Genomic DNA, 230,686 nt, shown 5'->3' on the forward strand with positions numbered 1-230,686 from the left:
CAATCGCTAAAATTCTAAAAGTGGCTATAGAAATTCCAGAGATTCAAAAGCAAACAGAAGTTCTGGTAAACAGGATAGTCTATTCTCATGGCAGGTTGAAGGCATTGAGAGATGAATTAAGAGCAGCCGGCGTTATATAATGATCAAGGCAAAATCCTATGATGAAAATATAGTTTATTAAAAACAAAAATAACGGCATTAATCGCCGTCATATTCAAGATCATCATTGTATCAAAAGCAAATCAATTAAATGAACTGTCTAATATGCTTTAACAGATCCCTCTCGAAAGCTTCATAGCGTATAAGTTACTTGGAATTGCTTTCATCATTTAGCTTTAACATATAGTAAGTATTCCAATCTTCTTCCCCTAAAAGCCTTTGGTTTTTGTGGACTATTATTTGTCCTTCTTTGTTTACAATAGGTGTAGAGATAGTACCGGATGGCAATTCAATATCATCTTGGAGCAATTTGTAATCCAAATCAAAAACAGCGGCATACTTTGGAAGCGCTTCGAAGAAATCCCTCCATTCGTCTTGATTTTCTCTGTCGTAATTCATCACAATATTCTCATCCGCTCCCTTTATATAAATAAGAACTATTTTGTCATCCATTACAAATAGTTGTTCTATCATGGATGGTATTATCATTTCTAGCTTCAAAAACAATTCAGCTGAGTTTTTTAAACTTACTTGAGGAAAAGGGATTTGGCCTTCTGGAGTTAGGGTGACACTTTTTTTTAAAATCAGATCTCTGTCCTGTTCTTTATAGATATAAAACTTCATTTCAGCCATTAGAAACAAATACCAATGCTTCCCATTTTTTACAATTTTTGGATGGTGTAAGAAATGAAATTCACCGTTTTTGTACACTGAGGTCTCCGGAAGCTCCATTTGCAGTTCCACTTCTTTTGTAACAGGGTCTATTATTTCCAACAAGGGTTCTTTATAGTATTTCCGAAAGAATTTCTCTTGGTCCTCCCAATCTTTTAGGTCTCTTTCAGGCCGGTAGTAGGCTATTTTATTTCCCAATGTAAAAGCCGGTCGATTGTAAGGATGCATATAAAGATAATCTTCAGGAATAGGGAAATTATTGATAATATCTCCGTCATTTGATAATTTTATCAAACCCTTGTGCATGTCCATTATTGTAAATTCCCCTTCAAAAAAACCTGCTGAATAGGCCATGCTGATTGCGCTTGGACCATCGGTTTTGAGCTCTATATGAGAAGTAATATCACCGGTTTCATCAAAAACAAAGTAGTTAGAAAAGTCCATTTTTGCCAGGAACATTCCATCATGAAAATCAATTAAAGTCAATTCTTCCAAGTGGTTGACTCTGATTGAATCGGTAATTTCAAATCTATAATCTGTTGAAATGGATTGACCTGAGTTTTTCTCCTTCGAGCAGCCAATCATTGCAATAACAAGAATGAAGCATGTAAAATTTTTCATTTACAAATTTAATTGGCCGGAAAATCACAGGCTTGTTAAGTTATGTTAGAAAGGAAGCATACCTCTTAAAAAATCTGAAAAAAGGAAAAGTATAAAAGTTGGTCACTTGGATTTTTAACCAGACCAATCATAAGTGTTCACATCAAATGAAAAATATATTTTTAAAATAACTGGACAAAATCGAAATACTATTCGTCCTGAAAAAAACTAAACTAAACAATAATGAAAAACCCAATTTTACTTTTGCTAGCATTGTCAATTCTGATATTCTCTTGTGATACTGAATTGCCGGAAGAATCAATCACGATAACCTATGAGGTAATTACTGAAAATGATGTTGCATGGTCAGGGGAATTCAAGGACGCCAATGGCCAAAGAGTTCTGACTTTTGATCTGGATGAATTCACATCTGAAGCAGATGGGCATAGCATGCCAAGTGGTTGGAGATACTCTTTTCAGCCAACAGTGCAGCCCATAGAGCTTCTGATCGCTGCTACTGCCTTTTGTGCTGAGTGTGATGAAAACACCCAAAGAAGCCCATCTCCCAGCATCACAGCAAACATATACATCAATGACAAACTGGTATGGACCGAAACAGATAACTGCAGAGAATGTACCGCTGAGAACCTCAAAGGATTGGCAACGTCTTGGTACAAGCTTCCTGAAGAGTGGGAAACAGGTGATTAGTCAATTGATTAATCATTTTTGAAAAATTCCTGCTTCTATATTCGAATTCTGGATGAATGCTCACCTTTTATGGTTTGCAATACGTACGGAAAATGAATTCCTTGATGTGGACAGGATTTAAGCGTTTTACTTTTATACTGTTATTAAAGGTAATGCAATCCTATTTTTAGAGACCGCCCGTCTGCGGACAATTTTGTCCGAAAAATCCGGTTCAAAACGAAACAATAAGGCCTGAATTGCAGTACTGGCACTTTTTCCTTGGCACAAATCTCGCAAAGATGGCCCTTAAAACCCCCTTCTTTAAGTCCAATCAACATGATCAAGAACTACATAAAAATCGCTTGGAGAAACCTTTTGAAAAAAAAGACTTACTCTCTTATCAATGTTTTTGGTTTGGGGCTGGGGATGACCTGTTGTTTTCTGATTTTTATGTATATCCAGGATGAGCTGTCTTTCGATAACTATCATGAAAAAGGAGACAGGATATACAGACTGACCCATGGAAACTTACCTTCCGAAGACCAGCCAGAAAATGCTGGTGCAAATCCTTTTTGGGTTTGGAATAATGCACCGGTCGGCCCTGCTATTAAGAGTTATTTTCCTGAAATCGACAAAGTTGTCCAATTCTCCGGCAGCTCAGACATTTTGCTGACTGATGGTGAGAATTCCTTCCAGGAAGAAGGGGTATTTTTTATGGACTCAACGGCATTTGATGTTTTTAGCTGGAAGGTGATTAAAGGAGATGCGAAAAATGCATTGACCGCTCCGTACAGCATGGTGATGACTGAAAGTACTGCCAAGCGGTTTTTTGGAAATGAAGATCCTATCGGCAAAATATTGAAAGGTAGCGACTCTCCCGGAAGATCAAATGCAGGAGATTATACTGTCACAGCAGTAATTGAGGACATTCCTTCCAACTCCCATTTCAAATTCAATATGCTGCTTTCATTAAGCACTTTTAGAGTATCAATACCGGAGGTTTTTGAATATTGGGGATATGCGGATTTTTATACTTATTTCCTGGTCAATGAAAACTTCAACCTTACGGCATTTAGACAAAAAATCCCGGATTTTCTGGCTGCCCGACAAGACAATCCACGCTATACGATCCAGGTCGAACAAATGAAGGATTTTTACCTTCGATCTGATGCCGAGAGACAGCCCGGCGAAACCGGAAGCCTTTCCAATATTTATGTATTTTCGATCATAGGGATATTCATCATGTTGATCGCAATGATCAATTTTATGAACCTTTCCACCGCTAGGTCCATGGAAAGGGCCAAAGAAGTTGGCATCAGAAAATCGGTGGGTGCGGATAGAAGGCACCTTGTTTACCAGTTTTTAGGGGAATCCATCATCATCGTATTCCTGGCCATGATAGCCTCAGTGTTTTTTGTTACCATGGCAATCCCACTCTTGAAGAGCATTACGGGTAAGGAATTTGACTTGGTAAAATTTATCAATTGGCAAACTGTCCCGGTATTGACCGTGGTGCTATTTGTTGTCGGGATTTTGGCAGGTTCTTATCCTGCTTTTGTGTTGTCAGGATTCAGGCCAGTGCAGATATTGAAAGGAATTTCTGTTGCCAACAACAGCGGGGTCAACCTTAGAAAGGGATTGGTGGTTTTCCAATTTAGCCTTTCCATCATCCTGATTGCCGGCACCATCATAGTCTATAACCAAATGAACCACCTGCTTGACAAGGATATGGGTTTTGACAAAGAGCAAATGCTGGTGCTTGATTACAATTATGATGAACTAGTCAACAGAAGGTCCAGTGCCCTTAAGAATGAGATGGAAGCCAATCCGGCAATACAATCTTCAGCATTTTCGAGGAGTGTTCCCGGAGGCTATTTTCCTAATGCTGGGACAGAAATTGAAAATTCCGATGGTGAAATGCAGATGCAAGGTCAGGCCATTTTCCAGGTAGGGATTGACTTTATAGACCATTTCGATATGGAATTGGTAGCAGGAAGATCTTACTCCAGGGACTTCCCTTCGGATTCTACCTCGGCCTTGGTCATCAACGAAGCCGCTGCCAGACAATATGGCTATGCTAACCCTGCAGACATCATCGGGAAAAAATTTGACCAATGGGGTAGATCAGGTGAAGTAATCGGGGTGGTCAAAGATTTCAACTTCATTTCGCTTCACCGCAACATTGAACCATTGACCTTGCCCTTTGAGGCCTATGCAAGCCGTTTTCTTACACTTAAAGTGAAGTCGGAAAACATGACAAAAACCATTTCAGAAATCGAGGATGTTTGGAATAGACTTGCACCACATAGGCCGTTTTTGTACAGTTTCTTGGACGAGGACTTCAACAAGCAGTACCAGGCCGATTTCAAATTCAGAAAAATATTTACCGTATTCTCGGTGTTGGCGATCCTGATTGCAAGCTTGGGACTATTTGGATTGGCAACCTATTCGGCAGAGATCCGGACCAAGGAAATCGGCATCAGAAAAGTATTGGGTGCAGAAGTTTCAAGTATCGTCACTTTGCTTTCAATGGATTTTGTCAAACTCATTTTTGTGGCGATTGTACTTGCCATACCGATCACTTGGTATGCCATGAATACTTGGCTTGATGGATTTGCTTACAAAACAGCAATCGGTTGGTGGGTGTATGTCTTGGCAGGACTAGTGGCTGTGATTGTGGCCTTGGCGACGATCAGTTCTCAAGCTGTCAGGGCAGCGATGCTCAATCCGGTGAAGAGTCTCAAAAGTGAGTAAATTAAATTGATAACTTGTCCCGAGCATCGGGATTGGTGGATAATAATGGATATTGATGGATATTGGATATTATGGATAGAGGTAATTTGAAATATATAGAAATATACTTTGCGAAATATGTTGAAACTGGAGCCATAGCGGAAGTCCCGAGAACGGAGTGATTCTGGAGTTAGTTGCCAAGGATGTCTAAAAGAAGGAAAAAGGGGATATGTGAGAAAATTATTTCTTTTTATTTCCACAATATTTCTACTGTATTTCAACCCTGTTTCAACAAGAGAAACAACTGGTAAAGAAAAAAAGACTGTTATGTTTAGAAACTACATTAAAATCGCCTGGAGAAATATCCTTAGAAGCAAAGGATTCGCCTTTATCAATATCGGAGGCCTGGGAATCGGAATTGCCGCCTCCATTTTGATTATGGTCTGGGTTCAGTTTGAACTTAGTGTGGACAGGTTTTATGAAAATTCAGATCGGATCTATGCGGTATGGAGGAATGCGGAAAACCAAGGAATTACCTACAGTTGGGATTATACTCCTGCACCTTATGGACCTACGTTGAAGGAAGACTATCCGGAAGTGGAAGAAACCACAAGAATCACCGAATGGGATCCGCAAATGCTTACAGTGGGATCTAAGAGTTTCTATGAAAGAAGTTCATTTGTTGATCCGGGATTTTTCAAGATTTTTTCTTTCGAAGTGCTTGAAGGTGATCCGATTGTAGCTTTGGAAGATCCCAATTCCATCATCCTTACTGAGACGGTAGCCCAAAAATTGTTTCCAGATGGGGATGCGATGGGAAAAACGGTGACAGTGGAAAAGACCTTGGATTTGATGGTCAATGCAGTTATCAAGGATTTGCCTGAAAACACTGATTTTGAATTTACCTTTTTCCTTCCTTTCAAAAAACTGGAGGCCATGGGATGGGCTGATCCCTATTGGGGAAACAATTCCTATAGGACTTTTGCCATGCTCCAAAAAGGAACAGACCTGGAAGCTTTTAATGAAAAAATTTCCGGGTTTACCGAGAGACACTTGGAAGACAGCAAAATCAGCGATTTTTTGTTTCCCATGGCTGACCTGCATCTCTATTCAAAATTTGAAAACGGGAAATCTGTTGGGGGAAAGATTGAATTGATCCGCTTGTTTGGAATAGTGTCCATCATTATTTTGCTGATTGCCTGTATCAATTTTATCAACCTCAGTACTGCTCAGAGTGAAAACAGGGCCAAGGAAGTAGGAGTGAGGAAAGTAACCGGAGCAGGTAGGGGAATGCTGATCACACAGTTTTTGGTAGAGTCCATCATGATCACCCTTTTTGCTTTTGGCATTGCCCTGTTGATCGTGTCCTTGTCATTGCCTTCATTTAGGGACCTGATCGGTAAAAACCTTCAAAATCCGTTTGAACAGCCCTATTTCTGGCTATTGAGTTCGGGTTATGTTTTGGTGGTTGGCCTGTTTGCTGGAAGCTATCCTGCCTTCTTGCTGAGCTCTTTCAGTCCTTCCATTGTTTTCAAAACCAGGCTCTATAACAAAAAATATTGGATAAATCCCCGTCAGGCGCTTGTAGTATTACAATTTGCCATAGTGGCCATTTTGATTGCGAGTGTATGGATTGTTAGGGATCAAATGACATTCGTTCACAATAGAGACTTGGGCCTGAATAAGGAAAACCTGATTTTTCATCCAGTCACAGAACCCATGAGAAAAAGCAAATTGGCCTTGAGAGAAGAACTCCTGTCCTTGCAGGAAGTAGCGTCTGTGACCTATACCTTTTCACCATTGACTGATATTTACAGTGATACAGGTGGGCTTATGTGGCAGGGGAAAAATGAAGAGGACCGGCAGAACATTGCCAGAATGGGATCAGATGCCAATTTGTTGGAAACTGCGGGGATGGAGCTGATTTCAGGAAGGGATATTGATGTTTACAACTTTCCGAGTGACAGCAATGCGGTAGTTCTCAATGAAAAAGCTTTGGAAATCATGGGATTTGAAGAACCATTGGGCCAAGTGATTCAGGATGGCGACCTGTCTTTTACAGTGGTGGGTGTGGTTAAAGATTTTATCATGGAATCCCCTTTCGATGAGGTGCGTCCTATAGTGGTTTTGGGTCCAAAACGAAACCTGAATTTCATTCATATACGCCTAAAAGAAAACAGTGATTTAAGAAGCTCCATCAATAATCTTGGGGAAGTGTTCGCTAAATTCAATCCTGATGCTCCATTTGAATACAGTTTTGTGGACCAGGTTCATGCCAGCAAATTTGCGGCGCAGGAGCGTACCTCTAAATTGATGGGATTGTTCACCGGATTGGCCATCATCATATCCTGTTTGGGGCTTTTTGGCCTGGCCGCCTTTGTCGCCGAACAGAGGAGGAAAGAAATATCCGTCAGAAAAGTGTTGGGCGCTTCAGTACCCGGTTTGGTCAGGCTGATTTCCTCGGAGTTCACCAAATTGGTGTTGATTGCGGTAACGATAGGCATACCTGTTACTTGGTATTTTATGGATTCCTGGCTGAAGACCTTTGCCTACCGGACCTCCATTGACTGGAAGATCTTTCTCTGGACCTCCATTTTGGCATTGGTCATTGCCTTCTTTACTGTCAGTTCCCAAGCGATTAAAACCGCGATGATCAATCCTGCAGATATCTTGAGAAGCGAATGATTTTAGATTAAAAGTTTAAAGACATAAGACACAAGACATAAGATTCAAGACTGGATTTGTCGAAAAAGAGGAGAATCTTGATTGAATAAGTAACAATCAGCAAGTCTCTTGACAATATAAACCAAAATAGAAGAGAACGATGACAACTACGATAACCTTAAAACCTTACAACTTTCAAACATCTCAACCTTCCAACCTTTAAATTCATACCAGCCATGCTTAGAAACTACCTAAAAATCGCCTGGAGAAACCTGTTTCGGCGAAAACTGACAAGCCTATTGTATGTCTCAGGACTGGGAATAGCATTGCTGTGTGTGATGTTTATGGGGATCTATATTCATGACGAAAGGAGCTTTGATAGATTTTTGCCTGAGTCTGACCTGATCTATCGTGTCAATATCGATGGTAAAATGGGCCCGGAAGAATTTTTGGGTGGAAATACACCGCCACCGGTTGGAAAGGCCCTTTTGGACAATTTTCCAGAAGTTGCAGACTATACAAGATTGTATTTGAATTCTCCGGAATTTGTGAGTTACCTGGAAGGGACAGAAAACAAAATATTTAAGGAAAGCAGGATGTTTTCGGTTGATTCCAATTTTCTGGATTTTTTCAAGTTTCCGGTTTTGGAAGGAAACCCAAAAACCAGCCTTCAACATACCTACTCAGTGGTATTGACAAAAAGCACCGCCAAAAAGTATTTTGGCGATCAGCAGGCCCTTGGCAAAGAATTACATTTTGATGAGTGGGGCAAGCCATTTTTGGTTACTGCTGTTTTGGAGGATTTACCTTCCAACTCCTCTCTTCAATTTGACCTATTGATCCCCAATGATGCCAATCCTGTCGTTCAGCGTTTTGATTGGAGCTGGGTTTGGTTGCAGATGAACACCTTTGTGAAGTTGGGTCCCGAATCGGCCAATCCCGAAACGGTAGCCAAGATCGAGGAGAAATTGCCATCCATGGTCAAGTTATTGGCCTCAGCACCATTTGAAAGGATAGGAAAACCTTTTGATGAATTTATCGCCAACGGTGGGAGGTGGGACTTTTTGCTGCAGCCAATGGAAGACATTCATTTGGGTTCCAAAGGCATTTACAGCAACCAAATTGCCCATGGAAATGCCACCACTGTCCATGCATTTATTTTTACGGCATTTTTGATATTGCTGATGGCCTGTATCAATTGCATGAACCTGACCACCGCCCAGGCTTTAAGGAGAAGTAAAGAAGTGGGAGTAAAAAAAGTATTGGGTTCTGCCCGTCAGCAGCTGATAGGACAGTTTTTGGTAGAATCATTCCTTTTCAGTGTTTTGGCAGTTATGCTTGGACTTTTTCTTATGGTGATGCTCATGCCTTTCTTCAATCAATTGACAGGAAAATCATTTGAATTGATGGATTTGATGACACCGGGTCATGCACTCGCATTGTGCTTTTTGGTTTTTATTTCCGTGTTGTTTTCGGGATTGTATCCTGCTTTTTACCAGAGTGGTTTCCGCCCCATGTCGATACTAAAACGCAATGTCAATCCTTCCAGCATTTTCAGCGAGCACACAACCAGAAATGGCCTTGTTGTTTTTCAGTTTATGATTTCCACAGCATTGATTATTTTTTCAATTGTTGTATTCAAACAGCTCAAGTATGCCAATGAAGTAAATCTGGGTTTTGACAAAGAACATATTTTGCTGTTAAACCAGGTCGAAAAAGCTGGAGTGACCCAAAAGACCCTGACGGAGGAGTTGAGACAAATACCGGGCATCGCAAATGCCAGTCTCGCTACTGGAGTGCCTTCGAAGAATGCATTTGGCGACTTCTATGTACCTGTATCTTCAGAAGGTGGTTCCGACTTACTCAAAGACCTGGCATTGGCCTCTTATATGGTTGATGAACAGTTTGTTGCTACTATGGGATTGGAGATCTTGTTTGGAAGGGACTTTTCTTTGGACTTCAATGATTCCACTTCTATTATCTTGAATGAAACCGCTGTACGTCAGATTGGGTGGGACCCTGAGACAGTGGTTGGCAGCTATATCAGGTATCCCGGCAACCGAAATCAGACCTTTGAAGTCATTGGGGTAGTGAAAGACTTCAATATAGAATCCCTCCATACCGAGATCATGCCTTTTGCCTTGTTTCATTTTTCTTCCAAGACTTATTATCCCCGACAAATGTACATCAGTCTGAGGTTGAATAATGAAAACCTTTTTCAGACCCTAAAAGACATCGAGGAGAAATGGCATACTCTTGTCCCTGGCCAACCCTACCAAGCCTCTTTCCTGGATGAAGAAATTGAGGCCATGTATCAGGCAGATCAAAAAGCAGGCTATACTTTCTGGGTGTTTACTCTACTGGCGATGATGATAGGATGTATAGGTCTGTTTGGCTTGGTAATGGCCACTGTTGAGCAGCGTGTCAGGGAAATCGGCATAAGGAAGGTATTGGGAGCGCCTGTTTCCAGCCTAGTGAGGGTGCTGTCGCAGGACTACATCAAGCTGATCTTTGTAGCAGTCCTGATAGCTTCTCCTTTGGCTTGGTGGGCCATGGGTTATTGGTTGCAACAATTTGCTTACCAAGTTGATGTCCATATCGGCTATTTCGTCATGGCATTCATGTTAGCCATAATGTTTTCTTTCCCAACAATCTTGTTCCAAACATGGAAAGCAGCCATCTCCAACCCAGTTGAATCTTTGAAATCAGAGTAAAAATAAATATTGAAAATATGTTGAAAAACTTCCTGAAAACTGCCTTTAGAAGCCTTGCTCGCAACAGGCTTTATGCCACCCTCAATCTGGTAGGTTTGCTTTTGGGAATGGCTGTCATCCTGATGGTCTTTTTGATCTATTCCTATGAAACCAGTTTTGATACATTCCACTCAGATGCGGACAGGATTTATAGGGTGAATACCCGGGCTGACTTCAATGGCTTTAAGATGGACAATAGGGGAGCACCAAGGCCCCTGTATGAATTGTTGGAAAGTGAATTGCCCGAAATAGAAAGCTTGGGGTTGTATCTGACTAATACCATGAGGAATTGGAAAGCCATTAGGGGAGGTGAAAAATTCACCATTGAAAATCCATTGCCTGCAGCTGTAAATAAAGGTTTTTTTAACATTTTCGATTACAATTGGATTGAAGGAAATTCCCAATCCATTTTCAGCATCCCAAACGGAGTTGCCATTTCTAGGTCACTTTCCGAAAAGCTTTTTAATGGTCAGGTCATAGGTGCAGAAATCTCGGCGGTTTACCATGATTATGAAGCCAAAGAAGACAAGTCTTTTGATTTTCAGGTTGCGGCGATTTTTGATGATTCCCGACCCAATACTGATTTCAAATCTGATATTTTTATACCCTATGAAGCCTATCAGGATTATCTGGGTATACAGAATGTTTGGGGCAGCCTTTCCTCCAATTTTCAACTCTACCCCAAACTTGGAGATCAAGTGGATAGGGCCATGGGGATAGAAAAGATTGAAAATTTTATCAATAAACAATTTCAGGAGTCAGAGAATACATTTATCCATAACTGGAGATGTGAATTGATGCCATTACAGGATATCCATTTTGATGGAATCTTCGGACATGACAATCCGAGAAAAGCAACTAAAGAGAACCTAAGTATTCTGCTGCTGGTAGGTTTCATAGTGCTTATTTCTGCCAGCATCAATTTCATCAACCTTTCAACGGCCTTTTCATTTTCCCGTGCCAAAGAAGTAGGCATCCGAAAAGTAATAGGTAGTCCTAGGATCTGGTTGGTGGGACAGTTTTTGGCAGAAACCTTCCTTTTGGTGATTACAGCTGGGATGCTATCCCTGTTTATGATTGAACTGGTCCTCCCACAACTAGGCCCTATCTATGAACTTGGAATATCAGGTAGTTTGGTTCGTTTCTTTTTGTCGCGTCCGGAATTCTACCTTTTCTTTTTTGGATTCGTAGTGATACTCACTTTATTGAGCGGCATTTATCCCGCCATGGTGTTGTCTGGTTTCAATCCGAATCAGGCATTAAGAACTAAACCGGGAAGCAACAAATCAAGTTTAGTCATAAGAAGGTCATTGGTCATCGTTCAGATCACATTATCCATGGTGTTGATTTTTGGTACCTTACTGGTCAACCGTCAGTTGGAGTTCCTCAATACCCAAGACCTTGGATTCAATCATGAACATACGGGTTACTTTTTTCTACCCTCCGGCCCAGAATCCCAAGAAAAGGCTGCTACATTGAAAGAAAGGGTGAAACTATTGCCTTATGTATTGGAAGCTTCCACAGCAGGAAGTCCCATCATCAGCACAGGTTGGTCCAAGAGTACTGCTGAGTTTGAAAAAGACGGTGAAAAATCAGAAGCATTTTTCGATACCAAATCAGTGGATCCAGAGTATTTCTCTGCTTATGGGATGCGTTTTTTGGCAGGTAAGGCATTTGAACCCGAGCAAAATGAAGTGATGGTGGTCAACGAATCTTTGGCCAGGGAAATCGGAGCCAATAATCCTGAAGATGCCGTAGGGAGGGAATTGACCATGAATGAAAAAACCTGGAGGATTTCAGGCGTGGTGGCTGATTTTCATTTTCAGCCCCTGAACAATGAAATCCGCTCCATCATGTTTCCAAAGCAGGATTTCGGTAATTTGTTCTCCTATAGGTTTAACCAAGGTGACTTCCAAGCCAATACCCTTGAGGTTGTCGGAATGGCCAAGGAACTTTTCGAAGTCAATGAATTCAAAACCTACACTGTATCTGAAGTGGTCGGAGGATTCTACGGAGAGGAGAAAAAATTGATCAAGGTATTGGGCTTGTTCACCTTCCTTGCCTATTTCATTTGTGCACTCGGAATGGTAGGTTTGGTATCCTATCTGGCATTTCAGAAGAGAAAAGAGATTTCCATAAGAAGGGTTTTTGGGGCAGGAATAGTACAGGTAACTGCCGGATTGATGAAAGAATTTGTGCTGTTGGTTTTTGGGGCGGCTGTACTGGCCATTCCCCTTGCATTGGTTTTCGGACAAAAATGGTTGGCTAATTTCCCCTACCGCACCGGAATAGGCATTGGAATCATCCTGGGAGTAGTACTGATCAGTGTTTTGTTTACGGGTTTTACGGTCTTTTTCCAGTCCCACTATGCAGCAAGCAGAAATCCGGCGGATAATCTGAGGAGTGAATAAGGTTTTGAAGATATTGATGGATACTTGGGGTATTTTGGAAAGATGTTTAAAGAAATATGCTTCGAGAAATATGATAGAAATATACTTTGTGAAACATGATGGAAATAGGTTGAAACTTGAGCTTATGCGGAAGTCTCAAGAACGGAGTGATTCTGGAGTTAGTTGCCTAGGATGTCTGGAAGAAGGCAAATGGGGATCTGTGTTGAATAATATTTCTATTTATTTCCACAATATTTCAACAAGAAAAACTACTGTTAAAGATAGAAAAGACTGTTATGCTTAGAAACTACCTAAAAATCGCTTGGAGAAACCTTCTGAAAACGAAAGCTTACTCCTTCATCAATATTTTTGGTTTGGTGCTTGGAATGGGATGTAGCCTGATCATTGGCTTATGGGCTTTTCAGGAGATCAGCTTCAACAAATTTTTCCCTGATGGAAATCTTGTATATAAAGTAAGAACAAATTATCTCTTCAACGGGGAATTATTAAATACTTCAATGACTCCAGCACCACTTGCGGAAGCATTGAAGGAAGAAGTACCACAGATAGAATATGCAGTCAAAATTGCAGATTGGGGACCACAACTCCTGATTAAAGACGAAAAAAATGCTTTCAGGGAAAAGGGGATTTTCGCCTCTGATGATTTTTTCAATATTTTTCAAATGAAAGTGATTTCTGGAAATCCTGTTGGGGCCCATCATTCAGGAGAACAGCTGGTGATTTCCCAAAGTGTTTCCAAAAAATTGTTTGGTGATAAATCCGCATTAGGAGAATTTCTGATGATGGAAAACCAAGAAGGCAATCTTAAAACCTATATGGTAGGCGCTGTCATAGAGGATGTTCCTGCCAACAGCTCAGTTCAGTTTGATTGGGTTGTCAATTTCAAGGAAATAGAACAACCATGGATGGGTTGGGGAAATACCTCATACACGACATTTGTCAAGGTACTGCAAAATACCTCAGGAGAAAGTTTGGAATCTGTTGCAAAAAATGTTTATGCCAACCATAGTGATTACGGGAAAGACAACTATCCCATTTTTCAGCCTTTGGCAGAAATACACCTGTTTGATGTGTTTGAAAATGGGAAGGCAGTTGGAGGTAGAATTTCCCTTGTAAGAAACCTTTCTCTGATAGGACTGCTGATATTACTGGTTTCTTGCATCAACTTTGTCAGTTTGGTGACTGCAAGAGCCAGTGTCAGAGGAAAGGAAATCGGGATAAGGAAAGTTATAGGAGCCAACAAAAAGGCTTTATTGACCCAGTTTGGGTATGAGTCTTTATTGGTTTCGGCCATAGCTTTGATGCTTACACTATTGGTAGTCAATCTGGTTTTACCTCTTTTCAACAGTTACTTGGGGACCCAGTTAACTTTGGAATGGGGAAGCCTCGGATTTTATGGGATAATGTTTGCCATTTGGCTTGTCGCTTCATTAATGTCATCCCTGTATCCTTCTGTTTTTCTTGCCAATTTGCCTGTGTTTAATGCCTTGAAACAGCAGGTTAATTTAGGATGGAGTGGTTCCTATTTCAGAAAAAGCTTGATTGTTGGACAATTTTTTATTTCCTCCCTGTTTATTGTAGGTATCATGGTCTTTTATAGCCAACAGGAATTTTTACGAAAAAAAGACTTGGGTCTTGAAAGGGAGAATGTATTGTATTTGCCCTTAGCTGGTGAACTTTACCATAATATGGAAGTGCTGCAACATGAGGCAATTAAATCAACAGCAATTGTTTCAGCGACGGTCTCTACCTTTTTACCTATCAATATACAGGCTCATTCAGGGGATCTTTCTTGGCCTGGCAAGGCTCCCGATTTACAGACACATGTGTCAGCTGCTTGGGTAGGATATGACTTTGCGAAGACCATGGGCATAACATTAAAAGAAGGAAGGGAATTTTCACCCCTTCATCCTGGAGATTCCCTGGCATATTTGGTCAACCAAAAGGCTTTGGATCTTATGGGAATTGAGGAGAATGCCATAGGAGAAGAAATTTCATTCTGGAATGGTCCCGGACAAATTATCGGAGTGATGGAAGATTTTCATTTGCAGTCATTACACAGCCCAATCACGCCTCTTATATTAGTGCTTGAGCCCGAAAATGCTTCATATCTTTTGGTTAGGACAGCAGAAGGAAGATTGGAACAGGCTATATCAGATCTAAGGACAGTATCTGAAAGCATTAATCCTGCTTATCCTTTTGAGTATCATTTTCTGGATCAAGAATATGAAAGGCTATACCTTTCAGAGCAAATGATAGGCAGGTTGATTCTGATTTTTGGGATAGTAGCCATTTTTATTTCTTGTTTGGGCTTGTTGGGTATGACGGCATTTACGGTTTCAAGGAAGGTAAAAGAAATAGGAATCCGAAAAGTTCTAGGTGCATCCATTATAGAAGTAGCCGCCTTGATTTCAAAAAGTTTTTTGGGATTAATCTTTCTGGGCTGGATAATAGCATTGCCGGTTGCATGGATGCTGATGGATAGTTGGCTGGACAATTTTGCATACAAAATTGACCTGCAATGGTGGTATTTTATTGGGGCGGGAGCTTTGACGATGTTGATTGCTTTGTTTACTGTGAGTTTTCAGTCTGTGAAGGCGGCGCTGATGAATCCGGTGGATAGTTTGAGAAGTGAGTAAGGAAAGGAGGAAGGGTGAGGGATGAGGTAGTGAATTGAAAAATGTTTAATTTAATTGATAATTGATATGAAAATCATCACTAGAGTTGCTCTGTTTTTTTCCATATTCCTGTTTTCGCAAACCTTGATTGCTCAGGAAAAAAATGACAATTATTCATTTTTTAAGCTGTATGTAACCAATGATAAGGATGAAGTTCTTTTGGTAAAGTGGAATAATGAATGGGAGATTGCCGGAGACAGATATAATGATCCTCTTTCGGTAAATGCATTCTTAGATAAAATGGCCTCTGACATGGGAATCAGGATCAAAGATCCAAAGCTATGTGGAATGTATACCCAAAGATGGAAAAACAGCACAAGCTTAACCCTCATGCAGTATTATCAGGCAAAGTATGATGGGGGTGATTTAAAAGTACCTGAGGATTGCAGTGACATAAAATGGTTTGGTTTTGAAGAAGCTTTAGATGTCATACCATATGAAAACATGACAAGGATAATGAAAGAAATAAAAAAACATCCCGGAAAGGTAATAGGTGCTGCTTTTGAAAGATACAGGGATGAAAACAACAATACCCAATTTATTACGCTTGAAGATTGGCATATTATGAATTAAAAATAACATTCACTTTAAATTTTCTCATCATGACTCACATCGCTATTCCCATCCCAACAGCTCCAGGAAAGCAGGACATCAAAATTGAAGTGACCATTAACAATCAAAAACAAGCACTTCATTACAAAGTAGAATTATTCTATTGGGATGAGTGTCAGAATCCTGAGGGCCATCGGGCCGACTGTATTTCAGAAATGCTCGCTCATCATGATCCAAATTGGGCACTCTACTACATTGGCGCCCCTACAGAGAAGTATGTCCCGATTACTTTTGTGGAGAAGAGAAAGGGTATAAGTTGAAATATGGTGGAAATATACTTCGTGAAACATGTTGATACTAGAACGATTGTGAAAGTCCCAAAAACTAAGTGATTCGGAATAAGATACTGCTTGGTTGCCAATAAAGCCTGATAAAAGGAAGAAAGAATCGGTGATGGAATATATTTCTGTTTATTTCCAGAATATTTCCATTGTATTTCAATCCTTTTAGAATAAAGATTAGATTACAGGTAAACTACTGAATAAAGGCCTGCTATGCTCAAAACTACATCGATTTTCTTGCCATGCTACGACACAACCTACTTTTGATTATTCGGAATTTCAAAAAGTTTGAAAGTACGATTTACATTAACATTCTCGGCCTTACTACAGGAATTGCCTGTGCGTTATTGATTTTCCTCTGGGTGAGTGATGAGCTCAGTGTGGACAAATTCCATGAAAAGGACAGCAGGCTTTACCAGGTAATGGTCAACAGGCAATCAGGAACCGGCGTCCAAACAGAAGAGATGACGCCTGCTTTTTTGGCGGAAGCTTTGGAAGAAGAGATGCCCGAGGTGGAAATGGCTGTCACTACTGCTTCCATACAAGGCTTTGATGATATAAGACTTACAGTTGGTTTTGAAGATCAGAACCTAAAAGAAATGGGCAGGTTTGTAGGTAAAGATTTTTTCAATATGTTTTCCTATGAATTATTACATGGTAATCCTGAGCAAGTGCTGGCTGAAAAAAATTCCATTGTTCTTTCTGAAACGCTTGCCTTAAAGTTGTTTAAATCCGCCGATGCTGCCATAGGAAAAATTGTGACCTTGAAAGTGAAAGAAGAAGGCTTTGTGGTTTCGGGGGTTTTCAAAGATCTACCTGCTAATTCTTCCCATCAATTTGACTTTTTGATATCATGGGATGCCTATAAAGAGTTCTTGCAGCCTCAGTGGTATGGTTGGGATGAGTTATTGTACCGAACTTACATTTTATTGCCAGAGGATATAGATCTTGACTTATTTAACAGTAAAATTGCTGATTTCATTAAAACAAAGTACAAAGAAACTCCGGATCAACTGTTTGTTAGACCCTATTCCTCCGGATACTTACATGGAAAGTATGAAAACGGTGTTCAGGCCGGAGGGCGGATAGAGTATGTGAAATTATTTTCCATCATCGCTGTGTTTCTTTTAATCATTGCCTGCATCAACTTTATGAACCTTTCTACTGCTAAGGCTTTTAGTCGGGCAAAAGAGGTAGGTATAAAGAAATCGATGGGAGCGAGTAGAAGAACATTGATGCTCCAGTATTTGACAGAATCCTATATGCTGACCCTTTTGGCGACTCTGTTTGCCTTAGGCTTGGTTATCATGGTTCTTCCCTATTTCAATCTTCTGACAGGAAAAAGTCTATCCTTGATCTTTGAATTAAGATTGGCCCTGGCAATTGTTGGTGTTGTTGCTTTTACCGGATTTTTTTCCGGAAGTTATCCTGCGCTCTATCTATCCGGATTTAAACCGGTTCTTGTTCTCAAAGGAAAATTACAAACCGGAAAAGGTGAACTTTCTGTCCGCCAAGGATTGGTAGTTTTTCAATTTGCGCTATCTGTAATTTTCATAGTAGCCGTTTGGGTGGTGTACCAACAAATCGATCTGATCCAGACAAAAAATCTCGGATATGACAAAGATAATGTGATATACTTTGACTCTGAAGGCTTTCAAGGGATTGGACAGGATTTAAGCTTCCTTTCAGAGGTCAGGAATATTCCCGGAGTATTGCATGCATCAGGAACGTCTGAAATTATAGTGAATCCAAGTGCTATAATGTCAGGATTGAGTTGGCCCGGCAAAAATCCATCTGAGGAGTATGTATTCAACGGTGCCGGGGTAATGGAAGGCATGATAGAGCTGCTGGGAATGAAAATAAAAGAAGGCCGTTCATTTTCCTATGATTTTCAATCGGATAGTGATCAGATCATTATCAATGAAGCTGCTTTGGAAGTTATGGGATTAGAAGACCCTATTGGTCAGGTTATAGATTTTTATGGGGATGCCGAAATTGTGGGAGTCGTTAAGAATTTCCATTACAAATCACTTTATGAGGAAGTCAAACCATTCGTTTTTGTTTTGGAGCGTGGTGCAATGCAGTTTATGGTGAAGCTTGAGTTAGGGAAAGAGCAGGAAAGCCTCGCAAAGATTGAAGAAGTCTACAAGAAATTCAATCCCGGGTATAACTTCAATTTTAAGTTTCTGGATCAGGATTATCAAGCCCTATATGCTTCAGAACAGCGTATTGGGATGCTTTCCAGGCATTTTGCTGGGGTTGCAGTAATTATTTCATGCCTTGGTTTGTTTGGTTTGGCAGCTTTTACAGCCGAAAGAAGAACAAAGGAAATCGGCATCCGTAAGGTGTTGGGTTCAAGTGAGTGGAAAATCATCAAACTGTTATCCGGTGACTTTGCAAAAATGGTATTGATAGCAATTGCCATAGCCTTACCCTTAAGTTATTATTTGACTGGAAATTGGCTAAACAATTTTGCCTACAAAATCGACTTGAAATGGTGGTATTTTGCAGGAGCGGGTATCCTGACTATGGTCATTGCTCTGATGACAGTAAGTTTCCAATCTATAAAGGCGGCATTGGCGAACCCGGTGGATAGTTTGAGAAGTGAGTAATATTCAAAAGAGTTAAAATATTAACCAAGTCATTTTCATGCTACACCCAACTGAATTTTTGCAGCCTGTATATGGTTTTCATCCTGAGTCTCAATGGCAAAAAATCCATAAGCCAAAGGTGAAGCGGCAGCCCTTTCCGCTGATTGTTCAAAAACACCATTCCAAATTTCACCTCCTTGCTTTTCATACTCAGCTATTAAATGTCTTAGACTTTCTTCTCCGAAGACCGTGAGATGCCCTGAAAAATCAATAGCAATATCACTGACCTGTGCAGTTGTCCAATCAATAATTCCACAAACCTCTCCATTTTTGTATGTAAGAATATGCCCAGCATACAGATCTCCATGGATAAACTTTGTGAAATTTGGCCACAACTTATCATTGTCCAGCCATTTATTGTATCGGTTTTCCAGTTCATTACTGATACCAATTTCAGATTTTACAATCTTCAAGCGATCATGGATCTCTAACTTCAGGCTTTCAGCTGATTCCATTTTCAGATTCATTTTAGAAGTTTCATCCTTTGGAATCGCATGCAATTCAACCAAAGACTTTGCAAGTGAGGTAATATAATGGGGACTACTTTTAGCCATATTCCAAGTAACCTTATATGTCACAGCATCATAGGTCAATGCCGGCTTCCCTTTCAATAAAGGATATGCCACCAACTCATCAGTTGCAATTTTCCAATCTGGAACCTGAACAGTCAGGTACCTGTGAACCAATTGTAGAATTAATTTTTCCTTCCTTATCTGTTCACCCAGATCAGATCTTCTTGGAATCCGCAGCAACCATTGGTTTCCCTCTTTATCCATGGCAAAGCAAACTTTGAAATCAATTCCCATTTCATTGAACTGAATCTTACCTGAAAGCATCAAACCATGTCTTTCTGCAAGATTATGGATTTCATCATTTGTCATATCTTTAATTTATTTTGTAAACGTCTCTTTGGACATTCTGATTCTAAAATGGTGTAAGATCATTCAAATTAGTAATGTTAAAGAGGCTAAAGAAATGCGGCATTCTTACTCATTTCCCAAGTTTTTGATTTCAATCAATTGCCGCATATGCCGCAACGCAAATTCAAGGACATCTTCAGATTTGTCCATAAAGATATCGGGAGCAATACCATATGGATCTATAGGATTGGTTTCTACATCCCGCGCTCTTACGCTCAAAGGATATCTCAAAGTTACGCAGCCCAACTCAAGTTCAGCACCATTGAATCCGTCTATTATCCCTGCTGTATTTTGCCCATAAACCGTTACTCGTGAACTTTTTTTGGCTTTCAAAACAAAGGTTTCTCCTGAACTTACGGTTTTGTCACTGGTCAGAACAGCAATTCTACTTGGTTGGCCATATATCGTATCAGGGCTATAAGTATAGGTCTCACTTCCGAAAGTCAATAAAGTATCCATGCTACTATAAAATAATTTAAACATGGCCTTATCCTCTTCATCCTCTAATTCATCAAGGTCTTCCTCAGCCACCCCTACTCCCATTTGCGTTTTATTATAAGCACTCAAGTAGTGATAAACATTCGGCATCTCTATGGGGCCTGATAGGATATAGGGCATCAAAGGATAGTAGACAGCATCATACCCACCGCTATTCTTTCTTACATCTACCACCATAAAAGGAGCCTTAATTATCTGCTCATGGTACTCTGTCAGGACATTTTCCAGGCTTTTGATGGAAGAAAGCATAAAGCCGGGAAATCTGAAATACGGAATGTCTCCTTCAAGCATCTCAAAATGAAAACCCTCATAATCCATAGGCTCGGGTTGTACTTTAAAAGCCCTATGGTCTTCAGGCCAAACCTTATACCAGTCATTCAAGCCTTCAAATTGGAGTAGTCCTGCATTTTTAAGCTTTGACTCCACCGGTTTAGGTCGGTGATCACCCATATAAAAGGTTGCTTTAAAATCATTACCGTAAACTTTCTTCAGAGAAAACTTAACTTCATCGGCTTGCCAGTCCGGATTTTCACTCCGAAGAACCACCCCGACATAATCCCTTTCATTGCCAACAGGATCTTCCTCAGGGATAATGGCCACCCGATAGCTACCGCTTTCCCAAATACCTAGCAAGTCCTCCTGCTCAGTTTCGACGGGAAACCCATTTTTAAAATTGTCTTCTCCCAGAGCAACACGTTCATATACCTTCTCACTCTTCTCCTGAAAATTAAGCCACATATGCCCATCCCTGAAAAATCCCAACCAGGTGTTGAGTAGCTTTTTGCACTCCTCAATATCGGAGATGGTTCCAGCCTCTTGCCTTATTACTGCTGTAAAGGCATTGTACACTTCTCTGTTATTTTCCTTTACCTTAAATTTAAACAAAGAATAGTTTTGTTCTACTCCGACACTCAAGGCATCAAAAGAATCCTCACAGGAGCATTCTGCATGTGATTCTTCCAAATTATCAGCAACTTCAGTTTCTAACTGCCCAAAACTGAAAAAAGATATTAAAATCATTAACAAAGTAAATGTATGCTTCATATGTTTGTTAAATTAAAATCAACCCTCTATGAAAATAATGAACCACTTCCTTTATCCTACTTTGTCCCATTAAGAATTGGCCAAAAATAAAGATGAAGAACCACAAGTGCTGGCAATTCTTTTCTTTTCTAAATCTTTTTATTATTCAAGCGATCAAATATAACTAAAGGCCGAGAGAATATCTCCACTCCTACGCAACTCATTACCGGAATCTGTAGATTTGTAGATGGACAAGTCAAACCAAAAAAGTACTTTACTCCCTATCCTAGACATTGGAAATTTTCAGGCCAACAACCTTGAAGGCCTCTGTATTTTAGATCACAGTATTGAAGGAAAAAGTAAAATTGATCCACCCCATAAACACGATTTTTTTCTTTTCTTCCTCATTGAAAAGGGAGGTGGTTACCATAGGATTGATTTCACCAGTTACCCGGTCAGCAACAAGCAGCTTCACATACTCAATCCAGGGCAGGTCCATGATTGGGAATTGGATCAAAAAACTAGAGGATACCAGTTGATGATCGGAAAAAATGAATTTGAAGAAATGGGTGGAATCCTTTATTTTCTGTCCTTATATCAAGTAAAATCCCCTGTACTCCAATTATTAGATGAAGAATTCATGATTTTTCACCATGAATTTCTACAGATTCTCAATGAATCCAAGCTTCCTAAACCGGACAAGGGTATTGTCCGCTTCCGTTGTAACATCATCATCAAATTGATTATCAGAGAAATTGAAAAAATCACTACCCAACATCACCGGCCTTTGATACCGGAACTGTTACTAAAATACCTTTCCGATATTGATGAATTTTACAAGAAAGAAAAATCGATGGTCTTCTATGCAGAAAAGCTGAACATCACACCCAACTATCTCAACATCATCTGTAAGAAACACCTTGGAAAAACTGCATATTCTCTGATAAAATCAAGAATATCCCTGGAAGCCAAACGCTTACTTTCTATCAGTAATATTACTGTTAAGGAGTTGGCATTCGAGCTTGGTTTTCAGGATCCAGCGAACTTTTCCAAGTTTTTTAGGGAAGAAACTGGGACTTCGCCAAGTGATTTTAGGAGTAAGTGATAAAATTCACCTGAATCCAATTGAAATGTATCACTAAGAAAGCAACCCACTTTCTAACTTTGGAATAAATTTGCTTACTATGTCAGATAAACAGCTCAACAGAAGAAACTTCCTTTCACAAACCATAGCCCTAACAGGAGCAGGTCTATTGACATCAGGCCTGGGATTTGCGAAAAATGACAAGTCATTGGAAAGCAAATCATCGCTTTCAAACAATACCTTGAAGAACGTAAGATTGGAAACAGGTTTTATCAAAGATGAAATAGAAGTGATTGCCACAAAAACTGACTTGTTTACAATCGTCCTCGAGGATGGAAAAATAAAGGAAATCCTACCTAATGATCCAGCTGCTGATGCCATAAATGCAAAAGGTTATCTGATGCTTCCCGCCATGAAGGACATGCACATCCATCTGGACAAAACCTATTATGGTGGTCCATGGAAAGCAAGAGAGAGTAAGTTCCGTACGGTAAAAGAACTGATAGAGCATGAAAAGGAAGTAATCCCCACCTTGTTGCCCCACTCAACTGAACGGGCACAGAAACTCATAGAACTATTGCAGTCCAAGGGTACTGATTATGCCCGAAGCCATGTCAATATTGAACCAACATCCAAACTGGATTCGCTAAAAAACCTTCAGAAGGCACTTGAAATTAAGCAAATGGGTTTCGGGGCTGAGCTGGTAGCCTTTCCCCAGCATGGCATTTTTTATTCAGGTTCCCAGGATCTGATGAAAGAGGCAGCAGGTATGGGTATTGACTATATAGGAGGAGTTGATCCTTTCTCCATCGATGGAAATATTGAGAAAACCATGGATTTCACTATTCAGCTTGCTTTGGATCATGGTAAAGGTTTGGACATCCACTTACATGAAACCGGTGAATCAGGTCTTAAAACCTTGAATTACCTGGTGGCTAAAGTCAATGAAAATCCGGTACTTAAAGGCAAGACCTACCTCAGTCATTGTTTTATCATGGGTGCATTGGATGAAAAAACCCTTCAGGCAACATGTGAATCCCTAGCTCAAGCTGACATCGGAATTACTACTACAGTACCCATAGGGTATAGCGTAATGCCTATTCCAAAAATGATTGACCATGGTATCAAGGTAATGTCAGGCACAGACTGCGTCACTGATCACTGGCAGCCATTTGGTACGGGGAGTATGTTGGATAAGGCCAAAACCATGGCTGAGCTATACCGGTACAACCATGAATATGGATTATCCAGATGCTTGGGAATCGGAACAAAAGGAGTGACACCATTGGACAAAGATGGAAAACAGTCATGGCCAAAAGTTGGTGATGAAGCCAGTTTCAACCTGATTGATGCATCCTGTTCCGCAGAAGCTGTGGCCAGGCTTTCTCCCGTCATTCAATTATATCACAAAGGTAATTTGGTATATGAACATGAAAATTATTAGATACACCAAGATAGGAACTTTTACAAAAAGAAACTGAAAACTATAAAGGGCCTTTCAGTTTTAAAACTTTTTGCCTTCTTTTGGGCTACCTTCACGGTCAATGTACATTCCTTCTGTTCTTGCCATCGCTTACTTAAGTCAATGATGAAACGCTTTATCCAATGTTCAATCATAATAACTTTTGCAATCCTAAAAACACCTGAATCCATAGGACAAAACATTACAGGTTATTTAAAGCTTATAGAAGTAATTGACCAAAAAGAACATTTTGAATCTGAAAAAAGGACTCGTATAGCTGAATTAAGGGAGAAAATTGAAGCAAAAAATCAAAAAGACAACTATTATGTCAGAGATCTTGAGTCACTCCATAAAATTTATCTGAAATATAACTTTGACTCTGCGATACATTTTGGATTGTTGATGGGCCAAGAGGCTCGACGCTTAAATAGAGAAGATTTAGAAATCCTTTCCAGGATTAAAATAGCCAATACCTTGATAAGTGCCGGCATATATGGGCCGGCACTAGATTCCTTAAACAAGGTTTTTGAGGAAAAGATACCAGTCTCGCATAAGGAAGAATTTTTCTTTACCAAAGCAAAATTATTTTTTGACATGGCAGATTACAATGGAAGCTTTTACTTCCACCAACTGAATGATTCCGGCCTTATTTATCTCGACTCAGCTTTAATTCACACTAAAGATCAAAGTTTACACGGTTCTTATTCCGGTCTAAAATTGCTCCGAAAAAGAAATTTTGACGAAGCTGACATGGTCTATAGTAAACTCCTGAAAGAATTTTCACTCGATGACCGACAATTTGCAGTAGATGCCAGCGCATATTCCTATATTCTGGAGCAGAAGGGAAACAAAAAAGAAGCTATTGACTGGTTGGTCGAAGCTGCAATTTTGGATATAAAGACAAGTAATAAAGAAAACCTGGCCTTAATTAAACTCTCTCAAATGGCATATGAACAAGGAGAGCTTGACATATCCAGCAAATTTCTTCTTTCTGCCTTGGAGGATGCTATCACATATGGTGCAATTCAAAGGAAGTTTCAGATATTGGATATTTTACCTGTTATTGATGCAGCCAAATTAGAATTAACTGAAAATCAAAAAATTAAATTCCAGGTTTTATCCATTGGCTTAGTAATACTATCTTTATTTATAATAGTTTTTCTGGTAGTAGTACTCCGTCAATACAAGAAACTGAAAGAAGCAAGAGATCTTCTCAGAAGGTCAAACATAAAGCTGAAAGAAGCTAACCTGATTAAAGAAGAATACATTGGATATTTTTTCAAATCAAATACTGAGTACATGCAGAAACTGGAAAAATTGACTTCAGGAATTGATTCAAAACTGATAAATAATAAAATTCACGAAATCAAACCTTTGTTAGCCAAGTACAATCAAAAAAAGGAAAGGCAAACCATGTTCAATGCCTTTGATTCTGCATTTCTGAAAATTTTCCCGGATTTCGTCCCCCAGTTTAATTCCCTATTTCTTGAGGAAAACCAAATTTTATTAAAAGACAACGAACTACTTAATACTGACCTTCGGATATTTGCCCTGATGCGATTAGGTATAACGGACACTGAAAAAATTGCTCTTATTTTAAATTATTCAGTAAGCACCATCCACTCTTACAAATCAAGAATAAAAAGTAAGTCTATAAAATCAAATGAGGAATTCGAAGACGCTATCAAGCAAATTTCATCAATATAGATTTTCTTAAGAATCATCCCGATTTTCAGAAAGACCACAACTTTTATGAGTATAGTGGCTTAGTTTTTTAAGTGAAACGGTTTGATTCTACTCTAAACTAATCATACATATTTATCTGGTTTACTGATATTTATAATTTTTATTCTTTGATTTCACTTAATTATGGTTTGATTTTTTGTGAATCTTTTCCAACAATCTAAAATTTGGATGTTTACAATTTTCTTTGGGAGAACCGCATTGATGGTTCTCTCATTAACCCAAAATCATAACCAAATGTACCCTCCCATTTTCAAGAATTCAGATCCCTGAAAACTTCTATCAAAAATAGAAGCACATTCCAACATCACATTATAACCCCAGAGGCAACGCCATATGGATTGCACTGGAAGGATATTGTCTAAACCTTAAATAACCTGATAAATGAAAAAAAAATACCGATTCAAAAATTTTCAAGTGAAATGGCCCATTTTTCTATGGATGCTGGCTTTGTCATGTAGCCAAATTCATGGTTCTTTTGCCCAAAATCAAAATAATTACAGTGGAACTGTAAAAGATTCGCTAAATGAGCCTATACCAGGGGTGAGTATTGTAATTAAGGGCACCACTATTGGAACTGTAAGCGATTTGGACGGAAGCTTTAACCTACCTGTAAGAAGTGATTCAGATATATTAGTATTTTCTTTTATTGGCTATGTTACTCAGGAAATTCCAGCTCAGAACAACAGCATAATAAATATTGAATTGTTGGAGGATATGGTAGGCCTAGAAGAGATGGTCGTAATCGGATATGGAACTGCGCAAAGAAAAGACCTTACAGGAGCTGCTTCAAATATTACCAGTGAAAACTTCAATAGAGGTGCTATAACCAATCCCCTTCAGCAAATAGCAGGAAGGGCTGCAGGAGTCAACATAACTCAGGTTGGCAGTGAGCCTGGAACCAATCCAAGTGTTCGGATCAGAGGTATTACTTCCCTCATCGGTGGAAACGATCCATTAGTTGTAGTAGATGGTATTCAAGGAAATATGGATTTACTGAACCAAATACCAACGGCCGAAATTGAGTCAATTGACATTTTGAAAGATGCTTCAGCTACAGCAATTTATGGCTCTAGGGGAGCAGCGGGTGTTATCATCGTAAGTACAAAAAAATCCAAAGCTGGAGTATCTACAATAGAATATACCGGTACTACCTCAGTAGATGTTTTAGCCAATAGACTGGAAATGCTCAGTGCCGAAGAATGGAGAAGACAGGCAAACCTTTGGGGAGTTCCCGCATCAGCTGATTTTGCTTCGAACACTGATTGGTACAACATCCTTACCCAACAAGGCATGACCAATAACCATACGGTATCCTTAGGAGGAGGGACAGAGAACTTCAACTACAGGGCATCAATTGCTGCGATTTTACAAGATGGAGTAGTAATTAACTCCGGTAATAGCAATTACATTGCTAATATACAAGCAACCCAGTCCGCTTTAGAAGGTAGGTTAAAGCTTTCTTTCAGCTTAAACAACAGCATTAGAAATAATCAAGGTAGTCCAGGGAACATCGGGCGTGCCAGTTTCACTTCCAATCTTATTTCAAACGCATTTGTTTCCAGGCCTACCGATCCAGTATTTTTTGAAGATGGAAATTACTTCTCTGATCAGAATGTGTTTCACTATATTAACCCTTATGCGGTAGCCCAGACGGTAATCAATGAATCCGAGACAGTCAACCAATTTGGAAGTTTAAAAGCAGATTTTGAAATAATTGAAGGACTGAACATAAACTGGTTTGGTAGTTGGAGGAAAATCAACCATAACTCAGGCTATTTTGCCCCTGTATCTTCAACCATTCCTTCGGCAATAGACCAAAATGGAATCGCGAATGTTTCTAACAACCGTACTGATGAAAAACTAACCAATTTAAGTCTTAATTATCAAAAGGATTTGGGGCACCATTCTTTCAATGCTATAGGAGTGTATGAATGGCAAAGGCAGACTTACCAAGGAAGCTTTGCTCAATCAAAAGGCTTTATCAATGACCTTACCTCCTACCATGCCTTGCAACTGGGCTCAATAGATAGGCATTTGCCCGGTGACATATCTTCTTATAAGAACGACCGTACATTAATTTCCATTCTGGGCAGGATCAATTATAATTATAATGATCGGTACCTTTTCACTGCAAGTATGAGAAGAGATGGATCATCAGTATTTGGTGCTGGTAATAAATGGGGCAATTTTCCTTCTGTTTCGGCTGCTTGGAGACTATCGGAAGAAAAATTCCTAAATGGATTTCAGGCCGTTTCTGATTTAAAATTTAGAGTGGGATATGGCATAACAGGTAATCAACAAGGACTATATCCTCAACAGTCACTCCAATTGGTGAATGCTTCCGGCACCACATATTTTGGAGAGTCACTGATCAATAATTATGTGGTTTCTCAAAATGCCAATCCAGATTTGATGTGGGAAACGAGACATCAAACAAATATTGGAATAGATTTCTCATTATTTAACCATAAAATCGGTGGTACCATTGACGTATTCTCAGCGACTACTAACAACCTTCTGTTCCATTACAGTGTTCCGCAACCTCCGTTCCCATATGGTTCTATGGCTGCCAATATTGGCAGTGTGCTAAATGAAGGAATTGAAGTAAGTCTGAATTACTCCTTACTGGAAAACAAGGATTGGTCCATCATGTTAGCAGGAAATTTTTCTCTTTTGAGAAATGAGGTACTGAGTTTAAGCGGTTCTTTGAACGGGGTAGAATTGGTCACCAATAATGTAGGATGGGGTATGAACTCCTTTTTGATTGAAGGTTATCCGATAGGTACATTTTTCATTCTTGAAAATGATGGCAAAGAAGCAGGCACAAATGAAGAACGGGTAGTGGATAGAAATGGGGATGGCATCATTGATCAGGGAAACTTCAGTGAGGATCGCTATATAGCTGGTTCTGCCTTACCTACTTATACTGCTGCATTCACACCTAAAATCAGGTATAAAAGGTTTCACCTGGATATGGTATGGAGAGCGTCAGGTGGTAATAAAATCTATAACCGTATCCGCAGGGATTTTAGTATGTATGAAACGCTTGGAATCTCTAACCTGCTTCAAAGCGCTGAAAACCTCGGTCTGTTCACAACCCAATATGCTTCTGATCTATGGTTGGAGGATGGTGACTTTATCAGGCTTGACAACCTTACTTTGAGCTATGACCTAATGAATTTGAATTCAAGGTGGTTTAAATCCAGTGTTGTTTCAATTACCGGCAACAATTTACTCCTGTTTACAAAATATTCCGGATTAGATCCCGAACTCAATGCTTCTGGAGGAAGTGGTACTGGAATGGACTTTGGCATTTATCCAAGAACAAGAAGCATTGCACTTAGTCTACAATTTTCGTTTTAATCGAAAACTTTGAACAGATCAATTCAAGCAATATGTATATACCCAGGTCAGAAAGAGAAACTGTATTCAAACTCCAATATCGCTTAATGAGCTAGGTGTAAGATTTAACAAAAATAAAGACAATAATAAACATATGAATAAGATATCCTCAATAATCATAATCCCGGTTTTACTATTTTCAGCTTGTATGGATGTGGGAGAAAAGGTGTATGACAAATATTCCGCAAGTGAATTTTATGCCACACCTGAAGGTACAGCATCGGCCTTAGCCGGAGTCTACGCCCAAATCCCCGGCAATTGGGGCGGTGTAGGTTATGCCGGAGCTGATAATGGTTGGTACGACCTGAACTGTATGACAACGGATGAACAGGTTATTCCACATAGGAATACAGGTGATTGGCAACTAGACTTTGCCCGCTTGCATCAACGGCAGTGGTTACCTGCTGATGGAATCAATGCAAATGCCTGGAATTGGCTTTACCGATCGGTATTTCTTGCCAATCTCGCTGTGGAGCAATTAGAAAATGCCGGAGCTGAACCTACTTCTATTGCAGAGGCAAGGGTCTTACGTGCCTTCTTTTACTATTTACTAATGGATGCTTATGGAAACGTCCCTCTTTATGACAGCAATGATATTCCTGTCAATGAAATCCAACAAGCCAATAGATCAGATGTTTTTGATTTTGTCAGTTCAGAACTAGAAAACTATATCGAAGATCTAAGTACAAGCAAAGGGGGGCAATATTACGGGAGATTTACAAGATGGGCAGGCCATGCCCTACTTGCAAAAGTATATTTAAATGCTGAGGTATATACAGGAACAGCTATGTGGGAAAAATGCCTGGAACAAATCGAAAAATTAGAGTCCGGAGGCTTCTCTTTACACCCTGCATCAAATGATCCTTCCCATCCTTTGGGAAACACCTATTATAATCTATTTGGAGACAGGTGTCCTGATGATGAAACCATTCTTGCTATCTATACCCAATTAGATGTAGTAGGAAGAAATATTCTTACTGTCAGAAGTCTTAGGGGAGCAGATGGCAACCTACTCATTGGGGCCAGTGCATGGAATGGGTCTGTAGTCCCACAGGGCTATGTGGAAAAATTCAGTGATAATGACATCCGAAAGAGACAATTCCGGTTTGGTAATACGCCCTATGGCCCTCGTCCAGCAGGATTTATGGTTTATGAGCTTGAAATTTCAAACTTGGATAATCCTGGCGCTGACCCACTTGCTGGAGCCAGAAACATTAAATTTTGGCCAGCAGCACCTGTAAATAGCGGGGGGGCATCTAACGACTTCCCCATTTTCCGATATGCAGATATCTTGTTGATGAAAGCAGAATGTCTTATCCGCACAGGCAATCCCCAACAAGCCAAAACATATGTGGACCAAATCCGGGAACGTGCAGGGCTTGATGCTTTAACAGAAAACCCAACCTTAGAAGATGTTTACGAAGAAAGAGGTTTTGAACTTTCATGGGAAGGCCACAGAAGACAGGATATGATACGATTTGGGACATTTACCCAAGCAAATGGTTTTATCCCTGCTGTTGATGACACTTATTTGCTATTCCCTATTCCTACCCATGCACTGAATACTAACCCTAACTTAAATCAAAATCCAGGTTGGTAATACAATTCACCTAATAATCTATAAGAATCCGGATCTGAATAAAGTCCTAAAAGCTGGGTACTTCAACATTTGGTTCGGTTTCCATTGACCATTTAAAAGCAAACATATACCTATGAAATACTCTAATCTTGGAAGGATATTGAAATTATTTCTTTATCTGCCCTTTACTGTGTTCATCTCTTGCCAGGAAGATGCTGAACTTACATATTTACGGTCTGTAAATTTTGATCAAGCCCCGGAGATTGACAATCATTTAATTGTATTAACTGAAGATAACTTTGATTCTGAGGAATTGAGCGTTTCTTGGGGTGAAGTAGACTTTCATTTGGATGCACCCGTAACTTTTAGCATTCAATTCACTGTAATTTCTGATACAACTTTTTGGGAGCAAGCACATACAGTTGAAGTAGGAAATAATCGATACCAGAAATCCTTTACTGGACTGGAGATTAATGAAATTGCTTCATACCTCGGTCTGGAGCCCAATGAACAGCACAACATGGCACTTAGGGTCAGTGCCTTTGTCAACAGGCCTGTTTTTTCATACGCCGTTCCTTTCTTATTGACCCCCTTTGAAGCAATACTCTCCTACCCCAGTTTATGGGTTCCTGGTGAATATCAGGGCTGGGATCCCAGCACAGCACCACAGTTGGTTTCAAAGAATAGTGACGGGATTTACGAAGGCTACTTTTATTTACCTGACGGAGGTTCAATGGAATTCAAGCTTACTGCACAACCTGATTGGGAGCCTATGGCATATGGTGATGGAGGAGATGGAGTTTTGATTGAGGCAAATTTCCCCGGAGCAAATTTTTCTGTATCAGAAGGTGGATATTACTTGTTCTTGGTAGATCTCAATGAGATGGTTTACCAGCTTAAAAAAACTGAATGGGGAATAATCGGTGGTGCTACCCTAGGTGGTTGGGAAAATGACACTGAAATGTCATTTGACCCTGTTTCCCAAACCTGGAACTTGGATACTTTCCTCACGACTGATGGAAGTTTTAAATTTCGTGCTAATAGAAACTGGGAACTGGATTTTGGAATTGATGAAAATGGTCAATTGGCTTATGCCAACCATCCTTGGTTACCATATAATGACCAGCCCCAAATATCAGTAACCCAATCGGGCAACCACAGGATCATTTTAAACCTTAGTGACCCAGAAAATTATCATTTTGAATTAATACAACTTTAAAATATTGGATTCTTAAATTCAAAGTAAAACTCACATAAAATGAATATACTTAAAACAGTACTTCTCAATTTATTAACATTAGTAATCATAACATCTTCAGCTTGTCAGCATGAAGAAATACATTTTGAAACAGAATTTCCAGATCAGGAAACATTTACCCAATACGGAACACCTTTTCAGAATGTACCGGAAACGGAAGACATTATCATGTATGAAGTCAATCCATTGGTTTTTAGTTCTCAGGGAAACCTGAACGGGGTCATGGAAAGGCTGGATGAAATCAAGGCCTTGGGAGTAAATGTAGTTTGGCTAATGCCCATACATCCAATCGGAGAAGAAAGAGGTATCGGGTCACCCTATTCCATAAAAGACTTCTATGGGATCAACCCTGCATACGGAACATTGGAAGACTTGAGGAAGTTGGTTCAGGAAGCCCACAGCAGGGACATGGCGGTAATTATGGACCTGGTAGCCAACCATACTTCATGGGATAATCCTTGGATTACTAAAAATAGATCCTGGTATGAACAGAATGAGCAAGGTGAAATCAAATTCCCTCAAAACTGGACTGATGTTGCCCAGCTAGATTACACTAATCCATCATTAAGAGAAGAAATGAAAAAGGTGATGGAATATTGGGTACTAGAAGCAAATATCGATGGATATAGGTGTGATTATGCTGATGGTGTACCTGTGGATTTTTGGACGGAAGCGATCAGCAGTTTAAGATCAATTCCGGACCGGGAGATCATAATGTTTGCCGAAGGAGCTGAAAAAAGCTTGTTCAATGCAGACTTTGATATGATTTTCGGCTGGAACTTTTACCACAGATTGAAAAATGTATTCACCGAAGAAAGGTCGGCCAATGGTATTTTCCAAGCACATAATGAAGATTACAGTAACCTCAGGGAAGGTGCACACTTTCTACGATTTACTACCAACCATGATGACAATGGATGGGATGCTACTCCATTGGAAATTTTCGGTGGGAGTAAAGGTGCATTAACTGCATATGCAACTACGGTTTTTATGGGCGGTGTGCCAATGATGTACAATGGGCAGGAAATTGATGTTCCTGATCAAATACCATTTTTCTTCCCAAAGACTTACACCATAGATTGGTCAATCAATCCAGATGTTTTTGAGAAGTATTCTGAGATCAACAGGCTTAGAAACCAAAATCCTGCATTGAGGAAAGGTGAATTAAAGCGCCTTTCTGAAAGTGATGACGTGATATCTTTCACCAGAACCCTTGGAGAAGATGTGTTTTTTCTTGTTTTCAATTTAAGGGACAGGAATTCCAACTTCCTAATTCCAGAAGAAATCAGCCAAATGGACTGGACTACAATTTATGGAGATGATGGGTCTTTTGGGAATGAAACACTGGAACTTTCAGGATTTGAATTCAGAGTTTATAAGTCCCTTAGCAATTAAGAATTGTATTACAACACCAATATAGCCAGGCTGGCCTAAATAAATGCCTGGCTATATCATTTTTTAAAGCAGCAAAATAAATAATGTCATAGACAAGCTATTCGGCAGTTCCAAATAAGCCAATGATTTGTATTGAGCCTGTACCCGGAATGGAAGGTTGACTACAGGGTTCTATCATATAAATTGAATAGAAACATTTTTTTATATAAAACAAGATAATCTTGTTTGTGAGCGTACATAAAGTCTACACTCAGGAACAAATTAACAAGCGGTTTCAAAAAATCATTTTCCAAGACCTTTTAAGGCATTATTATAGAAACTTTATAATCCTGAACACCTTAAAAATCAAAATTGAAACTGCTGATTTTAATAGCTATCCATCTGAAGAACATATTTTGAAATTCAAATCATTACCAGAAGACTTACGAATAAACAAGTTTACAACATCAGGAAAAAATCATGACTCGTTACATGAATTTGAACTCCTACTGAGAAATATAAATGTTGAAATTGATGTGTTTTTGGATCACCTTAAAAACAAAGATTTGAACAAAGAAATTAAATTGAGAGATTTCAATGCAATGTTTTTTAAATTTTCCATGATAGCTGAAAGGATAACTAAAATTCTCAAAGACTTAAATTACAGGGATTTCAATTCAACAGAACATTTTTACGCCTATTTAAAACAAGTCAGCGAAGAAAATGCTAAAAGAAAAAAATCCGTCCCACCATCTTTAGAAAGTCAAAGAATGAAAATTGAAAGTGGGAAGGAAAACTATTTTGACCAATTGGGTTTGAGCAAAGAGCTAGACAATGACATAAGATTAGAATTCGATGTAATACAGCTTATACCTTTCTACCAAACTACTACTTAATATAATGTAAATGAACATATCGCTCTGCAAAAGTTATATATTCACTTGACCTTTTTTGGATACAGTTGAAATTTCTTTCTTACTTGAAGCATTGTCTTTTGCCATGCTGGGCACATTGGTTTTGGTTCTCTGGGGCTTCTTAAAAAACATGAACCATACTTATTGATGTTGAAAAAATAGAATCGAAACAAAGGAAAGCGAAAAACTGATCAAAATCAGATTCAAAATCCAACTTCAGCACCCCTCCTTACAAAAATTTTAGGAGAAAAAAAGTCCAAAACTGGACATTTTTTGTAGAATATTTTTCTTTTCTTGAGTCTAAAAACCTTCAAAACCAATGAAAAACCTCCTCCAATTATCCAGCTTATTGGTGCTCCTATTGTTTGTCTCCTGCAATTCCAACCCAAAATCTGTGGCCCAGAATTTTGCTGAAAACCTGGCAAAAGGAAACACGGAAAAAGCCAAGAAATATGCCACTGAGGCAACGGGCAGCATGATAGACATGGCCCTTAAAATGGGCCTAAGTGAGCATATCACGCCAGACTTTACCTACAAAGCCTACAAGGATTCCATTGTCAACAACAAGGCCTGGGTCAAACTCAGGGATCCTAAAAATCCGGACGCACAAATACAGGTTATCTACCTTATCAATGTGGATGGAAAATGGCTGGTACAGATGTAAATCATTAGGCTATGGTGCTAAGTAAAGAAACGGAATTGTTGGTTTCTTTACTTTCATTCTTTGTGCCTATCCCTAACTGGTTAATCAGGACAAGAAAAATAGTATCCAATGCCCTTGATTGTAATGATTTCAACGCCAGGATCTGCTTTTAAGAAGTCTCTCAATTTGGTGATGTAAACATCCAGGTTTCGGGAATTGAAATAACTGTCATCATCCCAGAGTTCAAGAAGTATCTTTTTCCTCTCCAGGGTGCTGTTTAAATGTTGGAGAAGTAAAGAAAGAATTCCTGCTTCTTTATGGGAAAGTCTTCTGACTTCTGCTTCAGGGCCTTTCAGTTCATATCGATTGGGAGAAAATGTAAATCTCCCAAAATTGATTTCCTTTTGATTGCTGTTTTGTCCATGGGTAAGCGTCAACAGATTTTCAATACGGATAATCAGTTCCTCCAAGCTAAAAGGCTTCTTCAAATAATCATTGCCTCCTGCTTTAAAGCCCTTTAATACATCATCTAACTGACTTTTGGCAGTAAGAAAAATGATAGGCATTTTGGGGTGGATATTGCGGATATTTTGAGCCAGGGTAAATCCATCCATTTTTGGCAGCATGATGTCCAGGACACAAATATCCGGTTGATGTGATTCAAATAAACTTAATCCGGCAAGGCCATCTTCAGCCATCACTACTTCATACTTTCTGCTCTGAAGACTCTCCTTAACAATCTTCCCTAGGGCAGGTTCATCTTCTACATATAGAATTTTAGTCATTTTTAGGAAGTTGAATAGTGAAAAGAGTTCCTTTATCAATTTCAGATTTAATGAAGATTTTGCCATTATGCTGCTTCACTGCTCCATAGACCTGAGCCAGGCCTAAACCATACCCTTTGACATCATGGATATCTTGCTGAGGAACCCTGACGAATTTTTCAAATACTTCCTTCTGGTACTTTTCAGGAATACCTATTCCCTGATCCTGAACTTCAAGTTGTATATTACTTTGGTTCCCGAGAAGTCTGATGCTGATTACCTTGGTCTTTTGGCTGTATTTTACCGCATTGTCCAACAGGTTAAATATCATCATGGCCAAAGACTCCTGATTACCCCTGAAATGATAATCAGCTTTATCCTTTTTATAGTCAAAAAGAAAGCCTTTGGATTTCATTATTGGCTTGAATGACAAGAGCTGTTCCTCTAAGATTTTATCGAATTCAATCCTTGTCTTAGGGGAATCCTTTTGTCCTGAAACGGCTGAACTGAGAATGCTCTCAGACATTTTGTTAAGTCTTTTAAGCTCTCTTTTGGCGATCTGTATATATTCCTGTCTGGTTTCGGTCTGTTGATCCGCTCCGAAATTTTCCAATGCTTCGAGTACTACTCCTACGGTAGCCACAGGGGTTTTAAGCTCATGGGTGATGTTGCTGATCAGGTCATTTTTGAGCATGTTGAGTCTTTGTTGCCTGATGATATTTCTGTATAAAAAGACAAATGAAAGGCTGATCAGTGCCAATACCAAAATCCCAAAAATCAAGGGGGGCAGCATTTTCATCCACAGGAACTTTCTATAATCCTCAAAGTAAGCCTGGAAACTTGTCCCAAAAGGAACATTCACTTCTTCTAAATACAGGGTGGAGCTATTTTTAGGTAGGGTATCTTTTTCCCCTGGAGAGAATTTATTAATGCCTGCAGTCAGGTCATACCCTTGATTCTGGAGCCTTTGGTTAAAAACCTCCACCACCTCTTCAGTTCCAAACAGTTCTTTGTTAAAATTGAATTCAAAAGTCTGTCTTTTAGGAAAGCTATCGGATTTTAAAATAATGGGCCTGACAATTCTTCTAATGGAATCTGCCTGAAGGTTAACATCTCTTGAAACTATCCTTATTACCCTATTTTTCGAAGAATCAGTTTTGATAGATCCCAGGGAGTCTACAATTACCTGAATATGAAAGTTTTCATCATTTACATCCCTGGTAAATTGTTGGTCAAAACTTCTGAAAACCACACCCTTCCTTGAATGATCGATCAAGCTGTCCAGATTGGGGATGAGCGGAATCCCATCTGAAGACGCCCTTTTCCAAACCAAGGAGTCAACCATTCCGGTGATTGTAGTGGCAAAAAGCAGAGAAGTTTCCTGTTTTAAGCTGCTTTTGTTTTCCTTATAGACTGCATTGAGGTAAAATACCTGCAATAAGATCAGAACCAGTATACTGAGGACCATTAACAAAAGATAAGGTCGGTTTTTTTGCTCCATGGAACAAATATATATGCTTTTCAGAGGGCTGATTCAAACCATTAACCTTAATTAACCTTGTTTCCAGCTTGCTTAACCTACTATCAGGATTCCATATTCTAGTTTTGGAAATCCAATTATTGTATTCAAAACTTCAGCATCATGAAAAAATACATCCTGGCCGTATTGGCCTGCCTCCTACTATCATTTATAAGCCAGCAGACTGAAGAAGCTGCCATTATTTACAGCACCAAGGTAAACATGCACAAAAGAATTCCTGAAGACAGGCAAGAAATGAAACAGATGGTCCCCGAGTACAACATCACTAAAAACATCTTGCTTTTCAATGAAAATGAGAGCCTGTATAAAAGTTTGCCAGAAGAAGAAAACCCATTTGATCAGACATCCGGTGGAAACAGAATTATGGTGCGGACTATATCGCCCAATGAAACTTATTTAGACAGGGATAAATCAATGGTGACCCAGCTGAGGGAGTTTATGGGCAAAAAATATTTGATCAAAAAGGAGCAAAACCAGATTCCTTGGAAATTGGAGCAGGACACCAAAGAAGTGCAGGGCTTTTTATGCAAAAGTGCTTCATTTATTGACGAAAACGAAAGAGAGATAAAAGCCTGGTATACAGAAGACATAAGAGTATCTCTTGGGCCTGAAAGCTATAATGGCCTACCGGGATTAATATTGGAAGTGGCCATCAATGATGATGACATGGTCATCAGTGCCGAGAAAATAGATTGGAGGGCTTTAAAGAAAAATGAAATTAAGGTTCCAAAAGGTGGCCAGGAAGTTTCAGAGGAAGAATACATGGCTATGATAGAAGAACAAATGAAGAGCATGGGTATGCAGCCACAAGGATCAGGGGGATTTAGGATGATCATCAGAAATTAATACTTGCACTATGAGCCTTCCCCTATTCCAACCGAAAATTTAAAAACCAAGAATTTGTAAATACCAACCCTATCAAATGGCTGAGCTATCCCTCTGCATGGTGAAAATGAAAACTAAACCAACTTTATTTATATTGATTTTGTTCCTTTTGAGCTTTCAGATAAATGGCCAAAACATACGCTGGACATTGACCGGAAGCCTTGAAGGTGAAAAAGGCCAAATTTTACAGTCCGCTACTGTTACCCTTTTAGACCCTTTGGATTCCACTTTGTTGGCATTTGGTGTGAGTGGGGCAAGTGGAGCTTTTGAAATCAAAAACATCCGTAATGAGGAGGTGATAGTACAGGTTACCTATATGGGATATGAACACTTTTTCCAAAAAATCCAAAGACCGGAAAATGCTTTGAGTCTGAACTTGGGAAAAGTAACTCTCAAGGAAAAAACAGAGGAATTGGATGAGTTCACTTTAGAGGATATAGCACCTATAACTATCAAAAAGGACACCATAGAGTACCATGCTGAGGCATTTAAAACACAGCCCAATGCCAATGTAGAGGAACTGCTTAAGCGTTTACCGGGTGTAGAAATAGATCAGGAAGGAAATATCAAAGCGCAAGGCGAAACGGTCAAAAGAGTATTGGTAGACGGTAAGGAGTTTTTTGGCAATGACCCTAAGCTGGCCACTAAAAACCTTTTGGCGGAGGCCATAGATAAAGTACAGATTCTGGACAGGAAATCCGAGCAGTCACAGTTTACCGGTATCGACGACGGACAGCGGGAAAAAACCATCAACCTAAAGCTTAAGGAAGATTATAAAAAGGGCTTTTTTGGGAATCTGACGGGGGGCTATGGATCCGATAACCTTTACAAGCTTCAGGGTAATCTCAATAGGTTTTCTGAAAACCAACAGCTTTCATTTCTCGGCCTTTCCAATAATATCAATGAACAGGGATTCTCCATTGAAGACTATATAAACTTTCAAGGAGGGGTTCGAAGCGTTGCAAGTGGGGGTCAGATAAGAATTACTGTCGGCGGTCCCGGCGGCGGAAGTTCAGGTATTCCGATCAATAGCGGACAAAGGCTCAATGGAATTATGAACAGCCACGCTTATGGTGTTAACCTAAACCAGGACTTTAATAAAAATACAAAACTGAGAAGCAGCTATTTCTTCAATCAGCTCAATCATCAAATTACTCAAGATACTGATCGGTTAAATTTTTTCCCCTCAGGAGATTTTACTTTTGAAGAAAAGAGCATTCAGGACAACCAATCCAGCAACCACAGGCTGAACCTGATCATAGACCAAAAAATAGACAGCCTAAACTCATTTAGGTCCACCACCAATGCCCAGCTGAACCAAACGGATAGGTTTGGAAGAAGCATTTCCAGCACAAAAGATATGGACGGGAACCTCCTCAACAGGGGCGAAAGATCCAACCTTACTTTTGGAAATTCCTATCAGGCCAACACAGAGATGCTGCTTAGGCATAGGTTTAAGAAACCGGGAAAGACCATTTCTGCTAACCTGACCTTTGGGTTCAATTCCAGTGATTACGAAGGGATTTTGTATGCTGAAAATGAATTTTTTGGCACTGAAGAAGAAGTGGAAATACTGGAACAGGAAAACACACAACAAAATCAAAACCTCAATTACGGGGTGAACCTTGCGTATACAGAACCTCTTGGAGGAAGAAAATACCTGGAGTTGGTCTATAATTTTACCCAAAACAGAAATGAAGTAAACCGGGAAGTATTTGACAGAGACGGAGAAAGTCTGACTTTCAACAGAGGCCTGAGCAATAGGTTCCACGCTGTATATACTTATCACAGACCTGGAGTCAACATTTCCTATAATCCTGGGAAATACAATTTCGTAGCAGGATTGGCCATGCAGGCAACCTCACTCAATGGAGAACTGTTCCTATTAAATGAATCGATTAACAACAATTTTATAAATCTGCTTCCAAGCATGCGCTTAAACTACGGGTTCAGCAATACAAAAAACCTGATGCTCAATTATCAGACATCTGTGAATGAACCGGGTATAGAGCAGTTGCAGCCTGTAATCAACAATGCAGATCCGCTTAATATTTTCATTGGCAACCCCGAATTAAGACCTGCCTTTAACCATAGTTGGCAAGCCAATTACAACAGCTTTGATATGGGAAGTTTTGTCAATCTCTTCATCAATGCTTTTGTCAACTTTACCGAAAATGCCATTGTCAATTCCCAAAGTATTGATGAAAGACAGATCCGCACAATTATGCCTGTGAATGTGCGGAATAATACAGTTGTTGGAGGAAATATAAACTTCGGATTTCCGATCAAGCCTTTGAACAGCAGGTTTAATATAGGTCCCAACCTTAATTACAGTAGAGGATTCAATCTTATCAATGAGCTTGAAGACCAGATTAAAATCAGCAATGTAGGAGGAAATGTTCGCTATGACTTCAACTGGAAAGAGTTTGTAAACCTTGGCCTCTCGGCTAATATCAGCAGGCAGAACACATCATATGCCTTCAACCCTATGCAGAACCAGCTCTTTTTAAACCAAAACTATAACGCAGAAATCGGTTTAAACTTCCTTGATAAGTATGCGGCTTCCTGGAATTTCAACTATTTGAAATTCAATTCCAGAACTACTGATTTTGATGAGTCCATACCTCTTATCAACCTTTCTTTCAGCCGCTTTGTGTTAAAAAACAATATGGGAGAAATCAGAATTTCCGGAAACAACCTACTTAACCAAAATATAGGAGTAGTCCAAAGAGCTGATATAAATTTTATTGAGCAAACGGTGACCAATAACCTGGGAAGGTTTATCCTACTTAGTTTTACCTATAAACTCAATAGCAAGCTAAACCCTATGAATGCTTCTGGCAGACCGGGAGGAGGAATGAGAATGATGCAGATAAGAAATTGAAACACAATGGTAATTAAATAAAAGGATAACCCTTACAGTCATTAACAATAGATTATAAAACTGATCACAAAAATCCAAAATAAAAAAACAAAGTATCTTAATCTCTTCAAGGTTGCTGGAAACGGGTTGGTACAAATGTGAGTTGCTATTTTGGTTTCCGTTATATGATATCTGTTCAAGATATAATTCCCGGAGTTTTGAAGTCCAAAATATTTACCTAATTTGCTAGTCAAATATTTGGTAAACCATAATTTTTCTTTACTCTATTTTAGGAATTTTGTTTATTGGGATAGCAGGAGGTACTATTTACTTGGGATTTTTAATAGGTAAAAAAAACGATAAATGAATTTAATGGGCAAACCAATTCAACATTCAAGGGGTTTTCTTATCAAATAAATTCTTGTCACTGAAAAGACAATCCAATAACCACAAGATCTGACCATCATACAGGCTTTGTTCAAACCTACCTTTTTTTTGCTGATCAAGTTTTAAAATCAGACTCAGAAGTTTCAGTGCCTTTAAGCGATTAATGGAAGGTGATTTCCTAATACCCTCAATGATTTCATTTCCTTCCAGCCAATTTCCCCAATCAAATGCAGGCATGAGCCCCGAAGTAAGTAAAAACCTATGCAGTTCTGTGTCCAAGCCACGTAAGTCCAGATAGGTCCTGACTGCTTCAGGGGTCAGCTTTATGGGCAGGTCATAAAGTTTTTGAAACATTTTTTCCAACTGTAATTGGTATTCCTTCAGCTCGAGTAATTTCTTATCCCCCTCTTCTGAAACTAAAAATTCTTCAATGGTATCTATTGGAGTAAAAACAACTTTCATTTATCTAGAATAAGTACAAAGTAAAAGTAAAAAATTTGATTTAAGACAGAGCATATGAGTTAGCATATTTATCTTTTCAATGACTAAAAAAGGGGCTTCCCCCTTTTTCAATTCTAAAACGGACAGATATCCAGAATATAATCCACTGCTTTCTGTGCTTTACCTGATGCTTCAAATATCAGGTTCTTGTCTGAAGATAGTTTCTCCATCCAGGCCTGTATGTATGCTGCTGAGTTACTCAGCAATTTTTCATCAGATATACCGACATATCCTGAAAGTATTCCCGCACCTATTTCTGCTATCAGTTCCTCTTTTGAATATACTTCGCTTCCAAAGCCCTGATTGGCGCTTACCCCTTCCCTATTCAGCCTTGACACATGTCCTGTCGCATGGACAAGTTCATGAAAAAGCACATTGTAATAAGCTTCGGAAGAATGAAACTTGGAAATTGCAGGGATACAAACCTCATCAGTCAGCGGTGAATAATATGCTTCATCCCCACTATTGGAAATTTTTGGAGGGTCGGGCATTGTTCCAACTATTTCCTCACAAAGATCAATTTTAGGTTTATTGCCAAGGTTGGTGTTTTCCAACCCGCTAAGGTCAAGCTCATCGCAATCTCCAACATTAAAAACCTTGTAATATTTGAGAAATGCAGTTTTCACCACAAGAGCAGGATCAATTTACATAGCTTCTATATCTGAAATCCTTTTTCCTGATCCCTTCAGCTTATAGTAATATTTCCAGTAAGTTATAGGAATGGAAGTGGCTCCTTTTCTGACCTTTCCTCCAAGAGATTGCACCTGTTTAAAAGTAAGGTAATAGGGCAGTTCATGTCCAAATGAATGAAGGATAAGCAAGTTGATTCCCCTGTATGTTTTCTTTGTCAGAAAATTCTGGGGTAGCACTCCGTTTCTCCAGGGCTTTTTCCAAGGAATCACCCCTTCTTCCAATTTTGCAATAATCATGGCCGTTACCATTTCCGCAATGTCTCCGGTTGTTTTTTTCTTTGAGGTCTTCATAACATTTTCGTTTTGGTGAAAGATTGAATTATGAAGCATCCTCAGGTTTTTGCACACACTGAAGGCAAGAGGAAACGGAATAAAAAACATCGTGGCTTTATGCCGTAGTCTCTTGGCCTGTGTGGGATTCAAAAACCTATTTTGGCTGAAAAATGGAATAGAAATAAAAAATTAAATCAATTATAGTTTATGTTCCTGTTCGCATTTTGCAAACAAAGAACACAGCTCTATTTTTTCTACAATGAATCTGTTTTTATGAACTGAAGAATGCCGGTTTCAAAACACAAAAGCAAAATAATCTTTGATCAAGCCTTCTGAATAATCAGTGAAGCCAATCCGGGATTATCCATCATCCTTTCCAATTCTTTTTCAATAAGTTCCGCAATCTGGGACTTGATGATCTGGTAATTTTCCATGACTTCCCATTCCTTGATATCACGCGCCTTTGGAATCTCTTGGTATCCCTTTTCCTCCAAGGCAATTGCTTTATGGTCATTGATGATCTTGGCATGAAAGCGCTTCAGCTCTATTTCCTGATCCGGGTTATCCGCCACCAAGCCAATAAACTCCCCGGAGCTCAATGTTGCAATTGTAGATGGAGGAACTGCCAGGTCCAGCTGTTTGGAATGGCTGATAGAAATATCATTGCTGTTGATGGAGAGACTCTGCCTTTTCTGTACAATCTTTCCAAACCTGTCTGAAAGCTGCTTGGCTGTTTCCCCGAGCACCTGCCCTGAAATGATATTTCCCACAGTATTCATGATCACTTCTGCCTGCTCCCTTCCATAGTCTTTTTTGAGTTGGGAATAGTCCTGTACCCCAAGCGTAGTGGCCACTTTGTTACTTCTGGCAGTAGCAATCAGGCTGTCAATGCCATTGAAGTAGATCGTGGGAAATTCATCAAAAATCAGACTGGATTTCATCATCCCCTTTTTGTTGACAAGTTTGGTTATCCTTGAGATATACAGCGAGAGCACTGCCCCATAGACCTGCTGTTTTTGGGGATTATTGCCCATGCAGACAATTTTGGGATCAATAGGATTGTTGACATCCAGGGTGAATTCGCTGGCAGATAATACATAGTACAATTGGGGAGAAGAAAGCCTTGCCATGGTGATTTTGGCACTGGCAATCTGCCCTTCCAGCTGCTCGGCAGCACCTTGAAGGTAGGCAGACACGAACGGGTTGATCAACACTTCAATTTCAGGCTCCGTTCTTAGCACCGAAAAAAGCCTGTTGTAATCTACCTGCATCATCTCAATTACATGGGGAAGGGTACAATAGATGCCTCCCTGGTACTTTTTCAAGAACCACATCACGGCGGTCAAAAAGTTGATGGGAGATTCCACGAAAAAGTCTCCCTGTTTTTTAATCCATTCCCTGTTCAGGCCCAGCATAATGGTTCGGGAAGATTCAGACGCATCCGTAATATCCATCATGGTGGATGGCTCCAAGGGATTGCACCTGTGGCTCCTGTTCAGGTCATCGAAATTGATGGTATAGAACTTCGGCAAAATCTTATAAGCTCCTTTGTTTCTTAGAAGGGCATTGTAGGCAATTCTTGAAAGATCATCATATTTGAAGTCATAAATGAACATCGAAAAACCTTTGGCAATGTGCTGGGTAATGATATGCCTGATGACAAAATAACTTTTCCCTGACCCAGGAGTTCCCACAACCAAGATGGCCCTGAATGGATTGATGAAGTTTATCCAACTCTTCCTCACCTTCCCTGCCAGTTTGTAGACAGCAGGAAGGTTTACAGAATATTCACTGACAAGCTTGCGTTCCTCTTGCGGGAATGTCTCATTGATTTTATTGAATACATCCGGTTCAAAATATCCACTGAGGTATCTTGTCAGAAGCGTTGCCCCTGCAAGGACCATTAGGTAAGCCCCCACTGTCACTATTTTGTAGAGCATGTGCTTTATGTCAGCTTCCAAAGCTGTACTGTAAACCAATGGTCCACTCCAATAAAGCATCACTCCTATCATCAAAAGCAGCAATGGCACCCATGCTTTTAGCTTATTAGACTTCTTGCCCTGAACACCCAATATGGAAATCAGTAAAAGGACAAAAGAAAAAAACTTCGCATCAAAAGGAGGTATAAATATACCCGTCAAGGCCGCTTTTTGGAGCAAAGCATCAAATATGGGATGTTCAAGTTGTAGGCAGGCAAAAAACCCCCTGCATGTTACATAGAGGTGCAGCACCAACAGAATTAAGCTAGACTTTCTAGTCAGTTCCAGTATTTTCCTTAATGCATCCTGATTGTCTGCTGTGGCCATGTTAATGTTGTCCTTTCTTTTTCTTTTTTCTCTTCTTTCTGAATGGGTCAGGCGTTGCAAAGTTCCTTTCAGGAATCTTCCAAGAAACCATATAAGCAAGTTGTTCAAGGTCGGGCCCCAAACTTCCGGTTTCGGGTTTGGAAAGGGTACCTTTGCTCTGGGTATAAGTTTGTTTCTCTGAAACATCCAACCGGTTTTGGTCTGTCCACTCATCCTCTTCTTTGTCCTGGCCTTTTAGAAACAGCTGCGATAAGCCTTCAGCAGTATAATCTTTTCCAAGGTCTGAACCTTTATAAACCTTTCTATGAATGTTATCAATATAGGTTGTGCCATACAGCCTCCCTTCCCCATTGAAAGCGGTCTTTAACCCAATGGCATTCTTTTTCAGTTCCAGGATAAAACCCTCCAGGTCTCCATTATTTTCACTCACCCTCTTCCTAACTGCTTCCAACCTGTTGATCAGCCCTTTATCCGGTTTGGTTTTTCTTTCCTGATCTGCCTTTTTTTGAATTTTTGATAGTGTGGGTCTTGAATGTATGGAGCTGGCTTTAACGGGAACACTGCATCTTCTGCCTTCGCTGTCAAGGATAAAATATAGCAGCCCATGCTGAATTCCTGATTCATCAGTTTTCCCTGCCTTTACGGCTTCGATCCTAAACTGTGAAAGTGCAGCATTATACGCAGCAAAAGACCTGAAGCTGTAAGTCCTGAATACTTCTGTCACAATGGAGGAGATGAGGGATTTGGTTTCTGCCACACCGTATTCGGCCTTTTCCAGAGGTGCTCTAAGCAAATAATCCTTTTTCTGATCCTCTGCTTTGATTAGCCCCAGTTCGGTTTCAAGCTCCTTCCTTGCCGTTTCCGACTGGTTCTTCCCCAGATTATGCGTTTCTATCCTCTTCCCTTCCGCATTAATATTCACTGACACGATATGGATATGTGGGTGTCCTGCATCAAAGTGCCTGTAGACCATCCAAGGCTGGGAACCAAAACCTATCCGCTCCATATATTCATTGGCTATAAATGCCAGAAGCTTGTCATCTATTTTATCTTTCAGGGAAAAATTCAGAGATATATGTACCGCGTTAGTTTTGGTCCTTCTGTTCAGATCCAGGAGTTTCTTAAACCTGATAAGCTTAAAATCTGTGGAAGAACTTTCCATTCCCTTTGGAAAGCCTTTTGCCATTAGCACTTTAGCTTCTCCAAGCTTCACCTTTTTTTCATTGTAGATGATGAGACCCCGGAGAGATTTACCTGTTGTTATTTTTGCAACCATATTTTATTGAATTTGGCAAATTGTTCTTCGAGTAGGTTCTGATTGGAAACCACCTGTGAAAGGAGATTTTCCATTTTCCGGAATCCCCCTTTATTGTCCGTAATCCCTTCCTTGGTTAAAAAGGATCTGAGAAGTTGGTTGACCTGAATGTTTATGGACTGGATAACAGCACAGTATTGGGACAATTTTTCCATTACAAGGTCAAGGCTGTTATCATGGTGGACAATTCTGATTTTCCTATTCAAAATGATGTTCCTTACCAGTTCGCTCATGGTCAGTCCCTGTCCTTTGGATATCAGCTCCTGAAGTTCCTGAAATTTCTCTTCAGGTATCCTGCAATCTACCTTTCGTGACAGGGCATTTTTAGCTAGTCCTCTATTTTTAATGCTCATGATTATTCTCTTTTAGGTAAACAGAAAATCCGAGTTCCGAGGATTTTCAAAAAGCGACTTCAGAGCTGAGGGAAGGTTTTGGCGTAGACAAAACTACATCTAGCTAACTGCAGCACAGCAGTTCCAAATTTCCCTATTCTTGGGCTTGACAATTTTTGAAAAACATGACTTTTTCCCATATCAGTCTCAGTTTTCCAGGTTCCACATCCAGCTGGAGGCAGCTAATTTCCAATCCCGCAAAGGAGTACCGTTTTCATTTCTCCATCCCAATGACTGGTAGTAAAAGAAGAACACATCGGCTTCTTCCAGAGGGTAATCATTTTGTCTAAAATAGTTTCTCACCTGATCCTGATCCGGTGAAAAAAGCTGCAGGATTTCCTGTTGGCTTTCAATTGAAATTTGCATGGCTAATTGAATTTGGTTCAGATCAAATCTCAAAAAGCCACAGATAAAAAAATCAGTAGATGAACAGGAATGGGGTGAAAAATCAGTCTAAAAATAAAGTTTCGCTCAAAGGCTATCTATGAATTTAAACACTGTTCATTCCATTGGGTAGGAATAAACATTGATCTCGATGAGTACAAAAAACTAAAATCTAAATTTTAAGGTGATAATAAGAAAGTACAGTACTCACTTATTTTCTCCAAATATTGCTAATACAGTATCAGAATTTTACCTTATAATACCATATTACAGATAATTAATTATGTTAAATTGATGAAAAAAAAGAAAATAGAAAACTATTCTTTTATACAAATTGCTTCATATATAAATCAGAAAAATATTAATGAAAGAAATCGATATAGAGGACATGATCCCCAATTACCTGGTTCAATCCCAGCTTTATTCTGTAGTTGTCACAGATCTTGATGGATGCTATATCTATTTTAATAATTTTTTTAAAAATAGGTTTTACTACATTTCAAATGAATTGATCGGCAGGCCCTCTCACCTTTCGGTACATCCGTCTGATATTCAAATTTGCAGAAATGCTTCTTATGAGTGTCTATCGAACCCCAATAAGACTGTGAAGATTCAAATTCGGAAACCGGGCAAAAATTTAAATGAATACAATTGGACAGAATGGGAATTTGCAGCCTTTAAAAACCTAAAAAATGAAGTCATAGGAATTATATGTATCGGGCATGATATTACAGAAAGCAAAAAAGCCTTTCAGGATGTAATTGTATTTGCCAAGAAAGTTGATACAATTATTGAAAAGGTAACAGATGGATTTTACCAATTGGATGTCAATTGGAGATTCATCAAAATTAATAAGTTTGCAGAAGGTATATTGGGAATACCCAGAGAGCAGCTTTTGGGCAAAAATATTTGGGAGATTTTCCCTCAATCTTCATGTTACAATTTCCCCAACTATTATGTAGAAGCTGTTTCGGAAAATGTTTCAAAAACATTTGAAGACTACAGACCGGATATTAAAAAATGGTTTTCCGTAATATGTTATCCATCAAATGAAGGTTTGACTGTCTTTTTCAGGGATATCACAAAAGAGAAAGAAAGTCAGATCAAGCTTAAAGAATCAGAAAAGAGACTTCAGGCCATTTTAAACAGTACTCAGGACAGTAATATTCTGGTGGGGAAAAACTATAAAATTCTTTCATTCAATAAAGCCACGCAGGAGTTTTCCATGAAGGTATTTGAAAAGGAAATAAAAGAACAGGACTCCATGCTTGATTATCTGGTTCCTAGTAAGAAAGCCTCTTTCATTTCAGATACATCAAAAGCCATGAAAGGGGAGGTTGTAAAAAAGGAGTTTGAAATAAATGGGTTTTGGTTTGAATCCTGCTTTTTCCCTGTTTATGACGATTGCCAAAATATTATAGGCTTTTCTATGAACTCAACTGATATAAGTAAAAAGAAAAATGATGACTTAAGAATTAAGCAGCAGGATTTGATGCTTAGAGCTATCTATGAAAGTACAACAGAGGCAAGTACCTTTATAGATACAGACTATATAATCCGATATCTCAACCACCCAGCAAAAGAAATTACAAAACAACTGTTCTCTAAAGAAGCAAAAATCGGTGAAAAATTCATGAATTATATTTTACCGGAATATCGGGAGACAACCCTTAAAACTTTATCATCTGTATTAAACGGGAAGAGAACCATCAAAGAATTGAATCAGGGAGATCATTGGTGGCAAGTTAAAATGTACCCGGTATTGGATGAAGATTCAAATTGTATGGGAATAGCCCATAACGTTCAGGATATTACCGAAAGAAAAATTAAGGAATTGAAAATACTTGAACAAAATAACGCCTTAAATAGTATTGCATGGATTCAGTCACACGAACTCCGAAAGCCTGTAGCTAATATACTAGGGCTTTGTGATATCCTGAAAAATTCAGAAGAAGAAAGCGAAACATTTAAAGTAGATATATTAGAAAAATTAGTTAAGTCAACCAACAAGCTAGATAACATCATCCGTAAAATTGTTCTAAAAGCAAATACCTGAAATTAATATCCAGACTTTGCTATTTATTGACGTAAACAAGTTTTGAAAGAAATATTTCTAAATGAATTTGATTCTTTAAACACAAAAAAAGATTGTAAATATGGCTAAGTAAAAGTGATATAAAAGAGATTATAAGTCTCATTCAATAACTCCCTTAATTTCTTATGCTTTTTCATGGAATTTATTGGTTAAAATTAAAGTCTTTCCTAGCTTCAAACAAATCCTTGAGTTCAAATTTTAGCTTGATATTAAACTATAAAACTAATTGAATATTTCACCGGAATGATAATCAAACCATTATTTTTTCTAATATAGATCCATTCACTTCTATAATCTAGCAGAAGCATTTATTCCCATTTTATCAATTAAGTCCAGGTATCATTTGCTGTCTTTCTATAAAAGACTTGAAAACTACAAATCAAAAAAGTCAAGAGCCCCAATCAACATAGCTATTCTTTATAATATATAATTGGAGCCGTTCGAATTTTATTTTCTTCATGTCACCAAAGTCTTGCCCAAAGGGTGAATTACCTATAATACATCCATTTATATTAGAAACTTCACTTATGACCTATGGCAAGTATTGAATTTATCACCAAAGAAGACCTTGAGATCCTAAGGGTTCAGCTGATGGATGACTTCAGGAAACTAATTGAACCCAGAAAAAAAATCCTTAAAGAGTGGATCAAAGGAAAGGAAGTCAGAAAAATCCTTAACATTTCTCCTGGATCCCTCCAGAACTTAAGGATTAACGGCAAGCTGAACCCGAAAAAAATAGGAGGAACCTGGTATTATAGAACTGAAGAAATTGAGTCCCTTTTTGAATAGTAGAAAATGGAAGCGAAGAAAAAATCAAAAGAAAGTAAAGTCTTATCCCTTTTGTCAAAAGTGCTTAACAGACCGGAATTTAACCCCAGTCATATTGCTGTTTACACAGCCATATTAAAGGAGTTTTTGATTCAGGATGTAAAAGATGGAATCAGGATCACGAGAGGCAGGATAATGAGAATGGCCCAAATCCGTTCTATTGCCACATACCATCATTGTATTAAGGGTCTGATCAAAGCAAACTTAATCCAGTACCATCCTTCCTTTCATCCAAAGCTTGGGACAATGGTCAAGTTGTTATAGATAAAAAGCCAAACCGGAGAGGTCTTAGAAGATTAAATTCCCTCATTTTAAAGCCCCTCCGGTTATAAATTCAGATTTACTTATCCAACTTTGATTTGAGAGCCAGCATATCTTCACTGATTTTTCCATCAAGGATTTTTGCATAATGTTGGGTCTGCTTCAGAGACCTGTGCCCCAAGAGTTTGGAGACTGTCTCAATCGGAACACCATTGCTTAAAGTTATGGTAGTAGCAAAAGTATGTCTGGCAATGTGGAAGGTCAGCTCCTTTCTCACCCCACAAAGATCAGCTATTTCTTTCAGGTAGGCATTCATCTTCTGGTTACTGGGCACCGGAAGTAGTGCATCTTCATGAATACATTTAGGATGATCTTTGTATTTCTCTATGATCCGCAAAGCTACAGGAAGTATCGGGATCCTGATGGGCGCCTCTGTCTTTTGCCTTTTGGTCTCTATCCACTTTTCATTGTCAATACCAATTATAATCTGGGTTCTTTTGAGGTTCTTGACATCAATGTAGGCAAGGCCGGTATAACAGCTGAAAACAAAAATATCTCTAACCTGATCCAGCCTTTCAATTGTAAAGTCCTTTTCTGAAATTGAAACCAATTCCTCCTTGGAAAGAACTTCCCTTGCCACTTCTCTTTTTGTCATGACAAAACCTTGGAAAGGATCTCTTAAAAGCCATCCACTCTTCACGCAAGAAAGTACTATCTTCTTAAAATTTCCAAGATACTTGACTGTAGTATTGTGAGCACAGCCCCTGACAGTCTTTAGCCAGAAAGAATATTGACTGATAAAATCATAATCCAATTTTTTCAACTCTATGTCTTCTGCATTGTACTTCCATTTAATGAAGGCTTTGGTATGATCATAGGAAGTCTTATACCTTTCCAATGTTCCTGGTGCAAATTCTTTCCCTACCAAAGCTTCCATTTGTTCGTTATGTTTCTGGAAAATTTCAAGTATCAGCTTTCTGTCGTCTGTAATTCCAAGGAGTACATTTTTGATGCTTTTTGCAGTTATCTCCTTGTCCCTGTCCAAAAGATATTTTCTGGCTTCCAATATTTTCATCTGAAATGAATCCAGAAAGGAATTGATTTGTCTGACTTTCTCAGACTTCCCCACTACCCTGCCTATAGCAGAATTCCATTTTTCGGTTTTCAGAATTATTCTAGTTGAAATTTCAGTCCGTTGACAGTCAACAGTAATTCTGGCATAAATACAGTTTTTTGTTCCCTTCGAATTTCGGGAAGATTTCAGGTAAAACAGGAAACTGAATGATTTTTCGATCATAATGACACACTTTAAAGGTTTAAATTAAACTTTGGTGAGTCATTCGGCAAGATGTTCATCCTTCAAACAGGTTGATAATCAATATCTTAAACCCCTTCTGGTGAGTCATTTTTATTTAGCAAAATGACTCACCGCATGGGGCTAATTGATTTTGATAATTCTTGCAAATTTTGGTGATTCAGGCACCAAAACGCAAAAAAGCCTGTATTGATGAAATACAGGCTTTTTCAACTTGAAATTGTAAATAATGATTGAAAATCAGCGTTTAAAGGCTCTAGAGGCCGTTTTTAAAGCTTTTTTCTTGTTGATTAAACCTTACATTTTCCTTGACTTTGGAAGGATTTGAAAGAAAAAATCAACTAAAAGCAGAGGAGGAGGGATTCGAACCCCCGGTACCTTGCGGTACAACGGTTTTCAAGACCGCCGCATTCGACCACTCTGCCACTCCTCTATTTGGTCTAATTAAGATGACTTCTTTGAAAAGTCAGATAAATCTGATACTTCTCATTTTTTCCCGTATGCAATCACTCGCTTTACGGACTGCAAATGTAGCCCATTGATGTGAATTTGCAAATCTTATCAACACCTTTTTCCTCCCCCACACTTTAAAAGCCTGAAAATCAATTTTATTTTTTCAAAACCTCTTGCACATGCATCCATAATCATACTGGGCCAACCTCTACCCCATTCACCAAACCTCCCCTCATATCCTTTTTTCTTCTTCACATTTCAATTTGTTCGCCAACGAACGGATTTGTCCGAATTGCCCTCAAAAGTTTTCTCAAATTGACCAAATTAGCCTCAAAAAAGGCATTTTATCTGGCATCCCTATTGAATCTTGATAATTGCTTTCTATTATATTGTATTTAAAACTTTTCCCTATGTTCTACAATTACCTATTGATCGCTTGGAGAAACTTTGCCAAAAGAAAAGCTTATGCCGGAATCAATATTTTTGGACTCAGCTTGGGCATAAGCTCATGCTTGCTGGTGTTTGCACTGGTTACACACATCCGAAGCTTTGACAACTTTCACCAACACTCAGAACACACTTACCGACTGGTGACCAACTCATTTGAGGGAACCAGAGAATATTACACTTCCGGAGTGCCTGCAGTACTCCCTGAAGCATTTTTAAACGATTTCCCGGAAACTGACCTATCCGTAATGATTTCCGGAGGGCACAATGGCCTGCTTACCGTAAATGCCCCGGACGGTGAAAGACGTCTCATGGAATCCAATATCGCATTTACCACAGATGATTTTTTTGCTGTCTTCGACCGAAAAATAACAACAGGCGAAACCTTGGACATGCTCAAAAGCCCAAACCAAGCGGTAATTTCCAATAAATATGCGGAAAAGCTATTTGGAAAAGAGAACCCTGTCGGCAACACCTTTCAATTTCAAAAGGGGGATGTCTATGCCGTTACTGCTGTAATGGAAGACTTCCCAGTAAACACAGACTTTCCTTTCGATATTTTTCTCTCCTATGAAAACTTGAGAAAAAGCAGGGAAGAGGGTGGCTGGATGAGCATTTACAGTGATGACCAATTCTATGTGGTACTTGATCCACAGGCCAAAAACCAAGTCCAGGCTTCACTTCCAGGTTTTGTAGACAAATACTTGGGTGACAACAATACACTCAATCGAGAACATGTGTTGCAGCCGCTCTCAGAAATCCACTTCGATGAAAGATACGGCAACTTTGGCTATCAAGTAGCTCCACAATCCATCACGATCATGTTTGGCGTCGCCATATTCCTGTTGATTACGGCATGTATCAATTTCATCAACCTCAGCACAGCACTTTCCGGAAAGAGGGCCAAAGAAGTGGGACTACGAAAAGTATTCGGGGGCCAAAAGTCCCACATAATCGGACAATTCTTAAGTGAAACCAGCCTTATCACGCTTTTCTCTTTGATGACGGCATTTGTACTGGCCGGAACTGCCCTGCCTTACCTAAACAACTTCCTTGGTACAAAAGCAGAATTTACCGTCCTATTCACACCTATGGGCATTTGCACCATGCTCTCTATATGGTTGGTTGTCAGCATCATTTCAGGAGCCTATCCTTCCCTGACCATCAGCCAGCTCAATCCAATCCGGGCCATCAAGGAGCAGTCACAAAGCAAACAGACCGGATCTTATACCATGAGAAAAGGGCTGGTGATATTCCAGTTTATGATCACCCAGTTTTTCATTATCGGTACTTTGGTTTTAGTAATGCAGATGAACCATTTGAGGTCAGGCGATCTTGGCTTTCAAAAAGATGCCGTTGTCACTTTTTCTATCCCTGAAAGAGACAAGGAAAAGTCAAACCTACTGGCTGAGAGACTTAGGAACCTGAACGGGATAAGCGCTGTATCCCTCTCATTTACAGAACCGGCCTCAACTTCCACTTCCTCCACCAATGCCATTTTGAAAGAAAGTGGGGAGGAATATACTGTATACATCAAACCTGCTGATGAGTATTACTTGGATACTTATGGTTTACAGCTCATGGCCGGAGAAAACCTAATCCGGGAAGATAGTGTCAGCAGATATTTGGTGACAGAAGCTTTTGCCAGAAAAGCCGGATTTGAAAACCCGGAAGAAATGCTAGGCACTTACATCAATATCGGAGGAATTGACGCCCCGGTTACCGGCTTGCTGAGGGACTTTTATACCAAATCTCTAAAAAGTGAAATAGAACCTATGGCTATATTCAACAATCCCCACCTTTTTAGTACCGTAGGTTTGAAAATCGGCAATGCCAATGCCAATATGGTATTGGCTGAGGCAGAGAATATCTTCTCGGGACTTTATCCCGAATTTGGCTTTGAATACATGTTTCTGGACGAAAAAATCGCACGCTTTTATGAAGCGGAAGAGAGGTTGACCCTTTTGTTTTTGATTTTTTCCTGCATAGCTGTAGCTGTAGGTTGTATTGGCCTTTATGGATTGGTTTCCTTCATGGCATCTGTTAGGGTCAAAGAAATCGGTGTCCGAAAAGTATTGGGAGCCAGTTCTGCCCAGGTGCTGGGCATATTCACCAAAGAGTATGTCAGTTTGTTGCTTATTGCATTTTTGCTGGCAGCCCCTTTGGCGACTTTTGTAATGAAAAAATGGCTTGAGAACTATGCTTCCAAAATAGAGTTATCCTATGAACTTTACCTGCTTTCCATTATCATAGTTGCTATGATCGCTTTCACCACCGTAGGATACCGATCTATCAAAGCAGCTTGGTCCAACCCTGTCCATGCACTGAAAAGCGAATAAAGCCCTCTTACTACACCTGACCAAATTCTTGAACCATGCTCAAAAATTACTTTACCATAGCAATCAGGAACATCCGACGCAATAAGCTCAGAACCTTGGTACATGTCCTGGGCCTGTCTCTTGGGATGGGCATATGTCTGGTCATTTTCCATGTAGTATTGCATGCATACAGTTTTGACAGGTTTCACGCGGACAGCGACAGGATTTATCGAATCAACACAATTTCGGAATGGGAAGAGGGGAGCACCTTCAAAACTTCCGGAACCAACGGTCCACTCGGAGAGATCATAGATGAGGAACTCTCATTTGTAAAGGAAAAAGGCAGGCTATATACCCTCTATGAAACCATGATAGTGATCCCAGAGGAAAACAAAGTGATCGGAAGAAGTGACAAAGTCGCTTTTGCCAACCAAGGTTTTTTCAGGATTTTTCAGAGAAAGTGGCTTTCAGGAAATGAGGAAACTGCCCTGGACGAGCCATTTTCAGTTGTCATTACAGAAAGCAGCCTGGAAAAGTATTTCCCAGGCCAAACTCCCAATGAGGTTTTAGGCAAGGAAATTTTATGGATTGATGCTTCTGATTCTGCTTTTGCTCAGGTCAAAGGAGTAGTAGCTGACTTTACAGAAAATACCGACTTTTACTTCACTGATTTTATCTCCTTTGAAACCATTGCTTCCAAAGAAAGAGAAGATTGGTTGGGGCTTCACAGCTGGACCAATCTCAATACCATGAGCCAGCTTTTTGTCAAATTGAATGCAAACTCCGGTAAACAGGAACTGGATAAAGGACTGCTTTCTATTTCCAAAAAACACCTCGGAGAAGACAGTGAAACCACTTTTATCGGTGAACCACTGGCGGAAATGCATTTCAGCGAAAACTACGATGACACAACAGTTTCAAAGCCTCTTCTGAAAGGACTTATCTACATTGGGATCATAATATTGCTTTTGGCCTGCCTCAATTTCATCAATCTGGAAACAGCCTTGGCCATCAACAAAACCAAAGAAGTAGGGATCAGGAAAACTTTGGGGAGTAACCGGCCCCAGTTGATTTATCAGTTTCTTTGTGAAACCTTTGTGATGGCCCTCATTGCCTCCATAGCAGCATTGTTTTTTGCAGACATGTTCAAAAACTACTTTTCAGATTACCTCCCCAAAAGTTTTGAAGTGTCCTTTATCGACCTTCAGAGCTTGGCCTTTTTGCTTGTCAATTCGTTGGTACTCACTTTCGTTTCAGGCATATACCCGGCCATTGTGCTGTCCAATTATCAGCCTCAAAGGGCCCTTAAAGGGGAACTTCATCAGGAATATAAATTTTCGATCGGAGTATTTTTGAGAAAAAATCTCGCTGTGCTTCAGTTTACGGCATCCATTACTTTCATCATTCTGGTCCTTGTACTCAGCAGCCAACTCAAATTTATCAGCTCACAACCTTTGGGTTTTGAAAAAGAGGCATTACTGTATACCAATCTTCCTTTTATGGGAGACAGAAATCAGAGAGAGGTACTAGCAGAAAGAATCAAAAATGAAAGCTACGTAGAAAGTGTGAGCCTGAGTAACAACCTGGTCTCTTCCAACAGCATTTGGACCTCAGATGCTTACTTGATGATGGATTCTGCTGAAACCCGTGTCAATGTGCATATCATGAATGTGGATTCTGCCTTTGTATCAGTCAATGGCATCCGACTTTTGGCCGGAAGAAAACCGAACAATAAACAAAATGAAATCTTGGTCAATAGGAATTTCATCAATGCCACCACAGCTTTGGATCCTGAGACTTTGATCGGAATGAACCTCAATTTCCGAACTGAACCACATGTGATAGTCGGAGTGGTAGAAAACTTCAACGCGAGAAATCTAAAAGAGGAAATCATGCCTATGGTATTGACCTACAATCCTGACTATTTTTTCCTGCTTACCGTTAAAGTTTCCTCTTCCCATAACCTGTCCTATGCCAAACAAGAGTTGGAAAAACTGACGGAAGAAGCATTTCCTTATGAAGCATCCGGATTTATTTTCCTGGATGAGGTATTGGAAGGGTTCTATGAATCCGATAGAAAAATCCAGGGAGTGTTGTCCTTTGCAGCTGTGATTTCCATCCTGATCTCCATTTTGGGATTATTTGGCTTGTCCTCTTTTACCATTGCCCAAAGAACCAAAGAAGTCAGCATTCGAAAAATCCTGGGTGCCGGAGTGTTTCAGATCATTGCATTGATCAGCAAGCAATACGTAATATTGGTATTGACTTCATTTGCGTTTGCTGCATTTCCGGCCTATTACTTTGGAAAAGAATGGCTAATGGAATTTGCCTACCGGATCGATATGCCCTACAGCCAGTTTGTTCTGGTGGGTGTTGGAGTGCTGTGCCTCACCCTTTTGGTGGTAGGATTTCACACCTTGCATGTAGCAAGAAGCAATCCTGCGGATATCCTGAAGAGTGAATAAACTCTTTATCTCAGGGAAATATTAAAGGTTAATCTTATTATTTTTTCACCTTTTACAAAACCTTCTCCTGTTTTTTACTTATATTAAGATACAACCAAACGCTCTCTGTCATGAAAACCCAAATATTCACCTTCTGCTTCTCCATTGTTTTTGGATTACTTTCCGCACAGACCATGCAGACATTCCAGACAAGCAATGGAATACCTTCCATTTTTCCTTCCCAAACCATCAAAACCGTAGCTCCCAATACCCAGAACGTCTACAACCACCAAAACGGAATTCAACAGCCTTTTCCTTCTCAGGTGATCACAACAAATCCGCAAAGTGGAGTCAAGCAGGTGTACAGCACCACCAATGGAATACAGGACATTATACCCGTGCAAGTAATTAAACCCAATACAATGGGCGGTTATGATATTTTTGAAACAAAAAATGGAATACCGAACATCACTCCCAGCAAAACCATGAGGCCTGACCCCATGGGTGGAATAGCAGTTTTTCCCACTCAGAATGGAATTCCATCAGTCAGCCCTGACAAGACCATAAGACCTAATCAAGGTGGTTTTGATATAGTACAATATAAAAGTGGACTACCGGAACTCTTTCCTAGCAAAACAATCAAGGTAAAGGATCCCTGAAAACATGAAAAAACAAAACCCGTTGACAGTGAGGCTGCAACGGGTTCGTAACTATTAATCAGGGTGATTAAGTACTTTTCTTAAGCCAAGGCTTTTTTCTTATCTATAGAAGATTTCCAATAAAGGTAAGCAAAGCCCATTTGCGGAACTGCCAACAATAGGATTGTCGGAACCAATGCTTGGGAGCTCAACCCCAACTCAATACCTAAAGATTTTGACGCTGAGAAAATCGTCACGACCGCTACCAATGCAAACATATTGGCAAGGATCAATTTTGTTTTGTTTTTCATGTGCTTGACATTTGTTTTTTTGATTATCACCTTCCTAAAGGCCGGCAATTTTGTTGCATGAAAATTTCTTTTTTTTCAAAATCAACATGCATTCAATTGTTGTTGGATAAAGTCATTGGGTGATTACCATTTTTCGGCAATGCGTCAATCAGCTATTTCCGGGGACTAATATGAAACAAAAAAATCAATAAACAAATTATTTTTTACTTGAAAAGATCAAATAATTTCAACTGAAAATGAGATACTTAAGAAAAATGAATTTCAGAATTTTAAATTTGTATTACATCACAAAATCCAAGATTTTAGACTTTGGTATTATTTAAAAAAAAACGAAAATGCAATCAACCCAAAATCATAGTAATAACATAAGGTCATACACTTCTTTGTCAGCAGCATCAATTTCTGATACAAATAGTTGTTCCAAAACAATACCTACAAATAACTGGTCGTGGCGGATCCAAAATCAATTACTATCGGGTTAACTTAGGTCCTTATTTAATTTGGTTTGTAGTGGAATTTCAGATATATATAATACATACAATTATAAATGTAAACCAGGTACCAAAAATTACTTCCTCCTGCTTATGTCACGGATATAAAGTTCTTCAACTTTTTTCCTTGCCCATTCCTGTTTTCTGAGAAACTTAAGACTGGAATTGATGGAGGGTTCATGGGTAAAACACCTGATATTGATCCTTTCTCCAAGTCTTTCCCAGCCATATTTATTCACCAGGTGCTCAAGGATGTCTACCAGTCTCACACCATGAAGAGGGTTGTTGGGTTGTGTTTCCATTTTGCAAAAATATCCAATCTCCTCGTAAAGCCTTACATATTCCACCAATAAGTGAATTTTAATGCGACAGACCTGTCTTTGGCATAAAATGGAGCAGGAAGGTAATTGTCTGTCAACACCAGGAAAATATCAGAGGCAGGCGCAAACCTCCACTGCAAGCGGGCATTGAGGTTGATGTTTTCAATCTGCTCATTGTATTGGACAAAGGTGGTGATGAAGAAAGTATTGGTCAATGTCAAATCCATTCTTGGTCCCACAAGCCAAAAGCTGGTGACATTCCAAGGTTCAGGAAGGTGGATCTCATTATAATTCGCATTCATCGTGATGCTGAAATAGGGCTGAAACCTGTACCCCATTTCGCCAGCTACATTATACCTGTCCCCATCGGCAAAATACCCACCCACGCGTCCGGATGCAGAATAAGTGAATATACTTTGTGGCTTAGAGGTAAATTCACCTCCCATAGAGTACCATTGGTGTTCTGTACCGGATTCCAGTCTTTGCCCCGAAAAGTTGGTCGGATCAAAAGGCTGCTGAAGCTTGATGTAATCATAAGCTCCCCAAACAAACAGGTTACTTTGACTTCTGAACCTCACCCTATATAATACATAGGACTCGTTGTCCGTAAGTTCCCAGGAAGTATTGTAAAAGAGGTTAACATTGAATTCAGGGCCATGACTCAGGATGGTTTTACTTTTTGGGAAAAAGAGGTATCCTATGCTGGGGCTGGCTTTGTAAAATCCCGTACGGGGCACGAACCCCACTTCTGCCGTATAATTATCAGAAACATATTCATGCCTCCAGTTCCAGGTGAGATTACCCGATGCATACCTGAGATTCGCGGCATGCACCATGCCATTCCCCTGAACAGGACTAAAAGAATTGAGCACAAAAGCTTTTCCCGTCCATAAGTTATTGGAGGATGCATAATTAAACTCCATTCCCAAGTTCCTGTTATAGGCACTGAACCTCCTCTCCTCTCCTACCGGTAAATCAAAGGGAGCAGATTGCCTGTTGACCAAAATCGCGCCGATGTTGGACCGCGAAAAAACCCTACGCTGAAGAGAGATGACAGAATAGTTTTGACCACCGAGGTTTTGCTCCGGTACAGAACCAGTCTGCATGCTCATGGCCCCTATTCTCCAATCTTTATTCACCCTTCCACTTAGCCTCGCTCCACCAAGTATCGGTGCATCCAGTCCTACTCTTCTGGAAAAAAATGGCCTGATGGTTTCGTAACCAAAGTTTCCGAAAATATCCCCATTCTCTAGAAAAAACTGTCTCCTTTCCGGAAAGAAGAGTTCAAATCGCTCCAAATTGGTCACCTGCCTATCTACCTCTACTTGGGAAAAATCCGGATTGACGGTAAGGTCAAGGTTGAGTGATGAGCTTAGGCCTATTTTGGCATCCATACCAAAAGCGTTCCTGTACTCAGCCGCTCCCCCCTCCTGAATATTCCTGTTCATACCGCCAAGAGCATAAGGGATCACGGAAACATTCGGTCCTGGGGAAGGTGGTGGGGTATCCCAGACCAAAACGCCTGTATAGGCCAGTGAAGCGGAAGGAAACTGCCGGGGTACCGGCGCCCATCCAGACTTCTCGGTGGTTTTCAAATCCATACGGCTGAAATTAATCCCCCACTCTGTAATGCCGTCCTTGTAGCGGATAGACTTAAAAGGTATGGCAGCTTCAAAGACCCATTTGTCCTCATAATTGACAACTTTGGATACCCATTTATTGTCCCAGCTCAGGTCGATCTGTCCCCCATTAAACATGATCCCGTCCCATTGTGCTCCTGCTGCATTGGCACCGAAGGAAAACCCATTTAACTGATCATCAAAAGGGTCAAGAAACAAAAGAAAATTATCATTTCGTCCAAATGTAAAATCGCGACGTAGAGACTCTACCATGTAGGGTCCATCTACAGCATGAAAATTCTCTACCAGCAAATAAAGGTGCTTTTCATCATAAGCCATACGAACATCCGTTCGCACATTCGAATATGAAGTGTCCATGGGTATGATCATGAAAAAATCCGTTGCCACCTCTGCTTCTGCCCAGGTCTTTTCATCAATCATCCCGTCAATGATTACGGGATCAGAGGCTTCACGGATATGAAGACGGTAAGAGGAATTGATCTTTTTCTGTGCTGTGGCTGAAACGGAAAGCACGCAAAATAAAAAAACCAGAAAAATGGCTTTATTCATGAGGTTATTGCTGGGTGTCTTTTGAGAATTCAAAAATAAAAGGAATACCAGAGACTTTCTTGATTTTTTTGCAAAAGTCCGAAATCAGGTACAGATGGAAAATGTGATGGCTGAAAATAAATTTCAAGATTCGACCCAAGGTAAAAAGTTTCAAAAACCGATTTCGCAAAAGTTAAAGAATTAGCCCGAATTTTTGATTTAATATAATTCGAATATAAAATTGATTTTTGGAAATAATTTCAGTGAAAAAATACCCTATATAGGGTATTTCAGCACTGTGATCCATTTTGTACCTTTAAGCATCTTATTCCATTTTTTTCACGGTTTTTATAGGGAAGTTTTCGTTGAAAAACTTCCCATTTTTTTACTCTATATCTATTTTATTTCAACTGTACTTCTACCATATTTCTACTGTATTTCAACCATATTCCCACTATATCTCTACAATATATCATTTAATGAACATGCTTCACCTCCGGCTGATTGCCAGATGATGAAGTAACTCTCTTACCCGGCTGATATGTTTCCTTGACCTCACCACAAGTCAGCATCATGTCCCCGAAATATGGATTGCGGATTTCTTTTTCTGAGCTCAACCAATAGGCTCCTTCATCTCGAAAAGCCATAGGACAATATTGACGGTAAAGCGTTTGGTCCAATACACCGAAATACTCCACCGCTTCAATCAGGTCGTCAGATAAAGTCTCGAAATGCTTCCTCTGCTCCTCCACATCAGAGGTCTGAGTGATTTTATCTAGACTGCTTTGCATCGGTCTGAGCAAATCCATCCAAATGTCATGGGCTTTGTTGTCTAAAAGCTTCATATCCACTTTGGACAAACTGGCTTTGGCCGGACTGATGGCTGATTGGGTAGCTTTTGGATCAGTTTTTACCAAAGCATCCTTGATAGGCAAGTAGCTTTGCACAAACGCCGTAAGTTGCTTTCTAAATTCCTCGGGTGTATCCAAAGTCTTCACTTCAGGCCTTGTCATCATGCTGTAATTACCACTCAACTGTGCCGCTGCATCAATGGCAAAAACCCCATTGCTGACCACCTGATCACCTTCTTCTACTCCTGACAAAACCAAGTAGTCTTCACCTACCCTTGGCCCCAATTCTACCTCACGCATCTCGAACGCCGGAGCTTCCTTATCACCTACCTGCACATAGACCACCGATCTAGGCCCTGTCCAAAGTATCGCTGTCTTGGGAATCATCAAACCTGACTGAGCCGCTTGGCCTGTAGAGATATTGGCTGAGACAAACATCTCCGGTTTCAATTCAAAATTCCGATTCGTTGCTTCCGCACGAACGCCTACTGTTCTGGTATCGGGATTCAAGACAGGGTCGATATAAGTCACCTTAGCATTGAAAGCCCTTCCCGGATAAGCAGAAACCGAGAAACTCAAATCATCTCCTTTTCGAATTGCCCCTAGATCAGATTCATAAGCGTCAAGAATTACCCAAACATTACTTAAATCAACGATTTCAAACAAAGCCGATCCCCTACTCACAAAATCTCCCACCGCAATATTTCTTGCTGTCACCACACCAGCCACATCAGCATAGACATCAAATTGGGTCTGAACCTGACCTGAACTTTCTATAGCAGCAATCTGCTCCTCCGAAATCTTCCAAAGTCTCAGTTTTTCTTTGGCAGCTTGATACAATTCCGGTTGACGATCTTTGATTTTGGCCGTTTCCAACAGCTCCTTTTGGGCATTGACCAGTTCTGGGGAATACAATGTGGCCAGTTTTTGCCCTCTTTGAACTTCTTGCCCGGTAAAATTGACAAACAATTGATCCACCCTTCCCGCATAATTGGCAGTAAGACTTTTCACACGCTGTTCATTGGCTTGGATTTTTCCTGTTAGGGAAAGTTTCCCAGTACCAGCCCCGGATTTAACCCTGACAGTCTGCACGTTGGAAAGAGCAACTGCCTCGGGAGTCATTTCCAACACAAAGGGGCTGGATTCTCCGCCCTTTTTATTGCTGACTGGAGTAAGTGCCATACCGCAAAGCGGACATTGCCCAGGTTCATTTTGACGGATTTGCGGGTGCATAGAGCAAGTATATTCCACCCCGTTTTCATCAATATGCGTATGCTCGTGATCAGGATGCTCTTCCCCTCCCCCACGAATCAGATATCCCGCTACCCCTCCAAAGAAAAGGCAGCCGAGGATGATGATTACTATATGTTTATTTTTGTTCATGTTTTTTTAGACTCAAGATTTAAGACATAAGACATAAGATTTGAGACAGCCTGACCTTTGAGGTTTTTGGAACCCTGAAGGTATTTTGGGTAATATTAAATGCCTAACCATTGATTCATATTCCTATCTCTATAGTATTTCAATTGTATTTCCACTTTATTTCAATCGTATTTCTACCATATTTCAAACTCCAACCAACGTTTCTAATCTCGCCAACTGAATCTCCCTCTCAATCTTCGTATTCAGCAAACTCAACCTGAAATCCAGCAATTCTCTTTGGATGCTCAAGATCTCTTCGAAGGAACTGCCTTCCGTCGCGTATGAAGTCACGGAAAGTTCCAAGGTTTGCTCGGTCAATTCAATTTGATCTTGTAAGAGTCGGATTTTACGGTCAGCATCTTTGATGGACACCAAGATGGTTTCAAATTCAGTTTCCAGATTTCTTTGCAGGTCTTCTTTTTGCCTTTCATTGGCTTCCCAGTAAAGCTTGGATTCTGCTTCCATGGCTTTGTACTTTTTGCGGTAAATCGGCAGGGAAACCGTTGCCATCGGCATGATCATATTATTGCCCATACCTGCTGGCATATAATCCATTCCGCCCATACCACCAGGCACGCCCATTTCAGGTCTAGGGGAAAACACCATATAATTCAATCCCAATCCAAACATGGGCTTACCTTCCAATTTGGCCATTTCACCTTGCTTCTGATAGGCCAAACCTTCTTTTTCCAGCATCAACAGCATGGGATTGGTCTCCAAAATTTGCTCAAGCATTTCTACTTCCCAACCCTTAGCTTTTTGACTTTCCGACTGGCTTTCTATGGCTACAACTTCGTTTTTATCCCTACCTAATAGTTGATTGAACCTTACTGTCAATGGGCGCTTGTCCACCTCCAACTGTTCCAAATCAGACTCTAAAGCCTTGATCTGAACTTGCAGTCGGAGTACATCCGTGAGTTTACCGGAACCTCCACCCGAACCCATGCTGTTCATGGAAGCAGCACCTGAGGATTGCCCTGAAGAAGTAGCGGAAGAACCTCCACCTCCCATGCCCATGCCATCATCTCCACTTCCCTGTTGGCTACCCCGTGTTGGCCTTCTTACCGCTGAAGACACAGATGAAACAGCCTCAGAAGTACTTCCTCCCTGATAGCGGATGATAGCCAATTGCTCCAAAGATCTCAAAATCTCCAAATTGGATGCGGTAATGTCAATGGTATTTTGCAATTGCTGCAATTGGAAGTAAGTCTCCTTGACCTGATACAGAAGTACATTCCGCTGCTGTCTGAATTCCTCGTATTTGGCCTCAGCCATCAGCGTGGCTTCATCCTTCTGCGTCCTTAGCATCCCAAACCAAGGAAACATCTGCATCACCGATGCCTCTGCCCGCTGATTCCCCATCAACAGCTCCATCGGTCTGGTAAAAACACCAATGTTCAATTGAGGGGATTCAAGGCTTACTTGGTTTGTTTTTTCTAATGAAGCCTGATACCCTTTAAAAGATGCTTGAAGTCCGGGGTTGTTTTCGGCTGCTTCTTCTAGGTATTGGTTTAAAGTTTGACCTTGGGCTAATCCTATATTCAACAGCCAAATAAACACTAGGAAAAGATATTTGTGGATATTGGATATTGATTGATATTGTACCAGAGCTCTAAGCTGTTCCTTTGATTTCAAGTATTCAGATAGGCAATATTTTTCTGTAAATCTGTTCATTTCAATTCCTTTTTTGAATTGTAAATAGATTGAATGTAGTTGTTGAGTTTGAGTGAAAGTTTGTCAGACACTTGCTTGAAGTCATCAAACTCCTCCTTTGGAATAATCTCTCTTTCAAGCATTAAGCTTAACCAATGATTTACGGCCTCGATCATAGATCCTCTGCTATTGTAGAGAAACCTAATTCTATCAAGATAATGAAACCGACCATAGGACTCAGCTAAATTTGCCCCAATAGAATCTGTCGATTCAATAAATTGATCACCAATAATTTTTCGTGTCTGCCAATCCATTTTTTTATAAATAACCCATCCCTTCCGCGACAGCTGTCTGGACAATTTATACACCTCCAAATCCTCCAATTTTATATACCCCTTTTTCTCTTCCATATCATTAAAAGATTACTTAAACCAAAGACTACTAATAACATTTACCCCATCTCCTCAATTGCCAACCAGCTAAATATTCAAATTAAACGCCTGAAGACCAGCCCAATATCTAATATCAATGAATATCCATCAAAATCCTTTAGCACTTTCCAATAACCAAATAAACGTTTGATACCAAAACCAATATCCACCAATATCTAATATCCATTAATATCAATTTTGAATCTAACCCCTTATCTGATACTCCCTAAGTTTCCCATAAAGCACCGGCACAATAAACAGTGAAATCAACGCCACCGTCATCCCCCCAAAAGCAGGTATCGCCATAGGGATCATGATGTCGGAGCCTCGGCCTGAACTTGTCAGTACGGGAAGCAAAGCCAATAAAGTGGTTGCTGTTGTCATCAGACAAGGTCTAACCCTTTTCAGTCCGGCTTCCAAGACTGCTTTTCGTACTTCTTTTACATTTTCTGGCTGGATTTTTTCGAAGCTTTGTTTCAAATAGGTTCCCATCACTACCCCATCATCGGTAGCGATACCGAAGAGGGCGATAAAGCCCACCCAAACTGCCACCGAAAGATTGAAGGTGCGCATTTGGAAGAGTTCCCGCATGTTGGTCCCTAAGAAGTTAAAGTCAAAAAACCAGTCTTGACCATACAGCCAAAGCATCATAAAACCTCCTGAAAATGCCATGGCAATGGCTGAGAAGATCATCAAGACCATGGCTGTGGAGCGGAACTGCAGGTAAAGAATCAGGAAAATCACCGCCAAACACAGGGGTATCACAATCGCCAAGCGCTTTTCGGCACGGATCTGATTTTCGTAACTTCCGGAGAAAGTGTAGGACACCCCGGTAGGTACTTTTAACTCACCGCTGTCAATTTTTTGTTGGATAAAGTTTCGGGCATCATCTACCACTGAACCCTCAGCAAAGCCATCCCGCTTATCAAATAGCACATAGCCCACCAAGAAGGTGTTTTCCCCACGGATCATCATGGGTCCAGGTCTGTAATTGATCTCTGCCAACTGCCCCAAAGGTATCTGTGCTCCCGTAGGCGTACTGACCAAAATCCGCTTCAAAGCTTCGGGATCATCCCTGTACTCTCTGGCATATCGGGCACGGATGGCATAGCGTTCCCTGCCTTCTACCGTCGTGCTCAAGGTCATTCCGCCTATCGCCACTTCGATAAATTCCTGCACATCGGCAATATTCAGCCCAAACCTACCCAGTTGGGTTCTATCCAAATCAATCTCCAAATACGGCTTGCCCAAAGAACGGTCTGCAAAAACTGCCTCAGACTTTACGGAAGGCACTTCTTTCAACACCGACTCCAACTTCAAGCTGAAATCCTCTATGGTTTCCAAATCTGGACCATACACTTTCATCCCCATAGGAGCACGCATTCCCGTCTGCAACATCACCAAGCGGGTTTCGATAGGCTGGAGTTTAGGTGCGGAAGTTACCCCGGGAAGATTGGAGGTACGCACTTGGATTTCATCCCATATATCATCAGGCGTGCGGATTTCATCCCTCCACTGACGGAAGTATTGACCACGTCTTTCATTTGGCACCAAGTATTTGGCGACATTTCTAATCACCGACCTGCGCTGGGATTCCTCCATGTAATTCTTTTCTTCATCCCATATAGCCCCATCCTGACGGTCATACCACCAGGTTTTACCATTAACCTCAAGCTGATAATTTCCCTCTCGATCTACTTCAAATCGGAGTTTGCGGGCATCATCATCCTGAAGGTATTCAGTCTTGTAATTGATGATATTTTCATACATGGACATGGGAGCGGGATCAAGCGGACTTTCTGCCCTACCTGCTTTTCCAACCACCATTTCCACCTCCGGAATGGCCTGCACCAACATATCAAGCTGCTTTACAATCTGCATATTGGCCTCCACGCCGGAGTGAGGCATAGAGGTAGGCATCAAAAGAAAAGAGCCTTCATTCAAGGCTGGCATAAACTCCTTGCCCATGCCAGGAAAGGTATGGGTCAGGCCCGACCAAACAGATGTGGTGCGGATATTGACTCCCAATTTGTCAAAACCGGTAGCCACAAAACCGAAAATATTTCCAAACCCTATCCAAATATTCAAAGCCAAAAGGATAACTGTCAAAGGGATCAGTAAAAAGATTTTAGCGTTTTCCAAGCACCAATTTAGCAGTTGCGCATAGTAGTGGATAAACAAGGCGAATACCCCCAAAACCAAACCCACTACCAGACCAATAAAAATAAAGTTAACGAATACAGATTGGGTCAAGCCCAATGGTCTCCACTCAATCGCCAATAAAACGGATACTGCCACCACAGCTATCAGCATGGCAATCTGATTTTTGTAGCGTCCCTCTTTTGTTTGTTTTAGGAAAAAGTGATGGATCAAATGATTGGCTGCAAAAGCCAATAAGACCCATCCCGCCCAAGGGAAATAGAACAGTAGCACTAAGCCCAAAACTGCCATGGCGATATTCAGCACCGTCTTATAATTCTTGGACTTCACTTTCGCTCCAAACACCCAATGGGCAAAAGCCGGCATAAAGATCAAAGTAAAGATTAAAGCTGCGATCAAAGCAAAGGTCTTGGTATAGGCCAATGGCCCGAACAACTTCCCTTCCGCTGCCTGCAGAGTAAATACAGGCAAGAAGCTGACAATCGTAGTCATCACAGCTGTCAAGATCGCCGAACTCACCTCTGTGGTCGCATCATAAATAATCTGGAGTTTGGACTTTTTATCATCAGACTCTTCGAGATACCTAAGTATATTTTCATTCAGAATAATCCCCAAATCCACCATGGTTCCAATGGCAATGGCAATACCCGAAAGCGCCACAATATTGGCATCCACGCCTACATACTTCATCATGATAAAACACATCAAGACTGCCAATGGCAACAATGCGGAGATCAAAATCGAAGCTCGAAGGTTATACACCATCACCATGATCACAATGATGGTAATCAAAATTTGCAAGCTGATGGCTTCATTCAGTGTATTCAAGGTTTCCTTGATCAGTCCAGAACGGTCATAGAAAGGCACTATAGTCACCTTGGAGACCGTACCATCTTCCAGCGTTTTGCTCGGAAGTCCTGGGGTGATTTCATCGATTTTAGCTTTGAGTGCATCAATTACCTGAAGAGGATTGTCTCCGTAGCGTGCCACTACCACGCCACCTACTGCTTCGGCACCACCCTTGTCCAAAATAGCCCTTTCCGCCCTACTTGCCGGCCCAATATTCACTTTGGCAATATCCCTGATTCTCAAGGGGACATTGTTGCTGGTTTTGACTACCGCCTTTTCGATGTCCTCCAGAGACTTCACATAGCCCAAGCCCCTCACAATAAATTCCACCTGATTGATCTCCATGGTATTGGCGCCGATATCGAGGTTGGATTGCTTGATGGCATTCATCACCTGCATCATGGAGACGTTGTGGGCCTTCATGGCCACAGGATCCAGGTCCACTTGGTATTCCTTGACATGTCCACCAATGGTCGCTACCTCTGCGACTCCTTCTGTCCCAGCCAAGCCATAGCGCACATAGTAATCCTGAATGCTACGGAGTTCGTGTAGGTCCCAGCCACCTACTGGATTGCCATTTTCATCTCTTCCTTCAAGTGTATAAAAATATACTTGCCCAAGACCAGTTGCATCCGGCCCGAGTTTGGGTTGTACCCCCTCGGGTAGCAATCCTGACGGCAAGGAATTGAGCTTTTCCAAAATCCTGGATCTACTCCAGTAAAATTCCACGTCATCTTCGAAAATGATGTAAATGGAAGAAAAACCGAACATAGAAGTACTTCGGATAGACTTGACTCCTGGCATTCCCAAAAGGGAAGTAGTCAGCGGATAGGTAATCTGATCCTCCACATCCTGCGGAGAGCGTCCCATCCAGTCGGTAAAGACGATTTGCTGGTTTTCCCCAATATCCGGAATGGCATCAACTGGCACAGGGTCATTGGGAAGAAAACCGGTATTCCAGTTAAACGGTGCCGTCACGATTCCCCATGCCACTACAAGGACAAGTAGGATGACGGTGACCAGTTTATTTTCGAGGAAGAATTTTATTATAGTATTGAGCATAGTTTCTTGGACTAAATGCTGTTTTTCTGATTGAAATTTTGATTTTTATAATCAGATATTAATTGATATTCAGATACTTATAGATATTAAATCCTAAAGTAAACCTATTATTTTGATAAAGGGGAAATAGCGAATAAAGCTATGACTAGAACTGTCAGGTTTTGAAAACCTGACAGGTCTTCAGCCCAAACTAGGTGCAATAAATAATACTTTGCGGTCTTTGCGCCCTAGCGCCTTTGCGTGAAACAAAAAAATCAAATCAGGAATACCTGACAAAAAATATAAATCGGGGTATCATGTAATATCGGGGGAGAAGTATCAGCAAAGGCTGTTTTCTCTTCAGAAACAATAAAATTTAAGGGTAATTCAAATGAAACCTCAGCATTCAATAATTCGAAAGTCTGAGGTTGGAAATCCAAAATATCTGAAACCTGCTGATCGGTATTGGGAAGTTCCAAATTCGAAACATCGTCGCAACATCCAGACATCGGGGTACTGGACTCACAGCAGGTTTTATATTCTGCAAATACATTGATCCTCTGAAAATCATCACCACAAAAATGCATAGAATAGCTCAACCCTGCGTTGAAAAACACATAGAAAACAAGGAGTGCTATTTTGATAAGTGACTTCACGGTTGGTATTTACGGATCAAAGATAAAGAAGTTCATTGGATTAAAGGTATAGAATTATTATTGGAGTTTCAAAAATCATATTGAAACCTTAAACCCCAATGCCTTGCCGAACCATTTGAAATGATAGTGGAGTTGACAGTCTCGCCAGAATTACCAATATAATTTACTTCCCTTCTAACAAAATCATGGTTCCCTTTCAAAAAGCCATATTGAAACATGATTTCCATTTTCCTGAAAACCCTGTAACCCAAACCCAATCCCCCTTCAAAATAGGTATTGGTCCTTCTTTCATTAATTATGGTTTGGTTCGTTTCAGTACCCTTAAATCCGATATGCCTATTGAAAGAGGTGGCAAAACCGAGAAAAGGTTGAATACTAAGTTTATTCATAAATTCAGAACCTGGACTTAATGGGTCAAACTTATAGCCTACCCTTACAGGAAAGGTTAAAAATCTCTCAGGGTTGCTCAAGGTCTCAAAAAAAAAGCTCTGACCAGGATCAGGTCTAAAATTTAAACTCCTTCCATAAGAAAACCAATAAATCCCAGACTCTAAAAACAAGTTATTCTCAAATACATACTTCCCAAAAACCCCATAAGACAGGTGGCTAAAACCATCGGGTAAAATCAAATTACCGGGATCATTATATTGAAAAAACTCCTTTCTGGAAATCATATCAAGCCCTAATGAAAACTGGGCTATAGATTTTCCTGTTAATAAAAACATGACGAATATTAACATTAATATTATTCTATCCATATTTCAGATATTTCTGTGATATAATAGACTGAATTATTTCAATCTTATTTAATTGAAATGTTAAAAACCTACCAATCTAACGCTTGCTTGCCTGTGTTCGTCTTTCACATAAGAGCATATTTCAAAAGATGGAACAGTATAGCCCTTCGTCCACTTTAAATCTCCTGGATTGCAGCCACCGAACCCACCACCAAAATAGCATTTAACCTTTACAGTTCCTGCTTGCCAATCTAGTACTCCAATTTAGTTCAAGTCTTCAGACCTGCCTGACGCAAGCAGGCGGGCTTGGACTTTCTATTTGCAGTCTTCAGACTGCCAGTGTTATGGTCCAAGACCAAGTCTTGAACCATAAAGTCTTGAACCAATTAGGAGTCTCAAACTCTCTCAATCTGAAAACCCACTTTCTTGACTGCGGTAATCACATCCTCTTCATTTGTATTTCGTCCTTCCACTGTCAGGATTTTGTCGGGATTTTGCAGGTCCACGCTCCAGTTTTCTATACCCTGAGTATTATTCAATTGAGGGGTCACTTTCTCCAGGCAACCGTTGCACATAATGGTTGTTTTGAATTGAATCTTTTTCATGTTTTTTATATTTATTCTTATCTATTTAAATGATACACTCATAGTCCTATTTTTTTGCTACTGAATGATATTCGTAGATATTTTTGGATATTAGGATATTGTGATACTTAACTCGAAAACTGATTTCTAAATTTAACATTGAAACTGAACCCTAATATCTATTAATATCCAGTATCTACTAATATCTTAAAATGAATCCCTGGTAAATTATTAAAAATAAAGCCTGCATCCGTTTAATAAATTACAATTCCTTCACCTTTAACCTCAAACTATTAGCCACCACCGAAACGGAACTGAAAGCCATAGCTGCTCCGGCTATCATAGGATCCAGCAGAAAGCCATTAACAGGGTACAATACGCCTGCTGCAATGGGAATACCAATGACATTGTAGATAAATGCCCAAAAGAGATTCTGCCTGATTCCCATCACTGTTAGGGAAGACAACTTCAAGGCTTTGGGAATGGATTCCAGATTGGAAGTAATCAAGGTCATCTTGGCCACATCCATCGCAATGTCAGTGCCATGCCCCATAGCCATACTGACATCCGCTTGGGCCAAGGCCTGGGAATCATTGATTCCATCCCCTACCATGGCCACCACCTTTCCTTTTCCCTGGAGCTCCTTTACGAAATCCGCTTTGTCAGAAGGTAGGACTTCGGCCTTAAATGAAGTCAATCCTAAGGATTTGGCCACTGCCTCAGCGGTCTGTTGGTTGTCTCCTGTCAGCATGTAAACTTTCACACCTCGTTTCTTCAACTTTTCTATGGCTGATTTGGAACTAGGTTTGATTTTGTCTGCAATGGCAATCACTGCCAATACGGATTTATCATCAGAAAAATAGACAACTGTCTTGGCTTCTTCCTGCCAGTTGCTGGCTATAGTTTTTGTTTCCTCCGAAATGGAAACCTGCTGATCATGCATCAAAGCCCTGTTTCCTATCAAATAGGTTCTACCGGATGCACCTGAAGCTTTGATGCCCCTACCCGTGATGCTTTCAAAAGCGTCAATATCAGATGCTTTCACCCCATCTTCCTTGAGTTTTTTCACTACGGCTTCGGCAAGGGGGTGTTCGGACTGAGATTCCAAAGCCAATAAGATTGATTCCAGCATTGGAATTTCTTTAACATCCTTTTCCCAATACATATCCGTAGCAGTAGGTTTACCTTCCGTGATGGTACCTGTTTTATCCAGGACAACGGCATTCACCTTATGTCCCAATTCCAAACTCTCAGCATCTTTGATCAGGATGTTGTTTTCAGCTCCTTTGCCCATACCTACCATAATGGCAGTGGGGGTAGCAAGTCCCAGCGCACAGGGACAGGCAATGACCAATACCGCTACAGAAGTGAGCAAAGCATGTGTGAAGGCCTCATCCCCTCCCACAAGCATCCAAATCAAGAAGGTAAGAACCGCTATCACCATAACGATGGGTACAAAAATCCCTGCAATTTTATCCACTAGCTTCTGTACGGGGGCTTTACTGCCCTGGGCTTCTTGTACCATTTTGATGATTTGGGAAAGCAAGGTTTCAGCACCTACCTTCTCCGCTTCAAAATGGAAACTGCCTTTTTGATTGACTGTACCTGCAAATACCTTTTCGCCCTTACTTTTGGAGACCGGAACGGGTTCACCGGTGATCATACTTTCATCTACATAAGAACTGCCTGAAATCACTTTCCCGTCAACCGGAATTTTTTCACCCGGCCTTACCAGAATCGTAAAGCCCTTTTCTACGGATGAAATCGGGATTTCCTGCTCCTCCCCATTGACTATCGCCTTAAGGGTCTTGGGCTGCAAGCCCATCAGCTTTTTAATGGCAGAAGAAGTATTGGATTTGGCCTTTTCCTCCAAAAGCTTGCCTAGAGAAATAAAAGTGATGATGACCACTGCAGCCTCATAATAAACATGAGGATGTATGCTCCGCTGATGCCAGAAATCCGGATAAACCGTATTAAAAAAACTGAAAATGAATGCCATCCCGGTACTGAGCGCGACCAATGTATCCATATTGGCTTTGCCATGTCTGGCCTGCTTCCAGGCATTTACAAAAAAGCTCCTACCGAAATAAAACAGTACCGGTAGAGTAAGTACCATGGATATCCATCTCCCCATTACCCACTCCATGTAAAACATCCCGATGATGAATACGGGCAAGGTGAAAACCGCCGACCAAATGGTCCTCTTCTTTATATCTTCATATTTCTGGCGCTGCAATTCTTCCTGCACCTCTGATGGATTGTCCTCTTCAATAATCAGTTCGTATCCCACGCTTTGCAGTGCAGAACGTAAATCTTCCTTTTTGATGGCCGGGTCATATTCTACCAATACCGAGTTGCTGGCAAAATTCACACTGGCCTTGCTTACTCCTTCTGTATTGGAAAGGATGGACTCCACACTGGATGCGCAGGCCGCACAGGACATACCGCCGACCGGAAAAGTATCTTTTTTTAGCTTGTTTTTTTCTGCGAATTCCATCTTCCAATCAATTTAGAATACAAATATCGACCAAGTTCGAAAAACAAGTGTTATGGAATTTTGAGGTTCTTTTTCAAGATTTTGTCATAAGCTATCCAAATGCCTGTGGCCCGGGGAATGCATCTTCTTGAATTGCGTAGGGGTCATGCCTGTTTCTTTTTTGAACTGGGTAGATAGATAAGCAGTGCTGCTGTAATCCAATTTAAAGGCAATTTCCGCCAAAGTGAGTTCATCATAAAACAGCATTTCCTTCACCTTTTCAATCCTCTGTTTGGTAATGAATTTCTCAATGGTAATGCCCTCTACCGAGGAAAAAAGCCTGCTCAGATAGGTGTAATCATGGTGGAGCTGGTCAGAAAGTAAGGTGGAAAAATTAACTCTTAAGGCTTCGTTTTTATGATGAATCTGATCTATGATCAAAGTCTTGATCTGGGAAATAATGGTGGACTTTCCTGACTCCAACAATTCAAACCCAAGCCCTTTCAGTTTTTTATCCAAACTTTCCATTTTTCCTTTGGGCATAGCCTGTGACAAATCCACCTGGCCCAACTGCACACTTTTATAAGGTATTTCCAGTTCATCCAGCACTGTTTCTACCGCCATAATACACCTGGGGCAGACCATGTTTTTGATGTAAAGGGTTTGGTTCATTGGGTATTGATTCGGAAATTATATAATATCAAAAGCCAAATTCGATTATTTTAGTTTCGTGAATGGGGCAAGGGTATCAAAAACTTATATGTACTTATATCCCTTATATGGTTCTCTTTTTTTAAACCATATAAGTTGTAGAAGATCATAGAAGAGAAATAAAAAAAATCTTAAATAGTCTTTAATGGTTCAATTTTTATTTCTGCACCCTGCACGAATCCATTTGCGTTGGTTGCATAATATTATGTAAGGTTAGCCATATCATAATTTTGCTTATTATATTAAGCATTTTTTATAAAATTTGATATTTATAAACAGCATTTTAAATATATAATGCTTTTTTATCATATCAATAACTCATATTTTTGCTTAATTAAATAAGCAATACTATGAGATCCATAGAAGAAAGATTTCAGAAAAAAATTGATTCCACCAGCCTTGACTTTATCCGCAGCATGATCCATAAGATCAGGTGGGAAGCAAGACTGATAGGGATCAAAGGACCCAGAGGTGTGGGAAAAACCACCCTTTTGCTCCAATACATCAAGCAAAACCTACCATTGGACCATACCACGCTTTATGTGAGTTTGGACAACATCTGGTTTGCCCAAAACAACCTGGTGGAACTGGCAGATGATTTTGCCAAGAAGGGAGGCAAATACCTGTTTCTGGATGAAGTACACAAATACCCTAATTGGTCACAGGAGATCAAGAACATCTACGATGATTTTCCTGAGCTGAAGGTGGTATTTACCGGTTCTTCCATGCTGGAGATCCTCAATGCCCGGGCCGACCTCAGCCGCAGGGCGGTGATTTACCACATGCAGGGATTGTCATTCAGGGAGTTTCTGGCCGTCAAAACCGGGCATGAGTTTCCCATCATAGGATTAGAAGAATTGATCGCAAACCATGTGGATATAGCCAGGGAGGTGTTGAAAAAAATCAAGCCTTTGGAGCATTTTGGTTCTTACCTGAACCATGGATACTTTCCATTCTTTCAGGAAGTGCCGGATCTGTACCACTTACGGTTGGAAGAGGTGGTGAACATGACTTTGGAGATAGAGCTGCCATTGCTGAGGAATGTGGACATATCATATATTCCCAAGTTGAAGCACCTGCTCCATATCATTTCTGAGTCTGTGCCCTTTATCCCAAATGTCACCAAACTTAGCGAGCGAATAGGCATCAACCGGAATACACTGGTCAGCTACTTATTTTTCTTGCAGGAAGCCCACCTGACCAAAAACCTGTACAAGGACATCAAGGGAGTAACCCAAATGCAGAAACCGGAGAAAATCTACCTGGAAAACACCAATTTCCAGTTTGCCTTTACTCCCAAAAATGCAGATTTGGGCAATCTGAGAGAGACCTTTTTCATCAATCAGGTATCCCATCTTCATACCCTGGAGTATGTTAAAGACGGGGATTTCAGGGTGGATGGGAAGTACATCTTTGAGGTGGGTGGCAAAAACAAAACCACAGAACAGACTCAAGGAGTCAAAAACAGTTTTGTCGCAGCAGATGACATTGAATACGGCAACCCGAAAAGAATCCCCTTGTGGCTTTTTGGTTTTTTATACTGAGGATGATAGAATGCAATCGGGCATGTTTTCTTAAAAAGAATAACCAAAGCCGACTCCAAAATTGGAAAAGGCACCTTTCCTGACATAACTTCTATCTTCCTCATTGATATTGATCCTTGGACCTCTGACCAAATTGTAATCTCCACTTACAAAAATCCGGAGCGCATTTCTGTTTTCTATTTGATAAAACACATAACTGATTCTGGATCTATGAAAAAAATTATGATAATTGAGCCTGAATTTCTGTTCTCCATCAAAGTGAACCATCGTTGGCAGAGCAAAGCCTAACCCAGGTTCAAAGACCAATTTTTCTGAAATTGGAATGGCATAAAACACATGCGCACCAAAAACCTGCCACTTGACTCTATCAAAGAAGTCCCCAAGTATTCTGGTTTGCCCAACCTCTCCTCCGTTATTACTGAAAAACAAACCCAAGCCAAACCTCTCGGCAATCCCCGTCTGAAATCCCATCCTTACAGAGGGGTTGAGGTTATAATCATTTGACAGCAGGTTATTCCCATGAAATACGGGCAAACCCAGTTCCAGCGTAAATTCAGGCCTGATGCTGAATGGCACATTTTCAACCACTTGATTCTGCTGGGCAGTGACAAAAGAGGTAAGTCCCATAAAGAAGAAACAAAAAATCACATTCTTCATATACGAATGACTTTTATCTTTCCTAAATCCAAATCCCTCCTATCTGTTTGCTGGACAAATAGCCTGACTTCTACCACATCTGTTTCTACCTCCTCTTCAAATCTGGAAAACTGAAACTTTGATCCATTAGGCGTAACCATATAATAAAAAGGACTTACTTTTTTGGGGACTACAATACGAAATCTCCCATTCTGATCGGTTTTCACATTGTAAATCACTCTGATAAATCTACTTTCCGGAAAACCGAGTTCGGTAAATTCTGCTGGGAGAATCCGATCCTGCTCCCCAAATCCAAAAGTAAAATTCTCCAGAATTTCCCCTTCCGAACTGACCACTTGTCCGAAATAAGTTTCAAATTCATTGTCTTCGTACACCCTACAGGATTGTATGGATACCATAAACAAAAAAATACTCAAGCCAAGACAGCGGAAATAAAAAAACCTCCCATTCATATCCAATAAATTAAGAATGATAAATTTAGTCAAAAAAACGGATTGTATATGAGATAGTTTTTTTCTCTTGAAAAAAAATCAGGAATTATGCATTCCTGATTTTCCATTTTGCTTTCAAATAGCCCCAAATCACCTTGGGGCTCATTGCTTTTTTCCTCTCGAAGCTTCCATCATGTCCCACATTTCCTGAGGTATCATGTCCAGGTTATTGAATTCTCCGGCACCTTTTATCCACTCACCACCATCAATCGTAATCACCTCACCATTTACATAAGCAGAAAAATCAGACACCAAATATGCTGCGAGATTGGCAAGCTCTTGATGCTCTCCTACTCTTCCTACAGGTACTTTTTTGGCCGGATCAAACTTCTTGACCAAATCTCCGGGCAAGAGCCTGCTCCATGCTCCTTCTGTGGGAAATGGACCTGGCGCGATCGCATTGGACCTGATGTTGTATTTTGCCCATTCCACTGCCAAAGAACGGGTCATGGCCAATACTCCAGCTTTAGCAGCGGCACTAGGCACTACATATCCTGAACCAGTCCAAGCATAAGTGGTCACTATATTGAGAAATACTCCTGCCTGTTTGGCATCAATCCACCTTTTCCCGGCAATCATAGTCACATTGGCAGTCCCTTTTAACACAATATCCACCACAGTATTGAAAGCATTTGTAGAAAGCCGCTCAGTGGGAGAAATAAAATTGCCCGCTGCATTGTTGAGCACTACGTCCACTTTGCCAAAGATGGCATCTGCTTCATCAAAAACCTTGGTCACCTGATCTGCATCACGTACGTCACAGGCCACTGCCAACACCTTCCCTCCTGTTTCTTTTTCCATTTCTCCGGCCGCCTTGTCCAACACATCCTGTTTCCTGCTTGTAATGACCAGATTTGCTCCCAATTTCAAAAAATACGTCCCCATGGACCTCCCTAAACCCGTTCCTCCTCCTGTAATGAGAATCGTTTTGCCCTGAAGAGCATTTTCTTTAAACATTCCTTCTGTATATGACATAATAATTTGGGTTAAAATAACCGTTGAATATAGGTATTCCTCCAAGTAAAAAAAAGACAGTCGGACGTAATTGGCATCATTTTGAATATGAAACAAAGCAACTAGATTTGCGATAATTTCATATCAGAATGCTCAGACGCTACATACTCTTCCTGCCAATTTTATTCCTTGCAGCTTGTTTTGGAGATATCGACAAAAACATCACCACTGACCTTCAGGTGGAAGGTAACGAAGCTTTTAATATTTCTTTGGTTCTGGATGAATCTATGATATTTGCCTTTGATTCCTTTGAAGATTACAAAAATGCCGATACCACTTCCCTTCTAGGATGTCCCAATATCCTTATAGATGAGACTGAAAAGAAAGTGACGCTTGAATTTTTGGGTAACAGGCAATGTGTCAATGAAAACAATCTTGGTCGAACTGGAAAAATCCACCTGACATTCACCTCCCAAAGTAGTTTCAATTCTACAGTCATGGAATATGAAAATTACCAGGTAAGACAAAAAAAGATTGAAGGGAAAAGAGAATTCAGAAGAAGTAGGCTAAGCAACGGACTTAACAATACACCTTTGACAGAATCATTCTCAGACCTTCTGATCCGTGACGAAAATGGGTCTTCAAGTAGAATCAGTGGGAATTTTGAACACAGAAGAATAATCCTGAACAATACCAATACCGAAATTGTCTCTACCGGAAGCCTTGAGGGAAGAAATATCACCGGAAGACCCATCGCAATGAACAGGACTCAAGCCAAAAGATTTTCACTTACCTGTCTCAAGGCAGGGTTCATTGTCCCTTCTGCGGGAGCAGAAACTTGGCAAATTACAAGACTCAACAATCAGGCAACCAGCCATCAGCTTGTCTTCAGCAATGAGACCGCCTGTGTGAGTATAGCTACCATAACCTTACATGATGGTAGAACTATCATTTACCGTCAATAAAAAAACCTCCGGAGGATACCACCGGAGGCTTTCAGTTTTATATTTTCAATGAATAAGGCTTAATACCTGTAATATTCAGGCTTGTAAGGACCCTCAACAGTCACGCCGATATATTCTGCTTGATCCGGAGTAAGCTCTTCCAATACAACACCCAATTTGGCAAGGTGAAGGGCAGCTACTTTTTCATCCAAATGCTTAGGAAGCACATATACACCCGGCTCATACTGATCTGTATTGTTCCACAGCTCAAGTTGGGCAAGGGTCTGATTAGTGAAAGAGTTGGACATCACAAATGAAGGGTGACCGGTTGCGCAACCAAGGTTGACAAGTCTACCTTCAGCAAGCACTATGATGTCATTTCCTTCTATGTTATATAGGTCTACCTGAGGCTTGATCACATTTTTGGTATGACCGTAGTTTTTGTTCAACCAAGCCATATCAATCTCATTGTCAAAGTGTCCAATGTTACATACAATGGTCTTATCTCTCATTGCTCTGAAATGTTTTTCAGATATAATGTCTTTATTACCGGTTGCCGTAACTACGATATCTGCTTCTTTAACAGCATCTACCATCTTTTTCACTGCAAAACCATCCATTGCTGCCTGTAGCGCACAGATAGGATCAATTTCAGTTACAATCACTCTAGCTCCTGCACCTCTTAAGGAAGCAGCAGAACCTTTCCCTACATCACCATAGCCGGCTACAACTGCTACTTTCCCTGCCATCATCACGTCTGTAGCTCTTCTGATCGCATCTACCAATGATTCTTTACAGCCATATTTGTTGTCAAACTTGGATTTGGTTACAGAATCATTGACATTGATCGCAGGCATCGGAAGCGTTCCTTTTTTCATTCTTTCATAAAGCCTGTGAACTCCAGTGGTAGTTTCCTCAGAAAGTCCTTTGATACCTTTAACCAGCTCAGGGTAATTGTCCAATACCATATTGGTCAGATCCCCACCATCATCAAGAATCATGTTCAAAGGCTGTCTTTCTTCGCCGAAGAACAAAGTCTGCTCGATACACCAATCAAACTCCTCTGCTGTCATACCTTTCCAGGCATAAACAGAAATCCCGGCAGCAGCTATGGCAGCAGCAGCATGATCCTGAGTAGAAAAAATATTACAAGATGACCAGGTAACTTCAGCACCCAAAGCCACTAATGTTTCGATAAGCACCGCGGTCTGTATAGTCATGTGAAGACATCCTGCGATTCTAGCACCTTTCAATGGTTGAGCAGCACCGTATTCTTCTCTCAACGCCATCAGCCCGGGCATTTCTGCCTCTGCCAATGTAATTTCTTTTCTTCCCCATTCCGCAAGGGAGATGTCTTTCACCTTATACTGGATGAACTTGTCTGACTTAATTTCGGACATAATTATTGGATTATTAAATTTATATTCAATTTGGATTTACAAAAATAGCCTTTTTAAACTCAAAATAAAATTTGGTATTCAAAGGAACCTTACTTCTTTCAGACCATAACTTTTTATTTCACCGCTTTCTTTTTCCATGATCAGTTTCCCATCAGGACTGGTGTCTTTGATCCTGCCTTTGAACACTTCCCCATCATCATAATAGGCCCATCGGTCCAACTGATACAGTTCAGATTTGTATTTTCCATCTATTTTGGAATAATCTCCACTTTTCAGAACACGGTACCAGTACTCAATTTTCCCTACTATCTTCTCCAGAACATCCTGAAGCCTCATCTCAGTTCCTGCGACTATGGCCAAAGAGCTGACATTGGGAAAAGGAAACGAGGTCTGATTGACATTAAGTCCAATTCCAACCACGCTGTATTCTATATTGTTTTGGTTGATCACATTCTCAATAAGAATCCCGCATGTTTTTCCTTCCAAAAAATGTAAGATATCATTTGGCCATTTAATGAAAAAGAGCTTGCTGTATGCTGACAACACCTCATGAATGGCTACAGACACCATTTTACTCAGGTAAAACTGCTGGCTGGGTTTTAAAAAAACCGGTTTGAGCACGAGTGAAAAAGTGAGGTTTTTACCTGATTCTGACCACCATTGACTACCTCTTTGCCCTTTCCCTTTAGTCTGGGAATCGGTAATGATGATGCATCCTTCATTGAGGCTCTTTTTTCTGATTTCATCCATCGCCAGGTCATTGGTGGAGTGACACTCTGTCAGGTATCTCACATCTTTTCCCAGAAAAACAGTATTGGCAAGGATTTTATACATTTTGATTAGTTAATTTGTAAGGCAATAAAGATATTACATGCCCTTTTAAAGGGAGTAAATTTCTAAAAAAACAGGAGATAAATAGCATGACAGCAGAAGAGCTGAGTAAAATAATAGTAAAAGGAATGGAAGAAAAAAAGGCTTCCAACATTATTTTGATGGATTTGAGAGGAGTAAGTAATTCATTTACAGACTTTTTTGTAATATGCTCTGGAAATTCAGACACCCAGATCGAAGCCATTTCGGATTCGGTAGAAGAAGAAGTTTTCAAGTCATGTAAAGAAAGGCCTTGGAGAAGTGAGGGAAAAAACAACCTTCAATGGATACTCATGGATTACGTAAATGTGGTCGCACACATTTTCTTAAAGGACAAAAGAGAGTTTTACGGAATAGAAGAACTTTGGGGCGATGCCAAAGTGACCCGAATAGATTAAAGCGGTTTTGAACTTTCAGAAAGTTTGAGCGTTTTACAAAAAGTTTGCAGCTAAGAAACAACAACAAATGAGCGATAATAAGAAAACCAAAAAATTCATCCCCAAAACACCTCAAAAGCCCAATTTTCAGCTTTGGCTGATCATTGCAGCAGTGGTAGTTTTGGTAGGCATTACCTGGTTCAACCAGAGGAATGCTGTGATGGACATCACCCTGAAAAAATTTGAAGACATCTACCTGGCCAATGACGTAGCCAAGGTAATGGTGATTTACAATCAGAACCTGGTAGAAGTTACCCTGAATTCTGAAGCGCTGCAGAACCGAAAATACAAGGAAGAACTGGAATCCAACAGTCCTTTTTTCACCCCTGCAGGCCCGCACTATCAGTTAAAAATTGCCTCAGTAGACAAGTTTATTGAATACTACAATGAACTGGAATCAAGAATGCCCGAGGACCAAAGGATAAGCTATGAATCCAAAACCCAAGAGTCATGGACCAATTGGTTTTCAAGCTTCGGATTTTTGATCCTACTTTTCTTGCTATTCTGGATCATGATGAGAAGAATGGCAGGTCCAAGCGGTCCTGGAGGTCAGATTTTCAATGTAGGTAAATCAAAAGCCCAGCTTTTTGATGCAGAAAATAAAGTGAAAATCACATTTGACAATGTAGCAGGTCTTGATGAAGCCAAGGAAGAAATTCAGGAAATCGTAGAATTCCTTAAAAACCCTTCCAAGTTCACCAAACTGGGTGGTAAAATCCCAAAAGGTGCTTTGTTGGTAGGACCTCCGGGAACAGGTAAAACTTTACTTGCAAAAGCCGTAGCCGGCGAGGCAGGAGTTCCTTTCTTTACTTTGTCAGGTTCTGATTTTGTGGAAATGTTCGTGGGTGTAGGTGCAGCCAGAGTAAGAGACCTTTTCAAACAAGCCAAAGAAAAAGCTCCTTGCATCATATTTATAGATGAAATTGACGCCATAGGTAGATCTAGAGGAAAAGGGCAGATGCCAGGCTCCAATGATGAAAGAGAAAACACACTTAATTCCCTTTTGGTGGAAATGGACGGCTTTGGCACTGATACAGGTGTTATCGTCTTGGCGGCGACCAACAGACCTGATGTGCTTGATTCGGCTTTGCTGAGACCTGGAAGATTTGACAGGCAGATCAGCATTGACAAACCGGACATTGTGGGACGTGAAGCCATTTTCAAAGTTCATCTCAAGCCGATCAAGGTAGCTGATGACATCGATGCCAAGAAAATAGCAGCTCAAACACCAGGCTTTGCAGGCGCTGAAATTGCCAATGTATGTAACGAAGCGGCCCTTATAGCTGCAAGAAGAAACAAATCAGCAGTGGATATGCAAGATTTCCAAGATGCCATTGACAGGGTAATCGGAGGACTTGAAAAGAAAAACAAAATCATATCTCCTGAAGAAAAGAAAATTGTTGCCTATCATGAGGCCGGTCATGCTGTGGCAGGATGGTTCCTTGAGCACGCAGATCCTTTGGTGAAAGTCAGCATAGTGCCAAGAGGTGTAGCTGCCTTGGGATATGCCCAGTATCTACCTAAGGAACAGTTTCTCTATCAGACCGAACAGCTGATAGATGAAATGTGCATGACCCTGGGCGGAAGAGCAGCTGAGGAAATCATATTTGGAAAAATCTCTACAGGTGCCCTGAGCGACTTGGAGAGAATTACCAAAATGGCCTATTCTATCGTATCCATTTACGGTATGAATGAAAAGATCGGGAATGTATCGTTCTATGACAGTAAAGGCTCAGAATACAGAATGTCAAAACCTTATTCTGAAAAAACTTCTGAAACAATAGACGAAGAAGTAAGGAAACTCATTTCTTATGCCTATGAAAAGACCAAACAGTTGCTTTTGGAAAGAAAAAATGAACTTGAAATATTGGCCAAAGAGCTACTTGAAAAAGAAATTCTTTTCCAAAGTGATTTAGAAAAGCTAATTGGGAAAAGACCTTTCGGTAAGGAGACTACCTACGAGGCCTATACCAAAAAGGAAGTCAAAGAAAAGGTGGTAACTCCGGAAGTCTCTGAGGCTGCTCCAGCAAAAGAAAGTGAGAATCCGGAAAATCCAAGTTCAGAGGCAGAAGAGGTCGAAGAAAACAAAGGGTAAATCTGAAAAAATAAAAAGTCGTTTGGAAAGAATACTATTTCAAAAATTCGTTTCCTATTGATATATGACTTTTATCATAACTCTAAATGTATTATTTGGCGGCTATACTTCAAAAGAGTACAACCGTCGCCTTTCTAGAAAAAGCTTTCCAAATCTGGAAGGCTTTTTTTATGCTATACTCCTGATTATTGGCTATGATTGGTTTATTTTGCAGGCATGAACATTCAACTGAACGGTAAAAAAGTATTTTTTGCTTCAGACTTTCATCTTGGAGCTCCTGATACTTCAACCAGCAAAATACGGGAAAAAAAAATCATCAAATGGCTGGAAAGTATTGAAGATGAAGCTGCCGCTATCTTTCTTGTAGGTGACATTTTTGATTTTTGGTTTGAGTACAAGCAGGTAGTACCTAAAGGATTTGTCAGGTTTCTGGGTAAGATTGCAGAACTGAGAGACAAGAATATCCCTATACTTTTTTTTACCGGCAATCATGACCTTTGGATGAAAGACTATTTCGAGAAGGAATTGCAGGTACCTGTGTACCATCACCCTATAGACATTCAGATACAAGGCAAAAAACTGCTCGTGGGACATGGGGATGGACTAGGCCCAGGAGACAAACAGTACAAGGTGCTCAAACAGGTCTTTACCAATCCCGTTGCCCAATGGATGTTCCGATGGCTACACCCCGACATTGGTGTCTGGCTGGCCCAAAAATGGTCCTCCAAAAGCCGGATTTCAAAATTGGGCCAGGCCGAAAATGAGTTCAAAGGGGAAGAGGAATGGCTTTGGCAATATTGCAGGCAAGTTCAGAAAAACCAGCAATTTGACTTTTACATATTCGGACATAGGCATATTCCATTAGATCTACCTGTTGGGGACCACTCCAGGTACTTCAATTTGGGAGAATGGGTAAGTCAGTACACTTATGGCGTATTTGATGGCACAAGATTTGAAATCAGGACCTTTGATCCCCAATGAAACGAATACCGTCCATCATACTGCTTCTGGTGTTTACTTCCTTTTTTGCCAAAGGACAGGATTGGGGCATTCCGGTTACCATTGACTTTCCGAGATTAGGCTTGATTTCTTTGGACAATCAAGGGTATATCTTTGTGTCAGACCTGGAAGGCAATCTTTATCAATATGACCAGCTTGGCCAAAGGGTCAATAATTTTTCCCCTCAGCGTCAGGGAGCTCTCAGTCAACTTGAAGCCTCATGGACAGTCAATATCTTTACTTTTTCACAAGACTTACAGGAATACCGCATTCTTGACAGGTTTATCAACCCAGTTGCTGAAAACAGAATACCACTTCAGCACATCACACTGGCTAAAGCTGCCACATTAGGCAACAATAATATCATTTGGGTGTATGATGAAGCGGACCTGTCCCTGAAACAGCTGGATTATAGGCAGAACAGAATCATCCAAAACCAGCCTTTGAACCTGGTACTGGCTCAATCCTCCCTGGACATCCTGGATATCCGAGAGCACATGAATATGGTTTTTATCCATATTTTCGAAGAAGGAGTATATATTTTGGACAATCAGGCCAACTTCCTTCGGCAGCTGCCTTCTGAATTTGACCAAAAGCTGAGTTTTTGGAAAGAAAATCTTGTCTATTTGAATTCAGGGGAAATGATCCTACAAAACTTAAGGAACGGAGAAAAGAAGCGTTTCGAAAAGCCTAAAAGCATCTCGGCCAAAGCCGTATTTATCAACAATCAAAATGTGATTTTTCAGGGAGTCAACAAAATCTGGATTTTTCCTCTAAACCAAACTCCCTTACAGTAAAAAACCCTCAGAATAGAACCGAATTCTAAGCTGAGGGCCTTGATATTTTGCAGAAGAATCTTATCCGATTTCAACCAAAGTGATGTCGAAAATCAAATCCTGACCTGCCAAAGGATGATTGGCATCCAAAGTGACTTTTTCTTCATCCACTCCTACTACCTTCACCGGTACAGGTTGGCCTTGCTGATTTTGGAGGGACAATTCCATTCCGATTTCAGGCTTGATATGCGGTGGCACCTGGGTCAAAGGAATATCCAGCATCATGTCATCTCTCTTTTCACCATAAGCTTCATTGCTAGGTATGGTAACACTTTTTTCCTGACCGATTTCCATTCCCTGAACTGCTGCGTCAAAGCCTTTGATCATATTGCCATCACCTAAAGTGAATTGTAGAGGTTCTCTGTTTGCTGATGAGTCAAATACAGTACCGTCCTGAAGTTTTCCTGTATAATGGACTTTTACTGCATCTCCTTTACTTGCTACTGACATATTGTATTATTTTTTTGATTGATAAAGTTCAAAGGTACGGATTTTATGATGGGGATAAAAATATGTCCGATATTGATAAAAGAGGTGTTCGGTAATGATATAAAACCGTACGATTTCGTACATATTTTTTCCATTTTATGTGCTAATATGCAGAAAAATAGGCTATTTTGACAATGGCACCATTTTATCACTAGTCTGGCTAAACAGAAAACCATGGAAAATCAACAGCTCGGCAAAATCCTCATCATAGACGACAACGAAGACCTGCTTTTCGCAGCTAAAATGCTTCTTAAAAAACATGCGAAAGAAGTCACCATAGAAAAGGATCCAAGAAGAATCCCTTTTCTGGTCAACAACAACTCTTATGATGTGATCCTATTGGACATGAACTTCACAGAAGATACCACTTCTGGTAAAGAAGGGTTTCATTGGCTCAAGCAGATCAAGGAGATTGACCCTAAAGCTGTGGTAATCCTGATTACGGCTTTTGGTGATGTGGAAATGGCCGTGCAGGCCCTAAAGGAAGGCGCTACTGACTTCATACTCAAGCCTTGGCAAAATGAAAAACTCCTTGCCACACTCACATCTGCCAGCAGACTGAAGGAAAGCTACAATGAAGTGGACAAGCTCAACAAAAAGCAAAAGCAACTTCAGTCCGATGCTAAAAAGCCCTATACCGAAATCATAGGAAGCAGTGCTTCTATGAAAAACATCTTTTCCATCATTGACAAAGTGGCCCAGACTGACGCAAATGTTTTGATATTGGGAGAAAATGGAACAGGGAAAGAACTCATAGCTAGGGCCATCCATGACAGATCGCATCGAAAAGATGAGATCTTTGTAGGGGTAGACATGGGAGCCATTACCGAGACTTTATTTGAAAGCGAATTATTTGGGCACAAAAGAGGTGCTTTTACCGATGCCAAGGATGATAGGGCCGGAAGGTTTGAAATCGCAGATAAAGGCACCCTGTTTCTAGATGAAATCGGTAACCTGAGCATGCCTTTGCAGTCCAAGCTCCTGACTGTCTTGCAAAAAAGAGAAGTGACCAGAATTGGCACCAACAAAGCCATACCCGTAGATATCCGCCTGATCTGTGCCACCAACATGCATGTACATGATATGGTGATGGAAAATACCTTTAGACAGGATTTGCTATACAGGATCAATACAGTGGAAATATTCCTTCCGCCACTTCGGGAACGTCAGGACGATATTCCTGCACTTGCAGAGCACTTCCTGAAAATCTATAGCCAAAAATACAGGAAGGACTTTGGAGGTTTTACCGCCTCTGCCATGCAGCTGCTTCAGCGGTACAATTGGCCGGGCAACATCCGTGAACTTCAGCATGCCATCGAAAGGGCCATCATCATGGCAGAAGGAGATCAATTGGACTCAAGGGATTTCTTTTTCCTTTCGGCTAAGCCTACCAATGAAAAAATCAGCTCTCCTGCATCCTATAACTTGGATGAAGTGGAAAAGACCACCATTCAGAGGGCAATTGACAAAAATGGAGGAAATATCTCCAAAGCTGCAAAAGAGCTGGGACTGACCCGGGCCTCTTTGTACAGAAGATTAGAAAAGTATGGACTATAAAGTTGGATTACTGGGCAGGATAACCTTACTATCCATTTCCTTGTTTTTGCTGTCATACTTTATCATGAGTGGAGCAGGGGTATTTGCTATATCCCTGTTTATTATTCTGGTTTTGGCCCAAGTAATTTTTCTTCTTGGATATGCAGAAAGCTCATTCAAAAAAGTCCGGCAGTTTTTGGACAACATAAAGCAGGACAATTACACCAATGTGTATCCGGTAAAATTTGACGGAACGGAAACTGATGACCTGCACATAGAGTTCAACGCTATATTAGCCAAGCTTCAGGAAGATCAGGCCGAAAAAGAGGCCAATTACCAATATTTCCGCTCAGTATTCCAACACCTTAGTATAGGGCTCATCACTTTTGACGAGGAGGGAAAAATACAGATTGTCAACACTGCTGCCAAGCGCATGCTCAATATCCAGCAACTCAACTTGATTTCTGAAATTGAAAACATCAATAAGGAACTACATCAAGCCATTCATTCCCTAAGAACCGGTGGAAGCGAACTGATCAAAATCGCCCACCCTGACGGGATCATGCAGCTGTCTGTATATGTGATTGAGCTGGTAATGCGGGATTCCAAATTCAAGCTCGTATCCATTCAAAATATTCAGAGTGAGCTCGAAGAGAAAGAAATGGAAGCCTGGCAAAATCTGGTGAGAGTACTCACGCATGAAATCATGAACAGCATAGCTCCTGTTTCCTCCCTTGCCGCAACGATCAAAGGCGAGATAGAAAGCAAAATAGAGCAAAATGTCCCGGCAGACATCAGTGAACTGGAAGATTATCTTATGGCTCTTAGCACCATTGAAAAGCGCTCTGAAGGCATGATTAACTTCGTCAGTGATTTCAGAAGTCTGGCACATATCCCCAATCCAAAATTCCAGACCATAAGGCTTAAAAGCCTCTTCGCCCAGATGGAAACCCTCCTTCAGCATCAGTTTGAGGCCAACCAAATCATGTTCAAGTGCAGCATCACCCCTGAAGACCTTATACTCTTTGGTGACCAAAACCTGATAGAACAGGTACTGATCAACCTTATCCAAAATGCCATTCACGCTGTAGAAGATGCAGTAAGCAAAGTCATCTCTTTAGAGGCATTTATTGATGAGGCAGGAAAAATCATCATCGAAATCACCGACTCAGGAAAAGGAATTGAAGAAGAGGCCATGGCTAAAATTTTCATCCCATTCTTTACTACCAAGAAAAAAGGATCCGGTATTGGTCTCAGCCTTTCCAAACAGATCATGAGAAGGCACAAAGGCAACATTCAGGTGAGATCCACCATCGGACAAGGAAGTACTTTCAAATTAATTTTCAACGCCTAATAATCAGAAAAGCCTTCCTCGCTTGCTGTAGACAAATCCAGGGCCATCACAGGCAAACCAGGACATATTAAAAAGCTTGTTGTCATGCGTAATATAGACTACTTCTGTAAAATCCTGCTCACAGGTAGCCGCCATATGGGTATTGGTCTCAAATGTCAATAAAAAAGTCTGCGCAATATTAGTATTCAATTCATCTACTTCCAGTAATTCATACTTTCCAAAAGCCTGCAAAGGAATTTCAAGCAAATCACCTTTTTTACTTCTCTGTGTAGTCTTGATAAATGTTCCATCATCATTAAAGATGTATTTTTCTTCAAAATCTACCTCAGTCGCTCCCATATCAGCCGGAACATGGCTCCTGATTTCGATCAGGTTCCAATACCCCAACACATTGAACTCAGGCTCTTTGTTGTCCTGATTGCAGGCAACAAATGCAAGGGCTAAAAAAAGGATTAAAAGGCTACTTCGCTTCATCATGTTATTAGATACGCAATTTTAACTAATTGCGACCTTTAAAGGTTGGCAAATTCATCGAAATTCCAAAGAATTACGCCAGATTTATCCTTGATACAGGATTTTAACATGGACTTAACTATTCCTTTACAATTAAAAACTAATTCTTAAAATTATTCTCTATTTGATAATAATCCATTCATCACAGAGTCAAATGCCTGCTTTACATTGCAAGCAAAACTCGAAGACTTGGAAACTCACTTCAAAACCATCGTCATTTCTGATATCCACCTTGGCACCAAAGGTTCGAAAGCCAAGGAGGTTGCAAGATTTCTAAAACAATACCGCTGTGACAACCTTATCCTCAACGGGGATATTATTGACGGCTGGCAATTGAAAAAGTCCGGTTCCTGGAAGAGAAAACACACCCGTTTTTTCAATAGGATACTTAAAATGATAGACGGAGACAACACCAAAGTATATTATTTGAGGGGCAACCATGATGACTTTTTGGATCAAATACTTCCTTTGCAGATCGGAAACCTGTCTATACAAAATGACATGATCTACGAAAGCTTCGGAAAAAAATACTTCATCACCCATGGAGACATTTTTGACAGTATCACCTCCAACCTGCGTTGGATAGCTTACCTGGGAGATATCGGTTATACTTTTTTACTTTGGCTCAACAGGCAGGTGAATTACCATAGGAGAAAAAGGGGCCTGCCATATTTTTCACTTAGCCAATATATCAAAGGCAAAGTAAAGTCTGCGGTATCCTACATAGATCAATACGAAGAGGAACTGGCCAAGATGGCAGTGGCCAAAGGCTGCGACGGAATTATCTGTGGACATATTCACAAGGCTGAAAACAGAAATATTGACGGAATACACTATTTGAACTCAGGAGATTGGGTCGAAACCATGAGTGCTTTAGCAGAGGACTTGGAAGGCAACTGGCAGTTGATATTTTACAATGAAATCAATTTCAAGCAAGAGTCTCCTGTAATTTCATTACCAAAACCAACAGAACAGGATTACAAGGTAGTGGCATTTAGCAAAGCAGAACCCAATCCCGGTCTGACAGACTTTCTTTGAGATGAAGTTTCTATTTATAGTTCAAGGTGAAGGCAGAGGGCACATGACACAAGCCATTGCTCTGGGACAGCTTTTGGAGAAAAAAGGCCATACTCTTACAGCTGTCTGCATAGGTAAAAGCGAAAGAAGACAAATACCGGAATTTGTATATCAAAAGATAAATGCACCTGTCTATACTTTTGAAAGCCCCAACTTTGTAACTGACAAAAGCAGCAAATCCATTAGACTCACCGCCACTATTTCACATAATCTTCTGAAATGGAAATGCTTTAAGAAAAGTTTGAAGAAATTGGACACCATCATCCAGGAATCAGAACCTGATGTCATCCTGAATTTTTATGATATGCTGGCCGGAATTTATTCTTTGCTTTACAGACCTTCCTGTAGCTTTTGGACGATTGGGCATCAGTATCTGGCAGATCATCCAGCATTCCTTTTCCCCAAAAACTCTTTTTTAAAGCGCCTGATTTTCAAATTCAACAACAAGATCACTTCAATTGGCGCAGATTTGCATTTGGCTCTATCTTTCCAGCCTTTGCCCCAATCTGGTAATAAAATAAAGGTACTCCCTCCTCTATTGAGAGAAGAAATCAAGTCTCTAGAAACCAGGAAAGAGGATTTTATTCTTGCCTATACAGTCAATCCCGGATATGGAGAAGAAATTCTGGAATTTGCAGCAGCGCATCCTGACATAAAAGTCGAGGCTTTTTGGGACAAAAAAGGTGCAGCTCCGACCTACCAGCCTTTACCAAATCTTATTTTCCACCAAATCAACGACAAGCTTTTTTTGGAAAAAATGGCTGCTTGCCGGGGATTGATCTCCACAGCAGGATTTGAATCCATTTGCGAAGCCATGTACTTGGGCAAAAAAGTCATGTTGATCCCGGTCCAAGGTCAGTTTGAACAATCCTGCAATGCCTTGGATGCTGTTCAGGCCGGTGCAGGAATAACCCATGGGTCATTTGACATCTCAGTTTTTGACCAGTATCTGCAATCTGTAACAGAAGCAGACACCTTTCCAAACCCTTGGGCAGATCAATTTGAGAAAATGTTTTTTGAGGTGGTGGGGGAAAACACTTCTGCAAGTGGAGAAACTTTTAGCAATTACAACTTCCCAGTATCTTTAAATACTAAACTTCATTCCTAAACTCTTTCCCCTAATTTCTGTTATCTTGCAGACTGCGGGAGAAAGGTATAACTGCATTTTGCCCAAAATAGCCAATCCAATCAGTTAAATCGATTGCGAAGAAAAACACCCAAAATTATGGCTTCATTTTTTGACCGTCTGCCTTTGGGCTACCGCAAAATAATGTAAATTCAAGACTGCTTTAGTGTTTGCAAAACCATGAATATTGAAAAAATAAGGCTTCAGGAAGATAAGGACTGGAAGAAACATTGGAAGAAATGGGGCCCTTACCTCACAGACAGGCAATGGGGTACCGTAAGGGAAGATTACAGTCCCAATGGAGATGCTTGGGGAAATGTCACCCACCATGAGGCCAAAAGTAAAGCTTACAGATGGGGAGAAGAGGGCATTGGAGGGATTTCGGACCACAACCAAAAACTATGCATTGCTTGGGCATTTTGGAATGGTAAAGACCCCATGATCAAAGAGCGGCTTTTTGGGCTTACCGGTCCTCAGGGAAATCACGGGGAAGATGTGAAGGAATTATATTATTACCTCGATTCTACCCCTACCCACAGCTACATGAAAATGCTGTACAAGTATCCCCAAAATGAATTCCCATATGACCTGCTCTTGCAGGAAAACAGCAGAAGAACAAAAAACGACCCTGAATTTGAACTGATAGATACAGGCATATTTGACCAGGATGAATACTTCGATATATTTCTGGAATATGCCAAAAACGATATAGAAGACATTGTCGGCAAAGCTACTGTCCACAACAGAAGCAATGAAGAGAAAACCATTTGGGTGATGCCCACCTTTTGGTTTAGAAAAACATGGTTTACAGGTCATGAACCATTTATGCCCAACCTGTCCCTTTTAGGTCAAAAAAGCATTAAAGCATACAACCCGAAAAGTGGAAATTACTTTTTCAGCTTTGAAGGAGAGCCTGAAATATTGTTTTGCAACAACGAAACCAACCGGGAAAAGCTTTACAAAATCCCCAATGAAAAAAAATACCTCAAAGACGGGATCAACGATTATCTAATACATGGCAAAGAAAATGCCGTCAACCCTGAAAATATAGGAACCAAAGCCGCAGCAGTGTACAAATTGACCATACCTGCCAAGGGAAAGGCTGAGGTGAAATTTAGGATGACCCATCAGTACAAAGAGGATTCCTTTCAGGATTGTGACAGCATCCTCCATGAAAGAAAAAGAGATGCTGACGAGTTTTATTCCGAAATCCAGGCCAGGGTCAAGGATGAAGACATGAGGAACATACAGCGTCAGGCCTATGCCGGAATGATGTGGGGCAAGCAGTTTTATTACTACAATGTAGAAAGGTGGCTGGAAGGAGACCCAGGGAGGTATTCACCTCCAAAAGAACGAAAAAAGGGAAGAAATACGGAATGGAGACACCTATACAACTTTGATATCATTTCCATGCCCGACAAATGGGAATATCCATGGTATGCCGCCTGGGACCTGGCCTTTCATTGCGTACCCCTTTCTAGGCTGGATCCTGAATTTGCCAAATCCCAACTGGTGCTTTTGCTAAACGAATGGTACATGCACCCCAATGGCCAAATCCCGGCTTATGAATGGAACTTCAGCGATGTTAACCCTCCTGTGCACGCTTATGCAGTCCAACGGGTCTACCAAATCGACAAGAAGATGAACGGTGGGAAAGGTGATCGGGAATATTTGGAGAGGTGTTTCCATAAACTGATGATCAACTTTACCTGGTGGGTAAATCAAAAAGACAGTGACGGGAAAAACATCTTTGAAGGAGGCTTTCTTGGTCTGGACAATATTTCTGTAATCGACCGTTCCCATGCTCACCATTACAAAGGTAAATTGGAGCAAGCTGATGCTACTTCCTGGATGGCCATGTTTTCCCTCAATATGCTCAGGATATCCTTGGACCTGTGCGAATTCAACAAAACCTACCAATATACAGCCATCAAATTCCTGGAACACTTCCTCTACATAGCTGGTGCCATGAACAATATTTCGGGTGAAAGCATTAGCCTTTGGAATGACGACGAAAACTTCTTTTTTGATATTTTCCACCTGCCTGGCAAAGAACCTAAGGTAATGAAGGTCAAGTCTATCGTCGGCATCATTCCATTGTTTGCAGTCGAATCCATTCGCCTGGATATGTTTGACAGCTTGCCGGATTTCAAAAAGAGGATGGAGTTTTTCTTAAAGGAAAAACCCAAATTGGCTGCCTTGGTTTCGAGTTGGATCCAACCGGGATTTGAGAAAAGGAGGCTATTTTCCTTACTGAGAGGACACAGGATGAAAAGCATTCTGAACAAGATGCTGGACCCAAATGAATTCCTCAGTGATTTCGGAGTACGCTCACTGTCCAAATACCATGAAAAACACCCCTACTCATTACGAATCAATGGAGATAACCTGACGGTAAAATACACTCCTGGAGAATCCGACTCCCTTATGTTTGGCGGCAACTCCAACTGGAGAGGACCGATCTGGTTTCCGATCAATCATTTGATCATCGAGTCCTTGAGAAAATTTGACTATTATTACGGAGGAGAATTTTCCATAGAATACCCTACAGGTTCCGGCAATTATGTGACCATGGATATCATCGCCAGAGAGTTGTCCCTGCGTTGTATCAAGATTTTCCTTAAAGACAAAGACGGCCGTAGACCTGTATATGGCAATCATCCAAAATTTCAGGAAGATCCTCATTTCAAAGACTACATCCTTTTCTATGAATATTTCCACGGTGACAATGGAAGAGGAATGGGGGCGTCCCATCAGACCGGTTGGACAGGATTGGTGGCTGAGATGATCCATAAATATTACAAATCAGAAAAAAAGACCAGTGAAAATGTTGAGTCCGTTTTTAGAATCCAATAGACTGGAAGCTGGATGTGATGAAGTAGGTCGGGGATGTCTATGCGGTCCCGTGGTGGCCGCCGCAGTAATACTTCCCGAATCCTTTGCCAACGAACTGGTAAACGATTCCAAAAAACTCAAAAAGCAGGACCGTACGGCCTTAGTTACAGAAATCAAACTTGAAGCCATTGCTTGGGCGGTGGCAGAAGCAAGCGTGGAGGAAATTGACAGGATCAATATTCTCAATGCTTCATTTTTGGCCATGAACCGGGCTGTGCAGGCTCTGAAAACCCAACCTGAGCATTTGCTTATCGATGGAAACAGGTTCAAAACCGATCTGGATATTTCTTTTGACTGCATCATCAAAGGAGACGGAAAGTATGCCAGCATTGCTGCTGCATCCATTCTGGCCAAAGTGTACAGAGATGAAATGATGGCAGACTTAGCGGAGCAATTCCCTGGCTATGGATGGGAGAAAAATGTAGGCTACCCTACCAAGGCCCATAGAGATGGAATCCGAAAACACGGTCTTACTCCCCTTCACAGAAAAACTTTCAAACACTTACCAGAGCAGCTGAAAATGGAGTTTTAGAACTTTAATAAAATAGTTATTTTGAAACAAAAAGTTTACTTAACCTCAATTAATAAAAACAAGTTGGTGTTAAATCATATTGGCAATAAGAAAAAATGAATAATACTTAGCCCCTTCATTCATCTGCATCTATAGCTTCCACTATAAACACAGGTTTTCCAGGAGATGAAGGCTGAGTTCTACTTACTCCATAAACCAAAAATTTTCCGTTATACCAGTATTGGTAGTTAGGAACATCAATCTTCCAAAGCTTATCTTTCCTAACCACTAATCTTCTGATTTCCAAATCTTTAGAATGGATATCCTTTTCTAACATAAAGATTTTTTCACCAGGTGGATTTCTTCTGTTTTGATTCCCACGATAAGCAAAATAGAGCGTACCCTTATCCAAGGTGAAATGGTATGGGGACCAAAGCAGACTAGTATTGTAATATACCTTCACTGACTTATCAAAGACCTTCTTCCCTTCGGCATCGATTTGAATAAAGTGAATGAATTTTCTATCATAAGAAGGAAAAACGGCTGCCATTGCTACAGATTGTCCATCACTTACTGCATCTACTAAATGTACTTCCTTATTCAAGCGCTTTCTGACCTTTTTTGGAGGTGATTTTCTATAGTCATAAAAACCCTCAAAATCTCTAAATCTAAAAGTTTCAAAATGAGTTTTCATTTCCTCATCTATGAGTAGGTCAAAATATCCCGAAAACCATTCTCCTTTCTTATGGCTGTAAGTCCCAACAATTCTTATTCCTTCGCCAAAATCCACCAATTTGGCTTGTTGGATATAAGACTTTTCTTTAAAAGGTAGATCTACCTTAATGTTCATCACCCTTATTCCTTGGTGATCATAAGAAACTACCTGCAAACTTTGATTGAAATCTTTTTTTTCTTCCAAAATCAAGACGTCGGAATGTTCTCCTCCATTCATGTCCACAACCCTAAGATTTGATCCTAAAAGCTCCGTTACAGTCTGCACCGACTGCATCTCAAAGTCATAAATCTCCAATAAGCATCCCCCTTCAATTGACATTTGGATAACCACTCCATTTTTTATTGCTTTGATTTTGGACGGTATCATTATTGAAGAATTAAAAGAAAATTTCTGAAAGCTACCTGTCTCCAAGTGTCCCAATAGGATTGTTTTCCGACTGGTTTGAAAGGGATCTCCTGACGCTACGAAAACTACATATCCATCAAGTAAGTCCCATGCCAAATGCCTGATCCCATTTCCTAAATTGGTTTCAAAAAAATTAATATTATTGAGATTCTCATCCTTAAGGTAAATCGAAAAATCCCCAGAAGCCTTCTCAAGTCTATAATTTGCAATTGTTTTGCCACTGTTGACAAGTCCAAACTCTATAAGATTTCTATTTTGATCAAAAGCAACTGTCTGTGCAAATAGATGAGATTGACAAAAGAAAAAAATAAAAGAAATAGCAGTATATACCCTTAATGCCATACCCAAATTAACGGCTTAACTTTGGACATTGTTGAAATATGGGCAAAAAAAAGTCCCGAAATTTCGGGACTTCAGTGCGCACGAGAAGATTCGAACTTCCACACCTGTAAGGCACCACCCCCTCAAGATGGCGTGTCTACCAATTTCACCACGTGCGCGGATCAAGGTCTGCAAAAGTAGAAAGGAAAGCCCTTCACTGCAAATCCTATTATTGTTTTTTGAGGATAAAAATCCTCCATGACTCATTTTCAGTCATTTATTTTGGAAAAACTTTACCCTCTGCTGCCAATAAGGTATTATAAAGCAAAGAGGCAATGGTCATGGGCCCTACTCCTCCCGGCACTGGCGTAATGGCAGAGGCTTTTGCCGCTACTTCATCGAATTTCACATCTCCTATCAACCTGAAGCCTGACTTTTTGGAAGCATCTTCAATCCTATGAATACCCACATCAATGACAACTGCACCTTCTTTGACCATATCGGCAGTTACAAACTCAGGCTTGCCTAGTGCTACAATCAAAATATCCGCAGTTTTGGCGATCTCTGGAAGATTTTTGGTTCTGCTGTGTGTAAGGGTCACCGTGCAGTTCCCTGGATTGTCATTTCTGGCCATCAAAATACTCATGGGAGAACCCACGATATGGCTCCTTCCTATGACCACACAATGCTTTCCTGAAGTTTCGATATTGTATCTTTTCAGCAATTCAACAATTCCATAAGGTGTTGCAGCCACGTATGCAGGCCAGCCCAGGGTCATTCTCCCTACATTGGCAGGAGTAAATCCATCCACATCCTTTTCAGGTTTGATTTTATTCGTGACTTTTTCTACAGAAATATGTTTGGGAAGCGGAAGCTGTACGATCAAACCATCGATATCAGGATTTTGGTTGATGTCTTCGACTACTTTCAGTAGTTCCTCTTCGGAAACCGTTTCTTCCAATCTTACCAAAGTAGACTCATATCCAACCTGTTCACATGACTTCACTTTTGCACCGACGTAGGTCTGACTTGCACCATCATTTCCCACCAGTATGGCCGCCAAATGCGGGATCTTTCCCCCTTCGGTTTTAATTTCGGATACCCGCTGGGCAATTTCAGTTTTGATTTGTTCAGATGTGGCTTTACCGTTGATCAGTGTTGGCATTTGGATGTAAATTAATTTATGAGTTATGATTTACGAAGTACGATATTCGATTTACGATTTACGATATAAGATTTACGAGGCTTAACCTGACTTTTAACTTCAATTATTGATTCAACTTGTATTGGGATATTTGGATTTACGAGGTACGATTTACGAGGTACGAGGCTTAACCTGACTTTTAACTTCAATTATTGATTCAAACTGGATTAGGATAATTGGATTTACGAACGACGAGTTACGGTTTACGAGGTTTATTTATGATTTAAACTTTTCTTTTTGATTCAACTTGTATAGGGATATTGATGATAGTTATTGAAATCTTGAAGTTTTGATACTTGCAACAGTAATAGCAACTAGTTCATCGGCTTCTTTAATTAAGCGTTTGATTTCAGGAATCAACTCATGGTTGGTATTTATTTCATCAATAACTTCTAGAAAGAACTGACTTTCATCTGCTTCTTCCTCCACTATTTTCAATTTGTTTATAAAATCTGCTTTGGATTTCGCTCTCCCTGCGGCTCGGTAATTTGCTGCAACCGAACTTGAACATCGGATCAATTGATTGACATAAGCATTAAATTCCCTCGTATGTGGTAATTTAGCGCAAAGACGCCAAACGTCAATCGCAAATTGCTTGGTCCTGTGCTGCATTTCAAGTTTCATATCCACAACATTTTTCGTTACAAATAAAAAACCACACTATTGTGTCTGCAGGTAAAATTGCAATTTCACGCCGTAAATCGTAAATCGTACATAAGACCAATCATCGAATAATGAATATCGAATCGGCTATACTTACCGCATATCCCCCTTAATCAAGCTTCAAAACCGCCATAAATGCCTCTTGTGGCACTTCTACGTTTCCAACTTGTCTCATTCTCTTCTTCCCTTTTTTCTGCTTTTCGAGAAGTTTACGTTTACGGGAAATATCACCACCATAACACTTGGCCAATACGTTTTTACGCATGGCTTTTACGGTTTCTCTGGCAATGATCTTGGTTCCTATTGCGGCCTGAATGGCAATTTCAAACATCTGTCTTGGTACCAGTTCCTTGAGCTTTTCACATAGTCTTTTTCCCCACTCGTATGCTTTGTCTCTGTGAACAATGGCAGAAAGGGCATCCACCACTTCTCCATTGAGCATAACATCTAACCTGACCATATGGGACTGCTTAAAGCCTATCAGCTCATAATCCAATGATGCATATCCTCTGGAAATAGTTTTTAATTTATCAAAGAAGTCAAATACAATCTCTGCCAATGGCATGTCAAAGCTCAATTCCACCCTATCGGAAGTAAGGTAAACCTGATTTTTGATCTGACCTCTTTTCTCCATACACAATTGTATCACCGACCCTACATAATCGGAAGCTGTGATGATGGTAGCTTTCACAAAAGGCTCCTCAATATGCTTGAACCTCGTCGGGTCAGGCATGTCAGATGGCGCATTGATCAACTTGATTTCATCATTGGTCATCAAAGCCCTAAACTGTACCGATGGCACAGTGGTGATCACCGTCATGTCAAATTCACGCTCGAGCCTTTCCTGTAGGATCTCCATATGGAGCATGCCAAGGAAACCACAACGGAACCCAAAACCCAAAGCTGCCGAAGTCTCAGGTTCCCAAACAAGAGAAGCATCATTGAGTTGAAGCTTTTCCATGGAAGCCCTCAATTCCTCAAAATCCGTGGTCTCCACAGGATAAATCCCTGCAAATACCATAGGCTTCACATTTTCAAAACCCTTGATGGCTGTGGTACAAGGATTCTTGACGTGGGTGATCGTATCACCGACTTTTACTTCTTTGGCGACTTTGATGCCTGAAATCAAATAGCCCACATTTCCGGCAGACATGTTTTTTTGAGGAATCTGATTAAAACCTAGAATCCCGATTTCATCAGCTTCATATTCCCTGCCTGTATTGACAAATTTGATCTTGTCTCCTTTATTGATAGTACCGTTGAAAATCCGGAAGATTACTTCCACGCCTCTGAAAGGATTGTAAACAGAATCAAAAATCATGGCCTGAAGTGGCTCGTCAACATTCCCCTTTGGAGCAGGGATTTTTTCAACTACCGCATTCAATATATCTTCTATTCCCAAGCCTTCTTTTCCAGAAGCCAAAATAATATCTTCTCTATCGCAGCCAATCAGCTCTATAACCTCATCAGCGACTACCTCAGGATCTGCTCCGGGAAGATCGATTTTATTTAAAACGGGGATGATTTCCAGGTCATGACCAATTGCAAGATACAAGTTGGAAATGGTCTGCGCCTCAATCCCTTGAGAAGCATCTACAATCAACAGCGCGCCTTCACAGGCGGCAATTGACCTGGACACTTCATAAGAAAAATCCACGTGTCCCGGCGTATCAATCAGGTTGAGGGTGTATTCCTCGCCCTTGTAATTGTACTTCATTTGAATGGCGTGGGACTTGATCGTGATCCCTCTCTCCCTCTCCAGGTCCATATTGTCAAGCAATTGGTCCTGCATCTCCCTATCAGTTACGGTATTGGTAAACTGAAGGAGACGGTCTGCTAGTGTACTCTTGCCATGATCAATGTGGGCAATGATACAGAAATTTCTAATTTTTTGCATATTCATTCTGGGCGCAAAAATAGATAAAATTATGGGTTTTATTGGTATACTAATCAAAGGTTAACCTTTTTTGTTTTCCATATCAAAGCTTTTAAAGATTAATTCCGCCCAGAAACTGCTTTATCTTTTTTTAACAGTTGATTTTACTTTAAAAGCTATCAAAAAAGGCCTAAACTTATTTTCTTTGTATGAGCAACCCTTCTTCCTTACATGAAATCTGTAGCTGAAAAAAAGAGTTCCCAAAATATCCCTGAATACATCATATACATGTATCAAATGGAAGATTTGATCAGGGCATATCAGTTCAATTTGGATGAAATCAAGCAATATGTGATTGCTCATTACCCTATTTCTGATGAAGAAAAAGAAGATACTCTGAACTGGTTTTCGGGCTTGGCCAATCAAATGAGAAAAGAAAATATTTCTACAAAAGGGCACCTTGATGAAGTACAGTCATATGTTAGCGATTTAGCAAAAATCCACTGGTCCTTAATCAAATCTGATAAAACCTATTTTGAACATTATCAAAAAGCCAAACCACATATCGTCCAATTGGTCATAGAGGCAGGAGAAGAAGCTCCTTCCAACGAAATACAGGTATGCCTGAATGCTGTATATGGATTGCTTTTAGCCAAATTGAGGGGAAGAGAAATTCCTAAAGACATAAATGAAGCCACAGATGCCTTTGGAAATGTGCTGAGCTACCTCAATTGGGTGTATTTTTACAATCAGGAAAAAAGTGTGAGGGAGAATTGATTACTCCAAAAACTCATACACACTTTTATAACAATTTTTCTCCTCCACATAATCCAAAAATGCGGTGTAAAAGGGATGGCTACTCAATGTGGCGCTGTCTCCAATCACGATCATCTTTCTTTTTGCACGGGTAAGGGCCACATTCATCCGCCTGGTATCTGCGAGAAAGCCAATTTCCCCTTTGGCATTGGAGCGGACCAAGCTGATCAGCATGATATCTCTTTCTCTTCCTTGAAAACCATCAATGGAATCAATGGTCAAAAAAGCTGCATAATCTTTAAGGTTAGGGAATTCAAAAGTATCAAACAGCAACTCATTCAAGCGGCGCACCTGTGCCCTGTAAGGAGCAATCAACCCAATACTGAATTCTCTTTCTTTCAGCTGCCGGAGACCGATTCTTTTGACAAATGATTCCAGATAATTTAAGGCAAATCTGGCCTCTTCCAAGTTGTAAGTACTCAGAGATTCTTCTTCCACCTGCTCATTAAATCCGGAACCTGAGGTATCGACAAATTCCAAAACAGGTTCTTCTTCAAGAATATAATGTGCTTGGGTATTAGGAGCCGCCATCAGCTCCCCTTGATAAAAGTGCCTGTTGGAAAAACCCATGATAAGCTCATGCATCCTGTATTGCTCTCTCAACATTACCGCACTACTCGGTTGCCTCAAAATGGCCTTTTCAAATAAAGTAATACCCAAACCGGATTTGGAGGCCTCAAATGACTTGATGGTAGGAGGCAGCTGTAAGTGGTCTCCGGCCATCACTACTTTTTTTGCCTTTTGGATAGGAATCCATGTAGCAGCCTCCAAGCCCTGACCTGCCTCATCAATGAAGACGACGGGGAAACTAAAACTCTTCAAATATGATGATGCAGCTCCTACCAAGGTACAAGCGATCACTTGGGAAGATTGAAAAATATCATAAACAATGTAGTCTTCGAGACTTTTTGCCTCGTCTCTACAGCGGTCTGCTTCTTCAAAATACCTTCTTCTCTGCATCCTCTCCTCATGCCCAAAGCTTCGTTTGTATTTCTTCCCCATCTTGACCAATTCATCAATAGACTTTTTCAAACGCTTCAAATCCTTATAACTAGCATGATTGGCTATTTTGGCATCAAGAGCCTGTAAAAGTATTTGCTCCTCCACCCGGGCAGGATGCCCCATTCTAAGGGCAGAAATATTTCTTTCTGAAAGTTTTTCCACCAAAAGGTCTACCGCTGCATTGCTGGGAGCACAGACCAATACTTGGCTATTGGTTTCTAGGGACTTTTCTATGGCGGCAACCAAGGTAGTGGTTTTACCTGTACCAGGAGGACCATGAATGATGGCCAGATCTTGAGCAGCAAGAGTCAAGGCTACAGCTTCATTCTGCCTTGCATTCAGTCTATCCATTGGATGAAAACCTAAACTTACTACACTTGGCTCTCTTTCTCCCAAAAGCACCCTTTTCAACTCCCCCAACCTAATGTTGTCCGCTTTAGAAACAGCAAGGAGCGCAATTTCCATTTCCCTATAACTGGCTTCATCAAAAAGCAGATCTATTCCAATCTTGCCTTTGTGAAACCATTCAGGTAATTCTTCCAACTGAAGTGTCACAGTCATAACATCTTTTTTGATTTGGTTGATTACACCATTGATTCTATTTTTTGGAGAACCATATAATTCATGATTTGAAAAAATAGAAACAGATTTTCCGGATTGAAAAAGGTGTGCTTGTTTGCTATCCGATCTTTCAAGATCTATTATCAATCGCTCCCCATACCCAAATCTGGTCTTTTTCAGGTTGACCGGGTACCAACAGATGCCCTCTTCTTTTTTGTCTAAAAGTGAACTGTAAAGAAATTTTTTCTTGTACTGTTCTAGGTCTTCCTGCCATTCCTGTTTTAAAAGTTTTAAAGAAATTTTTAATTCTTCCTGTATTTTTGTCATCTATTACTAAATTTAGCTCAAATCTAACAGTTAAACACCACCCTTAAAATACTGTTATACATCTGTTGTGAATTATTTAGCCCACGCATATCTATCATTTGAAGAACCTAAAGTACTGGTAGGTAACTTTATCGGTGACTTTGTCAGAGGCGCTATAGAAAAATCCTATGAAAAAGAAATAGTCATAGGCGTAAAGCTTCACTGGGAAATAGACCATTTTACCGACAATCATCCGGTGGTAAAAGAGGCTCAGGAAATTCTAAGACCTGAATATGGAAGGTATTCAACTGTAATTACAGACATGTATTTTGATTACTTTTTGGCAAAATACTGGAAAAACTACCATTCCCAACCGCTGCAGGATTATGTGCAAAACGTGTATGAAACCATTGAAAGTTTCAGAGAGGTGTTACCGGTAAAGTTTCTGAAGACTTTTGCTTACATGAAATATTATAATTGGCTGGGGGGATATGGAGAACTTGATGGTATCCGAAGAGCCATGACCGGCATGGCAAAAAAAACAAGGTTTCAGTCCAAACTGGAAACTGCCCATATCTTTCTAGATGAGCACCATGAATACCTTCGTATTCACTTTGGGGATTTTTTCGAAGATTTGGTACAGCATTCCAAGGCCAAGTTAAGTGAATTGAAAAACCAATGATTGTCTGTAAACCAAAAACAAGTACTTACCTGGCACTTGGTCTGATTGTAATTATTTTGATCAGTGGGCTGATCTACACCTTGCACCATTTTGCCAATGTGCGGTCTTTTAGTCTAATCTTTTATCTTTTTTCCACAGTCCTCCTTACATTGGTGATTTTGTTACTTTTGGTCAAAATGATGGCTTCCTATAAATTAATAGCTGCCGGAAAATCCCAGATTATCACAAGATTACCACTCCGGGGAAAAATCATATCATATGGTCTTGATCAGGTTTTGGTTTGGGAGGAAGAAAAAGTAACCACCAACAAGCGGGAATTCAAACAGACCACTATTGTTTTTGATGATAAAAGTTCCTTTACCCTCAGCAATCACGAACATGTCAATTATGAGGCTTTCGTAGTTTACCTCCAAAAAAAATTGCTTCAGAAAAGGGTCGATAAAATAAAAAAGAATCAATAAGCCTGGGCTTGGATTTTTATGACTTTTGTGGTCCAATAAATTTGTATTTAAGTAAAAAGATGATTCCAACTTAACTCCTTTAAAACCTTAACGCCATAGAAGTGGTGATAGCTGTATTCCCCTTACTGAAGCGTGCAGCTGGCAATTCAAAAAAGGCCTCATCAGGTGTATAGAACTGCCTGAATTCCAACCTCAACATTGAAGAAGGTGTAACTATATAGTCCAGATTTAAAGATCCTCCGGAAACTTTCACTCCCTGATCAACAATAACTCCTCTCGGGTCTGAATAGTATTCCATCCTTCCCGCTAAAATGAATTTTTCAAACAAATCTCTTTTGACTGAAGCTGTCACCCCGTACCAATGATTAACAAATGAGAAATAGGTATCTTCTATGCCATAGTCAGCACCGAAAGTAGCCCCCCATTTATTTTTCTCATACTGCAAATAGAAATTGTTGAAAAAACGTGCCCTGTAAACTGGCTGCGGAGATTCATTTCCAAAATAATTGGCATAATTGATTTCCATTCCTTCTATCGGCCTGTAATTGACCCCTGAGCCAAAGCCAATCGATTGGTTTCTAGGGTTTCTTTGTACATTCTGCCAGCCATTTGTGGCCCAAAAAATAATATCCAGTTTTTCATTCCATTCAAAAGTCAATCGTCCTCCGGTCAGAAAATAGGGGGAGTTTTCCGCCATCAGACTCCTGCTCAAGTGCCAGCAATCCATACCGTACCAACTTTCAAACCCTATATGAGAGGGCATGATCCCAATATCCAACCAGAGCCTATCCACTATTTTCACTCCCACAGATGCCTCGTTTACAAACTGTGCCCAGTTTGGCTCGCCAGCCATATTGTACTGGGCATAAGTGCCCGTCATCAATGCAAAATTGGCTCTGACGTTTTCTTCTTGATAGCTTGCTTTTAGAGATGCAAAATTGACACTGAACTCATTATGTCTATTAAAATTATATAGGAAATGAGGCCTTAGGTGATCCGACGGTTGATTGAAATCATAGCTGTAATAAGTCTCTACGTATCCCGAAAAATCAAACTTGGATTTTGGCTTATCTTCTTGTGCAAAGACATTTTGTGTTACAAATTGTGTTACAAAAAACAGAACAAGCAAACAGAAACTTTTCATATTCCTAAAAGTAAAAAATAAGCCCGGAAAAATTCTCCGGGCCCATTTTATCTTTGCGTTCTGAAATTTTGATCATACAGATCTATGCTTTCCTGAATGATTTTATAGGCCTCTTCTTTTCCAAGGAAATCTTCTACTTTTACCTCCTTGTTTTCCAACTTTTTGTAATCTTCAAAAAACCTATGAACCTCTTTCATCAAATGCGGTGGCAATTCGTCGATGTCGTTGATGTAATTGACAGATTGGTCCTCTGCAGCTACAGCTATGATTTTATCATCAGCTTCCCCTCCATCGACCATCCTCATCACTCCGATTACTTTGGCATTCACCAAGGTCATGGAAGGAATATCAATCTGTGAAATGATCAAAATATCAAGAGGATCTTTGTCATCACAAAATGTCTGTGGTATAAACCCATAGTTAGCCGGATAGTGTACCGCAGAAAACAATACTCTGTCCAAAAGCAACATCCCTGTCTTTTTGTCCAATTCGTATTTTCCTTTGCTTCCTTTGGGAATTTCAATCACGCCCATCACAAATTCTGGGGCGCTTTTTCCTATTTGCACATCGTGCCATGGATTGATCATAACTAAAAACTTTAAATATCTCTTTTTGAAATGGCCTGCAAATTACAGCCTATTTGGATTATGGCAAAGTTTTAATACCCTTTTTGACCGATGAACTCTCAATTGCAACACTTTATAAAGTGAAATTCATTTTAAAATTCATTTCCTTGTGAAATTGGCAGTGTAATATAGAAAGAAGTACCTTTCCCTTCTTCACTTTCCACTTGCAATTCGCCTTTGTGATTTTCCACTATGGTGTACACTATAGAAAGTCCAAGCCCGGTTCCCTGCCCTACTGCCTTGGTAGTAAAAAACGGTTCAAATATCCTGTTTTGCAGTTCCTTTGGTATACCCGGCCCATTATCTGAAAATTCAATCCTGACCTGATCTCCTTCTTTTGAGGTCTTGATCCATATCTTCGCCTGTGTATTATCCTTTGGATGATCCAGCAATGCATGTACGGCATTGTTAAGGATATTCATAAAAACCTGATTGATTTTCCCTGCCAGACATTCCACCTGAGGAATATCACCATATTCCTTTATTACTTCGATCTTATCTCCAATGGTACTGTTGAGTAAAACCAGGGTACTGTCTATCCCTTCATGAAGATCTACTCTTTTGAGATCCAATTCATCAATCCTCGAAAAAATCCTGAGCCCCTTCACAATCTCCACTGTTCGTTTGGCTCCATCTTCCATTCCTTTAAGGAGTTGTTCTATTTCTTTGAGCAGGTAGTCCAGCTCCAGATCTTCCTCGAGAGATTTGAGTTCATTTTTGGAAGATTCCGAAAATTCCGCCCCTCCCTTTTGCCGGTAAGCCTCTACAATTTCCAAAATATCCTTGATGTCCCTTTTGAGAGGAGAGATGTTGGAAGAAACAAAATTGATGGGATTATTGATCTCATGGGCAATTCCAGCAGTCAACTGACCAAGTGAAGCCATCTTTTCCTGATTGACCAGCTGAGTTTGCGTCTGCTGAAGGTCATGGAGTATCTGCTCAAGTTCCTCTGTTCTTTTCCGCACCTTTTCCTCCAACACTTCATTTTGCCGAAGCATCATAACTTCAGTTTCTTTCATGACCTTAAGCTTTTCACTTTGTTCTTTTTCCTTTTCTTCTTTTAATACATTGATCCTATAGGCTAAAGCCAATGAAAGCAAAATTGCCTCAATGGCGGTTCCGAGCAACATAGGCAGACTTGGAAAGGTCCCTAAGTAAACCAGCCCTGAATTATGCAGGATAAATGAAAATAAGCCTATTAAGAAAAAGGCCCAGGCAAACAAAAAATACTCTGCCGGCTTGAATTTCTTCCTTGCAACAACCACTGCTGTACTGATAAAGAATACAACCACCATTAGTCCGGCCAAGTCAGTGATATTGTGGCTCACTTCTACAAATCCGAGTAGTCTTGCTAAAAAACCTATAGAATATAGATAAGCTATCCCAGTGAGTATTTTGTCTAATTTCGGTGTATGATCTGAAGTTTTAAGAAATTTTTGAATAAAAAGTACTCCAAATATCCCAGAAGTGGAAGAAAAGAAAATAATGCTTACTTGATATAGTAATTTGCTATCCTGAAAAAAGAACAAATAGCTATATCCTAATAGGGATATTTGAGCTAATCCTATGCAAAGGATATAAAGGAAATAATAAAGGTAGCTCTTGTCCTGTACCAAAAAATAAAGAAAAAAATTATATAAAGCCAAGGCCAACATAATTCCGCAGTAGATAGAAACAAGCGTGAGTACCTGCTTGCTTTTCTTCTCTATACTCCCTCTTTCGTAGCTTGATATCGAAAACCTGACCGGATCGTCAGAATGAATTTTCAACTCCAAAAACCCCCTAGCATCCCTATACGCAGGAAGACTGAACATGGGGTTGGGGTAAAAATAAGATTCCAAAGCCACCCGCTCCAGTTTTTCCAACTTCTCTCCATCTGGCCCGGTGTAATAGATTCCTGCAAAATCCAAAGTAGGATTGGAAATTTCAATCAAATCAGCTTTGGAGAAAACCGGGTTTGTAAGTGGAATTTTTAATAATAGCGTATCTGATAGAAAACCAAAATCATTATACCCCTGACTTTCAATGTCAAGCGACTTATATTTAAAATCTTCCAAATCATATATATAAATTTCAAAATCATCAATGGCTTGCTGGCTGGATTCTCCATAATACCGGAACACAAAAATCAATGCTGCCCCAAGAAAAAACACCTAGGGCAGCAACCAGTAAAGCCTGTTTATTTTTTTGAAGCTTCCCATTGATGCGCAATTTCGCTGATATTTAGATCATAATGGATTTCCAAAGGTCCTTTATCACTTATTTCGGTCACTTGATGAAATGGATTATTTCTAAGGTAGTAAATTTTATCTCTTTGATGAACATCCGCCAAAGGCAAGTCATAAACGTCTTTGATCTGCATGATAGTGGCAATCAAACCTTCTTTTGGATAAAGAAATGAACCTTCATCACCCAAGGACTTGATGATTTCGAAACCTACTGACTGGGAATTTTTGACGGTATAAGGTGAACAGAATGCCATTAGTGCCTTGAGCTTGAGAAATGAAGTGATCGCCACTCCGATTCTGATCAGGTAAATGCTGCCAATGCCATATCCAGAAACAAGCCTTGAATTCCAAAGGCCACAATATTCAGCTACATTTTCATGCTTAAATTGCTCCATAAAAGAAACAATTTTAGGATCCTTTTCTAAGATGGCCCCTTCAAGAGGAAGCGGAAAATCTTCTGACCTCAATTGAATTCTTCCTCCACCCAACACAATATTGGGATCCTCCAAAGACTCTACCAATAGAAGAAATACATTTGGATTGTTGACCCAAGAAGTGTCCGCAGAAGTCACTTTGGTTACTCCATAGGATTCCAATACCTTAAAATGTCCGTCTATATATCGCTTCGTTTCATCAGGAGATGAAATTGCCCTTACAACCTTGATCTTTACCTTCATATCATTTGAGTATTTCATCGAGGTCTACATAAAACCTGCCAGAATTTACTTGATGCCCCAATAATATCTCTCTGGCCAAATGGGTGCAGAACCCTCCACCCATAATTACCGAGGATGCCAACTGTGGCCAATTGGTAATGCTTTTACCGATTTCAGCTATACTGGACTTGGCCCGTGGTGACAATTTATCAAAATCCAATATAGCTCCCAAAACCTGCTTTTCCTTATGGGCAAAACCATCCAACAAACCTTCTTCATTTCCTAATCCAGAAAGTTTTCCATGAAAAACCGGTCTGTCAGGCTCAAGGTCAAACCTTTCAATATCCAGCATCCCCCTATCCGAGGTATCCATAAGCACAGGGGTTTGAAGTGCTTTGGCTTTGATCCTGGATCGAATCTTCATCTGAATAGAATCACATTCTTCTACCAAAAGATCCAATTTGCCTTCCCCTGTAAAAAAGTCCTCCATATTGTCTTCATTAAGCCCCTCTTTAAAGACACTTACTTTCAGATAAGGGTCCAATTCGGCAATTTCCCTCCTTACAATTTCTGTTTTCTTAAGTCCAATATGGCAAATGGAAGTCCTTATTCTATTCAGATTCCCAAGTTCGACATGATCGAAGTCGGCAATTCTGAGCTCACCACAGACCCTCTCCATTGCCAATCCCAATGCAACACTTTGTCCTACTGACAGCCCTACAATACCGATCTTCTTAGTGAAAAGCAGATCTTGTTCTTCTTGGGTTATTTTGAATTTGTTGCGGACAGTTCTTACCTCGACAAACTCCTTTTCCGGAAGGACTTTTACCAAAGCTCTTTTCCAGGGATAAAACACCCAATTCCCAAAACCATCCCCTTGCTTTTTTAAAAAATCCTTAGCCTCCTGCTCCAATTCCTGAGAATTGAATGTAATACGTGGATTCCTTAGCTTGATCAGGTCTCTTACCTGACTTTCCATACTGTCCAGCACAGCTACATACGGATCTTCCAAAAGCTCCGAAATCGTGGCCTCATCCTGAAAATCCGCAGGATCTAAAATGTGATGTAAAACGGGGTTTAACTTTTCAAAACTTCCAATAATTTTCATTAAGTCAACAGAGGGGTGAATGTTAAGGGTAAAGTTATACCTTTGCCCTCATTTTAGTAAGAAAAAGAAAAATTTATTATGCTTAAACAGAAATATTTCGATATTTGACATAATTGATAACGGATTCAGTTAAATTATTTTAATAAATTATTTAACTTTAATTTTATTCTAAATAAGAATTTACTGTTTTTAAAATTCCTGTGTCTTATATGTCAGCACCAACAGAAAAAATCTCAATTCTTTACGTAGATGATGAAGAAAACAACCTTCAGGCATTTAAAGCTACATTCAGAAGGGACTATAAAATTCATTTGGCCATTTCAGCCGCAGAAGCCAGAACTGTATTGAATGAAGAAAAAATTGACATTATCATCACAGATCAAAGAATGCCCCAAGAAACAGGTGTGGATTTCCTGGCCTCTGTGATTGAAAAACATCCGGATCCTATACGGATCCTGCTCACGGGATACACTGACATTCAGGCCGTAATCGACGCCATTAATAAAGGTCAGGTTTACCATTATTTGACTAAGCCTTGGGATGAAGATTATTTAAGAAGCGTAATCAAAAATGCTTTTGAGGTTTATTCCCTTCGCAAAGCCAATAAAAAACTCACCGAAGACCTGCTCAAAGCAAATGAGCAACTGGAATTTTTGCTCAGACAAAATCTGCTTTCCTAGTATCTCGCAGCCAACAAAAGCTGTAATTCTTTGTGGTTCATCCCGAATTTTCTCGCCAGATAAGCATTGGTAAGGCTTCCGCGATAGGTATAAACACCCTTCATAAACCATTTATAGTTGAAAATCATCTCTTCAGCACCTTTGAGATCAGCCATCTGAAGCAAAATCGGGGTGAATATATTACTCAGCGCCACAGAAGCAGTTCGTGAAACCCTGGATGCTATGTTCGGCACACAATAATGAATGATGCCATGTTTTACGTATGTAGGATGGTCATGAGAGGTCATTTCTGCCGTCTCCACACATCCTCCCTGATCTATGCTCACATCAATCAGGATGCTCCCTTCCATCATTTCAGCTACCATCTCTTCACTAACTACGATTTTATTCCGGCCTTTTTCTACTCTAAGTGCCCCTATTACCACATCGGCTTCCCGGATTGCCTGAGCTAAAATAAAATTATCAATAGTGGAAGTAAATACCTGCTGCCCTAAAAGCTGCTTGATTCGCCTCAATTTGTAAATATGGTTGTCAAAAACCTTAATATTGGCACCAAGGCCAAGCGCAGTCCTTGCGGCATATTCTGCAACTGTACCTGCTCCGATGATCACCACTTGCGTGGGAGGGACACCTGTCACTCCCCCCAAAATCAGCCCTTTGCCATCATTAACACTGCTGAGGTACTCAGCAGCGATCAACATCACCGTACTCCCAGCTATCTCACTCATGGCCCTCACTACAGGCATACCCCCTACTTTGTCTTCCAGATGCTCAAAGGAAACAGCCGTAATCCTCTTTTTATTCAAGGCATGGATGAATTCAGCCCTTTGCTTACCTAATTGCAAGGCAGAAATCAGACAAGCTCCCTGTCTCATGTATTCGATTTCATCTTCAGTAGGCGGCTCTACTTTTAGCACTACCTCTGCATCAAATGCTTCTTTTGAAGAATACACCACTTTAGCCCCTGCATCAGAATACTCCTTATCGGTAAACTTGGACAGCTTACCCGCATTGCTCTCTACATATACTGTCTGACCATTATTCACCAGTAGCCTGACTGCATCAGGAGTGAGTACCACTCTCTTTTCCTGAGCGGCCTTTTCCATGGGCAATCCAATTACCAAAGCGTGCTTGGAGCTTTTAACTGCTGCGGGTGCTTCCTTGGGAGCTAAGCCAAGACCTTCTGACATTTCAACCATTTCTCTTGTAGTTTACTATTCTGTCCAAAGAAATCAATCTGCTCTCGTCATCTTGTACCAAGATTTCTAATAGAATAAAGTCCGGAGGAATATATTCAGGGATTTTTTCAGCCCATTCTATCCAACAATGATTTCCACTGTAAAAATACTCTTCTATTCCGATTTCCAATACTTCATCAGGATCTTCTATACGGTAAAAATCAAAATGATAGAAAATTTCACCTCCCGAACCATGGTATTCATTCACTATCGAGAATGTGGGACTTGACACCCTGTCTTCTACCCCAAATGTTGCAGCAATGGCTTTGATAAGGGTGGTTTTTCCGGCACCCATCTGTCCCTTGAACACCCATATCTTCTCATCTCCGCAAAATGAGACTACTTCCTGGGCGACCCGTCCAATCTCTTCCAGCTGGGTAAAATGTATCTTTTTCAAATCCTTTTAAATGCTCTTTGGTACTAAGTGAGCTACTGGAATAATCATTTCCTCCATGGAAACTCCCCCATGTTGGAAAGTGTCTTTGTAGTAATTCACGTAGTAATTGTAATTATTGGGATACGCAAAGAAATAATCTTCTACTGCAAAAACATAACTGGTAGACACATTAAATTTAGGCAATTTGGCATCTTCGGGTTTGCTCACCTCAAAAACCTTCCCACTTTCGAAGTTCAGATTTTTGCCCTGCTTGTACCTAAGGTTGGTCGTTACATTTTTGTCCCCGATAATTTTATAAGGTTTGTTTACCCTTTTGGTACCGTGGTCTGTGGTAATAATCACTTCTGCTTTGGCATCATAGATCTTTTTGATAAACTCAAACAAAGAAGAATGCTCAAACCAGCTCTTCGTAAGAGAGCGGTAAGCAGATTCATTAGGAGCCAGTTCCCTGATCATTTTCATGTCTGTACGTGCATGGGACATCATATCCACAAAATTGTAGACCAATACGTTCAGGTCATTATTGAGCATGTTGTTGAACTGCTCCAAAACAGCCTTTCCTTGATGAGCCTGAAGAATTTTATGATAGCTGTACTTGATGCTCATCCTGTTTTTATGAAGATTTTCTCCCAAAAACTCTTCTTCGTTATTGTTTTTACCTTCATCTGTATCTTCCCCTTCCCACAGGTCCGGATGAAAACGGGCCATATCCGAAGGCATCATGCCACTGAAAAGTGCATTTCTTGCATAAGCAGTAGTGGTAGGAAGAATGCTGAAATAATTACTCTCTTCTTTGGTATTGAAATATTCTGCAATCAAAGGCTTTAGTACCTCCCATTGATCCAGCCTGAGGTTGTCTATCACCAAAAGAAATAGTGTTTTGCCTGATTTCACATGTGGGAATACTTTTTCTTTGAGAAGCTTGTGGGAGAGTACAGGTGCATCTGACCTGGAATCATTCAGCCAGTCCAGGTAATTGTTTTTGATATACTTGGCAAATGAAGCATTGGCTTCCACCTTTTGGGTATCCAGCACTTCCTGCATACTTTTATTCTCTGTCTTTTCGATCTCCAGCTCCCAATATGTCAGCCTTTTGTAGATATCAGTCCACTCCTGAAATGTCGATGCATCATTACAGGCCATCGATATATTCATAAAATCCTGTCGGTAAGAAAGATTGGTTTTCTCTGTTATAAGCTGCTTATTTTGAAGAATTTTCTTCACCGAAAGCAGGATTTGATTGGGATTGATCGGCTTGATGAGGTAATCTGCAATCTTTCCTCCTATGGCATCATCCATGATATGCTCCTCTTCGGATTTGGTGATCATCACCACCGGAATCTGGGGTTTCATCATTTTGACCTGTTGCAGGGTTTCCAATCCTGTCATTCCCGGCATCATCTCATCCAAAAATATGACGTCAAAATTTTCCTCTTCTACTTTGTCTATCGCATCCACTCCACTATTTACAGTAGAGATTTCATAGCCCTTTTGCTGAAGAAAAAGTATATGGGGCTTGAGCAGATCAATCTCGTCGTCTGCCCATAGTATTTTGAATTTTTGCATAAAATCAGGTTTATTTCTTTTAAAATTATAATTACTTTTGGAACCAATCAAATGTCCGAGACATTGAAAAGCCACAAGATTCTGAATGATCCCGTTTACGGATTTATCACCATACCGAGCGAACTCATTTTTTCTATCATTGATCACCCTTACTTCCAAAGGTTACGGCGTATCAAGCAGCTGGGTTTAACAGACTTCGTGTATCCCGGTGCTTTGCACACCCGATTCCACCATGCATTGGGAGCTATGCACCTGATGACCATTACTTTGGACAATCTCCGCAACAAAGGCAATGAAATCAGTGAAGAAGAATATGAAGCCTCTCTAATAGCCATTCTACTGCACGATGTAGGCCATGGACCTTTTTCGCATGCTTTGGAATTCAGCCTTTTGCAAAACATCCCCCATGAATCTCTTTCACTGCTCATTATTGAAGAACTCAACCGACAATTTGACGGAAAACTAGAACTGGCCCTTAAAATTTTCCGAAATCAATATGAAAGAAAATTTTTTCATCAGCTGGTATCCAGTCAGCTGGACATAGACAGACTGGATTACCTTCAGCGGGACTGTTTCTTCACCGGGGTGTCAGAAGGCACTATAGGAGCAGATAGGATCATCAAGATGATGGACATCAAAAATGACCAACTGGTAGTAGAGGAAAAAGGGCTTTACAGCATTGAAAATTTCCTTTCGGCCAGGCGATTGATGTATTGGCAGGTATACCTGCACAAGACCACCGTCTCTGCCGAAAAAATGCTTATCAACCTCATCATGAGGGGAAAAGAGATACAGCAGGGAAGGGGAAAGCTTAAAGGCACTGAAGAACTCATATACTTCCTTGAAAATGACTTTCGCTATTATGATTTTCAAAACTCCAGAGAGTTGCTGGACAGGTTCCTTACCTTGGATGACTTTGATATATGGGGAGCCATCAAACTCTGGAAAAATGAGTCAGATTATATCCTGAGGAATATTTCAGAAATGTTTCTGACAAGAAAATTATACAAAATCAGTCTCAGAAGTGAGGAGTTTGGCGTTGAAGAAATAGAAGAACTCAAAGAAAAGACGAGATCACGACTGAATATTCCTGAAGACGACCTTCATTATTTTTTCAATCACGGTTCAATCAGCAACAATGCTTACCTGAATAAGGAACGTATATTTGTATTGACTAAAAAAGGAAAAATAATAGACGTAGCACAGGCAGCAGACTTACCAAATATCAAGGCCATGAGCAAAATCGTGAAAAAACATTATGTCTGCCTGGCTAAAAACATCAGCCGATAAAGAAATTGAAAATGGAATTCTCTTTAGAACAAATCGCGGGAATACTTGGAGGAAAAGTTGAGGGCGACGGAAATCTCAAAGTCAACCGTTTGGACAAAATCCAGGAAGGAAAACCCGGAGGTATAGGTTTCCTGGCAAACGAAAAATATGAGCCACACCTGTATACCACTGAGGCGACAGCAGTGATCGTATCGGATGATTTTGAAGCAAAAAGCCCTGTACCTTGTGCCTTGATCAGGGTAAAAAATGCCTATAATGGCTTTACCACCTTATTGGAAACTTATGCCCAACTCACGAAAATGTCAAAATCAGGTGTCGAACAGCCTTCTTTTTGTGACGAAAGCAGCACCCTGGGTGAGGGCTGTTACCGAGCTGCATTTTCCTACATCGGCAAAAACTGTAAGATCGGAAATAATGTAAAAATCCATGCCCAGGTAAGCATAGGAGATGATGTCACCATTGGTGATAACTGCATCTTGTATTTCGGTGTCAAAGTCAAAAATGGAAGCAGAATAGGAAACAATTGTGAAATCCATTCCGGAGCTGTCATAGGATCTGATGGATTTGGCTTTGCCCCACAGGATGATGGCAGCTATAGAAATATCCCTCAAATTGGAAATGTGATCCTGGAAGACAATGTGAGCATAGGAGCCAACACAACCATAGACTGCGCCACCATGGGCAGCACAGTGATCCGAAAAGGGGCTAAAATAGACAATTTGGTCCAGATCGCCCATAATGTGGAAATCGGTGAAAATACAGTAATCGCCTCCCAGGCTGGAATTTCGGGATCTACAGTGATAGGCAAAAACTGTGTAATAGCAGGCCAAGTGGGAATCGTAGGTCATATCAAAATCGCTGACAACACCACCATAGGAGCAAAAACAGGCATTACAAAAAGTATTCTTAAACCAGGTCAAACTATCTTCGGATACATGGGAATGGAGATAAAAGATTTCCTCAAATCTTACTCTATATTCAAAAATCTTCCGCAGGTACAGGATAAATTAAAGGAACTGGAAAAAAAACTATAACTTTACAGGCTCATCGCCAAAGAAAAGATTGAATTATCTATGCGGGTAAAACAACACACCATCAAAAATAAAGTAACTGTTTCAGGAGTAGGACTTCACACCGGAGTAATTTCAAATTTGACTTTTTTACCTGCACCTCCCAACCACGGATTTAAGTTCCAAAGATTAGATCTGGAAGGAATGCCCATAATCGATGCTGATGTGGACAATGTCGTGGACATCTCCAGAGGAACTACTTTGGAGCAAAGTGGAGCTAGGGTTTTTACGGTCGAGCACGTACTTGCAGCTTTGGTAGGTTTGGAACTGGACAATGTCCTGATGCAACTCGACGGACCTGAACCACCGATTTTGGATGGTTCTTCCATACAATTTATAGAAGCCCTGGAAAGAGCCGGAACTGAAGAACAAAACGCCTTAAGGCGCTTTTTCGAAGTACCTGAGAGCATCACTTACAGAGACCCTTCCAGAGAAGTAGAAATAGCTGCACTGCCTTTGGACGATTATAGAGTGACCGTCATGGTAGATTACAACTCCCCAGTTTTGGGAAGTCAGCATGCCTCCATCATGGATATCAGTCAGTTTAAGTCTGAAATCGCTTCCTGCAGGACATTCTGCTTCCTTCATGAACTCGAAATGCTCTACAACCAAAACCTGATCAAAGGTGGTGACCTCAACAATGCCATTGTAGTGGTAGACCGTGTAGTTGCAGACTCCGAACTGGAAAATCTGGCCAGAATGTTCAATAAAGACAAAGTCGAAGTCAGAAAAGAAGGCATTCTCAACAATGTAGAACTTAGGTATAAAAATGAACCTGCACGGCACAAACTTCTAGATGTGGTAGGAGACTTGGCTTTAGTAGGCAGGCCACTGAAAGCCCAAATCCTGGCTGCAAGGCCCGGACATGCTGCTAATGTAGCCTTTGCCAAAAAACTCAAAAGAGCCTGGGAAAAAATCGGACCTTCCCATATTCCGCATTATGATCCCAAGCTGCCTCCTGTGATGGATATCAATCAGATCAGCAATATCCTTCCCCACAGGTATCCATTTCAGTTGCTGGACAAAATCATTTACCTGGATGAGACAGTTGTCGCAGGGGTGAAAAATGTCACCATCAACGAACCTTTTTTCATGGGACACTTTCCCAACAACCCAGTTATGCCGGGTGTACTTCAAGTGGAAGCAATGGCACAGACGGGAGGGATTTTAGTATTGAGTACCGTAGAAGATCCTGAAAATTACTGGACTTATTTTCTTGGGATTGAAAGCTGTAAGTTCAGAAAAATGGTGTTGCCTGGCGACACTTTGGTTTTTAAGTGTGAGCTGTTAGCTCCGATAAGAAGGGGAATTGCCAAAATGAAAGGCGAGGCTTTTGTTGGCAATACCTTGGTTTGTGAAGCTGTAATGACAGCCAGTATTGTAAGAAAAGAATCATGATCAGCAATTTATCCCATATAGGAAAAAATACAGTCATCGGAGAAGGGGTGCAAATCGACGCTTTCACGATGGTACATGATAATGTAGAGATCGGTGAGGGAACTTGGATAGGTTCTAATGTCACCATTTTTCCCGGTGCCAGGATCGGCAAGAACTGCAAAATTTTCCCCGGTGCCGTTATATCAGCTATCCCTCAGGACCTTAAATTCCAAGGAGAAGAATCCACAGTGGAAATAGGAGACAATACAACCATCCGTGAATGTGTCACCATCAGCCGTGGTACTCTGGACAAGCGTACCACTAAAGTCGGCAAAAACTGCCTCCTGATGGCCTATGTTCACATCGCTCATGATTGTTTTGTAGGGGACAATGTGATCATAGCCAATTCCGTACAGGTTGCAGGCCATGTCAATGTGGACGATTGGGCAATTATCGGCGGAAGCAGCGCCATACATCAGTTTGTCAAAATAGGTATGCATGCCATGATTTCAGGGGGCTCATTGGTAAGAAAAGATGTACCCCCTTTCACTAAGGCGGCAAGAGAACCGCTCAGCTATGCAGGGGTCAACAGCCTTGGCTTAAGACGCAGAGGCTTCTCAAGCGAAGCCATCAGCCACATTCAGGAGGTTTACCGCTATCTTTTCCTCAATAGCATGAACAACTCCAGGGCCTTGGAAGAAATCGAAATCAACCTGCCAGCTACCAAGGAAAGGGATGAAATCGTCAACTTCATCCGGTCTTCTGAAAGAGGGGTGATGAAAGGTTATATCAGCTAAATATGGTAGGACTGGACTTGACCGAAGCCGGAAAGCGGTTCCAGTACGAATGGATCTTCAAAGCGCTTAGTTTCCACATCCCCGCAGGGAGCAAATGTGTGGTGACTGGAAGCAATGGATCCGGAAAGTCCACCTTGCTCAAGTGCCTTTCTGCGGTTCAACCATTGACTGAAGGCAGTATCGATTATAATTTTCAAGAAAAAAAAATTAAGGAAACTGAAATCTTTGAATATTTGGCCATAAGTGCGCCTTACCTCGAACTTCCTGAAGAGTTTACCTTATCAGAATTGCTGTCTTTTCATTTCAAATTTAAAAGTCCACTCGAAGGCTTAGATCATGAAGAAATGGTAAAATTGATGTATCTGGACAACCAAAAAGACAAATACATCAGCCAGTTCAGTTCGGGAATGAAACAAAGACTGAAGCTAGGTCTTTGTCTTTTTTCTGAGGCTCCCCTCTTATTTTTGGACGAGCCAACTTCCAATCTGGATAGCAAAGGGGTAGATTGGTACTTGAAAATGATGGGCCTCTACGCCAAAGAAAAAACAGTGGTAATCTGTAGCAATGAACCAAAAGAATATGGCTTTTGTGACATACAAATACACATTGAAGATTATAAGCTCCGCCCAAAGCTTTGATTATCCTTTGGATTGATTTATTTTACCGCTTCTAAATTTCATTTATATGCAAAAGTTGATTTTTACCCTTTTCCTGACCCTTTGTGCCGGCTTTGTGTTCACCGCATGCAACAGAAACGGGGACGATGATCCTGATCCACAAAAAACTCCCGAAGAATTGGCAACAGAAGATCTCACAGGTGGAAGTTCTCAGGTCTGGGTTTTGGAAGGAGGCGGTTCAGTCGTCCGTGACGGCAGATCCGAAACTAACAATTACGCTGGATTCGAAATCACATTTGAGGCAAATCAAAGTGCACGATCCTACAGCACAGTCAACAACAATGACCTCTTTGACAGCAATGGCAACTGGTCTTTTGTAGGAGGAAACCTGGACAAAATCACCCTCGCAGGCAGCAGACCGGCATCCGGTCAGGAAATCTCATTTACAAGAACAGGAAATGACCTCAGGTTACAGTTTACCATTCCTATGCCAAGCAATGCAAGAGTGGAGGCAGTAGCCGGAAGCTATACCTTTAACTTGAAAAGAAGGAGTAATTAAGAAAATGCCTAAAGGATAAAAGTTTCTTAAAACAGCCTAAAACATAGATTTTCAAATTTATTACCTCTGGTACTTAAAAAGCCTACCCCCCTCTCCTGACCTCGACAGTCGTTTGTCCAATTTCATTTTATATAGTGAAACAACAAAAGTGACAAAAGAAAACAAAAGACTACTCCCATTCAACTTTTGTGACTTTTGTTCCCTTTTGTGGTTTATTATTTGCCTCCTGGTTGTAAAAATTGGCAGTCCATATTTAAATTGATTGCAATCATATAATGGCTTTTCTTTTCATGAAGTTTGAATCTTGGTATCCAAGTGTCAAAGTCAGGAAAGAACTTATCAACTTCTCAAAGTCACCAAAGTGACTCCTGCCCCTCCTCTGTCTGCATGCTCATCTTCAGTCTTGGCAACTGATTTCATACCTCTGAGCAGGTTCCTGGTGATTTCTCTAAGGATCCCATCACCTTTGCCATGAACTATTCTGAGGTCTTTAAGGCCTAACATATAGCCATCATCCACAAAGTTTTGTACCATGGGCAATATTTCCTCTCCTCTTTTTCCTCGAATGTCCAGATTGGGTGAAAAATCCATCATCTTGGAAGTCGTATCGTAACCTGTCCTCCTTGCATGTGATTTCTTTTCCTTTTTCATTTCAGAATTGGAAATCTTCTCCAGCCTATTGAGTTTGACTTTTGATTTGAGGTCACCTATACTGATCTCCGCTTCTTTTTTGTGCAGGGCCAATACTTCGGCTACAGCGCCATTATCCTTCAACCGTACAAAATCCCCCACTTGGATTTCCCCTCCTATCACCTTGACCTCAGGTGGAAGAGGCACCTTTTTCTCAGGCCTGACTTTGGCTTTCACCTCTTCTATTTCAGCCCTGATTTTCTTGGTGGTTTCCTTATCCGCTTTACTTTCCTTTATGGCCTTTATCGAGGATTCAATTTTTCTATTGACATCGTCAAGAAGGGCCTTTGCCTCCTCTTTTGCCTCCTGAATATATTTCTTCTTATTAATTTCCAGTGTTTCCTTCAGCTCATTGTATTCTTTGAGTCTGATTTCCAATAGCCGTTCTTTTCTCAGAGCTTCAGTGAGCAGGTGCTCGTATTTGCTCTTTTCATTTTCAAGTTTGGTCAGCATCCTGTCGTACTTCACCCTTTCTTCTCCTATATGGTCTTTGGCATATTGGATGATGTCTTTGGAAATTCCTATTTTCGAGGCAATCTCCAAAGCAAATGAACTCCCTGGTTTACCGATTTCCAATTGATACAAAGGCTCAAGCTTATCCACATCATACCGCATGGCGCCGTTGACCAGACCTTGATTTTTGGCCGCTACCTGCTTCAGGTTACCATAATGCGTGGTAATGACACCATATGCTCCACTTTTATTCAACTCCAAAAGAATCCCCTCTGCTATGGCACCTCCAAACAATGGCTCAGTACCTGTTCCGAATTCATCTATGAAAAGTATGGTTTTTTTATTGGCAAACTGGGTGAAATACTTCATGCTCATCAAGTGTGAACTGTAGGTACTTAGATCGTTTTCAATGTTTTGCTCATCCCCTATATCTATAAAAAACTGATCAAATAAGGTACACACCGAGGATTCATGGATAGGCACCAAAAGGCCACACTGCAACATGTATTGTATGATGGCGACCGTTTTAAGGGTAACTGATTTACCTCCTGCATTGGGTCCTGATATCACCAGAAGCCTTCTATTATGATCCAGGGCAATGTCCAACGGGACAATCTTCCTCCCTTGCTGCTTCAAAGCAAATTCCAGCAATGGATGTCTTGCTTTCGTCCAGTTGAGCTGCCTGACTTTCTCAATTTTGGGTCTTGCAGAATCTGTTTTAATGGCAAATTTAGCTTTGGCCCTTATGAAGTCCACCATTCCCAAGAAATGGTAGGCTCTCCTAAGTTCGGGAATGTAGGGACGGAGCTGATCGGTCAACTGAGTGAGGATCTTTTGAATCTCCCGCTTTTCCATGTACGCGAGATCCATCAGGTCATTGTTGATGTCCAGCACTTCTGCCGGTTCAAGGTAAACTGTCTGTCCTGTTGCAGATTCATCGTGGATAAAACCCTTGATTTTCCTTTTATTTTCGGCCAAAACAGGGATGACCATTCTTCCTCCCCTGATAGTAATGGAAGCATCATCCGGGGTAAAGCCCTTGCCCTTGGCTTCCCTAAAAATCCGGTCCAAAACTTTCCTTAACCTACTTTCTTCATACAGGATCTGTGAACGAATCAAAGACAATTCTTTTGAGGCATTATTACGGATTTTGCCCTTTTCATCTATGATCCTTTCTATGGATCTCAAAAGGTCATTGTTGAGATTTACAAGCCCCAGTAGCTGAAAAAGCTGCGGATATGCCTCTTCATGATCAAGGAAAAACTCAATGCACCTGCTTAGTGTACTGAGTGAAAGTTTGATTTCGTGGAATTCATCCTCATAGAGGAAAGTTCCTGCAATCTTTGCTTTCTCAAGAAAAGGATGAATGTTTGTAAAATTAGAAGAAGGGAAAAGTTCTCCTGAAAGAATGATTTTCCTGAATTCTTCCGTCTGATCAAGTAATCTCTGAACCAGATTATGGTCCTTGGAAAAGGACATTTTATCAACAAAATCAGTACCTAAGCTGCTGCTGCACTCTTCTTTTAATAATTCCCTGATTTTGCTGAAATTGATTTTTTCTTCCAGGTTATTGGGATAATTCATCTTTGGTGTTTTTTACTCCTTTTTCGATCACATGCAAGGAATCGATGGTACGTGCATACAGTCTGTCCATTTTTCTGGCATCCCTCATGTAATGTTCAAGGCTTTTGACAAAAACCGAATCCGGGACCTGATGTTTTTTAAAAACTTCCTTTTCAAACATAGGATAAAGCATTCTGGAAGAATCATAATGAATGGGAAAGGTACTGACCAAGCCTTCGGCAAGATGAATGTCTATCATTACCTCCACCATTTTGTCCTCATTGAGTACCCCTTCTGGAAGCCTTTCCCTCCCACAGGAAATAAGCACAAAAAGCAACAGAAAACTTACAGTATATATCTTCACAGCTCAAAATTAAGAATAAACCTATGAAACAACGTGTTTTCTTGTCTTTTTGATACCAAACAGACATACCCATCTGACAAATTCCCCGTTATTACAACGTTTACTCTATATCTTTCCGCATTCTTGACAATTATTAACTACCGGTAAAAGCTTATGGATTTTATAATTCAAAAGACTGCCTTAAATTAGGCATCCGAAAACCCTACGAATGAACCAACTTCTCAAAAAACTCCGCAGATACGAAATCATGATCCGGAAAGTGGCCAACAACCACCTTCAGGGTGATTACCAATCTATCTTTAAAGGTGCCGGGCTGGAATTTGATGACCTAAGACCTTACCAATATGGAGATGATGTGAGGACCATCGAGTGGAAAGTCTCTGCCAAAGGCCATGGTACTTTTGTGAAAACATTCCGTGAAGACAAAGACCAATCTGTTTATTTCTTACTCGATATTTCCGGATCCCAAGATGTGGGTGATGCATTTCGGAAAAAAATGGATGTGGGCAGGGAAATAGCAGGTGTGCTTACCTTGGCCGCTATATTCGAAGGAAGCCAGGTAGGGCTTATCTCCTATTCCAATCAAAAAGAAAAAATCATTCTTCCCGGAAAGGGGCCTAAACAAGGGGTGAAAATTATTCAGGGAATCTTCAATCACCAAAACAAATCCCTGAAAACCAACTTGAAAGAGATGTTCAATTTTTCGCTTAACCTGATCAAAAAGCGAAGCATCATCATCGTAATCTCGGATTTTATAGATGAGGATTATGAGCGCCCATTCAAAGCTCTGGCAGAAAAGCACGACTTGGTAGCCATACAGATCACAGATCCAAAGGAATCCGTATTGCCATCTCTGGGCATCATCCCGGTGTATGACAAGGAAGAAGGGCGCACCACATGGGTCAACACTGCTTTTGGTTCTTTTTCGAAAAAAATTGCAGAAACCTTTACATCCGAAAGAACTCACTTGCAGGAAATCTGTAAAAAAAACCAGATCAACTACCTCGGGGTAAGCACCAAAGAAGACATTGTACTTCCATTGATTGAATTATTTAAGAAACGTAACCGTTCAATGAAACGTGGGTAAAAGAGTATACATCATATTGACTGCTTTACTTTTGCTGGCTTTTGGCCAAAAAAGTCTTGGTCAACAGATCGAGGTAGAGGGCTATTTCCTCCAAGACTCGGCTAAAATAGGCGAAAGGGTGCCTTACATCCTAAAAGCCAGCTATGGAAAAGGGTACAATGTTGTGTTCCCTGATAGTACATATGATTATAGTCCATTTGAGCTTTTGGAGAAAAAGACCTATATCAGTCACACTGACGAAGGCATCACCATAGATTCAGCGGTGTATTATATTTCCAACTTTTCATTGGACCCCATTACCAGATTTTCCCTTCCTGTTTTTGAGGTTTTCAAGTATGACAGTCTCGTTCATACCCCAAATGAAGCCAGCCTGGCTCTTCAGCTGGTAATCGATGAGATTCCTCAGGAACTCTCCTTTCGGGAAAATAATGTCTACCAGCCTATTTCCACAGACTTTAATTACCCTCTATGGACAGCAGTTTTTGTCGGCATTTTGGTATTAGCTGGGCTCCTTACTTTCTTTTTCGGTAAATCCATCCAACGAAAATGGCAGATTTATCAGGAAAAAAGAAAGTACAAAAGATTTACAAAGAGGTGGGAAAAAGCAGAGAAAGACTTTGCAACGAACCCTGATATGGACCATGCCGACGAACTTCTCGGGCTATGGAAAACCTACATGGAGCACCTCAAAAACAAACCATTTAGGGATTGGACGACCACAGAGATTTCAGAGTTTCTTGAAAACAAAGAAATCATCAAGGATTTCAGGGAAATAGAACTGATTATCTATGCAGGAAAAGAAGGCCAGGACCTACCCAAAGCCTGCAAAAACCTCCGAGACATCTGTACCGACACCTATCACCAAAAAATAACTCAAACTGATGAGCGCCAATAGTATTGCTGATTTTTTCTCATTGTATTGGTTTTCGCCTGATACTTTCCGGTCGTTTGACTGGGAAAACCTGTGGGCATTGCACCTGCTTTGGATAGTTCCTATGCTTTTGGCATTAAGGAAATTTATCAAATTCCTAAAAAACCCCGTACTTGAGCTGTCACTCCCGGGATCAGTATCCCAAAGCAATCCATGGACTTACTTGAGACTTATTCCAGGTATGTTTTTTATGTTGGCCTTACTGATGATGGTTATCGCTCTGGCCAGACCCCAAAGAACCAACGAACGTGTGGAGCAATACACGGAAGGTATCGACATCATGCTGGTCCTGGATATTTCAGAATCTATGGATTTGCAGGATTTCAAGCCCAATCGGCTTGAAGCGGCAAAGGAAACTGCCATAGACTTTATCAACGGAAGATTCGGCGATAGGATCGGCATGGTAATATTCTCCGGTGAAGCCTATTCCTTGGCACCACTGACAACAGATTATGTGCTACTCACCGACTTGGTGAAGGACATTTCCTTCAACATGATGGATGCAAAAGGTACAGCAATTGGCTCTGCCCTGGCTGCTGGAGCAAACCGAATGAGAGAATCCGACTCACAATCCAAGGTCATGATCCTTCTAAGCGATGGGGAAAACAATGCCGGAAACATAGACCCTGTCTATGCTGCACAACTGGCAGCAGCTTTGGATATCAAAATCTATTCTATTGCAGTGGGAAAAGATGGACCTGTACCCTACGGAACGGATTTTTTTGGTAGGCCTCAGATGATTGAAAGTTATCTGGATGAAACCACACTGAGAGAAATCGCCGACATAGGAGGTGGAATGTTTTTCCGTGCATCAGATGGCAATGCCTTGGAGCAGATTTTTGACAGGATAGATGAAATGGAAAAGGCTGAAATTCTGGAAAACAGGTATAAAGAAACGGTAGATTACTACAGGGCGTACATGTTTTGGGGTCTGCTGTTCTTCTTTGCTTGGTTAGGCCTGAAGAGCACCTTCTTTAATAACTTCCTGCTGGACTGATTTTCTTCTTTACACCTTCGATTTGCGTTTCCATTGTTCTAACTTCGGATCCATGATCCTGAACCATAAAGGAGGGAACATCGCCAATATGATCATCGCAGAATATCCTTGTGGCAGCTGCGGACTGTCTTCATGATGATCCAATACCTGGTATCGCTTAAAAGCAAAGGCATGATGATCGGAATGTCTCTGAAGCTGAAAAAGGAAAAAATTGCTTACCATTTGACTGGCATTCCAGGAATGTAAAGGGCTTACCTTTTCATATCTGCCATTTGGCAATATCTTCCTTTCCATCCCATAATGCTCAATGTAATTGACTAATTCCAACAAGGTAAAACCAAGTACGCTTTGCCCCGCAAAAAACACAGGGATTTCCCACACAAATCTCCCGGCAATCACTGAAAAAATTACCGTAAAAACACTTACAAATAAAAGAGGAGCCAGCACAAACAGAATCATTTGATTTTTAGCGCTCCACAGAGAAAGACCCAGCTTGCTCAATCTTTGTTTTTCCAACTCCCAAGCAGAAAAATAACCGTCTTTGACAGACCTCCACCAAAAACTATAGAAACTCTCTCCTTTACGGCTTGTGGCAGGGTCTTCCGGAGTCGCTACCCGCACATGATGCCCTCGGTTGTGCTCAATAAAAAAATGCATGTAACAGACCGTCATCAACAAAATTTTGGAATAAGTTTGCTCCAGCTTTTCTGATTTATGACCCAATTCATGCGCTACGGTAATCCCAATTCCTCCGGTAACCAATGCCATCCCGGAAGTAAACCAAAGCCACTCTCCCACACTCAAATTATAAAAAGTCACCACATAAAAGCCCCAAATCAGAACAGCTAGTTGTACATATACCCATAAAAAAGTGACCAACCTATAAAAGTATTCTTTGGTGGCAGAAGGAATTTCGTGTTTCTCTAAATTCTCAATATCTCGCCCAATGGCATAATCCATCAAAGGTATCAGCAAGAAGACAAATACATGAATAAAAGCCAAACCAATTCCCCCAATATAGAACCCCGCCATCAATAGTGCAGGAAGGATAAAAGCTGAATAAAACCCTAATTTTCTTAAGCCTTTCATGCATTCAATTTAGAGAAAATGCCTGACTTTCCACAACATGGACACTGCAAGTCTATTCTTCTTCTACAAAGGCATCTTCGGTAATGTCTTCAAAAAGAATGTAAGTAATGTAGTAGCTAAGCGGAAGTGTAACCACGAGGCCGAAGAAAAACAAGATGGCACCAAGAAAATTCAAAGCTAGCAAAATCAACATCAGCAAGCCTATCTTCCACCACCTTACTGTAATAAGTTTTCTGCTTTCCTCTAAGGAATTCCAAAAGTCAAAGCCTCCAAATATGGCCATCAAGACCGCAAAATTATAAGCTACAGCCAAATAAATACCCGGTATCACAAAAGCAATTATACCAAGGGAAACGATGATTTGACCTATAAGCCAGATAGAAAATATAGGCATGTATAAGGAAAAACCTTTAAAAAAATCAGGATAAACCACCGGTTCTCCCCTGCTATGTTTGTTGGCTACAAAGTAAAACCCACTTAACAGAGGTGGCGATACGAATATCGAAAACAGAAAGACATAATCCCTGAAGTAAATACTGAACAGCAAAGCTGCAGAAATGATCAGCATGGTGTAAGAAGCATTCAGAAGAGGCTGGATTTTGTACATTTCCCAAGCCCGCACAAATAGATGGAGGATATCAAAATCATAGCCTCTTTCTCTGATTCTTTCTAATCTTTCTTTGACCATATTCAATTCAATCTAAAAGAAGGGCAGGATATTTCTACCCTGCCCTAATAGTGTATTATCTCTTGAATGTTATCAATTGTTTATGCTCCAAGCCGATTATTTTGTAATAGCATCCAAAATATCATGCTTGGTAATGATATGAATCTGATGGTGATCATCCCTTACCAGTACAGCCTTTTCTTTGTCTACCATGGAAGACAACACATCTAAGGTACTGTCCAGTGCGACAAATTTCATGGAATCTTCCATCACATCTGACACCACGGCATCCTTAAGGTCAGGGTTATCAATGATTTTGGAAAGCAATTTATTGTCGGTAATACTTCCTACTACATGACCATTGTCCATCACCGGAATCTGGGACACAGATTTACTGTTCATCAAGGCTATGGCATCTTTGACCTTGTCGGTCTTTTGGGATACGACCAGCTGATAGGCTCCATTTCGGGAAGCGATGATATCCCTTGCGGTTCCGAAAGACTTGTCTTCCAAGAAACCGTGGTTTCTCATCCAGTCGTCATTGTAGATTTTACCCAAGTACCTTGTGCCGTGATCGGGCAGAATGATGACCATGGTATCTCCTTCATTGAGATTCTCTTTTGCCCATTCCAAAGCACCATGTACTGCAGAGCCGCAGGACCATCCGACAAATAGACCTTCCTCTCTTGACAGACGTCTGGTCATTACTGCGGCATCTTTGTCCGTCACTTTTACAAAATGGTCAATGACAGAAAAGTCCACATTTTTTGGAAGAATATCTTCCCCAATACCTTCAGTGAGGTAGGGATATATCTCATTTTCGTCAAACTCTCCGGTTTCTTTGTATTTTTTGAATACGGAGCCATAAGTATCAATACCTACAGTGACCACATTCGGGTTTTGCTCTTTGAGGTATTTGGCAGTACCGCACATGGATCCACCTGTACCAACACCTGCTGCATAATGGGTAATTTTCCCTTCAGTACCTTCCCATATTTCAGGACCGGTGGTCTCATAATGCGCTTTAGCATTGGAGAGGTTGTCGTACTGATTGGGATAAAAAGAGTTAGGAATTTCCTGCTTGAGTTTCTTGGCTACAGAATAATAAGACCTAGGATCATCAGGTGCTACGTTGGTAGGACACACGATCACCTCTGCCCCTACAGCTTTGAGTATATCGATCTTCTCTTTGGACTGCTTGTCAGCCATGGTAAAAATACACTTGTAGCCCTTGGCAATTGCCGCCAATGCCAGGCCCATTCCGGTATTGCCACTCGTTCCTTCTATAATGGTGCCTCCGGGCTTAAGAATACCTTCTTTCTCTGCATCTTCTACCATTTTGATCGCCATCCTGTCCTTCATGGAATTTCCTGGATTGAAGTACTCCACTTTCACGAGAACTTCTCCTTTGATTCCTTTATTGACTTTGTTTAAGCGAACAAGAGGCGTATTGCCTATGGTTTCGATGATGGAATTATAAATCATATAATTTGGGTTCTATTTTCCCGCAAGTTAAGAATATTTTCAAAGCTGCTGGGAAAGGCACCCAAATTATCCAAATTTTATTCCGAATTATCCATTTACCGGATTGGCCTGTGTCTGGTATTCATCTACTAAAGCAACGGCACCATGAATGGCAGTCTCGTCCAGATTGGAAATCAAAATTTTTAGATTGGCGCTTACTGAAGGGTACCTAAAAGTACTCACCGTTTCCAGCATACTCTCCTTGAAATAAGGAAATGCTTTTCTAATTGATCCTCCTAGCACAATAGCCTCTGGAGCCATGGTGTAGAGAATATGCTTGACCAATTCTCCCAAATGATGCCCAAATTCCCTGTATGCTTTAATGGCTTCCTGATCACCTTTTTGGGCTTTTTTGAACAATGATTTTGCCTTTGATCCATATTTGGTAATGAAAAACTTACTGCTGCAATAATCCTCAAACACGCCATCCAAATAAGGGACAGAGCACCATTCTCCGGCGGCACAATTATGTCCACAATACAGATGGCTATTGGCGATAATACCTCCGCCCAACCCAGTGCCTAAGGTGATGCCGACTACGTGTTTGAATTCCTGCGCCACACCAAATCTATACTCTCCCAAAGCGAAGCAGTTGGCGTCGTTGTTGATAAATGTAGGCCTATTGAATTTTTGCTGTATAAAATCCTTTAAATAAACCTTTTTGAAAGAAGGAATATTTCCCAGGTTTAGTACAACTCCATTTTCTACATCAATCAATCCAGGTATACCAATACCAATGGCAAAAAAATCGTGATGCAGGTAGCTCTGTATAAATTCAGCAATGGTCTCCAAAATAAACTCCTGTGGCATCTGTGCCGGAGTAGGAACGGACCTGATATCCAAAAGTTGGCTACCGATAAGTACTCCCGCTTTGATGGAAGTACCTCCGATATCAAGTCCCAAAATAGGTTTTTCAGTATTGAGCATGTAGGCTTGGGTCTAAGATGGCTTTAAACCAAGAAAGAAAGGGACCAGCCCTTTCTTTTCTTGGCATAGGTTTGAGTGCAATTTACAGCATACCTTCTATTGATTTTTCCAGCTCTCTGGCATGGGCTAGAAACTCTTCCACATTCATGTCTTTGAAGAAAATAAGCCCGTGACTGGACCTTACTTTGGCAGTTTCATGTAAGTAGAAATAGTTTTTTCCCAACAAAAGTTGGATATCATTGAGTTGGCTTACCCAGACTCTCTTGGCCACCGTACTGAATTTACCGTTGTGGGAATAGCTTGGGAAAGAAGCATTGACCTGACTCAGGTAACAATTGGAAAATGAATCTTCCATGACAGACATATCTCCTAAGGAAACCGGAACGATTACATTGGCTTCATGTGGCTCAAATTTGAACCAAACATTTCTGTAACCAATAATCCTGAGTTCGCTCAGGTCCTTTTCTTCTCCCCATTGCCTTACAGCCTCAGCTGTAGCCTGTAACACCTTGTAATGGGTATCCGGTCCCGAACCTTCCGGGTCAAGGGTCAGACTGACTTTTGTCGGATTGATTTTTCGGAACATCTCCAGAATCGGCTCCACATCTCTCTTTTTGTCAGGCTGCTCTGTAAAAATGTCTCCAGTGTAGAATCCTAATCTCAGATGGTGCACGTTTTTGACCTGCACCCCGAAATGCGCCCATACCAGTTCCTCTTCAAACTCCCTGATCATACCTTTCAAGGTCTGGATTTTTGATGGGTTCTTTTCCCCATCATAGGAGTTACGAAGGATGCTGATCACGTCATTGATCGTCTCTCTGAGTTGCTGTCGGTTTTTCACCTGGTAGATAGAAACCAAAGCCCTGACCACCCTGTGGCAAAGCCCTCTTTTTTTACCATACTCGTCCTCAGCAGCAACCTTCGTAAGGTAATGGTATACATCTTTGTCGGTCTTCAACTTGTACCCAATTTCGAAGAAATCCTCATATTTGACCATCTGGATTTCCCCATCATCCAGAAGTTTCTTGGTATGTAAGAGGGTGTCAATCACAAAGGTGTTGGTAACGGCTGTAAACCCAGAAGTTAAAACAGAGAAATGGGCCTCATTGCTGTTCTCCTGAAGCTGATTGTTGATATGAGGCAATATACCTAAGGAGATGTCATCATGATGAGGCCCTGTATGAAGCAATACTTCATTATTCTCTTTTATCAAACCCCTGTTGAGCTTTTCCACCATGCTAGCCATTACCTGGTTGACTGTATTTTCGGACAGACCAGGAATGAGAGAAGCATATTTATCATTCTTAAGGTCTTCCAATTTTAATCTGTGACCATATTTTTTCAGTCTTTTGCAAAGATCCACTACAGCCCTTTCCGTTTTCTCCCAGGTCCATTCACCAGTAGTGTAGTACCTTTCTACCGAATCGGTAAGCTTCACTGCAGCACCTTTGGTCAGGTAAAAGCGGCCATTTTTAAGTTTTTGAAGTACTGTAGCCGGATAGATGTTGTCCAGCGGATTTTCAAGGCTTTCCTTTACTATCTGAGCTTTGGCTTCTCCTGCGGCTATGATGATACCCACAGCTTCAGGATTGTAGACGATGGTATCCAAACCTATCGTAATGACCAGCCTGTTGGCGGACACTTCGATCCCTCCAAGATCGCCCGCAGCTACCGCCTGGGTCTCAAAATTGGTTTCTGTTAGTCTGGTTGTAGAAAAAATATGTGAACCTCTCGTATTAAAAGCAATGTGACCATCAGGGCCAATTCCGCCCAAGAAGAACCCTATACCACCAAGGTCTCTGATTCTCTGTTCATATTCCCCACACCATTTGTCTATCAGGTAAATGGATTCCTGCTGGATTTTTTCCTGGGCTGTCTTAGGCTCTCTAAATCTTAGCGACAAATCAACCTGCATGTCCGGAAATACTTCCTTGAAGTGCCTTCCTCCTGACAATGGAATCTCGTCAGAATTGATCAGGATGGCCTTTTCCTTACTAAGACCAAATCCTTCAAGGTAGAACTTGTTGACATAATGGTAAAAACTGTTGTTCTGACTGGAGGAAATAGGGTAAAACTCATCAATCTGTACAAAAGTCAATCCACTCAAAACAGGCTTTTTGACATTGGCAAGGTTATATTTTTCCCTGATTTCTTTCCCTTTTTTGGTATCCCAGTTTTCCAATAGGTACTGAGACCACTTGATAAAATACTCAGGTGTCTTACCTGTAGGAAGACTGATCACTCCGTTGGGATTATTGGCCGCCCATTCCAAAAATCTACAGGCAGTGATCAACCCCAACTTAGGGAAGTTATCTACCAATAGATATGGAATTTTTGTGCTGATTTTTTGAACTCCTGACTCTTCCAGAAATGCCTTTTCAACTTCTGACAAAGGATAATTACTGAGCATAGTATGGTTTTTTTAATGGTTTCTCTTGGGTCTCTCCCGTACTTCTTCAATCATCTTTCAGACAGACGGGGCAGATAATAATTTGGTAACAATTCATTCATATAAAATAAAACTACAGCCGTATCGATTAAGCTTCATTTAACTTCCATCGATTTATACTTTACTGAATGTCCTATTTTTTTACAAAATAAAAAAACTTTTTATTTAAATCATAGACTTTAATAAAAAATTTAAAAAAGATTAAGAATCTTATCTAAAATATATTTTTGGTGAATTCTATCTTAATCTTTAGCTGAAAGTCCGTGATCACTTTAAAAATTTCTACTAAAGTTACCATCTGTACCTTGGTCAGTTCCTTGATTGCCACAAAATTGACCGGCTGCTGGCCTAGTCGGATGATAGAAAGAGATTGCTTTTCCAATCTCAAACCCATAAGGTAATAGTATGCATGACCCAACTCTCTGCTTTCTTTGACTGTAAATGCCCCCACTTCCTGAAGCATTTCAATTCTCTTTCCGGTGTTGGTTTCAAAAATCCGGTGCTTTAAAGCATAAAGCCTGGCAAGATCCACTATAGGGGTCATGGCATGCTTGATATTAAAATGCTCTTCTCCATCAATCTTAAAAGTTTTGATGTGTTTTCTGAAAAAGGTCAGTGACGGCTCATATTGGAGGGCATTGGTACCCAGATTGATAAAAAACTTCTCTGTGGGGTTTTCCAGTTGAACATGCATAAAATCTTTCAACTCATCCAAAAGACTGAACTCTCCATAAATGGCCCTGCAATCAAAAAAAGTAGCATACTTCATCATGGTCTCGGGAGTGGATTCTTTGATCCAGCTTTCATAATTCCGCTTCCAATGGGATAGGGAATGGGTCCATTTTGGATTTTTGGCCATAAAGCCTCCTTTACAAAACTCAAAACCAATGGTGTCAAGAGCAGTTGAAACACGATCTGCAAAAGTCAGAAAATACTCCCGCACCAATTCCCTTTGTTCATTGGCTTTGTCTTCATAGATAATAGCATTGTCCTGATCTGTAACCAAGGTCTGCTCAGATCTTCCCTCCGATCCAAGCACCATAAATACAAATTTGGCCGGTACCGGCCCCATATCTTTAATGGTATTTTCTATTACCCTCTGTGCAATGGCATCATTGATCGTGCTGATTATCCGGTTGATGACCTGGGACCTCAAGCCCTTTTCTACAAGCCGGTAAACCATATCTGGCACATGTCTCCATTTTTGGGCAAGCTCAAGTGTACTTTGTGATTGCTTGACAGATTGTATCAGGATAAATGGACCCTGATACTGGGCCGTGAGAATTTTATTTCTGCTGATCCATCCAATATATCCTTCCTTTTCCTTTACCAAAATATACCTTGTTTTGGTCTGAAACATCAGGAGCAAAGCTTCATACAAAAATGCATCCTTGGATATGCTGACGAGCTGCCTGTCCATGACTTCTCCGACCGGAATGGTGGCAGGAAGATTATTCCCCAATACCCGGTCTCTCAGGGTTATATCTGTAACAAATCCCTGGATTTCTCCATCACCTATAAATAAGCAGGAGATTTTTTCCGCGGCCATATGACGGGCCGCTTCCTGTACAGAAGTGCTTGTGGAAGTTACTTTCAGGTCCCTGGACTGTAGTTCTCCTACCCTTTGGGTAAAAAAAAGTCCGGAATTGAGATTAGGTTCTAGGCTCATGGCAAAATTCTATCAAGTGAAAATAATTAAATTTCTTAACTTCGACTATGATAATAATCGTAACAGGCGTATCCGGCAGTGGAAAAACCACTGTGGGCACATTGTTGTCCAGAAAAACCAAGCTGCCGTTTTTTGATGCAGATGACTTTCATCCGACTTCCAACGTGGAAAAAATGACCAAAGGAATCCCTCTGAATGATCATGACAGAGGTCCATGGTTGGAAAACCTGGCTTCCCATATCCAAAAATGGAACAGAGAGGGCGGAGCGATTCTGGCCTGTTCGGCATTGAAAGAATCTTACAGAAATGTACTGCAGGTGGAAAAAAATATTTTCTGGGTGCACCTGAAAGGTGATAAACTATTGCTGGAAGAAAGGCTACAGAATAGAAAAAACCACTACATGAATCCTAGCTTGCTGGATTCACAATTGGACACTTGGGAAGAACCGGAATACGGATTCCACATCGATGTAAACCAAAGCCCGGAATCCATTATAAATGAAATTTTTACTCATATCAATTTTAAAAGTATGAAATCAAAACTAGGCATTATCGGCATGGGAGTCATGGGAAAAAGCCTTGCCCTGAATTTTGCGGAAAAAGGTATTGGTGTATCCGTGTTCAACAGAACAGTAGCAGGGCAAGAAGAAAAAGTAGCCTCCACTTTTGCAGAGGAAAACCAGGAATATCCCTTTCTGAAAGGATTTGACAGCATGGAGGATTTTCTCAGTTCATTGGAAACTCCTAAAAAAATACTTCTGATGATCCCTGCCGGAGAAGCCGTGGATGCACAATTAGATCAGTTGGGCTGGCTTCTTGAACAAGGCGATATCATCATTGATGGGGGCAATTCTTTTTATAAAGATTCCAATCGTCGTATTTCTGTAATGAAAGAAAAAGAAATCAATTTCATGGCGATGGGGGTATCAGGTGGAGAAGAAGGGGCCAGAAAAGGACCTTCTATTATGCCCAGCGGAAACAGGGAAGCCTTTGACGCTGTTTCTCCATTTCTTCAGAAAATTGCCGCCAAAGATAAAGAAGGCGGCCCATGCTTGACATACGTTGGGCCGGAGGGATCAGGACATTTTATCAAAATGGTCCACAATAGCATAGAATATGGAGAAATGCAGGCCATAGCAGAATCTGTCCATCTTCTTAAATATGGGCTAAAACTGAGCCATCCTGAAATCTCAAGAATTCTCAAAACTTGGCTTGGAGAAGGGCTGAACAGCTACCTTTTGGAAATCACTTCGGATATATTTCTTGCCAAAGAAGGCGATCAGTTTTTGGTAGACATTATCCTTGATGCAGCAGGTCAAAAAGGAACAGGAGGTTGGTCGCTTCAGACAGCTTTGGAGTACCATGTCCCCTATAGCCCTTTGGCTGAGGCAGTCACAGCCAGACAACTTTCTGCCCAAAAATCCTACAGATCTGAACTTTCCAAAGTATTCAACCACAGGTTCAGGGCCTTTGGAGAAGATAAGGTTATTTTGATGGAAAGAATCAAAAACGCATACAGTCTCTGTCGGATTCTCAACCATGAGACTGGCTTCAGCTTAATGAAAGAAGTCTCTGACGAAAATGGCTGGGACCTCGATTTCTCTGAAATAGCCAGAATTTGGACCAATGGATGTATCATACGTTCAGGATTGATGGAGGAATTGATCCATATTTACAAAGAGACAGACAGCCTCCTCAAACATAAAAAGACCATAACAAAAATCAGGGAACTGAAAACTGATCTTGCTTATATAGTTGGCTTAGGCTTGCAACATGATTTTGCCTTACCGGTGTTTTCAGCAGCAGCCAATTATCTTTTGGGAAGAATTACTGAAGATTCTGCTGCCAATATCATTCAGGCCCAGCGGGATTATTTCGGGGCGCACAGGTACCAGAGAAAAGATGGTCCTGAAGGAGGATCACACCATACGGACTGGTTGTCAATGAAAAAATCCACAGGAAAGTAACCACTAGATTCAAAAACCCATGTCAACCAAAACCTCCCTTATACCGCAAACCATCTGTTTGCTTTTGCTCACCTTGGTGTTGCAACCTGTTTGTGCTCAGGATTATATTTTAAAAAATGTTCATGTACTTACAATGGACGACCCAAACATATTAAGAAGTAAATATATCTGGGTAAGCGATGGAAAATTCAAAGCCATTTCGGACAAAACCGACACTTCTCCACCTAATGCAATTGTAATTGATGGCAAAGGGACATATATTTTCCCTGGGCTAGCGGAAATGCACTCCCACATCCCTACAACAGACACGGATGATTTCTCCTATGTAGTTCGAGAGGTTCTTTGGATATATTCCCGCAGATGAGTTCAGACTTGAGCCCGAGATGAAATACATGCCCGGATTGCAGGTGCAACAATGGGTCAATCAAAAGAAGCTTTTGGAAAACCAAGGCGTTCTAAAGCCGGAAAATGTCAAGCCCTATCTGGAATTTAGAGAAAAAATGTTACTTGCTTTGCATGAAGGCGGAGTACCGATCATCATGAGTTCAGACTCACCTCAGGTATTCAATGTCCCAGGATTTTCTGTTCACAACGAAATCAGGGCCATGCAAAATGCTGGTCTGAGCAATTATGAAATCCTTAAATCCGGGAATGTAAACGTAGCCAGGTATTTTGAGCTGGAGGGTCATTTTGGAAAAATACAAGAAGGCATGAGCGCGGATTTTGTGATGGTAATTGGGAATCCATTAGAGGATATGGAAAACCTGAAAAATGTAGAAGGGGTCATGTTACGAGGCCAGTGGATACCTGAAGAAAGAATCAAAAAAGAACTGGAAAGGATAGCAGAAAAGAACGTCCGAAAATAAAAAAAAGCCTCAAAAAGGCTTTTTTTATTTTCACTCATAGTGCTGGGTAACGAACAACTGAACTTAGGCTTTTTTCACATTTATTGCATTAGGGCCTTTTTTGCCATCTTTTACATCGTAAGTTACTTTGTCATTTTGGGCTACTTTGTCCACCAATCCTGTCGCGTGGACAAATACATCACTCTGGGACTCGTCATCAACGATAAATCCAAATCCCTTTGCTTCATTGTAAAATTTTACTGTTCCGGTAAGCATAATAAATCAGATAAATATGTGGTTAAATGTATTTTAAATGTAAATATCCCTGAGCAAAAAACAAAAATTTATTTCGTTAATTTAGCTGTATGAAAAAGCTTGTTCTAATCCGCCATGCCAAATCCTCCTGGGACAATCCCTATTTAGATGACCATAAAAGACCATTGGCTGAAAGGGGATTGAGGGATGCCCCTAGAATGGCCCAAAGGTTAAAAAGACGGTTCATACAGCCTGACGCCATGATTTCTTCTGATGCCGAAAGGGCAAAAAGTACTGCTTTGATCACCGCTGAAGGCCTTCATTTCCCTAAAGAAAAGATACATTTTATACGGGATTTGTACCATGCTTCAGCCGGTGAAATAATTCGGGTAATCAGAAGTTGTAGTGATCAAATTGATTGCCTTTTTCTTTTTGGCCACAATCCAGGATTCAATGATTTGGTCTGGAAAATGGGTTTTGAGATTGACAATCTTCCGACTTCAGGCCAATTCGGAATCAAGTTTGAAGCGGATTTCTGGTCAGAAATATCGGCAAAAAATGCAAAAAAGTGGTTTTACGATTATCCTAAAAAGGAAGAGTAGAGTGTAGATTTTTGATTGTAGATATGGCTGACGCCGACCCTTGTGGTTTTTATTAACTCGAGGGTCTTAAATGTGCCAGCAGGTTTCCAAGATGCCGCAATTTTTATAGTCAGATAGAATAGAAGCTGGGAAATGCAAATTCAAGCTAAAGCACTGTCAATAGCACCTCCTTGTCATACTGAGATTTTAAAATTTGGCATTTACAGAAAGGAAATGACAGTTGGTGTACGTCATCCTGAGTCATTAAAATTGGCATTTACAGAAAGGAAATGACAAAATTACGCGTCATGCTGAGCGGAGCTTGCGGAGTCGAAGCATCTCCCACATGGTAAGAGATTCTTCACTACGTTCAGAATGACGATCCCTCCATATCTGTCATTGGTATCCGGAGCTTGCGGAGGTGAAAGCCTGTCCCGCAGCATTGCGGGAGATCACCTTCCCTTAATAGTGGGAGATTCTTCACTGCGTTCAGGATGACGATCCCTCCATATCTGTCAATGGTACGAAGGAAGTATCTTTTAGTAAGCTTCATTTTCGTGAAATTTAAAACCACAGATGACAGGGATCTACACAGATCAAGCTTCGCTTGTGTGGGACGATATGAATTAGAAACAATATCCACGAAAATCTATTAGTATCCATTAATATCTACTAATATCCCAATTACCTAATTTAGAAGACCAAGCCTTCAATTTACTCAAAACCATATTTCAATTATATCTAACCTTTAACAACCTTCCCCCTCATCAGTTAATCAATTCTACAATTACACAATTAAACCTTTTCCCCGGAGATCCAGCTTCGCTTTGAAAAGTAGGATTGAATTAGTTTAATATTCAAAAATAACGCAGTTGACGATCAAACCTATCAAGCCGCCCATAAATCTTAAATCTACAATCTTCAATCTTAAATCTTAAATCTTAAATCTTCTCATGCCATCGGCACAACCTATCGGTAGCCAAATAGCGTCCAAGAATTCTTTCCGTCCTGTAGGTACGGTCCTCATATCAAATTACCGGTCTCCCTTTTGACTCAAGCAACAGATCTCCAAAGCCGCCCGTAAATCTTAAATCTACAATCTTAAATCTTAAATCTACCATCTCAAAACTCCCTCACATCCTGCAATACCCCTTCAAACTTATCTCTATGATTGATCAGATAAAGGATCTTTTCGGCTGCTTCCTGTGGACTGCTCAATTGATTGTTGGACTTCAGTTTTTCGAACTTATCCAAATTAGAAAATTCCTTTTCTGAAGCTCCTCTGATATCACCCTGCATATCCGTATCCACTACGCCAGGTGCCAAGGCAAAATATCGTATTCCTGTACCGTTTAAATCTGCCTCCACTTGTGCCGCTTCAGTCATCATGTTCAATGCCGCTTTGGAAGAGGAATATCCGGCCCAACCGTCAATGGCTTTTTTGGCTGCACCCGAACTGATATTGACCACGGTCTTCTCAGCATTCGCCGAAGCATAGTATTTTACAAAGGCATCCATCAAAAACATGGGAGCAACCACATTAAGATCAAAAAGCATTTTGATCTCCTCCAGCTTAAGCTTTCCGACGTGCCGGATTGGCCCAATCCAACCCGCATTATTGACCAAAACAATTTTAGAATACTCAGCTTCCGGAAAAATCCTGAAAAGATTTTCATCCAAAAGATCAAAATCACTCAGGTCAAAATTCAAAGGTGTAAAATTCTCTTTGTGGAGCATTTGTTCCGAACGGGCAATGCCGATAACTTCATTATCCGGATTTTCAAGCAAAGCATCCACCAATGCTTTTCCTATACCTTTACTGCTTCCTGTGATGATATATAATGATTTCATGTTTGAATTAAATTTTGAACTAAAAATACAAATTACTTCACTTTGTCAGTTAGAAATAGAATGGAAAAACCTGCCAGGTTTTTAGCTTTGAGCTATAAATATAGATTGAAAGTAAATAAACCTGGCAGGTTTCAAAATCCATATTTGAGACAACAAATACGATCTAATCTAAACCCTTCAATTCTTTAAACCAAAACTTTTTGGAATGTTCTACCCCATCATCGGTTTTAAACTTATACGCTGTGGAAATGGTCTCACCCAGATCAAAATCAACAGGCTTTTGAAAAATAGGGCCCTCAAAACAGAAGGTATGGAACTCCCCGTTTTCTCCACAGGGATCAATGGGCTTTTTAGCATTTTGGACCAATTCCAGACCCAATTCTTTACCTACCTGATTTTCTTCAAAAAGAGCTGCATCCGCAGCACAGACTAATGTCTTGAAGCCATGTCCCAAAAACTCCTCCAACAAACTTTCGGTATCTTTCCCCCAGAGTGGAAACACACATTCCATTCCCATTCCCCTAAGTTGATCCTCACGGTATTTTTTCAGATCCTCCAAAAAAATATCCCCGAAGGCAATATGGCTGACTCCTCCTTTCTTCAATTCTTTCAAATATCCTGACATTACTTTTTCATAGGCAGCATTGGTCTGGGAGGCAGGATAAAATAACTTGTCCAAAGGCAGGCCGATGGACTCGGCCTGCTGTTGGATCAAACTTTCATGTATGCCATGAAGCCCTACCCTTCTGCTTTCTTCCCCGAAAGTAGTGTGCAAACTGACCACCTCATACCTTTCATCCTTAAGCAGGCTCCATAGGGCAAAAGCGGAATCTTTGCCGCCGGACCAGGCTAAGGAAACTTTGACTTTGTTCATTGTATTTAATTTGATAATAAACTTTTCCAAAGTTTTAATTAAGTAAACACACTGCCTACAAACCTCAACTTTGGAAAAGCTATCCTAATCTCAACGGTATTGAAAAGGAAATATTAAACCTGACAGGTTATGGAAACAAGAAATGGGTTTTGACCAACCTTAATTCCATTAAAAAACCTGTCAGGTTTGCCCTTATACGATATCTAAATCAAATATTATTTAAACACAAATCCCGAAGGTCCCCTACCCGCAGGAATAGTTTTGACCTCTTCACCGTTTTCATCTAACACAATCACTGTACCATTGCCCTGAAAACCGTTGTTATCAGCCACAAAAACCCTGTTTTCACCAGCTTGAAACCCAATTCCATAAAACCCTGAACCTCGGTAAATGGAGGCATCGATGACATTTCCTTGTGAAAGGGAAATTTTGGCCACAGCATCATCATAATCCGGCCAACCTGTAGAAGTCACCACATAAGCTTCCCCATTTCGCCCCAAAGTCAAATTACTTGTTGCCCCTTCCAATGGGATTTCAATGGTACTTTGAACAGAAAAGTTATTGGTATTGATCCTGTGAAAAAATATCTTGTCAGATTGCCTGGCATATAGATGAAGATTTCCATCAATCCTTAAAAATTTAACAGGATTTCCGGGAATCTCTACCGTGCTCGCCAAAGTATCCGCCTCAAGATTGACCACATCCATATTCTGGGCATTGGCTACAAGGAGCCTACCTCCAACAATTTCCATTTTTTCGGGCCTGCTGGAAACAGCAATTTTCTTAGCCACAGCACCTCCATTGATGTTTTCCACTACTGCGATGTAGGATTCAGGACTATTGAAAATGGAGTCATAAGGCCCCCAATCAGAGATGTATAATTTATCCTGATATACTACTAAAGAGCGGCTAATGTCCAGATCATCGGCTACCGCACCCAAACTGGAAAAGTCTCCTGTGTCTACTACCTCCACTTTACCGGTATTGGCCACCAGATAAGTCCTACCATCACGCTCAACCAAGTCCTGTATCAAACCTGCAAAAGGCCTGTTGTTTACACTTTCAAAAATATCTGCTGTCACATTTTCTCCTCCGGTAAAATGGTACACCTCTCCATCATTGGCTCCAAATGCACCTTCATTGATAATAAGCACCCCTGATTCAAATTCTCCAAGAGGCACCTGTGGGCTTTCTCCTTCACAGGCCCAAAAACCAAATACCACTGCCAGTAGCAGCAAACTTTGTCTTACATTTTTCATATGATTTTAATTTGTTTTTAATTTGCCATATGGAATCTCGCATGTGCCAAGCAGTTCCTTTCGTGTATTATATCCTACACATTTGGATTCCTCAGTTTGGCTCGATTTCATAGTCTGATAGTTATATTAAGTTGATAATTTCTTCCTGGCATGGTACGCAGGCGCAGAATCTGGTATTCGGTATCCAATACATTGTGCACCTGAAAACCGGCTTGTCCTGCTAAAAAGAATTTTTCAGGAAACTGATACCTGAAACCCACATCCCACAGGCGGTAAGAAGGCAAACTGCCAATATTGTCTGTTGCAATAAACCGCTGCCCCACCCATTGGTGATTGACAAATGTTGAAATAAGCCCTCTTTCTACCTCCAATTGTCCTTGGGCCTTGTGTACCGGCGTGTAAGGCAGTTGCTTCCCTGCACTTCTGTCATTGGCATTGACGTCCGTATGATTGATGGCCCTGTTCAGGGCGTAGTTCCCATTCAGACCAAAAACAGTTCGTCCCAGTTTATATTTTGCATTGAAAGTATATTCCAACCCTGAGTTGTGTACATCCCTGATATTTTCCGGAGCCCAAAAGCTCCCTCTTGGCAACCAAATGATCCAGTTTTCTACCCACATCTGAAAATGGGTCAGGCTTTGTTCTAGCTGAAAAGCTCCCTTTTCCAATTGATGAACCAGCCCCATCTCCGCACTGTAACTTTCTTCCGGCAATAACTCAGGATTCCCTCCCGGCACCCAAAACCTATCATTCAGGGTAGGCACCTTAAAACTCCTGGCCAACATTCCCTTTAGCCCTAACTCCTGCCCCTTTCCGCGAAATACCATCCATTCCCCGCCCAAACTTGGTGTAAAGGGTGCGAAGTTGCCATCATAGACAAACTGACGCAGGTTAAGTGAAAAGCGCAGGTTCTCCTTCAGCAAAAAATTGCTGGAATGGTAAAATTCTGTTCGGCTTTCCTCCGCCTCATAGGAACTGAGATTGCCTTGGACAAATGTCTGTCTGACTCCGCTTTTGGCTTGGATTTCAGGCAGTATATTCCACTCAAGGTCTCCGGAAAGAAAATATTGCCGGGTTTGGTTCACCGACCCTACATTGAAAATCAACTCATCGTCGACCAAACCTGCCTTTAGGTTCAGCATGTTCTTTTCACCGAAATAAAAATAATCCACCACCCACCGCAGGTTTCTGTCCTGTTGCTGATCCTCTGTATTGGAACCTATCAGGGGAATAATTTCCCGATCTGTATCATTGTACCAAAGGGAACTGCTGATCTGGGATTTGGGTGAAATCATCCAGGCAAGATCCTGCACCAGACCGTACTGCAATACCCTTCCATGATCATGTCTTTCTATCGGGGTTCCTATTTTGGATAGATTTCTAAAAGGGAAATCATTGCGGGAAAAATTTCTGTACACCTGTGTGCGCGAGGAGAACTTTTCGGAAGAGTACCCAGCCTGCATGGACTGATTCCACAAACCAAAACTCCCCACATTGGACTGTACCTTAGCCTGAAAACCCTGATTGAATTTCAGGCGGGTATGCAGGTGAACTGAACCTCCAATGGCGTCTGTGCCAAACAAAGCCCCGCCTGACCCCAACAGGATTTCTGCCTGATCAAATCCACCTACAGGAAGAATCGAAAAATCTGCCTGCCCCAAAGAGGGACTGTTGATGGGCAAACCGTTCCAAAACACTGCATTATGCCCGGCAGAAGTGCCCCTCATCGTCAAAGATGCCAGCATTCCGGGTCCGTGCTGTCGAAGAAATAATCCTGTCTGCTTTTGTAAATACTCGGTAAAAGCCTGTCCCTGGAAACGCTCCAAGTCCCTTTCCTTTATCCGGATGACAGATTGTCCTTGCGCATATTTTTCCACAGGAAAAGAAAACACTTCCACCCCAAGGAGATCTAAGGTATCTCCATAAGCAGGCAAGGAGTCCGCTCTGGACAAAGCGTCAGCAAGACCAAAGGCCATACGGACCTGGCCAAAGAAGACCAAAGTAAAAAACAATAAAATACGCAATACCAATGCCTTTAGAATTAAATGATGACACATTTAACTCAAAGCCATTTCAAGTAATGATTGGAGAAAAAGACGAAAGTGGAGTAGGTAAAAACCTGCTTCCAATTCTGAATTTAATCCCAGCCTTTCAACCCGAAAGCTTTGAATCTAGAGGAAATAGGCAGGTCTCCTGGCTTCCCTGGATTTACCGGCCTTCTCACCCCGTCCCGATAGCTATCGGGAGCAAGACAATGGCATGAGGTGGGCAAATCACTATCCCGATTGCTCGGGATGGGGTTACAGTTGCGGGGACAGCTCCGGATTCAAACCGGATTCCCTTTTAATCCCGAACAAAATTTTGATTCGGGAACCATTTTCCAAGCGCAAACTTACACATGAATTTGAATTTTCCTTTCAGAAATAATGAAAAACATGTTTTTGTTGGCTAACAATTGGGCCAACAATCAGATTTATAGACCCCATCCTTTGAAGTTAACATTGGGTAATATTCAGAAAGGGTAATATAAAAATCAAGCGTCATGCTGAGCGGAGCTTGCGGAGTCGAAGCATCTCCTAAACAATGGGAGACTCTTCCTTCGTCAGAGTGACGTACGTTTCTGTCAATGGTAGTTTTTAAAATTGACATTTACGGAAAGAATATATGAGTATCCGCTTCATTGCACGTAGCCATAGTTTGTTTTGTACCAGTTCTTTCTGCTAAATTCTAATCAAAATTTGATTATGAAGCTACTTTTTCCTTGATGAAAAAGTAGCCAAAAAATCAAGAATTTCGAATCCTATCCACGCTCAAGGCATGCGCTGGCCCGGTCGAAATTCCTCCCACCCTCCAATATCCAAATTTACTGTTAAAAGTAAAGTTGGCGGTTTGGTACTGAAGGTTTAACGTGCAAGGATCCGGATACTCATAAAAGAATATAACGATTGATTAAAAACCCCGAAGGGGTTAAACTATGAATAGCCCCGGGTAGGCAACCCGGGGATTTTATGAAATTGAGTTGAGGCCCAACCCTAAAGGGGTTGAACTAAATCAAAAATAGACTTATGTCAATGGTAGTCGACATCCTAAAATCAAACTAATCCATCAGCTATCCCTATATTTGCCATTCAGTCCATATTGAAACCCTATGAATTTTCGCTTTCCCATACTAACAATTACCTTCTTTCTTGCTTTGACCTCTTTTTTTTCCTGCACTGAAAAAAAAATAGAGGACACCCAAGACCTTGAGGAAATGCCGCTGAGCTATGCTACAGGTTTTTCCATTTTTCAAGGTGAAGGCTACAAAGTAGTGGAAGTCAACAAAGCCTTTCCAGACCAAAAATCCATACTCAAATACTGGATCGGGGAAGGAGCCGATTTCACTCAGGAAATGGGCAGTTTCGATGCTATCATCCCCTCCAAACCCAAGCGGATCATCCTTACCTCCACCACTCAGGTGCCCCATTTGGATTATTTGGATATAACCGAGGCCCTGATCGGATTTCCCAATACTGACCTGATCAGTTCGGAGAAAACCAGATCACTGATCGCACAGGGACAGGTAATTGATTTGGGTTCCGGCGCCCAGGCCAACATTGAAAAGATGATTGACCTGGAACCTGATTTGGTTATGATATCCACCTTGGGCGATGACCTTCGCAACCTGGAGATGTTGAAAAAAGCAGGAATTCCCACTGTCCTGAATGGGGAATATGTGGAGCAACACCCTCTTGGCAGGGCGGAATGGATCAAATTCACCGGAGCGCTCACAGGAAAGTTTCAGGAAGCACTTGCTGCATTTGAAGAAATTGAAGCGGCATATTTGGAAGCCATTTCCCTAACGGACAATATCCATGAAAAACCAACAATCATGTCCGGTGTGATGTACAAGGACATTTGGTATGTGCCCGGAGCAGATTCTTGGGGTGCCAAACTGTTGGAAGCTGCTGGTGGAACTTATATTTTTGAAGATCAAAAAGGTAGCGGATCCACCCAACTCAATTTTGAATATGTATTGGATCAGGCTCAGGATGCTGATTTTTGGATTGGCGCTGCTGATTACCCAAATTTGCGTGAAATGAAAAATGCAGACCCCCGCTATGCCCATTTTTCTGCTTTCAAAAATGGAAATATCTATACCTATTCACAGAAAAAGGGCGCAACCGGAGGACTGGAATATTTCGAATTGGGTTACCTTCGTCCGGACCTTATTCTCAAAGACCTGATCAAAATCCTCCATCCTGAGCTGATGGAAGATTACCAAAGCTACTTCTACCAACAACTGGATGAAAGATAAGCCTAAATACCCCCTGCTTTTTGTCCTCGGACTTTTGATTTGCCTGCTGTGTTTTTGGGCCAATCTGGCTGTGGGTTCCGTAAACATTCCCTTCCAGGAAGTGATCGGGAGGTTTTTCGGATCCACCTTCAGCAAAGCTTCCTGGGAAACCATCGTGATGGACTATCGCCTGCCAAAGGCATTCACGGCTATATTAGCGGGAATTTCCCTTTCCCTCAGTGGACTTCAGATGCAGACCTTTTTCCGCAATCCACTGGCTGGACCTTTTGTATTGGGGATCAGTTCGGGAGCAAGTTTAGGCGTCGCCTTCTTGATCATGGCCGGATCGGCCTTTGGCTGGTCAGTGTACAGCGGTAACCTGGGAGTTTGGGCCATCATCATCGCTGCAAGTACCGGAGCGGTGTTGGTCTTACTTTTGGTGAGCCTGATAGCATGGAGGGTCAAAGACAGCATGACCTTATTGATAGTAGGTTTGATGTTTGGCTCTGCTGTTTCTGCAGTGATCTCCGTGCTTGCCTACTTTACCGAGGCCGAGCAACTCAAACTCTTTACGGTTTGGTCCATGGGCAGTTTGGGCAGTACACAGACCGATCAGTTGTTTGGCTTTGCCTTGGCCACTCTGATCGGTGCTATACCTGTAATTATGATGTTGAAATCCTACAATGCCATGTTGATGGGTGAAGCCTATGCCAGCAGTATGGGCGTCAACATCAACCGCCTGCGCTGGGCGATGATCATCAGCACCGGTATTTTGGCCGGGACAGCCACAGCCTTTTGCGGGCCCATTGCCTTTATAGGTATTGCCGTGCCCCACGTGGCCCGATTGGTATTCAAAACAGGTGATCACAGGATTCTTTTCCCCGCTTCAGCCTTGAGTGGCGCCATCATCCTTTTGGTATGCGATGCCTTCAGCCAACTGCCCGGCTCGGCCCAGACCCTACCCATCAATGCCGTCACCTCCCTTGTCGGCGCCCCTATGGTGATCTGGCTGATCTTGAGGAGAAACTTTTCGAAGGAGTTTTGAGGGGGAGACTGAAGATTTTAGATTTTAGATTTTAGATTTTAGATTGGGGTGACGTTGTATAAGTACTGTTCCTTCAAAATGGGGTTTAGTCGAATCAAGATGGTTAATTGATTTGATTAATTATCTTAGAGTCAAAATAATTTCCGCCGTGCTTTAGCCGGCGGGAAAGGCAGAGTCATAACTATTACCGACTTTAGTCGAAATATTTATTTTTTTTATAATCAATGGATATTAAAAGATTTTCTTACCTGCCCATCCCCCCTCCAAAGCGAAGCTTTATCTGTGTAAATCCGTGTCATCTGTGGTTATTATTTTTTCGATATTGAAAAGTGTAGATAGATACTTCCTTCGTCAGTATGACAAGGTGAAGCTATAATTAGTCTTTTACCTTGAATTTGCATTCCCAAGCGTCTTTTATATATCAATAAAAATCTGCGGCATCTGCGATATCTGCGGGAGAATAAAAAATCACCAGTACCGGCGGAAAAAATGCAACCACCTCTCTTTCCCCCACATCAAAAATTTCTCCTCAAAAACCCTTAAGTTTGGATCTCCACATTTTTGATTCAAATGCTACAGGCAAACCATCTCAGCATTGGCTATTCCAAAAAAGACAGCCCCACCCCAGTGGCAGAAGGGTTATCCTTTTCCCTTCAAAAAGGCAAACTCACCTGCCTCCTCGGTCCCAATGGCGTAGGAAAATCTACTTTGATCAAAACGATTCTGGGACAGCTTCCCCTCCTATCAGGAAACCTTAGCCTGGAAAACAAAGCCATCGCATCTTTTTCCCAAAAAGAACTGGCCAAAAAGATCGCTGTGGTACTGACCGACAAGGTGAACTCCGGAAACCTAACTGTTTATCAATTGGTATCCCTGGGAAGAATCCCGCATACCGGTTGGCTGGGAAACCTGTCTTCTCAGGACAAAGAGATCGTAGAAAGAGCCATTCAAGTCACCAAAATCCAGTATATCCGTGACAAAAGCCTGTCCGAAATCTCCGATGGACAATTACAGAAAGTGATGATTGCCCGGGCCCTGTGTCAGGATGGGGAAATCCTGATCTTGGATGAACCTACCGCCCACCTGGACCTGGTCAACCGATACGAGATCATGCATCTATTGAGAGAAATCGCCATTCAGGAAAACAAAGCTGTGTTGGTTGTCACCCACGACCTGGATATTGCCATCGATACAGCAGATGTCTTTTGGTTGATGCAGTGCGGATTTCCTCTGGTGCACGGAAGTCCTGAGGATCTGATTTTGGAAGGAAAAATCAACCTCATGCTACCGGATGAAAAACTGGTCTTTGATCCGGAAAATGGGAAAGTGCAGGAGTCCCGCAATTGGAACTCCCCACTGATCTCCGGAGATCCCGTGAAAGTCAAATGGGTCCAAAATGCCCTGAAAAAATCAGGAATTGATTTCTCCAATTCTCAAATACAATTGAGCATCCAGCAAAACCCTTTTCAGATTGAATATACTAATGAACCAGAAAAGCTTACCTTCATTTCCATCGAGCAATTGGTTTCTCATTTGGCAAATAGAACAGTTTCAAAGCGATAAATGATTACGTGCAATTAAGCGGATACTTATAAAATTGATTAATAGTTTAATTCTGGATATTTACAATACTAATATCCTAATAGAAATTTAAATACATGATTATCCGCTTTCTTACCAGTATAGCTTTAAATGTGGTATAAGCCCGTGATTTCAAGCCAATATCAATGAATATCTAATATCTATTAGTATCGGATTGATCCAAGCCCTTATTTAAATTGGTAAGTGCTCTAATTGCAGATATACTTATAAAATTAAATCCAATAATCTCTCAAAGCTTTTTTATCCCCAAATCCTTTTTCCCTATTTTTACAATACCACTAACAGCTTCTTTTTTTCAATGGCTTATAATGATTCAAGGCGAGCTGCTTTTCGTCTCTTTAAAAAACTAAAATATGGCTGGGTTTGGGCCAGCTCCACTTTTCTGGGCAACTTTGCCCTGGCCATCTTCATATCCTCTTTTTTCAACCAACTGGGTTATCCTGATGACCTCAACTATGTCTTTTTCCTAAGTATTCTTGCCGTGGGGCTTTGGGTTACTGAAGCCATACCACCTTTTGCCGTTGGCATATTCATCATAGCAGGGCTCTTATTGGGATTTGGAACTGATTTCGTCCTCGGGGAAGAACATAAAACCCCTGTGGAAATGTATCTGGGAACCTGGACCAGCAATGTCATCTGGCTCCTTCTCGGCGGTTTTTTCCTGGCCGAAGCCATGAGCATTGCCAATCTGGACAGGGCATTGTTCAGATTTACCATCAAAAAATTCGGTTCTGATCCTAACAGATTGCTTTTGGGGCTGATGCTGACCACCGCGGTAGGCAGTATGGTCATGTCCAATACGGCGACCACAGCCATGATGATTTCTTCTATTTTGCCTCTTGCCAGAAACATGGGTAAAGGATCCTCATACTCAAAAGCCCTGCTTGTAGGTATACCCGCAGCAGCTACACTTGGGGGCATGGGTACAATCATAGGAAGTACTCCAAATGCAATTGCTGTCGGAGCACTGCAGGAAAAGGGAATCAATATCACCTTTGTAGAATGGATGGTTTTTGGTTTGCCTACAGCTTTGGCCAGCATTTACATTTTCTGGAGGTTTCTAGTGAAAAAACTTCAGCTCTCCAAGGTAGCGCTGGATTTGAGGGATATGATGAAAAAACCAGCCTCCAAAAATAAGTTTGAGGTCTATGCAGTCTTGTTCACCTTGTTTATTACGGTATCCATGTGGATCACAGAACCTTTACACGGTATCCCTATCGCTGCTACATCAGCCATCCCTATTGTTTTACTCACCTTATTTCAGGTAATAAAAGCGGAAGATGTGAGAAGATTGCCTTGGGACACCTTGATGTTGGTGGCAGGAGGATTGGCACTGGGTATTGCTATGGTGGATGTAGGGTTGACCGATATCATCATGGAAAAAATAGCTGCATTACCGATCGCTCTGGTTGGGGTGGCGGTAGTTTTCGCCATCATCAGTGTACTTATTTCCAATATCATGAGCAACACTGCTGCTTCTGCCATCTTGGTTCCATTAGGTCTGGCCCTACCCGGCATTTGGGGATTTGCAGTTCCTCTGCTGGTCGCCTTGAGCTGTAGCTGCGCCTTGTTGCTACCTGTTTCTACACCTTCCAATGCCATTGCATTCAGTACCGGCATGGTTGAGCAAAAGGAATTCCGGCCCGGAGGTATACTAATGATCTTCGCCGGACCTATTTTGGCTTTTGCAACGGTAATGGTGTATGTGTTGGTTTTTGCAAATCTTTAAACTTTGAAATGCTCCTTCTTGATTCATTATTCATCATTCATTATTCGAAATTATGAATATCGAACTCCGAACATCGAATTATGAATACCGAAGGAAAGAGGTCACTTCAAGAAGATTAGATATGAGACACAAGAAATGAGATGTGAGATGTGAGACTTTCCTACCTACAACAGGCTAGTAAACAGTTAATCAACTACACAATTCATCAATTAATCTACATTTTATCACTTATAACTATTCACTTATTTTTCCTCCCTCATCCTCCTTCCCCGCCTGGATGACCAGTCGGACAGGCTTCCTCCCCCTCCTTCTTGATTCATTATTCATTATTCGAAAATACGAACACCGAACATCGAATGATGAATATCGAAGACAACTGTCACTAACCTCTTATCCCCCCTCATCCTTCATCCCTCATCCTTCATCCTTCATCCCTCATCCTCCCCCATAATAGCTGACAAAAGCGCCCCAAATCGTCAGTCGTAAATCGTAATTCGTAAATCCCCAGTCGTAAATCCTCAAGCCTCCTTTACCACTCTTTTCATTTTCTCCAAGCCTGTCTTTGCCACTTCCAGCGCATCTTTTTCCCAATATTCTCTGTTAAAAAGCTCCAAAGAGAGCACCTTCTCTCCTCCCATTCGCTTTAAGGTCTGTATGATTTCCTTCATAGGAGCAGCCCCATCTCCGGGATATACCCTATCCTTGTCTTCTTGCTTCTCACGGGGAATATCACTCACAAAATCATTCATATGAAACACCTCTATCAGGTCACCGCTCAGCATTTTGAGCCCTTCATAGCCCGATCCTCCACGGAATAGGTGATACACATCCGGCAATATTCTGGCATCCGGGTCATCGGCCACTGCAGCCACCATCAGCGTTTGACCAAGGTGATGGAAATGCGGAAAAGCTCCCCAAAATTCCAATTGGGGCATCACCCCAGTTTTTCTTCCCAAATCCAATAGCTGCGCATATCTTTCACCTGCTTTAAAAAGATCTAAAGGTGCATCTACACCAGCTGCCGGGGCAGCTACCCGCACGCAACCGATGGAAGCCAAAAGCTCCATCTCCTTTTCCATTTGCGAAAAACCCTCTTTCCTTTTCTGGGCATCATCTACCATCCATGGTGCAAAGCCTATGGCGTTCTCACAACGTATACCGGCATCATTCAGTTTGGACTTAAGGATTGCAGCAGATTTTCCAGATTTGATGTATTCCTCAATGTCTCTGACCCAAAGCTCCACCCCAGTATATCCTGCCCTTGCCGCTATTTCGATATAGCCTTCTATCCCGGGATTTTGTCCCATGATAGTACTGGTATTTAAGCAATAAGTGAACTTACTTTCTTCTTTTCTTGGAGAAGCTTTTACAGCAAATGGCGCGGTAAGAAGTGCACCCGAGCTCAGCCCGAGTGTCTTGATAAGGTTTCTTCTTGAAATCATGACAATTGGTTACAATAGGTTTATCCAATATTAAAGTATACTGTATAAGCCGGAAGGCTTTCAAAAACTAAATTACCCTATAAGATCTTCATTTTTCAACCACTTATAAAATATTATGGGGCTTTACCATAACAGACCTAAAAATTTTGTTAAATTGTTCAACTAAATAACACCCAGTAACCAAACCTATGAAAAGCCTATTTTTTTACTTTCTTGCCTTTTTGATCTATGCCCCTTCCGTTTATTCGCAAGGTGACTTTGCCTATCAGCAACCTTATAGGGAAAATATCCTGTTAGACCAGGAAATAGTATCCGGTGGCTACTATGTAGATCCTTCCAAGAATATCGAGGGCCACCCCTACTTTGAATACAGAAGCTTTGAACTCGGCCAAATCACCATCAATGGACTCCAATACAAAGATGTCCCCTTGCTCTATGACATATGGAATGATGAGCTGCTGACTTTTCAGCCAGTGTACAAAAAGAAAATCCTCATCCGGGCCGATAAGATCGACGAATTTCAATTGGCTAACAAAAGACATTTCATCCGAGTAGATGAAAATCCCGGATACATACACCACCGAAATGGCATCTATGAATTATTGGAGGAAGGGAAAATCAACCTCCTGGCCAAACATTTCAAACGGACCAAAGACAAGAGGGATGTCAGTAAGTTTTCGGACGTTTTTTATGAAAAAACAGATTATTTCCTTCGAAAAGGAGATGATATAGAAGTGATCAGACGAAAAAAACAGGCAAGGGAATTTTTGGACATGGATAAAAAAGACTTTCGCCACGCAATACGGGGAGAAAGACTCAGCTTCAAAAGCCAAAGAGAAGATTTTTTAAAAAGATTGGTTCAATACATTAACCAAGAAAAGCCATGAAGTTAAAAGCATTCTTGATATTGATGTTTTTAGGGTTTGCATGGCAAGAATGTCTGTCCCAGACAACCCCACAAAAATTCACAGGAATGTATCCCGGCATTAGCTTTCAGAGGTTTTCCCGACAGATTGAGCAGCAGAGTGACTACCGCTTTTATTTTCTCGAACAAGACATCGCTGAGATTGAGGTCAATATCAGTGCTTCGGACAATACACTGGATCAAATGCTTCAGGCAATTTTCGATGGAACTGCACTCAAGTACACCATTGATGAGAAAAAAAAGGTTTTCGTAACTCGGGACAAGAAGCTCGACCTCTCTCTCCGACCTGACTTTTTCACTTACGTTTCCACTGATGAAAGCGACAGCATCGGCAGACAGCAGGATATCCAACGGGAATTTTCCAGAAACAAACTTTATGTAATTGGGAATCCCTCTCCCCAAAAAGAAGCCGTATTAAGAGGGAAAGTCACAGGATTGGACACGGGAAACCCGGTCTTTGGAGCGGTGATTTTTGAAAGGGTGAACTATACCCGGGCAATAGCCAATGAGGAAGGCGAATATGCCATCACCCTCCCCGTAGGAAGGCACACTCTTTTTATCCAAAACCTAGGAGGGTTTATAGAACAAAGGCAGATCAGCCTTCAGAGTGACGGAATACTGGACATAGCCATCGAAGAAAACATCATCTCTCTGGACGAAGTCACCATCAGCTCAGAGAAAATGTCCAATATTGCAAGACCTGAAATGGGTGTACAATCGCTCAATATTCAGTCTATGAAAAAATTACCTGCTGTCCTGGGAGAGGTAGATGTCATCAGAAGTATATTGACCCTGCCGGGAGTGCAGACGGTAGGTGAGGCATCTGTAGGCTTCAATGTAAGGGGCGGAGCTGCGGATCAGAATCTGATCCTGATGAACCATGCCACCATCTATAACCCTTCCCACTTGTTTGGGCTTTTTTCGGCATTCAACCCCGACATGGTAGAATCTGTGGAGCTTTACAAGGCGGGGATTCCAGTGCAATATGGAGGCCGCTTATCTTCGGTATTGGAAGTAAATTCCAAATACGGCAACTCTGAGAAAGTGAAAGTCGCCGGTGGGATAGGTCTGATGACCAGCAGACTTACGGTAGAAGGGCCTATTGGAGAAAACACCACTTTTATACTCGGAGGCCGGTCCACCTATTCGGATTGGATACTCAACATTCTGGAAGAAAATACGGACTTCTCCGATGCCAGAGCGGCATTCTATGACCTCAACTTCAGCATGTCCCACAAGCTAAATGAAAAAAATATTCTCCGCTTCAATGCCTACAACAGCCGGGACAATTTCCGTTTTGATAGGGATACCACCTTTTTCTACGAAAACAGGAACATCAACCTTTCCTGGACCCATTACCTCAACGAACAGACAGAAGCCGAACTCGTGGTGGGATCTGATTTTTACAGCTTTGATATAGAAGGGAGAGACAACCCCAGTAATGCCTATGATTTTGGATACAATATCAGGCAGGAGTTTGCAAAAATAAATGTCCGGTATGAGCTGAATGAAGAGCACAAACTGAATTTTGGCATACACAGCATCCGTTACAGACTGCAACCGGGCAGATTGGGACCATCCGGACCCGAGTCCATTGTCATGGAAGAGCGCGTCAATCAGGAACAGGCATTGGAAACATCCTTTTTCCTTGGAGACAATTATGAAGTGGATGACAGACTCACGGTCAACTATGGTGTCAGATATGCCCTCTATCATTACCTTGGTCCCAACACTGTGCGGGAATATCGGGAAGGAGCGCCACTCTCCCCTCCCAATCTCATTTCCGAAAGAAATGTGGCCGCAGGAAATATTATCAACACCTACCACGGACCCGAATTCAGGGTTTCAGCAAGGTACATTTTGGATAATATCTCATCCATCAAAGCCGGATACAACACAGGGCGACAGTTCATACACCTTATTACTAACAATGCCGCCATTGCTCCTACGGACATCTGGAAACTCAGTGACCCTAACATCCGTCCACAGTGGGGCGATCAGCTTTCTATTGGATATTACAGAAACCTCAAGATTGACAAGTTTGAATTTTCGGTAGAAGCTTACCACAGGACACTGAGAAATTTGATTGATTTCAGTTCGGGAGCAACACTGGTTTTGAACAATGCCGTGGAACAGGATGTACTGAAGACTGATGGCCGGGCTTATGGAGCGGAGATCTTGCTGAAAAAAAATACAGGCAAACTCAATGGCTGGGTCAGCTACACCTACGCCCGATCCTTGCTCAGAACCGCAGAAGATGAGCCGGGTGAAAAAATAAATGACGGCAATTGGTACCCAAGTAATTTTGATCAGCCACACAATGCCGTACTGGTGGGAAATTATGAGTGGAGCAAAAGATTCAGCACTTCAATCAATGCCAATTACAGCACAGGAAGACCAATTACACTTCCTGTAGCACAATTTTTATATGGGGGAAGCCAAAGGGTTTATTTCTCTGACCGAAATGCTTACAGGATTCCGGACTACTTCAGAATTGACCTTTCGGTAAATATTGAGGGCAATCACAAAGTGAGGAAACTTGCCCATTCCTCCTGGTCTGTAGGAGTGTACAACCTATTGGGCAGAAGAAATCCATACTCTGTCTTCTTCACCCCTATCAACGGTACGCTTGAAGGCTTTCAGCTCTCTATTTTCGCACAGCCAATCCCTTTCATCACTTACAATTTCCGAATATGAAAGCCTTTTTGACTATTTATTCTCTTTTACTGTTCATCCTTCTTGCCACAGGCTGTAGGGATCCTTTTGAACCGGAAATCATCAATCAGAATCTGGCCATTTTGGTAGTAGAGGGATATGTGGAAATAGATGGGATTTCCGAAATTACCTTGAGCAGGACCGCTAATGTACGGGACACTTCACAAATCAATATGGTTGCCGGCGCCAATGTTTTTCTCACGAGAGATTCTGGAAATGAAAGATGGGATTTCACTGAAAAACAAGGAGAACCCGGAAAATACGTGGTAGATGAAAACCTCAATCCCAATTGGGAATATGTGCTGCACATCTGGCTCCCGGACGGTCAGCGGTTCAGGTCCAAGGCCATGAGTCCAATCATCACTCCAGAAATGGAGGAGTTGGGCTGGCTTCGGGATGATGCAGGTGTGGAGATTTTTGTAAGCACACAAGGCAATAATGAAGCACAGTACTTTTTATGGAGCTTCAACGAAGACTGGATTTTCAATGCCGGTGTAGCTTCTTTCTTGATCTTTGAAGAAGAGAGAGTCCGAAACAGGACGGAAGAAGAAAGAATAGACAGATGCTGGGACAATACCCGACAGCCTAGGATTGTACTTCAAAATTCAGCAAGATTTGATGGGAACACCATTTTGGAAAGGGAACTCGTAAGGATACCCAACCTATCGGAAAAACTTCAGAGGCGCTACAGCATAGAAGTGATACAGCGGGCCATAGATCAGGAGGCCTTTGACTTCTGGGAAATCCTGAGAAAAAACTCAGATGACATAGGCGGCATATTCAGTCCCATGCCTTCTTTGATCAGTGGTAATATTGAACCTGAGAATGCCTCCTCAAACCAAAAAGTCATCGGGCATGTGTCCATGGGGAGATCTGCTAGCAAAAGAATCTACATCGATAATGCAGATGTATTTCCTTGGCGGGTAGAGATCCCTGAATACGAATTTTGCAACCTCAGTACAGATACCATTCCTGTAAGCAATGCGCCTTCCCGCTTCAGGGGAGGCACAGAAATCCCCGCAAGAGAGGTACTGCAGGACTTTTTACTGATAGGTTACAGAGGAGCATCCCGGCAATGTGCCGACTGTACCTTGAGAGGAAGTAATGTAAGACCTGAATTCTGGGAAGATTGATATGAAAAAGTTGATTGTACTTATACTCCACCTGTTCATATGCCTTTCGTCCGCAGCACAGGTTTTGCCGGAGGAAAAGGTATTTGCCCACCTTTCCAAAAAGATTCTGGTAACTGGAGAAAACCTGCATTTTTCCGTAATGGCCAGAAGCGAAAATGCCCCCTCTCCTTCTGCTATGGCTTATGCAGAATTGATAGACAGGACAAATCAACCGGTAGCTCAGGTAATCATTCCCCTAGAACAGGGCTTTGCGGAAAATCAGCTAGAAATCCCCTCTCATCTTCCTTCAGACCACTACCTCTTTAGGGTTTACACCAGAATAAGCCCTTATCTTGGTGAACAGGGGATTTTTAACCAATTCATCACGGTTATCCATCCTTCCCTTCCTCCTGACACCTCTCAACCGGTAAGGAATATGCAATTAGAGACTAGGCAAAGCCGAAAAAAAATCGACCTGGATCTGACTACAACACCGACCTCCGGCACCTTTAACATCCCTTTCGGCCTTGGTCCGAAGCTTTCGAAAAGCAGCCTATCCATTTCATTAAAAAACCCTTATTTAAGTGAGGAATTACAGGGATATTTCTACAATGAGGTCTATCAAAAAATATCTCAGCCGGCAAGACTTATTCCCGAACCTTTGGGACACATTGTGCATGCCAGGACTCCCATGCATCAATCTGACACAAGTGAAACATTTTTCCTTTCTTCCCACGGTACCCAGTCCATCCTCAACTCTGCAAAACCAAGCCCTCAAGGTGAGCTGTTTTTTGACCTGGGAGCACTCAGGGATTTTAATTTCCTCTTGGTTCAATCTGCCAATCAGGAAAAACAATTGGACTTCAACCCGCAATCCCCTTTTCTGAACATCCCTTTTCATACGGAATTTGGGTTTCCCCAACTTTCTTTGGAAGAAAAAGACAGGGAATTCCTTCAAAAACTTTTGCTTGCAGGCCGGTCTGAGAATTATTACATGGAAAGTGAAAAGCAAGCTTTCTTACCCATTGCCACCGGTTTTGTTGCGGACAAAACTTACCTCTTGGATGATTACAACAGGTTTGAAAATATGGAAGTGACCTGGAAGGAATACATACCGGAAGTCCTGGTGAGGCGTCAATCCAGAAAACTGGTCTTGAGGGTACTGGACAAACCTCTGTCTGCCGTATTTAGGGAAAACCCACTGGTACTGATCGACGCCATGCCCGTTTTTGAAATAGACCGCCTGGGCAAATTTGATCCCCAAAACTTTGAGAAAATAGAAATACTTGCACGTGAGTTTTTTCTGAATCAGGACAGGTTTGCCGGAGTGATCAGCATCACTTCATTTGAGAATGATTTTGGAGGCTTTGAACTCCCGGAAAACTCACTTTACCTTAATTATTGGCCTGTCCAAGCCACCAAAAAATTCATCAGCCCGCATTTGGTCAAACTACCTGTCCCCCCAAACTTTCCTGATTTCAGGTCTTTACTTTACTGGAACGCAGATGTAGAAGGGCAAATGGAACAACAGTTCCAATCTTCTATGACACCTGGTGTATACGAAATCGTGATTTCAGGAATTATGGAAAATGGAGATTTTGAAATTCATGTGGATGAATTCAGAGTCGAAGAAGACTGATCTTACACTTACAAAGGAAGTTTGTACTCCTTAAATCTATTTCCTTCTCGCACATAGATGACATATTCGTTCTGGGACACGGCATGTCTCAGGTCAATGGTCCCCGTTCCTCCCAAAGGTCTGGAACTCAATAATTCACCTTTGAGGTTGTACAGATAAATAAACTCCTGATCCCTGTCCACCACTACGAAAATATTCCTGTCCGCACCGAAAGAGAAATATTGGAAGGTGAGGTTTTCGGAAAAAATATCCAGAGAAAAGATTTCCTTACCATCTGGATTGAGCACGCTCACTTTGTTGAATTCATGAATAGTGAAGAGATAACGGTCATCTTTCTGATCTTTAACCAAACTGAAACGGCTTTCTCTATCGGGTCTTTCCAATTGATTTCTGTAGGCCACCTCTCCCCTGAGGTTGGTATGGACTATCTCCCCTTCGGAGGTAATGGTCACCACCCGGGTATCCCTAGCGCTGCCCCTTTCTACAAGAATATAATCTGAATTCACCCCATTGCCCAATTGTATGGGAGAACCCAATTCCGCCTCACCTCTTCTGTTGAAGAAATAAAGGTAGCCATTGGAAGCCAATGCAAGCATCCTGTCACCCACTCCGGCTATTCTATGATGGGCGGGCCTAGCAGAAAGGGCTGCATTGATCACTTTGGGATTCCATCCGTCCAATCCCCTTCCCTGCCTGTCCAAAAGATACACCTTGCCTTCTTCTGTGCCAATAAAGTACCTGTAATCCTTGTCATTGTTGTAATCCACCAGATTGAGGTGGGTGATTTGGTCATTTCCTACAGGACTTACCGGGAATCCTGACACCAGGTTGCCCAAGCGATCCAGGATGTACACTTTACTGGCTGTAGCAAAGAGCAACTGTAATTTCCCGTTTTTATAATAATCCACTTGATAAATAGGTCCCCTGATTTTTTCTTCTAAAGGAAATGAAAATACCGGTTCACCATCCGAACTGAGCAAATGCAGAAAAAAGTCTTCATCCTGCACCACAAACTCCGTACTTCTATCTACAAAATTCTGTATGCTTCTAGGTCCATAAACCAGGGCTTTGTCAAACTGCACAGAACGGTTTTCACTCAGTACCACATCGGCAACCTGACTTTTGACAGGCAAAGGATTGTAGCCAAATTCAAGATTGACCCTATTCTCCCTGTCCTTTTGCAAGACCTGCAAAGTCATCAAGTTGAGAGAGGTAAACTGAGGTGCATATTTTTGAAAAAAAGCTTTCCAGTTGGGGGAGCTGACCTCTACTACCGAGCTGAAAAACTTAGGAATATTTAATGTGAAATTCAGGCCAGCTGAAGGATTTACGCTTTCCACTAAGTTATTGTAGGCTACAGACTTTCCCCAGGTATTGTCAGTCAGGTAGTCATCCAGATAGATCTTCATGGCTTTGCTGCTATTGGCAAAAACCAGAAAATTGCCCAATGAGGTGATGTAGGTATCAGGAAAACCCATGAATTTACCCTCAAACAAATGAGCCGGAAACTCTTCGGCTACTATCACAAAAATCTCCTGATCCTTATAGTAATCCACAGGAACCAGTGAAAGATCCATTTTGTCAAGACCGGAGTTAAACTGCTTCAATAGCCTGATCTGCTGATCCGGTGACTCTGTCTGAATGAGCAAAATCCTGTCCTGCTGTTCACTGCCCGCAACCTCAAAGAGCATGTATCCCAATTCCCCTGTAAGATCTTCCAAAAAGCCTTTTTGAATCAGGTTTTTATCGATGTCTCCCTTGAGGGTGCTTTTGTACTGAAAACCTGTATCCTGCAAGTTTTTGAGCTGTCGGGGACTTTGAAGGTTATAATTGAAATATGCAGCGGTCCTGTTGCTGATGTAGGATTTGAAATCGGCAGTACTGCTGGCTGAATGACTGGCAAAACTGACTTCCTTACCATCTGCAAAAACAGCTATCCCATCTAGGATTATTTTTTCATCAGTAAATTTCAGTTCGAGGTTGGCTGCCACTTTGCTTCGGCCAAAACTCTGTATCATAGACAGTTCCTGATCTCTTGAAATCCCCTCCACCAATCTGGCCATACCACGGCTTGACATCCTAAGCATTCCCAGTCCTTTGGCCCTGGTCTGCGCTTCATACAATTCGGAATAAGTCGAACGGAAATTTTCCATCCCGCTGTTTTGGGCATACCTTATGGCTTCTTCCACCAAAAATGAGGTGTAGCTGATCAAGAGTACATTGTCTACAAAAGTATAATTGAGGTTTCTTTCCAAGTCCAGGCTCTGGTATTCTTTGATGGTAACGCCACTGTAATTTCTTGTATTGATCTGGGACAGTGCCGGAAGGTTATTTTCCAGTTTTTCCAGAAAGTCAAAATCTGCTCCTGGACCAAAAGAAATGGCATACATAAAATCAAATTCTTCCTTACCCACAGGGTGCATGGACAATACAAATTGATTGCCTCTAAGGATCTTTTCCATTTCCCCATCCTGACCCAAAAGGCTGTCGAGTTGCTCAAGCTGACGCGCAGCGTTTTGAAGGGAAGGCATATCCGAAAAACTTCCCCAAAAAGGCTGGGAAGTAAGCTGGTTCCAAGCAAATACAGGCTGATCGGTTTCAAAGACAAAAATAGCTTCAGGTGATATCAGCTCTGCGGCTGACTTTTTGCCGTATAAATAATATTTTTGATAAATGTAATATCCCCCACCGAGTATTCCGGTCAGGACAAATGCAATCAGAAGAAACCTTATTACTCTCACAGACCTAGCAGACTTATTTCCTAAATTTCAGACGTAAAAAACAAAAAAAGTAAAAAATCCCGACCAATGGCCGGGATAAAATAAATATTTGGGAAAGAAATTACTTATTGGAGATGTTGTCCAATACGCTCATCACTTCTTTCACATGACCTCTGGAAACTTCCAAAAGCTCTTTTTCTTCTGCATTGAGGTCAAGTTCGATTACCTTTTCTATACCGTTTCTGCCCAGAATTACAGGAACTCCCAAGTAGCAGTCATCGATTCCGTATTCTCCATCAAGTTTGATACATACCGGGAATACCCTGTTTTGGTTTTTAAGGATAGCTTCCACCATCTGTGCAGCTGCCGAACCCGGAGCATACCAAGCGGATGTGCCCATCAGTTTCACCAATTCACCACCACCGAATTTGGTTCTTTCGATGATTGCATCCAGTTTTTCTTTGGAGATAAGTTCAGTCACAGGAATACCTGCCACAGTGGTATATCTAGGAAGTGGCACCATGGTATCTCCGTGACCACCCATTAGGATCGCCTGGATTTCCTTTGGAGAGATATTCAATTCTTCAGCTATAAAAGCTCTGTAACGTGCTGTATCCAGGATTCCGGCCATACCCATTACTTTGGTTCTAGGAAGCTTGGAGGTGATGTGTGCCTGATAGGTCATTACGTCCAAAGGATTGGAAACGACAATAATAATGGCATCTGGAGAATGCTTGATTACATTTTCAGTTACAGACTTTACGATACCAGCATTGGTCTCGATAAGGTCATCTCTGGTCATTCCCGGTTTTCTTGGTAGTCCAGATGTAATGACCACAACATCAGAATTGGCAGTCTTGCTGTAGTCATTGGTGCTACCTACCGTCCTGCTGTCATATTGGTTGATAGGAGCCTTTTGCCAGATGTCCAAGGCTTTGCCTTCGGCTACTCCCTCTTTGATGTCTACCAAAACAATTTCTTCGGCAATTTCCCTGTATGCAAGCACATCTGCACAGGTAGCGCCCACATTTCCAGCGCCTACTACGGTTACTTTAGTCATGAATGTATGGTTTATTTTTCGTTTTTGATTGATTTTTCAAAAGTCCCGCTAAGTTATTAAACAAAGCCTATTTAGTAAAGGAATCAGCCTGATTCCTTGAGCATAGCAGCATATGATTTGCTAAATGGTATATACGAAGGTCTTCCGGTCAGCGTTCGTCATTGGTTGTCCGGTCAAACATTTCCTGAAGGTTGAAAAAGCCAAATGAGCTCCGGTAGGATTTGAAGAGACGGAAATTATTCTGATTGTAAAATTCCGCCAAAGAGGTCATCATCTTGGCTTTGATCTTAGAGTGACTGTCAAAAATTTCCTGAATGGCAAAATGGGGAATGACATAAAGTTCCGCTTCTTCTGAAGCTACTACTGATGTGTAGATCCTTTTGACATTCTCCAAAAGGGCATTTTCACCAAACACCTCATTTTTGCGGACTTCGTTGATGGTCTCAAAATTGTCCTTTACATCTATGGTGAGCTTGATTTTTCCTGAACGGACTATATAAATCGCCTGACTGGGGTCTCCACTGAAAAACACCACCTCATCTCTCTTGTACTTTCGGGTGTGAAGGGCAGGTAAAAATCTGGACATTTCCATGTTTTTCAACCTAGCAAAGAGGTAGGTCTGAGCCAAAAACTGAAATGTCTCCAGCTCCGAAGCATTGAACGTACGTGAAAATGGGTTGATCATGGAAAACGTCTTTTGAAGTATAATATTCGGTTACTTTCTTTGCTGCATTTGAAGCGATCGGAAATCCTATGCCCCACGACCCAAACAATTTCACCGTTGGACTCAAGTACAGCGATTTTTCTTTTTTCTACCATTGGAATTTTCAAATCTATCAAAAAATCAGAGATTTTCTTTTCCTTTTTCATTCCTAAAGGCATAAACTTGTCCCCTAGTTCCCATTTTCTAAGTATTAGTGGAAAAGAAAGCTTGTCCTTGTCCAACATGGCATTCCATGGATCTTTGTCCAAAGGATCCTTACCTGACATTTGTAAAATATCATAATGGCCAAACTTGAATTCCATAGCAATATCTTCGGACAAAAGCTCGACCGGTTCCCATTCAAAATCATTCTTCGACAGGATGATGTACTCTCTGTCAAGATTTAGAAAATATCCATCCGATTGGAATACCTTTCCTGAGTGACCTTCCTCCAAAGCTTTCAAAAGATCTTCTACATCCGCGGTATTGAAGCCATAATCCCTTAGCCAATAATACAACATAGAAGACTTACTATGTAATCCTTCCAATATTCGCATAGGCAAATATTGATTCTCTCCTTCAAATTGAACATGCTCTTTTTTCCATTGCCCATACAGCTGAAAAAAAGCCTTACCCGTATCCTTAATCCTATGGAAACTCTGATCCATACTTTCCAGGCCGCTGGGAAATTTTTCGAGAATGAGCGGAAAAACCTCATTTCTGAGAAAATTCCTTTTGTAATCCGACTTCTCATTGCTGCTGTCCATTCTCCAGGGCTGAGCTCTTTCGATAAGATAGTTTTCCAGTTCTATTTTGTGAAAGGGCAACAAGGGTCTTATCAGCTCTTCTTTTCTTTCAGCCATGCCAAACACCCCTTCGATACCTGTACCCCTGAGTAAATTAAGCATGATCGTCTCCAGCTGGTCTTCAAAATGATGTGCGGTAAGAATGGCCTCCAGCCCCCTTTCTTTGGCCAATTTCCTGAACCATTCGTACCTGATTTTTCTGGCAATCATCTGCGTGGAGGAATTTTTCTCCTTGTAGACCTCAGGGTCTACTTGCTCTACATGAACGGTTTTGGACCAGATCTTTCCCAAATGACGCACAAAAGCTTCATCCCCGTCACTCTCCTCCCCACGGAGCCGGAAGTTGACATGGGCCATTTCAAAATCTATCCCTGCCTGAAAAAGAAGCTGTCCCAAACACACACTGTCTGCCCCACCACTTATGGCCAATAAATACTTATTGTTTTCATCCAAAAGATTTTTTGTCCGTATATGTTGGATAAATCGCTCTACCATAATCCAAAAATATCATTTTTGCTTAATTTTGGGCCGACCAAGTTACAAATGATTAAAAACTCCCTTTTCACCCTTCTTCTTTTTATCGGAATATTCCCAACCCTGAGCATGGCCCAGGATTCCAATACCCTTGAGATCCAGCAAGCTGACCTACTTCAGGGAGCAACTGGTTTTGAAAGGCTGATCAACAATGTCCGGATGAAGCACCAAAATTCCCTGATCTATTGTGATTCGGCCCATTTCTTTAGGACAGAAAACAGGGCGAAGCTTTTTGGAAATGTCCGCATAGTAGATACACAAGACCCGGTCACCACCACTAGCCGTTATGCCGAGTATGACGGAGATACCAAAATAGCCAAACTCAGAAACAATGTGGTGTTCAAAAATGAAGAAACCACTCTTTACACCGATTTTCTAGATTACAACCGGGCTACCGGTGTGGCCAATTATTTCAATGAAGGAAAAGTGGTGGACTCCACCAATGTACTGACCAGCATCAATGGCGTTTACGAAACAAGGATAGAAAAAATCACCTTTACGGAAAATGTAGTCCTGGTCAACCCCGATTACACCCTCAAGACCAACTTTATGATCTACATGACGGTACCCAAAACAGCCGAAACTGTGGGTCTTACCAATATCGTATCCAAGGAAGGAGATAAGCTCAACGCCCAAAAAGGAAGCTTCTACGATACAGAAAGGAAGATTTTCAGGTTTTATGACGGAGATGTGGAGACCGCCACTAGCAAAGTGTATGCTGAAGTCCTGTATTATGACGAAAACCAAAAATATTATGAAGGCAGGACAGATGTCAGTGTGTACAACAAGGAAAGGGATGTAGAGATTTTCGGAGAAGAAGGAAAGTACTGGGAAGACCGAAAATACAGCATTGTCTACGGAAATGCTTTGGTCCAAAAGTATTTCGAGATGGACACCATGTATGTGATAGCCGACACATTGATTTCTCAGGACAGCGAAAATGAGGAAGAAAGGCATCTTCTGGCCTTTAGAAATGTCAAAATGATCAAATCGGACCTTTATGGCAAATCAGATTCCCTGGCCTACATCTACTCTGATTCTACTATACACCTATATCGTGACCCTGTGCTCTGGAATGACAAAAGCCAGATCACAGCCGACTCAGTGAGGTTTTTGATTGCCAATGAAGAAATAGACAGGATATACCTCAACAGAAATGCCTTTAATATCACGAAGGATACGCTTGGCAACTTCAATCAGATGAAGGGCAGGAAAATGACCGGTTATTTTCTGGATGGACAGATTTCCCGCTTTCACATAGAAGGAAACGGCGAATCCATTTACTACGACGTCATCGGCGATTCTACCCTCCGTGGCATGAACAAAATGCTCTGTGCCAATATCATGATGTTCTTTGAAGAGGGCAATATCCATAAAATCAACTGGCTGGTAAAACCTGAGGGAGAGTTCAATCCACCCCACCTCATCAAAGAGGAAGACAAGCTTCTGGATGGCTTTGTCTGGAGAGAGGAAGAAAAACCTTCTATGGAGGATATTTTTGCATGGAGAACACCCCGAAAAAGAGAGGAAAAACCAGAGGATTTGTTTGAGCAGCCCGAAGTATTCATTCCACGCCCAACTGATGAAGAAATACAAAAATTGATAGATGAAAAAACTAAAAACGGGTCTGAAATAAAAATGCTTGAGAGGCCTGATGAAAACGAAAATGCGGAGAACGTAGCGTGATAAAAAAAATTTTATGAAGGTTAACAAAAATTAACCCACTAATAGTATAAAACCGGAACCTATTTGGTATTTTTATTCGTAGTTATAAATGAATTCAAAAGAAATAAATTTTCAGTCTATAGGTAAAACTTTACATGACCCGCATTTTCATATTTTTATGTTGCAGTATATTGATGCTACCGCTAATGGTGGATGCACAGGTTCGCGTACTGTCTGAAAATATAGAATTCAGTGGAAAAATAGGTTCATCCCATAGAAAATCCCTCATCATCCAAAACGAATCCAAAGAAAATAAAGAGTATACCCTCAAATACCTACGAGGCAATATCGGATCTTCGCAGAATATTAAAGTCTGCATAGCAGACAGGTGTTTTGACCCGAAAAAAGATCTGGCCAAGGTAAAACTCAATCTAAAACCCGGAGAAATTTTCACCGACCTATATCTGGAATTTGATCTTGGGATAACAGAACTTCGAGGAAATTTTGACCTTCATTTTGCCAATCCCAATAACAACAGGGACATGTTTCTCATTGAAGCAGTGTATGAAGTGTACAATCCTTCAGTGGATGAAACCAATCACAAAGACATTTCTCTTGGCAGTGTATATCCCAATCCAAGCAACAGTGTGGCCCAGATCGATTACGAATTCAAAAATCCAAATGCAACAGCTAAGATCGCAGTCAACAGCTTTATCGGAAATCCTGTAGCTGAGTATCAGTTGGATCCCATGCAGAAAAGCCTAGTAATCAATGTAGCTGAACTCAATCCTGGGGTTTATTTTTACACCTTATTTGTGGACAATAAAAATATTGTCACCAAAAAACTCGTTGTGAAGAAATAATACAAATGCCCAATACCCCCATAATTTGATACCAATGATTAATCCTTTATATTTGCGCCTTCGAAAAATTATGAAAGAGCAACTCCCCCACATACTTACCTTATTTCTCATCGTCTTGATTTCTGCCTGTGGCCCATTCTACAAGCTGGAAAAAAGTACCAATTGGGAAGAGCTGTATGAAGCAGCGGGAAAATACTATGAAGCGGGAGAGTACAATAAGGCCATCATTCTTTACGATAAAGTATTACCCATCATACGCGGGAGTGACAAAGCTGAAATGGCTGATTTTAATTACGCTTATGCACATTTCAGACTCAAAAGGTACATTGAAGCTGCAGGTTATTTCAACACCTTCTATCAGACTTACAACAGAAGCCCATTGGCAGAGGAAGCGTTATTCATGAATTCTTATGCGCTTTATCTCGATTCACCGGATTTCAATCTAGACCAGAAAAGTAGCAAGGATGCAGTAAATGCCATTCAGCTCTTTATCAATAGATTCCCTCAATCTGATTCTTACGAAAGGGCCATGTCCATGATAGATGACCTACAGGTAAGATTTGAGGAAAAGGCATATCAGGAAGCTATTCTGTACCATAAATTGACAGAAGGACTTTACCCTGGAGATTTCTACAGGGCCTGCATTGTTTCTTTTCAGAACTTTGCTAAAAATTATCCTGATTCCAAATACAATGAAGAACTGGCTTACAAACTGGTAGAGGTCTCTCTTGCTTATGGTCAAAGGAGTGTTTTTGATAAAAAGGAAGAAAGATTGAAAAATGTGGCCACTTTTGCGGATCAGTTTAAAAGAAGATATCCCGAGAGCAAGTACATCGGTGCAATAGACCCTCTTTCGAGAAAAGCAGAATCTGAACTGATTGCCCATCAGAAATTCAAAAAAGAATACGAGGAGAGGCTGGCAAAGGCCCGTGAAGATGCTGCCGCAGCTGAAGAGGCCGCAGGTCCATCTACAGAAGTCACATCAGCTCCTCCAATAGAAAACTAATCAGAAAACAAAACAAAATACCATATGGCTATCAATCCATCCATCGTGACAAGAGATCTGGATAAAATCTCCCAGAAAACCGGAAACTTGTATGAATCCATTCATATCATTTCCCAAAGGGCAAAGCAGATTTCTTCTTCCATGAAAGAGGAGCTCAACAACAAGCTTTCAGAATTTGCTTCTACAGTAGACAATCTGGAAGAAGTGTTTGAAAACAAAGAGCAAATAGAAATTTCAAAGTTTTATGAAAGGATGCCAAAACCTAGTACATTAGCAATGGAAGAGTTTATCGAAGGAAAACTCTATTTCCGCCATCCCGACGAAACTACTGAAGAAGAATAATGCAATTAAAAGGTAAAAGGATTTTACTGGGTGTCACAGGAAGCATTGCAGCTTACAAGTCGGCACATCTTACAAGATTATTAGTCAAAGAAGGAGCAGAAGTACAAATTATCATGAGTACTTCTGCTCTTGATTTTATCACCCCTTTGACGCTGGCCACCCTATCCAAAAACCCCGTTTACCACCAATTTCACGACCCTAAGTCAGGTGTCTGGACCAACCATGTCGATCTTGGATTATGGGCAGACCTTTTTTTAGTAGCTCCCATCAGTGCCAACACATTGGGGAAATTTGCCAATGGGCTCTGTGACAGTTTACTTACTGCTACTTACCTATCAGCCCGATGCCCCGTCATGGTAGCCCCGGCAATGGACCTGGACATGTACCAGCATCCATCCGTCAAAAACAACCTTAGCAGACTCCAGTCCTTTGGGAATATCATTTTAGACGCTGAATCCGGAGAACTGGCCAGTGGGCTTTCCGGTCAGGGAAGGATGATGGAGCCTGAGCATATTTTAGATAAAGTCCTCACACACTTTCACCCCAAGCAGGAATTTTTGGGCAAAAAAGTCCTGATAACTTCAGGTCCTACTCAGGAAGCTTTGGATCCTGTACGATTTATAAGCAATCACTCCAGTGGAAAAATGGGCGCTGCCCTGGCCGATAGTTTTGCAAGTCAGGGTGCAGAAGTGCATTTGATTTTGGGAAAAGGAGCCAAAAAACCTCAACATGCATCCATCCAAATCCACTCGGTCACCAGTGCAGCAGAAATGTATGAAGCCGCGGCCAACTTACATCCTCAGGCTGACATCGCTGTATTTGCAGCCGCAGTGGCAGATTATGCTCCCAAGCATGTCGCTGAAGAAAAAATCAAAAAGGCCGGCGAGGCCATGACCATAGAATTGGTCAAAAACGTAGATATAGCCTACTCTTTGGGAAAAGAAAAGAGACATCATCAGATCCATGTAGGCTTTGCTTTGGAAACAGAAAACGAAGAATTTCATGCCAAAGAAAAGCTGGGCAAGAAAAACTTTGACCTTATTGTTCTCAACTCCATGAGAGAAGAAGGCGCTGGTTTTCAAAAGGACACCAACAAAGTCCGGATTTTTTCCGAAGATGGTTCGGAGGCAAACTCAGAGGTACTCCCCAAAGAAAAAATAGCAGGTTTGATCTTGGAGAGGATAAAAAAGCTCCCCGTCAAAATCTAAAGCAATACGCTTCGTTATCCTTTTGTAAAGGTTTGATCCCCATGAAATATTTAGGCTTTATCCTCATTCTTGTTTTCACGGCACTGACGGCAGGAGCCCAGGAACTCAACTTTCAGGTGATCATCAATTCTGACAGGGCCAGAACACAGGAGACCAGGGTCTTTGAAGACATGAAGGTCAACTTCGAACAGTTTATCAATGGGAGGACCTGGACCAACGACCAGTTTCAGCCCACTGAGAGAATCAAAGGAAATATACTCATTACCATTTCCGATATGCCTCAGGTAGGTTTTTATAATGCTACTGTACAAATCCAATCTGTGAGGCCGGTGTATGGCACCAGCTATGAAAGTATGGTATTGAACTTTATAGACCGGAATTGGTCCTTTGAATTTCTACAAAACCAACCTTTGGAGTTCAACCGTTTTTCATTTCTCAACAATATTAGTTCCTTATTGGCTTATTATGCCTATATCATTTTGGGATTTGATTATGACAGTTTCGCCCTTCGGGGAGGTGATCCTTATTTTGAAATTGCCAACAACATCGTGAACAATGCCCAGCAGTCCCCAAGGCCGGGATGGCAAGCCAATCCCAATGAAAGAAGAAACCGATACTGGCTGATCAATGACATCTATACCTCCTCTGTCTACGCCCCCATTCGCGAAGCGGTCTATTTGTACCACAGAAGGGGCTTGGATCTCTTGACCTCCAAGCCGGAAGAAGGGTACAAAAACATAGTAAAAGCCATTACACTGGTAGCAGAAGCCAACCAACAGCAACCTAATGGAATATTTACCATTGCATTTATCGATGCCAAAGGGGAAGAAGTAACTAAAATTCTTAAAAATGCTCCTTTGGAAATCCGTACTGAGGCAGTGGAGCAATTGATGAAAATAGACCCCAACAATGCCAGAAGGTACAATGATTTACTTAAAGGTTGATCAGTTTTTATTAGATTTGTTGAGCTAAAATTTTTGACCCCGAATGCTCAGATCCCTCAGTATTGCCAACTATGCTTTGATCCAGGAATTGGAAATGAACCCCAGCAAGGGTTTGAATATGATCACCGGAGAGACAGGTGCCGGAAAATCCATCATGTTGGGTGCCGTGGGATTGCTTCTAGGCAATCGGGCAGATACCAAGTCCCTTTTTGACGAAAATGCCAAATGTGTGGTAGAGGGGTGTTTTGAAATAGGGAATTACGGTCTTCGGGAATATTTTACAGAGATGGACCTGGATTTTGATCAGGAGTGCATCATCCGAAGAGAGATAAGCCCTTCGGGCAAATCCAGGGCTTTTGTCAATGATACTCCTGTCCGACTGGAGACATTGAAAGACCTGGGCAAGGTTCTCATGGACATCCATAGCCAGCATGACACCCTCAACCTTGGGGATGGTGCCTATCAATTGGGCCTGATAGATGCCTATGCTGCCACTTTTGATGAAATGAAAAGCTATCAAGCCTCATTTGATTCGTGGAAAAAGAGCAAAAAATCTCTGGAAAAACTTCAGCAATCCGCCCTTGAACTGAAAAAAGAAGCAGATTTCAATAAATTCCAATTAGAAGAGCTTTCTGCCCTTCAGCTCCAGGCAGGTGAACAGGCTGAGCTCGAAAGTGATCAGGAGATCCTTGAAAACGCCGAAGAAATCAAAGCCAAAATCCAGGAAGTTCTATCCCATTTGCAAGATGAGGAATATGGTGCACTTCGGTTGCTTTCATTGGCCAAGCAAGGCATGACACAGCTCAGCAGGCTGGCACATAAATTCAACGGACTCCAGGATCGTTTTGAAAGCGTGTTGATCGAGCTCAAAGACATTGCGGTAAGCATGGAAGATGAAGATGGTGACATTGAAGTTGACTTCGAAAAACTCGAAACTGTCCGGGAAAGATTGAACAAAATCTACCACCTCCAGCAAAAACATGCAGTAGAAACTGTTGAAGAACTTTTGGAAATAGAGAAAGATCTGGCAGACAAAGTGTTCAAAATAGAAAACCTGGACGAGGAACTCGAAAAACTGGAAAAAGAAGTAGAGAGGGCTGAATCCGAAATGATGGAAAAAGCAGCTCAACTCAGTGAAAAACGTAAAACAGGTTTTCAACCATTCTCGGATGAGCTGATTTCACTTTTACAGCAACTGGGGATGGAAAATGCCAAAGTGGAAATTTTATTATCCCCTATACCTCCCAGCAAATCAGGCACTGATCAAGTAGAAGTATTATTTTCTGCTAATAAAGGAGTCAAGCCACAGGCCCTCAAGCAAGTGGCATCGGGAGGAGAGTTTTCCAGACTGATCTTTGCTATCAAATACATCATGGCAGATAAGATGGCACTTCCTACCTTGATTTTTGACGAAATTGATACAGGAGTATCCGGTGAAGTGGCCCTGCAGATGGTAAGAATGATGCAGGATATTGCCAAAAAGCATCAGGTGATCTGTATTTCCCATTTGCCTCAGGTAGCTGCAAAAGGTGAGCACCATTATTTTGTGTACAAGGACAATTCATCTGATAGAACCATCAGTAAAATTAAGCTGCTTGCCCTGCAAGAACGCGTGGAAGAAATCGCTAAAATGATCGCTGGCGCCAGTCCTTCTGCCAGTGCCTACGAGAGTGCCAAAGAACTGCTGGAAAATTGATGGACTTGAGGTTGCGGGAGGAAGATAAAGGATGAGGGCTGAGGGAGGAAGGATGAAGCCTGTACGACTGGTCATCCAGGCGGGGATGAGTGAGGGATGATTAGTTATTTGTGATAAAATGTAGTGTCAATTGATGAATTGTGTAATTGATTAACTGTTTACTTGCCTGTTGTAGGTAGGAAAGTCTCACATCTTATGTCTTATGTCTAACCACCTTGAAGTGCCCCTTTCCTTCGATATTCATCATTCTTTGTTCGGTATTCGATATTCATAATTTCGAATGATGAATAATGAACAATGAATCAAGAAGGAGGATGAGGGAGGAAGGATGAAAGAAGCGAGAGCCAAGGTGAGGTATGGGTATCCTTTGAGGTCTTTAAGTCCTCGAAGGATTCAAGTTTGAGTAGAAAAAGTGAGGTACTTGGAGTTGGAAACTCCACTATCAACTGTCCGAAGGCGCAACCTCCGGACAACTGGGGATGAAAAAATAAGTGAATAGTTATGAGTGGTAAAATGTAGAGTTAATTGATGAATTGTGTAATTGATTAACTGTTTACTTGCCTGCCGTAGGTAGGAAAGTCTCAGATCTCAAGTCTCATATCTTATGTCTTGTATCTAATGTCTTGTGTCTCACATCTCAACTCTCATATCTAATCTCCTTGAAGTGCCCCTTTCCTTCGATATTCATCATTCTTTGTTCGGTATTCGATATTCATAATTTCGAATGATGAATAATGAACAATGAATCAAGAAGGAGGAGGAGGAAGGACTGAAGATGAAAACTCCTTTATCAGTGGTCATAAAGGACAAACTTCGGACTGCTGACATACCCTTGCTGCCCCCTCCTACCCTTATCACTTACTGATTTACCGAATTTTTCCCTATTTTTACCCACTCAAAAAAGAACCAACCTTAATCAACACTGTATATGGCAGAAAATTTATTAAAAGGTAAATTGGGTATCATCACCGGAGCTTTGGACGAAAATTCCATTGCCTGGAAGACCGCCTTAAAGGCCCATGAGCAAGGCGCCAAGTTCGTACTTACCAACGCCCCTATCGCCATGAGAATGGGAGCAATCAAAGAACTGGCCGAACATTGCGGAACTATAGTAATCCCAGCTGATGCCACTTCCCTTGAAGATATTGAGAAACTTTATACTGAATCCAAGGAATATTTGGGTGGAAACTTTGACTTTCTACTGCACTCTATCGGAATGTCTCCAAACATCAGAAAAGGACGCTCTTACGGAGATCTCAACTATGACTGGGCCATTAAGTCTTATGATGTGTCGGCCATTTCTTTTCATAAGATGATGCATGTCGCAGAAAAAATGGATATCCTGAATGAATGGGCTTCCGTAATGGGACTTTCCTACATAGCGGCACAGCGCGTCTATCCTTTTTATACTGACATGGCAGATGCCAAAGCCTTGCTGGAAAGCATCGCAAGAGGCTATGGATATAGATTTGGAAAAGCCAAAAAAGTAAGGGTAAATACTATTTCTCAATCTCCTACCAAAACCACTGCAGGTACCGGTATTGGAGGTTTTGATGCTTTTTACAACTTTGCGGACAAAATGTCCCCACTTGGAAATGCACCGGCAGAAGCATGCGCCGACTATATCATTACCATGTTTTCAGATTTGACCAAATATGTCACTATGCAGAACCTTTTCCACGATGGAGGGTATTCTACCACAGGGATATCAGAAGAATTGATGGAACAATTCAAAGATCTTTAAGAGATCACCCCACAATAAAGAAACTTATAGGACATAAATCAGTTAAAAAAATTAAACCAAACACCTTTTTACTATGAATTACAGAAATTTTATTCCTGGCTTTTTTGCCCTTACGGTTTTATTTGCCTGCAATACTGAGAAATCTGTTCAGACACAGGACCTGAGAAATGTAGAAGGCGTAAGTCAACTGGAACAGGAACACACCTTGGTAAGGCCCGGCTATGCGGACAGTGTCAATGCCGGCTATATTAAAGAAGATGAAATCAAGGGAAGCTCAAGAAGAGAAGCCAAAGGAACTATAGGAAATGCCGAAATCACTATCAATTACGGTTCACCGGGTAAAAGAGGCCGAGTGATCTGGAATGGCCTGGTATCCTATGACCAAGTCTGGGTAAGCGGTTCACATTGGGCCACTGCCATAGACTTTTCAGAAGATGTCATGGTAGGTGATACCGAAGTTCCGGCCGGCATGTATGCCTTTTTCACCATTCCCGGAAGAGAAGAGTGGACCCTGATTCTCAACAAAAACTACGATCAGCATTTGGCTGATGACTACGATGAAGAGGAAGACGTACTCAGGCTTACTGTCACTCCTGAGACTTTGGAAGACGAGGTGCTCAGATTGACTTATGAAGTAGAAGTAGCTTCAGGTGAGCATGGTTTTATACATATGAGTTGGGATGATATCAAAGTGAGCTTGCCGGTGAGAAGGAAGTAAATTGTAGATTTGAGATTTTAGATTTTAGATTTTAGATTTTAAAAAACCGCTAGGTATGCACCTAGCGGTTTTTTGCTTTTTTTTGATATTATTATCCGATTAATCTAGACCCATGTTCAAATCGGTCAGCGGTCTAATTGCCGATCTTGATTATCCGCATATTTACCAGTAGAATCTAAATAGGGCGTGCTGAAAAACGCCAACTGAAGAATAAATGCTTTAAATTTTGATGAATACCCCGTTTGTCAGGTATTTTCTTTTTAAGCAGGTGCACGCTTATTCAATGTTATAGCTTGATTTCCGTGCTCCTTAAAATTTTAAAATTCGAAATTTTAAGGCTAGCCTCAGGCATACCATCTTCTTCATTGGGCTCACTCGAAGTATAAGCATACATCTTCATTCGCCCGCTTTGAATCTGGCATACCTGAGACTTTTTCAGCAAGCCCTAAATAATGGAACAAACCTATGATTTCTAGCCAATCCCGATAAACCGGGACAAGTTATCCATGAATAACTTGTCCGCTGAGGAGGATCCAATATCTATTAGTATCGGATTTATATAGGCCCTTATTTAAATTAGCTAGTAGTATAATTGCGGATATACATATTGCCTAAATACAAATTTAAGGAATCACCAAAGTAAATGAACCAGAACCCACCTCTCTAACTTCCCCAACTGCCCAATTCATCAACTCCACAATTCCCCAATTCATCAGTTCTACAGTTGATCAATTCCACAGTTCATCAATTCCTGCTCTACTGATTATCAGAATTGATCAAATAAGGAGTTTTACCGTCTGTAATGATAATCTTAGCATTGGGGGAGTTGGCCAGTTCCCTGAAAGCCTCAATACTTCTTAGCTCTATGATTTCCCGGACCAGACCTTCAGCAAGGATTTTCTGTGCATCCCGAGTTCCTTCCGCCTCAATCCTCCTTCGTTCGGCTTCCTGCCTTTCCCTATCCAAGACATACTCCATTTGCTGGGCTTCCTGTTCGGCCTTGAGTTTCCTTTCAATGGCCCGGCTAAGCTCTACAGGTAGATGAATACTTTTCATCAATACCCGCTCTATCACAAAGCCTCTAGGCCTCAATGATTCGTGCATACGGTCTTGTATGTTTTTTTCAATTTCCGACCGCATACCCGAGTGCATGTCTTTGGCCATGTATTGGGCAGTAACATCTGCCGCGGCAGACCTGAATACGTTCAGGATCAAAACCCTTTCGTAGTCCTCTCCTATGTCTTCAAGGATAAATGGGACCTGCTGCTTTTCAATACTGTACAAAATAGAAATTTCAGATTCTATGGTCAGCCCTTCTTTGCTGGGCAGGTTGAGCTTTACCTCTTGATTGACCGTACGGATGGGTACTTTGATCACCCTTGAAGTAAATGGGTTGAAACCTACCAAGCCGGCATCTGCGACATCAGGAGAAAGCTTGCCAAACTTACTCTTCACGCCTACTTCCCCCTGCCTGACAACTGCACAGGAACTTATCAGCAATACCATCATGGCAAATATTGACGCTATATTTTTCATAGGATCGTTTTTAGTTTACTTATCCTACGAAATCAAATTTTAAAAAGATTTCAAAAACAAAAATAAATTGTATAAAATTTTATTTAATAAAACATATATAGTAAAAATGCGTTGGAAGGCACAATGATCTGAGTCTGACTTTTACAGATATCATCGCTTGTATCCTGACGAGAATGTTGGTCATTGCTGCGTGAAATATTCTCTAAATCGAATTAAAAATCCGATTTATCCGTGTTCGACATTTGTAATGTCGAACAGCGAAGATAGCGTTTGAATACCTATCCTTTTTTTTGACTTTGCAGACCTGCTACTGTAAATTTCTTTGGAGACTCGCTTCAGCATGAGTAATTTTAGCTTTCCAAAAAAAAGAAATTGAAAAATCTAGCTATCCTCGCATCAGGAAGTGGCAGCAATGCCGAGGAAATCACCAAACATTTTACCGGGTCCGATAAGGGGCGGGTAGTACTGATAGGCAGCAATAAGAAAGACGCTTTCGTACTGGAGAGGGCCAAAAAGCTTCAAATCCCTGCTGTGCATTTTTCCAAAAAAGAACTGGAAGATGGTAGTCTTGTACAACAGCTCAAAACAGCTGAAGTAGACTGGGTCATTCTGGCCGGATTTCTTCTCAAAATCCCCCAAAATCTGATCGAAGCTTTTCCAGACAGAATTGTCAACATACATCCGGCACTATTGCCCAAATATGGAGGAAAGGGAATGTACGGCATGCATGTGCATGAAGCGGTAAAGGCTTCAGGAGATCAGGAAACAGGTATCACCATACACCTGGTCAATGAACATTATGACGAAGGAAAAATCATTTTTCAGGCTGCCGTACCCATAAGCACCGAAGACTCATCGGAGGAAATTGCCGGAAAAGTCCATGCACTGGAATACAAATACTTCCCAAATGTCATTGAAAGCCTGCTTTAATGCATAGGTTTTCCTACCTTTGCCACTTGAAAATTTACTCACCAAAATATAACTGCACGACATACCTATCTTGCAGTGCTCAATAAATATCATGGCCAATAAAAAAATTCAATCCGCCCTTATTTCTGTCTATTACAAAGATAATCTCGAACCTATCATCGCTTTATTGAAAAGCCATGGAGTAAAGATCTACTCTACAGGTGGTACTCAGAAGTTTATAGAAGAACAAGGTGCTGAGGTGATTCCTGTGGAAGATTTGACGGGCTACCCATCTATTTTTGGAGGAAGGGTAAAAACACTTCACCCGAAGGTATTTGGTGGAATTCTTCACAGAAGAGATCATGAGGGTGACCTCGGACAGGCTAGGGAATATGATATTCCGGCCATAGACCTGGTAATTGTAGACCTTTATCCATTTGAAGAAACAGTGGCTTCAGGTGCAGGAGAAGCAGATATCATAGAAAAAATTGACATAGGGGGCATTTCTCTGATCAGAGCTGCCGCCAAAAACTTCAAGGATGTGACCATTATTGCCTCCAAAGCCCAGTATTCCGAACTGGAAGAAAGACTAAGGACACAGGATGGCGCTACTACCTTAGAAGACAGAAGGTATTTTGCTGCGCAGGCTTTTCAGGTCTCTTCCCACTATGACTCCCATATTTTCAACTATTTCAACAGAACCGAGGAAATCCCGGCCCTTAAAATCTCTGAAAACAAAGCCAAAGCCCTCAGGTATGGAGAAAACCCGCATCAAGCTGCCCATTTCTATGGCAACTTGGAGGAGATGTTTGAGCAACTCAATGGCAAAGAGCTTTCCTACAATAACCTGGTGGATATCGATGCCGCTGTAGCATTGATTGCCGAGTTTAAAGGTGAGACGGCTTTTGCCATACTTAAGCATACCAATGCCTGTGGCTGTGCAGTGGCAGGTACAGTCAAAGAAGCTTACCAAAAAGCATTTGCTGCTGACACCACATCTGCTTTTGGAGGTGTATTGGTGACCAATCAGAATGTGGATCTGGCTGCGGCCGAAGAAATGAACAGCTTGTTTTTCGAAGTTTTGATCGCGCCATCGTTTGATGAAGATGCTTTGGCCTTGTTGAAAAGCAAGAAAAACAGGATTCTACTTTTACAAAAAATAGATGCTCCAGGCACAAAGCAAATCAAAACCCTTCTAAATGGCGTGATCGAGCAGGACAAAGACCTGAAAACTGAAACAAAGGCCGATTTTAAAGTAGTGACCCAACATGCTCCCAGCGAATACGAGAAGGATGCTTTGGTATTTGCTGCCAAGGTGTGCAAGCATACCAAATCCAACACAATTGTCCTCAGCAACGAAAATCAGCTGCTTGCTTCGGGAGTAGGGCAAACATCAAGAGTGGATGCGCTGAGACAGGCCTTAGAAAAGGCGAAGTCCTTTGGATTTGACCTAGCGGGTGCAGTAATGGCCTCTGACGCATTCTTCCCATTCCCTGACTGTGTGGAAATCGCCCATGGTGCGGGGATTACTGCGGTAGTGCAGCCTGGTGGATCGATCAAAGATCAGGACAGCATAGACTTCTGTGATGCCCATGGAATGAGCATGGTGATGACAGGTGTGAGGCATTTCAAGCATTAAGATAGAAGACCCCGGTTTCCAGAAATCATAGATTCCGGGTCGGATATTCCTCGCATACAATTTAAGAGGCTGTCTCATAAATAGATCTTCAGATTTATTAACCAAACAAAATTCTGTTTAAGAGTCAATCCCTTTGTGACTTAGTGGCTTTGTGGCTAGAAATGCCACGAAGGCTCTAAGGCACAAAGTTTTACTGATTACAAACCAAATAAATTTTTGGTATTTTTTTTAAGCATTGACTTATGAGACAGCCTCTTTTATTTTTTTAAATAATCGGATAACTACCCGTTTAACTTCTTTTCCGTGTTTTTCAATAGTTGAAACTTCCATTATTTTATATGAGTAGCCCGACCTGAGCCGTTTGGCTCAGGTTGAGGCTCTCACACCACCGTATCCCGATACGGGACAGGCAGTACGGGTCTTCCCGCACGTGCAGGAGCGGTTCGTAAAGCATAGAAATGCCGCTCTTTACACCAACATTCCCTTTCCGCTACTTTTAAGATTAGGCTACACAGTGGCTCCTTATCGAATTTTCACTTCACAATACGTTCGGCCCTTCATCAACTCGTGAGAACTCCTCGGTTTTCCGAAGCTCATGTCCTGTTTACTACTATGGCCTCTGCTGACTTCTCAGTTTCCACCTCGTGGAGTCCAAGATCTCCCCAGAGCCTGTCCCGCATGGTGGGATAAGGACATATTCCTTCCTGCTGCACGCAAACCTGGCCCAAAGCTCCCGCTTTGTCCTCTGCGGCATCTACATAAAAGGGGTTGTTGGCTACGGGCTTTGTAAAAGACCCCGCTAAGGCGGGACAAGTTGTGCTTGCTTACCCTCCCTTTCTGGCCTCCGTATGCCGTTTTCCGATGTTCGGGACAGGCTTTGCGACTTGCTAACAGGCTTCACCAACTCGTCCGCCGGCTGGCGGAGACTTTTATCCTCTGGAATAATTTGGTTTCTTCGATACCAGATGCCCATGCTGGGCACACACATCACCTATACGCAAGCAGGGGTTTCGTGCTTCGTAGGACTGGAAAGTGGTAAATTTAAAGTTCAGTTCTTCGTAGGAAGTTCAGTGGTAAAATGCCCTGCCTGCGTATAGCTGAATCCCGTTGTGGTGCATGATAAAATGACCAACGATTTAAAAAATTCGTATCTTTAAGAAAGATTAAAAAAATGGAAACTATTAGAATTGATATATTGAATCCTAAAGCAAAAGCCCTTTTGAAAGACTTGGCAAACTTGGATTTGATAAGGATTAAGAAAGACAAATCTGAAAATGCTTTTTCTGAAGTTTTGAAAAAATTCAGGAGTAAGTCAGATGAAGCCCCAAGTTTGGAAGAAATTACTAAAGAGGTTGAAGCAGTCCGCAAAACCCGGTATGAAAAATAGAAGGGTAATTCTAGATACTAATCTGTGGATAAGTTTTTTGATCTCCAAAAGACAAAAGGAATTGGATGTCCTTCTTGAATCTGGGGCAGTAACACTGATTTTTTCGCAAGAATTGCTTGAAGAGTTTTTAGAGGTTTCAGAAAGGCCCAAATTAAAAAGATTTTTTAAAAAATCAGATATCAAAACACTTCTGACCCAAATTGAAACTTTTGGGGAATTAATAAAGGTGGAATCAAAAATCAATGAATGTAGGGATCCAAAAGATAATTTCTTATTGAGTCTTTCGATTGATGGTAAAGCAGATTCTGATTTATTAGTATTAGGGAAGATAGAGAAGACAAAAATAGTTTCTTGGACTGAATTCATTTCTCAAGAATAACAAAACTAAAATCTCTTCTTCATTCTTGGTATAGATAATTTTTACCTATCTTTAATTTATGCTAAGAATTTACATTATTGGTTTGACTATTCTAATTACAGCAATCCTTGCTAATCTTGTTGCGTCAACTTTGGAGCTGCTTTCTTGGTATGATTTTCTAAACCTGATTTCAGACAAAGGAAGTGCTGGTTTGACGGAAGTACGTGTCATCGATTATACCTGGTTAATTCTCTTATACCCCTTAGCCCTTGGCTTAGGTTACTGGCTGGGTGATAAACTATTCCATCTTGTTTCCGGAAAAAAATTTGAATTCTTTAAAACCTAAGGGTTTCATCAAAAGATTTGGGCACATTAGAGGAAAATCTTAAAAGTCTTGATCTTTCGAATTAATCCGATTTGTCTCTGGAGTAAATTTAAAAGAAGATAATCAGGCATCTTTTAAATCAAATGAGTCCAAAGACTTTTCCTGCATTGACTTAATAAAAAAACAAAAAAAGACCTTCATGCCGAAGGCCTTTTTTTTAAGTTTGATTTTTATTTCAGGTCAAATCTATCCAAGTTCATCACCTTATCCCATGCCGAAATAAAGTCTCTGACAAACTTCTCTTTACCATCTGAACTTCCATATACCTCTGCATAGGCCCGAAGTTCTGAATTGGATCCAAAGATCAGGTCTATTCTACTTCCTGTCCATTTAGGTTCTCCGGATTTACGATCGCTTCCCACAAAGACTTTGTTTTCATCATTAGTAGCCTGCCAAGTGGTGTTCAGGTCCAATAGGTTGACAAAGAAATCGTTGGTCAACTTACCCGGAGTATCTGTAAACACGCCATGTTTTGAACCATTGTAATTGGCTCCCAAGACACGCATCCCCCCTACCAGCACAGTCATTTCAGGTGCTGTGAGCGTCATCAATTGTGCTTTGTCTATCAACATATGTTCTGCCTTAAGCGGACAGTCCACATTGATGTAATTTCTGAACCCATCTGCTATTGGCTCAAGGTAGCTCCAGGAATCCACCTCTGTCATTTCCTGTGAAGCATCAGTCCTTCCAGGTGTAAAAGGAACCTGCAAATCAAAACCTGCGTCCTTGGCTGCCTTTTCTACTGCCGCACATCCACCTAAAACTATCAGGTCAGCAATGGATACCTTTTTGCCATTTCCCGCCGTACTGTCAAACTCTTCTTTGATGCTTTCATATTTCTCCAAAACTTTTGCAAGCAGTTCAGGATTGTTGGCCTCCCAGTTTTTACAGGGTTCCAGTCTGATCCTCGCGCCGTTGGCACCACCTCTTTTGTCTGAGTTTCTAAATGTGGAAGCTGAGGACCATGCTACCAACACCAATTCTGAAACCGACAATCCGGATGCAAGGATATTTGCCTTAAGGCCAGAAATATCACTCTCATCTACCAATTGATGGTCAACTTGAGGTACGGGATCCTGCCAGATCAGATCTTCCTCTGGCACTTCAGGCCCGAGGTAAAGTGACTTAGGTCCCATATCCCTATGTACCAGCTTAAACCAAGCTTTGGAAAAAGCTTCTGCAAATTCATCAGGATTTTCATAAAAATGTCTGGAAACCTTTTCGTAGTCAGGATCAACTCTTAGGGCAATATCGGTAGTGAGCATAAATGGAGCATGTTTCTTGTTAGGATCATGGGCATCAGGTACTGTCCCAGCTCCTCCACCATCTTTTGGTCTCCACTGATGTGCTCCAGCCGGGCTTTTGTACAATTCCCACTCAAAACCAAATAGGTTTTCAAAATAATTGTTGCTCCACTTAGTTGGGGTGGTAGTCCATGCACCTTCAAGTCCTGAAGTGATAGTATCTTCGGAATGACCTTTGCCAAAAGTATTTTTCCAACCCATGCTCATTTCTTCGATGGAAGCACCGGCAGGTTCTCTGCCCACATACTTACCTGGATCAGCTGCACCATGGGTTTTACCAAAGGTATGCCCTCCTGCTATCAAGGCGACCGTTTCGTAATCGTTCATGGCCATTCTTGCAAATGTCTCTCTGATATCTTTGGCAGCCGCCATAGGGTCAGGTTTGCCATTTGGACCTTCCGGGTTGACATAGATCAAACCCATCTGAACTGCGCCAAGAGGATTTTCCAACTCACGGTCTCCTGTATACCTTTTGTCACCGAGCCATTCGGTCTCAGATCCCCAATACACATCTTCCTCAGGCTCCCACACATCTGCTCTTCCTCCACCAAATCCGAAAGTATCCAAACCCATTGACTCTAGGGCCACATTTCCTGCCAAGATCATCAAATCTGCCCAAGAAAGTTTTTTGCCGTATTTTTCTTTTACAGGCCAAAGCAGAAGCCTTGCTTTATCAAGGTTGGCATTGTCCGGCCAGCTATTGAGAGGGGCAAAGCGCTGTGTGCCTGTGCTTCCTCCTCCTCTACCATCTGTAACCCTGTAGGTTCCGGCACTGTGCCAGGCCATTCTTATAATAAAAGGCCCATAGTGCCCATAATCTGCAGGCCACCAATCCTGGGATGTAGTAAGAGCCTTCTCAATGTCCGCTTTTACTTCTTTGAGATCCAAAGACTGAAACTCTTTGGAATAGTCAAAATCCTCTCCCATAGGATTAGATTTACTGGAATGCTGTCGAAGAATATTCAACTTAAGTTGATCTGGCCACCAATCTTTGTTACTTGGCCCTCCACCGGCTACTTGTTTCATCTGCCCATTGTGAAAAGGGCATTTGCTCAAATCACCGTTCATTGAACCATGATCGCCACTATTCACATCATAACTTCGGGGTCCATTTGGATTTAAATCTTTGTCTGGCATAATAGTATTAGATTAGTTTATTGTTAAAATGAAAAGATTAATCTTTGAAAATCTTAAATTAATAATTATTGAATTTAAAAACCAATAGATAAAAACTATCGGACTTTCATTCTCTCAATGTCCCTTAACTTACACAAAAAAAGTCCCTTTTAAAAACTCAAATCGCATCAAAGGAAAGTTAAATTTTCAAAAAGGATGACCTAATAGTCCTTAAATGGCCCTCCTTACCTACATTTCTTTTATTAAACGAATTCTATCTGCTATTTTGCGGTTAGTATTCAGAAGTACCCTAACTGGATTGGTTTTAATACCCAAAAATGAAACAAAATCAACTAAAGCTATATAACACCCTAAGCCGGAAAAAAGAGGCTTTTGAAGCGATCAACCCTCCATTTGTAGGCATGTATGTATGCGGCCCGACTGTTTACGGTGATGCGCATCTTGGTCATGCCAGACCGGCCATTACTTTTGATACGGTATACCGTTATTTGAGACATCTTGGATTCAAAGTCAGATATGTAAGAAATATTACCGATGTGGGCCACCTGACAGGAGATGCGGATGAAGGGGAAGACAAAATTGCTAAAAAGGCAAAGCTGGAACAGCTGGAACCTATGGAAGTTGCCCAACAATACACAGATACTTATCACAGAGATATGGATCTGCTCAACACCCTCAAGCCGAGCATTGAACCAAGGGCCACCGGTCATATTCCCGAACAAATCGAGTTGGTTGAGTCAATTATCAATGAAGGTCTTGCTTATGAAGTCAATGGCTCTGTATACTTTGATGTACTCAAATACAATGAAAAGAAACAATACGGCAAGCTATCAGGAAGGGTTCTTGAAGATTTAATGAGCGGAAGCCGTGATTTGGATGGTCAGGGAGAAAAACGTAATGCTGCTGACTTTGCGCTTTGGAAAAATGCCGCTCCCGAACATTTGATGAAATGGCAGTCCCCTTGGGGAATCGGATTCCCAGGATGGCATTTGGAGTGTACGGCTATGTCTTCCAAATATCTTGGAAAGCATTTTGATATACACGGAGGAGGAATGGACTTGCTTTTCCCACATCATGAATGCGAAATCGCCCAAGGCAACGCATGCAATCATGTCGATCCTGCGAAATACTGGATGCACAACAATATGATCACCATCAACGGGCAAAAAATGGGGAAATCCCTAGGCAATTTCATCACCTTATCTGAGTTATTCTCAGGAAGTCATGACTTGCTCGAGCAGGCTTACAGCCCAATGACTATCAGGTATTTCATATTGACTGCACATTACAGGTCAACATTGGATTTTTCCAATGAGGCTCTTAAGGCTGCTCAAAAGGGATACAAAAAACTTATCAATGGTTTACGTACTTGTGAAAAACTCTCTTATACAGACACAAATGAGATAGAGCAGGACAGTAAGCAGATGGAGCAGATCAATTCCAGCATTGAGCAGGCTTATCGGGCTATGGATGATGATTTCAATACAGCACAGGCGATTGGCCACTTGTTCAATCTGCTGAAGAAAATCAACTCTCTGCATACCGGACAGCTTCACCCTTCCCAAATCGGACAGGAAGGCTTCCAAAAGCTAATAGATACATTTACTTATTTCGTCACAGAAATACTGGGTCTCAAAGAGGAGAAAATTGACCATCAGGAAAAACTTCTATCTGCCTTGCTACAGGTCTACACAGAAGCCAAGACAGCCAGAAACTACCAAAAAGTAGATGAAATCAGAGCCTCTCTCAAAGAAATAGGCATAGTAGTAAAAGACATGAAAGACAAAATAGACTGGGCATATGAAGAATAGATGGATTTGGCTTTTCGGAATGCTGTTTTTGATATGGTCCTGTGGTAGTGAAAAAAGTACCGAAACTGTAAGTGCGGGTATTGCTTATAATAATGCCCCGGAGTTCTCCGCTGATTCGGCATACGCTTATATACAAAAACAAGTGGACTTTGGCCCCAGGGTTCCCAACACCCAAGGTCATAGGGACACCAGAGAATGGTTGATCCGGAAGTTTGAGAGTTTCGGCTTAGAGGTTCAGACCCAAGATTTTCAGGCTACCACCTATGACGGACTGACATGGGATTTGAGTAACATCATTGCCTCTTACAGACCAGAAGCTTCCAAGCGGATTCTACTTGCAGCACATTGGGATACCAGAAGAATAGCTGATAAAGATACTGAAAGAATAGACGATCCTATAGACGGTGCCAACGATGGCGGCTCGGGAGTCGGAGTGTTATTGGAAATAGCAAGAGTAATCAGTGCACAAGAAAACCAGCCTGAAATTGGCATAGACTTTATTCTTTTCGACGGAGAAGATGATGGCGAACCGGAATTTGCTACAGTCAGAAACCAATCTCAAATATGGTGGTGTTTAGGATCCCAATACTGGTCTAAAACTCCGCATAAAAGCGGCTATAATGCCTACTATGGCATATTAGTGGATTTAGTTGGCGCAAAGGGCGCTAGGTTCTACAGGGAAGGTTATTCCAGGCAATACGCTAAAAACATTGTGAATAAAGTATGGAATTTTGCTTCAGAATTGGGATATTCAGACTTCTTTATCATGAGAGATGCTCCTGAAATCATCGATGACCATGTTTTTGTCAATAGAAATGCAGGCATTCCCATGATCAATATTGTTGAATTCTCTCCGGATTATGGCTTTGGACATTATCATCATACACATGCTGATAATATGGACATAATCGACAAAAGACCGCTAAAAGCAGTAGGGCAAACGGTGTTGTTTACCTTATATCAAGAGTAAAGTTTCCTAAAACCACTACAACATGAAAAAGGGCCATCAGGTTACCATGAAGGAAATCGCCAAAAAGTTAGGCGTTTCTGTTTCCACAGTATCCCGGGCATTGAAAGATTCCCCGGAACTCCATCCTGATACAAAAAAAAGAATCACGGAAATGGCCAAAAGTATGAACTACCAATACAACTTGCTGGCCCAAAGTCTCCGGATCAGTAAAAGTAAAGTATTGGGAGTAATCGTACCAGAACTTACTTCGCACTTTTTTTCCAGTAATATCAGTGGCATACAGGATACTGCGTACAAGAGAGGTTACAACATCATGATTTGTCAGTCCAATGAGTCTTTTGAACAGGAAAAAGCCAACCTTAAAACACTTGTTTCCTCTCAGGTAGATGGTCTTTTAATTTCTTTGAGCAGGGAAACCAAGTCTTATGAACACCTTCAGGAACTCTATGACCGAGAAATCCCCTTTATCATGTTTGATAGAGTGACAGAAGAAATCCCTGTATCCAAGGTTACTGTAGATGATGCCCACGGGGCCTATCTGGCAGTGAAACACCTTTTGAACCAAGGCTGTAAAAAAATCGCCTATTTCTCCGGGCCTACAGATCTGTATATCAGCAAAAAAAGGAAAGAGGGCTACCTTGAAGCTTTAGCGGAATTTGGAATACCAGAAAAAGATAGTAAAGTGTATGTCACTGACCTGACCACCGAAATGAACAGAAAGGTCACTCTAGATATGCTCAAGGAAAAAGAATTGCCAGATGCGATTTTTGCCATGATTGACCCACTTGCCATAGACATCATGATCGCACTCAAAGATAGTGGCATCAAAATACCGGAGCAAATCGCCCTGGCCGGCTTCACCAATAATCCGACATCTGCTGTAGTAGAACCTTCTTTGACTACAATTTCCCAACCAGGATATGAAATGGGCCAACTTGCCGCCAACCACCTTCTTGATCAATTGGATGATATAGTATCGGATGAGCCTCAGTCATTTGTATTGCTCACCACTTTGATAGAAAGAAAATCAAGCCTGAAAAACCAAAACCTATCCTAAACTAAATCCCTATGAACTTAAGTCTAGAAGGTAAAGCTTTTGGAGAGCTCCCCAGTGGAGAAGAAATCAAAATCTTCACCTTAAGTCTGGCAGACAAAATCTCCCTCTCCGTCATCAATTACGGAGCTACTTGGACTCATTTGTTTTTACCGGATGCCAATGGGAAAATTCAGGATGTACTTTTAGGTTTCGATACCTTAGAGGGTTTTATTCATGAAGAGTATCAAAAAAACTATTGCTACATTGGATCCACAGTAGGCAGAGTAGCAGGCAGAGCCACAGACAACAAGTTCATATTGGATGGTAAAACTTACTTACTCCCACCCAACCAAGGAAACACCCATCTGCACGGTGGAGTAGAAGGATGGGACAAAAAAGTATGGAATTACCAAACAGAAGAGAGCCAAACAGCAATTGCTGTGCATTTCAGTTACACAAGTCCTGATGGGGAAGAAAACTATCCCGGCAAAATCAATATAAAAGTAAGCTATAAACTTGACCTTACAGGCAAACTGAGCATCAGTTATCAAGCCACATCCAATAGGAAAACCGTACTCAACCCTACCAATCATTTTTACATCAATCTTTCAGGTGATTTTACCAAAACAATTGAGGGCCACACTTTTCAGGTAAATGCGGATAAATTCCTTCCCATGAACGATAACAGCCTTCCTACCGGAGAACTCAAGCCTGTAGAAGAAACTGTTTTTGATTTCAGAAATCCAAAAACATTGAACTCAACAATAGAAAGTGATGATGAGCAGGTAAAAATTGCCGGCGGAATAGATCATTGTTTTGTTTTGAACAAAGAAGGTGAACAAGCTATTTTGATAGATCCCTTCTCCAAGAGAAGGTTAAGATTGTATACCACTTCTCCAGGACTTCAGGTTTACACAAGCAATTACCTAAGCGGTGCTTTCAAAGGAAAGAGGGATATCGCTTTCCCAAAAAGGTCAGCCATCTGTTTGGAGACCCAGTTTTTTCCTGATAGCCATAACCAAGCACATTTTCCCAGTATTGTACTCGATAAAGGGGAGGTATTTGATTCTTCTACCTCATTTATTTTCGACTGCATAGCTTAGCATTTGACTTTCGGTAGTTCCAATACCATAGAATTTCTGATCCAGTAAATACAGCAAGCAATAAGTGGACATATGAAAACAACCATCCAAACCAAATTTCTTGAAATTTTTAATACAGACCCCTTACTGGTATATTCCCCTGGAAGAATCAATCTTATAGGGGAGCACACAGATTATAATAATGGGTTTGTCATGCCTGCTGCCATTGATAAAAAGATGGTCGTCGGGATTGCAAAAAACGGAAGCCGAAAAGCGAGACTTTTTTCTTTAGACTTTACGGAGGAGTTTGCTTTCGAATTAGATAGCTTTTCTCCCAAAAAAGGTCATTGGTCCACCTATATTATGGGTGTCACGGCCCAATTGATTCAGGCAGGCTATCCTGTAGAAGGTTTTGATATGGTTTTTGGCGGAGATATTCCGGTTGGAGCAGGATTATCATCATCAGCTGCCCTAGAAGCTGCAGTGGGGTATGGTATTTCTGAGCTCTTTGAGTTTGACATTTCCAGAAACTCCCTGATCCATTATGCTCAAAAAGCAGAGCATTTATTTGCAGGTGTACAATGCGGTATAATGGATCAGTTTGCCTCTGTGATGGGGCAAAAAGACAAAGTCTTAAGACTGGATTGTCGCTCAATGGAATTCGCCTATTTTCCTCTCGAACTAGAGGATTACAGTCTATACTTGGTGGACACCAAGGTAAAGCACTCCTTAGCTGACTCCGCCTACAACCAAAGGAGAGAAGAATGTGAAAGGGGAGTAAGTGAGGTCAAGAAACTCAATCCAAAAATCCACTCCTTAAGGGATGTGACTTTGAATGACCTGGATAGAATCAAAGAAAATATTTCTTCAGCTGTTTTCAACAGATGCAGGTACGTAATCGAAGAAAATGAAAGGGTTCTGAAAGCTTCTGATTTACTGGAGAAAAAGAAAATAAATGCAATAGGACAACTGCTTTATGATTCGCACCAAGGTCTTTCCAAACTCTATGAGGTTTCATGCATGGAACTGGACTGGCTTGTCGAAAAAACCAAAGTTTTAGATTATGTTTTGGGGAGCAGAATGATGGGCGGTGGATTTGGTGGTTGCACCATTAATCTCATAAAAACAGAAAAGATTAATGAATTTCAAAATATCATAGAGAAAGACTACTATGATGAATTTGGAACAAAGCCGGCTTTTTATCCAATCAAATTAGGAGCGGGGACAGATCGTTTTGATTGATTTCACTCAATAATCAGGACCCAATCATTCCCAATACCTGATGAAGGGGGTGATATTTTAATTGTATCATTATGGATTGAAAAATCCTTAAATTCAAAGCTCACTCCAGTTCTTGGATCAAACCACCTGGCTTTTTTCTATTGGCATAACGCTTCCCTAATTTTTCTCCAAAGGAAAATGCACTATCCTTGTTAAAAATCTCTGGCCCTTCTCCCCATGAATCTTTGTAAAGCTTGTCTCCCCAAGTCGGCAGGAGTGCAATATGCAACCCAAAACTTTCTGCCAAATCCATTACCTCATCCACATACTTCCAATAGGGTTCATTGAACTCAAGACTCTCCAGAGAAACAAAAGGCAGATCGCCATTGGTGCTGGGTGTCCTCAGCCCATCTATTTCTGCTAATGCGACAGCTTTAATCACATTAAATCCCTGCCTGCTTCTTTTTTCCAAGTAAAATTCTGCCTCTCGAATGTCTGTCCTGTGAAATAATTCCCAAGCCGTATCAGCCATCCAAAAAAACGGTGTACCATCTGGATGAGTAAAAAATCTCCCATTATCAGAAATGCGTATTGGGCCATTTACCTGCGCCTGAAGGCAACAGCTTGCGCCAGTTAATAGAAAAAATAAGATGCACCTCAAGCTCATAATTTATAGATAACTGACTCAAAATAAATTCTCATAACATGCCATCAGTGAATAAGCTGTGGTTTCGTCCTAGTATGTGTTTTCTAAGAACTCCATCACTTTGAAAATCATACTAATATAAATTCCTAAACCTATCCTTTACCTTTGGATCTCAATCCGAATCTATTTTGAGCCAGTCTTTTATTTATTTATTAATGCGCTGTAGGGACAGCCGCAGTGGACTTGCTGTTTTTTTGCCATACAAAAAATATGGCAAAAAGAATGATAAGAATCCCAGGGAAAGAAACCATTCTAAGCAAAGTTTCCTGTCCTGCAGCCAGTTCCAATGCGTCTCCGGTAAGCCCTTCTGCAAGTTTGTTTTCTCTCGAAATGTCAATCCATCTACCTATAATAGGTTGGAAAATGGCTGTAGAAAACATACCCACCCCACCTATGATGGACATACCCAAAGCTCCGCTCAATGGTACCCTTTGCGCGACTGCACCTACCATTACAGGCCAAAAATAACACACGCCAATGGCGAATACCACTGCTGCAAAATAAGCCATAGGACCTGTTACCACACTGAAGAGGTAAATTCCTAATGTTGCGAAAATAGCACCTCCGAGCAATACTCCCGTTTGACCCAAACTTTTCACAACCGGTCCTGCAAAGAAACGTCCTACAGCCATTACTCCTGTGGTCAAAGCCAAGATCAACATTCCACTGGCACCTGAAGCACTCAATACAATATTGGCCCATTGCTGTGGCCCAAATTCAGAGATCGCCGTAAGGGCCATACAGAAGAATAGAAATATGAAAACAGGAGAAAACAATGCTTTAATATTGCTGGATATTGAAGTAACTCCTTCCACAGTAGGTTTTGGGAATGCCTTACCAAAGAACAAGCCTGCGTAAATCACAGTAGGGATCATCAAAACCCACATCTGCATCTGCCATCCAAATCCGAAATCGGTCATAAATTTGGAAATCAAACTTCCCAAAACTATTCCACCTGGGAACCACATATGGAACCTGTTCAGCATTTTGTTCATCTTCAATCCTGAATACATGTCCGCTATCATTGGATTACATGCAGCTTCAGTACAGCCATTTCCAAATCCTATGAACAAGGTGGATATCAACAAACTGGTGTATCCTCCTGCATAAATGGTCATCACTATACCAAGGGTATGGGCTACAAATGCAATTTGCATGATCAACTTTGGGCCAAGCTTGTGATAGAACAAGCCTCCAAGAATCATAGAAATCGGGAATCCAAGGAACCACATGGAGTTAATAAAACCAAGTTGTTCGGCATTAAGGTCAAATTTCACTCCTAATTCAGGAAGAATACCTGCCCTGATGGCAAAGGTGAATGCTGTAGTGATCAGTGCAAAACAGCTTGCATTAAACAAAGCTGATTTGTTGATATTTTCGTTCATGTTGATTGGGTTTAAAAGGTTATTGATGTTGATAAAGATTGTGGTGATTTGATAAAATCATTCGGAAAATATGAAAAATAATAGAGACTGCCTTTTTCTTTATGTAAAAAATATATCCTGATTGTGTTCAGCGCAAAAATATTGGTTTAAAGTAGCAAGAAATACATCATAATATCCAAGATAAAAACATCTTCTTTCTCCTAATCCGGGTATAAATTAAGTATTTTAATAAGCCGCAAGTTCTCATTTTAGATTTATCAAAAACTGAAAATCCACATTATAGTCACTTCATTATTACCAGATTCTTGCTCACTTTTTCATTTACACCAAATCGCTCGCTATCATATTTAAGGGTTACTACATACGTACCTGTAGGCACAAGTTCTCCAGAAAACGTCCCATCCCATTGACAGAAAGATACTCTTGACTGAACATCCAAATCTTCGCAGAAAAATATCAATTGTCCCTGTCTGTTGTGGATCCAAACTTGAGCACTCTCTACCGCATCGTTGACAAACACTTCAAAAAGCTTTTCAGGATCAGTCAAAACCATCCCTGTTGGAAACACATATTGGAAATCACAATCTTCAAATGTTTCGAATTCTGCTTCAAATGGACAGCCATCTGCATTGGTCACAACCAAAGAATAGGCTCCTACCAAAAGAGGTCTGAATGTAGGGTCTGTTGATACCAGGCTGCCATTGAAGTACCATTCATAAGATTCAAACTCGCCTGGATTGATGGTTTCGGACAAATTAATTTCCTGACATACCGAATAAGAATCATTTACTTCTGGACGTGTATCATCTAGAGTTCTCAGAACCAGAAGTACGTCACTCCCCAATTCGCAACCATATTCATCCAAAACCAAAACTTCATAAGTACCTTCTTCTTCTATTGCAATGCTCCTTTCTCCATCAAACATACTCAATGCAGTCAACTCCCCATCAGGATCAATAAAAATCCACCTGAAATCTGAATTGAAATCCTCTCTTTCTAATACTGCCGTCAAAACGGTAAATGGAGCATCCGGACAAAATGGATCTGCTTCGATTTCAACTTCCACCGAAAAAATCGGTTCCACCACATTAAACTGAACAGGATCTATGGCACAAAAACCACTTCCTCTTGGCTGAACCTCAAGGAAAAAGGTTTCATAGGCTGTAGGTATCCAAGACACACCTCTACCGACTATTTCCCCTTGGTTGTTTCTCCATCGTATGGTGACGGATTCAGGGTCTCTACCAAAAAGTTCAGCTTCATAAACCATATTACCAAAACAATCTCTGGTAACAAGTTCCACATCAAACTCTAATGGTTCGGAAACATTTACCTGAAAATCAATTCTTCTCGGACAACGTTCTGGATCACTGGATTTTTCCCTTCCCAAAATGGAATAATTACCCCCTTCAGTCAAATCAAAAGATTCGCCTGAATCAAATGTCCCGATTACCTGACCTTCTCTAGACAGTTCAAATTCCAGATCTCCGTTCCCAGATGGACTCAAGGCAAAAGACTCACAGATATTGATATTGGAAGGTACTGAAAAAGACACCCTATTTCTTCTTTCCACATCCAACACAGATTCCCAAGGGATGGTGCAGCCATTAGTATCTGTGATTTCGAAGGCATAAAAATCACCGGGTAAATCAATCGTAAAAGAAGTTAGGTTGGGTATTGGGGCTTCCTCAATTACACCTCCATTACCGGTCACCAACCTATATTCTCCTTCGATGATCCCATTGATAAATGTTATTTCTAAGGTACCCTCATTAATCCCAAGACCATTGCAGGACTCAGCTATTACATTTACATCATATACCTCCTGGGCTTCAGGCCCCAAAGAAGGAACAATAACAATACTTGTCTTAAAGCAGCCATTGGTTTCAGCTTCTATGGTGTAAATTCCTGGGGGAATATTATCAAATGGAATTACTTCACCATCCGTGAAATTAAAACCTTCGTATCCCAATTCTATGATTTTAAGGTTACCAATGTTACTTTCAACTTCTATTTCAAAAGCACCGTCATTGGTAGAACATGATGAAGCTGGACTCACATTTTGAGAGATATATTCCGGTCCATCAGTCAAGGTAAAGGGGATGGACCTTTCCGAGACACAGTTGGGATTCTGGGGATTTACCACACTAAAAAATATGGTATAATTACCCGGACCGTTAAGATCAGTTTCAGTATTTAGATTAAGTGAGAAAGAATTCCCCAAATCAGACCTGTCTGATTCGCCCTGCTTGATCACAGACCAGTCGCCTCTTAAGGGGGTATCAGCTGTCACTTGAACTGTTTGACCTCCACACCCTTCGTCCTGACTGATAGACAATACAAAATCATCCGGTGGCCCCACGTAAGTAGAACCTGTAATCAAGCAATCCTGTCCCCCTTCTGAATTGGTAAAAAACAGGGCCACGAAATAGGATCCTTCTTGCGACACCACTAGCTCATTTTGATTTCCAACCTGATTTCCAGCGGCATTAGTCCATTCAAAAGTATATTGATTCAATTGCGGGGTGTTTTCAGGTAAGGCGCTTATGGTGGTAGGTTCATCACCACAAAGCAGGTAATCCGGCCTCAAAGTAATCTCAGGACCTTGAATAACCTCGACATTTCTGGAACCTGAAAATACTGTTTCATTAGACCCTCTTGTAACCTCCAATGAAACAGTATGATTTCCTAAAGAATTAAATCTAATGGGTACTGTTTCATAAATCTCCCCCCTACCCGATCTGGAAAAAATTTCATTCCCTGAAGGGTCAGTCACCGTCCATGAATATCTGTCTGTAGCAGGAATTCCACCAGCTGAGAATTCAGCTATAACACTGCCGAATACCGCGCAGAGCCTTTCCGGTCCAGTCAATTCCGGGTCATTCCTTAATTCAAACAGAATAATATTATTGTTTGAGAAGCTTAAAAAGCTGAAAAACAAAAAAATGAACAGGATACAATATTTAATGCTATTGGTAAACATCAGGCTTCTTTAACAAGAGATGGATGAATAAGCTGCAATACTAGCACAATAACTATAAAAATTCATAAATTATTGTGAAGAGAGCTAAATTCAATCTCCAAAAACAATACCAATATTCTATTCTATAACAGTAAGACTTGTAAGCTTGGTCTCTTCTATTCCTTCTTGAATATTTTTGTATCTTATTCTCACAGCATAAGCGCCTATTGGAATTTTCTCGCCATTGTAGAAACCATCCCAAATACACATTTCTGTATTCTCCAGAATATTTCTTTCAGAACAGTTAAACACTTCTTGACCCCACTTATTGAAAATCCAGATGTCCAGTTCATCTACCAGATAGTTGGAAAAGATAATAAAGTTTCGCTCGGGATCACCAGGTATAATTGCATTGGGATGAGCAATCCTGAGCTCACACTCTTCCTCTACCTCAAATGTGGTCATATATTCACAGTTTTCCTGACTATTTACCACTAAGGTGTATGTACCTACTATCTGAGGCTTATAACTTGATGAGGTAGACACTAATTCCTCCTCCAAAAACCAAGAATAAGTACTGAAATTCCCAGGGTTAATTGTTTCACCGATTTCGTATTCCGCACAAATCTGATACACCTCTTTAACTTCAGGCCTGACATCATCTATACTTTTACTGATAAATACTGATTGGTCACCTAAAAGACAGTCTAATCTATTGAAAACCCTGGCTTCGTACCAACCCTCACTGTCGGCGATGATTTCGGTCAGATCCTCGAAGCTTCCCAATATTTCAGTATTTCCATCGATCCCTGTAAAAACCCATTCTATTCTATCAACCACTTCAATATTATCAATATCCAGTTCGATAATGGTGGACTCATCATCGGGGCAAATTACACCAGCGATCAATTCGACATTTACAGAAAGTACGGGCTGGACTATTTCAAATTCAAATGGAAGTACATCACAAGGCAGGCTGCCCGCAGGTTGGACTTCCAAAGTATAAATTCCTGGCGTGGAAGTTGAAAAGATAGGCTCGGAACCAAGCAATCTTCCAGATTGATCACTCCAATATATCAAAACATCTTCAAGCTGATAAGGTGCAAAATTAGCGGCATAGGTAAACTCTCCGTCACAGGTCTGGTTGACCAATTCGGGTGAAAAAACCACAGCATCAATAACCCTTACTTGGAAGGATTTTTCATTTGGACACACGGGGTTTTGCGGATCTTCACCTCTGATAAGATATTCCCCTGTCTGATCTAACACAAAAGTCTCTGAAGCAGTAGCTGTGACTTCGGTACCATCTGGATAGGTAAGTATATAATTAAGGGGGAAATTGCTTTCCGGTATCCATTCATATCTTTCACATATAACCAACTCTTCCTCAGGAACTTCAAACTGCGTCAGGTTGTCGCTGATTTCTAGATCAATATTGGTCCTACCTATTTCGCAAGTGGTATTTATACTGTTGTAAACAGTAACTTCATAAGTACCTGATAAAGTAGCTACAATACTTGATGAATTTTCTTCCTCTGTAAGAACTGTAATCTTCCCTTCCTCATCAAAATACCTCCATCTAATTCTACCTACATTTTCAAAATCGGTATCCAAAGATATTGTTGCATCAGGGCCAAATGGACATAATAAACTTGTTTCCAGATTTACAGGCACACTCAAAACGGGTTCAGGAACAAAAAATTTTGTCGGTGGAGTTGGACATGTTCCCAAAATATTTCGTGGTTGCATTTCAAGCTCATATTCCCCATAGGTAACTGGGGACATATTGACACCGGTACTTACCACTTCTCCAGCTTCGTCATACCATCTAATCCTCACTTCGCTTGGATCATAATTAAGGATATTTGCCTCCCAAACTTGGTTTCCTACACAGTCTTGGGAAAGAAATTCAATTTCAAACTCTACGGGGTCTACATCTTCTATACTCATCTCAACTTTTGTTGGGCAAATCTCTTCAGGAAAATCCAAATGCCTACCAATCAATTCATAATCCCCTGCCTCTGTTATGGTAAATGTTTGCCCAAACCGCTCCTCTCCGGTAGCTAAATTTCTTAAAAGAAATTCAAGAGGTTGTGTTGTTTCAGGAACAAGTTCATATACTTCACAGAATTTAAATGATGTTGGAACACTGAATTCAACCTGAGGAAGGCCAGGCACTTCAATTCTTTCAATAAAAGGTACCATACACCGATTATCCTTTTCATCTTCTTCATCCTCTCCACCTTCCTCATCTTCATCACCTTCGTCTTCTGTTGGCTCTTCAGGAATAAAAACTTCAAAGTAAAACACACCCCCAGGCACTTCAATAACAAACTCAATATTCTCCAATTCTTCACTTTCCAAGACACCTGTCCCAACCAAATCTCCTCTTTCAGTATATAGTTCGTAAATAAGGTCAATAGGACCGTTTTCAAAAAAAACTGTAAAGCTTCCATTATTTTTACCTTCATCTGAGCAAGTTTCAGGAACTATGCTATCCGGGTCTACTGAAAACCTCAATTGATCAGGCACATCCTGAAGAGTTACCACTGTCCCTAAAGTAAACCTACAGCCATTGGAAAATGCTTCAAAAGTATACACCCCAGATTTTAGTCCAGGAATTACAAGTTCCTCTCCGGCAGACAAGGAAAACCCAGGACCATTTGTTTCTTCGTCGATGACATAATAAATCAAATCTATATCACCATCTGCAAAAATTCTTAAAGCTCCATCCTCAGCCAAACATTCAGAAGCGCTGTTTTCTTCTTCAATTCTGAATTGGGGATTTTGGCCAAATGAAAAATCATGAGTTTTCCTGATCACACATGAGGGATTGTTTTCATTGACCAGCTCAAAAATCAAAGTGTAATCACCAAAACCTGGCAGATTAGCTGTAGATAATTGAAGAAAACTTGATTGATTGATAAAAACTTCAGGCTCACCTGCTGTTTGGTAGTACCATCTTCCTTGAGCTTGGGGTTCAGCAGAAGCAACCACAACATTTCCTGGACAGAAGTTCACTCCATTGACATCCAATTCAAAATCCACAGCAAAGCGAACCTGCGTGGTCAATATATTCTCACACTCTGCTTCTCCAAGTGAATTTGGTAAGAAATATTTGACTTGGAATTCTCCTTCATCATCCACCAATAGCTCATTATCAGTAGAAACTACTACCCCGTTTTCATCTGTCCACTCAAATGAATAATCTGCCAGACCAACTGTAGATGGGTCCAACGCCCTCAAAGTAAGTTCGTCTCCAGGACATAGAGCATAATCATCCAATAGGGAAACCTCCGCTCCTGGAAGTACCTCTACCACTTTCGTCAAATTTGAAACCGGGATTCCACCTCTAGTAATTATTAAATTGAAGGTATGTGTTCCGGGCTGGGAAAATGTAAAAGCCAAAGTCTGTAAGGATTCCCCTCCCTGAAAAATTCTGGGAGGTCCGGTAGGCTCTGAAATGGTCCACCTATAAACGTCTGTATCAGCATCACCCCCTCCAAAAAACTCCTCTATCCTGTTACCGGTGATTAGGCATACCTTTTCAGGACCTTCTATTACAAATCCATCGTCTAAAGAATCTAAAGGGAGATGATTGGTTGTTATTGCAGATTTACTAAGGATAAACCCAAATGTGCCCACAATCAATACTAAAGTCAGCCAGTAAATTTTGGCTGAGAATATTTGTTTTGATTGTTTCATTCAAGGAATGTGCAGTTTGTGGACATTTTTTTGAAAAGTATGAAAACAAATCTACAACTTTATCCAATTGAAAAAAACAGCCTTTTCAACATAAGTTAATGATAATGTAATATTTATCAATAACTGCTTTTAACGGACAAACAACCACTCCTTTTCATCACCTGCCCATTCGTAACCATCTTGGTTGAATAATTTCAATTTTTCGGGATCAGTGATCCTATTTTTAATGATATAATCGGTCATCAATCCCCTTGCTTGCTTGGCAAAAAGCCCTATGACCTGGTACTTTCCATTTCGATACTCCTTAAAAACAGGAGAAATGACCTTAGATTTAATGGCTTTATCATCCACTGCCTTAAAATATTCCTGAGATGCCAGATTGATAACCGCAGAACCATCAGCTGCCTTATCAATGGCTTTGGCTATCCTTTGCCCCCAAAACTCATAAAGATTTTTACCTCTTTTGTTTTCTACTTTGATTCCCATTTCCAATCTGTATGGCTGGATCAGGTCCAGTGGCTTCAGCAATCCATACAGTCCCGAAAGTATCCTAAGGTGATTTTGGGCAAAATCAAAATCCTCCACTGTATAGTTGTCTACATCAATTTTAGTATAAACATCACCCTTAAACGCCAACAAGGCCTGCTTGGCATGTTCAGGTTCAAAAGTTTTTTTGAAATTCTTATATCTCCCTTCATTCAACTCAGCCAGTTTTTCGGATATCCCCATCATTTTCATCAGGTCTTCTTTGCTCTTCTTTTTCATGATAGAAACAAGTTCAAAAGTATCCTTCTGAAATTCAGGCTGTGTTTGAAGGCTAATATCGGTACTGTTAAAATCGAGGGTTTTTGCAGGAGAAATCAGTATTACCATTTTATCTTTTTTACTCTATAACTGTAATTGACCGGGTAATTGTTTGGGTGAGGTTTTGATTATTGCTTCTGTACCTTACCATGACAGGATAGGTTCCAATAGGAACAACCTGTCCTTTTACCAAACCATCCCAAGTGCAAATAGGTTCTTCCCCTGGCACATTCTCATTTTGGCAATAATAAATCAATTCTCCCCATCTATTATAAATTAAAACCTCCACTTCATCGATAAAATCGTTGGCAAAAAGCACAAAAAGACGGTCAGGATCACTTGGCCTCATCCCATTCGGGAAAATCACCCGAAGTGCGCAATCCTCGATTACTTCAAATGTGATGGTAAACTCACAGCCCGCATCATCAAAAACAAACAGTTCATAAATACCTTCTTCTGTTGGAATAAATGTAGGCGTATCGGCAATTTCCTGCCCGTTGAGTCTCCATGAATAATTCTGATATTCTCCCGGATCAAGCTCAAAGACCACATTCTCCAAGGCACAAATGGTATAGCTATCCTCCAAGACAGGTGCAACTGCTTCAGATCGGATGATCTGAATCTGCTCTCTTGCAACCACACAGCCAAAGTCATTTACAATTTCTACTTGATACAGGCCTGCCTCCAGCACAGTAATATCAGCCTCCATAAAAAACTGTGGCAGCAATGTACGGGAAGATCCTGACAACCTGTACCAATTGATTTCCAGTGAACCTTCTAAGTCTCCCAAAATAGATACAATTGTGAATACATCTTCTCCGCAGAATGGCAATGCTTCCAAAGAAATATCCAATGGACCACCTAAATCGGTCACGTTAAAATCAATCGCACTTGGCGGACATAATCCCCCAGCAGCCGGCTGCACCTCCACTGTATAGTTGCCAGTAGCTGCTGGGAAAAATATAGGATTGCGGCTAAGGATGTCTCCTGATTCATTTTTCCAGAAAATCCTTACATCCGCTGGGGCAAGTCCATTAAGGTCCAAAGAGTAGAATACGCCTCTATCACAATCATCTTCTGGATCATTTAATGAAAAGACAATCCCCGGATTGATATTGATGACCATTTGTCTGCTTCTGTCACAGATATCCGGATCGCTTGAAATGGCTGTTATGGTATAAGTACCGGATTGGGTGATTTGATAATTGGTACCATCGGATGAGTTGACTAGGTTTCCAAACTCATCTTCAAGCCTATACCCTAAATCCGGATCAGGAGAACTAGGTGCAAATTCAAACACCTCACAGGCTTCAACATTTGAAGGTACTGAAAATTCAGCTTGCTGTTTTTCATTTACAATATAAAGCCCATCCGCAGGAATATCACACCCATCTTCATCTGTAATTTCCAAAGCATAAGTCCCGGCTGGTACATTGATGATTACTTCCATTTCATTGGAAAAGACTCCTGTGAACTCTTCTCCTGTGTCCTGTCTTACTGCCAAATAGCCTCCACTTGCCGGACCATTCGGAAATTGCACAAGCAGCCTTCCGTCTGTGACACCACCTGGTTCGCACTCCTCATCTTCGGCAATTACTGTAAACCCTTCAATTTCGGCAGGAGGATTGAGGTTTTGAATTACAGCAGTTTGAATAAATTCACATCCAAATTCACCCTCTAATAATAAAGTATACAGTCCAGGCTCCAAATCACTGAAGACTGGCAAAACTTCACCAGCTGAGATATTGCTCTGTACAAAGTTAAGCTCCGGGATTTCCAATCTATCAATATCTGTTAAAGCTGTAAGCTCAAAACTACCATTTGGAGTATCGCAATCATCCGCATCGGTCAAAACGAGAATTTCAACAGCAGGTAAAGCGTATACCGTCAACTCAGCCCTCTTTTCAAACAAACAATCTTCTATGATCGGATCTTCTCCCACAAAAATAATATCATAGACACCTGGAGAAGGAAGAGTTACCGGTTCCAATTCCAATTCAAAAAATCTACCTAAAGAAACCCTGTTGCCTGAACCCTGAACTTCATAAAACCATTCTCCTTCCAAAGGAGTATTTGGTGCAAAAACTACCAACTCTTCATCATAACAAACCTCTTCTGCACTTTGATTCAGATCAAAGTCAAAAGCTGGCCCTACAAAAACCTCCTTACTGGCCGGGCAGACATCAAACAATTCCCCTTCCGCCCCTTCTGGAATCCTGTAGGAAACAGTCACCGTGTAAATGCTCTCTTCGGTGACTGTAATTGTATTGGAGTCTCTATCTCCAAATGCTTGACCGGCTGCATTTCTCCATTCAAAATCATAGAGACCTTCTTCTGGGTCATAACCTTCAATGGCTGTCAATTCTACAGGAGAATCAGCACAAAGGACAACATCATCAGGCAAAGTCAATTCCGGTGGAGCCACCACTAGCACTTCCATACTTTCTTCAAAATATCCTACCTCATCGCATCGGTCCACTCTTAATGTCACTGTAAATAAGCCTTCTCTGGAAAAAGGATGTTCCAATTCCTGAAAATCCTCACCCAAACCTCCAAAATTCTGAAGCTCAAACTCACCATCTTCATGTTGGATAGTCCAGAAATAAGCATCAATATCGGGCTCTCCACCTCCTTCAAATAATCCTATTCCCCCTTCATCCGGATCCAGACAAATCCTCTCCGGACCGGCAAGAGCGGGCTCTGGAATACTGCTTCCTGACTGTTGTACAAAGGCAGGAAGTCCAAGATTGGAACTGGTACCAGCCACCAAGTTCACCCCATCTTCCCGGTAATTGCTATCGAAGCAGTTCACTCCAGCATTGATCTGTCCAACTGAGGATTGACCAGGTCTTGCCACGTAAATTTGACCATCCGGTCCAATCTGTACTGCTCCAAAAGGGCCATCCGTACTCAGGGTATTTCTGATCGGAGAATTAAGTATGCAATTTTCTCTCTCAGCCCTACTGTTGGCACTGTTGAAGCATTGTGCACAGGCCAAATCGGGATCTTCAGCATCCGGATCATCAGGATCTCTCACCATCTCCGGTGTTTTAATCAAAAACTCTTCGATTTTTCCTCCCCCACCAAGATAAGACACAAACACCCTACTACCGTCATTGGAAAATTCCACCCCATAAATATCCTCATTGTTACAGCCAAGATCTAAAAGCGCGTACTCTGACAGCCTACCTGTACCTTGATCAAAATCAAAAATCTCCAATCTGCTACAAGCACCATCCTGAACAGTGACAGCAACTTGACTTCCATCGGGGCTGAACTTCATGGTTCCCACCCCTGTATTGAACCCATGCGTGGATCCTACAGAAGAAAAAACAGGTCTACCTATTCCAAATTGGGTTACGGGGTAAGACCTGAAGGTATTATTCCCCAGTTCGTGAAATAGTACCCAAGTCGTATCGCCAGAAGCCAATGCAGCCGATTGCTCTGTACTGGGGCTAAACAGGAAATTGCCTTTGGAAACTACATTTCCGACCCCTGTAGGGTTGTCGGCCTTGATATCTATTACTGAATATTTAACTCTGCTACTTCCATCTGCTGCTCTTTGGGTAGTGAAAACATAAAAGACTGTCTCCTGTTGCGGGATAGGAACTGCGATCACACTTTCCGCAGCCTGATTGCTCCCTCCAATGTTGTCTCCGTTTTCCATCGGATCTCCATTGAGATCCCATACTGTTTCTCCATCTGTGTAGAACAGCACCTGTCCGGTTTCATCAGAAATGGTCGTAGTTCCGGCGGGAATATTATTCGGGTGGGAAACAGGTCTTGGTACCGGAAGATCGGGATTATCCGGATCAATATTAAAGTCCAATCCCGCTCCATCACCAAAGTACCAGATATTATTACTTTGGTCAGGTAGATCCCATATTTTTACACGGACTTCAGCGTAAGCATAACATTCTGACCCCTGTTCACGAACCAAAACCCAGTAAAGCCCCGGAAGATCCACACAATTGTTTTGGTCTGTTACCCAACCTTCAGCCCTTCTGTTGGACCAGAAATATTCGTAATTGCCTCCACCTCCAGGCCCTCCAATGTTCGGATTTTCTCCTCCTTGACCACCACCCTGCTGCACTTCCAGCATGGAGCCTATATCTACGCAGGCACCCTCACAAACAGTAGTATCCTGAGCACTGAAATCAGCTTCAAGGTCATTTTCTAGCAAATTAATGGTCTTGGGGATGGTTCTGGTAGATCCATCCGCAAAAGTCACTGTCAAAGTCACTTCTATGGATTCTCCTTGCGCTGCTTCTTCAGGAATCAGCAAATGTTCCTGATTGAAATCAATGTCTATAGGCTCACCATCTTCATCAGTGAGAGGCGGGTTAAATGACCATTCAAAGCTGACTGGCCTGTAATTTTCCGGTGTAATCTGTGAGGTAAGCTGTATGGGGTTATTGGCACAGGGAATCTCAGGCTCCCAAGTAAAATCGACATCAGGACCCACATCCTGATTGGGAGCAAATTGGGGGAATACCCGGCCACAAAAATCCGTTCCGTTAAAAGGGTCTTCGTTTAGCTCGATTTCAAGAATTTCCTCTTCGTCGGGATTATCGACTCTACCGACCAGTTGAGGCCCTCCCTCTACTTCTTCATATATATAATAAAGCCTGCCATCAGGACCGGTTTTGATATCATATATTTTAAATACATCATTTTCTAAAGGTATAAGCTCAGGTTCAGCTGACAATTCATTGACCGGAACTCTAAGCAATTCGTTTCCTCTGGAAAAATACAAAAACGTACCGTCCGGCGAAAATGCGGCCCCTTCAATATCTTCTGCCCCTCCTGATTGGCTAACTGTTTCTGGTGAACCAAATGAGCCTGAAGAAGTATCAAAGTCCATCACCACCAAATCATCACCCTCATTTTCAGGAATTAAGATGATTTTCCCGAGCCCCTCATTGTAAATAATTGCCTTGGGTGTAAAGCCAAGCGCTGCATTGTCCGTCTCGGTAAACTGCCCCTGTGTCTCTTCCAATTGTCTTGAAACCAATTGTCCACCTTCAAAACTTAAGAGATATGAGGAGGAATTGGCACTTTTGACAACAGCAATGGCTCCAGAAGCATTACTTATATTCTGATTAAGTTCGATAACCTCCCCAAGAGGAGGCTGATTCCCGGTAGCTCCACCAGGAGCATTCATATCTACGACTGAATATTGCAATTGACCGCCAGGAGTAATGTAAAAAAGATAAAAAAGCCTGTCTCCATCAGGGTCAAAATCAAGGGTGCCTATTGCAACCGATTGTCTGGCATCGGTTTGCCCATTGACTCCATTGGGAGCGCCTTGGATTGGTATGTTATCGTAATTATATACCAAGACGCCATTAGTATAGAATAACACCTGACCCGTAATAGGATCAACGATAACCGCATTATTGTCAGTATTTGAATTTTCGGAACCAATCACTATGGTTCCAGGCAGAGTTCTTACAGTGGGTTCGTCTCCTTTACCAAATGAAATGTAGCTATTTTGCTGTCCTGAACCGCAGTATCCGAAAATCCACTCATTGTTGTTAAAACCTTGCGAAAAACTTTTTTGGATACCCAAACTACAAGTAAGCGCGAATATTATGGTAAAAATTAATTGTAAGGTTATGGAATTAATAAGGCTTTTCATAATTTACACGCTGCATACAAAACAACGACAGGATTCTGGCGTTTAGCTGATGGATTGAGTCAAACAATAAACGAAGAATTACTTGCAAAGGTCTCACATATATCGTCTTTTTTTTCTTATCCTACTGATTTTTTCGGTTGGAAGTCTGCAGGCTCAAGACCCGCAATATAGCCAATATTATGCTGCTCCACTATACTTAAACCCTGCTTTTGCAGGAGCTGAGCTAGTCCCGAGAGTGGGGTTCAACTATAGAAACCAATGGCCTGGGATGGATGCACAATTCACCACTTTCTCAGCATATATAGACACTTATCTCGATGAGTACAACAGCGGAGTTGGGCTAATGGTTATGAACGATGTTGAAGGAGCTGCAAAACTCCGATCTACTACTGTAGCTGGGTTTTATTCCTATGAATTAAGAATTTCTGAAAGGGCATTTTTCCGCCCGGGTTTTAGAGCGAGTTATATCAGAAGAGATATTGGGTTTTATGAAAACCTCATCTTTGCTAACCAAATAGACCGTACAAACATATTTGGTCCTACCCTTCCCGGTACGGACCTTCCTGGCCTGGGTGATCCTGTAAATATGCTGTCCCTATCATTTGGAGGGTTGTTTTTTACGGAAAATTTTTGGTTTGGTGCTGCGGCAGACCATGTCAACACGCCCAACCAATCTTTTTTGGATGGTGTCAGTAGGCTCCCTGCCAAATTCTCAGTACATACTGGGTACCGTATAGCACTGGCAAGTGGTGGTTACAGAAGAGATTTTACCCACATGATGCGTCAAAGGTATATTGTGCCAACTATTAACTATAAGAGACAAGGACCATTTGAACAACTGGATGTTGGAGCATATTTGTATTCAGAACCTTTGATGATCGGTCTCTGGTACAGAGGTTTGCCATATAGACCTATAGAGAACCAACAAAACCGGGATGCGCTTGTTATAATGGTTGGTGTCAATTTACCTACAGGCATGAATGTGGGGTATAGTTTTGATTATACAGTTTCCCAGCTAGGGATGCAGACTGGAGGAGCACATGAACTAAGTGTGTCTTTTCTTTTGGCTGACAAAAACAAAGGCAAGTTAAGAAGCAGAGATACCATACTTCCTTGTCCAAAATTCTAAGCAATTTACATTATGGATGCGGAGTGGATCAAATACCTATTATTAGGCATTTTAACTTTTGGTTTTTTATTTGAAAAAACGCTCAATCACCTTAACATCAAAAGGGCTGTTCCTCCAGTACCTGACACTTTAAGCCAATACGTCAGTCAAAATAAGCTTCATGAATCCAAAGCTTATCACCAAGCAAATTATAAATTTGGACTGCTTACTGGAACGTTTACATTTTTGATTACTTTCTGTTTTATTTATTTTGGATTTTTCGGATGGATGGATGCAGTCCTTAGACCTCACCTTGAAAACCCCATCCTGCATTCTCTATTCTACTTCGCAGTAATTTTCATTGGTTCTGATATATTGTCACTCCCTTTTGATTATTATCAGACATTTGTAATTGAAGAAAAATTCGGGTTCAACAAAAGCAGTCCAAGGATCTTTTTTTCGGATAAAATGAAAGGATACTTTCTCAGTATATTAATTGGAGGCGCTTTACTTGCGGTTCTTCTTTGGCTGATCCACAGAATAGGAACAGACTTTTGGTGGCAATTCTGGTTGATTTCTGCCATTTTTATGATTGGGGTCAATCTTTTTTATACCGCTTGGATATTACCCTTATTCAACAAGCTGACTCCATTAGAAGATGGCGAACTGAAGGATAAAATAATTCAATATGCCCGATCGGTTGAATTCCCCTTGGACAATATTTTTGTAATAGACGGAAGCAAAAGGTCTTCAAAAGCCAATGCGTTTTTCTCAGGCTTTGGCAAAAGAAAAAAAGTAGTGCTATATGACACCCTGATTGATCAACATACTCCTGACGAACTGGTTGCAGTTTTAGCTCATGAGATAGGACATTATAAGAAAAAACACATTTTTACAGGTATGCTGATTTCAGTACTACATATAGGAATCATGTTGTTTATACTTTCCCAATTTATCTTCAGCGAAAACATGAGTCTCGCACTAGGCGGGAATCAGATGGCCATACACCTCAATATTATAGGCTTTACGATGTTGCTTTCTCCCATCTCCATGATCTTAGGAATTGGCATGAACCTCATCAGTAGGAAAAATGAATTCGAAGCCGATGCTTATGCCAAGGAGACTTTTGCAGGTAAGCCTTTAGCTGAAGCCTTGAAAACACTTTCTGTTAATAGCCTCAGCAATATCAACCCGCATCCCTGGTATGTATTTGTCAATTATTCCCATCCGCCTCTACTTGAAAGGCTTCACAGGTTGGAAAAAGCATAAAAAAACCTGTCGGAAATCACTTCCAACAGGTTGTAAAACTTGCATAGTTGATTGTATTGACAACCTAGCCGAGTTAATTTCTCATTTCCTTGTATGCATTAACCAGGCCGTTGGTAGAAGCATCATGACTTGTGACCTCATCATCATCTTTCAGCTCAGGTAAAATCGCATTGGCCAACACTTTACCCAATTCTACACCCCACTGGTCAAAACTGAAAATATTCCAAATAACCCCCTGCACAAAAATCTTATGCTCATACATGGCTATCAATTGTCCTAAGGTATATGGAGTAATCTGTTTTACCAAAATGGAGTTCGTAGGCCTATTCCCCTCAAAAACCCTGTGCGGAGCTATTTTTTCAATTTCCTCATTGGATTTACCAGCTTTTGTCATTTCTGAGCGCACATCTTCCAAGGATTTCCCATTCATTAATGCTTCAGTCTGCGCAAAGAAATTGGATAACAATTTCACATGGTGGTCTCCAGTTGGGTTATGGGAAATTGCAGGAGCAATAAAGTCACAGGGAATCAAATGCGTGCCTTGGTGTATCAATTGATAGAAAGCGTGCTGACCATTAGTCCCTGGCTCACCCCAGATAATCGGTCCGGTAGAATAATTGACCTTTGTTCCATCTCTGCTGACATATTTCCCATTGGACTCCATGTTTCCTTGCTGAAAATAAGCCGCGAAGCGATGAAGGTATTGATCATAAGGCAAGATGGCTTCCGAGGTTGCTCCAAGAAAATTAGTGTTCCAAATTCCTATCAAGGCCAATATCACAGGGATATTTTGATCAAAACCGGCTTCTTTAAAATGCTTGTCCATGGAATGCGCACCCGAAAGGAGTTTTTCAAAATTATCGAAACCAATCGCACAGGCTATAGGAAGACCAATGGCTGACCATAGAGAATACCTTCCCCCTACCCAGTCCCAGAAAGCAAACATATTTTTGGGATCTATTCCGAATTCCGTCACTCCTTTTTCATTCGTGGATAAGGCTACGAAATGACGGGCTACTGTTTTTTCATCTTTTGCATAGTCCAAAAACCAATCCCTGGCAGTATGTGCATTGGTCATGGTTTCTTGGGTGGTAAATGTCTTAGAGGCAATAAAAAACAAAGTAGTCTCCGGATTCACTTTTTTGAGTGTTTCCGAAATATGTGTTCCGTCTACATTGGACACAAAATATATTTCAAGATTAGGGTTCTGATAAGGCTTCAAAGCTTCGGTAACCATTACTGGCCCCAAGTCTGAACCTCCTATGCCAATATTGACCAAAGAGGTAATAGGCTTGCCTGTATACCCAAGCCAAGTCCCGTTGGAAATCTGGTCTGCAAAAGCCTTCATTTGACTCAGTACAGCTTTGACTTCAGGCATCACATCCTTGCCATCTACAAAAATTCTTTCTTCTGATCTATTTCTAAGTGCGGTGTGCAGGACAGCTCTTCCTTCCGTACCGTTTATCTTTTCTCCTGAAAACATGGCATCAATTGCTGCCTTCAATCCTGTTTCATCTGCCAATTGAATCAAAGCTTCAAGGATTTCCCCATCCACTTTGTTTTTTGAAAAATCCACCAAAATATCCTCCTCTTTGCGAGAGAATTCCTCAAATCTGTTTTTTTGCTCAAAAAGAGAGCTGATGGAAGTTGTTTGGTGTTTTGTAGCCAGCTGTTGTAATTTGGACCATGCCTCAGTACTGCTTGGATTTATGTTTTTCATAATTTTTCGGTTTGAGTAGAATGCCTTGCAAAAATACTCTTTTAATTGAGCGTTAAAAACCAAAAGCCTACATCCTTTTACAAAAGCCTTCTAATTAAGGATTCACTAAAGGATTGCCTAACAAAGTGGAACAGTTGTTGTTTTTTCTATGAAGTGCAGACCATTACTGCCCATTTATTGTTAAATCTAAACCAACAGAATATGAAACCGATCACATTGATATTAGCGTTTATTCTGCTTTTGATGATGGCTTGTAGCCCTTCTACACAAATCACTGCCAGCTGGAAAAACGAGCAGGAAAGCAGACAGCCCTACTCCAGTATTTTACTGGCCTCTTTTTCAGAAGACCTTTCATTAAGACAGTCATTGGAGGGAGAATTTATGTCGCGTTTGCAAAACAGAGATGTAACTGCTATAAGAAGCATTGATGTATTTACCCCAGACTTCTTTTCTACCAATGAGCCAAATGAAGATCAGGTGTTGGAGATCCTCAATGAAGTGAATGCAGAAGCAATTATGACCATCACTTTGATCAATGTAGAGGAAGATGAACGTTTTGTACCTGGTGGAGGAATGGGACCGATGTTTGCCCCCATGGGCAGATTTGGCTATTATGGTAATTTCTTCGGATACTGGAACCACTGGAATGCTGCAGGTTGGAACCAGGGATATTATACTACTGACCGTAGGTATTTTATGGAGACCAACCTTTATGATGCAGAATCCCTGAAGCTAATATGGAGCGCACAATCCAAGACCTTAAATCCTTCTGACATTCAGGCTTTTGCAAAAGAATATGTAGATGCCATCAAAGCTGAAATGAGGGAAGAAAATCTTATCCTTTAATATAAAAAAACCTCCCAAATCGGAGGTTTTTTATTTCATTTGGCTGGTAATACTTTGGAGCTTACTTCTCCAAATCCGACTCTGATATGTTCAAGCTTACAAAAACCTTTCATCAGAACTGTATCTCCGTCCTCGATAAATTTCCGCTCTGAACCGTCTTCTAGTCTGACAGGCTTGGTTCCTTTCCAGGCCAATTCCAACATAGAGCCATAGCTGTCCTCTGTCGGCCCTGAAATGGTACCGGAGGCATACATATCTCCCACATTGATATTACAACCATTTACGGTATGGTGTGCCAATTGCTGGGCGATATTCCAATACATATATTTAAAATTGGAGGTACAAACTTTTTCGGCCTTTTGGTTTTCGGGCTGAATATACACTTCCAAGTTGATATCAAATGCATGATCCTTTTCGCACTTGAGATATGGTAAAACTTCGGGTTCCTGGGTCGGGCCGGCTACTCTAAAATTCTCCAGAGCTTCCAAAGTCACAATCCAAGGAGATATGCTGCTGGCAAAATTCTTCCCCAAAAAGGGGCCTAAAGGCACATATTCCCAAGCCTGAATATCACGGGCTGACCAGTCATTGAAAAGAACAAAACCGAAAATAAAATCTTCTGCTTCACCTGTAGAAATACTGTCACCCATTTTGGTTTGGCGTCCGGTGATAAAAGCTAGCTCCAACTCAAAATCCAATCTTCTGCTTGGCCCAAATTCAGGTTTTTCCATATTAGGATCTTTGTATTGTCCTTTTGGCCTATGAATCGGAACACCCGAAGGAATGATAGAGGAGGCCCTACCGTGATAACCTACAGGAATGTGCTTCCAGTTGGGTAACAAAGCATTGTCAGGATCTCTGAACATAGTACCTACATTGGTAGCATGCTCCATACTGCTATAAAAGTCTGTATAATCTCCCACTTTTACAGGCATCAGCATTTGGGCTTCCTTTCTATTGACCATTGCTTTGCCCCTTACCTGATGATCCCTTAGCTTTTCATTATCTGTAAGCAAAAGGTCCTGGACTATCTCACGTACTCTTCTGGTCACTCCCTTACCTAATGAAATGAATTCATTGAGAGAATCCCTAAGAAATATGTCATGAGGCAACTGGCTCAACTCCGCAAAAAAACCTTCGTCATGAAGAACCGCGAGGTCTACAATTTTATCTCCGATAGCTACCCCAGCTCTCGGTGACAATCTTTTATTTTGGAAAACACCAAAAGGAAGGTTATAAATCGTAAAATCGGAATCTTTTGGAATCTGCACCCAAGACTCGAGTACAGGTAATTCAGGCTTTGTCATAAGTAAAAATTTAATTCGTGGCCCAAATTTAGAAGAATAAGGCAGAAGATAAAAATTGATTGTTCTACCAATACTAAAAAGGCCTTTTCAGAATTCGAGGGCTCTCTTTTAAAGCAAAAAAACCTAAAATTTCCTCTTTTCAACTCTCAATACCTGCCGATTTTGAACAAATTTGGGTAGGGCGGTACTTAATTTGTCTTAATTTTGCCAACCGAAGTTCAATTTTAGAAGATATGTCAATAGCTACCAAATACAATCCAGAATCTGTAGAGTTAAAATGGTACAAGTACTGGATGGAAAACCGGTTTTTTGCCTCAAAAGTAGACCCCGATAAAGAACCTTACACCATTGTAATCCCTCCTCCAAATGTAACCGGTGTGCTTCACATGGGCCACATGCTCAACAACACCATTCAGGATGTCCTCATCCGAAAAGCGAGAATGGAAGGAAAAAATGCCTGCTGGGTACCTGGGACTGACCATGCCTCCATTGCAACAGAAGCAAAGGTGGTCGCCATGCTTAAAGAAAAAGGCATTGACAAAAACTCTCTGAGCAGGGATGAATTTCTAGAGCATGCCTGGGAGTGGAAGAAAAAATATGGAGGAATCATTCTCGAGCAACTTCAAAAATTAGGTGCTTCCTGTGATTGGGACAGAACCAAGTTTACCATGGATGAGGACCTCAGCCGAGCAGTAATCTCTGTTTTTGTAGACCTGCACAAAAAAGGTAAAATCTACAGGGGAATAAGAATGGTCAACTGGGATCCGCAGGGAAAAACAGCCCTTTCAGATGATGAAGTGATCATGAAAGAAGTACAGTCCAAACTGTATTATATCCATTACAAAATAGAGGGTTCTGAAAGCGAAACCTTGACAATAGCTACGACAAGACCAGAAACCATCATGGCGGATGTAGCGATCTGTATCAATCCCAACGATCAAAGATTCTCCCATTTAAAAGGGAAAAAGGCCATTATCCCTTTGATAGGAAGAGCCATTCCTATCATTGAAGATGAATATGTAGATATGGAATTCGGAACAGGTTGCCTCAAAGTCACCCCTGCCCATGACCTAAATGACTACGAACTTGGTGTCAAACACAAGCTTGAAGTCATTGATATACTCAATGATGATGGTTCTTTGAATGAAAAAGCCCAAATCCTCATAGGCGAAGACAGGTTTGTAGCCAGAAAAAAAATCGCTAAACTTCTTGATGAAGCAGGTCAACTGGACAAGGTAGAAGACTATAAATCCAACGTGGGCCATTCAGAAAGAACGGATGCGGTAGTGGAGCCAAAACTTTCTCTCCAGTGGTTCTTGAAAATGGAAGATATCACCAAACCGGCTTTGAAGGCGGTAATGGAAGATATCATTCAACTATACCCACCAAAATTCAAGAACATGTACCGCGCATGGATGGAAAACGTGCGTGATTGGTGTATTTCCAGACAGCTGTGGTGGGGCCATAGAATTCCGGCCTACCACCTCCCTAATGGAGAATTTGTGGTCGCGGCCACACAAGCAGAGGCTTTGAAATTGGCAAATGAAAAATTCGGAGATCAATTTACTATCGAAGATCTCAAGCAAGATGAAGATGTACTGGATACCTGGTTTTCTTCATGGCTATGGCCTATCTCTGTTTTTGACAGCAAAGTTTTTGAAGGTGATGCTCCAAATGCAGATTTAAGGTACTATTACCCTACCAATGATCTGGTAACCGCTCCTGAAATTCTCTTTTTCTGGGTGGCAAGAATGATCATTGCCGGGTATGAATACATGGGAGAAAAGCCGTTCAAAAATGTCTACCTGACAGGAATAGTAAGAGATAAGCAGGGCAGGAAAATGTCCAAATCACTTGGAAACTCTCCGGATCCTCTTGAGCTGATCAAGCAATACGGGGCAGACGGGGTAAGAACGGGAATGTTATTTTCCTCCCCTGCCGGAAATGATTTGCCGTTTGATGAAAAACTGGTAGAGCAGGGAAGAAATTTCGCCAACAAAATATGGAATGCTTTCAGACTGATCAAAGGCTGGGAAGTAGATAGCAAAATTTCAGGTTCAGAAAATAAAGCAAGTATTCACTGGTTTGAAAACCGTTTTCAGGAAGCATTGGCTGAAATCGAAGATCACTTCGATAAGTTCAGGATTTCTGATGCATTGATGACCACTTACAAATTGGTCTGGGACGATTTCTGCTCTTGGTATTTGGAAATGATCAAGCCTGCTTATCAGCAGCCTATAGACAAGGAAACCTATGACAAAACCATAGAATTTCTAGAAGATATATTAAGGATCCTTCATCCATTTATGCCATTCCTTACAGAAGAAATCTGGCAAACCCTCAATGATAGAGGGCCTGGACATGCATTGATTGTACAGAATTGGCCAGAGAAAAAATCTTTCGACACCAAGCCAATTGCTGAAGCTGCACAAGTATTTGAGTTGGTCTCACAGGTCAGAAACCTGAGGAGTTCTAAAGGCATGTCACCCAAAGAGACACTGTCTTTATCCATCAATACCCAACATCCTGAGCTGTATATCAGCTATCAGGCGGTCCTTAAAAAACTGGGGAACCTATCTGAAATTAACTTTGCCGAGAAAGTCGAAAATGCTGTAAGCTTCCTGGTAAAGGCCGATGAATGCTTTGTGCCAATGACAGAGGACATAGATGTAGAAAAGGAAAAGGAAAGCCTCAGCAACGAGCTTGAATACACGAAAGGGTTTTTGGCTTCTGTAATGAAAAAACTCAGCAATGAGCGTTTTGTGGCGGGAGCACCGGCAGCAGTTGTAGAAAACGAAAAGAAAAAACAGGCTGATGCAGAAGCAAAGATCAAAACGCTGGAAGAAGCACTGGCTAAGTTAGGCTAAATGTAAAAAGATATCGACCGGTATTTTCGGATATTGGTCGATATCAATCGCTTTAAGATTTTATTTTTTGCATATTTCTTTTCCAAAACCACTAGATTTTAAAAAGTCAAAATTAGCCCTTATCTAAGGTGTGGATTATCAGATAATACGATTAAGCTTATTAGAGATGTATTTTCTAAACATCCTCAAGTCGAAAAGCAGTACTTCATGGCTCTAGGGCTAAGGGTAATTACAGGCCAGGGTCAGATATTGACCTAACACTTCTTGAAGCTTCTTTGGATCTCACTGAACTTCAAAAAATCGAACTTGAACTTGACGATCTTCTCCTACCCTACAAAATAGATCTTTCTATTTTTCATCATATCAGCAATCCGGAATTTTTAGAACACATTAATAGGGTCGGAATAGATTTTTATAAAAAAGTATAGGGTAATTCAAAAAAGCTGTTCTCATTTTCTAAAACATCATTTTAAATTGCTTTTAGAGTGATTTCAAAACAAAATTTTATTTTTTAGCGTAAAGTCAAAAGACCGAACCAAATAATCCTATGATGAAAAACCATTTTAGAATACTTTCCTTCGCTTTTGTTTTAATTACGATTTTTTCGTGTGACACTGACGACAACCCCGAACCCAACCCCATTCAAGACGATTTTCCTGATCTACAGCTTTTTCTGGATAGATTTGCAGAAGAAGCCAGCTTTAGAGGTTTTGACTTAAATTTATCTGGATTGGATGCTGTGTATGTAGATGAAATAAATAGAAATGATGCACCCTATTGTGGTTATGGATATATCATTCATCCTCAAACAGGACGCAGAACAGTCGAAATTTCAAGAGCGCCAAACTGTAATTGGGCGGCCCTTTCAGACATTCAAAGGGAAAATCTATTTTTCCATGAAATGGGACATGCCTTTCTTAACCTCCCTCATGACAATGCACTCAAATGTGACGGAAGACCTCTTTCACTGATGACTGATGAATTTAATATTTTCGAAATATACAGAGAAGGCGAAGAAGAATTAAGGACTTACTACCTTGATGAATTGTTTGACAGGGTAGCAGCCAGTGAACAATGCATTGATTTCGGGCAGGATTTTGATCAGGATCCTGTATTCTTTAAAAATGAGTTAGAGGATGGATTTTGGAATTTTTCCAATGACAATGGCAACTACCAAGTATCCAGAGGTGTACATGAGGATTCTGGTGTACCCTATCTTGGAATTTCATCCGAAGGGGACGGTCAAAATACAGGATATATTTATAAAGAAATATTGGTCCCAAATATTCCAGAAGGGGCATCCGTAACGCTAAGAACAAAAATCAATGCAGAAAATCTGCAAGGCCCTGGAGTCGCAATAGCTTTGAGGATTTATGAAACCGAAATCGGCAATACCGGTGCTAATTTAGTGGAAACAGCTACTTTGACCACTGAAAATGATCCCATTGGGGGCACCTTGGAAGACCATGTATTAGAACTCACCCTTCCCAATTTTACGAGACGAACAATCTTCATGATCCCTTTTGCTGTCATGATGCCTGGCACTGAGGGAAAGGCATATTTTGATGATTTTGAGATAGTAGTAGAAGATGCTTCTTGAAATAAAAGGTTCACAACTTTCATGAGTCAAATCAATTTTTGCCACAAAGCGCAAAGGCACTAAAAAATCACTAATGACTTTGTGAATATTTGTGCCTTTCTGTTTAAGGAGCCATATAAAAGCCTCATGATAAAATGGTGTTAGAAAAAATAAATCCACCTAATTGTTAAAAACCAGAAAGAGAGATCCGATATGATGAAGCTCTCATTTTGGTTCAGGTTTTATTATTTCTACTCCTCATTCTTGTGACTAAAAACCAGATTAAAACACCCAAAATCGCAAAAGGCCAGAGTCTGACAAGAAGCAATACCATATATACAAACAAGTTCCAACCGGTGGCAAGAGACTTCAATAATTTACCACCGAAGCTGTCTGAATAGACAGTTGATTTCCGCAGATCTTGATGGAGGTAAACACTTATGGTACTGTAAGCGATATCATTGCCGAGACTTTTAAATCTCGACTCATTGATTTCAATCTCATTTCTGATGTTGCTGAGGTTCCGCTCTATTTCAATCATATCTCTGATTTCAGAAGACTTAGAAAGAAGTTCCCTATATCGCTCTTCAAGCATTTTTTTACTTTTCAAAGTAGCCTCCAAGTCGCGATACCTATTGGTAACATCCTCAACATTGGAAGATTTATTGATCAAAGAACCTCCAACTGTAGATAAGGTGTCCATTAAACTCGAATACGTATCAGAAGGAACTCTGATATTGAAATTGTAAGAAACACGATCCTTATGGTTATTCAGATTTTCCGATTCCACATAAGCTTGGAATCTGGAGACCAATTTCTTGATTGTAGCATAATCAGCCTGAATATCTCCCGAAGAAATTTCCAGATACCCCCTTCTTATTAGTTTCCGCTCAAAGGCAGTTTGGTTATCCATAAAAATTTCTTCTTCAGGTGGTGGTGGTTGTTCTGTAAGTGGAATATCTAAGAACTCTTCAAAATCAGCAGCAAGGTTACTGTCATGACCTCCGTTTTCACAGGAAAAGGCAAAAAGAAAGGCCGAAAAGACCAAGTACAGGCTAAAATATTTTTTCATTTTTATTGAAACAAGAATGCTTAAGGTACGAAAACTATACAATTGATCTTTTTATTCCCTCAAATAAATTACTTCTTAAAATACCAAGGGGTAAAAAAAATATTCATTGATTAACAGGGGGGGGGGTAATAATAAAATTTATTTTATTCAAAAAAATAAATTTTTATTGTATATCAATAATTTTTTACTGTAATTTGAAAATAATAAAAACACTCACGATATGACTTGGAAAGAAAATTGGAAGAAAAAATGGGAAAATCAGCCCGGGCTGATGTTGATCACCATTGTGATCTGGTCCATCTTCATTGGGCTGTGCATCAAAGCTGGAGCACTGCTCTTTACTTTTACCTACAGCCTTTTTAATGCAGAGGTAGCAAAAAACCTTTATGAAGGCCTTAACTTATATGGGCTCCTGGATCAACATTTCTGGAATTACATTGGAGTCATGTCCTTTATATTGGTGATTGCCGGTCAAAAGGCTTACATGTTTTATCTTATGATCAGGGTTTTTCTCACTATCGACATGGTACACCCCTTCAGTGCTGAAGTTTCCAAACTGATTACAGAAATCGCCCAAATCGCAATTCAGATTGGGATCGTCATCATCCTGGCATCAGCCTATTTTTCTTGGTTGGTCAAAAGAGGCTTCGATCTCCCTGCTTTGGGAAGCTATGTTGGAGGGGCTTTTGAGTATCTGTTGATGGGCGCATTGATTTATGCCATTGCACAAGTATTCAAAAGAGGTGTTGCCATTCAATCGGAAAACGAATTAACCATCTGAATTATGCCCATAATAGTCAATTTGGATGTAATGATGGCCAAAAGAAAAATGTCTCTCAATGAACTTTCCGAAAAAGTAGACATCACCCTTTCCAACCTTTCCATACTTAAAACAGGAAAGGCAAAAGCGGTCCGCTTCAATACCCTTGAAGCAATTTGCAAGGCATTGAACTGTCAGCCGGGGGATATTTTGGAGTATTCTGAAGAAGAAGGAATGTAGGCTGGACCAACCTGCATTCCTTTCAATTTGCAACCTTTGCTTACTCCTCAAAAGTAATCCCATCGGGATTCGCTCCTAGGTGCTTGAGGATTTCACTGACGCCTTCCACCATAGGCTGAGGTCCACATACATAGAACTCTTGAGAAAAATCTTCAATTCTTTCTTTTAAGAAATCCATATTAACCCTGCCATGGAAATGGCCTTCCAGTTTCTCTTTATCTAAAATCGAAATAAAATCCTCCCCCAATAGCTCATGAAAGTACGACTCCATGATTACATCTTTTCCTGTTTTGTTGGCAAAAATCAACTTATTTCCTTCCAATTCACCCTTAGCGGATAAGTCTCTCAGAATACTGATAAAAGGGGTTATCCCAGCGCCCCCAGCAATAAACACACCTTTGCCTTTATACTGAATAGCTCCCCAGGAATCATCAATAATCAGTTCATCCCCTTCCACCAAGTCTTCAATTTGTTTGGTAACTCCATCATGGTCACGGTAAAATTTGATCACAAACTCTAAATGATCCTCCTCTGGTAGAGAAGTAAAAGTAAATGGTCTTTTTTCTTCTTTCCAACCCTCTTTATTGATAGCTACCTCTGTCGCTTGACCGGGTACAAAAGTATAGCCCTTTGGTTTTTCAGTTTTAAACCTTTTTACATCATGAGTCAAGGAAAATGTATCTGTAATTTTTACTGTATATGGCATAAAATTTTAATTTGTTATAGTTATATAAACAATGAATTGTAGTATTGTTCAATTTAACAAATTCAAATCCAAAATCCAGATGAGATGCTCATTAATAGTCATTTTTAAATGGATCAAACCAAGTCATTCTGAAAAATCCCGATTGAAAATGGCGCTTCATCAAACAACAAAACCATTTTTAGGTTGTACATTCGATTAATTAATTAACCCATCTACAAAAACAAAACACTTATGAAAAAAACAAAACTATTCATCGCTGCATTGGCAGCCATTTTCTTTTTTGCTCAGTCTGAGCATGCAGTTGCACAATTGCAGGCGCCTGCACCAAGTCCTGCAGCTACGGTATCCCAAGTAGTAGGCTTTACCAAAATCAGCATTGATTATTCATCCCCGGCGGTGAAAGGCAGAAAGGTTTTTGGTGAATTGGAAAAATACGGCACTCCTTGGAGAGCTGGAGCCAATGCCCAGACCATCATTGAATTCTCTACTTCTGTCAATATAGGAGGTACCAATCTTCGTCCCGGAAAATACTCCATATTTGTGACTCCAAATGAGTCTGGAGACTGGGTGTTTCATTTCAACTCCAAAGGCAACTCGGTATTTGCTTACATGAAAGATGGTAAAATCGATATGGATGCTTTGAGCAAGGACCTAGCAGTGTCCGTGAATGCTGCTCCTGAAAAATTGGACAAGACCAAAGAAAGACTTCAATATTACATTTCTGCTGAAGACAATAAAGTAGCGAAAGTAAGCCTTGCTTGGGAAAACGTAAAAGTTTCCTTTATGGTAGATACCCAAGTAGACCAAAAAATGGATGCATTTAAAGCAGCCTTTTAAGATAGAAGCAAACTAATCCAAGAAGGGAAGTCTAATCGGCTTCCCTTTTTTGTTGTGTAATCTTTGATTAAATTCATCAAAATTCAAGGATATGGACCAATTGCGAATTTCAACAGCCTTACAGGTAGGCAGCACATCTGACAAAGTTTTCAAAGCTATCATTGATCCTGAAAAGATGAAAAACTACTTCATCTCACATGGTACGGCAATGATGCAACAGGGAGAAACAGTAGAATGGGAATTCCCCGAATTTCCTGGCGCATTCCCTGTCAGGGTCTTGGAAGTAACGGAAAACCAGAAAATAATTTTTGAATGGGACGGGGACAGCAAAGCACTTACAGTAGAGATCAGGTTGGAGGCTGTAAATGACGGACTGGCGACGGTAGTCTATGTGGATGAATACGGAATGGAAAATACAGCGGAAGGCATAAATTGGCTGAAAGGCAATACTGCCGGCTGGGCGAATTTCTTAGCCTGCCTCAAAGCCTACTTAGAGTTTGGAATTAATTTAAGAAAAGGAGGTTTTGACTTTATGAAAAAGTCCGATCAATAAGTTTTAAACTATGCCCATCAAAAATCTAAGAAGATATATTTCCCAAAGACAGTGATTTTTACAAAAAGCTCGGAAAACAGGGGGCCATGCATGTATTGCCTAAAATCATAAGACTACTGAATAACCTTAAATCGGCAGGATATTCTGAGCAAGCGGCTGGAGTAGGCTAAACACCAAATATTTTAAGTAAAATATGATTACCTACAGTGTGGACCAAGGAAAAATGTCCCAAGAAGAAGCAGAATCCTATTTCAATTTCAAAAATTACTTGATTCAAAGCGTGATTTTCGCTCCAATAGCAGGGATTTTCACCTCTGCCATTGTAGCCATATTTACCAGAAAGAAGTAAGCTTCACCCTTTTTCCAAAATTATCTCAAAGAAGGAAAATAAAATAAACATAAAAGTTTAACTTGGTTTCTCGAAAAATTTCAGAAACCTAACATTTTATGAAACCTTCTAAAAAACTAACAACAGCCCAGACCAGAAGAGATTTTATCAAAAATGCCGCATTGGCTTCTTCCATATTTATTGTTCCAAGACATGTACTTGGAGGGGTAGGCTTTACGGCCCCATCTGACCAACTCAACTTGGCCGCTATCGGTGCAGGGGGAAAAGGGATTTCTGACATCAAAAATGCCTCTGTCAATGGAAGGGAAAGAGTGGTAGCCTTATGTGATGTGGACTTTTCGGGTTCCGCCAAACAATCCATAGAAAATTTTCCTAATGCCAAGCTTTTTGCTGATTACAGGGAAATGCTGGATCAAATGAAAGACATTGATGCAGTCACCATTTCCACACCTGACCACGTGCATGGTCCGGCTGCCAAGTATGCCATGGAAAGAGGCAAACATGTCTATGTGCAAAAACCGCTGACCCATAACATCCGTGAGGCGAGGCTCCTGACCCAAATGGCCAGAGACCAAAAAGTAGTCACCCAGATGGGAAATCAAGGAGCTTCCAACCCATTGCTCGACATGGTTCAAAAATGGGTAGATTCAGGCAAAATGGGCAAAATATCCAAAGTTCAGGTCTGGACCAACAGGCCTGTATGGCCACAGGGATTCGCTTTTCCACAACCTGAGCCTTCCAAAAAACCGGATGATCTTCATTGGGACCTTTGGCTAGGTCCTGCTCCTGAAATTGCCTATACACCAAACCTTCACCCTTTCAATTGGCGGGGATGGTGGGATTACGGTACAGGTGCACTGGGAGATGTGGGTTGCCATTTGATTGACATTCCGTTCAGGACTTTAGGCCTCCATTATCCCAAAAGTGCAGAATGCAGTGTAGGCACTGTTTTTTCAAGGATGTGGACTCCTGATTATAATCCTGAAGGTGCCCCGGCTTCTTCCTTTATCACCCTGCATTTTGACGCTACAGACAAAAGCCAGTCTCCAATAGAAATGACTTGGAGTGATGGAGGTATTCGTCCATCACATCCTGATATCATCCCCGCTGACCATGACATTGGAGGGGCCAATTCTGCTAATGGGGTATTGATCATAGGAGAAAAAGGGATCATCTCTACCAATATCAATGACAGCTCCCCATTAATGCCCAAGCTGTACCTCAATGATGGAACACAGGAGTTTGGTCCGGAATCAGAATCCAATGAAGAACCGGAATACGGGCACCAAAGACTATGGGTAGACGCCATCAAAGCTGGATATGGAAGCAAAGAACACAAAGCACTTACTTCTTCATTCGACTATGCAGGTCCAATGACCGAAACTGTTTTGATGGGTAACTTGGCTATCAGAAGCTATATGCTGAGAAGGGAAAACAGTAAAGGACAAATGGAGTTTTACGGCAGAAGGAAGCTCCTCTGGGACGGTGACAATATGCAGATTACCAACTTGGAAGAAGCTAACCAATTTGTCGGCAGAGAATACCGTACCGGATTTGAAGTTTAAGGGAGCTTATTCATTTTTCCAGGCATTTTATGGGATGCCTGGAAATCAAACTTAAAGTAGTATTAATGAAGCAGACTTTAAATCAAATCACCCTTGTGGTAAAGGATTACGATGAAGCCATCACTTTTTACACCAAAAAATTAAAATTTGATCTGCTTGAAGACACTCCGCTTTCCAGTGTCAAAAGATGGGTGGTCGTCAGACCTCCAGGAGGTGGAGGCTGTTCGCTTTTGCTAGCCAAAGCTGCCGATGAAAAGCAAAAAGCCAGCATTGGTAACCAGACCGGTGGTAGGGTATTTCTATTTCTTTATACAGATGACATTGACAGGGATTACCAAAATTTACTTTCCCAAAATATCAGGATAAAAAGAATACCCATTATAGAAAAATATGGTAAAGTTTTGGTTTTTGAAGACCTTTATGGCAACCTGTGGGACTTGATACAGATCAACTATCCCAACCCTTGAAATTAAACAAAATGGCAAAACACATTCCGGCAAATCAAAAATTATGGAAGGGTAGAAATTCCCAATCTATAGATTATTGGCACCAAGCTATATCTTTTGAATTGACCACGCAAAAAAGAAAAGTGGCCATATTGGGCTATTGCGGAGACCAAGGGGTAAAAAGAAACCTGGGCAGGTCAGGTGCTAATGAAGGCCCTGACGCCATCAGGAAAGTAATGGCCAGCATGGCATACCACCTACCTGAATCCCTCAGCTTGGTAGACTTGGGCAATATAGAAACCATAGGACAGGACATGGAGGGTTCACATGACATGATTTCTGAAAAAGTCGCTGACCTGCTGGAAGGAAATGTATTCCCAATACTACTTGGTGGCGGGCATGACCTGGCATACGCTCATGGAAAAGCTTTACTTCAACACCTCGAATCCAAAAACCAAACCTTGGGAATCATCAATCTGGATGCCCATTTTGACTTAAGGCCATTGGTCGACGGAAAGGGGCATTCCGGCTCGCCATTTCACCAACTTTCTCAGGAATTCCCTGATAGCTTTCATTACCTCTGCCTTGGGGTTCAAAAAGCCGCAAACACACCTGGTCTTTTCCAAGCTGCCAAATCTGCTAAAGCGCGATGGATGGACATGGAAGAATTCAGACCGGACAATTGGGATTACATTGCCGAGCTCTTAAATGGCTTTACGAATAAAGTAAACAAGATATACCTCACCATCGATCTGGATGGTTTCTCTTCCGCCTTTGCACCGGGAGTCAGTGCCCCATCCCCGATGGGTTTCGGACCTGAATTGGCCCTCAAAGTGATGGATTGGCTGGCCTTATCAGGCAAAATGATCAGCATGGACGTAGTTGAGATGAATCCCAAATATGACCAGGACAATGCCACAGCACGCCTTGCTGCCCGTTGCATAGAATTCATGCTTAGGAAGCTTTTCATACGAATGGAAAAACCTTAAAAGTAGGCAATAATAGCTACTGCCATTTCAAACTTTAACCCTAATTTTATAACCCAAAAGATGCCCAAAACCATGAACCAAAGATTGGCAATTCTAACTCCACTGATTTTCATTTTATGCCTTTTTTCGGTATCAGCCCAGACTTTCCGTATTTTTGAGAAACCCATCATATACAATGAAGAAAGAGAAAAATTGTCTTTAGAATATCTGGAGAAAAGACATGGGCTCAGCAGAGAAAAGGCAGAAATTGACCCGAAAATGGTGGTGGTTCATTGGACGGCTGTACCAACTTTGGAGACCACATTTGATGTTTTCAACCCTGTACACTTGGGTGGGAGACCTGAACTTACTTCTGCCAGCAACCTGAATGTTTCGGCTCATTTTTTGGTAGACCGGGATGGCACCATATTCAGGCTTTTACCAGATACTGCTTTTGCCAGACACACCATAGGATTGAATTACATGGCCATTGGCATAGAAAATATTGGAGGACCGGAGGCACCGCTCACCAAAGCGCAACTTAAGGCCAATGCCGAATTGATCAGATATCTCCATAAGAAGCATAATATTGAATATGTCATAGGCCATCACGAATATTATGATTTTCAAGGATCTGAACTCTGGAAAGAAACAGACCCTGATTACCTGACCAGCAAACAAGATCCCGGTGACAGATTTATGAAAAGGCTAAGAAAAAAGCTATCGGACTTAAATTTCAAATCAAATCCCTGAAATCTTACTTTAGAATACTAAACAGTACTATGAATAAATACCTTTTTGGCTTACTTATCTGCTTTACTTTCGGGTTGTTTTCATCCTGTAAAACTTCCCAACCAACAGCTAGCGGTACTTCTGGACAAAGAAATATTCCTGCAACAAGCCCTGGGAAATCCACTTACCCTGAACGAACTGTCAATGCCCTTCCGGCACCAGAATTTTACAAGGTCTTGGATACAGCTATAGAACCCAGCCAAAGGGAATTCCGTGCGGTGTGGATAGCTACTGTGGCCAATATTGACTGGCCAAGCGCAGGCCATATTCCCTTCGAAAGGCAAAAAAAGGAATTCACCGACCTCCTGGACTATTACCAAAAGCTGAACTTCAATGCGGTAATCGTACAGATCCGGACATCCGGAGATGCCTTTTACCCTTCCAAATACGCTCCTTGGTCAAGGTACCTGACAGGCAAGGAAGGACAAAAACCAAACACTACCGAGGACCCACTTTCTTGGATGATTCTGGAAGCACACAGAAGGGGACTCGAATTCCACGCTTGGCTAAACCCCTATCGGGCCACCATGAACCTGGATACTAAAATGCTCAGCCCAGAACATGATTTTTTCAAGCATAAAGACTGGATGATCAAATATGACACAAAGTACTACTACAACCCAGGCTTGCCTGAAGTCCGACAACATTTGGTCAACATCATTCAGGAAGTAGTCAGAAACTACAACATAGACGCCATCCATTTTGATGATTATTTCTATCCCTACAAAGTAGCAAGACTTGATTTTGCTGATGGGGCGAGTTTCAAAAAATATGGAAAGCCAAATCAGAAAATTGACGACTGGAGAAGAGAAAATGTAAATCTTTTGGTCAAAGAGGTCAATGAAACCATAAAATCAGAAAAACCTTGGGTGCAATTTGGCATCAGTCCATTTGGTGTATGGAGAAACAGGGACAAAGATCCCAGCGGATCCAACACCAGGGCCGGGCAGACCAACTTTGACGATTTGTATGCGGATGTCTTGACATGGATGAAAAATGGCTGGATTGATTACCTGATTCCACAACTGTATTGGAGTATGGACTATAATTTGGCCTCATACAGAGAATTGGTCAATTGGTGGTCTAGAAACAGTTACAACACCAAAATCTACATCGGTAACGGACCCTACAAGATCCGGGACAATGCAGACAAAGCCTGGGAAAATCCTTTGGAAATAATCAATCAGGTCGCTCTTTCCAAAATCACCCCAAACATCTCAGGCAATGCCTACTTTAGCGCAAAATCCATGTACCTTAAAAACAGGGATGTAGCAGAACTTCTTCACCAAAACCATTACAAAATTCCGGCACTGACGCCAGATGTCCTTCCTGTGAGTTTCCAACCTCAGTTCAATAAAAGGATGGACCTTATACCTCATGGGGATGGCTTCGCTTTCCAGTTTATCCAAAGCTTGGATCCTGATTTTAGATACGCACTCATACACACCGCCCCTACCCTTCAGGATTTGCAGCTCAAAAGCGAGCGGAGTTCATCGCAAAAAGTGTATCTTGATGACACCAATAGACTGCTGATTCCGGTTTTGACACCTTTTAGTCAAAAATTTGTCACCATCAGCTTTATAGACCGGTTCGGAAAAGAAACCAAACCGAAAGTCTTTGAAATCCAACCCAAAAACTTGAGCCAAAACAGATGAAAGACATGCTTGTCCGCTTAATGGAGCTTCCTGAGGTTGGCCCGGAGGAAATTAAACTCAGAGAGGCCGGCATTATTATCAGAAGACCCATAGCACCGGAAAAATCAATTGTCTGTGATTGGGTAGAAAAAGAATTCGGACTGTATTGGAAAAATGAAGCCGAAGTGGCCTTTTCCTTTCATCCGGCTCATTGTTTTATTGCCCAAAAAGAAAATGAAATCCTGGGTTTTGCCTGCTATGAATCTACGGCTAAAAACTTTTTTGGACCTACAGGAACCAAAGAAGGTTGGAGGGGCAAAGGAATTGGAAAAGTACTTTTGGTCAGGAGCCTATTAGCCCTCAAAGAAATGGGATATGCCTATGCAATTATAGGTGGCGTGGGACCGGCTGATTTCTATAAAAACACAGTGGGAGCAGTGGAAATAGCAGGTTCTGAAATCAGTATTTACCAAAACCTCCTTCGTCAAACGCATGGATAAGCCTATAAAAAACAATCCCTGGTATTGGGTGCCGCCGCTGTACCTAACTGAGGGCATCCCCTACGTGCTGATCATCACTGTATCGGTCATCATGTACAAAAACCTAGGTATTTCCAATGCTGACATAGGTCTGTATACCAGTTTTTTATATCTACCTTGGGTAATCAAACCTTTCTGGAGTCCTTTGGTAGACCTGTATGCTACTAAGAGGAAATGGTTTTTGTGGATGCAGCTGTTACTTTCTCTGGCATTTCTTGGGGTTGGGCTTTCCTTGCCTACCAATCAGTTCTTTATCATAAGCCTGGCCTTTTTCTGGGTGGCATCTTTTGCTTCAGCCACCAATGACATTGCTTCTGACGGTTTTTACCTTTTGGCACTCAAAGAAGAGCAACAATCCTTTTTTATAGGACTGAGAAGTACCTTCTACAGAGTGGCCATGGTCACCGGGCAGGGGCTTTTTGTAATATTGGCCGGCTATCTGGAAGAGAGATTTGGTGACAACACCCAAGCTTGGTCTTTGACCATGGTTTTGATTGCGTCTCTCATGTTTTTGCTGACATTGATCAATTTATGGACTACCCCTAATATTGAAAAAGCTAAGGATTACGTAAAAGCGGAATCATTGACATTTTGGAAGGTTTTTGAGAGTTTTTTCAGCAAGAAAGAAATATGGATCGCATTGGCCTTTATCCTTTTATACAGACTCGGAGAATCCCAACTGGTCAAAATGGCCTCACCCTTCCTGCTTGACTCGAGGGAAGCAGGAGGGCTGGCACTTAGCACTACAGATGTAGGGCTGATATATGGGACATTCGGCATCATTGCTTTGAGTCTTGGCGGGATCATCGGAGGGATTGTGATTTCCAGGGATGGTTTGGGCAAATGGATGCTTCCGATGATTCTTGCGCTCAACGTACCTAATGTTTTCTATTATTTCCTATCCTATTTCCAGCCCGAATCGGCATTTTATGCCGGTGCAGTAGTGATCATCGAACAATTGGGCTATGGATTTGGATTTGCTGCTTTTATGATGTACCTGATTTATGTGGCTGAAGGACCCGCCAAAACTTCCCATTATGCTATTGCCACAGGCTTTATGGCCTTAGGAATGATGATTCCTGGAATGGTCTCCGGTTTTGTCCAGGAATGGCTAGGCTATGAGGGCTTTTTCCTTTGGGTAGTGTCGGCGGCTATACCGGGAATCATGATGGTGAAATATGTAAAATACCCCTATTACTACGGGAAAAAGAAAACTGCAGAAAAGTAAAATCAACTATCAGATGACAATTAAAGAAAAAATAGGGCAGCTTTTTTCACCGGCGGCCTTTATTCATGATACAGAAGAAAATATTCAGTCCCTTGAAAGGTTGATAAATGAACACAAAATAGGTGGTTTGACTTTTTTTCACAGCAGACATTCAGCTGCCGCAAATTTTGAGCAGAGACAGGAAAAGCTCAGCTATGAAAATACCCTTGAAAAACTGGTAGAACTCATCAACCGCTATCAATTGGTGAGTAAAATTCCGCTTTTGATCAGTATAGATGCCGAATATGGACTTGCCATGAGAGTAGAAAACACCCCTCAATATCCCTATGCTATCAGCTTGGGGAATATGGACAAGGAAGCAAAGGAATTGATTTATGACACTGGTAAGAGGATGGCCAAAGACCTAAAAGCCTCAGGCATACACCTCAATTTTGCTCCAGTGGCCGACATCAATACCAATCCAAATAACCCCGTGATTGGTTATCGTTCTTTTGGAAACAGAACGGAAAAAGTGAGTGAATTTGCATGGCAAATGTATAAAGGCCATACCGATCAAGGAGTGGGCGCTTGCTATAAGCATTTTCCTGGACATGGAGATACAGATGTGGATTCCCATTTAGGTTTGCCTATACTCTATAAAAACAGGGAAGCGTTGGAAAAAGAAGAGTTACTTCCATTCCTGAAAGGTATTGAGGAAGGAATTGATATGATTATGGTAGGGCATTTGGCTATACCAGAGTTGACCGATGGAAAGGAGATTCCCGCCTCTATCAGTAAGGCAATCATCACAGATCTTTTGAAAAAGGAAATGGGGTATGAAGGACTGGTTGTCTCAGATGCGCTAAATATGAGAAGTGTAGCAGATTTGTTTACCGAGCCCGGCCAACTGGAACTGGAAGCCTTCCTTGCCGGTAATGACTTGTTGTGTTTTTCGGAAAATATCCCTGAAGCCATTTCTCTAATTTCTGAAAAAGCTCCTGAGGAAAAAATTGACGAAAGCTTCAGAAAAATCATGAAATGGAAAGAGAAGTACGGAGTGCTTGAAGCCAAAAAGGTTACAGTTCCCAGCTTCGATTGGGGGAATCATGCTGAATTTTTAAAAAAAACAGCTCCAAAGTACCTTAGCGAATTACTTGCTATACCTTCTGGATTTGATTTTAAAAATTGCCTTAAAATCAGCCTTCATGAGAACGGTGAAAATCACTTCTTCCAGCAATTGGAAGAGCATTGTCATGGTGAAACATTTCAGCTAAAAGACTTTGATCTTGAAAATCCCCGTTTTAAAAATGCTGAATGGGTATTATCAGCCTTGTTTGTACCTTCAGCCAAGCCAATCAACCATTTCGGCTTGGACAAGGCATTAATGGAAAAATTGGTCAATCTGAGTCAGCAAAAAAACACTTGTTTATATGTATTCGGAAACCACCTTGCACTAAGAGAGTTCTCTGATTTATCAGATTTCAAAGGAATTATATGTGCAGGACAGCAGTTTGAAGAAGTACAAAAAACAGCTGCCCTCCACCTACTTGGAAAAGTAAAGGCAGAAGGCAGCGGGGATATATCAACCTCAGTTAATTTCGGGTAAGTAGTCTAAATTGATCCATGACGCGGTAAGTGGCCTTGGTAAGTTCAGTATTAATTTCGGGAGACATAAAATCAAAATTTGCGGCAGTATACCCCTGCCATATTGTACTCCCTCTTTTATTATCAATTACATAAATAACCAGCATACCGGTATTTTGAAGGTACTTGACGTTATTATAGTTTTCGTCTCTTTCACGGATCTCTTTTTCCATTTCTTCGGTGATTTCAAATTGTGAAGACCTCCTGGTCAACCAATAATCAAAATTGGGTTGCTCATAACCCCTATATTTCACCGTGTCTCTAAATATCTTATAGTTGATCAATAAATCAGGTTTGTCAACCTGGACTCTAAAACCTTGAGCATCCAATCTATTGCTGATAGTATTTTCAATTGTATTGTAAAAAAACGTTGTATCCGGGAATGGATTCTCAACAAAACTAAAAGTCTTATACCTTTTAAAATTTCCTGAATAATTAAAGTCATATTCTGCGATGTAGTCTTTTTGGCTCATGCAACTGCTCATAATGAACAGGATTGTCAGAATTTTCAGTGTAGCTCTCATCTTTAATAGGGAAATAAGGTTTGAAATTTATTAATATCTAATTACGCATATTTTTCTAACATCGGATTTAAAAATATTGTTTTGACTATTATACTGAAATACAACTCATTATAGAAAATTTTTAAACCGATATCAAGAAATCTTTTATAAATCAGCTACGTTACATAAAAACAACCTTTGTATCACCTAAATTTTTGTTGAAATGGGACTTTTTATTATCGGGGATGTTCATGGATGTCTCAACACTTATATTGAACTCATGGAGCATTGGGATCCCAAAACCGAAACCATGATACAGGTCGGAGATCTCATTGACAGAGGAAAGCACTCTGCATCCTGTGTAAAACTTGCCTTTGAATTGAAAAGTACCTTTAAAGATCAAACCATCTTTTTAAAAGGCAATCACGAGCAAATGATGATTGATTTTCTAAAAAATACAGGATCAAAAAACGACTGGCTTAATAATGGTGGTTTTCAGACCATGGAGAATTTTAAAGCAAATGATCTGGACATCCACTTCTATATGTGTTGGCTGAATACCTTACCTTTGATGTGGAGCAATGAGCATGTAGTAGTCTCCCATGCCGGGTTTTCCACAGCGGCTGATGATCCTTTTGATGTAGAAGACCCTAGCGGACTACTGTGGAACAGAAAACCCTTGCTGAATCTGGGGAAGGTACAGGTAATCGGCCATACCCCAAGAATGAACGGCAAGCCTGAATTCAGTGCCGCCTCCAACTCATGGAATATAGATACTGGAGCATATAGAAATATTTGCCTGACCGGAATCCGACTGAGAGAAGATGGAAAGTTTTTGGAAGCCATTAATGTCCCTACTAGCGAGAAGGATGTGGATGTAGAAAAGGTTTTTTGATCAAAAGTTTAAAGAAAGTCCTACCCCACTTCTAAGTAAGCCAAATGTCAATTTCAATTGTTGTTGGCGGTACGAGGAAATTATTGAGGAATTATACACTTCAGCTGTCAATCTGGCATTTTAATTCTTTGATTCTCAAGAAAAAATGAAACTATGTGGTTTCCCTAGTTGAATTAGACGACAGGGTATAAAACAGCTCCAAAAAATTCTATCATGCCACCTCCTACAATCTTGAATAAATGGTATTGGAACAAAATGGAGACCATTGAAAATCAAGCAGGTTCATAAACCTTTCCTTAATCAAACCGTCTTCTTTAATATGGGTTGATTAAATTAACACTAAATGCTAAGGTATTTTGTCATATTGTTTTTTCTGATTTTGGCCTCTTCTTGCGATAGGTCGCTTACCAAAACCCGTCATTATGTAGGTACCTCAAAAGATATCTTGGAATTACATATCGGAGCGGCACACATGGAAATCGACAATGGTGAAAAAGGAGAAATCCTCGTTTATTTTTTCAATCAGCGAAACCTAGTAATCGCCCCACATGGAAATGCTGTGTTTAGGCCACAATTTTCGGACGTAGACCACAGTTTTATTCAGGATATGACCACCTATAATTATACAGTTTTTCTAATTGACCAAGAAAATAGGGTTTACCATACTTCCAAAAAATTTTATAACATGACTCCAAGGCAGCTCAAAAGGAAACTTTTGGAACAATATGGATAGAAAATCTAAACTTCCTTAATCCTTCATCCTTCTGCTCTGACAATACTTTATCATTCTTCATTCGAAATTATGAATATTGAACATCGAATAAAGAATTTCGAAGACATCGTATCCCTCATCTCTTGCTTCTGCATGATTTAAGATTTGCGAAGT

At 41.0% G+C, this 230,686-nt stretch carries 182 protein-coding genes, 2 tRNA genes and 1 riboswitch (1 of these 185 running past the window's edge); of the genes, 104 read left to right on the forward strand and 80 right to left on the reverse strand.

Annotated elements, in window-relative coordinates; genetic code table 11:
• Positions 1–140, forward strand: partial view of a hypothetical protein gene (locus EGN73_RS04255; RefSeq protein ID WP_219287234.1) — the 3' end only. Its footprint begins 1,264 nt before the window's first position; the window shows 140 of its 1,404 coding nt (coding positions 1,265–1,404); its start codon lies beyond the left edge, outside the window; it ends in the stop codon at positions 138–140.
• A gap of 166 nt (positions 141–306) precedes the next feature.
• Here the strand turns inward: EGN73_RS04255 and EGN73_RS04260 are convergent, their stop codons facing one another.
• Positions 307–1,452 carry a hypothetical protein gene (locus tag EGN73_RS04260; RefSeq protein WP_219287235.1) on the reverse strand — a complete coding sequence of 382 codons (1,146 nt, stop codon included), beginning with the start codon at positions 1,450–1,452 and terminating at the stop codon, positions 307–309.
• A 222-nt stretch (positions 1,453–1,674) separates the two neighbouring features.
• Between EGN73_RS04260 and EGN73_RS04265 the strand changes: the two genes are divergently transcribed.
• From EGN73_RS04265 to EGN73_RS04305, 9 genes are all read left to right on the forward strand, one after another.
• Positions 1,675–2,139: a hypothetical protein gene (locus EGN73_RS04265; RefSeq protein WP_219287236.1), complete on the forward strand. Its 465-nt coding sequence runs from the start codon at positions 1,675–1,677 to the stop codon at positions 2,137–2,139.
• A 315-nt stretch (positions 2,140–2,454) separates the two neighbouring features.
• Positions 2,455–4,872: an ABC transporter permease gene (locus EGN73_RS04270; protein WP_219287237.1), complete on the forward strand. Its 2,418-nt coding sequence runs from the start codon at positions 2,455–2,457 to the stop codon at positions 4,870–4,872.
• Between the two features lie 306 nt (positions 4,873–5,178).
• Positions 5,179–7,536, forward strand: a complete 2,358-nt coding sequence (locus EGN73_RS04275) for an ABC transporter permease (protein WP_219287238.1) — start codon at positions 5,179–5,181, stop codon at positions 7,534–7,536.
• Between the two features lie 215 nt (positions 7,537–7,751).
• A complete protein-coding gene (locus EGN73_RS04280) occupies positions 7,752–10,229 on the forward strand; it encodes an ABC transporter permease (RefSeq protein ID WP_219287239.1) in 2,478 nt (825 codons plus the stop codon).
• Positions 10,230–10,246: 17 nt separating this feature from the next.
• Complete coding sequence (locus EGN73_RS04285) at positions 10,247–12,679, forward strand: ABC transporter permease (RefSeq protein WP_219287240.1); 2,433 nt, start codon at positions 10,247–10,249, stop codon at positions 12,677–12,679.
• Between the two features lie 275 nt (positions 12,680–12,954).
• A complete protein-coding gene (locus EGN73_RS04290) occupies positions 12,955–15,318 on the forward strand; it encodes an ABC transporter permease (RefSeq protein WP_219287241.1) in 2,364 nt (787 codons plus the stop codon).
• A gap of 66 nt (positions 15,319–15,384) precedes the next feature.
• Positions 15,385–15,930 (forward strand): NUDIX hydrolase, encoded by a 546-nt coding sequence (locus EGN73_RS04295; protein WP_219287242.1) that lies wholly within the window; start codon positions 15,385–15,387, stop codon positions 15,928–15,930.
• A gap of 29 nt (positions 15,931–15,959) precedes the next feature.
• The gene (locus EGN73_RS04300) at positions 15,960–16,229 is read left to right on the forward strand and encodes a hypothetical protein (RefSeq protein WP_219287243.1); all 270 of its coding nucleotides are present in this window, start codon (positions 15,960–15,962) and stop codon (positions 16,227–16,229) included.
• Positions 16,230–16,492: 263 nt separating this feature from the next.
• A complete protein-coding gene (locus EGN73_RS04305; protein ID WP_219287244.1) occupies positions 16,493–18,862 on the forward strand; it encodes an ABC transporter permease in 2,370 nt (789 codons plus the stop codon).
• A 35-nt stretch (positions 18,863–18,897) separates the two neighbouring features.
• On the opposite strand, the gene mph is transcribed toward EGN73_RS04305, so the two are convergent.
• Both mph and EGN73_RS04315 read right to left on the reverse strand, forming a co-directional pair.
• Positions 18,898–19,782, reverse strand: a complete 885-nt coding sequence (mph, locus tag EGN73_RS04310; RefSeq protein ID WP_219287245.1) for an Mph(E)/Mph(G) family macrolide 2'-phosphotransferase — start codon at positions 19,780–19,782, stop codon at positions 18,898–18,900.
• 105 nt (positions 19,783–19,887) lie between these two features.
• On the reverse strand, positions 19,888–21,363 hold the full coding sequence (locus EGN73_RS04315) for a S41 family peptidase (RefSeq protein ID WP_219287246.1): 1,476 nt from the start codon (positions 21,361–21,363) through the stop codon (positions 19,888–19,890).
• 226 nt (positions 21,364–21,589) lie between these two features.
• On the opposite strand from EGN73_RS04315, the gene EGN73_RS04320 reads away from it, so the two are divergent.
• From EGN73_RS04320 to EGN73_RS04360, 9 genes are all read left to right on the forward strand, one after another.
• Positions 21,590–22,447, forward strand: a complete 858-nt coding sequence (locus EGN73_RS04320) for a helix-turn-helix domain-containing protein (protein ID WP_219287247.1) — start codon at positions 21,590–21,592, stop codon at positions 22,445–22,447.
• Between the two features lie 79 nt (positions 22,448–22,526).
• Positions 22,527–23,870 (forward strand): amidohydrolase, encoded by a 1,344-nt coding sequence (locus EGN73_RS04325; RefSeq protein WP_219287248.1) that lies wholly within the window; start codon positions 22,527–22,529, stop codon positions 23,868–23,870.
• 141 nt (positions 23,871–24,011) lie between these two features.
• Entirely contained in the window at positions 24,012–25,595 is a 1,584-nt protein-coding gene (locus tag EGN73_RS04330; protein WP_219287249.1) for a DUF6377 domain-containing protein, read from the forward strand.
• 420 nt (positions 25,596–26,015) lie between these two features.
• Complete coding sequence (locus EGN73_RS04335) at positions 26,016–28,997, forward strand: SusC/RagA family TonB-linked outer membrane protein (RefSeq protein WP_219287250.1); 2,982 nt, start codon at positions 26,016–26,018, stop codon at positions 28,995–28,997.
• 133 nt (positions 28,998–29,130) lie between these two features.
• On the forward strand, positions 29,131–30,636 hold the full coding sequence (locus tag EGN73_RS04340; RefSeq protein WP_219287251.1) for a RagB/SusD family nutrient uptake outer membrane protein: 1,506 nt from the start codon (positions 29,131–29,133) through the stop codon (positions 30,634–30,636).
• Positions 30,637–30,748: 112 nt separating this feature from the next.
• Positions 30,749–31,834 (forward strand): SusE domain-containing protein, encoded by a 1,086-nt coding sequence (locus EGN73_RS04345; RefSeq protein ID WP_219287252.1) that lies wholly within the window; start codon positions 30,749–30,751, stop codon positions 31,832–31,834.
• A gap of 39 nt (positions 31,835–31,873) precedes the next feature.
• Positions 31,874–33,268, forward strand: coding sequence for an alpha-amylase family glycosyl hydrolase (locus EGN73_RS04350; protein WP_219287253.1), 1,395 nt, complete (start codon positions 31,874–31,876; stop codon positions 33,266–33,268).
• A gap of 221 nt (positions 33,269–33,489) precedes the next feature.
• The gene (locus tag EGN73_RS04355; RefSeq protein ID WP_219287254.1) at positions 33,490–34,143 is read left to right on the forward strand and encodes a hypothetical protein; all 654 of its coding nucleotides are present in this window, start codon (positions 33,490–33,492) and stop codon (positions 34,141–34,143) included.
• Positions 34,144–34,480: 337 nt separating this feature from the next.
• Positions 34,481–34,825: a DUF4878 domain-containing protein gene (locus tag EGN73_RS04360; RefSeq protein ID WP_219287255.1), complete on the forward strand. Its 345-nt coding sequence runs from the start codon at positions 34,481–34,483 to the stop codon at positions 34,823–34,825.
• 80 nt (positions 34,826–34,905) lie between these two features.
• On the opposite strand, the gene EGN73_RS04365 is transcribed toward EGN73_RS04360, so the two are convergent.
• Both EGN73_RS04365 and EGN73_RS04370 read right to left on the reverse strand, forming a co-directional pair.
• Positions 34,906–35,589: a response regulator transcription factor gene (locus tag EGN73_RS04365; protein WP_219287256.1), complete on the reverse strand. Its 684-nt coding sequence runs from the start codon at positions 35,587–35,589 to the stop codon at positions 34,906–34,908.
• Positions 35,582–37,036 (reverse strand): sensor histidine kinase, encoded by a 1,455-nt coding sequence (locus EGN73_RS04370; RefSeq protein ID WP_219287257.1) that lies wholly within the window; start codon positions 37,034–37,036, stop codon positions 35,582–35,584. Before EGN73_RS04370 ends, EGN73_RS04365 begins: the two co-directional genes overlap by 8 nt.
• Positions 37,037–37,210: 174 nt before the next feature.
• On the opposite strand from EGN73_RS04370, the gene EGN73_RS04375 reads away from it, so the two are divergent.
• Together EGN73_RS04375 and EGN73_RS04380 are read left to right on the forward strand one after the other, a co-directional pair.
• Entirely contained in the window at positions 37,211–37,954 is a 744-nt protein-coding gene (locus tag EGN73_RS04375) for a GLPGLI family protein (protein ID WP_219287258.1), read from the forward strand.
• A gap of 76 nt (positions 37,955–38,030) precedes the next feature.
• The gene (locus EGN73_RS04380) at positions 38,031–40,877 is read left to right on the forward strand and encodes an outer membrane beta-barrel family protein (RefSeq protein ID WP_246611470.1); all 2,847 of its coding nucleotides are present in this window, start codon (positions 38,031–38,033) and stop codon (positions 40,875–40,877) included.
• 372 nt (positions 40,878–41,249) lie between these two features.
• Here the strand turns inward: EGN73_RS04380 and EGN73_RS04385 are convergent, their stop codons facing one another.
• The 7 genes from EGN73_RS04385 to EGN73_RS04415 form a co-directional block, all read right to left on the reverse strand.
• The gene (locus tag EGN73_RS04385) at positions 41,250–41,705 is read right to left on the reverse strand and encodes a DUF6508 domain-containing protein (RefSeq protein ID WP_219287259.1); all 456 of its coding nucleotides are present in this window, start codon (positions 41,703–41,705) and stop codon (positions 41,250–41,252) included.
• A 113-nt stretch (positions 41,706–41,818) separates the two neighbouring features.
• On the reverse strand, positions 41,819–42,370 hold the full coding sequence (locus EGN73_RS04390) for a zincin-like metallopeptidase domain-containing protein (RefSeq protein WP_219287260.1): 552 nt from the start codon (positions 42,368–42,370) through the stop codon (positions 41,819–41,821).
• 18 nt (positions 42,371–42,388) lie between these two features.
• Positions 42,389–42,727, reverse strand: a complete 339-nt coding sequence (locus EGN73_RS04395; RefSeq protein ID WP_219287261.1) for an ArdC-like ssDNA-binding domain-containing protein — start codon at positions 42,725–42,727, stop codon at positions 42,389–42,391.
• A 305-nt stretch (positions 42,728–43,032) separates the two neighbouring features.
• Positions 43,033–45,114, reverse strand: coding sequence for a conjugal transfer protein MobC (mobC, locus tag EGN73_RS04400; protein WP_425515018.1), 2,082 nt, complete (start codon positions 45,112–45,114; stop codon positions 43,033–43,035).
• Positions 45,017–46,291: a relaxase/mobilization nuclease domain-containing protein gene (locus tag EGN73_RS04405; RefSeq protein ID WP_219287262.1), complete on the reverse strand. Its 1,275-nt coding sequence runs from the start codon at positions 46,289–46,291 to the stop codon at positions 45,017–45,019. The genes mobC and EGN73_RS04405 overlap by 98 nt, the downstream gene beginning before the upstream one ends.
• Positions 46,276–46,683 (reverse strand): plasmid mobilization protein, encoded by a 408-nt coding sequence (locus EGN73_RS04410; RefSeq protein ID WP_219287263.1) that lies wholly within the window; start codon positions 46,681–46,683, stop codon positions 46,276–46,278. The genes EGN73_RS04405 and EGN73_RS04410 overlap by 16 nt, the downstream gene beginning before the upstream one ends.
• Before the next feature lie 186 nt (positions 46,684–46,869).
• On the reverse strand, positions 46,870–47,088 hold the full coding sequence (locus tag EGN73_RS04415) for a hypothetical protein (RefSeq protein WP_219287264.1): 219 nt from the start codon (positions 47,086–47,088) through the stop codon (positions 46,870–46,872).
• 382 nt (positions 47,089–47,470) lie between these two features.
• Between EGN73_RS04415 and EGN73_RS04420 the strand changes: the two genes are divergently transcribed.
• The 3 genes from EGN73_RS04420 (at position 47,471) to EGN73_RS04430 (ending at position 50,293) form a co-directional block, all read left to right on the forward strand.
• Entirely contained in the window at positions 47,471–49,162 is a 1,692-nt protein-coding gene (locus EGN73_RS04420; protein WP_219287265.1) for a PAS domain-containing protein, read from the forward strand.
• Between the two features lie 573 nt (positions 49,163–49,735).
• Positions 49,736–49,990 carry a helix-turn-helix domain-containing protein gene (locus EGN73_RS04425; RefSeq protein ID WP_219287266.1) on the forward strand — a complete coding sequence of 85 codons (255 nt, stop codon included), beginning with the start codon at positions 49,736–49,738 and terminating at the stop codon, positions 49,988–49,990.
• A 6-nt stretch (positions 49,991–49,996) separates the two neighbouring features.
• Complete coding sequence (locus EGN73_RS04430) at positions 49,997–50,293, forward strand: hypothetical protein (protein ID WP_219287267.1); 297 nt, start codon at positions 49,997–49,999, stop codon at positions 50,291–50,293.
• A 76-nt stretch (positions 50,294–50,369) separates the two neighbouring features.
• Here the strand turns inward: EGN73_RS04430 and EGN73_RS04435 are convergent, their stop codons facing one another.
• Both EGN73_RS04435 and EGN73_RS04440 read right to left on the reverse strand, forming a co-directional pair.
• Entirely contained in the window at positions 50,370–51,587 is a 1,218-nt protein-coding gene (locus tag EGN73_RS04435; protein WP_219287268.1) for a site-specific integrase, read from the reverse strand.
• A gap of 366 nt (positions 51,588–51,953) precedes the next feature.
• Positions 51,954–52,038: transfer RNA gene (locus EGN73_RS04440), tRNA-Ser, on the reverse strand.
• 430 nt (positions 52,039–52,468) lie between these two features.
• On the opposite strand from EGN73_RS04440, the gene EGN73_RS04445 reads away from it, so the two are divergent.
• The 3 genes from EGN73_RS04445 (at position 52,469) to EGN73_RS04455 (ending at position 57,926) form a co-directional block, all read left to right on the forward strand.
• Complete coding sequence (locus EGN73_RS04445; protein ID WP_219287269.1) at positions 52,469–54,844, forward strand: ABC transporter permease; 2,376 nt, start codon at positions 52,469–52,471, stop codon at positions 54,842–54,844.
• Between the two features lie 35 nt (positions 54,845–54,879).
• Positions 54,880–57,288 (forward strand): ABC transporter permease, encoded by a 2,409-nt coding sequence (locus EGN73_RS04450; RefSeq protein ID WP_219287270.1) that lies wholly within the window; start codon positions 54,880–54,882, stop codon positions 57,286–57,288.
• Positions 57,289–57,398: 110 nt separating this feature from the next.
• Positions 57,399–57,926, forward strand: coding sequence for a hypothetical protein (locus EGN73_RS04455; protein ID WP_219287271.1), 528 nt, complete (start codon positions 57,399–57,401; stop codon positions 57,924–57,926).
• Between the two features lie 80 nt (positions 57,927–58,006).
• Here EGN73_RS04455 and EGN73_RS04460 read toward each other — a convergent pair whose 3' ends face one another.
• The 12 genes from EGN73_RS04460 to EGN73_RS04515 all read right to left on the reverse strand — a co-directional run bounded on the left by EGN73_RS04460 (position 58,007) and on the right by EGN73_RS04515 (position 74,727).
• Positions 58,007–58,216 carry a hypothetical protein gene (locus EGN73_RS04460; protein ID WP_219287272.1) on the reverse strand — a complete coding sequence of 70 codons (210 nt, stop codon included), beginning with the start codon at positions 58,214–58,216 and terminating at the stop codon, positions 58,007–58,009.
• A gap of 568 nt (positions 58,217–58,784) precedes the next feature.
• On the reverse strand, positions 58,785–59,009 hold the full coding sequence (locus EGN73_RS04465) for a VF530 family protein (RefSeq protein ID WP_219287273.1): 225 nt from the start codon (positions 59,007–59,009) through the stop codon (positions 58,785–58,787).
• 32 nt (positions 59,010–59,041) lie between these two features.
• The gene (locus EGN73_RS04470) at positions 59,042–61,216 is read right to left on the reverse strand and encodes a DUF5916 domain-containing protein (RefSeq protein WP_219287274.1); all 2,175 of its coding nucleotides are present in this window, start codon (positions 61,214–61,216) and stop codon (positions 59,042–59,044) included.
• A gap of 455 nt (positions 61,217–61,671) precedes the next feature.
• The gene (locus EGN73_RS04475) at positions 61,672–63,429 is read right to left on the reverse strand and encodes an efflux RND transporter periplasmic adaptor subunit (RefSeq protein ID WP_219287275.1); all 1,758 of its coding nucleotides are present in this window, start codon (positions 63,427–63,429) and stop codon (positions 61,672–61,674) included.
• 183 nt (positions 63,430–63,612) lie between these two features.
• Complete coding sequence (locus EGN73_RS04480) at positions 63,613–65,142, reverse strand: TolC family protein (RefSeq protein WP_219287276.1); 1,530 nt, start codon at positions 65,140–65,142, stop codon at positions 63,613–63,615.
• Positions 65,139–65,531 carry a four helix bundle protein gene (locus EGN73_RS04485; RefSeq protein ID WP_219287277.1) on the reverse strand — a complete coding sequence of 131 codons (393 nt, stop codon included), beginning with the start codon at positions 65,529–65,531 and terminating at the stop codon, positions 65,139–65,141. The genes EGN73_RS04480 and EGN73_RS04485 overlap by 4 nt, the downstream gene beginning before the upstream one ends.
• 225 nt (positions 65,532–65,756) lie before the next feature.
• Entirely contained in the window at positions 65,757–69,623 is a 3,867-nt protein-coding gene (locus tag EGN73_RS04490; protein ID WP_219287278.1) for an efflux RND transporter permease subunit, read from the reverse strand.
• Positions 69,624–69,877: 254 nt separating this feature from the next.
• On the reverse strand, positions 69,878–70,258 hold the full coding sequence (locus EGN73_RS04495; protein WP_219287279.1) for an HYC_CC_PP family protein: 381 nt from the start codon (positions 70,256–70,258) through the stop codon (positions 69,878–69,880).
• A 68-nt stretch (positions 70,259–70,326) separates the two neighbouring features.
• On the reverse strand, positions 70,327–71,016 hold the full coding sequence (locus EGN73_RS04500) for an outer membrane beta-barrel protein (RefSeq protein WP_219287280.1): 690 nt from the start codon (positions 71,014–71,016) through the stop codon (positions 70,327–70,329).
• Between the two features lie 374 nt (positions 71,017–71,390).
• Positions 71,391–71,600: a heavy-metal-associated domain-containing protein gene (locus tag EGN73_RS04505; protein WP_219287281.1), complete on the reverse strand. Its 210-nt coding sequence runs from the start codon at positions 71,598–71,600 to the stop codon at positions 71,391–71,393.
• Between the two features lie 241 nt (positions 71,601–71,841).
• A complete protein-coding gene (locus EGN73_RS04510) occupies positions 71,842–74,076 on the reverse strand; it encodes a heavy metal translocating P-type ATPase (protein WP_219287282.1) in 2,235 nt (744 codons plus the stop codon).
• A gap of 84 nt (positions 74,077–74,160) precedes the next feature.
• Positions 74,161–74,727, reverse strand: coding sequence for a helix-turn-helix domain-containing protein (locus EGN73_RS04515; protein WP_219287283.1), 567 nt, complete (start codon positions 74,725–74,727; stop codon positions 74,161–74,163).
• Between the two features lie 389 nt (positions 74,728–75,116).
• Here EGN73_RS04515 and EGN73_RS04520 point away from each other — a divergent pair, with 389 nt between their 5' ends.
• Positions 75,117–76,310: an ATP-binding protein gene (locus EGN73_RS04520; RefSeq protein ID WP_219287284.1), complete on the forward strand. Its 1,194-nt coding sequence runs from the start codon at positions 75,117–75,119 to the stop codon at positions 76,308–76,310.
• A 30-nt stretch (positions 76,311–76,340) separates the two neighbouring features.
• On the opposite strand, the gene EGN73_RS04525 is transcribed toward EGN73_RS04520, so the two are convergent.
• The 3 genes from EGN73_RS04525 to EGN73_RS04535 form a co-directional block, all read right to left on the reverse strand.
• On the reverse strand, positions 76,341–76,967 hold the full coding sequence (locus EGN73_RS04525) for a hypothetical protein (protein WP_219287285.1): 627 nt from the start codon (positions 76,965–76,967) through the stop codon (positions 76,341–76,343).
• Positions 76,964–77,452 carry a hypothetical protein gene (locus EGN73_RS04530; protein ID WP_219287286.1) on the reverse strand — a complete coding sequence of 163 codons (489 nt, stop codon included), beginning with the start codon at positions 77,450–77,452 and terminating at the stop codon, positions 76,964–76,966. The genes EGN73_RS04525 and EGN73_RS04530 overlap by 4 nt, the downstream gene beginning before the upstream one ends.
• A 108-nt stretch (positions 77,453–77,560) precedes the next feature.
• The gene (locus tag EGN73_RS04535; protein WP_219287287.1) at positions 77,561–78,433 is read right to left on the reverse strand and encodes an SDR family oxidoreductase; all 873 of its coding nucleotides are present in this window, start codon (positions 78,431–78,433) and stop codon (positions 77,561–77,563) included.
• A 128-nt stretch (positions 78,434–78,561) separates the two neighbouring features.
• On the opposite strand from EGN73_RS04535, the gene EGN73_RS04540 reads away from it, so the two are divergent.
• On the forward strand, positions 78,562–79,377 hold the full coding sequence (locus EGN73_RS04540; protein WP_219287288.1) for a hypothetical protein: 816 nt from the start codon (positions 78,562–78,564) through the stop codon (positions 79,375–79,377).
• A gap of 59 nt (positions 79,378–79,436) precedes the next feature.
• Here the strand turns inward: EGN73_RS04540 and ahcY are convergent, their stop codons facing one another.
• Positions 79,437–80,756 carry an adenosylhomocysteinase gene (gene ahcY, locus EGN73_RS04545; RefSeq protein WP_219287289.1) on the reverse strand — a complete coding sequence of 440 codons (1,320 nt, stop codon included), beginning with the start codon at positions 80,754–80,756 and terminating at the stop codon, positions 79,437–79,439.
• A gap of 78 nt (positions 80,757–80,834) precedes the next feature.
• Positions 80,835–81,590 carry a biotin--[acetyl-CoA-carboxylase] ligase gene (locus EGN73_RS04550; protein ID WP_219287290.1) on the reverse strand — a complete coding sequence of 252 codons (756 nt, stop codon included), beginning with the start codon at positions 81,588–81,590 and terminating at the stop codon, positions 80,835–80,837.
• Between the two features lie 86 nt (positions 81,591–81,676).
• On the opposite strand from EGN73_RS04550, the gene rsfS reads away from it, so the two are divergent.
• The 4 genes from rsfS to EGN73_RS04570 all read left to right on the forward strand — a co-directional run bounded on the left by rsfS (position 81,677) and on the right by EGN73_RS04570 (position 85,954).
• On the forward strand, positions 81,677–82,024 hold the full coding sequence (gene rsfS, locus EGN73_RS04555) for a ribosome silencing factor (protein WP_219287291.1): 348 nt from the start codon (positions 81,677–81,679) through the stop codon (positions 82,022–82,024).
• 67 nt (positions 82,025–82,091) lie between these two features.
• Positions 82,092–84,158 (forward strand): ATP-dependent zinc metalloprotease FtsH, encoded by a 2,067-nt coding sequence (gene ftsH, locus EGN73_RS04560; protein WP_219287292.1) that lies wholly within the window; start codon positions 82,092–82,094, stop codon positions 84,156–84,158.
• Positions 84,159–84,374: 216 nt separating this feature from the next.
• Positions 84,375–85,139, forward strand: coding sequence for a UDP-2,3-diacylglucosamine diphosphatase (locus EGN73_RS04565; protein ID WP_219287293.1), 765 nt, complete (start codon positions 84,375–84,377; stop codon positions 85,137–85,139).
• Positions 85,136–85,954: a hypothetical protein gene (locus EGN73_RS04570; RefSeq protein ID WP_219287294.1), complete on the forward strand. Its 819-nt coding sequence runs from the start codon at positions 85,136–85,138 to the stop codon at positions 85,952–85,954. The genes EGN73_RS04565 and EGN73_RS04570 overlap by 4 nt, the downstream gene beginning before the upstream one ends.
• A 60-nt stretch (positions 85,955–86,014) precedes the next feature.
• Here EGN73_RS04570 and EGN73_RS04575 read toward each other — a convergent pair whose 3' ends face one another.
• The gene (locus EGN73_RS04575) at positions 86,015–86,443 is read right to left on the reverse strand and encodes an FKBP-type peptidyl-prolyl cis-trans isomerase (RefSeq protein ID WP_219287295.1); all 429 of its coding nucleotides are present in this window, start codon (positions 86,441–86,443) and stop codon (positions 86,015–86,017) included.
• A 213-nt stretch (positions 86,444–86,656) separates the two neighbouring features.
• Here EGN73_RS04575 and EGN73_RS04580 point away from each other — a divergent pair, with 213 nt between their 5' ends.
• Together EGN73_RS04580 and EGN73_RS04585 are read left to right on the forward strand one after the other, a co-directional pair.
• On the forward strand, positions 86,657–88,039 hold the full coding sequence (locus EGN73_RS04580; protein ID WP_219287296.1) for a sigma-54-dependent transcriptional regulator: 1,383 nt from the start codon (positions 86,657–86,659) through the stop codon (positions 88,037–88,039).
• A complete protein-coding gene (locus tag EGN73_RS04585; RefSeq protein WP_219287297.1) occupies positions 88,029–89,372 on the forward strand; it encodes a sensor histidine kinase in 1,344 nt (447 codons plus the stop codon). Before EGN73_RS04580 ends, EGN73_RS04585 begins: the two co-directional genes overlap by 11 nt.
• Before the next feature lie 3 nt (positions 89,373–89,375).
• Here EGN73_RS04585 and EGN73_RS04590 read toward each other — a convergent pair whose 3' ends face one another.
• A complete protein-coding gene (locus EGN73_RS04590) occupies positions 89,376–89,849 on the reverse strand; it encodes a hypothetical protein (RefSeq protein ID WP_219287298.1) in 474 nt (157 codons plus the stop codon).
• A gap of 225 nt (positions 89,850–90,074) precedes the next feature.
• Here EGN73_RS04590 and EGN73_RS04595 point away from each other — a divergent pair, with 225 nt between their 5' ends.
• The 4 genes from EGN73_RS04595 to EGN73_RS04610 all read left to right on the forward strand — a co-directional run bounded on the left by EGN73_RS04595 (position 90,075) and on the right by EGN73_RS04610 (position 95,515).
• Positions 90,075–90,923, forward strand: a complete 849-nt coding sequence (locus EGN73_RS04595; protein WP_219287299.1) for a UDP-2,3-diacylglucosamine diphosphatase — start codon at positions 90,075–90,077, stop codon at positions 90,921–90,923.
• Between the two features lies 1 nt (position 90,924).
• Positions 90,925–92,070 carry a glycosyltransferase family protein gene (locus EGN73_RS04600; protein ID WP_219287300.1) on the forward strand — a complete coding sequence of 382 codons (1,146 nt, stop codon included), beginning with the start codon at positions 90,925–90,927 and terminating at the stop codon, positions 92,068–92,070.
• 198 nt (positions 92,071–92,268) lie between these two features.
• Positions 92,269–94,944, forward strand: a complete 2,676-nt coding sequence (locus EGN73_RS04605) for an MGH1-like glycoside hydrolase domain-containing protein (RefSeq protein ID WP_219287301.1) — start codon at positions 92,269–92,271, stop codon at positions 94,942–94,944.
• Positions 94,916–95,515 (forward strand): ribonuclease HII, encoded by a 600-nt coding sequence (locus EGN73_RS04610; protein ID WP_219287302.1) that lies wholly within the window; start codon positions 94,916–94,918, stop codon positions 95,513–95,515. Before EGN73_RS04605 ends, EGN73_RS04610 begins: the two co-directional genes overlap by 29 nt.
• A 115-nt stretch (positions 95,516–95,630) precedes the next feature.
• Here the strand turns inward: EGN73_RS04610 and EGN73_RS04615 are convergent, their stop codons facing one another.
• The 5 genes from EGN73_RS04615 to lepA all read right to left on the reverse strand — a co-directional run bounded on the left by EGN73_RS04615 (position 95,631) and on the right by lepA (position 100,726).
• Entirely contained in the window at positions 95,631–96,977 is a 1,347-nt protein-coding gene (locus EGN73_RS04615) for a hypothetical protein (RefSeq protein ID WP_219287303.1), read from the reverse strand.
• Between the two features lie 75 nt (positions 96,978–97,052).
• A tRNA-Leu gene (locus tag EGN73_RS04620) sits at positions 97,053–97,135 on the reverse strand.
• A gap of 98 nt (positions 97,136–97,233) precedes the next feature.
• The gene (locus tag EGN73_RS04625) at positions 97,234–98,121 is read right to left on the reverse strand and encodes a bifunctional 5,10-methylenetetrahydrofolate dehydrogenase/5,10-methenyltetrahydrofolate cyclohydrolase (RefSeq protein WP_219287304.1); all 888 of its coding nucleotides are present in this window, start codon (positions 98,119–98,121) and stop codon (positions 97,234–97,236) included.
• Between the two features lie 309 nt (positions 98,122–98,430).
• Entirely contained in the window at positions 98,431–98,784 is a 354-nt protein-coding gene (locus EGN73_RS04630) for a four helix bundle protein (protein WP_219287305.1), read from the reverse strand.
• 148 nt (positions 98,785–98,932) lie between these two features.
• Positions 98,933–100,726, reverse strand: coding sequence for a translation elongation factor 4 (gene lepA, locus EGN73_RS04635; protein WP_219287306.1), 1,794 nt, complete (start codon positions 100,724–100,726; stop codon positions 98,933–98,935).
• A 204-nt stretch (positions 100,727–100,930) separates the two neighbouring features.
• On the opposite strand from lepA, the gene EGN73_RS04640 reads away from it, so the two are divergent.
• Positions 100,931–101,476, forward strand: a complete 546-nt coding sequence (locus EGN73_RS04640; protein ID WP_219287307.1) for a DUF4924 family protein — start codon at positions 100,931–100,933, stop codon at positions 101,474–101,476.
• Here the strand turns inward: EGN73_RS04640 and EGN73_RS04645 are convergent, their stop codons facing one another.
• Positions 101,477–103,405 carry an AAA domain-containing protein gene (locus EGN73_RS04645; protein ID WP_219287308.1) on the reverse strand — a complete coding sequence of 643 codons (1,929 nt, stop codon included), beginning with the start codon at positions 103,403–103,405 and terminating at the stop codon, positions 101,477–101,479. It abuts the gene before it with no gap.
• A 67-nt stretch (positions 103,406–103,472) separates the two neighbouring features.
• On the opposite strand from EGN73_RS04645, the gene EGN73_RS04650 reads away from it, so the two are divergent.
• A complete protein-coding gene (locus tag EGN73_RS04650) occupies positions 103,473–104,066 on the forward strand; it encodes an acyl carrier protein phosphodiesterase (protein WP_009033589.1) in 594 nt (197 codons plus the stop codon).
• Positions 104,063–104,527 carry a hypothetical protein gene (locus tag EGN73_RS04655; RefSeq protein ID WP_219287309.1) on the forward strand — a complete coding sequence of 155 codons (465 nt, stop codon included), beginning with the start codon at positions 104,063–104,065 and terminating at the stop codon, positions 104,525–104,527. Before EGN73_RS04650 ends, EGN73_RS04655 begins: the two co-directional genes overlap by 4 nt.
• A gap of 79 nt (positions 104,528–104,606) precedes the next feature.
• On the opposite strand, the gene EGN73_RS04660 is transcribed toward EGN73_RS04655, so the two are convergent.
• From EGN73_RS04660 to EGN73_RS04680, 5 genes are all read right to left on the reverse strand, one after another.
• Complete coding sequence (locus tag EGN73_RS04660; RefSeq protein ID WP_219287310.1) at positions 104,607–105,671, reverse strand: porin; 1,065 nt, start codon at positions 105,669–105,671, stop codon at positions 104,607–104,609.
• A gap of 47 nt (positions 105,672–105,718) precedes the next feature.
• Positions 105,719–106,258 (reverse strand): inorganic diphosphatase, encoded by a 540-nt coding sequence (locus EGN73_RS04665; protein WP_219287311.1) that lies wholly within the window; start codon positions 106,256–106,258, stop codon positions 105,719–105,721.
• Positions 106,259–106,389: 131 nt separating this feature from the next.
• On the reverse strand, positions 106,390–108,420 hold the full coding sequence (locus EGN73_RS04670) for a 7TM diverse intracellular signaling domain-containing protein (RefSeq protein WP_343207077.1): 2,031 nt from the start codon (positions 108,418–108,420) through the stop codon (positions 106,390–106,392).
• A gap of 56 nt (positions 108,421–108,476) precedes the next feature.
• Positions 108,477–109,202: a hypothetical protein gene (locus EGN73_RS04675; protein WP_219287312.1), complete on the reverse strand. Its 726-nt coding sequence runs from the start codon at positions 109,200–109,202 to the stop codon at positions 108,477–108,479.
• 1 nt (position 109,203) lies between these two features.
• A complete protein-coding gene (locus EGN73_RS04680; RefSeq protein ID WP_219287313.1) occupies positions 109,204–110,289 on the reverse strand; it encodes a ThiF family adenylyltransferase in 1,086 nt (361 codons plus the stop codon).
• A gap of 209 nt (positions 110,290–110,498) precedes the next feature.
• Here EGN73_RS04680 and EGN73_RS04685 point away from each other — a divergent pair, with 209 nt between their 5' ends.
• Positions 110,499–110,969, forward strand: a complete 471-nt coding sequence (locus tag EGN73_RS04685) for a response regulator (RefSeq protein ID WP_219287314.1) — start codon at positions 110,499–110,501, stop codon at positions 110,967–110,969.
• Here the strand turns inward: EGN73_RS04685 and EGN73_RS04690 are convergent.
• From EGN73_RS04690 to porX, 3 genes are read right to left on the reverse strand one after another with little or no spacing between them, the layout of a single operon-like run.
• On the reverse strand, positions 110,966–112,168 hold the full coding sequence (locus tag EGN73_RS04690) for an alanine dehydrogenase (RefSeq protein WP_219287315.1): 1,203 nt from the start codon (positions 112,166–112,168) through the stop codon (positions 110,966–110,968). The genes EGN73_RS04685 and EGN73_RS04690 overlap by 4 nt on opposite strands.
• Positions 112,161–112,604: a tRNA (adenosine(37)-N6)-threonylcarbamoyltransferase complex ATPase subunit type 1 TsaE gene (tsaE, locus tag EGN73_RS04695; RefSeq protein WP_219287316.1), complete on the reverse strand. Its 444-nt coding sequence runs from the start codon at positions 112,602–112,604 to the stop codon at positions 112,161–112,163. The genes EGN73_RS04690 and tsaE overlap by 8 nt, the downstream gene beginning before the upstream one ends.
• 6 nt (positions 112,605–112,610) lie before the next feature.
• Complete coding sequence (gene porX / locus EGN73_RS04700; RefSeq protein WP_219287317.1) at positions 112,611–114,170, reverse strand: T9SS response regulator signal transducer PorX; 1,560 nt, start codon at positions 114,168–114,170, stop codon at positions 112,611–112,613.
• Positions 114,171–114,221: 51 nt separating this feature from the next.
• On the opposite strand from porX, the gene EGN73_RS04705 reads away from it, so the two are divergent.
• Genes EGN73_RS04705 through EGN73_RS04730 form a run of 6 tightly spaced genes read left to right on the forward strand, consistent with a single transcriptional unit; the run spans position 114,222 to position 119,880 of the window.
• Complete coding sequence (locus tag EGN73_RS04705; RefSeq protein ID WP_219287318.1) at positions 114,222–115,460, forward strand: HD domain-containing protein; 1,239 nt, start codon at positions 114,222–114,224, stop codon at positions 115,458–115,460.
• An 11-nt stretch (positions 115,461–115,471) separates the two neighbouring features.
• Positions 115,472–116,494 (forward strand): UDP-3-O-(3-hydroxymyristoyl)glucosamine N-acyltransferase, encoded by a 1,023-nt coding sequence (gene lpxD, locus EGN73_RS04710; protein ID WP_219287319.1) that lies wholly within the window; start codon positions 115,472–115,474, stop codon positions 116,492–116,494.
• A gap of 39 nt (positions 116,495–116,533) precedes the next feature.
• Positions 116,534–117,928, forward strand: a complete 1,395-nt coding sequence (locus EGN73_RS04715; protein WP_219287320.1) for a bifunctional UDP-3-O-[3-hydroxymyristoyl] N-acetylglucosamine deacetylase/3-hydroxyacyl-ACP dehydratase — start codon at positions 116,534–116,536, stop codon at positions 117,926–117,928.
• The gene (lpxA, locus tag EGN73_RS04720) at positions 117,925–118,704 is read left to right on the forward strand and encodes an acyl-ACP--UDP-N-acetylglucosamine O-acyltransferase (protein ID WP_219287321.1); all 780 of its coding nucleotides are present in this window, start codon (positions 117,925–117,927) and stop codon (positions 118,702–118,704) included. Before EGN73_RS04715 ends, lpxA begins: the two co-directional genes overlap by 4 nt.
• 2 nt (positions 118,705–118,706) lie before the next feature.
• The gene (locus EGN73_RS04725) at positions 118,707–119,342 is read left to right on the forward strand and encodes an ABC transporter ATP-binding protein (RefSeq protein WP_219287322.1); all 636 of its coding nucleotides are present in this window, start codon (positions 118,707–118,709) and stop codon (positions 119,340–119,342) included.
• 46 nt (positions 119,343–119,388) lie between these two features.
• The gene (locus EGN73_RS04730; RefSeq protein WP_246611471.1) at positions 119,389–119,880 is read left to right on the forward strand and encodes a hypothetical protein; all 492 of its coding nucleotides are present in this window, start codon (positions 119,389–119,391) and stop codon (positions 119,878–119,880) included.
• Positions 119,881–120,219: 339 nt separating this feature from the next.
• Here the strand turns inward: EGN73_RS04730 and EGN73_RS04735 are convergent, their stop codons facing one another.
• Positions 120,220–122,607, reverse strand: a complete 2,388-nt coding sequence (locus EGN73_RS04735; RefSeq protein WP_219287323.1) for an endonuclease MutS2 — start codon at positions 122,605–122,607, stop codon at positions 120,220–120,222.
• Positions 122,591–122,944 carry a DUF4296 domain-containing protein gene (locus tag EGN73_RS04740; RefSeq protein ID WP_219287629.1) on the reverse strand — a complete coding sequence of 118 codons (354 nt, stop codon included), beginning with the start codon at positions 122,942–122,944 and terminating at the stop codon, positions 122,591–122,593. The genes EGN73_RS04735 and EGN73_RS04740 overlap by 17 nt, the downstream gene beginning before the upstream one ends.
• A gap of 214 nt (positions 122,945–123,158) precedes the next feature.
• Here EGN73_RS04740 and EGN73_RS04745 point away from each other — a divergent pair, with 214 nt between their 5' ends.
• From EGN73_RS04745 to EGN73_RS04755, 3 genes are read left to right on the forward strand one after another with little or no spacing between them, the layout of a single operon-like run.
• The gene (locus EGN73_RS04745) at positions 123,159–124,037 is read left to right on the forward strand and encodes a DUF58 domain-containing protein (protein ID WP_219287324.1); all 879 of its coding nucleotides are present in this window, start codon (positions 123,159–123,161) and stop codon (positions 124,035–124,037) included.
• Entirely contained in the window at positions 124,030–124,932 is a 903-nt protein-coding gene (locus EGN73_RS04750) for a hypothetical protein (RefSeq protein ID WP_343207079.1), read from the forward strand. Before EGN73_RS04745 ends, EGN73_RS04750 begins: the two co-directional genes overlap by 8 nt.
• Positions 124,919–125,965: a vWA domain-containing protein gene (locus EGN73_RS04755; protein ID WP_219287325.1), complete on the forward strand. Its 1,047-nt coding sequence runs from the start codon at positions 124,919–124,921 to the stop codon at positions 125,963–125,965. The genes EGN73_RS04750 and EGN73_RS04755 overlap by 14 nt, the downstream gene beginning before the upstream one ends.
• A gap of 9 nt (positions 125,966–125,974) precedes the next feature.
• Here the strand turns inward: EGN73_RS04755 and EGN73_RS04760 are convergent, their stop codons facing one another.
• The 6 genes from EGN73_RS04760 to EGN73_RS04785 all read right to left on the reverse strand — a co-directional run bounded on the left by EGN73_RS04760 (position 125,975) and on the right by EGN73_RS04785 (position 134,290).
• Entirely contained in the window at positions 125,975–127,054 is a 1,080-nt protein-coding gene (locus tag EGN73_RS04760) for an alkane 1-monooxygenase (protein ID WP_219287326.1), read from the reverse strand.
• 52 nt (positions 127,055–127,106) lie between these two features.
• A complete protein-coding gene (locus tag EGN73_RS04765; RefSeq protein ID WP_219287327.1) occupies positions 127,107–127,742 on the reverse strand; it encodes a hypothetical protein in 636 nt (211 codons plus the stop codon).
• A gap of 96 nt (positions 127,743–127,838) precedes the next feature.
• On the reverse strand, positions 127,839–129,206 hold the full coding sequence (locus tag EGN73_RS04770; protein WP_219287328.1) for a cystathionine beta-synthase: 1,368 nt from the start codon (positions 129,204–129,206) through the stop codon (positions 127,839–127,841).
• An 87-nt stretch (positions 129,207–129,293) separates the two neighbouring features.
• Positions 129,294–130,172 (reverse strand): ROK family protein, encoded by an 879-nt coding sequence (locus EGN73_RS04775; RefSeq protein ID WP_219287329.1) that lies wholly within the window; start codon positions 130,170–130,172, stop codon positions 129,294–129,296.
• Between the two features lie 82 nt (positions 130,173–130,254).
• Positions 130,255–132,582 carry a glucosamine-6-phosphate isomerase gene (locus tag EGN73_RS04780; protein ID WP_219287330.1) on the reverse strand — a complete coding sequence of 776 codons (2,328 nt, stop codon included), beginning with the start codon at positions 132,580–132,582 and terminating at the stop codon, positions 130,255–130,257.
• A gap of 253 nt (positions 132,583–132,835) precedes the next feature.
• Positions 132,836–134,290, reverse strand: a complete 1,455-nt coding sequence (locus EGN73_RS04785; RefSeq protein ID WP_219287331.1) for a DUF294 nucleotidyltransferase-like domain-containing protein — start codon at positions 134,288–134,290, stop codon at positions 132,836–132,838.
• A 47-nt stretch (positions 134,291–134,337) separates the two neighbouring features.
• Here EGN73_RS04785 and gndA point away from each other — a divergent pair, with 47 nt between their 5' ends.
• Genes gndA through EGN73_RS22485 form a run of 3 tightly spaced genes read left to right on the forward strand, consistent with a single transcriptional unit; the run spans position 134,338 to position 137,123 of the window.
• Entirely contained in the window at positions 134,338–136,257 is a 1,920-nt protein-coding gene (gene gndA, locus EGN73_RS04790; RefSeq protein WP_219287332.1) for an NADP-dependent phosphogluconate dehydrogenase, read from the forward strand.
• Positions 136,258–136,276: 19 nt separating this feature from the next.
• Positions 136,277–136,621 carry a hypothetical protein gene (locus EGN73_RS22480; RefSeq protein WP_246611472.1) on the forward strand — a complete coding sequence of 115 codons (345 nt, stop codon included), beginning with the start codon at positions 136,277–136,279 and terminating at the stop codon, positions 136,619–136,621.
• A gap of 19 nt (positions 136,622–136,640) precedes the next feature.
• Positions 136,641–137,123, forward strand: a complete 483-nt coding sequence (locus tag EGN73_RS22485) for an amidohydrolase family protein (protein ID WP_246611473.1) — start codon at positions 136,641–136,643, stop codon at positions 137,121–137,123.
• Positions 137,124–137,186: 63 nt separating this feature from the next.
• On the opposite strand, the gene EGN73_RS04800 is transcribed toward EGN73_RS22485, so the two are convergent.
• Positions 137,187–137,378 (reverse strand): cold-shock protein, encoded by a 192-nt coding sequence (locus EGN73_RS04800; protein WP_219287333.1) that lies wholly within the window; start codon positions 137,376–137,378, stop codon positions 137,187–137,189.
• 89 nt (positions 137,379–137,467) lie between these two features.
• Between EGN73_RS04800 and EGN73_RS04805 the strand changes: the two genes are divergently transcribed.
• Complete coding sequence (locus tag EGN73_RS04805) at positions 137,468–137,959, forward strand: SixA phosphatase family protein (protein WP_219287334.1); 492 nt, start codon at positions 137,468–137,470, stop codon at positions 137,957–137,959.
• 1,101 nt (positions 137,960–139,060) lie between these two features.
• On the opposite strand, the gene EGN73_RS04810 is transcribed toward EGN73_RS04805, so the two are convergent.
• The 4 genes from EGN73_RS04810 to EGN73_RS04825 form a co-directional block, all read right to left on the reverse strand.
• Positions 139,061–139,789 (reverse strand): SDR family NAD(P)-dependent oxidoreductase, encoded by a 729-nt coding sequence (locus EGN73_RS04810; protein ID WP_219287335.1) that lies wholly within the window; start codon positions 139,787–139,789, stop codon positions 139,061–139,063.
• A gap of 163 nt (positions 139,790–139,952) precedes the next feature.
• A complete protein-coding gene (locus tag EGN73_RS04815) occupies positions 139,953–140,663 on the reverse strand; it encodes a Dph6-related ATP pyrophosphatase (RefSeq protein ID WP_219287336.1) in 711 nt (236 codons plus the stop codon).
• A gap of 215 nt (positions 140,664–140,878) precedes the next feature.
• A complete protein-coding gene (locus tag EGN73_RS04820) occupies positions 140,879–141,922 on the reverse strand; it encodes a YncE family protein (protein ID WP_219287337.1) in 1,044 nt (347 codons plus the stop codon).
• A 107-nt stretch (positions 141,923–142,029) separates the two neighbouring features.
• Positions 142,030–143,979, reverse strand: a complete 1,950-nt coding sequence (locus EGN73_RS04825; protein ID WP_246611474.1) for a TonB-dependent receptor — start codon at positions 143,977–143,979, stop codon at positions 142,030–142,032.
• Positions 143,980–144,088: 109 nt separating this feature from the next.
• Positions 144,089–144,315: riboswitch (cobalamin riboswitch) on the reverse strand.
• A 755-nt stretch (positions 144,316–145,070) separates the two neighbouring features.
• Here EGN73_RS04825 and EGN73_RS04830 point away from each other — a divergent pair.
• The 4 genes from EGN73_RS04830 (at position 145,071) to EGN73_RS04845 (ending at position 150,574) form a co-directional block, all read left to right on the forward strand.
• Positions 145,071–146,219 carry an ABC transporter substrate-binding protein gene (locus EGN73_RS04830; protein ID WP_219287338.1) on the forward strand — a complete coding sequence of 383 codons (1,149 nt, stop codon included), beginning with the start codon at positions 145,071–145,073 and terminating at the stop codon, positions 146,217–146,219.
• Positions 146,209–147,243, forward strand: coding sequence for an iron ABC transporter permease (locus EGN73_RS04835; protein ID WP_219287339.1), 1,035 nt, complete (start codon positions 146,209–146,211; stop codon positions 147,241–147,243). Before EGN73_RS04830 ends, EGN73_RS04835 begins: the two co-directional genes overlap by 11 nt.
• A 570-nt stretch (positions 147,244–147,813) precedes the next feature.
• Entirely contained in the window at positions 147,814–148,806 is a 993-nt protein-coding gene (locus tag EGN73_RS04840) for an ABC transporter ATP-binding protein (protein WP_219287340.1), read from the forward strand.
• 337 nt (positions 148,807–149,143) lie between these two features.
• Positions 149,144–150,574, forward strand: coding sequence for an SLC13 family permease (locus EGN73_RS04845; RefSeq protein WP_219287341.1), 1,431 nt, complete (start codon positions 149,144–149,146; stop codon positions 150,572–150,574).
• A gap of 518 nt (positions 150,575–151,092) precedes the next feature.
• Here EGN73_RS04845 and EGN73_RS04850 read toward each other — a convergent pair.
• Entirely contained in the window at positions 151,093–152,016 is a 924-nt protein-coding gene (locus EGN73_RS04850) for a sugar phosphate isomerase/epimerase family protein (RefSeq protein WP_219287342.1), read from the reverse strand.
• A gap of 188 nt (positions 152,017–152,204) precedes the next feature.
• On the opposite strand from EGN73_RS04850, the gene EGN73_RS04855 reads away from it, so the two are divergent.
• The 4 genes from EGN73_RS04855 to EGN73_RS04870 are packed head-to-tail and all read left to right on the forward strand — an operon-like array spanning position 152,205 to position 158,407.
• Entirely contained in the window at positions 152,205–152,903 is a 699-nt protein-coding gene (locus EGN73_RS04855) for a hypothetical protein (RefSeq protein ID WP_219287343.1), read from the forward strand.
• Positions 152,900–155,638, forward strand: a complete 2,739-nt coding sequence (locus EGN73_RS04860) for a TonB-dependent receptor (RefSeq protein WP_219287344.1) — start codon at positions 152,900–152,902, stop codon at positions 155,636–155,638. Before EGN73_RS04855 ends, EGN73_RS04860 begins: the two co-directional genes overlap by 4 nt.
• Positions 155,635–156,789, forward strand: coding sequence for a DUF4249 domain-containing protein (locus EGN73_RS04865; RefSeq protein WP_219287345.1), 1,155 nt, complete (start codon positions 155,635–155,637; stop codon positions 156,787–156,789). Before EGN73_RS04860 ends, EGN73_RS04865 begins: the two co-directional genes overlap by 4 nt.
• Before the next feature lies 1 nt (position 156,790).
• Positions 156,791–158,407, forward strand: a complete 1,617-nt coding sequence (locus tag EGN73_RS04870; protein ID WP_219287346.1) for a hypothetical protein — start codon at positions 156,791–156,793, stop codon at positions 158,405–158,407.
• Positions 158,408–158,415: 8 nt separating this feature from the next.
• Here EGN73_RS04870 and EGN73_RS04875 read toward each other — a convergent pair whose 3' ends face one another.
• From EGN73_RS04875 to tilS, 4 genes are all read right to left on the reverse strand, one after another.
• On the reverse strand, positions 158,416–161,148 hold the full coding sequence (locus EGN73_RS04875; RefSeq protein WP_343207080.1) for a hypothetical protein: 2,733 nt from the start codon (positions 161,146–161,148) through the stop codon (positions 158,416–158,418).
• Positions 161,149–161,248: 100 nt separating this feature from the next.
• A complete protein-coding gene (mdh, locus tag EGN73_RS04880) occupies positions 161,249–162,187 on the reverse strand; it encodes a malate dehydrogenase (protein WP_219287347.1) in 939 nt (312 codons plus the stop codon).
• 148 nt (positions 162,188–162,335) lie between these two features.
• Positions 162,336–162,872 carry a Crp/Fnr family transcriptional regulator gene (locus EGN73_RS04885; RefSeq protein ID WP_219287348.1) on the reverse strand — a complete coding sequence of 179 codons (537 nt, stop codon included), beginning with the start codon at positions 162,870–162,872 and terminating at the stop codon, positions 162,336–162,338.
• The gene (gene tilS, locus EGN73_RS04890) at positions 162,869–164,191 is read right to left on the reverse strand and encodes a tRNA lysidine(34) synthetase TilS (RefSeq protein WP_219287349.1); all 1,323 of its coding nucleotides are present in this window, start codon (positions 164,189–164,191) and stop codon (positions 162,869–162,871) included. The genes EGN73_RS04885 and tilS overlap by 4 nt, the downstream gene beginning before the upstream one ends.
• Before the next feature lie 48 nt (positions 164,192–164,239).
• Between tilS and EGN73_RS04895 the strand changes: the two genes are divergently transcribed.
• The 9 genes from EGN73_RS04895 (at position 164,240) to EGN73_RS04935 (ending at position 174,416) form a co-directional block, all read left to right on the forward strand.
• Positions 164,240–165,916 (forward strand): OstA-like protein, encoded by a 1,677-nt coding sequence (locus tag EGN73_RS04895; protein ID WP_219287350.1) that lies wholly within the window; start codon positions 164,240–164,242, stop codon positions 165,914–165,916.
• 134 nt (positions 165,917–166,050) lie between these two features.
• Positions 166,051–166,758, forward strand: a complete 708-nt coding sequence (locus EGN73_RS04900) for a T9SS type A sorting domain-containing protein (RefSeq protein WP_219287351.1) — start codon at positions 166,051–166,053, stop codon at positions 166,756–166,758.
• Positions 166,759–166,828: 70 nt separating this feature from the next.
• Positions 166,829–167,764, forward strand: coding sequence for an outer membrane protein assembly factor BamD (locus EGN73_RS04905; RefSeq protein ID WP_219287352.1), 936 nt, complete (start codon positions 166,829–166,831; stop codon positions 167,762–167,764).
• Positions 167,765–167,788: 24 nt separating this feature from the next.
• Positions 167,789–168,106, forward strand: a complete 318-nt coding sequence (locus EGN73_RS04910; RefSeq protein ID WP_219287354.1) for a DNA-directed RNA polymerase subunit omega — start codon at positions 167,789–167,791, stop codon at positions 168,104–168,106.
• Positions 168,106–169,314, forward strand: a complete 1,209-nt coding sequence (coaBC, locus tag EGN73_RS04915; RefSeq protein WP_219287356.1) for a bifunctional phosphopantothenoylcysteine decarboxylase/phosphopantothenate--cysteine ligase CoaBC — start codon at positions 168,106–168,108, stop codon at positions 169,312–169,314. The genes EGN73_RS04910 and coaBC overlap by 1 nt, the downstream gene beginning before the upstream one ends.
• A 41-nt stretch (positions 169,315–169,355) precedes the next feature.
• Positions 169,356–170,258, forward strand: coding sequence for a type IX secretion system protein PorD (porD, locus tag EGN73_RS04920; protein WP_219287358.1), 903 nt, complete (start codon positions 169,356–169,358; stop codon positions 170,256–170,258).
• A 43-nt stretch (positions 170,259–170,301) separates the two neighbouring features.
• Positions 170,302–171,954: a DNA repair protein RecN gene (gene recN / locus EGN73_RS04925; RefSeq protein WP_219287360.1), complete on the forward strand. Its 1,653-nt coding sequence runs from the start codon at positions 170,302–170,304 to the stop codon at positions 171,952–171,954.
• A gap of 928 nt (positions 171,955–172,882) precedes the next feature.
• On the forward strand, positions 172,883–173,698 hold the full coding sequence (locus EGN73_RS04930) for an enoyl-ACP reductase FabI (protein WP_219287362.1): 816 nt from the start codon (positions 172,883–172,885) through the stop codon (positions 173,696–173,698).
• Between the two features lie 73 nt (positions 173,699–173,771).
• On the forward strand, positions 173,772–174,416 hold the full coding sequence (locus EGN73_RS04935) for a DUF2911 domain-containing protein (protein WP_219287364.1): 645 nt from the start codon (positions 173,772–173,774) through the stop codon (positions 174,414–174,416).
• Positions 174,417–175,172: 756 nt separating this feature from the next.
• Here EGN73_RS04935 and EGN73_RS04940 read toward each other — a convergent pair.
• Positions 175,173–175,952, reverse strand: coding sequence for a prohibitin family protein (locus EGN73_RS04940; protein ID WP_219287366.1), 780 nt, complete (start codon positions 175,950–175,952; stop codon positions 175,173–175,175).
• A gap of 372 nt (positions 175,953–176,324) precedes the next feature.
• On the opposite strand from EGN73_RS04940, the gene purN reads away from it, so the two are divergent.
• Both purN and purH read left to right on the forward strand, forming a co-directional pair.
• Positions 176,325–176,882 (forward strand): phosphoribosylglycinamide formyltransferase, encoded by a 558-nt coding sequence (gene purN / locus EGN73_RS04945; RefSeq protein WP_219287368.1) that lies wholly within the window; start codon positions 176,325–176,327, stop codon positions 176,880–176,882.
• A 91-nt stretch (positions 176,883–176,973) separates the two neighbouring features.
• Positions 176,974–178,500, forward strand: coding sequence for a bifunctional phosphoribosylaminoimidazolecarboxamide formyltransferase/IMP cyclohydrolase (gene purH / locus EGN73_RS04950; RefSeq protein WP_219287370.1), 1,527 nt, complete (start codon positions 176,974–176,976; stop codon positions 178,498–178,500).
• Positions 178,501–179,093: 593 nt separating this feature from the next.
• Here purH and EGN73_RS22660 read toward each other — a convergent pair.
• Positions 179,094–179,228 (reverse strand): hypothetical protein, encoded by a 135-nt coding sequence (locus EGN73_RS22660; RefSeq protein WP_281422229.1) that lies wholly within the window; start codon positions 179,226–179,228, stop codon positions 179,094–179,096.
• Between the two features lie 443 nt (positions 179,229–179,671).
• On the opposite strand from EGN73_RS22660, the gene EGN73_RS04955 reads away from it, so the two are divergent.
• From EGN73_RS04955 to EGN73_RS04965, 3 genes are read left to right on the forward strand one after another with little or no spacing between them, the layout of a single operon-like run.
• The gene (locus tag EGN73_RS04955; protein WP_219287372.1) at positions 179,672–179,887 is read left to right on the forward strand and encodes a hypothetical protein; all 216 of its coding nucleotides are present in this window, start codon (positions 179,672–179,674) and stop codon (positions 179,885–179,887) included.
• Positions 179,877–180,266 (forward strand): putative toxin-antitoxin system toxin component, PIN family, encoded by a 390-nt coding sequence (locus EGN73_RS04960; protein ID WP_219287374.1) that lies wholly within the window; start codon positions 179,877–179,879, stop codon positions 180,264–180,266. Before EGN73_RS04955 ends, EGN73_RS04960 begins: the two co-directional genes overlap by 11 nt.
• A gap of 58 nt (positions 180,267–180,324) precedes the next feature.
• Positions 180,325–180,591, forward strand: coding sequence for a DUF7672 family protein (locus tag EGN73_RS04965; RefSeq protein ID WP_219287376.1), 267 nt, complete (start codon positions 180,325–180,327; stop codon positions 180,589–180,591).
• Between the two features lie 209 nt (positions 180,592–180,800).
• Here the strand turns inward: EGN73_RS04965 and katG are convergent, their stop codons facing one another.
• Positions 180,801–183,071, reverse strand: a complete 2,271-nt coding sequence (gene katG / locus EGN73_RS04970; RefSeq protein ID WP_219287380.1) for a catalase/peroxidase HPI — start codon at positions 183,069–183,071, stop codon at positions 180,801–180,803.
• Positions 183,072–183,388: 317 nt separating this feature from the next.
• Between katG and cysS the strand changes: the two genes are divergently transcribed.
• The 5 genes from cysS to EGN73_RS04995 all read left to right on the forward strand — a co-directional run bounded on the left by cysS (position 183,389) and on the right by EGN73_RS04995 (position 189,212).
• A complete protein-coding gene (gene cysS, locus EGN73_RS04975; protein ID WP_219287382.1) occupies positions 183,389–184,882 on the forward strand; it encodes a cysteine--tRNA ligase in 1,494 nt (497 codons plus the stop codon).
• A complete protein-coding gene (locus EGN73_RS04980) occupies positions 184,872–185,852 on the forward strand; it encodes a M28 family peptidase (RefSeq protein ID WP_219287384.1) in 981 nt (326 codons plus the stop codon). Before cysS ends, EGN73_RS04980 begins: the two co-directional genes overlap by 11 nt.
• A gap of 22 nt (positions 185,853–185,874) precedes the next feature.
• A complete protein-coding gene (locus tag EGN73_RS04985; protein ID WP_219287386.1) occupies positions 185,875–186,909 on the forward strand; it encodes a LacI family DNA-binding transcriptional regulator in 1,035 nt (344 codons plus the stop codon).
• Positions 186,910–186,920: 11 nt separating this feature from the next.
• Positions 186,921–187,991, forward strand: coding sequence for an aldose epimerase family protein (locus tag EGN73_RS04990; protein ID WP_219287387.1), 1,071 nt, complete (start codon positions 186,921–186,923; stop codon positions 187,989–187,991).
• Between the two features lie 72 nt (positions 187,992–188,063).
• On the forward strand, positions 188,064–189,212 hold the full coding sequence (locus tag EGN73_RS04995) for a galactokinase (protein WP_219287389.1): 1,149 nt from the start codon (positions 188,064–188,066) through the stop codon (positions 189,210–189,212).
• 2 nt (positions 189,213–189,214) lie between these two features.
• On the opposite strand, the gene EGN73_RS22815 is transcribed toward EGN73_RS04995, so the two are convergent.
• From EGN73_RS22815 to EGN73_RS05030, 7 genes are all read right to left on the reverse strand, one after another.
• Positions 189,215–189,316 (reverse strand): hypothetical protein, encoded by a 102-nt coding sequence (locus EGN73_RS22815; RefSeq protein ID WP_219287391.1) that lies wholly within the window; start codon positions 189,314–189,316, stop codon positions 189,215–189,217.
• Positions 189,313–189,858, reverse strand: coding sequence for a glycoside hydrolase family 140 protein (locus EGN73_RS05005; protein WP_219287392.1), 546 nt, complete (start codon positions 189,856–189,858; stop codon positions 189,313–189,315). Before EGN73_RS05005 ends, EGN73_RS22815 begins: the two co-directional genes overlap by 4 nt.
• A 191-nt stretch (positions 189,859–190,049) precedes the next feature.
• Complete coding sequence (locus EGN73_RS05010; RefSeq protein ID WP_219287393.1) at positions 190,050–191,282, reverse strand: MFS transporter; 1,233 nt, start codon at positions 191,280–191,282, stop codon at positions 190,050–190,052.
• Positions 191,283–191,565: 283 nt separating this feature from the next.
• Positions 191,566–194,265 carry a gliding motility-associated C-terminal domain-containing protein gene (locus EGN73_RS05015; protein ID WP_219287396.1) on the reverse strand — a complete coding sequence of 900 codons (2,700 nt, stop codon included), beginning with the start codon at positions 194,263–194,265 and terminating at the stop codon, positions 191,566–191,568.
• A 117-nt stretch (positions 194,266–194,382) separates the two neighbouring features.
• Positions 194,383–197,949, reverse strand: coding sequence for a gliding motility-associated C-terminal domain-containing protein (locus EGN73_RS05020; protein ID WP_219287397.1), 3,567 nt, complete (start codon positions 197,947–197,949; stop codon positions 194,383–194,385).
• Positions 197,950–198,078: 129 nt separating this feature from the next.
• The gene (gene yaaA, locus EGN73_RS05025) at positions 198,079–198,822 is read right to left on the reverse strand and encodes a peroxide stress protein YaaA (RefSeq protein WP_219287399.1); all 744 of its coding nucleotides are present in this window, start codon (positions 198,820–198,822) and stop codon (positions 198,079–198,081) included.
• A gap of 10 nt (positions 198,823–198,832) precedes the next feature.
• Positions 198,833–204,394: a gliding motility-associated C-terminal domain-containing protein gene (locus EGN73_RS05030; RefSeq protein ID WP_219287400.1), complete on the reverse strand. Its 5,562-nt coding sequence runs from the start codon at positions 204,392–204,394 to the stop codon at positions 198,833–198,835.
• 82 nt (positions 204,395–204,476) lie between these two features.
• On the opposite strand from EGN73_RS05030, the gene EGN73_RS05035 reads away from it, so the two are divergent.
• Both EGN73_RS05035 and EGN73_RS05040 read left to right on the forward strand, forming a co-directional pair.
• Positions 204,477–205,523 (forward strand): PorP/SprF family type IX secretion system membrane protein, encoded by a 1,047-nt coding sequence (locus EGN73_RS05035; protein ID WP_219287402.1) that lies wholly within the window; start codon positions 204,477–204,479, stop codon positions 205,521–205,523.
• A gap of 12 nt (positions 205,524–205,535) precedes the next feature.
• A complete protein-coding gene (locus EGN73_RS05040) occupies positions 205,536–206,771 on the forward strand; it encodes a M48 family metallopeptidase (protein WP_219287403.1) in 1,236 nt (411 codons plus the stop codon).
• A gap of 73 nt (positions 206,772–206,844) precedes the next feature.
• On the opposite strand, the gene pgi is transcribed toward EGN73_RS05040, so the two are convergent.
• A complete protein-coding gene (gene pgi / locus EGN73_RS05045) occupies positions 206,845–208,491 on the reverse strand; it encodes a glucose-6-phosphate isomerase (RefSeq protein ID WP_219287405.1) in 1,647 nt (548 codons plus the stop codon).
• Between the two features lie 201 nt (positions 208,492–208,692).
• Here pgi and EGN73_RS05050 point away from each other — a divergent pair, with 201 nt between their 5' ends.
• A complete protein-coding gene (locus tag EGN73_RS05050) occupies positions 208,693–209,337 on the forward strand; it encodes a hypothetical protein (protein WP_219287407.1) in 645 nt (214 codons plus the stop codon).
• Between the two features lie 35 nt (positions 209,338–209,372).
• On the opposite strand, the gene fahA is transcribed toward EGN73_RS05050, so the two are convergent.
• The gene (gene fahA, locus EGN73_RS05055; RefSeq protein ID WP_219287408.1) at positions 209,373–210,644 is read right to left on the reverse strand and encodes a fumarylacetoacetase; all 1,272 of its coding nucleotides are present in this window, start codon (positions 210,642–210,644) and stop codon (positions 209,373–209,375) included.
• Between the two features lie 233 nt (positions 210,645–210,877).
• Here fahA and EGN73_RS05060 point away from each other — a divergent pair, with 233 nt between their 5' ends.
• The 3 genes from EGN73_RS05060 to EGN73_RS05070 all read left to right on the forward strand — a co-directional run bounded on the left by EGN73_RS05060 (position 210,878) and on the right by EGN73_RS05070 (position 215,111).
• Positions 210,878–213,511: a valine--tRNA ligase gene (locus tag EGN73_RS05060; protein WP_219287410.1), complete on the forward strand. Its 2,634-nt coding sequence runs from the start codon at positions 210,878–210,880 to the stop codon at positions 213,509–213,511.
• A gap of 248 nt (positions 213,512–213,759) precedes the next feature.
• Positions 213,760–213,939, forward strand: a complete 180-nt coding sequence (locus EGN73_RS22490; protein ID WP_343207088.1) for a hypothetical protein — start codon at positions 213,760–213,762, stop codon at positions 213,937–213,939.
• 122 nt (positions 213,940–214,061) lie between these two features.
• On the forward strand, positions 214,062–215,111 hold the full coding sequence (locus EGN73_RS05070; protein ID WP_219287412.1) for a hypothetical protein: 1,050 nt from the start codon (positions 214,062–214,064) through the stop codon (positions 215,109–215,111).
• Positions 215,112–215,325: 214 nt separating this feature from the next.
• Here the strand turns inward: EGN73_RS05070 and EGN73_RS05075 are convergent, their stop codons facing one another.
• Positions 215,326–216,162, reverse strand: a complete 837-nt coding sequence (locus tag EGN73_RS05075) for a DUF4349 domain-containing protein (protein WP_219287414.1) — start codon at positions 216,160–216,162, stop codon at positions 215,326–215,328.
• Positions 216,163–216,382: 220 nt separating this feature from the next.
• Here EGN73_RS05075 and EGN73_RS05080 point away from each other — a divergent pair, with 220 nt between their 5' ends.
• Both EGN73_RS05080 and EGN73_RS05085 read left to right on the forward strand, forming a co-directional pair.
• Positions 216,383–216,943 (forward strand): DUF2975 domain-containing protein, encoded by a 561-nt coding sequence (locus EGN73_RS05080; protein WP_219287415.1) that lies wholly within the window; start codon positions 216,383–216,385, stop codon positions 216,941–216,943.
• Between the two features lie 3 nt (positions 216,944–216,946).
• A complete protein-coding gene (locus tag EGN73_RS05085) occupies positions 216,947–217,162 on the forward strand; it encodes a helix-turn-helix domain-containing protein (RefSeq protein ID WP_219287417.1) in 216 nt (71 codons plus the stop codon).
• 40 nt (positions 217,163–217,202) lie between these two features.
• On the opposite strand, the gene EGN73_RS05090 is transcribed toward EGN73_RS05085, so the two are convergent.
• Complete coding sequence (locus EGN73_RS05090; RefSeq protein WP_009034586.1) at positions 217,203–217,868, reverse strand: FAD-binding oxidoreductase; 666 nt, start codon at positions 217,866–217,868, stop codon at positions 217,203–217,205.
• A 231-nt stretch (positions 217,869–218,099) separates the two neighbouring features.
• Here EGN73_RS05090 and EGN73_RS05095 point away from each other — a divergent pair, with 231 nt between their 5' ends.
• The 11 genes from EGN73_RS05095 to EGN73_RS05145 all read left to right on the forward strand — a co-directional run bounded on the left by EGN73_RS05095 (position 218,100) and on the right by EGN73_RS05145 (position 228,364).
• Complete coding sequence (locus EGN73_RS05095; protein WP_219287418.1) at positions 218,100–218,705, forward strand: DUF2911 domain-containing protein; 606 nt, start codon at positions 218,100–218,102, stop codon at positions 218,703–218,705.
• A 91-nt stretch (positions 218,706–218,796) separates the two neighbouring features.
• On the forward strand, positions 218,797–219,258 hold the full coding sequence (locus EGN73_RS05100; protein WP_219287420.1) for an SRPBCC domain-containing protein: 462 nt from the start codon (positions 218,797–218,799) through the stop codon (positions 219,256–219,258).
• Between the two features lie 193 nt (positions 219,259–219,451).
• Positions 219,452–219,607, forward strand: coding sequence for a hypothetical protein (locus tag EGN73_RS05105; protein ID WP_219287422.1), 156 nt, complete (start codon positions 219,452–219,454; stop codon positions 219,605–219,607).
• Positions 219,608–219,705: 98 nt separating this feature from the next.
• Positions 219,706–221,172 carry a Gfo/Idh/MocA family protein gene (locus tag EGN73_RS05110; protein ID WP_219287423.1) on the forward strand — a complete coding sequence of 489 codons (1,467 nt, stop codon included), beginning with the start codon at positions 219,706–219,708 and terminating at the stop codon, positions 221,170–221,172.
• 65 nt (positions 221,173–221,237) lie between these two features.
• Complete coding sequence (locus EGN73_RS05115) at positions 221,238–221,639, forward strand: VOC family protein (RefSeq protein WP_219287425.1); 402 nt, start codon at positions 221,238–221,240, stop codon at positions 221,637–221,639.
• Between the two features lie 11 nt (positions 221,640–221,650).
• The gene (gene hutG, locus EGN73_RS05120; protein ID WP_219287426.1) at positions 221,651–222,607 is read left to right on the forward strand and encodes a formimidoylglutamase; all 957 of its coding nucleotides are present in this window, start codon (positions 221,651–221,653) and stop codon (positions 222,605–222,607) included.
• Positions 222,608–222,679: 72 nt separating this feature from the next.
• On the forward strand, positions 222,680–223,339 hold the full coding sequence (locus EGN73_RS05125) for an N-acetylmuramoyl-L-alanine amidase (protein ID WP_219287428.1): 660 nt from the start codon (positions 222,680–222,682) through the stop codon (positions 223,337–223,339).
• 29 nt (positions 223,340–223,368) lie between these two features.
• The gene (locus tag EGN73_RS05130) at positions 223,369–225,033 is read left to right on the forward strand and encodes a glycoside hydrolase family 10-like protein (protein WP_219287430.1); all 1,665 of its coding nucleotides are present in this window, start codon (positions 223,369–223,371) and stop codon (positions 225,031–225,033) included.
• A 5-nt stretch (positions 225,034–225,038) separates the two neighbouring features.
• Entirely contained in the window at positions 225,039–225,512 is a 474-nt protein-coding gene (locus tag EGN73_RS05135) for a GNAT family N-acetyltransferase (RefSeq protein WP_343207082.1), read from the forward strand.
• A complete protein-coding gene (locus tag EGN73_RS05140; RefSeq protein ID WP_219287433.1) occupies positions 225,505–226,779 on the forward strand; it encodes an MFS transporter in 1,275 nt (424 codons plus the stop codon). The genes EGN73_RS05135 and EGN73_RS05140 overlap by 8 nt, the downstream gene beginning before the upstream one ends.
• A 13-nt stretch (positions 226,780–226,792) precedes the next feature.
• Entirely contained in the window at positions 226,793–228,364 is a 1,572-nt protein-coding gene (locus EGN73_RS05145; protein ID WP_219287435.1) for a glycoside hydrolase family 3 protein, read from the forward strand.
• Here EGN73_RS05145 and EGN73_RS05150 read toward each other — a convergent pair.
• Complete coding sequence (locus EGN73_RS05150) at positions 228,351–228,887, reverse strand: DUF4136 domain-containing protein (RefSeq protein ID WP_246611475.1); 537 nt, start codon at positions 228,885–228,887, stop codon at positions 228,351–228,353. The genes EGN73_RS05145 and EGN73_RS05150 overlap by 14 nt on opposite strands.
• Positions 228,888–229,128: 241 nt before the next feature.
• Here EGN73_RS05150 and EGN73_RS05155 point away from each other — a divergent pair, with 241 nt between their 5' ends.
• Together EGN73_RS05155 and EGN73_RS05160 are read left to right on the forward strand one after the other, a co-directional pair.
• Positions 229,129–229,800 (forward strand): metallophosphoesterase family protein, encoded by a 672-nt coding sequence (locus tag EGN73_RS05155; protein WP_219287439.1) that lies wholly within the window; start codon positions 229,129–229,131, stop codon positions 229,798–229,800.
• Positions 229,801–230,143: 343 nt separating this feature from the next.
• Positions 230,144–230,533, forward strand: a complete 390-nt coding sequence (locus EGN73_RS05160; protein WP_219287441.1) for a hypothetical protein — start codon at positions 230,144–230,146, stop codon at positions 230,531–230,533.
• The last annotated feature ends 153 nt before the right edge of the window (positions 230,534–230,686 follow it).

The organism is Arthrospiribacter ruber, assembly GCF_019343195.1.
GTDB classification, from domain to species: Bacteria; Bacteroidota; Bacteroidia; order Cytophagales; family Cyclobacteriaceae; genus Arthrospiribacter; species Arthrospiribacter ruber.

What these genes read in the sequence shown, in the direction of transcription:
- EGN73_RS04260 (WP_219287235.1), bottom strand. Translation starts at nt 1,452, where the DNA reads ATGAAAAATTTTACATGCTTCATTCTTGTTATTGCAATGATTGGCTGC.
- EGN73_RS04265 (WP_219287236.1), top strand. Translation starts at nt 1,675, where the DNA reads ATGAAAAACCCAATTTTACTTTTGCTAGCATTGTCAATTCTGATATTC.
- EGN73_RS04270 (WP_219287237.1), top strand. Translation starts at nt 2,455, where the DNA reads ATGATCAAGAACTACATAAAAATCGCTTGGAGAAACCTTTTGAAAAAA.
- EGN73_RS04275 (WP_219287238.1), top strand. Translation starts at nt 5,179, where the DNA reads ATGTTTAGAAACTACATTAAAATCGCCTGGAGAAATATCCTTAGAAGC.
- EGN73_RS04280 (WP_219287239.1), top strand. Translation starts at nt 7,752, where the DNA reads ATGCTTAGAAACTACCTAAAAATCGCCTGGAGAAACCTGTTTCGGCGA.
- EGN73_RS04285 (WP_219287240.1), top strand. Translation starts at nt 10,247, where the DNA reads ATGTTGAAAAACTTCCTGAAAACTGCCTTTAGAAGCCTTGCTCGCAAC.
- EGN73_RS04290 (WP_219287241.1), top strand. Translation starts at nt 12,955, where the DNA reads ATGCTTAGAAACTACCTAAAAATCGCTTGGAGAAACCTTCTGAAAACG.
- EGN73_RS04295 (WP_219287242.1), top strand. Translation starts at nt 15,385, where the DNA reads ATGAAAATCATCACTAGAGTTGCTCTGTTTTTTTCCATATTCCTGTTT.
- EGN73_RS04300 (WP_219287243.1), top strand. Translation starts at nt 15,960, where the DNA reads ATGACTCACATCGCTATTCCCATCCCAACAGCTCCAGGAAAGCAGGAC.
- EGN73_RS04305 (WP_219287244.1), top strand. Translation starts at nt 16,493, where the DNA reads ATGCTACGACACAACCTACTTTTGATTATTCGGAATTTCAAAAAGTTT.
- mph (WP_219287245.1), bottom strand. Translation starts at nt 19,782, where the DNA reads ATGACAAATGATGAAATCCATAATCTTGCAGAAAGACATGGTTTGATG.
- EGN73_RS04315 (WP_219287246.1), bottom strand. Translation starts at nt 21,363, where the DNA reads ATGAAGCATACATTTACTTTGTTAATGATTTTAATATCTTTTTTCAGT.
- EGN73_RS04320 (WP_219287247.1), top strand. Translation starts at nt 21,590, where the DNA reads ATGGACAAGTCAAACCAAAAAAGTACTTTACTCCCTATCCTAGACATT.
- EGN73_RS04325 (WP_219287248.1), top strand. Translation starts at nt 22,527, where the DNA reads ATGTCAGATAAACAGCTCAACAGAAGAAACTTCCTTTCACAAACCATA.
- EGN73_RS04330 (WP_219287249.1), top strand. Translation starts at nt 24,012, where the DNA reads ATGATGAAACGCTTTATCCAATGTTCAATCATAATAACTTTTGCAATC.
- EGN73_RS04335 (WP_219287250.1), top strand. Translation starts at nt 26,016, where the DNA reads ATGAAAAAAAAATACCGATTCAAAAATTTTCAAGTGAAATGGCCCATT.
- EGN73_RS04340 (WP_219287251.1), top strand. Translation starts at nt 29,131, where the DNA reads ATGAATAAGATATCCTCAATAATCATAATCCCGGTTTTACTATTTTCA.
- EGN73_RS04345 (WP_219287252.1), top strand. Translation starts at nt 30,749, where the DNA reads ATGAAATACTCTAATCTTGGAAGGATATTGAAATTATTTCTTTATCTG.
- EGN73_RS04350 (WP_219287253.1), top strand. Translation starts at nt 31,874, where the DNA reads ATGAATATACTTAAAACAGTACTTCTCAATTTATTAACATTAGTAATC.
- EGN73_RS04360 (WP_219287255.1), top strand. Translation starts at nt 34,481, where the DNA reads ATGAAAAACCTCCTCCAATTATCCAGCTTATTGGTGCTCCTATTGTTT.
- EGN73_RS04365 (WP_219287256.1), bottom strand. Translation starts at nt 35,589, where the DNA reads ATGACTAAAATTCTATATGTAGAAGATGAACCTGCCCTAGGGAAGATT.
- EGN73_RS04370 (WP_219287257.1), bottom strand. Translation starts at nt 37,036, where the DNA reads ATGGTCCTCAGTATACTGGTTCTGATCTTATTGCAGGTATTTTACCTC.
- EGN73_RS04375 (WP_219287258.1), top strand. Translation starts at nt 37,211, where the DNA reads ATGAAAAAATACATCCTGGCCGTATTGGCCTGCCTCCTACTATCATTT.
- EGN73_RS04380 (WP_246611470.1), top strand. Translation starts at nt 38,031, where the DNA reads ATGGCTGAGCTATCCCTCTGCATGGTGAAAATGAAAACTAAACCAACT.
- EGN73_RS04385 (WP_219287259.1), bottom strand. Translation starts at nt 41,705, where the DNA reads ATGAAAGTTGTTTTTACTCCAATAGATACCATTGAAGAATTTTTAGTT.
- EGN73_RS04395 (WP_219287261.1), bottom strand. Translation starts at nt 42,727, where the DNA reads ATGAAGACCTCAAAGAAAAAAACAACCGGAGACATTGCGGAAATGGTA.
- EGN73_RS04405 (WP_219287262.1), bottom strand. Translation starts at nt 46,291, where the DNA reads ATGGTTGCAAAAATAACAACAGGTAAATCTCTCCGGGGTCTCATCATC.
- EGN73_RS04410 (WP_219287263.1), bottom strand. Translation starts at nt 46,683, where the DNA reads ATGAGCATTAAAAATAGAGGACTAGCTAAAAATGCCCTGTCACGAAAG.
- EGN73_RS04415 (WP_219287264.1), bottom strand. Translation starts at nt 47,088, where the DNA reads ATGCAAATTTCAATTGAAAGCCAACAGGAAATCCTGCAGCTTTTTTCA.
- EGN73_RS04420 (WP_219287265.1), top strand. Translation starts at nt 47,471, where the DNA reads ATGAAAGAAATCGATATAGAGGACATGATCCCCAATTACCTGGTTCAA.
- EGN73_RS04425 (WP_219287266.1), top strand. Translation starts at nt 49,736, where the DNA reads ATGGCAAGTATTGAATTTATCACCAAAGAAGACCTTGAGATCCTAAGG.
- EGN73_RS04430 (WP_219287267.1), top strand. Translation starts at nt 49,997, where the DNA reads ATGGAAGCGAAGAAAAAATCAAAAGAAAGTAAAGTCTTATCCCTTTTG.
- EGN73_RS04435 (WP_219287268.1), bottom strand. Translation starts at nt 51,587, where the DNA reads ATGATCGAAAAATCATTCAGTTTCCTGTTTTACCTGAAATCTTCCCGA.
- EGN73_RS04445 (WP_219287269.1), top strand. Translation starts at nt 52,469, where the DNA reads ATGTTCTACAATTACCTATTGATCGCTTGGAGAAACTTTGCCAAAAGA.
- EGN73_RS04450 (WP_219287270.1), top strand. Translation starts at nt 54,880, where the DNA reads ATGCTCAAAAATTACTTTACCATAGCAATCAGGAACATCCGACGCAAT.
- EGN73_RS04455 (WP_219287271.1), top strand. Translation starts at nt 57,399, where the DNA reads ATGAAAACCCAAATATTCACCTTCTGCTTCTCCATTGTTTTTGGATTA.
- EGN73_RS04460 (WP_219287272.1), bottom strand. Translation starts at nt 58,216, where the DNA reads ATGAAAAACAAAACAAAATTGATCCTTGCCAATATGTTTGCATTGGTA.
- EGN73_RS04465 (WP_219287273.1), bottom strand. Translation starts at nt 59,009, where the DNA reads ATGGAAACACAACCCAACAACCCTCTTCATGGTGTGAGACTGGTAGAC.
- EGN73_RS04470 (WP_219287274.1), bottom strand. Translation starts at nt 61,216, where the DNA reads ATGAATAAAGCCATTTTTCTGGTTTTTTTATTTTGCGTGCTTTCCGTT.
- EGN73_RS04475 (WP_219287275.1), bottom strand. Translation starts at nt 63,429, where the DNA reads ATGAACAAAAATAAACATATAGTAATCATCATCCTCGGCTGCCTTTTC.
- EGN73_RS04480 (WP_219287276.1), bottom strand. Translation starts at nt 65,142, where the DNA reads ATGAACAGATTTACAGAAAAATATTGCCTATCTGAATACTTGAAATCA.
- EGN73_RS04485 (WP_219287277.1), bottom strand. Translation starts at nt 65,531, where the DNA reads ATGGAAGAGAAAAAGGGGTATATAAAATTGGAGGATTTGGAGGTGTAT.
- EGN73_RS04490 (WP_219287278.1), bottom strand. Translation starts at nt 69,623, where the DNA reads ATGCTCAATACTATAATAAAATTCTTCCTCGAAAATAAACTGGTCACC.
- EGN73_RS04500 (WP_219287280.1), bottom strand. Translation starts at nt 71,016, where the DNA reads ATGGATAGAATAATATTAATGTTAATATTCGTCATGTTTTTATTAACA.
- EGN73_RS04505 (WP_219287281.1), bottom strand. Translation starts at nt 71,600, where the DNA reads ATGAAAAAGATTCAATTCAAAACAACCATTATGTGCAACGGTTGCCTG.
- EGN73_RS04510 (WP_219287282.1), bottom strand. Translation starts at nt 74,076, where the DNA reads ATGGAATTCGCAGAAAAAAACAAGCTAAAAAAAGATACTTTTCCGGTC.
- EGN73_RS04515 (WP_219287283.1), bottom strand. Translation starts at nt 74,727, where the DNA reads ATGAACCAAACCCTTTACATCAAAAACATGGTCTGCCCCAGGTGTATT.
- EGN73_RS04520 (WP_219287284.1), top strand. Translation starts at nt 75,117, where the DNA reads ATGAGATCCATAGAAGAAAGATTTCAGAAAAAAATTGATTCCACCAGC.
- EGN73_RS04525 (WP_219287285.1), bottom strand. Translation starts at nt 76,967, where the DNA reads ATGAAGAATGTGATTTTTTGTTTCTTCTTTATGGGACTTACCTCTTTT.
- EGN73_RS04535 (WP_219287287.1), bottom strand. Translation starts at nt 78,433, where the DNA reads ATGTCATATACAGAAGGAATGTTTAAAGAAAATGCTCTTCAGGGCAAA.
- EGN73_RS04540 (WP_219287288.1), top strand. Translation starts at nt 78,562, where the DNA reads ATGCTCAGACGCTACATACTCTTCCTGCCAATTTTATTCCTTGCAGCT.
- ahcY (WP_219287289.1), bottom strand. Translation starts at nt 80,756, where the DNA reads ATGTCCGAAATTAAGTCAGACAAGTTCATCCAGTATAAGGTGAAAGAC.
- EGN73_RS04550 (WP_219287290.1), bottom strand. Translation starts at nt 81,590, where the DNA reads ATGTATAAAATCCTTGCCAATACTGTTTTTCTGGGAAAAGATGTGAGA.
- rsfS (WP_219287291.1), top strand. Translation starts at nt 81,677, where the DNA reads ATGACAGCAGAAGAGCTGAGTAAAATAATAGTAAAAGGAATGGAAGAA.
- ftsH (WP_219287292.1), top strand. Translation starts at nt 82,092, where the DNA reads ATGAGCGATAATAAGAAAACCAAAAAATTCATCCCCAAAACACCTCAA.
- EGN73_RS04565 (WP_219287293.1), top strand. Translation starts at nt 84,375, where the DNA reads ATGAACATTCAACTGAACGGTAAAAAAGTATTTTTTGCTTCAGACTTT.
- EGN73_RS04570 (WP_219287294.1), top strand. Translation starts at nt 85,136, where the DNA reads ATGAAACGAATACCGTCCATCATACTGCTTCTGGTGTTTACTTCCTTT.
- EGN73_RS04575 (WP_219287295.1), bottom strand. Translation starts at nt 86,443, where the DNA reads ATGTCAGTAGCAAGTAAAGGAGATGCAGTAAAAGTCCATTATACAGGA.
- EGN73_RS04580 (WP_219287296.1), top strand. Translation starts at nt 86,657, where the DNA reads ATGGAAAATCAACAGCTCGGCAAAATCCTCATCATAGACGACAACGAA.
- EGN73_RS04585 (WP_219287297.1), top strand. Translation starts at nt 88,029, where the DNA reads ATGGACTATAAAGTTGGATTACTGGGCAGGATAACCTTACTATCCATT.
- EGN73_RS04590 (WP_219287298.1), bottom strand. Translation starts at nt 89,849, where the DNA reads ATGATGAAGCGAAGTAGCCTTTTAATCCTTTTTTTAGCCCTTGCATTT.
- EGN73_RS04600 (WP_219287300.1), top strand. Translation starts at nt 90,925, where the DNA reads ATGAAGTTTCTATTTATAGTTCAAGGTGAAGGCAGAGGGCACATGACA.
- EGN73_RS04605 (WP_219287301.1), top strand. Translation starts at nt 92,269, where the DNA reads ATGAATATTGAAAAAATAAGGCTTCAGGAAGATAAGGACTGGAAGAAA.
- EGN73_RS04610 (WP_219287302.1), top strand. Translation starts at nt 94,916, where the DNA reads ATGTTGAGTCCGTTTTTAGAATCCAATAGACTGGAAGCTGGATGTGAT.
- EGN73_RS04615 (WP_219287303.1), bottom strand. Translation starts at nt 96,977, where the DNA reads ATGGCATTAAGGGTATATACTGCTATTTCTTTTATTTTTTTCTTTTGT.
- EGN73_RS04625 (WP_219287304.1), bottom strand. Translation starts at nt 98,121, where the DNA reads ATGCCAACACTGATCAACGGTAAAGCCACATCTGAACAAATCAAAACT.
- EGN73_RS04630 (WP_219287305.1), bottom strand. Translation starts at nt 98,784, where the DNA reads ATGAAACTTGAAATGCAGCACAGGACCAAGCAATTTGCGATTGACGTT.
- lepA (WP_219287306.1), bottom strand. Translation starts at nt 100,726, where the DNA reads ATGAATATGCAAAAAATTAGAAATTTCTGTATCATTGCCCACATTGAT.
- EGN73_RS04640 (WP_219287307.1), top strand. Translation starts at nt 100,931, where the DNA reads ATGAAATCTGTAGCTGAAAAAAAGAGTTCCCAAAATATCCCTGAATAC.
- EGN73_RS04645 (WP_219287308.1), bottom strand. Translation starts at nt 103,405, where the DNA reads ATGACAAAAATACAGGAAGAATTAAAAATTTCTTTAAAACTTTTAAAA.
- EGN73_RS04655 (WP_219287309.1), top strand. Translation starts at nt 104,063, where the DNA reads ATGATTGTCTGTAAACCAAAAACAAGTACTTACCTGGCACTTGGTCTG.
- EGN73_RS04660 (WP_219287310.1), bottom strand. Translation starts at nt 105,671, where the DNA reads ATGAAAAGTTTCTGTTTGCTTGTTCTGTTTTTTGTAACACAATTTGTA.
- EGN73_RS04665 (WP_219287311.1), bottom strand. Translation starts at nt 106,258, where the DNA reads ATGATCAATCCATGGCACGATGTGCAAATAGGAAAAAGCGCCCCAGAA.
- EGN73_RS04675 (WP_219287312.1), bottom strand. Translation starts at nt 109,202, where the DNA reads ATGAAGGTAAAGATCAAGGTTGTAAGGGCAATTTCATCTCCTGATGAA.
- EGN73_RS04680 (WP_219287313.1), bottom strand. Translation starts at nt 110,289, where the DNA reads ATGAAAATTATTGGAAGTTTTGAAAAGTTAAACCCCGTTTTACATCAC.
- EGN73_RS04685 (WP_219287314.1), top strand. Translation starts at nt 110,499, where the DNA reads ATGTCAGCACCAACAGAAAAAATCTCAATTCTTTACGTAGATGATGAA.
- EGN73_RS04690 (WP_219287315.1), bottom strand. Translation starts at nt 112,168, where the DNA reads ATGGTTGAAATGTCAGAAGGTCTTGGCTTAGCTCCCAAGGAAGCACCC.
- porX (WP_219287317.1), bottom strand. Translation starts at nt 114,170, where the DNA reads ATGCAAAAATTCAAAATACTATGGGCAGACGACGAGATTGATCTGCTC.
- EGN73_RS04705 (WP_219287318.1), top strand. Translation starts at nt 114,222, where the DNA reads ATGTCCGAGACATTGAAAAGCCACAAGATTCTGAATGATCCCGTTTAC.
- lpxD (WP_219287319.1), top strand. Translation starts at nt 115,472, where the DNA reads ATGGAATTCTCTTTAGAACAAATCGCGGGAATACTTGGAGGAAAAGTT.
- EGN73_RS04715 (WP_219287320.1), top strand. Translation starts at nt 116,534, where the DNA reads ATGCGGGTAAAACAACACACCATCAAAAATAAAGTAACTGTTTCAGGA.
- lpxA (WP_219287321.1), top strand. Translation starts at nt 117,925, where the DNA reads ATGATCAGCAATTTATCCCATATAGGAAAAAATACAGTCATCGGAGAA.
- EGN73_RS04725 (WP_219287322.1), top strand. Translation starts at nt 118,707, where the DNA reads ATGGTAGGACTGGACTTGACCGAAGCCGGAAAGCGGTTCCAGTACGAA.
- EGN73_RS04730 (WP_246611471.1), top strand. Translation starts at nt 119,389, where the DNA reads ATGCAAAAGTTGATTTTTACCCTTTTCCTGACCCTTTGTGCCGGCTTT.
- EGN73_RS04735 (WP_219287323.1), bottom strand. Translation starts at nt 122,607, where the DNA reads ATGAATTATCCCAATAACCTGGAAGAAAAAATCAATTTCAGCAAAATC.
- EGN73_RS04745 (WP_219287324.1), top strand. Translation starts at nt 123,159, where the DNA reads ATGAACCAACTTCTCAAAAAACTCCGCAGATACGAAATCATGATCCGG.
- EGN73_RS04755 (WP_219287325.1), top strand. Translation starts at nt 124,919, where the DNA reads ATGAGCGCCAATAGTATTGCTGATTTTTTCTCATTGTATTGGTTTTCG.
- EGN73_RS04760 (WP_219287326.1), bottom strand. Translation starts at nt 127,054, where the DNA reads ATGAAAGGCTTAAGAAAATTAGGGTTTTATTCAGCTTTTATCCTTCCT.
- EGN73_RS04765 (WP_219287327.1), bottom strand. Translation starts at nt 127,742, where the DNA reads ATGGTCAAAGAAAGATTAGAAAGAATCAGAGAAAGAGGCTATGATTTT.
- EGN73_RS04770 (WP_219287328.1), bottom strand. Translation starts at nt 129,206, where the DNA reads ATGATTTATAATTCCATCATCGAAACCATAGGCAATACGCCTCTTGTT.
- EGN73_RS04775 (WP_219287329.1), bottom strand. Translation starts at nt 130,172, where the DNA reads ATGCTCAATACTGAAAAACCTATTTTGGGACTTGATATCGGAGGTACT.
- EGN73_RS04780 (WP_219287330.1), bottom strand. Translation starts at nt 132,582, where the DNA reads ATGCTCAGTAATTATCCTTTGTCAGAAGTTGAAAAGGCATTTCTGGAA.
- EGN73_RS04785 (WP_219287331.1), bottom strand. Translation starts at nt 134,290, where the DNA reads ATGAGCCTAGAACCTAATCTCAATTCCGGACTTTTTTTTACCCAAAGG.
- gndA (WP_219287332.1), top strand. Translation starts at nt 134,338, where the DNA reads ATGATAATAATCGTAACAGGCGTATCCGGCAGTGGAAAAACCACTGTG.
- EGN73_RS22480 (WP_246611472.1), top strand. Translation starts at nt 136,277, where the DNA reads ATGTCAACCAAAACCTCCCTTATACCGCAAACCATCTGTTTGCTTTTG.
- EGN73_RS22485 (WP_246611473.1), top strand. Translation starts at nt 136,641, where the DNA reads ATGAAATACATGCCCGGATTGCAGGTGCAACAATGGGTCAATCAAAAG.
- EGN73_RS04800 (WP_219287333.1), bottom strand. Translation starts at nt 137,378, where the DNA reads ATGCTTACCGGAACAGTAAAATTTTACAATGAAGCAAAGGGATTTGGA.
- EGN73_RS04805 (WP_219287334.1), top strand. Translation starts at nt 137,468, where the DNA reads ATGAAAAAGCTTGTTCTAATCCGCCATGCCAAATCCTCCTGGGACAAT.
- EGN73_RS04810 (WP_219287335.1), bottom strand. Translation starts at nt 139,789, where the DNA reads ATGAAATCATTATATATCATCACAGGAAGCAGTAAAGGTATAGGAAAA.
- EGN73_RS04815 (WP_219287336.1), bottom strand. Translation starts at nt 140,663, where the DNA reads ATGAACAAAGTCAAAGTTTCCTTAGCCTGGTCCGGCGGCAAAGATTCC.
- EGN73_RS04820 (WP_219287337.1), bottom strand. Translation starts at nt 141,922, where the DNA reads ATGAAAAATGTAAGACAAAGTTTGCTGCTACTGGCAGTGGTATTTGGT.
- EGN73_RS04825 (WP_246611474.1), bottom strand. Translation starts at nt 143,979, where the DNA reads ATGTGTCATCATTTAATTCTAAAGGCATTGGTATTGCGTATTTTATTG.
- EGN73_RS04830 (WP_219287338.1), top strand. Translation starts at nt 145,071, where the DNA reads ATGAATTTTCGCTTTCCCATACTAACAATTACCTTCTTTCTTGCTTTG.
- EGN73_RS04835 (WP_219287339.1), top strand. Translation starts at nt 146,209, where the DNA reads ATGAAAGATAAGCCTAAATACCCCCTGCTTTTTGTCCTCGGACTTTTG.
- EGN73_RS04840 (WP_219287340.1), top strand. Translation starts at nt 147,814, where the DNA reads ATGCTACAGGCAAACCATCTCAGCATTGGCTATTCCAAAAAAGACAGC.
- EGN73_RS04845 (WP_219287341.1), top strand. Translation starts at nt 149,144, where the DNA reads ATGGCTTATAATGATTCAAGGCGAGCTGCTTTTCGTCTCTTTAAAAAA.
- EGN73_RS04850 (WP_219287342.1), bottom strand. Translation starts at nt 152,016, where the DNA reads ATGATTTCAAGAAGAAACCTTATCAAGACACTCGGGCTGAGCTCGGGT.
- EGN73_RS04855 (WP_219287343.1), top strand. Translation starts at nt 152,205, where the DNA reads ATGAAAAGCCTATTTTTTTACTTTCTTGCCTTTTTGATCTATGCCCCT.
- EGN73_RS04860 (WP_219287344.1), top strand. Translation starts at nt 152,900, where the DNA reads ATGAAGTTAAAAGCATTCTTGATATTGATGTTTTTAGGGTTTGCATGG.
- EGN73_RS04865 (WP_219287345.1), top strand. Translation starts at nt 155,635, where the DNA reads ATGAAAGCCTTTTTGACTATTTATTCTCTTTTACTGTTCATCCTTCTT.
- EGN73_RS04870 (WP_219287346.1), top strand. Translation starts at nt 156,791, where the DNA reads ATGAAAAAGTTGATTGTACTTATACTCCACCTGTTCATATGCCTTTCG.
- mdh (WP_219287347.1), bottom strand. Translation starts at nt 162,187, where the DNA reads ATGACTAAAGTAACCGTAGTAGGCGCTGGAAATGTGGGCGCTACCTGT.
- EGN73_RS04885 (WP_219287348.1), bottom strand. Translation starts at nt 162,872, where the DNA reads ATGATCAACCCATTTTCACGTACGTTCAATGCTTCGGAGCTGGAGACA.
- tilS (WP_219287349.1), bottom strand. Translation starts at nt 164,191, where the DNA reads ATGGTAGAGCGATTTATCCAACATATACGGACAAAAAATCTTTTGGAT.
- EGN73_RS04895 (WP_219287350.1), top strand. Translation starts at nt 164,240, where the DNA reads ATGATTAAAAACTCCCTTTTCACCCTTCTTCTTTTTATCGGAATATTC.
- EGN73_RS04900 (WP_219287351.1), top strand. Translation starts at nt 166,051, where the DNA reads ATGACCCGCATTTTCATATTTTTATGTTGCAGTATATTGATGCTACCG.
- EGN73_RS04905 (WP_219287352.1), top strand. Translation starts at nt 166,829, where the DNA reads ATGAAAGAGCAACTCCCCCACATACTTACCTTATTTCTCATCGTCTTG.
- EGN73_RS04910 (WP_219287354.1), top strand. Translation starts at nt 167,789, where the DNA reads ATGGCTATCAATCCATCCATCGTGACAAGAGATCTGGATAAAATCTCC.
- coaBC (WP_219287356.1), top strand. Translation starts at nt 168,106, where the DNA reads ATGCAATTAAAAGGTAAAAGGATTTTACTGGGTGTCACAGGAAGCATT.
- porD (WP_219287358.1), top strand. Translation starts at nt 169,356, where the DNA reads ATGAAATATTTAGGCTTTATCCTCATTCTTGTTTTCACGGCACTGACG.
- recN (WP_219287360.1), top strand. Translation starts at nt 170,302, where the DNA reads ATGCTCAGATCCCTCAGTATTGCCAACTATGCTTTGATCCAGGAATTG.
- EGN73_RS04930 (WP_219287362.1), top strand. Translation starts at nt 172,883, where the DNA reads ATGGCAGAAAATTTATTAAAAGGTAAATTGGGTATCATCACCGGAGCT.
- EGN73_RS04935 (WP_219287364.1), top strand. Translation starts at nt 173,772, where the DNA reads ATGAATTACAGAAATTTTATTCCTGGCTTTTTTGCCCTTACGGTTTTA.
- EGN73_RS04940 (WP_219287366.1), bottom strand. Translation starts at nt 175,952, where the DNA reads ATGAAAAATATAGCGTCAATATTTGCCATGATGGTATTGCTGATAAGT.
- purH (WP_219287370.1), top strand. Translation starts at nt 176,974, where the DNA reads ATGGCCAATAAAAAAATTCAATCCGCCCTTATTTCTGTCTATTACAAA.
- EGN73_RS04955 (WP_219287372.1), top strand. Translation starts at nt 179,672, where the DNA reads ATGGAAACTATTAGAATTGATATATTGAATCCTAAAGCAAAAGCCCTT.
- EGN73_RS04960 (WP_219287374.1), top strand. Translation starts at nt 179,877, where the DNA reads ATGAAAAATAGAAGGGTAATTCTAGATACTAATCTGTGGATAAGTTTT.
- EGN73_RS04965 (WP_219287376.1), top strand. Translation starts at nt 180,325, where the DNA reads ATGCTAAGAATTTACATTATTGGTTTGACTATTCTAATTACAGCAATC.
- katG (WP_219287380.1), bottom strand. Translation starts at nt 183,071, where the DNA reads ATGCCAGACAAAGATTTAAATCCAAATGGACCCCGAAGTTATGATGTG.
- cysS (WP_219287382.1), top strand. Translation starts at nt 183,389, where the DNA reads ATGAAACAAAATCAACTAAAGCTATATAACACCCTAAGCCGGAAAAAA.
- EGN73_RS04980 (WP_219287384.1), top strand. Translation starts at nt 184,872, where the DNA reads ATGAAGAATAGATGGATTTGGCTTTTCGGAATGCTGTTTTTGATATGG.
- EGN73_RS04985 (WP_219287386.1), top strand. Translation starts at nt 185,875, where the DNA reads ATGAAAAAGGGCCATCAGGTTACCATGAAGGAAATCGCCAAAAAGTTA.
- EGN73_RS04990 (WP_219287387.1), top strand. Translation starts at nt 186,921, where the DNA reads ATGAACTTAAGTCTAGAAGGTAAAGCTTTTGGAGAGCTCCCCAGTGGA.
- EGN73_RS04995 (WP_219287389.1), top strand. Translation starts at nt 188,064, where the DNA reads ATGAAAACAACCATCCAAACCAAATTTCTTGAAATTTTTAATACAGAC.
- EGN73_RS05005 (WP_219287392.1), bottom strand. Translation starts at nt 189,858, where the DNA reads ATGAGCTTGAGGTGCATCTTATTTTTTCTATTAACTGGCGCAAGCTGT.
- EGN73_RS05010 (WP_219287393.1), bottom strand. Translation starts at nt 191,282, where the DNA reads ATGAACGAAAATATCAACAAATCAGCTTTGTTTAATGCAAGCTGTTTT.
- EGN73_RS05015 (WP_219287396.1), bottom strand. Translation starts at nt 194,265, where the DNA reads ATGTTTACCAATAGCATTAAATATTGTATCCTGTTCATTTTTTTGTTT.
- EGN73_RS05020 (WP_219287397.1), bottom strand. Translation starts at nt 197,949, where the DNA reads ATGAAACAATCAAAACAAATATTCTCAGCCAAAATTTACTGGCTGACT.
- yaaA (WP_219287399.1), bottom strand. Translation starts at nt 198,822, where the DNA reads ATGGTAATACTGATTTCTCCTGCAAAAACCCTCGATTTTAACAGTACC.
- EGN73_RS05030 (WP_219287400.1), bottom strand. Translation starts at nt 204,394, where the DNA reads ATGAAAAGCCTTATTAATTCCATAACCTTACAATTAATTTTTACCATA.
- EGN73_RS05040 (WP_219287403.1), top strand. Translation starts at nt 205,536, where the DNA reads ATGGATGCGGAGTGGATCAAATACCTATTATTAGGCATTTTAACTTTT.
- pgi (WP_219287405.1), bottom strand. Translation starts at nt 208,491, where the DNA reads ATGAAAAACATAAATCCAAGCAGTACTGAGGCATGGTCCAAATTACAA.
- EGN73_RS05050 (WP_219287407.1), top strand. Translation starts at nt 208,693, where the DNA reads ATGAAACCGATCACATTGATATTAGCGTTTATTCTGCTTTTGATGATG.
- fahA (WP_219287408.1), bottom strand. Translation starts at nt 210,644, where the DNA reads ATGACAAAGCCTGAATTACCTGTACTCGAGTCTTGGGTGCAGATTCCA.
- EGN73_RS05060 (WP_219287410.1), top strand. Translation starts at nt 210,878, where the DNA reads ATGTCAATAGCTACCAAATACAATCCAGAATCTGTAGAGTTAAAATGG.
- EGN73_RS05070 (WP_219287412.1), top strand. Translation starts at nt 214,062, where the DNA reads ATGAAAAACCATTTTAGAATACTTTCCTTCGCTTTTGTTTTAATTACG.
- EGN73_RS05075 (WP_219287414.1), bottom strand. Translation starts at nt 216,162, where the DNA reads ATGAAAAAATATTTTAGCCTGTACTTGGTCTTTTCGGCCTTTCTTTTT.
- EGN73_RS05080 (WP_219287415.1), top strand. Translation starts at nt 216,383, where the DNA reads ATGACTTGGAAAGAAAATTGGAAGAAAAAATGGGAAAATCAGCCCGGG.
- EGN73_RS05085 (WP_219287417.1), top strand. Translation starts at nt 216,947, where the DNA reads ATGCCCATAATAGTCAATTTGGATGTAATGATGGCCAAAAGAAAAATG.
- EGN73_RS05090 (WP_009034586.1), bottom strand. Translation starts at nt 217,868, where the DNA reads ATGCCATATACAGTAAAAATTACAGATACATTTTCCTTGACTCATGAT.
- EGN73_RS05095 (WP_219287418.1), top strand. Translation starts at nt 218,100, where the DNA reads ATGAAAAAAACAAAACTATTCATCGCTGCATTGGCAGCCATTTTCTTT.
- EGN73_RS05100 (WP_219287420.1), top strand. Translation starts at nt 218,797, where the DNA reads ATGGACCAATTGCGAATTTCAACAGCCTTACAGGTAGGCAGCACATCT.
- EGN73_RS05105 (WP_219287422.1), top strand. Translation starts at nt 219,452, where the DNA reads ATGATTACCTACAGTGTGGACCAAGGAAAAATGTCCCAAGAAGAAGCA.
- EGN73_RS05110 (WP_219287423.1), top strand. Translation starts at nt 219,706, where the DNA reads ATGAAACCTTCTAAAAAACTAACAACAGCCCAGACCAGAAGAGATTTT.
- EGN73_RS05115 (WP_219287425.1), top strand. Translation starts at nt 221,238, where the DNA reads ATGAAGCAGACTTTAAATCAAATCACCCTTGTGGTAAAGGATTACGAT.
- hutG (WP_219287426.1), top strand. Translation starts at nt 221,651, where the DNA reads ATGGCAAAACACATTCCGGCAAATCAAAAATTATGGAAGGGTAGAAAT.
- EGN73_RS05125 (WP_219287428.1), top strand. Translation starts at nt 222,680, where the DNA reads ATGAACCAAAGATTGGCAATTCTAACTCCACTGATTTTCATTTTATGC.
- EGN73_RS05130 (WP_219287430.1), top strand. Translation starts at nt 223,369, where the DNA reads ATGAATAAATACCTTTTTGGCTTACTTATCTGCTTTACTTTCGGGTTG.
- EGN73_RS05135 (WP_343207082.1), top strand. Translation starts at nt 225,039, where the DNA reads ATGCTTGTCCGCTTAATGGAGCTTCCTGAGGTTGGCCCGGAGGAAATT.
- EGN73_RS05140 (WP_219287433.1), top strand. Translation starts at nt 225,505, where the DNA reads ATGGATAAGCCTATAAAAAACAATCCCTGGTATTGGGTGCCGCCGCTG.
- EGN73_RS05145 (WP_219287435.1), top strand. Translation starts at nt 226,793, where the DNA reads ATGACAATTAAAGAAAAAATAGGGCAGCTTTTTTCACCGGCGGCCTTT.
- EGN73_RS05150 (WP_246611475.1), bottom strand. Translation starts at nt 228,887, where the DNA reads ATGAGCAGTTGCATGAGCCAAAAAGACTACATCGCAGAATATGACTTT.
- EGN73_RS05155 (WP_219287439.1), top strand. Translation starts at nt 229,129, where the DNA reads ATGGGACTTTTTATTATCGGGGATGTTCATGGATGTCTCAACACTTAT.
- EGN73_RS05160 (WP_219287441.1), top strand. Translation starts at nt 230,144, where the DNA reads ATGCTAAGGTATTTTGTCATATTGTTTTTTCTGATTTTGGCCTCTTCT.